The 230686-nt window shown below is 70.2% G+C and carries 195 protein-coding genes, 1 tRNA gene, 3 rRNA genes and 7 pseudogenes (2 of these 206 cut by a window edge); 99 read left to right on the forward strand and 107 right to left on the reverse strand.

What is annotated here, in order from left to right:
• Together crtI and ATK36_RS06865 are read left to right on the forward strand one after the other, a co-directional pair.
• Nucleotides 1-20, forward strand: partial view of a phytoene desaturase family protein gene (crtI, locus tag ATK36_RS06860; protein ID WP_098510503.1) — the final stretch only. The gene continues 1456 nt to the left of window position 1, outside the view; 20 of the gene's 1476 nt are visible here — the last part of the coding sequence; its start codon lies off the left edge, out of view; the stop codon is at nt 18-20.
• The gene (locus tag ATK36_RS06865) at nt 17-979 is read left to right on the forward strand and encodes a phytoene/squalene synthase family protein (protein WP_098510504.1); all 963 of its coding nucleotides are present in this window, start codon (nt 17-19) and stop codon (nt 977-979) included. Before crtI ends, ATK36_RS06865 begins: the two co-directional genes overlap by 4 nt.
• 6 nt (nt 980-985) lie before the next feature.
• On the opposite strand, the gene ATK36_RS06870 is transcribed toward ATK36_RS06865, so the two are convergent.
• Complete coding sequence (locus ATK36_RS06870; protein ID WP_098510505.1) at nt 986-1354, reverse strand: Rv2175c family DNA-binding protein; 369 nt, start codon at nt 1352-1354, stop codon at nt 986-988.
• 91 nt (nt 1355-1445) lie between these two features.
• Here ATK36_RS06870 and pknB point away from each other — a divergent pair, with 91 nt between their 5' ends.
• The 4 genes and pseudogenes from pknB to ATK36_RS34615 all read left to right on the forward strand — a co-directional run.
• A complete protein-coding gene (gene pknB, locus ATK36_RS06875) occupies nt 1446-3449 on the forward strand; it encodes a Stk1 family PASTA domain-containing Ser/Thr kinase (RefSeq protein WP_098510506.1) in 2004 nt (667 codons plus the stop codon).
• A gap of 535 nt (nt 3450-3984) precedes the next feature.
• Nucleotides 3985-4677 carry a hypothetical protein gene (locus ATK36_RS06880; protein ID WP_098510507.1) on the forward strand — a complete coding sequence of 231 codons (693 nt, stop codon included), beginning with the start codon at nt 3985-3987 and terminating at the stop codon, nt 4675-4677.
• 100 nt (nt 4678-4777) lie between these two features.
• A pseudogene (locus ATK36_RS06885) lies at nt 4778-5392 on the forward strand (wax ester/triacylglycerol synthase domain-containing protein); the annotation flags it as partial.
• Nucleotides 5393-6139: 747 nt separating this feature from the next.
• Nucleotides 6140-6943, forward strand: a pseudogene (locus ATK36_RS34615) (WS/DGAT domain-containing protein); the annotation flags it as partial.
• 4 nt (nt 6944-6947) lie between these two features.
• Here ATK36_RS34615 and ATK36_RS06895 read toward each other — a convergent pair.
• From ATK36_RS06895 to ATK36_RS32805, 3 genes are all read right to left on the reverse strand, one after another.
• The gene (locus ATK36_RS06895) at nt 6948-8339 is read right to left on the reverse strand and encodes a class II 3-deoxy-7-phosphoheptulonate synthase (protein WP_170069651.1); all 1392 of its coding nucleotides are present in this window, start codon (nt 8337-8339) and stop codon (nt 6948-6950) included.
• A gap of 284 nt (nt 8340-8623) precedes the next feature.
• Nucleotides 8624-9244, reverse strand: coding sequence for an amidohydrolase family protein (locus tag ATK36_RS32800; RefSeq protein WP_211291824.1), 621 nt, complete (start codon nt 9242-9244; stop codon nt 8624-8626).
• 144 nt (nt 9245-9388) lie between these two features.
• On the reverse strand, nt 9389-9799 hold the full coding sequence (locus tag ATK36_RS32805; protein WP_211291825.1) for an amidohydrolase family protein: 411 nt from the start codon (nt 9797-9799) through the stop codon (nt 9389-9391).
• Nucleotides 9800-9892: 93 nt separating this feature from the next.
• Between ATK36_RS32805 and ATK36_RS06905 the strand changes: the two genes are divergently transcribed.
• On the forward strand, nt 9893-10255 hold the full coding sequence (locus ATK36_RS06905) for a DUF5313 family protein (protein ID WP_098510508.1): 363 nt from the start codon (nt 9893-9895) through the stop codon (nt 10253-10255).
• Between the two features lie 138 nt (nt 10256-10393).
• A complete protein-coding gene (locus ATK36_RS06910; RefSeq protein WP_245914461.1) occupies nt 10394-11188 on the forward strand; it encodes a sigma-70 family RNA polymerase sigma factor in 795 nt (264 codons plus the stop codon).
• 842 nt (nt 11189-12030) lie between these two features.
• Here ATK36_RS06910 and ATK36_RS06920 read toward each other — a convergent pair.
• Together ATK36_RS06920 and ATK36_RS06925 are read right to left on the reverse strand one after the other, a co-directional pair.
• Nucleotides 12031-13368, reverse strand: a complete 1338-nt coding sequence (locus ATK36_RS06920; RefSeq protein WP_098510510.1) for an IniB N-terminal domain-containing protein — start codon at nt 13366-13368, stop codon at nt 12031-12033.
• A gap of 328 nt (nt 13369-13696) precedes the next feature.
• Nucleotides 13697-17155: an indolepyruvate ferredoxin oxidoreductase family protein gene (locus ATK36_RS06925; RefSeq protein WP_098510511.1), complete on the reverse strand. Its 3459-nt coding sequence runs from the start codon at nt 17153-17155 to the stop codon at nt 13697-13699.
• A 173-nt stretch (nt 17156-17328) separates the two neighbouring features.
• Here ATK36_RS06925 and ATK36_RS06930 point away from each other — a divergent pair, with 173 nt between their 5' ends.
• From ATK36_RS06930 to ATK36_RS33320, 3 genes are all read left to right on the forward strand, one after another.
• A complete protein-coding gene (locus ATK36_RS06930; protein WP_098510512.1) occupies nt 17329-17784 on the forward strand; it encodes an Lrp/AsnC family transcriptional regulator in 456 nt (151 codons plus the stop codon).
• Nucleotides 17785-18158: 374 nt separating this feature from the next.
• Complete coding sequence (locus ATK36_RS06935) at nt 18159-19145, forward strand: PDR/VanB family oxidoreductase (protein WP_245914463.1); 987 nt, start codon at nt 18159-18161, stop codon at nt 19143-19145.
• A gap of 26 nt (nt 19146-19171) precedes the next feature.
• Nucleotides 19172-20416 (forward strand): cytochrome P450, encoded by a 1245-nt coding sequence (locus ATK36_RS33320; RefSeq protein WP_141544389.1) that lies wholly within the window; start codon nt 19172-19174, stop codon nt 20414-20416.
• Nucleotides 20417-20613: 197 nt separating this feature from the next.
• Here the strand turns inward: ATK36_RS33320 and ATK36_RS33325 are convergent.
• A pseudogene (locus tag ATK36_RS33325) lies at nt 20614-20787 on the reverse strand (GPR1/FUN34/YaaH family transporter); the annotation flags it as partial.
• A gap of 315 nt (nt 20788-21102) precedes the next feature.
• Nucleotides 21103-21459 carry a beta/gamma crystallin domain-containing protein gene (locus tag ATK36_RS31320; RefSeq protein ID WP_141544390.1) on the reverse strand — a complete coding sequence of 119 codons (357 nt, stop codon included), beginning with the start codon at nt 21457-21459 and terminating at the stop codon, nt 21103-21105.
• A 634-nt stretch (nt 21460-22093) separates the two neighbouring features.
• On the opposite strand from ATK36_RS31320, the gene ATK36_RS06945 reads away from it, so the two are divergent.
• The 5 genes from ATK36_RS06945 to ATK36_RS06965 all read left to right on the forward strand — a co-directional run bounded on the left by ATK36_RS06945 (nt 22094) and on the right by ATK36_RS06965 (nt 30974).
• On the forward strand, nt 22094-25294 hold the full coding sequence (locus ATK36_RS06945; protein WP_211291826.1) for a TIM-barrel domain-containing protein: 3201 nt from the start codon (nt 22094-22096) through the stop codon (nt 25292-25294).
• A gap of 423 nt (nt 25295-25717) precedes the next feature.
• Nucleotides 25718-27328: an ABC-F family ATP-binding cassette domain-containing protein gene (locus ATK36_RS06950; RefSeq protein ID WP_098510514.1), complete on the forward strand. Its 1611-nt coding sequence runs from the start codon at nt 25718-25720 to the stop codon at nt 27326-27328.
• Between the two features lie 58 nt (nt 27329-27386).
• Nucleotides 27387-28622 carry a serine hydrolase domain-containing protein gene (locus ATK36_RS06955; RefSeq protein WP_098510515.1) on the forward strand — a complete coding sequence of 412 codons (1236 nt, stop codon included), beginning with the start codon at nt 27387-27389 and terminating at the stop codon, nt 28620-28622.
• 2 nt (nt 28623-28624) lie between these two features.
• Nucleotides 28625-29815: an SPFH domain-containing protein gene (locus ATK36_RS06960; protein ID WP_098510516.1), complete on the forward strand. Its 1191-nt coding sequence runs from the start codon at nt 28625-28627 to the stop codon at nt 29813-29815.
• Nucleotides 29816-29837: 22 nt separating this feature from the next.
• Nucleotides 29838-30974, forward strand: coding sequence for a TFIIB-type zinc ribbon-containing protein (locus ATK36_RS06965; RefSeq protein WP_098510517.1), 1137 nt, complete (start codon nt 29838-29840; stop codon nt 30972-30974).
• A gap of 3 nt (nt 30975-30977) precedes the next feature.
• On the opposite strand, the gene ATK36_RS06970 is transcribed toward ATK36_RS06965, so the two are convergent.
• The gene (locus tag ATK36_RS06970; protein WP_098510518.1) at nt 30978-31358 is read right to left on the reverse strand and encodes an AAA-type ATPase lid domain-containing protein; all 381 of its coding nucleotides are present in this window, start codon (nt 31356-31358) and stop codon (nt 30978-30980) included.
• Between the two features lie 17 nt (nt 31359-31375).
• On the opposite strand from ATK36_RS06970, the gene ATK36_RS06975 reads away from it, so the two are divergent.
• The 3 genes from ATK36_RS06975 to ATK36_RS06985 all read left to right on the forward strand — a co-directional run bounded on the left by ATK36_RS06975 (nt 31376) and on the right by ATK36_RS06985 (nt 33313).
• Nucleotides 31376-31675: a hypothetical protein gene (locus ATK36_RS06975; protein WP_098510519.1), complete on the forward strand. Its 300-nt coding sequence runs from the start codon at nt 31376-31378 to the stop codon at nt 31673-31675.
• Nucleotides 31672-31998, forward strand: a complete 327-nt coding sequence (locus tag ATK36_RS06980; RefSeq protein ID WP_098510520.1) for a putative quinol monooxygenase — start codon at nt 31672-31674, stop codon at nt 31996-31998. The genes ATK36_RS06975 and ATK36_RS06980 overlap by 4 nt, the downstream gene beginning before the upstream one ends.
• 70 nt (nt 31999-32068) lie before the next feature.
• Nucleotides 32069-33313 (forward strand): sensor histidine kinase, encoded by a 1245-nt coding sequence (locus ATK36_RS06985; protein WP_098510521.1) that lies wholly within the window; start codon nt 32069-32071, stop codon nt 33311-33313.
• Between the two features lie 353 nt (nt 33314-33666).
• Here the strand turns inward: ATK36_RS06985 and ATK36_RS06990 are convergent, their stop codons facing one another.
• Entirely contained in the window at nt 33667-34536 is an 870-nt protein-coding gene (locus ATK36_RS06990) for an LLM class F420-dependent oxidoreductase (protein ID WP_098510522.1), read from the reverse strand.
• A 319-nt stretch (nt 34537-34855) separates the two neighbouring features.
• On the opposite strand from ATK36_RS06990, the gene ATK36_RS06995 reads away from it, so the two are divergent.
• Together ATK36_RS06995 and ATK36_RS07000 are read left to right on the forward strand one after the other, a co-directional pair.
• Complete coding sequence (locus ATK36_RS06995; RefSeq protein ID WP_245914471.1) at nt 34856-35161, forward strand: helix-turn-helix domain-containing protein; 306 nt, start codon at nt 34856-34858, stop codon at nt 35159-35161.
• 74 nt (nt 35162-35235) lie between these two features.
• Nucleotides 35236-37182 (forward strand): NB-ARC domain-containing protein, encoded by a 1947-nt coding sequence (locus ATK36_RS07000; RefSeq protein WP_098510524.1) that lies wholly within the window; start codon nt 35236-35238, stop codon nt 37180-37182.
• A 230-nt stretch (nt 37183-37412) separates the two neighbouring features.
• Here ATK36_RS07000 and ATK36_RS07005 read toward each other — a convergent pair whose 3' ends face one another.
• The gene (locus ATK36_RS07005) at nt 37413-38636 is read right to left on the reverse strand and encodes a hypothetical protein (RefSeq protein ID WP_098510525.1); all 1224 of its coding nucleotides are present in this window, start codon (nt 38634-38636) and stop codon (nt 37413-37415) included.
• Nucleotides 38637-38833: 197 nt separating this feature from the next.
• Here ATK36_RS07005 and ATK36_RS07010 point away from each other — a divergent pair, with 197 nt between their 5' ends.
• Entirely contained in the window at nt 38834-41830 is a 2997-nt protein-coding gene (locus ATK36_RS07010; RefSeq protein WP_098510526.1) for an AfsR/SARP family transcriptional regulator, read from the forward strand.
• A 675-nt stretch (nt 41831-42505) separates the two neighbouring features.
• Here ATK36_RS07010 and ATK36_RS33330 read toward each other — a convergent pair.
• The 4 genes and pseudogenes from ATK36_RS33330 to ATK36_RS07025 all read right to left on the reverse strand — a co-directional run bounded on the left by ATK36_RS33330 (nt 42506) and on the right by ATK36_RS07025 (nt 46280).
• A complete protein-coding gene (locus tag ATK36_RS33330) occupies nt 42506-43084 on the reverse strand; it encodes a hypothetical protein (RefSeq protein ID WP_245914472.1) in 579 nt (192 codons plus the stop codon).
• 17 nt (nt 43085-43101) lie between these two features.
• Nucleotides 43102-44232: pseudogene (locus ATK36_RS33335) on the reverse strand (glycoside hydrolase family 35 protein).
• 2 nt (nt 44233-44234) lie between these two features.
• Nucleotides 44235-44345 carry a twin-arginine translocation signal domain-containing protein gene (locus ATK36_RS33340; RefSeq protein ID WP_098510527.1) on the reverse strand — a complete coding sequence of 37 codons (111 nt, stop codon included), beginning with the start codon at nt 44343-44345 and terminating at the stop codon, nt 44235-44237.
• Nucleotides 44346-46280 (reverse strand): glycoside hydrolase family 84 protein, encoded by a 1935-nt coding sequence (locus ATK36_RS07025; RefSeq protein WP_245914475.1) that lies wholly within the window; start codon nt 46278-46280, stop codon nt 44346-44348.
• Nucleotides 46281-46708: 428 nt separating this feature from the next.
• On the opposite strand from ATK36_RS07025, the gene ATK36_RS07030 reads away from it, so the two are divergent.
• Both ATK36_RS07030 and argG read left to right on the forward strand, forming a co-directional pair.
• Nucleotides 46709-48106 carry a hypothetical protein gene (locus ATK36_RS07030; protein ID WP_098510528.1) on the forward strand — a complete coding sequence of 466 codons (1398 nt, stop codon included), beginning with the start codon at nt 46709-46711 and terminating at the stop codon, nt 48104-48106.
• Nucleotides 48107-48551: 445 nt separating this feature from the next.
• Nucleotides 48552-49997: an argininosuccinate synthase gene (gene argG, locus ATK36_RS07035; RefSeq protein ID WP_098510529.1), complete on the forward strand. Its 1446-nt coding sequence runs from the start codon at nt 48552-48554 to the stop codon at nt 49995-49997.
• 288 nt (nt 49998-50285) lie between these two features.
• Here argG and ATK36_RS07040 read toward each other — a convergent pair whose 3' ends face one another.
• Both ATK36_RS07040 and ATK36_RS07045 read right to left on the reverse strand, forming a co-directional pair.
• Entirely contained in the window at nt 50286-50465 is a 180-nt protein-coding gene (locus ATK36_RS07040; protein WP_211291827.1) for a hypothetical protein, read from the reverse strand.
• Nucleotides 50466-50516: 51 nt separating this feature from the next.
• Nucleotides 50517-50942, reverse strand: coding sequence for a Fur family transcriptional regulator (locus ATK36_RS07045; RefSeq protein WP_098510530.1), 426 nt, complete (start codon nt 50940-50942; stop codon nt 50517-50519).
• 117 nt (nt 50943-51059) lie between these two features.
• Here ATK36_RS07045 and ATK36_RS07050 point away from each other — a divergent pair, with 117 nt between their 5' ends.
• The 4 genes from ATK36_RS07050 to ATK36_RS07065 all read left to right on the forward strand — a co-directional run bounded on the left by ATK36_RS07050 (nt 51060) and on the right by ATK36_RS07065 (nt 53696).
• Nucleotides 51060-51446, forward strand: coding sequence for a Fur family transcriptional regulator (locus ATK36_RS07050; RefSeq protein ID WP_098510531.1), 387 nt, complete (start codon nt 51060-51062; stop codon nt 51444-51446).
• A 59-nt stretch (nt 51447-51505) separates the two neighbouring features.
• Nucleotides 51506-52372, forward strand: a complete 867-nt coding sequence (locus tag ATK36_RS07055) for an alpha/beta fold hydrolase (protein WP_098510532.1) — start codon at nt 51506-51508, stop codon at nt 52370-52372.
• Between the two features lie 4 nt (nt 52373-52376).
• On the forward strand, nt 52377-52970 hold the full coding sequence (locus ATK36_RS07060; RefSeq protein WP_098510533.1) for a TetR/AcrR family transcriptional regulator: 594 nt from the start codon (nt 52377-52379) through the stop codon (nt 52968-52970).
• A gap of 207 nt (nt 52971-53177) precedes the next feature.
• Nucleotides 53178-53696: a lytic polysaccharide monooxygenase auxiliary activity family 9 protein gene (locus ATK36_RS07065; RefSeq protein WP_098510534.1), complete on the forward strand. Its 519-nt coding sequence runs from the start codon at nt 53178-53180 to the stop codon at nt 53694-53696.
• A gap of 50 nt (nt 53697-53746) precedes the next feature.
• Here ATK36_RS07065 and ATK36_RS07070 read toward each other — a convergent pair whose 3' ends face one another.
• The gene (locus ATK36_RS07070; RefSeq protein ID WP_098510535.1) at nt 53747-53998 is read right to left on the reverse strand and encodes a hypothetical protein; all 252 of its coding nucleotides are present in this window, start codon (nt 53996-53998) and stop codon (nt 53747-53749) included.
• Nucleotides 53999-54240: 242 nt separating this feature from the next.
• Here ATK36_RS07070 and ATK36_RS07075 point away from each other — a divergent pair, with 242 nt between their 5' ends.
• The 5 genes and pseudogenes from ATK36_RS07075 (at nt 54241) to ATK36_RS07090 (ending at nt 57686) form a co-directional block, all read left to right on the forward strand.
• Nucleotides 54241-55071 (forward strand): right-handed parallel beta-helix repeat-containing protein, encoded by an 831-nt coding sequence (locus ATK36_RS07075; RefSeq protein WP_245914477.1) that lies wholly within the window; start codon nt 54241-54243, stop codon nt 55069-55071.
• 129 nt (nt 55072-55200) lie between these two features.
• Nucleotides 55201-55713 carry a hypothetical protein gene (locus ATK36_RS32810; protein ID WP_211291828.1) on the forward strand — a complete coding sequence of 171 codons (513 nt, stop codon included), beginning with the start codon at nt 55201-55203 and terminating at the stop codon, nt 55711-55713.
• A gap of 120 nt (nt 55714-55833) precedes the next feature.
• Nucleotides 55834-55878, forward strand: a pseudogene (locus ATK36_RS34620) (hypothetical protein); the annotation flags it as partial.
• Nucleotides 55879-56028: 150 nt separating this feature from the next.
• A complete protein-coding gene (locus tag ATK36_RS07085; RefSeq protein WP_098514700.1) occupies nt 56029-56694 on the forward strand; it encodes a HEAT repeat domain-containing protein in 666 nt (221 codons plus the stop codon).
• Nucleotides 56688-57686 (forward strand): HEAT repeat domain-containing protein, encoded by a 999-nt coding sequence (locus tag ATK36_RS07090; RefSeq protein WP_098510536.1) that lies wholly within the window; start codon nt 56688-56690, stop codon nt 57684-57686. Before ATK36_RS07085 ends, ATK36_RS07090 begins: the two co-directional genes overlap by 7 nt.
• On the opposite strand, the gene ATK36_RS07095 is transcribed toward ATK36_RS07090, so the two are convergent.
• The 3 genes from ATK36_RS07095 to gltB form a co-directional block, all read right to left on the reverse strand.
• A complete protein-coding gene (locus tag ATK36_RS07095; protein WP_211291829.1) occupies nt 57660-59447 on the reverse strand; it encodes an arabinofuranosyltransferase AftB family protein in 1788 nt (595 codons plus the stop codon). The genes ATK36_RS07090 and ATK36_RS07095 overlap by 27 nt on opposite strands.
• 769 nt (nt 59448-60216) lie before the next feature.
• Entirely contained in the window at nt 60217-61725 is a 1509-nt protein-coding gene (locus tag ATK36_RS07100) for a glutamate synthase subunit beta (RefSeq protein ID WP_098510537.1), read from the reverse strand.
• A gap of 98 nt (nt 61726-61823) precedes the next feature.
• Complete coding sequence (gltB, locus tag ATK36_RS07105) at nt 61824-66359, reverse strand: glutamate synthase large subunit (protein WP_098510538.1); 4536 nt, start codon at nt 66357-66359, stop codon at nt 61824-61826.
• 392 nt (nt 66360-66751) lie between these two features.
• Between gltB and ATK36_RS07110 the strand changes: the two genes are divergently transcribed.
• Genes ATK36_RS07110 through ATK36_RS07120 form a run of 3 tightly spaced genes read left to right on the forward strand, consistent with a single transcriptional unit; the run spans nt 66752 to nt 69362 of the window.
• On the forward strand, nt 66752-67087 hold the full coding sequence (locus ATK36_RS07110; protein ID WP_233573761.1) for a hypothetical protein: 336 nt from the start codon (nt 66752-66754) through the stop codon (nt 67085-67087).
• A gap of 13 nt (nt 67088-67100) precedes the next feature.
• On the forward strand, nt 67101-68567 hold the full coding sequence (locus ATK36_RS07115) for a hypothetical protein (RefSeq protein ID WP_098510539.1): 1467 nt from the start codon (nt 67101-67103) through the stop codon (nt 68565-68567).
• Nucleotides 68568-68597: 30 nt separating this feature from the next.
• Nucleotides 68598-69362, forward strand: a complete 765-nt coding sequence (locus tag ATK36_RS07120) for a hypothetical protein (RefSeq protein ID WP_098510540.1) — start codon at nt 68598-68600, stop codon at nt 69360-69362.
• Nucleotides 69363-69726: 364 nt separating this feature from the next.
• Here the strand turns inward: ATK36_RS07120 and lgt are convergent, their stop codons facing one another.
• The 4 genes from lgt to ATK36_RS33345 form a co-directional block, all read right to left on the reverse strand.
• On the reverse strand, nt 69727-70776 hold the full coding sequence (lgt, locus tag ATK36_RS07125; protein ID WP_098510541.1) for a prolipoprotein diacylglyceryl transferase: 1050 nt from the start codon (nt 70774-70776) through the stop codon (nt 69727-69729).
• A gap of 67 nt (nt 70777-70843) precedes the next feature.
• On the reverse strand, nt 70844-72040 hold the full coding sequence (locus ATK36_RS07130) for a M20 metallopeptidase family protein (protein ID WP_098510542.1): 1197 nt from the start codon (nt 72038-72040) through the stop codon (nt 70844-70846).
• Nucleotides 72037-73176 carry an amidohydrolase family protein gene (locus tag ATK36_RS07135; protein WP_098510543.1) on the reverse strand — a complete coding sequence of 380 codons (1140 nt, stop codon included), beginning with the start codon at nt 73174-73176 and terminating at the stop codon, nt 72037-72039. Before ATK36_RS07135 ends, ATK36_RS07130 begins: the two co-directional genes overlap by 4 nt.
• An 842-nt stretch (nt 73177-74018) precedes the next feature.
• Nucleotides 74019-74303: a hypothetical protein gene (locus ATK36_RS33345; protein WP_245914479.1), complete on the reverse strand. Its 285-nt coding sequence runs from the start codon at nt 74301-74303 to the stop codon at nt 74019-74021.
• Nucleotides 74304-74463: 160 nt separating this feature from the next.
• On the opposite strand from ATK36_RS33345, the gene ATK36_RS32825 reads away from it, so the two are divergent.
• The gene (locus ATK36_RS32825; protein ID WP_211292005.1) at nt 74464-75771 is read left to right on the forward strand and encodes a type I glutamate--ammonia ligase; all 1308 of its coding nucleotides are present in this window, start codon (nt 74464-74466) and stop codon (nt 75769-75771) included.
• A gap of 180 nt (nt 75772-75951) precedes the next feature.
• Here ATK36_RS32825 and ATK36_RS33350 read toward each other — a convergent pair whose 3' ends face one another.
• The 7 genes from ATK36_RS33350 to ATK36_RS07170 all read right to left on the reverse strand — a co-directional run bounded on the left by ATK36_RS33350 (nt 75952) and on the right by ATK36_RS07170 (nt 82392).
• Nucleotides 75952-76281 (reverse strand): Uma2 family endonuclease, encoded by a 330-nt coding sequence (locus ATK36_RS33350; RefSeq protein WP_245914481.1) that lies wholly within the window; start codon nt 76279-76281, stop codon nt 75952-75954.
• A 46-nt stretch (nt 76282-76327) separates the two neighbouring features.
• Nucleotides 76328-76501 (reverse strand): hypothetical protein, encoded by a 174-nt coding sequence (locus ATK36_RS33355; RefSeq protein ID WP_245914483.1) that lies wholly within the window; start codon nt 76499-76501, stop codon nt 76328-76330.
• 148 nt (nt 76502-76649) lie between these two features.
• Entirely contained in the window at nt 76650-77441 is a 792-nt protein-coding gene (gene trpA / locus ATK36_RS07150) for a tryptophan synthase subunit alpha (RefSeq protein WP_098510545.1), read from the reverse strand.
• Nucleotides 77438-78649 (reverse strand): tryptophan synthase subunit beta, encoded by a 1212-nt coding sequence (gene trpB / locus ATK36_RS07155; protein WP_098510546.1) that lies wholly within the window; start codon nt 78647-78649, stop codon nt 77438-77440. The genes trpA and trpB overlap by 4 nt, the downstream gene beginning before the upstream one ends.
• Nucleotides 78646-79455 carry an indole-3-glycerol phosphate synthase TrpC gene (trpC, locus tag ATK36_RS07160; protein WP_098510547.1) on the reverse strand — a complete coding sequence of 270 codons (810 nt, stop codon included), beginning with the start codon at nt 79453-79455 and terminating at the stop codon, nt 78646-78648. Before trpC ends, trpB begins: the two co-directional genes overlap by 4 nt.
• Before the next feature lie 83 nt (nt 79456-79538).
• Nucleotides 79539-80081, reverse strand: coding sequence for a Trp biosynthesis-associated membrane protein (locus ATK36_RS34625; protein ID WP_098514703.1), 543 nt, complete (start codon nt 80079-80081; stop codon nt 79539-79541).
• Between the two features lie 751 nt (nt 80082-80832).
• Nucleotides 80833-82392 (reverse strand): anthranilate synthase component I, encoded by a 1560-nt coding sequence (locus ATK36_RS07170; RefSeq protein ID WP_098510548.1) that lies wholly within the window; start codon nt 82390-82392, stop codon nt 80833-80835.
• A 98-nt stretch (nt 82393-82490) separates the two neighbouring features.
• On the opposite strand from ATK36_RS07170, the gene ATK36_RS07175 reads away from it, so the two are divergent.
• Nucleotides 82491-83096, forward strand: a complete 606-nt coding sequence (locus ATK36_RS07175) for a TetR/AcrR family transcriptional regulator (protein ID WP_098510549.1) — start codon at nt 82491-82493, stop codon at nt 83094-83096.
• 6 nt (nt 83097-83102) lie between these two features.
• On the opposite strand, the gene ATK36_RS07180 is transcribed toward ATK36_RS07175, so the two are convergent.
• The 3 genes from ATK36_RS07180 to hisF are packed head-to-tail and all read right to left on the reverse strand — an operon-like array spanning nt 83103 to nt 84600.
• Entirely contained in the window at nt 83103-83465 is a 363-nt protein-coding gene (locus ATK36_RS07180; RefSeq protein ID WP_098510550.1) for a DUF1304 domain-containing protein, read from the reverse strand.
• Nucleotides 83462-83830, reverse strand: coding sequence for a phosphoribosyl-AMP cyclohydrolase (gene hisI / locus ATK36_RS07185; protein WP_098510551.1), 369 nt, complete (start codon nt 83828-83830; stop codon nt 83462-83464). The genes ATK36_RS07180 and hisI overlap by 4 nt, the downstream gene beginning before the upstream one ends.
• Entirely contained in the window at nt 83827-84600 is a 774-nt protein-coding gene (hisF, locus tag ATK36_RS07190) for an imidazole glycerol phosphate synthase subunit HisF (protein WP_098514704.1), read from the reverse strand. The genes hisI and hisF overlap by 4 nt, the downstream gene beginning before the upstream one ends.
• Nucleotides 84601-84820: 220 nt before the next feature.
• On the opposite strand from hisF, the gene ATK36_RS07195 reads away from it, so the two are divergent.
• A complete protein-coding gene (locus tag ATK36_RS07195) occupies nt 84821-85213 on the forward strand; it encodes a PPOX class F420-dependent oxidoreductase (RefSeq protein ID WP_098510552.1) in 393 nt (130 codons plus the stop codon).
• A gap of 12 nt (nt 85214-85225) precedes the next feature.
• On the opposite strand, the gene priA is transcribed toward ATK36_RS07195, so the two are convergent.
• Nucleotides 85226-85957, reverse strand: coding sequence for a bifunctional 1-(5-phosphoribosyl)-5-((5-phosphoribosylamino)methylideneamino)imidazole-4-carboxamide isomerase/phosphoribosylanthranilate isomerase PriA (gene priA / locus ATK36_RS07200; protein WP_098510553.1), 732 nt, complete (start codon nt 85955-85957; stop codon nt 85226-85228).
• 56 nt (nt 85958-86013) lie between these two features.
• The gene (hisH, locus tag ATK36_RS07205) at nt 86014-86637 is read right to left on the reverse strand and encodes an imidazole glycerol phosphate synthase subunit HisH (protein WP_098510554.1); all 624 of its coding nucleotides are present in this window, start codon (nt 86635-86637) and stop codon (nt 86014-86016) included.
• A 137-nt stretch (nt 86638-86774) separates the two neighbouring features.
• Here hisH and ATK36_RS32065 point away from each other — a divergent pair, with 137 nt between their 5' ends.
• Nucleotides 86775-86945, forward strand: a complete 171-nt coding sequence (locus tag ATK36_RS32065) for a hypothetical protein (RefSeq protein WP_170069653.1) — start codon at nt 86775-86777, stop codon at nt 86943-86945.
• Nucleotides 86946-87002: 57 nt separating this feature from the next.
• Nucleotides 87003-88175 (forward strand): acyl-CoA dehydrogenase family protein, encoded by a 1173-nt coding sequence (locus tag ATK36_RS07210; RefSeq protein ID WP_098510555.1) that lies wholly within the window; start codon nt 87003-87005, stop codon nt 88173-88175.
• Nucleotides 88176-88179: 4 nt separating this feature from the next.
• On the opposite strand, the gene ATK36_RS07215 is transcribed toward ATK36_RS07210, so the two are convergent.
• Nucleotides 88180-89067 (reverse strand): transketolase family protein, encoded by an 888-nt coding sequence (locus ATK36_RS07215; protein WP_098510556.1) that lies wholly within the window; start codon nt 89065-89067, stop codon nt 88180-88182.
• The gene (locus tag ATK36_RS07220) at nt 89067-89765 is read right to left on the reverse strand and encodes a thiamine pyrophosphate-dependent enzyme (protein ID WP_211291830.1); all 699 of its coding nucleotides are present in this window, start codon (nt 89763-89765) and stop codon (nt 89067-89069) included. The genes ATK36_RS07215 and ATK36_RS07220 overlap by 1 nt, the downstream gene beginning before the upstream one ends.
• A gap of 53 nt (nt 89766-89818) precedes the next feature.
• On the opposite strand from ATK36_RS07220, the gene soxR reads away from it, so the two are divergent.
• Entirely contained in the window at nt 89819-90280 is a 462-nt protein-coding gene (gene soxR / locus ATK36_RS07225) for a redox-sensitive transcriptional activator SoxR (RefSeq protein WP_098510557.1), read from the forward strand.
• Nucleotides 90281-90929: 649 nt separating this feature from the next.
• On the opposite strand, the gene ATK36_RS07240 is transcribed toward soxR, so the two are convergent.
• On the reverse strand, nt 90930-91502 hold the full coding sequence (locus ATK36_RS07240; protein ID WP_098510558.1) for a TetR/AcrR family transcriptional regulator: 573 nt from the start codon (nt 91500-91502) through the stop codon (nt 90930-90932).
• 212 nt (nt 91503-91714) lie between these two features.
• Between ATK36_RS07240 and ATK36_RS07245 the strand changes: the two genes are divergently transcribed.
• Entirely contained in the window at nt 91715-93898 is a 2184-nt protein-coding gene (locus ATK36_RS07245) for an MMPL family transporter (protein ID WP_098510559.1), read from the forward strand.
• A gap of 572 nt (nt 93899-94470) precedes the next feature.
• Here the strand turns inward: ATK36_RS07245 and ATK36_RS32070 are convergent.
• The 4 genes from ATK36_RS32070 to hisD form a co-directional block, all read right to left on the reverse strand.
• Nucleotides 94471-94629, reverse strand: coding sequence for a hypothetical protein (locus ATK36_RS32070; RefSeq protein WP_170069654.1), 159 nt, complete (start codon nt 94627-94629; stop codon nt 94471-94473).
• Between the two features lie 252 nt (nt 94630-94881).
• On the reverse strand, nt 94882-95481 hold the full coding sequence (gene hisB / locus ATK36_RS07250) for an imidazoleglycerol-phosphate dehydratase HisB (RefSeq protein ID WP_098510560.1): 600 nt from the start codon (nt 95479-95481) through the stop codon (nt 94882-94884).
• Nucleotides 95478-96587, reverse strand: a complete 1110-nt coding sequence (locus ATK36_RS07255; RefSeq protein ID WP_098510561.1) for a histidinol-phosphate transaminase — start codon at nt 96585-96587, stop codon at nt 95478-95480. The genes hisB and ATK36_RS07255 overlap by 4 nt, the downstream gene beginning before the upstream one ends.
• Nucleotides 96584-97909, reverse strand: a complete 1326-nt coding sequence (hisD, locus tag ATK36_RS07260; protein ID WP_098510562.1) for a histidinol dehydrogenase — start codon at nt 97907-97909, stop codon at nt 96584-96586. Before hisD ends, ATK36_RS07255 begins: the two co-directional genes overlap by 4 nt.
• A gap of 83 nt (nt 97910-97992) precedes the next feature.
• Between hisD and ATK36_RS07265 the strand changes: the two genes are divergently transcribed.
• Entirely contained in the window at nt 97993-98823 is an 831-nt protein-coding gene (locus ATK36_RS07265) for a carbon-nitrogen hydrolase family protein (protein ID WP_098514706.1), read from the forward strand.
• Between the two features lie 789 nt (nt 98824-99612).
• On the opposite strand, the gene ATK36_RS07270 is transcribed toward ATK36_RS07265, so the two are convergent.
• Nucleotides 99613-100266, reverse strand: a complete 654-nt coding sequence (locus tag ATK36_RS07270) for a response regulator (RefSeq protein ID WP_098510563.1) — start codon at nt 100264-100266, stop codon at nt 99613-99615.
• Between the two features lie 52 nt (nt 100267-100318).
• Nucleotides 100319-101734, reverse strand: a complete 1416-nt coding sequence (eccB, locus tag ATK36_RS07275) for a type VII secretion protein EccB (RefSeq protein WP_098510564.1) — start codon at nt 101732-101734, stop codon at nt 100319-100321.
• Nucleotides 101735-101886: 152 nt separating this feature from the next.
• On the opposite strand from eccB, the gene ATK36_RS07280 reads away from it, so the two are divergent.
• Nucleotides 101887-102987, forward strand: a complete 1101-nt coding sequence (locus ATK36_RS07280) for a type VII secretion protein EccE (protein ID WP_098510565.1) — start codon at nt 101887-101889, stop codon at nt 102985-102987.
• A gap of 118 nt (nt 102988-103105) precedes the next feature.
• Here the strand turns inward: ATK36_RS07280 and eccD are convergent, their stop codons facing one another.
• The 6 genes from eccD to ATK36_RS07310 are packed head-to-tail and all read right to left on the reverse strand — an operon-like array spanning nt 103106 to nt 108415.
• Nucleotides 103106-104485, reverse strand: a complete 1380-nt coding sequence (gene eccD, locus ATK36_RS07285) for a type VII secretion integral membrane protein EccD (protein ID WP_098510566.1) — start codon at nt 104483-104485, stop codon at nt 103106-103108.
• The gene (locus ATK36_RS07290) at nt 104482-104805 is read right to left on the reverse strand and encodes a YbaB/EbfC family nucleoid-associated protein (RefSeq protein ID WP_098510567.1); all 324 of its coding nucleotides are present in this window, start codon (nt 104803-104805) and stop codon (nt 104482-104484) included. Before ATK36_RS07290 ends, eccD begins: the two co-directional genes overlap by 4 nt.
• Complete coding sequence (locus ATK36_RS07295) at nt 104802-105278, reverse strand: hypothetical protein (RefSeq protein ID WP_141544392.1); 477 nt, start codon at nt 105276-105278, stop codon at nt 104802-104804. Before ATK36_RS07295 ends, ATK36_RS07290 begins: the two co-directional genes overlap by 4 nt.
• A 5-nt stretch (nt 105279-105283) precedes the next feature.
• Nucleotides 105284-106636 (reverse strand): hypothetical protein, encoded by a 1353-nt coding sequence (locus ATK36_RS07300; RefSeq protein ID WP_098510569.1) that lies wholly within the window; start codon nt 106634-106636, stop codon nt 105284-105286.
• Between the two features lie 3 nt (nt 106637-106639).
• Nucleotides 106640-107626 (reverse strand): WXG100 family type VII secretion target, encoded by a 987-nt coding sequence (locus tag ATK36_RS07305; RefSeq protein ID WP_098510570.1) that lies wholly within the window; start codon nt 107624-107626, stop codon nt 106640-106642.
• A gap of 30 nt (nt 107627-107656) precedes the next feature.
• Complete coding sequence (locus tag ATK36_RS07310; RefSeq protein ID WP_098510571.1) at nt 107657-108415, reverse strand: WXG100 family type VII secretion target; 759 nt, start codon at nt 108413-108415, stop codon at nt 107657-107659.
• 110 nt (nt 108416-108525) lie between these two features.
• Between ATK36_RS07310 and eccCa the strand changes: the two genes are divergently transcribed.
• From eccCa to ATK36_RS07355, 8 genes are all read left to right on the forward strand, one after another.
• Nucleotides 108526-112473: a type VII secretion protein EccCa gene (gene eccCa / locus ATK36_RS07315; protein ID WP_098510572.1), complete on the forward strand. Its 3948-nt coding sequence runs from the start codon at nt 108526-108528 to the stop codon at nt 112471-112473.
• Between the two features lie 165 nt (nt 112474-112638).
• Complete coding sequence (locus ATK36_RS07320; RefSeq protein ID WP_098510573.1) at nt 112639-113346, forward strand: S1 family peptidase; 708 nt, start codon at nt 112639-112641, stop codon at nt 113344-113346.
• Between the two features lie 755 nt (nt 113347-114101).
• Nucleotides 114102-114443 (forward strand): WXG100 family type VII secretion target, encoded by a 342-nt coding sequence (locus ATK36_RS07330; RefSeq protein ID WP_098510575.1) that lies wholly within the window; start codon nt 114102-114104, stop codon nt 114441-114443.
• Between the two features lie 22 nt (nt 114444-114465).
• Entirely contained in the window at nt 114466-114765 is a 300-nt protein-coding gene (locus ATK36_RS07335; protein WP_098510576.1) for a hypothetical protein, read from the forward strand.
• 90 nt (nt 114766-114855) lie between these two features.
• Nucleotides 114856-115254, forward strand: a complete 399-nt coding sequence (locus tag ATK36_RS07340) for a hypothetical protein (RefSeq protein WP_098510577.1) — start codon at nt 114856-114858, stop codon at nt 115252-115254.
• The gene (locus ATK36_RS07345) at nt 115251-116552 is read left to right on the forward strand and encodes a WXG100 family type VII secretion target (RefSeq protein ID WP_098510578.1); all 1302 of its coding nucleotides are present in this window, start codon (nt 115251-115253) and stop codon (nt 116550-116552) included. The genes ATK36_RS07340 and ATK36_RS07345 overlap by 4 nt, the downstream gene beginning before the upstream one ends.
• A gap of 14 nt (nt 116553-116566) precedes the next feature.
• Nucleotides 116567-116935: a hypothetical protein gene (locus tag ATK36_RS07350; RefSeq protein WP_098510579.1), complete on the forward strand. Its 369-nt coding sequence runs from the start codon at nt 116567-116569 to the stop codon at nt 116933-116935.
• 195 nt (nt 116936-117130) lie between these two features.
• Entirely contained in the window at nt 117131-117502 is a 372-nt protein-coding gene (locus tag ATK36_RS07355) for a hypothetical protein (protein ID WP_342751991.1), read from the forward strand.
• A gap of 199 nt (nt 117503-117701) precedes the next feature.
• Here the strand turns inward: ATK36_RS07355 and ATK36_RS07360 are convergent, their stop codons facing one another.
• The 4 genes from ATK36_RS07360 to nadA all read right to left on the reverse strand — a co-directional run bounded on the left by ATK36_RS07360 (nt 117702) and on the right by nadA (nt 122587).
• On the reverse strand, nt 117702-118865 hold the full coding sequence (locus ATK36_RS07360) for a S8 family serine peptidase (RefSeq protein ID WP_098510580.1): 1164 nt from the start codon (nt 118863-118865) through the stop codon (nt 117702-117704).
• Between the two features lie 72 nt (nt 118866-118937).
• Nucleotides 118938-119804, reverse strand: coding sequence for a carboxylating nicotinate-nucleotide diphosphorylase (gene nadC, locus ATK36_RS07365; RefSeq protein WP_387000890.1), 867 nt, complete (start codon nt 119802-119804; stop codon nt 118938-118940).
• A 132-nt stretch (nt 119805-119936) separates the two neighbouring features.
• Nucleotides 119937-121580, reverse strand: a complete 1644-nt coding sequence (locus ATK36_RS07370) for an L-aspartate oxidase (RefSeq protein WP_098510582.1) — start codon at nt 121578-121580, stop codon at nt 119937-119939.
• Nucleotides 121577-122587 (reverse strand): quinolinate synthase NadA, encoded by a 1011-nt coding sequence (gene nadA / locus ATK36_RS07375; RefSeq protein WP_098510583.1) that lies wholly within the window; start codon nt 122585-122587, stop codon nt 121577-121579. Before nadA ends, ATK36_RS07370 begins: the two co-directional genes overlap by 4 nt.
• A 135-nt stretch (nt 122588-122722) precedes the next feature.
• On the opposite strand from nadA, the gene ATK36_RS07380 reads away from it, so the two are divergent.
• Nucleotides 122723-123364, forward strand: a complete 642-nt coding sequence (locus tag ATK36_RS07380) for an NUDIX hydrolase (RefSeq protein WP_281259110.1) — start codon at nt 122723-122725, stop codon at nt 123362-123364.
• Nucleotides 123365-123414: 50 nt separating this feature from the next.
• Nucleotides 123415-124131: an LON peptidase substrate-binding domain-containing protein gene (locus tag ATK36_RS07385; RefSeq protein ID WP_098510585.1), complete on the forward strand. Its 717-nt coding sequence runs from the start codon at nt 123415-123417 to the stop codon at nt 124129-124131.
• A 210-nt stretch (nt 124132-124341) separates the two neighbouring features.
• On the opposite strand, the gene ATK36_RS07390 is transcribed toward ATK36_RS07385, so the two are convergent.
• From ATK36_RS07390 to ATK36_RS07430, 9 genes are all read right to left on the reverse strand, one after another.
• Nucleotides 124342-124941: a DUF2567 domain-containing protein gene (locus tag ATK36_RS07390; RefSeq protein ID WP_098510586.1), complete on the reverse strand. Its 600-nt coding sequence runs from the start codon at nt 124939-124941 to the stop codon at nt 124342-124344.
• Nucleotides 124942-124998: 57 nt separating this feature from the next.
• A complete protein-coding gene (gene bsaP / locus ATK36_RS33360) occupies nt 124999-125196 on the reverse strand; it encodes a biotin synthase auxiliary protein BsaP (RefSeq protein WP_098510587.1) in 198 nt (65 codons plus the stop codon).
• Nucleotides 125183-126199 (reverse strand): biotin synthase BioB, encoded by a 1017-nt coding sequence (bioB, locus tag ATK36_RS07400; RefSeq protein WP_245914491.1) that lies wholly within the window; start codon nt 126197-126199, stop codon nt 125183-125185. The genes bsaP and bioB overlap by 14 nt, the downstream gene beginning before the upstream one ends.
• 73 nt (nt 126200-126272) lie before the next feature.
• Nucleotides 126273-127001 (reverse strand): dethiobiotin synthase, encoded by a 729-nt coding sequence (bioD, locus tag ATK36_RS07405; RefSeq protein ID WP_098510589.1) that lies wholly within the window; start codon nt 126999-127001, stop codon nt 126273-126275.
• 50 nt (nt 127002-127051) lie between these two features.
• Complete coding sequence (locus tag ATK36_RS07410) at nt 127052-129238, reverse strand: SulP family inorganic anion transporter (protein ID WP_098514708.1); 2187 nt, start codon at nt 129236-129238, stop codon at nt 127052-127054.
• Nucleotides 129239-129401: 163 nt separating this feature from the next.
• Complete coding sequence (locus ATK36_RS07415) at nt 129402-131654, reverse strand: bifunctional SulP family inorganic anion transporter/carbonic anhydrase (RefSeq protein ID WP_098510590.1); 2253 nt, start codon at nt 131652-131654, stop codon at nt 129402-129404.
• A gap of 217 nt (nt 131655-131871) precedes the next feature.
• A complete protein-coding gene (locus tag ATK36_RS07420; RefSeq protein WP_098510591.1) occupies nt 131872-133152 on the reverse strand; it encodes an adenosylmethionine--8-amino-7-oxononanoate transaminase in 1281 nt (426 codons plus the stop codon).
• Between the two features lie 400 nt (nt 133153-133552).
• The gene (locus tag ATK36_RS07425) at nt 133553-134779 is read right to left on the reverse strand and encodes a cytochrome P450 family protein (RefSeq protein WP_098510592.1); all 1227 of its coding nucleotides are present in this window, start codon (nt 134777-134779) and stop codon (nt 133553-133555) included.
• 21 nt (nt 134780-134800) lie between these two features.
• Nucleotides 134801-135190 carry an activator of Hsp90 ATPase 1 family protein gene (locus tag ATK36_RS07430; RefSeq protein ID WP_098510593.1) on the reverse strand — a complete coding sequence of 130 codons (390 nt, stop codon included), beginning with the start codon at nt 135188-135190 and terminating at the stop codon, nt 134801-134803.
• Nucleotides 135191-135242: 52 nt separating this feature from the next.
• Between ATK36_RS07430 and ATK36_RS07435 the strand changes: the two genes are divergently transcribed.
• Nucleotides 135243-135872 carry a nucleoside/nucleotide kinase family protein gene (locus ATK36_RS07435; protein WP_098510594.1) on the forward strand — a complete coding sequence of 210 codons (630 nt, stop codon included), beginning with the start codon at nt 135243-135245 and terminating at the stop codon, nt 135870-135872.
• On the opposite strand, the gene ATK36_RS07440 is transcribed toward ATK36_RS07435, so the two are convergent.
• From ATK36_RS07440 to ATK36_RS07455, 3 genes are all read right to left on the reverse strand, one after another.
• Complete coding sequence (locus ATK36_RS07440; protein ID WP_211291831.1) at nt 135873-137030, reverse strand: glycosyltransferase family 4 protein; 1158 nt, start codon at nt 137028-137030, stop codon at nt 135873-135875. It abuts the gene before it with no gap.
• 88 nt (nt 137031-137118) lie between these two features.
• Nucleotides 137119-138183 carry a C40 family peptidase gene (locus ATK36_RS07445; RefSeq protein ID WP_098510595.1) on the reverse strand — a complete coding sequence of 355 codons (1065 nt, stop codon included), beginning with the start codon at nt 138181-138183 and terminating at the stop codon, nt 137119-137121.
• 845 nt (nt 138184-139028) lie between these two features.
• Nucleotides 139029-140402 carry an NYN domain-containing protein gene (locus ATK36_RS07455; RefSeq protein WP_098510596.1) on the reverse strand — a complete coding sequence of 458 codons (1374 nt, stop codon included), beginning with the start codon at nt 140400-140402 and terminating at the stop codon, nt 139029-139031.
• A 593-nt stretch (nt 140403-140995) separates the two neighbouring features.
• Between ATK36_RS07455 and ATK36_RS07460 the strand changes: the two genes are divergently transcribed.
• Nucleotides 140996-142714, forward strand: coding sequence for a DEDD exonuclease domain-containing protein (locus ATK36_RS07460; protein ID WP_098510597.1), 1719 nt, complete (start codon nt 140996-140998; stop codon nt 142712-142714).
• 81 nt (nt 142715-142795) lie between these two features.
• Nucleotides 142796-143080, forward strand: coding sequence for an Lrp/AsnC family transcriptional regulator (locus ATK36_RS07465; protein WP_098510598.1), 285 nt, complete (start codon nt 142796-142798; stop codon nt 143078-143080).
• A 66-nt stretch (nt 143081-143146) separates the two neighbouring features.
• Here ATK36_RS07465 and qcrB read toward each other — a convergent pair whose 3' ends face one another.
• The 4 genes from qcrB to ctaE all read right to left on the reverse strand — a co-directional run bounded on the left by qcrB (nt 143147) and on the right by ctaE (nt 147533).
• The gene (qcrB, locus tag ATK36_RS07470; RefSeq protein ID WP_098510599.1) at nt 143147-144802 is read right to left on the reverse strand and encodes a cytochrome bc1 complex cytochrome b subunit; all 1656 of its coding nucleotides are present in this window, start codon (nt 144800-144802) and stop codon (nt 143147-143149) included.
• On the reverse strand, nt 144799-145947 hold the full coding sequence (gene qcrA / locus ATK36_RS07475; RefSeq protein WP_098510600.1) for a cytochrome bc1 complex Rieske iron-sulfur subunit: 1149 nt from the start codon (nt 145945-145947) through the stop codon (nt 144799-144801). The genes qcrB and qcrA overlap by 4 nt, the downstream gene beginning before the upstream one ends.
• Before the next feature lie 82 nt (nt 145948-146029).
• Nucleotides 146030-146848 carry a cytochrome bc1 complex diheme cytochrome c subunit gene (qcrC, locus tag ATK36_RS07480; RefSeq protein ID WP_098510601.1) on the reverse strand — a complete coding sequence of 273 codons (819 nt, stop codon included), beginning with the start codon at nt 146846-146848 and terminating at the stop codon, nt 146030-146032.
• 58 nt (nt 146849-146906) lie between these two features.
• The gene (ctaE, locus tag ATK36_RS07485; RefSeq protein ID WP_098510602.1) at nt 146907-147533 is read right to left on the reverse strand and encodes an aa3-type cytochrome oxidase subunit III; all 627 of its coding nucleotides are present in this window, start codon (nt 147531-147533) and stop codon (nt 146907-146909) included.
• Between the two features lie 96 nt (nt 147534-147629).
• On the opposite strand from ctaE, the gene ATK36_RS07490 reads away from it, so the two are divergent.
• The 3 genes from ATK36_RS07490 (at nt 147630) to trpD (ending at nt 149577) form a co-directional block, all read left to right on the forward strand.
• A complete protein-coding gene (locus ATK36_RS07490; protein WP_098510603.1) occupies nt 147630-148055 on the forward strand; it encodes a ribonuclease E inhibitor RraB in 426 nt (141 codons plus the stop codon).
• Nucleotides 148056-148116: 61 nt separating this feature from the next.
• Nucleotides 148117-148530 carry a hypothetical protein gene (locus ATK36_RS07495; RefSeq protein ID WP_098510604.1) on the forward strand — a complete coding sequence of 138 codons (414 nt, stop codon included), beginning with the start codon at nt 148117-148119 and terminating at the stop codon, nt 148528-148530.
• 6 nt (nt 148531-148536) lie between these two features.
• On the forward strand, nt 148537-149577 hold the full coding sequence (gene trpD, locus ATK36_RS07500; RefSeq protein ID WP_098510605.1) for an anthranilate phosphoribosyltransferase: 1041 nt from the start codon (nt 148537-148539) through the stop codon (nt 149575-149577).
• A gap of 144 nt (nt 149578-149721) precedes the next feature.
• Here the strand turns inward: trpD and ATK36_RS07505 are convergent, their stop codons facing one another.
• Both ATK36_RS07505 and ctaC read right to left on the reverse strand, forming a co-directional pair.
• Entirely contained in the window at nt 149722-150144 is a 423-nt protein-coding gene (locus ATK36_RS07505) for a cytochrome c oxidase subunit 4 (RefSeq protein WP_098510606.1), read from the reverse strand.
• A gap of 49 nt (nt 150145-150193) precedes the next feature.
• The gene (ctaC, locus tag ATK36_RS07510; protein WP_098510607.1) at nt 150194-151141 is read right to left on the reverse strand and encodes an aa3-type cytochrome oxidase subunit II; all 948 of its coding nucleotides are present in this window, start codon (nt 151139-151141) and stop codon (nt 150194-150196) included.
• 213 nt (nt 151142-151354) lie between these two features.
• On the opposite strand from ctaC, the gene asnB reads away from it, so the two are divergent.
• On the forward strand, nt 151355-153289 hold the full coding sequence (gene asnB / locus ATK36_RS07515) for an asparagine synthase (glutamine-hydrolyzing) (protein ID WP_098510608.1): 1935 nt from the start codon (nt 151355-151357) through the stop codon (nt 153287-153289).
• A gap of 66 nt (nt 153290-153355) precedes the next feature.
• Here the strand turns inward: asnB and ATK36_RS07520 are convergent, their stop codons facing one another.
• Nucleotides 153356-154345 (reverse strand): carbohydrate kinase family protein, encoded by a 990-nt coding sequence (locus tag ATK36_RS07520; protein WP_098510609.1) that lies wholly within the window; start codon nt 154343-154345, stop codon nt 153356-153358.
• Between the two features lie 129 nt (nt 154346-154474).
• Between ATK36_RS07520 and ATK36_RS07525 the strand changes: the two genes are divergently transcribed.
• Nucleotides 154475-154654 (forward strand): hypothetical protein, encoded by a 180-nt coding sequence (locus ATK36_RS07525; RefSeq protein WP_098510610.1) that lies wholly within the window; start codon nt 154475-154477, stop codon nt 154652-154654.
• Nucleotides 154655-154771: 117 nt separating this feature from the next.
• Here the strand turns inward: ATK36_RS07525 and ATK36_RS07530 are convergent, their stop codons facing one another.
• On the reverse strand, nt 154772-155149 hold the full coding sequence (locus tag ATK36_RS07530; RefSeq protein ID WP_098510611.1) for a HesB/IscA family protein: 378 nt from the start codon (nt 155147-155149) through the stop codon (nt 154772-154774).
• 145 nt (nt 155150-155294) lie between these two features.
• Here ATK36_RS07530 and ATK36_RS07535 point away from each other — a divergent pair, with 145 nt between their 5' ends.
• Nucleotides 155295-155954, forward strand: coding sequence for a DUF3043 domain-containing protein (locus ATK36_RS07535; RefSeq protein ID WP_098510612.1), 660 nt, complete (start codon nt 155295-155297; stop codon nt 155952-155954).
• 45 nt (nt 155955-155999) lie between these two features.
• Nucleotides 156000-156989 carry an aldo/keto reductase family protein gene (locus ATK36_RS07540; RefSeq protein ID WP_098510613.1) on the forward strand — a complete coding sequence of 330 codons (990 nt, stop codon included), beginning with the start codon at nt 156000-156002 and terminating at the stop codon, nt 156987-156989.
• On the opposite strand, the gene ATK36_RS07545 is transcribed toward ATK36_RS07540, so the two are convergent.
• Nucleotides 156990-157691 carry an IspD/TarI family cytidylyltransferase gene (locus ATK36_RS07545; protein WP_211291832.1) on the reverse strand — a complete coding sequence of 234 codons (702 nt, stop codon included), beginning with the start codon at nt 157689-157691 and terminating at the stop codon, nt 156990-156992.
• A 62-nt stretch (nt 157692-157753) separates the two neighbouring features.
• Between ATK36_RS07545 and cobT the strand changes: the two genes are divergently transcribed.
• Nucleotides 157754-158824, forward strand: a complete 1071-nt coding sequence (gene cobT, locus ATK36_RS07550) for a nicotinate-nucleotide--dimethylbenzimidazole phosphoribosyltransferase (protein WP_098510615.1) — start codon at nt 157754-157756, stop codon at nt 158822-158824.
• Between the two features lie 90 nt (nt 158825-158914).
• Here cobT and ATK36_RS07555 read toward each other — a convergent pair whose 3' ends face one another.
• Nucleotides 158915-160018, reverse strand: a complete 1104-nt coding sequence (locus ATK36_RS07555; RefSeq protein ID WP_098510616.1) for a branched-chain amino acid aminotransferase — start codon at nt 160016-160018, stop codon at nt 158915-158917.
• A gap of 108 nt (nt 160019-160126) precedes the next feature.
• Here ATK36_RS07555 and ATK36_RS07560 point away from each other — a divergent pair, with 108 nt between their 5' ends.
• Entirely contained in the window at nt 160127-160417 is a 291-nt protein-coding gene (locus ATK36_RS07560; RefSeq protein ID WP_098510617.1) for a hypothetical protein, read from the forward strand.
• Between the two features lie 4 nt (nt 160418-160421).
• Here ATK36_RS07560 and ATK36_RS07565 read toward each other — a convergent pair whose 3' ends face one another.
• Both ATK36_RS07565 and ATK36_RS07570 read right to left on the reverse strand, forming a co-directional pair.
• Nucleotides 160422-160958 (reverse strand): DUF402 domain-containing protein, encoded by a 537-nt coding sequence (locus tag ATK36_RS07565; protein WP_425427369.1) that lies wholly within the window; start codon nt 160956-160958, stop codon nt 160422-160424.
• 169 nt (nt 160959-161127) lie between these two features.
• A complete protein-coding gene (locus ATK36_RS07570) occupies nt 161128-161955 on the reverse strand; it encodes a sulfatase (protein ID WP_245914495.1) in 828 nt (275 codons plus the stop codon).
• A 124-nt stretch (nt 161956-162079) separates the two neighbouring features.
• Here ATK36_RS07570 and ATK36_RS07575 point away from each other — a divergent pair, with 124 nt between their 5' ends.
• Both ATK36_RS07575 and ATK36_RS07580 read left to right on the forward strand, forming a co-directional pair.
• Nucleotides 162080-163582 carry a leucyl aminopeptidase gene (locus ATK36_RS07575; protein WP_098510620.1) on the forward strand — a complete coding sequence of 501 codons (1503 nt, stop codon included), beginning with the start codon at nt 162080-162082 and terminating at the stop codon, nt 163580-163582.
• Nucleotides 163583-163851: 269 nt separating this feature from the next.
• A complete protein-coding gene (locus ATK36_RS07580) occupies nt 163852-164835 on the forward strand; it encodes an SMI1/KNR4 family protein (protein WP_098510621.1) in 984 nt (327 codons plus the stop codon).
• Nucleotides 164836-165217: 382 nt separating this feature from the next.
• Here ATK36_RS07580 and ATK36_RS07585 read toward each other — a convergent pair whose 3' ends face one another.
• Entirely contained in the window at nt 165218-165565 is a 348-nt protein-coding gene (locus tag ATK36_RS07585) for an oxidoreductase (RefSeq protein WP_098510622.1), read from the reverse strand.
• Nucleotides 165566-165757: 192 nt separating this feature from the next.
• Here ATK36_RS07585 and lpdA point away from each other — a divergent pair, with 192 nt between their 5' ends.
• The 5 genes from lpdA to lipB all read left to right on the forward strand — a co-directional run bounded on the left by lpdA (nt 165758) and on the right by lipB (nt 171330).
• Nucleotides 165758-167131, forward strand: coding sequence for a dihydrolipoyl dehydrogenase (gene lpdA / locus ATK36_RS07590; protein ID WP_098510623.1), 1374 nt, complete (start codon nt 165758-165760; stop codon nt 167129-167131).
• A gap of 54 nt (nt 167132-167185) precedes the next feature.
• A complete protein-coding gene (gene sucB / locus ATK36_RS07595) occupies nt 167186-168922 on the forward strand; it encodes a 2-oxoglutarate dehydrogenase, E2 component, dihydrolipoamide succinyltransferase (protein ID WP_098510624.1) in 1737 nt (578 codons plus the stop codon).
• A gap of 157 nt (nt 168923-169079) precedes the next feature.
• On the forward strand, nt 169080-169964 hold the full coding sequence (locus tag ATK36_RS07600) for a TIGR01777 family oxidoreductase (protein WP_098510625.1): 885 nt from the start codon (nt 169080-169082) through the stop codon (nt 169962-169964).
• Complete coding sequence (locus ATK36_RS07605) at nt 169961-170590, forward strand: phosphatase PAP2 family protein (RefSeq protein WP_098510626.1); 630 nt, start codon at nt 169961-169963, stop codon at nt 170588-170590. Before ATK36_RS07600 ends, ATK36_RS07605 begins: the two co-directional genes overlap by 4 nt.
• Complete coding sequence (gene lipB, locus ATK36_RS07610; protein WP_098510627.1) at nt 170587-171330, forward strand: lipoyl(octanoyl) transferase LipB; 744 nt, start codon at nt 170587-170589, stop codon at nt 171328-171330. Before ATK36_RS07605 ends, lipB begins: the two co-directional genes overlap by 4 nt.
• A 358-nt stretch (nt 171331-171688) precedes the next feature.
• Here lipB and ATK36_RS07615 read toward each other — a convergent pair whose 3' ends face one another.
• Nucleotides 171689-172624, reverse strand: a complete 936-nt coding sequence (locus tag ATK36_RS07615; protein ID WP_098510628.1) for an LLM class F420-dependent oxidoreductase — start codon at nt 172622-172624, stop codon at nt 171689-171691.
• Nucleotides 172625-172634: 10 nt separating this feature from the next.
• Nucleotides 172635-173264: a TetR/AcrR family transcriptional regulator gene (locus ATK36_RS07620; protein ID WP_098510629.1), complete on the reverse strand. Its 630-nt coding sequence runs from the start codon at nt 173262-173264 to the stop codon at nt 172635-172637.
• Nucleotides 173265-173396: 132 nt separating this feature from the next.
• Between ATK36_RS07620 and ATK36_RS07625 the strand changes: the two genes are divergently transcribed.
• The 6 genes and pseudogenes from ATK36_RS07625 (at nt 173397) to ATK36_RS07650 (ending at nt 178949) form a co-directional block, all read left to right on the forward strand.
• Nucleotides 173397-173924 carry a hypothetical protein gene (locus tag ATK36_RS07625; protein WP_098510630.1) on the forward strand — a complete coding sequence of 176 codons (528 nt, stop codon included), beginning with the start codon at nt 173397-173399 and terminating at the stop codon, nt 173922-173924.
• A gap of 20 nt (nt 173925-173944) precedes the next feature.
• Nucleotides 173945-174897: pseudogene (locus ATK36_RS07630) on the forward strand (oxidoreductase).
• Between the two features lie 37 nt (nt 174898-174934).
• Nucleotides 174935-175936 (forward strand): lipoyl synthase, encoded by a 1002-nt coding sequence (gene lipA / locus ATK36_RS07635; protein ID WP_098510631.1) that lies wholly within the window; start codon nt 174935-174937, stop codon nt 175934-175936.
• A 133-nt stretch (nt 175937-176069) separates the two neighbouring features.
• Nucleotides 176070-176744 (forward strand): DedA family protein, encoded by a 675-nt coding sequence (locus ATK36_RS07640; RefSeq protein WP_098510632.1) that lies wholly within the window; start codon nt 176070-176072, stop codon nt 176742-176744.
• Between the two features lie 45 nt (nt 176745-176789).
• Nucleotides 176790-177656 carry a patatin-like phospholipase family protein gene (locus ATK36_RS07645; RefSeq protein WP_098510633.1) on the forward strand — a complete coding sequence of 289 codons (867 nt, stop codon included), beginning with the start codon at nt 176790-176792 and terminating at the stop codon, nt 177654-177656.
• Nucleotides 177657-177761: 105 nt separating this feature from the next.
• Complete coding sequence (locus tag ATK36_RS07650) at nt 177762-178949, forward strand: L,D-transpeptidase (RefSeq protein ID WP_098510634.1); 1188 nt, start codon at nt 177762-177764, stop codon at nt 178947-178949.
• 632 nt (nt 178950-179581) lie between these two features.
• Here the strand turns inward: ATK36_RS07650 and rrf are convergent.
• The 5 genes from rrf to dnaE all read right to left on the reverse strand — a co-directional run bounded on the left by rrf (nt 179582) and on the right by dnaE (nt 190410).
• Nucleotides 179582-179698 (reverse strand): 5S ribosomal RNA (gene rrf / locus ATK36_RS07655).
• A gap of 92 nt (nt 179699-179790) precedes the next feature.
• Nucleotides 179791-182917, reverse strand: a 23S ribosomal RNA gene (locus ATK36_RS07660).
• A gap of 283 nt (nt 182918-183200) precedes the next feature.
• Nucleotides 183201-184722: ribosomal RNA gene (locus tag ATK36_RS07665) — 16S ribosomal RNA — on the reverse strand.
• Together the 16S, 23S and 5S rRNA genes form the textbook arrangement of a ribosomal RNA operon.
• A gap of 432 nt (nt 184723-185154) precedes the next feature.
• Nucleotides 185155-186345: a low temperature requirement protein A gene (locus ATK36_RS07670; RefSeq protein WP_098510635.1), complete on the reverse strand. Its 1191-nt coding sequence runs from the start codon at nt 186343-186345 to the stop codon at nt 185155-185157.
• A 477-nt stretch (nt 186346-186822) separates the two neighbouring features.
• On the reverse strand, nt 186823-190410 hold the full coding sequence (gene dnaE / locus ATK36_RS07675) for a DNA polymerase III subunit alpha (protein ID WP_098510636.1): 3588 nt from the start codon (nt 190408-190410) through the stop codon (nt 186823-186825).
• Nucleotides 190411-190718: 308 nt separating this feature from the next.
• Between dnaE and ATK36_RS07680 the strand changes: the two are divergent.
• The 4 genes and pseudogenes from ATK36_RS07680 to ATK36_RS07690 all read left to right on the forward strand — a co-directional run bounded on the left by ATK36_RS07680 (nt 190719) and on the right by ATK36_RS07690 (nt 194439).
• Nucleotides 190719-191397, forward strand: a pseudogene (locus ATK36_RS07680) (FadR/GntR family transcriptional regulator).
• The gene (locus ATK36_RS32075) at nt 191394-191543 is read left to right on the forward strand and encodes a hypothetical protein (RefSeq protein WP_170069655.1); all 150 of its coding nucleotides are present in this window, start codon (nt 191394-191396) and stop codon (nt 191541-191543) included. The pseudogene ATK36_RS07680 and the gene ATK36_RS32075 overlap by 4 nt, the downstream one beginning before the upstream one ends.
• Complete coding sequence (locus tag ATK36_RS07685; RefSeq protein WP_098510637.1) at nt 191540-192514, forward strand: asparaginase; 975 nt, start codon at nt 191540-191542, stop codon at nt 192512-192514. Before ATK36_RS32075 ends, ATK36_RS07685 begins: the two co-directional genes overlap by 4 nt.
• A 287-nt stretch (nt 192515-192801) precedes the next feature.
• Entirely contained in the window at nt 192802-194439 is a 1638-nt protein-coding gene (locus ATK36_RS07690) for a CocE/NonD family hydrolase (protein ID WP_386999102.1), read from the forward strand.
• Here ATK36_RS07690 and ATK36_RS07695 read toward each other — a convergent pair.
• Nucleotides 194429-195184, reverse strand: coding sequence for a metallophosphoesterase (locus ATK36_RS07695; RefSeq protein WP_098510638.1), 756 nt, complete (start codon nt 195182-195184; stop codon nt 194429-194431). The genes ATK36_RS07690 and ATK36_RS07695 overlap by 11 nt on opposite strands.
• A gap of 5 nt (nt 195185-195189) precedes the next feature.
• Nucleotides 195190-195813 carry a GntR family transcriptional regulator gene (locus tag ATK36_RS07700; RefSeq protein WP_098510639.1) on the reverse strand — a complete coding sequence of 208 codons (624 nt, stop codon included), beginning with the start codon at nt 195811-195813 and terminating at the stop codon, nt 195190-195192.
• 45 nt (nt 195814-195858) lie between these two features.
• On the opposite strand from ATK36_RS07700, the gene ATK36_RS07705 reads away from it, so the two are divergent.
• Nucleotides 195859-197046, forward strand: coding sequence for an aminotransferase class V-fold PLP-dependent enzyme (locus ATK36_RS07705; protein WP_098510640.1), 1188 nt, complete (start codon nt 195859-195861; stop codon nt 197044-197046).
• An 869-nt stretch (nt 197047-197915) separates the two neighbouring features.
• Here ATK36_RS07705 and ATK36_RS07710 read toward each other — a convergent pair.
• The 3 genes from ATK36_RS07710 to ATK36_RS07720 form a co-directional block, all read right to left on the reverse strand.
• A tRNA-Val gene (locus ATK36_RS07710) sits at nt 197916-197990 on the reverse strand.
• A gap of 38 nt (nt 197991-198028) precedes the next feature.
• A complete protein-coding gene (locus ATK36_RS07715) occupies nt 198029-198490 on the reverse strand; it encodes a peroxiredoxin (RefSeq protein ID WP_098510641.1) in 462 nt (153 codons plus the stop codon).
• 76 nt (nt 198491-198566) lie between these two features.
• Entirely contained in the window at nt 198567-198998 is a 432-nt protein-coding gene (locus ATK36_RS07720; protein ID WP_098510642.1) for a DUF3052 domain-containing protein, read from the reverse strand.
• Between the two features lie 352 nt (nt 198999-199350).
• Between ATK36_RS07720 and aceE the strand changes: the two genes are divergently transcribed.
• The 3 genes from aceE to ATK36_RS07735 all read left to right on the forward strand — a co-directional run bounded on the left by aceE (nt 199351) and on the right by ATK36_RS07735 (nt 203822).
• The gene (aceE, locus tag ATK36_RS07725) at nt 199351-202146 is read left to right on the forward strand and encodes a pyruvate dehydrogenase (acetyl-transferring), homodimeric type (RefSeq protein WP_098510643.1); all 2796 of its coding nucleotides are present in this window, start codon (nt 199351-199353) and stop codon (nt 202144-202146) included.
• Between the two features lie 104 nt (nt 202147-202250).
• Nucleotides 202251-203462, forward strand: a complete 1212-nt coding sequence (locus tag ATK36_RS07730; RefSeq protein WP_098510644.1) for an alpha-hydroxy acid oxidase — start codon at nt 202251-202253, stop codon at nt 203460-203462.
• Nucleotides 203463-203570: 108 nt separating this feature from the next.
• Nucleotides 203571-203822, forward strand: a complete 252-nt coding sequence (locus ATK36_RS07735; protein WP_098510645.1) for a hypothetical protein — start codon at nt 203571-203573, stop codon at nt 203820-203822.
• Between the two features lie 44 nt (nt 203823-203866).
• Here the strand turns inward: ATK36_RS07735 and ATK36_RS07740 are convergent, their stop codons facing one another.
• The 4 genes from ATK36_RS07740 to ATK36_RS07755 all read right to left on the reverse strand — a co-directional run bounded on the left by ATK36_RS07740 (nt 203867) and on the right by ATK36_RS07755 (nt 208598).
• Nucleotides 203867-204517, reverse strand: a complete 651-nt coding sequence (locus ATK36_RS07740) for a nicotinamide mononucleotide transporter family protein (RefSeq protein WP_098510646.1) — start codon at nt 204515-204517, stop codon at nt 203867-203869.
• 139 nt (nt 204518-204656) lie between these two features.
• On the reverse strand, nt 204657-205481 hold the full coding sequence (locus ATK36_RS07745; RefSeq protein WP_098510647.1) for a mechanosensitive ion channel family protein: 825 nt from the start codon (nt 205479-205481) through the stop codon (nt 204657-204659).
• 982 nt (nt 205482-206463) lie between these two features.
• Nucleotides 206464-207657: an ABC transporter permease gene (locus tag ATK36_RS07750; RefSeq protein ID WP_098514712.1), complete on the reverse strand. Its 1194-nt coding sequence runs from the start codon at nt 207655-207657 to the stop codon at nt 206464-206466.
• Nucleotides 207658-207674: 17 nt separating this feature from the next.
• Nucleotides 207675-208598, reverse strand: a complete 924-nt coding sequence (locus tag ATK36_RS07755; RefSeq protein ID WP_098510648.1) for an ABC transporter ATP-binding protein — start codon at nt 208596-208598, stop codon at nt 207675-207677.
• A 138-nt stretch (nt 208599-208736) separates the two neighbouring features.
• Between ATK36_RS07755 and ATK36_RS07760 the strand changes: the two genes are divergently transcribed.
• The 5 genes from ATK36_RS07760 to ATK36_RS07780 all read left to right on the forward strand — a co-directional run bounded on the left by ATK36_RS07760 (nt 208737) and on the right by ATK36_RS07780 (nt 213639).
• Nucleotides 208737-209951, forward strand: a complete 1215-nt coding sequence (locus ATK36_RS07760) for a PucR family transcriptional regulator (protein ID WP_098510649.1) — start codon at nt 208737-208739, stop codon at nt 209949-209951.
• 158 nt (nt 209952-210109) lie between these two features.
• The gene (locus tag ATK36_RS07765; RefSeq protein ID WP_098510650.1) at nt 210110-211021 is read left to right on the forward strand and encodes an ACP S-malonyltransferase; all 912 of its coding nucleotides are present in this window, start codon (nt 210110-210112) and stop codon (nt 211019-211021) included.
• Nucleotides 211018-212001: a beta-ketoacyl-ACP synthase 3 gene (locus ATK36_RS07770; protein WP_098510651.1), complete on the forward strand. Its 984-nt coding sequence runs from the start codon at nt 211018-211020 to the stop codon at nt 211999-212001. The genes ATK36_RS07765 and ATK36_RS07770 overlap by 4 nt, the downstream gene beginning before the upstream one ends.
• 71 nt (nt 212002-212072) lie before the next feature.
• The gene (locus ATK36_RS07775) at nt 212073-212327 is read left to right on the forward strand and encodes an acyl carrier protein (RefSeq protein WP_098510652.1); all 255 of its coding nucleotides are present in this window, start codon (nt 212073-212075) and stop codon (nt 212325-212327) included.
• 61 nt (nt 212328-212388) lie between these two features.
• On the forward strand, nt 212389-213639 hold the full coding sequence (locus ATK36_RS07780; RefSeq protein WP_098510653.1) for a beta-ketoacyl-[acyl-carrier-protein] synthase family protein: 1251 nt from the start codon (nt 212389-212391) through the stop codon (nt 213637-213639).
• A gap of 68 nt (nt 213640-213707) precedes the next feature.
• On the opposite strand, the gene ATK36_RS07785 is transcribed toward ATK36_RS07780, so the two are convergent.
• Both ATK36_RS07785 and ATK36_RS07790 read right to left on the reverse strand, forming a co-directional pair.
• Nucleotides 213708-214304, reverse strand: a complete 597-nt coding sequence (locus ATK36_RS07785; RefSeq protein ID WP_098510654.1) for a hypothetical protein — start codon at nt 214302-214304, stop codon at nt 213708-213710.
• A gap of 24 nt (nt 214305-214328) precedes the next feature.
• Nucleotides 214329-214832, reverse strand: a complete 504-nt coding sequence (locus ATK36_RS07790; protein WP_098510655.1) for a DUF3145 domain-containing protein — start codon at nt 214830-214832, stop codon at nt 214329-214331.
• Nucleotides 214833-215089: 257 nt separating this feature from the next.
• Between ATK36_RS07790 and ATK36_RS07795 the strand changes: the two genes are divergently transcribed.
• Entirely contained in the window at nt 215090-217267 is a 2178-nt protein-coding gene (locus ATK36_RS07795; RefSeq protein ID WP_098510656.1) for a hypothetical protein, read from the forward strand.
• Nucleotides 217268-217272: 5 nt separating this feature from the next.
• Here ATK36_RS07795 and ATK36_RS07800 read toward each other — a convergent pair whose 3' ends face one another.
• The 6 genes from ATK36_RS07800 to ATK36_RS07825 all read right to left on the reverse strand — a co-directional run bounded on the left by ATK36_RS07800 (nt 217273) and on the right by ATK36_RS07825 (nt 222772).
• The gene (locus tag ATK36_RS07800; RefSeq protein WP_170069656.1) at nt 217273-218667 is read right to left on the reverse strand and encodes a dihydrolipoyl dehydrogenase family protein; all 1395 of its coding nucleotides are present in this window, start codon (nt 218665-218667) and stop codon (nt 217273-217275) included.
• A 90-nt stretch (nt 218668-218757) separates the two neighbouring features.
• Nucleotides 218758-219489: a lipoate--protein ligase family protein gene (locus ATK36_RS07805; RefSeq protein ID WP_098510657.1), complete on the reverse strand. Its 732-nt coding sequence runs from the start codon at nt 219487-219489 to the stop codon at nt 218758-218760.
• On the reverse strand, nt 219486-220877 hold the full coding sequence (locus ATK36_RS07810; RefSeq protein ID WP_098510658.1) for an NAD(P)(+) transhydrogenase (Re/Si-specific) subunit beta: 1392 nt from the start codon (nt 220875-220877) through the stop codon (nt 219486-219488). Before ATK36_RS07810 ends, ATK36_RS07805 begins: the two co-directional genes overlap by 4 nt.
• Nucleotides 220874-221182, reverse strand: a complete 309-nt coding sequence (locus ATK36_RS07815) for an NAD(P) transhydrogenase subunit alpha part 2 (protein WP_098514714.1) — start codon at nt 221180-221182, stop codon at nt 220874-220876. Before ATK36_RS07815 ends, ATK36_RS07810 begins: the two co-directional genes overlap by 4 nt.
• Before the next feature lie 2 nt (nt 221183-221184).
• Nucleotides 221185-222291: a Re/Si-specific NAD(P)(+) transhydrogenase subunit alpha gene (locus ATK36_RS07820; RefSeq protein WP_098510659.1), complete on the reverse strand. Its 1107-nt coding sequence runs from the start codon at nt 222289-222291 to the stop codon at nt 221185-221187.
• 76 nt (nt 222292-222367) lie between these two features.
• Nucleotides 222368-222772 carry a hypothetical protein gene (locus tag ATK36_RS07825; RefSeq protein ID WP_098510660.1) on the reverse strand — a complete coding sequence of 135 codons (405 nt, stop codon included), beginning with the start codon at nt 222770-222772 and terminating at the stop codon, nt 222368-222370.
• A 383-nt stretch (nt 222773-223155) separates the two neighbouring features.
• On the opposite strand from ATK36_RS07825, the gene ATK36_RS07830 reads away from it, so the two are divergent.
• From ATK36_RS07830 to ATK36_RS07840, 3 genes are all read left to right on the forward strand, one after another.
• Nucleotides 223156-223566, forward strand: a complete 411-nt coding sequence (locus ATK36_RS07830) for a secondary thiamine-phosphate synthase enzyme YjbQ (RefSeq protein ID WP_098510661.1) — start codon at nt 223156-223158, stop codon at nt 223564-223566.
• A 26-nt stretch (nt 223567-223592) separates the two neighbouring features.
• Complete coding sequence (locus tag ATK36_RS07835; RefSeq protein ID WP_245914497.1) at nt 223593-224294, forward strand: HAD family hydrolase; 702 nt, start codon at nt 223593-223595, stop codon at nt 224292-224294.
• A gap of 205 nt (nt 224295-224499) precedes the next feature.
• Nucleotides 224500-226689, forward strand: a complete 2190-nt coding sequence (locus ATK36_RS07840; RefSeq protein WP_098510663.1) for a bifunctional lysylphosphatidylglycerol flippase/synthetase MprF — start codon at nt 224500-224502, stop codon at nt 226687-226689.
• A 532-nt stretch (nt 226690-227221) separates the two neighbouring features.
• Here ATK36_RS07840 and ATK36_RS07845 read toward each other — a convergent pair.
• Nucleotides 227222-228970 (reverse strand): proline--tRNA ligase, encoded by a 1749-nt coding sequence (locus ATK36_RS07845; RefSeq protein ID WP_098510664.1) that lies wholly within the window; start codon nt 228968-228970, stop codon nt 227222-227224.
• Nucleotides 228971-229097: 127 nt separating this feature from the next.
• Between ATK36_RS07845 and ATK36_RS07850 the strand changes: the two genes are divergently transcribed.
• Complete coding sequence (locus ATK36_RS07850; protein ID WP_098510665.1) at nt 229098-229454, forward strand: VOC family protein; 357 nt, start codon at nt 229098-229100, stop codon at nt 229452-229454.
• A 267-nt stretch (nt 229455-229721) separates the two neighbouring features.
• A complete protein-coding gene (locus tag ATK36_RS07855; RefSeq protein WP_245914499.1) occupies nt 229722-230297 on the forward strand; it encodes an SDR family oxidoreductase in 576 nt (191 codons plus the stop codon).
• Between the two features lie 15 nt (nt 230298-230312).
• Here ATK36_RS07855 and ATK36_RS07860 read toward each other — a convergent pair whose 3' ends face one another.
• Nucleotides 230313-230686, reverse strand: partial view of an ESX secretion-associated protein EspG gene (locus ATK36_RS07860; protein WP_098510666.1) — the final stretch only. It continues 406 nt past the right edge of the window; only the last 374 of its 780 coding nucleotides appear in the window; its start codon lies off the right edge, out of view; it ends in the stop codon at nt 230313-230315.

Raw genomic sequence — 230686 nt, forward strand, 5'->3', positions numbered from 1 at the left:
AAAGGATCACCGGACGGTGACCGAGCTGGACGCCGCCGGCATCACAGACCCCGGCCTGCGAGCCGCTTACCTCGAATGCCGGCGCATCAACGCCCACCACGGCCGTACGTTCTTCCTCGCCACCCGGCTGCTTCCGGCGCGTGCCCGGCCGGCCGCGCACGCGCTGTACGGCTTCGCGCGTATGGCCGACGAACTGGTCGACAACCCCGAACCCGGCGTGGATCCGGCCGTGGCACTGGACAAGGTGGGCGACTTCGTCGACGAGGTGTACGGCGGGGTTGAGCCGGCCGAGCCCGTACTACGCGCCATGGCGGACACCGTGCGCCGCTATCGCATCGAGCGGACGCTGGTGGACGCCTTCCTGCACTCGATGCGGATGGACCTCACCGTCACCGAGTACGCCACGTACGCCGACCTCGCCGAGTACATCCACGGCTCCGCGGGCGTGATCGGGCTGCAGATGCTGCCGGTGTTCGGCACCGTCGGCCCGCTCGCCGAGGCCGAACCGGGAGCGGCCGCACTGGGCGAAGCGTTCCAGATGACCAATTTCCTGCGGGACATCGGAGAAGACCTCGACCGCGGCAGGCTGTACCTGCCGACCGGCGAACTGGCCGCGTTCGGGGTGGACCGGGAGGTCTTGCAGGCAGCGCGCCGCGCCGGGCGGCCGGACCCGCGGGTGCGGGCCGCGCTCGCCTTCACGGTGTCGCGCACGCGCGCCGTCTACCGCCGTGCCGAGGCCGGAATTCGGTTGCTGCGCCCGGAATCCCGGCCCTGTGTACGGACCTCGATGACGCTGTACGAGGGCATCCTGGACGAGATCGAGGCGATGGACTACGACGTGCTCGACCGCCGCGCGGTGGTCGGCCTCCGGCGGCGGCTCACGGTCGCGCTCCCCGCGCTCTGCGCCGGGTGGCTCCGCCGGAGTCAGGCGGCGCGCACGGGATCGGTCACGCGGCGCCGGACTCCGTACGCTCCGTGACCGCGGTCAGAAGGCCATGGCCTGGGCGCGCCGCTTGACCTCGGTGCCGTGGCTGGTGCGCAGGGCGTTGATCGGGGTGGTGCCCGGCAGCGTCTCGTCCGCGGTGAACAGCCAGCGCAGCATCTCGGTCCGGGTGAAACCCGAGTCGGCGAGCACGGTGATCGTGCCGGCCAGGCCCTTGACCACCCCGCCGGAGACGAAGAAATCGCCCGGTACGCACAGTTCGCCGTCCCGCCGCACCGCGATCAGGTGGCCGTCGCGCAGGAGCTGGCGCACCTTGTTCGCGGAGAGCCCCAGTGCGGCGGCCACCTCCGGCAGCGGCAGGACCGCGACCGCGGGGTCGAGGACGTCGTCGGCGACAGGTATCCCACTCACATGTGACACTGTGCCACATCGGGCCGGGTTCCCCACTGGTACGCCTGGGTGACCCACCCCCGGGCGCGGACTTTCCGTACGATTGCCCACCGTGACACGCACGGATCCGCTTCTCGTCGGCACTCTGCTGGACGGCCGCTACCGCGTGGACCGGCTGCTGGCCAAGGGTGGGATGTCCGCCGTCTACCGGGGGCTGGACACCCGGCTCGACCGGCCGGTGGCCATCAAGATCATGGACCCGCGGTTCGCCGACGATCGGTCGTTCGTCGACCGGTTCGTGCGCGAAGCGCGATCGGCCGCCCAGTTGCATCACCCGAACGTGGTATCGGTGCACGATCAGGGCTTCGCCACCCCGGCCGATCCCGATTCGGGCCTGGCGTTCCTGGTGATGGAGCTGGTCCAGGGCGGCACCCTGCGTGATCTGCTGGCCGAGCAAGGCAGGCTCGACGTGGCGCTCGTGTTCGGCGTGGCCGAGCCGGTGCTGTCCGCGCTGGCCGCGGCGCACGCGGCCGGGCTGGTGCACCGCGACGTGAAACCGGAGAACGTGCTCATCGGCCGCAGCGGTCAGGTCGGCGGCGGAGTGGTGAAGGTCGGTGACTTCGGCCTGGTGCGCGCCGTCGCCAGCGCGGGCACCACCAGCTCCAGCGTCATCCTCGGCACGGTCGCCTATCTCTCGCCGGAACAGGTGGGCACCGGCGCCACCACCGCGCGCGGCGACGTGTACGCCACCGGCATCCTGCTGTACGAGATGCTGACCGGCCGTGTGCCCTATGTCGGCGACACCGCGCTTTCGGTCGCGTACCGGCACGTGAACGACGACGTGCCGCGTCCGGGCGAGCTGCGGCCCGATCTGCCGGCCGCGCTCGACGAACTGATCGTGCGCGCCACCCGGCGTGATCCGGAGCTGCGCCCGGCCGACGCCGGGGAATTCCTCACCGAACTACAGGCCGTCCGCGCTCAGCTGGGCATCGAGCTGGCCACCGTGCCCGTGCCACCGCCGCCGGACGCCAGCCACGTCTCTGACACCGAACAGACGCTGCCGCGCATCCCGGCCGTCGCGGAGACGATGCCGATGTCCGGTCCACGCGGCACCCGTGCGCTGACCAGGGCGGTTCCTACGGGAGCGCCGCCAGTACCACCGCCGCCCGTGCCGCCGGTGCCGAGGGAAGAGCCGCCGGAGGAGCCGAAGCGACGCAGCCGCGGGAAGCTGATAACGCTGGTGGTCGCCGGGGTGCTCGTGCTGGGCGGGCTGATCGGCGGGTTCGCGTTCATGCTCACCGATTCCGGGTCGACCACGTCGAACGTGCCACGGCTCGTCGGGCTCACCCAGGCAGCCGCGGGCGACGCGCTGCGCGCGGCACAACTCAACCCGCGTTACAGCCAGGAGTTCAGCAACACCGTGCCGGCCAACACGGTGATCAAGACGAGCCCTGCGGAGGGCACGAAACTCGACCAGAACGCCACGGTGTCCGTGGTGGTGTCGAAGGGCCGGCCGAAGGTGCCCGACGTCCGCGTCGGCGCTTCGCTCGGCGAAGCGACGAAGGCGATCCAAGGCCAGCAGCTGACCGTCACGCAGGGTACGCCGGAGTACAGCGACACAACGCCGGAAGGCAGCGTGCTGAGCGTGAACCCCACAGCCGGTACTGCAGTCGACATCGGCAGCGCGGTGACGCTCGTGCTGTCCAAGGGGCCGGAGCCGTTGCCACCGGTGCCGGACGTCACCGGACGCCCGAAGGACGAGGCGTTCACCCTACTGCGCCAGTACGGCTTCACTCCGGTGGACGGCGGCGAAGAGGTCTCACAGACGGTCCCCTTGGGCAGTGTCACCCGCACCGACCCGGCGGCGAACTCGCCGGGCACCAAGCAGGTGAAGGTCTGGGTGTCCAATTCCGTCCAGGTGCCCGACGTGCGGTTCAAGCCGTTCGACGAGGCGGCGCAGATCCTCAAGGACGCGGGCCTCGACGTCGATCGCAAGGGCAACGGCAATGGAAACGGCGGCCATGGTGGCTTCGGCTTCGTCCTGCAGCAGGATCCGCAACCCGGCACGCTCGTCGCGAAGGGCACGAAGGTGCACATCCGCGGATGGGGTGACTGAGCCGTTCCTCCCCCGCCGCGGTGACCCGGCGTGATGACACCCGGCCGAGCCTCGGGAAAGCATCGCGACCTTCGGGGATGTCTGGGTACCGTAGCCGCATGGTGACCCCGAAGGGCCTGTACCTGCCCGCCCAGGCGCCGCCCCGGCACCCTGGGACGGGCGGGGCTCTGGCGACTCCCGCGCCGTGCGGGGCTGCCGCGACAGGGACCACAGCAACCGCTACGGTAAGTGATGCTTTTGCGACCCTCGGTATCCCAGCGTCCGGCGATGGTGCGGCGAAGGGACCGCCGGTGACGAACGGGCCTCTTGTGCCCCAGGAACCTCCTGCGCCTGGCCCCGCTCGGTATGCCCTGGCGAAGTCCGTGAAGGGGCCCTTCACGGACTCTGAGTCTGTGGAGGGCCCCTTCACGGCCCGCGGGGTCCGGTGCGGGACGGCGGCGGCCCGCCTCCGCAGGCCGCTGGGAGAGTTCGGGTGTGGTGAAGTCGGCCTGCGGCACTTGGCCGTGTCAGATGCTCTCCCCCGGCACGGCCGCCGATGAGCTTCTTCGGTGACGGTTCTCGCGAGCGTCCGCTGTTTCCGGTGCGGGAGCAGGAGTTGTTCGGGTACGAGGAGCGGCCGTGGATCGGGCCGCCGAGTGACCACATCGTGCCGGCGTTGCTGCCGTGGGCGATGCCGCTGGGGCGGGCCGAGCGCGCCATCGTGGCGTTGCGGGCGGTGGAGGTGTGGCCGGAGGCGATGACACTGGTGCTCGGCGTGTACTCGCGCGACGCCATGGAGGGCGGACCGCCGATCGCGCACCGGCGGGTGCCGGATTACCGTTCGCTGCTGGTCGGGGTGTCGTTCCCGGATGGCAGCCGGGCCAGTTCGGAGAGCATCTCGGTGCCCACCGCGGGGCAGCCGGACGAGCCGGTGCTGCGGGTGCAGGGTGGTGGCGGCACCCAGTTCCACCAGGAGCACCGGATTTTCGTGTGGCCGCTGCCGTCCGACGGGCAGATGGAGATCATCGTGCAATGGCTCGAACGGGGGATCCCGGAGACGCACAACGGGTTCGACGGCGCCCGCATCCGTGCCGCCGCGAACGAGGCCGGCGAGCTGTGGCCGGGACTGCCGCGACGTCCGGGAAACGGGGTCGCGATGCGCCAGATCGCGGGCTCGGCAGGGAGTTTCGGGCTGGCACCGCGACAACTACCGCAGCGCACTCCGCGGGCTGCTGCCCCAGGGGAGTGAACCGACGGGCAGTTAGCACCCGCGAAACATGCCGACCATCGTCCCGTCATGTCCGGGTGGTGTCGTGGGCCTTCTGCCGTTTCCCGCCGCAGGAGGACTCATGACGGCCACGCCGCTCAGCTCGCTCGACGTCGCATTCCTGTGCCTGGGCAGCGAAACCGCGCCCATGCACCTGGGTGCCGTGCTCACGTTCGCTCCCGCCGAGCCGGCCGATCCGGACCGGCTGGTCACCCTGCTCACCCGGCGCGCGGCGAAAATCCCCGAGCTGCGAAGGAAAACCCGGAGCACCCTGTTCCCGCCGGGCGCCGCGGCCTGGGTGGACGACCCGGATTTCTCGGCCGCGCGCCACGTCGACCACCACCGGCTGAGCACGCTGTACGAACCCGACCCGCTGCCGGAGTTCGCCTCCCGGTGGATTGCCGAACCCCTCGACCCAGACCGTCCACTGTGGAGCCTGACGGTGGCGACCGGCCTGCCGGGAAACGGTTTCGCCGTGCTGCTCAAACTGCACCACGCCCTCACCGACGGCGCGGGCGCCTACGCGATCGGCGTCGGACTGCTCGACGAGAACCACTCCGCCGCCCGCCGCCGCGCACCGCGTTCCCCACAGGGCGACCGCCACAAGGGTGCGGAATCCGGCAGGAATCACCCCATTTCGCGCCCGAGTTCGTCGTTCGACGTGCTCCGCGAGACTTCCGAATCCGGCGGCGACCACTCCGCCTCGCATCCGAGCCCGGCGCTCGGCGTGCGCCGCGGTGCTCCTGAGCCTGACAAGAGCCACCAGATCCCGAGCCCACCGCCCGGCGCACGCCGCACCACCTCTGAACCCGGCGACGGCCACCTGACCGCACAGCAGTGCGCGCCGCTCAACACTCACCGCACCATCCCCGAACCCACCGAAAATCACCCGATCCCGCACCCGAATCCACCATTCGACGCACGCCGCGACACTCCCGAGCCCGGCAGGCGCCACCCCACCGCGCGCCCACCGGCCAACGCACCCCACAGCGCCCCCGAACCTGGTACCGACCACCCCGCGCCAGCCACACCACTCGACATCCCAGAACCTCGCAAGAACCACCTCCCCACGCCCCATCCGCCTCCACCGCATGGCGCCCTCAGCAGCACCCCGGAACCCACGACCGGCCACTCCACGCCACGACTGCGCCCGCCACACGACGCACTCCACAGCACCCCGAAACCCACCAAGAGCACCACCGCGCACCCGAACCCACCACACGACACCCATCACGCCACCCCAGAACCCGCCAGCAACCACCTCACCCCGAACCCACCGGACGACGCACGTCACGCCACCCCGGAGCCCGCCACCAGCCACTGCCCCACACCGCGCTCGCGCCCACCGCACGACACCCACCACCACACCCCAGAACCCGCCACCAACCACCCCACCCCGCACCAATCCCCACCACACGACCACCGCCGCGACACCCCGAAACCGGCCCAGCCCCTCCCCCGCCCGCCCCGCCCCCGCTCGCCTCTCGAGGCCCTCCGCCACACGCTGGAGACGGCCACCATCGCCTCGTCCGTGGTCCGGGCCGCGCGGCCACCGCAGTCGCCGGTGATCGCGCCCGCCACCGCGGGGCGCAGGCTCGGGTTCGCTCAGCTGCCGCTCACCGACCTGCGCGGCATCCGCCGTGCGCACGGCGGCACCACCCACGACGTGGTGCTCGCCATCCTGTCCGGAGCGCTGCGCACGTGGTTGCTCAACCGCGGCGTCCGCGCCGACGACCGGACCCTGCGGGCGCTGGTCCCGGTCAGCGTGCGCGGGCGCGCCGCGGAGCAGACGGGCGGCAACAAGCTGTCCGGGTACCTGTGCGAACTTCCGGTGGGCCTGGACGACCCGGTACGCCGGCTGCACCGGGTCCGCACGGCGATGGCCCGCAACAAGGCGGCCGGTCCGCGCCGCGGCGCCGGAGCGTTCCCGCTCCTGGCCGAACGGGTGCCCACCCTGCTGCATCGCCTGGGCACCCGCACCGCCGGAATGGCTGCGCCCCTGCTCTTCGACCTCGTGATAACGAGCGTACCCGTGCCCGCGCCCCGCCTCACCCTCGATGGCGCCCCGCTGGCCCACGTCCACCCGTTCGTGCCGCTGGCCCCGCGGCAGGCGGTCGGCATCGCGGTCGCACCGTACCGGGACACCGTCCACATAGGACTTCAGGCGAACGCGGACGCGGTCCCGGACCTCGGCGCGCTGCGGGACGCGGTGGCCAAGTCCGCGGCGGAACTGGTGCACACCGGGTGATCGCTCAGCCGCGCAGCATCTCCGCGACGAGGAAGGCCAGTTCGAGGGATTGCTGGGTGTTGAGCCGCGGGTCGCAGGCGGTCTCGTAGCGGCCCGCGAGGTCCACGTCGGAGATCTCCTGTGCCCCGCCGAGGCATTCGGTGACGTCCTCGCCGGTGAGTTCGACGTGGATCCCGCCGGGATAGCTGCCGAGCTGGTGGTGCACCTCGAAAAAGCCCTGCACCTCGTCGACGATCCGGTCGAAGTGGCGGGTCTTGTAGCCGGTGGAGGCCTCGTGGGTGTTGCCGTGCATCGGGTCGCACTGCCAGATGACCTTGTGCCCGGAGGCCTCGACCTTCTCCACGATCGCCGGGAGCACGTCGCGGACCTTGCCGTTGCCCATCCGGGAGATCAGCGTCAGCCGGCCCGGTTCGCCGCGCGGGTCGAGCCGTTCCACGTACTCCAGCGCCTGCTCGGGCCTAGTGGTGGGGCCGATCTTGAGCCCGATCGGGTTGCTCAGCAGCTCGGCGAACGCGATGTGCGCGCCGTCGAGCTGGCGGGTGCGCTCGCCGACCCACAGAAAGTGCGAGGAAAGGTTGTACAGCTTGGGATTCGCCGCGTCGGCGTTGTCCATCCGCAGCATCGCGCGCTCGTAGTCCAGCAGCAGCGCCTCGTGGCTGGCGAAGATCTCCGTGGAGTGCAGCGAGGTGTCGGTGACCCCGCAGGCGTTCATGAACCGCAGGCCGCGGTCGATCTCGCCGGCCAGCGCCTCGTACCGCTCCCCGGCCGGGGAGGAGGTCACGAAATCCTTGTTCCAGTCGTGCACCTGGTGCAGATCGGCCATCCCGGCGCCGGTCAGCGCGCGGACCAGGTTCATCGCCGCGCCCGCGTTCGCATACGCGCGGATCATCCGGCCTGGGTCCGGCACCCGCAGCTCCGGCTTGGCCACCAGCGAGTTGATGATGTCCCCGCGATAGACCGGCAGGCCGAGCGCGTCGGTGGCGGCCGAGCGCGGTTTCGCGTACTGCCCGGCGATCCGGCCGACCTTGACCACCGGCAGGCTCGCCCCGTAGGTCAGCACCACCGCCATCTGCAGCAGGGTGCGCAGGTTCGCCCGGATGTGCGGTTCGGTGTTGGACTCGAACGTCTCCGCGCAGTCGCCGCCCTGCAGCAGGAACGCCTCACCGCGGGCGACCATCGCCAGCCGGTCCTGCAACCGGTCGATCTCGGCGGGCACGGTGATCGGCGGCACGCTCTCCAGCACCGAACGGACCCGCTTGGCCAGCTCGGCGTCCGGCCACTCGGGCTGCTGCGCGGCCGGCAGCGCCAACGCCGTGTCGAGCCGCGCACGCAGCTCCGGCGGCAACGGCGGAAGTTCGGGAAGCGTGTCGACGGGAACATCCACTGTCCAGTTCACAGATGTCAGGATAGGGTCTCGCGCGCTTCGCCGTGTCCGGTGGGCGGCTACCGGAGACCTACCCCACCCTCACCCCGCCGCAGCCAGGGGCCCGGCAAAGTTGATCGAGAACCCGTGATCAGCAGAGAGAACCGTGGCGTGCGCCGGACCTGTCCCGAAGTCTGTGAAGGGGCCCTTCACAGACTCAGAGTCCGTGAAAGGCCCCTTGACGGACCTTCACGGACCTCCGCCGTCCGCGCAGGTCCCTCCACACCAACTTTGCCGGCACCCTGCCGCCGCAGCGCTCAGATCAGCAGCTCCCCCTCGCGCACGACCACGCGGCCACCGGCCACCACCCAAGCCCGGCGCAGCACGCGGACCAGCGCGTCGGGCACGTTCTCCGCATCGAGCAGCACGATGTCGGCACGGCAGCCGGGCGCGAGATCGTGTTTCGCGCGGTCCACGAACGGGGCGGCCTGCATGGTGGCGAGCCGTACGGCGGTGGTCAGGTCCTCGTCGGTGCGCAGGCCGTGCAGCCGGGCGAAGCCGAGGGCGATGCGGAGCACATCGCCGTCGCCGAAGGGGGGACCAGAGGTCGCGGATCCCGTCCGTGCCGAGGCCGAGCGGGACGCGCGCGCGGCGAGATCCGGCCACGGCAGCGGGGCCGAACGGACCGGAGCGACCGTGGCGAGGGAGATTCCCGCCTCCTCGATCCGGTCGAGCAACTGCCGTTGCCGGGCCGGGAGTACCTCGCCGAGCGCGAAGCCGTGCGACACGGTCACCTTCCCCTGCAGTCCGATTCGGACGGTCCGGTCGGCGATCAGTTCGTAGTGGAACGCGCCGAGTTCACCGCTGTCGTGCAGGTGGATGTCGAGCCCGGCGCCCCGCAGCTCGGCGAGGTCGAACAGCGCGTCGAGCTGGGCCACCGGGTCGCGGTCGATCCCGGCCGGATCGATCCCGCCGATCCGGCCGGGATCGACCGCACTGCCGCGTCGAGCAGGGGGAGCACGCCGGGCCTGCGGATCACCCCGTCTTGCGGGAAGGCGACGATCTCGACGTCGACGGCGCCGTCAAGACGGGTCCGCGGCCTCGATGCCACGCAGGCCGATCCCCAGGTCGACGTCGACGTGGCTGCGCGTCGCCGTGGTGCCGTGCCGGAGGAATTCCCGCAGCACCGCCTCGGCGACCGGCACGCTCGGGATGCCGAGCCGGTCCCGCTCGGCACGTTCGTGCGCGATGCGGCCTTCGGTCGTCGTGATCCCGCCGTAAGGCTCCCACGGATGACCCCACCAGCTCTTGTCCACGTGGGCGTGCGCGTTGACGAATCCCGGGAGGGCGAGCCGGCCGCCACCGTCGATCCGGTCGGTGATTGCCGGGGCTGCCCCGGCCGGGCACACCCGGGTGATCCGGGCGCCGTCGAGCACCAGGTCGGAGAGTGGACCGCCCCAGGGACGCACGTCCGTGACGAGCAGCGAAGTCATGGAATTGGTATACCAAACGGGCGGCGGGTCCGGGTCGTGAATTTCCCTGGCCCGGCCGGGTACAACCGGGCCTGTTCCGGGTATTCACCCCAGGTGAACCGCCCTGGACCGGTGCGCTGGCTGCGTTACGTCTACGGTGGCCGCCTTCCCGACGACTACCGCGAGTGGGTGCTGCACGACACGACCACGGGAACCTGGCTGCTGCGAGCGGCTTTCCAGATCTTCGCGATCGCGCTGCCGTGGCTGGTCGCGGCGTTCTTCGTGCTCACCCTGCTGACCCCGCTGCCGGTCACGGTGGTGGTCGCGGCCCTGCTGATGTGCCTTGCGCTGAGCATGTTCCTCACCCTGACCAGCGCGGACGAGTTCGCCGAGGTCCGCCTCGCCAAGCACGGATTCCCTCCGGGCACCGGGAAGCTCGTGCGGAAACGCCGGGGCGGGCACTCGACCTGGCCGTGACAACCGTTCACCTGCGACACCTTCGGGCGGCGATTGGTTCACACAACCCGCACCGGATATCGAGTACACTGCTGTACCGCTTACTTTCAGTGCGGAACTCGTGACGAACCGTAGGCTGGCCGGGCAGGAGGTCACCCCGTGAACGGAAACGCGGCCACGGATACCGAGGGCTACGCGGCCCGGACCGACGCGGAGCTGCTCGGCGCGGTGCGGGCGGGCGATCATCAGGCGTGCGGGGAGCTGTTCCGGCGGCACGTGACGATGCTGCGCGGGATCGCGGGCGGCTGGGTGCGCCAGCCCGCCGAGCGGGAGGATCTGGTCGCCGAGGCGTTCGCCCGGGTGCTGAGCACGGTCGCGGCCGGCGGCGGCCCGGAGGCGAACGCGTCCGCCTACCTCGTCGCGACCATGCGGAATCTGCTTGCCCGATGGGCCAAGAACGACCGCCGGGTGGACCTGTACGCGACGGTACCGGACATGGCCACCGCGGAGCAGGGCATCGAGGACGTCGTGGTCACGCGTTCGGTGGACCACCTGATGTGGTCGGCCTACCAGACTTTGCCCGGCCGCTGGCGGACGGTCCTGTGGCGCACCACCGCGGAAGGCGACAGCCCGTCGGAAGTGGCGCCGCTGCTGGGCGTCTCGCCGAACGGGGTCACCGTGCTGGCCCGCCGCGCCCGCGAAGGCCTGCGGCAGGCGTACCTGCAGGTGCAGGTCCCGGAAGCGGAATTGCCGCAATGCCAGGAAATCCGCCGCCGGATGGGCGCCTGGCTGCGCGGCGGCCTGCCCGACCGGCGTGCCGCGACGCTCACCCGGCACGTGACCGGCTGCGCCCCCTGCCAGACGGTGGCGGGCAGACTGGCGGAGGTCAACCGGGACCTGCCGCCGGGGTGCGGGGCGCCGGAGCCAGTGCTGGTTTCGGTGGTCCGGCGGTAGGGGTGGTTACAGCCGGGATTTGTCCCGCGTGGCCGGGGAACCGTTGTCGCGGAACGGGTTTGGGGTCGATTGCGCGCCTGCTGGAGTGCTGGGTAATCGCGACAGCCTGACGCATGGCGATAGCCGGACGAAGCCGCAGCCGAGCGCGACGGAGCCGATCTTGGGGAACAGTCCTTGCAGGGTAAGGACTGTTCACTGCGGAGAGGGTGACTACGGTCGACCGAAATTCGACTCGGCACACGCCGGCTGGGAGCGGAAACCATTGCCACGGAACAAGTCTGCCGCCGATCACACACCCAGAGCCCCAGCAAAGTTGGTCGAGGACCTGTGATCAGCAGAGAGAACCGTGGCTGCCCCGTCATCATCGACGACACCTGCCATCTTCGTCGATTGCGCCCGGCAGCAGGCGAAGCGGAGGCGTTTGAGACGCGCGACCACCTCGCACTGTGCGCCAGACCTGTCCCGGGTCCGTGAAGGGGCCCTTCACAGACTCAGAGTCCGTGAAGGGCCCCTTCACGGACCTCCACGGTCGGCGCAGGGCCCCTCACACCGACTTTGCCGACACCCTGATCACACACCTGCCGGAGTGCTGGATCATCACAGACCCCACGCAGCAGCCGGAGAAACCGCGATCGAGCCCGGCAGAGCCAGACTCCCTGGAAACGCTTGCCAGGTAAGGGCATGCACACAACGGAGCGAGACATTTGTTTCAGGGCAAGAGAATACGCTCCCGACAGACGCAATAGCCCTTACCGCACAGGAAAGTCCACCGCCTGCCCTCCCCGGACACACCACGGGCCCGGACCGGCGAAGCGGTCCGGGCCCGCAGGCCGGCACTGAGCTCAGTGCCCGAGGTGAAGACCATCCAGCGAGCTGTCCGCGGTGTGCGTCTCCAGGCCCTGGACCAGGTCCTGGGCGTGGGTCTGCACGTCGCCGAGCAGGGTGCCCGCGGTGTGCGTGTCGGCGAGGTCGCCGCCGAGCGAGTGCGACGTCACGGTCTCGGTGGTGTCGTGCGCGGCCGCCAGCACGTGCTCGGTCGCCTGCGACACGACCGGGGCCTGCGCGGTGGCGCCCTCGATCGTGTGGGTCAGCGAACCGGCGTCCGGCAGGGACGAGGCGGCGGGCAGCGCCGGGACGGCCGGGGCCGCGGGCAGCGCCGGAACCGCCGGGGCGGCGTCGGCCGCCGGGACCGCGTGGTCCAGCGTGCCGGTCAGGTCACCAGCCGAGGACAGGTCGCCCCTCGGGGCCATGTCGCTCGTGGCGTCGGTCAGCGAGCCGGCCAGGTTGCCCACCGGGACGGTGCCGTCTGCCGCCGGGGCGACGCCCGCAGCGTGGGTCAGCGTGCCGGGCAGCTCACCCGTCGACTGGAGGACGGCGTCCGGCAGGTTGCCCACGGCATTCGAAACGGTCTCGGACACCGCGCCGGGGAGGTCGCCGGTCTGCGGGAGGTCCGCACGGGCGGGGTCGTAGGTGTGCACGCCCACCGGGGTGGAGCCGACCGCCGAGTTGACCGAGCCGAGCAGGCCGGAACCGGTCTCGCGGACGCCCTCGACCAGCGGGCCGGCCAGGCCGCCGACGAGCGGCAGCTGACCGGACTCGTGCACGGCGGCCTTCCACAGGGCGGCGTCGCCGAGGTGGTTGGTGACCGCGTCGACGGCCGAGCCCACGAGCTTGCCGTCGAAGAGGTGGTCGCCCACCGCGCTGACGGTGTTCTGCAGGTCGACCGCACCCGCGTCGAGCAGCGGGCCGACGATCGGGACACCGCTGGTCGCGGCCGCGACGCCGTCGACCAGGTGCGAGACCCCGTCGAGCACGCCGTGGGTGAGGGTGTTGAGGCCGGTCTCCTCCGCGAGGTGGCTGACCGCGCCGAACACGCCGCTCAGGTCGAGCGGGCCGGCGGCCGAGCCCGCCTCCTGCGCCAGCTCCTGCATCCGCGGGGCGGCCGCGTCGCCGACCTGGTCCAGCACGCCGGACACGTCACCGGCGGCGAACGGCGCCGAGCCGGCGGCGGGCGCCAGGTCGGTCACCAGCGGCATGATGTCCTGCACGTCCGCGGGGCTCACCCCGGCCAGACCGGCGCTGTCCAGCACGCCCTGCGGGTCGGCCTGGTAGGCAGCCGCCGACTGCGGGTCGTTCAGCAGGTTCAGTGCGAAATCGTGCAGCGTCTGCACCGGGCCCATAGTTGGTTCTCTCCTGTACTGACCACTGGATCGGGGAGTCCGAGAAAACGGACGAGCCGACGATCGGGCCGGCTCGCGGTCGAAGATAGGCCCACGATCGGGGCCCGCCATCGGGGGGTGGCCCGGGCGGAGAGGCCCGAACACTAGGGGACTCGCCCCTCTCCCCGATTAGGGGGATTAGGGGATTTCCGGCGAACTTCCTGGTCACAGGATCGCGTCCGGCGGGCCATTTCCGGACCTGACCGGGCCAGCCGATCGGGGGATCCCGGCGCCCCCGCGAAGAGGGACGCCGGAAACCACCCGTTGGTGTGAACGGTGGGGAGCCGGTTCAGGCGCTGCGCACCGCTTCGGCCGGTTCGGTGCCCCCGGCCAGCCCGGTCAGCAGCTCGGCCTGGCGCCCGCGGTAGGCGGCCACGTTCTCGACCTTGAGTTCCTCGTACCCCCGCACGAGATCCGGCAGCCCGGCCAGTTCGGCGAGCCGCTCCTCCTCGCCGGGGGCCAGTTCCAGCGCCCGCGTCACGACTTCGCGGTACTCCCCGATCAGCTCGCGTTCGAGCCGCCGGAGCTTCGCCCGGCCGAACAGGTCGAACGGCGTGCCGCGCAGCGCCCGGCCGGAGCGCAGCACCCGCAGCACCGGGCGGAAGCTCCGGCTGCCGAGGCTGAGCTTGCGGTCCATCCCGAGCGCACGCAGCACCGGCGGGTGCAACTGGTAGGAGAACGTCGACCCGACACCGAATTCCGCTTCGATCTCGGCGATCAGCGCCGGATCCAGCGACAGCCGGGCGACCTCGTACTCGTCCTTGTAGGCCATCAGCTTGTACAGGTTGCGCGCCACCGCCTCGGCGACCACCGCGCCGGCGCGGGTGCGCACCAGCTCGACGAATTCCGCGTACTCCCGCGCGTAGCGCTCGTTCTGGTAGGCGATCAGGTCGGGCACCCGCACGTCGAGCACCCGGCCCAGTTCGGTGTCCGGCCCCGAGTGCACGAGTGCCCGCACCCGGCGGACCGCGTCACCGGAGGGGCCGGGGGCGGCGGGCACCTCGGGTGCGAGGTCGGCGGCGAGCCGGTCGGGATCGGCGACCGCCTGGCGGCCGCGGCGGAAGGCCTGCACGTTCATCTCGACCGCGGTGCCGTTGAGCGTGATGGCCTGCTCCAGGCTTTCCGCGGACACCGGCAGCGCCCCGGTCTGGTAGGCCGCGCCCAGCTGCAGCAGGTTGGCCGGCTGGTCGTCCCCGAACAGCTGCCCGGCCAGCCCGCGCGCGTCGAGGTAGTGCCGGGAGACGGTCGCGTCGTCGAGGGCGGCGCGGATGCTCGACTGCTCCGGGAAGGACACCGCGGTGTCGACGACCATCCGGCCGGTCGGCACCTCCGAAGTGGACACCACCGCCACCGTGTGGTCCGCGTCGGCCACGCCGAGGTAGGCCGGATCGGCGCCGACCAGCGGATCACAGGCGAGGTAGAGGTCGCACTCCCCGGCGGCGAGCTTCGCCGCCTGCTCCACCTCGCCGTCGGTGATCTTCACGTCGGACACCACCGCGCCGCCCTTCTGGGCGAGCCCGGTCTGGTCGAGGGTGCGTACGCGTTTGCCGTCCAATACCGCCGCCACCGCAAGGATCTGCGCCACGGTGACCACACCGGTCCCGCCGATCCCGGTGATCCGGACCGCGGCGTCGCCCTCCGCGCGCGCCGGCTCCGGCAGGACCTCGGCGGCCAGCGGTGCGACGTCGCGGCGGCGCACCTTCCCGGTCGGCACCACGGTCAGGAACGACGGGCAGTCGCCGTGCAGACAGGAGTAGTCGACGTTGCAGGACGCCTGGTGGATCTGGGTCTTGCGGCCGAATTCGGTCTGCACCGGCTGGACCGAGAGGCAGTTCGACTTCGTACCGCAGTCGCCACAGCCTTCACAGACCCGCTCGTTGACGAACACCTTCTTCGCCGGGGTCTCCTGCTTGCCACGACGGCGTTTCCGGCGCTTCTCGGCCGCGCACTCCTGATCGTGGATGAGCACCGTGACACCCTTGACCTTGGCCAGTTCCTCTTGCGTACGCAGCAGTTCCGTCCGGTCGCGGACCTCGACGCCACGCGGCAGCGCCCGCCGCCGCAGCCGGCGCGGGGCGTCCGAAGTGATCACGACCTTCGCCGCGCCCTCGACCAGCAGCAGCGCGGCGACCTGCTCCACCGGCAGTCCGCCGACCGCGTCCTGCCCGCCGGTCATCGCGACCGCGGAGTTGTAGAGCAGCTTGTAGGTGATGTCCACGCCGGCCGCCACCGCGGCCCGCACGGCGAGGCTGCCGGAGTGCATGAACGTGCCGTCACCGACGTTCTGGGTCAGGTGCGGGGTTTCCACGAACGGCGCCATGCCGATCCACTGCGCGCCCTCGCCGCCCATCTGGGTCAGGCCGATGACGTCGCCGACCTGATCCGGTTCCATGAACAAGGACATGGTGTGGCAGCCGATCCCGGCGCCGACGACCGTGCCGTCGGGCACCTTCGTCGAAGAGTTGTGCGGGCAGCCGGAGCAGAAGTACGGCGTGCGCGAAAGCAGCGGGACGGAGAGGCGTTCGCGGCGGCGGCGCGCCCGCCAGGCGCTGACCGGCTCCAGGTCGCCGTGCGCGGAGAACCGCCTGGCCAGGCCGGCCGCGATACCGTCCGGGTCGAGTTCGCCGAGTTCGGTGAACAGCAGCCGCCCGTCCGGCCCGGACTTGCCGTGCACCTGGGGCGCGTCCGGACGGCCGTAGAGGATCTCCTTGACCGCGGGCTCCACCAGCGCGCGTTTCTCCTCCACCACCACGATCTCGTCCAGGCCCCGGGCGAACTCGGTCACGATCGACGGTTCCACCGGGTGCACCACGCCGAGCTTGAGCAGCCGGATGCCGTAACGGGCCAGCTCGGCCTCGCCGAGGCCGAGCATCCGCAGCGCCTGCCGCAGGTCCAGATAGGACTTCCCGGAGGCGATCACGCCGATCCGGTCGGCCCGCCCGGAGGCGACGATCCGGTTGACCCCGCTGGCGCGCACGTACTCCAGCGCCAGCGGCAGCCGGACCCGGTGCAGGCTGTGTTCGAGGGTGGCCAGCTCAGGGCCGAGCAACCGGCTGCTCGGCCGGTGCCGGTAGGCGCCCTCGGGCAGCTCGGGGGCAGTCCACTCGGGATCGACGAGCGCGGTGCCGCCCGCGTCGGCGACGTTCGCGACCATCTTCATCGCGGTCCAGACGCCGCTGGCGCGCGACAGCTCCACCGCGTGCCTGCCGTAGTCGAGCACGTCCTGTGAATCGGCCGGGAAGAACACCGGCATCGCGAGATCGGCGAGCGCGTGTTCGGACGCGCACGGCACGGTCGAGGACTTCGCGTTCGGGTCGTCGCCGACCAGCGCGACCGCGCCGCCCCGCGGGTCGGTGCCCGCCAGGTTCGCGTGCCGCAGCGCGTCGGTCGCCCGGTCGAGGCCGGGTGCCTTGCCGTACCAGAAGCCGGTCACCCCGTCCGGGCGCAGCGTCCCGGCACGGGCGGCGAGCTGGCTGCCCATCACCGCGGTCGCGCCCAGTTCCTCGTTCACGCCCGGCTGGTGCACGATCGCGTGTTCGCCGAGCAGCTTGGCGTGCCGGGCCAGTTCCAGATCGAACCCGGCGAGCGGGGAACCCTCGTAGCCGGACACGAACGCGGCCGGATCGCCCCCGCCGCGCCGGTCGTGGCGGATCCGGTCCAGCACCATCCGGACCAGCGCCTGCACCCCGGTCAGGTAGACCGTGCCCGTCTCGCGCTGGTAACGGTCCGCCAGAGTGAACGCGCTCATCCGGCCCATCCTTCCGCCTGTTTCGTCGGCCGACGGGCTCCCGCCGTCGGGCGTGACCCACCTCACCCGCTTCTCCGCCGATGCGCAATGTACCTGCCTGCCGATCCGGTCAAGACGCAAAGGATGACACCGGGAGAACGTTTTCCGGATGTTCCTTTGCGTAGCATGACGGGATGAGCGAGGTGCTCGACGCCACGGACCACGAGATCATCGCATTGCTGCGCGCGGACGCCCGCCGCACCTTCGCCGACATCGCCGCGCAGGTGTCCCTGTCCACGGCGGCCGTGAAGCGGCGAGTCGACCGGCTTCGCCGCGACGGTGTGATCACCGGCTTCACCGTGCAAGTCGACCACAGCAAGCTCGGCTGGAGCATCGAAGCGTTCTGCCAGCTCCGGTTCTTCGGCAGCACGAAAGTGGACGAGATCGTCGAGACCACCACGAAGATCCCGGAAGCACAGGCGGTGTTCACCATCGCCGGCGACCCGGACGCGGTGGTCTGGCTGCGCGGGCGCGACATGGCCCACCTGCAGCGGACAATCGACGAACTCCGCCGCAGCCACAACATCACCAGCACCCGCACACTCATCGTGCTGGACTCCTGGATCCGCGGGCAGGACGGAAAGCTCTGAAGGGAACCGGCACGGGACTCCGAGCCCGGATCCACCCCTGCGGATCGAGCTCGGCGGCACCGCGCACCGGCCACAGTGGACGGTCAGTGCAAGTCGCTGCGCGCCGGTATCGGGACAGGATGCGGCCGACCCCGGCTCCGTAATACCGCTGCGTCGAGCCGGCGTCATTCGGCCGGGATCCAGCGGATTTCCCAGGGACAGGCAGGAAACGGGCTGTACCCGTCCCCCGCGGCCGGAAGACCCGGCCGGCGGACGAAGGTTATCGACTCATTCGTCACAAATTTGACTCAAGCGAAACCCGCGGGTACGGTCCCTCACGCACACACGCAAGGGCGCGACGGTGATCTCACGCCCCTCTCGAAGCTGGGATGTCCATGACTGAACTCGGCGAGGCAGGGCAGCTCACCGGCATGCCCCGGATGGAGCCCATCGATCTCGATGTCTCGGCGCTGCGCCGGCTGACCGCCGACGTCATCGAACTCGAACTGGTCGAGCCGACCGGCGCCGCGCTGCCGGACTGGCTGGCGGGCAGCCACGTCGACCTCGAACTGGGCAACGGCATGGTGCGTCAGTACTCGCTGTGCGGAACCCCGGGAGATCGGGAGACCTACCGCATCGCGGTCCTGCGGGAACGCAACGGCCGGGGCGGGTCGCAGTACCTGCACGACAGCGTGACGAAGGGTGACCGGGTCCGGCTCGTGGGCATCCGCAACACCTTCCGCCTGGCGGAGTCCGCGGCCCGCTACGTCTTCCTCGCGGGAGGTATCGGGATCACCCCGATCCTGTCCATGATCCACACCCTGCGGCGCCGGGATACGGACTGGATCCTCCACTACGGGGGGCGCTCGCGGGAGCTGATGCCGTTCGTCGACGAGCTGGCCGGCCTCGGGGACCGCGTCGCGCTGTACCCGCAGGACGAAACGGGCCTGCTGCCCCTGCCCGCGATCGTCGAGCGGGCCGGCACCGACAGCGCGGCACTCTACGCCTGCGGGCCGTCCGCGATGCTGGACCGGCTCCGGTCGCTCGCGGACACCACCGGCGGTGTCGACCTGCACCTGGAACGGTTCGTGGGCGCGAATTCGACCACCGCGGCGACCGGGTTCACCGTCACCCTGACCCGCAGCGGGCGCTCGCTGCACGTACCGGCCGACGCATCACTGCTCGAAGTCCTCGAAGACCACGGCATCGACATCCTCTCCTCCTGCCGCAGCGGCATCTGCGGCACCTGCGAAGTGGACGTCCTGGCGGGAAAACCCGACCACCAGGACAGCATCCTCTCCGACGCCGAACGGGCAGGGGGACGCGTCATGTTCCCCTGCGTCTCCCGGGCGGCGACCCCACGGCTCGACCTCGATCTCTGACCGATCACCCGCGGAAGGGCAGGCCCATGACCCAGCAGATCAACGACGATCACCGCCTCGAAGGGACCCCGCACGGCGAGTGGCTGCGCGGTCTCACGGTCCAGGAACTCGACGAGCAGACCGACGAAGTGTTCGCGCGCCTGCGCAGAGAGCAGCCCGTCGCGTGGGTCCCCGCGCTCGGCGCGTGGGTCGTCAGCAGCTGGGACCTCTGCCGGGAGGTCGCGACGAACGCCGAGGACTTTCCAGGCGGGACGAACGTGATGGAGGCACGCCTGTTCGGCAGTCCGCTCATCCTGGGGGCCGAGGGCGCCACCCACGCCGACCTCCGCCTCGCCGTGGGCGGGCAGTTCCACGCGAGGACTTTCAAGCAGCGGCTGGAGGAGCGGATCAGGCCCTTGGCGCGGGAGCATTGCGCGAAACTCGACCCGGCGCGTGGCTGCGAACTCATGCACGACTACTTCGAGCCGGTCAGCGTGCTCAGTGTGGCCGATGCGCTCGGCTTCCGTGAGCTGACCGCCGACACGCTGCAGCGGTGGTTCCACACCCTGGCGATGGGGTCCGCGAACACCACCGACGAGAACGGGGAGTTCCTCGATCCGCACGGTTTCGACGACGCGGACGTCGTGCGCGAAGAGGTGCGTGCCTACCTCACCGAACTGCACGCCAGGGAACGGGAAAACCCGGCCGACGGCCCCGTCGGACAGTTCTTCCGAGCCGGCCTGCCCGAGGGCGAGCTGCGGGACGTCGAGTACCTCCTGCCCTCCACCTTGGTCCTCTTCCTGGGCGGCCTGCAGGAGCCGGGGCACGCGTGCGGGACGACATTCCTCGGACTGACCACCCGCCCGGAGCAGATGCGGCGCGTCATCGACGATCCCGGGCTGCTCGGCAAGGCGATCGCCGAGGGCCTGCGGTGGATGAGTCCGCTGTACGGCGGGGCCTCCCGTACCGCCGCCCGCGACCTGTCGCTCGCTGGACAGAACGTGCGGGCCGGCGACCACCTGTGGCTGATCTACGGCTCGGCGAACGTCGACGAGTCGGAGTTCGCCGATGGCCGCACCTACGACCTGGACCGGGAGCGGCACCCGAATCTGGCGTTCGGTGTCGGCAGGCACAGCTGCGTCGGCAGCGCCTACGCGCCCCAGGTCGCTCGGATCGCCCTCGAAGAGCTCTTCCGGGCATTCCCCGGCATCAGGCTGGATCCGGAACAGCCCCCGAACCCGGCCGGGTGGCTGTTCCGCGGCGCGCGCGAACTCCATGCCCTGCTGCGTTGAGACCGCGGCGCACCTTCCCGAGCGCGCAGGACGTGGCCCGGCCGTCCCGGTGCGGCCGGGCCACTCGGTGCTACATCAGGTCTTGCGCAGCGGGAAGGTCGGCAGGATGGCGTGGCCCGCCGTGGAGTCGGTGACCGAGGCGAACGAGCCGTACCAGGCGACCGGTCCGCGAACTGCCCTACGTGGCAGGCGAACGCCGGCCAGAACGCGCCGAAGGTGCCGAACGCGGTGGCGCTGAAGGTGTTGCCCTTGCGGAATTCCCGCCTCCCGGCGAGCAGCTGGGCGATCCCGGAAGGACCACCTTCATCCAGAGGCTCCGCGTTTTCCTTTGTATCGCAACGGGTTCGGGTGCCACCGGCCGCATGAGTCATGGCCACACCAGGTCGCCCATGGTCACGCGGAATGTCTCACTGTCCCCATGGTCCCACTGATCAAGAATTGTTCTTGTCCGGCGATGAACCCGCTGAATGCGTAGCCAGGACAGCAATGACGTGGCGGCGGACGCGGCCCGCTGACCTGATCACCAGGACTCGACGCCCAGATGATCGCCGAAGGCCGCCCCCACCCTCCACTTGTGCCCGACCAGCCCCTTCTCCGGGTTCACGGGCAGACCGACATTTCATGATGTTCCCACGGCGCGTCCGGCTCGCGCCGCGACGGACGTCCGCATTGCCATGGAACGAGACTCAGTTGATGTGAATGCGAGTCACCAAACTAGGATTCATCCGGAAGCCCTCCCACTTGGCGAACGTGTGCCGCCTGGGGCCATCACCGGGGTTGTACTCAAACCACCCGGCGTTGTTGCCACTCCGGAAGTTTTCCACACCACCTTGATTCAAGGTGATCTCACCTGCGTTGGCGAAGCACCTGTCGGTGCCAGTCCCGTTCCAGTTGCGGATGCCCAGGTGAAAGTACTCATTTTTGTAGTCAAATGAACATTCGATGAAGTTGATCTCACGGGACGCAAAAGCAGGAGCGGCTCCGATACCGAGAGTCGTCGCGACCAGCGCGACGACGACAGCGGCAGCTCGTGTTTTTTTCATGACACACCTCTCGGTTTTTCCTGTGATACTCACGTTTCAACGCGAGGCGAAACAAGCGCCCGTCGCTGACGACGACGGCAACCAGCCGGGTCGAACGCACGACTCACAAAACAGAGAATGACGATCTTTCCGCGGCGACCCGACCGCGTCAGACGCTTGGTGAGCTTGGACTCGTGATTGATGATCGATCCACCGAATCAGCCTGGCGACCGCGCACCCGTTATTCGAGGGGACCTGCTGGGGGACGGCGGGCGCCTGCCACGGACGGCAGTCACCCGCGTGACCGTTGTCGGACGATCCTCTCTTGTGAAGAGGAAGGTAACCGCCTGTTTGGCGGATACTGCGCCCTGGACCCTACGCTCGGATGAGCAGTCCGGTGTGGACACTGCCCCTTTGGCCACTGCCGCCTGCCTCGCCGGGCAGCCGCACTTTGTGGATCATGGCTGGTCAGGCCGTGTGTGGCCCCGCCTGATCGGGAAGACAGCCGCCTCAAGATCATCATGGCGGCCGGCGCACCTCCGAGCGGCTGTCCGGACAGCTTCGCCCGAATGGTCTGGACAAGCCCACAAGCCGTGTGCTGTTATCTTCCCGACATTCTTCCAACGTTGTAAACGGCTCCGAGAAGGAGAGCGCTTTGCGCGCGACGGCAGGAATCTTCAGACGGCTGGGCATCCTCACGGCCGCGGTCTGCACCACGGTCACCGGGCTGTCCGCACCCCCGGCGACCGCGTCCGTGCAGACCCAGACGGTGACCACGGCGAATGCCCGGTTCCAGGTCCTCTCCCCCACCTTGATCCGCACCGAGTACTCCGGCGACGGAAACTTCGCCGACCCGGCCACTTTCAACGCGATCGGCCGCGGCTCGTTCGCCGCGACTCCGTTCACCTCCACCGTTTCCGGTGGGGTGCTGACCATCCGGACCAGCGCGGTGAGCCTGAGCTACCGGCTCGGTTCCGGCCCGTTCGACACGAGCAACCTCAGCGTGCGGCTGACCGCCGGGACCCCCGTCACCGCGGCGCCGTGGCAGCGCCTCGTCTGCGCGGCAGGCGAGCTGTGCGAGGCGGAAGAACTGTCCCACGACGGCCCCGGCGTGGGGACCGACCACAAGGGCAGCACCGGCACCGGCTTCCTGGCCGGTTTCGAGGGCGACGGCGCCACGGTGTCCGCCGACGTGGAAGCCCCAGCGGACGGCGCTTACACGCTGTCGACCCGCTACGCCAACGGCCAGGGCGGCGACAGCCAGCATGTCACGCGCACGCTGAGCGTGACCGTCGACGGCGGCCCCTCGCAAAAGCTCTCCCTGCCCGCTACCACCGACTGGGACACCTGGTCGGTCGCGTCGGTCGACCTGCCGCTCAGCGCCGGGCGCCACACTGTCGCGCTCACCCGGGCACCGGGCGACTCGGGGCATGTCAACCTGGACAGCCTCGCCGTGCTGCAGAAGGGCGCGCAGTACCCCTCGACGTCGGCACGGGCGATCACCGGTTGCGGATTCGGCGCGAGCTGCGAAGCCGAGGACGGCCGGCTGGCCGGGACCACGGCGATCGCCACCGACCACAACGGGCACTCCGGCTCCGGATTCACCGCCGGAATGCAGCAGGGCGGCGGCCTCACCCAGCGGATCGAGAACGTGCCCGCCGACGGCAAGTACGCCTTGCACGTCCGCTACGCCAACGGAACCGGCGGCGACGGCAAGCACGAGACCCGCACTGTCAACGTCACCGCGAACGGTACGACCCGGCAGCTGCAGCTCCCGGCGACCGCCGATTGGGACACCTGGAACACCGCGTCGATCCCGGTGGATCTCAAGGCGGGCAAGGGCGAAGTCGCGCTCGGCTGCCGGGACGCGAACAGCTGCCACATCAACGCCGACACACTCTCTGTCACGCCGCTCGACGCGCCCGCCCCGCAGCCGCACTTCGCACTCGGGCGGTACCGCCGCGGCCTTGACGGCGTGAACGGCGAGAAGGGCGCACCGGCGACCGTCGAAGGGTTGCTGCACCAGGACGGCTGGTACCTGCTGGACGACACCGCTTCGGCCTTCTACGACCAGCGCAGCGGCAAGGTGACCCAACGCCCGTCGCACGGCGGAAAGCCTTACCAGGACGGGTACCTCTTCGGTTTCGGCCGGGACTACCAGGGCGGCCTGAAGACGCTGTCGCAGCTGACCGGGCCGCCCAAGCTGCTGCCGCGCTGGGCGTATGGCGTGTGGTACTCGGAGTACATCGACCGCACCGAAGCCGATTACCGCAACACCATCCTGCCCAAGTTCCGCTCCGAAGGCGTTCCGCTCGACGTGCTCGTGGTCGACACCGATTTCAAGGCGCCGGACACCTGGAACGGCTGGGAGATGGACCGGAAGAAGTTCCCGGACCCGAAGGGATTCTTCTCCTGGGCACACGGCGAGGGCCTGCACACCACACTGAACATCCACCCGAGCATCCAGGAATCCGACCCGCAGTACGCGAAGGCGCAGTCGATCGCAAAGGGCAAGCTGGCACCCGGCTGCGGCGACGGCTGCCGTGTCTTCGACTGGGGTGATCCCGACCAGCTGAAGGCCTATCTGAGCCTGCACAACGACATGAACCAGGCGGGCAACGACTTCTGGTGGCTCGACTGGTGCTGCGACGCCGCGCGGTCCTCCCTGCCCGGAGTCACGCCGGACGCGTGGATCAACCAGCAGTACGCGGCGAACATGCCCGGACGTGGGTTCGCGTTCTCCCGCGCCTACGGATCGTTGCAGTCCGGCGGGTACGGGAACCCGACCGCGGTGCCGACCGGGCCGTGGGCGGACAAGCGCAGCACCCTGCACTTCACCGGGGACACGCTGTCCACCTGGGGCACCCTGGCGATGGAAATCGGTGCCACACCGAACGAATCCGCGGCCACCGGGATGTCCGCGATCAGCCACGACATCGGCGGACATGTCGACACCGCCGGCCTTCCCGGCGGGGAGACCTATGTGGAGAAAGGACAGCAGAAGCGCACCACGAAGCTGCCCGACGACCTGTACGCGCGGTGGGTGCAGCTGGGCACCTTCCAGCCGATCGACCGGTTGCACAGCAACCACAGCGACCGGTTGCCCTGGCAGTACGGGCCGGAAGCCGGTGCCTCCGCCAAGAAGTTCCTGAACCTGCGTGAGAATCTGGTGCCCTACACCTATTCCCTCGCACAGCAGGCGGCCACGACCGGGGTGCCGGTGGTACGCCCGACGTACCTGCAGTACCCGAACGAAGCCGCCGCGTACCCGGCCGCGTCGAAGGAGTACTTCTACGGCCCGGACGTGCTCGTCGCGCCGGTGACCACCCCTGGGTCGAAGGCGGACACCAGCGTGTGGTTCCCGCCGGGTCAGTGGACCGACTACTTCACCGGCCGCACCTATCAGGGCGGCACCACCCAGACCGTGTCCACGGACCTGGGCACCATGCCGGTCTTCCTCCGCTCGGGCGGCATCCTCGCCACGCACACCGCGAACGTCCAGCACGACGCGGCAGCGGATCAGCTCACCGTGACCGCGGCGGTGGGCGGGTCGGGCACCTTCCCGCTGTACGAGGACGACGGCGAGCACGCAAACCGGAGTTCGACCACGAAAATCGGCTATGCGGAGCGGAACGGCCGGCACACGCTGACCGTCGCCCCGACCGCCGGTAAGTACCCCGGGCAACCCGCACAGCGAACCTGGACCGTGGCGTTGACCGGACTTGCCTCCGCACCGGCGAACGTCACGGTGAACGGCAAGGCCGTGACCGGGTCCTGGGACAGCGCCAAGCACGTCCTCACCGTGCAGGCGCCGAAGCAGCCGATCGGGCAGGCGCTGACCGTCAGCGCCTGGTGATTCCCGCGGCCGGTGCTGCATGCTGTGAAGGGGCCCTTCACGGACTCTGAGTCCGTGAAGGGCCCCTTCACGGACTGCTGCGCCCCTTCACGGACTGCAGCACCGGCCGAGCGCGCACGGACGCGGTATCGTGGCCGGCGGAACGTCCCTTTCGGAAGGAACCGAGCCGTGGCAGGTGAAGACGACATCTCCGGGTGAGCCCGGGGCATGAGCCATCGGCGGGCCAGTCCCGCACCGGCTCCGGCCCCTTCGCACCGGACAGCAGCACGCACCCGCCGTCATACGCGCGTGCGTCAGGGATCTCCCCAGCGCAGCTCGGGGAGGGACGGATGCGGTCCAGTCGCGCGTGGCCGCCTTCGTCGTCCGACACCGTCCTGTGCGGGGCCGTCGTGCGCCCTGCCGATCCATCGCGAGGCCTTGACCATGTCCGATCTTCGTATCGTCCTGTCCGGGATCTCCTTCTCCTGGGCGGACGGCACGCCGGTTTTCGACCGGCTTTCCGCCACCTTCCCCACCGGCCGCACCGGGCTGGTCGCTCCGAACGGCGCGGGGAAATCCACGCTGCTCAAGCTCATCGCCGGGCGGCTCGCACCGGCCGCGGGCAGTGTCACCGCCGACGGCCTGCTCGGCTACCTGCCGCAGGATCTCCCGCTCACCACCGACCGCACCGTCGCCGAGGTGCTCGGTGCCGACGCGATCCTCCATGCCATCACGGCGATCGAAGGGGGCGACGCGGACGAAGCACACTTCACCACCATCGGCGCCGACTGGGACATCGAAGACCGCACCCGCGCCCAGCTCGACCGGCTCGGGCTCGACGACGTGGACCTGGACCGGCGGCTGGACACGCTCAGCGGCGGCCAGATCGTGTCGCTCGGCTTGGCCGCGCAACTGATGCGTGAACCCGATGTACTGCTGCTCGACGAACCCACCAACAACCTCGACCGGCACGCCCGTGACCAGTTGTACGCGGTGCTGGAGAGCTGGCCCGGCTGCCTCGTCGTGGTCAGCCACGACCGCGCGCTGCTCGACCGGATGGACCGGATCGCCGAGCTCGAACCCGGCGGTATCCGTTTCTACGGCGGCACTTTCACCGAGTACGAGGCCGCAGTACAGGCCGAGCGCGAGGTGGCGGAGAAGAACATCCGCAACGCCGAGCAAGAGGTCAAACGCGAGAAACGCGAGATGCAACAGGCACGCGAACGCGCCGCGCGCCGGGCGAGCAACGCCGCGCGCAACGTCGCCGACGCGGGGCTGCCGAAGATCTTCGCCGGCACCATGAAACGCAACGCCCAGGAGTCCGCAGGGAAGGCCGATGGCACGCACTCCGCCCGGGTAGGCGCGGCCAAGGCCAAGCTCGACCAGGCGGAACGCGCCCTGCGCGACGAGCAGAAAATCAGCCTGGAACTGCCGAAAACCGCGGTACCCGCCGGGCGCACGCTCTTCACCGGCAAGCATTTGCGTGTCCGGGATCTGTTCCCTGGAGAGGGCGTGGAGCTGTCCGTCCGCGGCCCCGAGCGGATCGCACTGACCGGCCCGAATGGCTCCGGCAAGTCGACCCTGCTGCGCCTCGTGCACGGCGCCCTCGACCCGGATTCCGGCGCGATGAGCCGGGCCGAAGGCCGGGTCGCCTACCTGTCGCAACGACTGGATCTGCTCGACCCCGGCCGCACGGTCGCGCAGAACCTCGCCGCCGCGGCTCCGGAGATGCCGCCCGCGGACCGGATGAACCTGCTGGCCCGGTTCCTGTTCCGCGGCGACCGCGCGCACCTGCCGGTCGACGTGCTCTCCGGCGGCGAACGGTTGCGCGCCACACTGGCCTGCGTCCTGTTCGCCGAGCCCGCCCCGCAACTGCTGCTGCTCGACGAGCCGACGAACAATCTCGACCTGGTCAGCACCGCGCAGCTGGAAAGCGCGCTCAATGCCTACCGGGGCGCGTTCGTCGTGGTCAGCCACGACGAACGGTTCCTCACCGAGATCGGGATCGACCGGCGGCTACGGCTGGCCGGCGGAGTACTGGAGGAGATCGGCTGAACCCGGTGTCCGGACCACGAATCCGGCACCGACTGGACAGTGAGAGAAGGGAAGCGTCATGACGGATCTGTCCGAGCTGCTGAATCACTACGTGGAGACCGGGTATCTCCCGGGCGCAGTGGCGCTGGTCGCCCGCGGCGACGACGTCCGCGTCGAGACCGCCGGGACCCTCGATGCCGAGGGTACCGCGCCGATGACCGCCGAGTCGATCTTCCGGTTCGCCTCGATCACCAAGCCGATCACCGCCGCCGCGGTGCTGATGCTGATCGAGGACGGCGTTCTCGGTCTCGACGAGCCGGTGCAGCGGTGGCTGCCGGAACTCGCCGGCCGGGTCGTGGTGCGCACCCCGGAAAGCCCGGTCGACGACGTGGTCCCGGCCCGCCGTCCGATCACCGTGGCCGACCTGCTCACCAGCTGCAGCGGCTACGGTTTCGCGTCGGACTTCTCGCTCCCCCAGGTGCAGCGACTGTTCACTGTGGACACTGACGGCCGTGAGGTCCAGCAGCGCCCGGCACCGGACGAGTGGCTCGCCGCGCTGGCCCGGCTCCCGCTGCTGCACCATCCGGGCGAAGCGTTCCTCTACAACACCAGCTCCGACCTGCAGGGCATCCTGATCGCGCGGGCGAGCGGCCGGCCCCTGCCGGAGTTCCTCGCGCAACGGCTGCTTGAGCCGCTGGGCATGACCGACACCGGATTCGTCGTGCCGGAGGCCGACCGGGGCCGATTCACCAGCTACTACCGCCCGGCCCCGGACGGCGGGCTGGAACAGGCCGACACCCCGGACGGCCAGTGGAGCAGGCCGCAGGCCTTCCCGTCCGGCGCGGGCGGGCTGGCGGGGACGGCGGGCGACTGGCTCCGGTTCGCCCGGATGCTGCTGGCCGGCGGCGTCGGCGAAGGCGGCCGGCTGCTTTCGGCGGAGTCCGTGCGGCAGATGACCACCAACCACCTGACCGCACCCCAGCGAGCCACGGGCGCCTTGTTCCTGGACGGCCAGGGCTGGGGCTACGGAGGGGGCGTCGACCTGACACGCACCGAACCGTGGCAGATACCCGGCCGTTACGGCTGGGTCGGTGGTTCCGGCACCAGCGCGCACCTGATCCCGGCCACCGGCGAAGTCGCCATCCTGCTCACCCAGCGCGGGATGGCCGATCCGGCACCGACGCCGATACTCAGGGACTTCTGGCAGTGCGTCGCCGGGGACCAAGCCGGATCCACCGGCCGACCGGACCCACACAGGCGGAGGCGGTACAGTCGCCCGCGGGTCCGGAGTGAGCCAGGCTTGGCAGAGGGGTAGACGTGGGGATTTTCGACAAGATCCGCGGCGAGTTCATCGACATCATCGAATGGACCGACGACAGCCGGGACACCATCGTGTGGCGCTTCCCGCGCCACGAGAACGAGATCAAGATGGGCGCCAAGCTCACCGTCCGGGAGTCGCAGGCGGCGGTCTTCGTCAACGAGGGACAGGTCGCGGACGCCTACCCGCCCGGCATGTACACCCTGCAGACGCAGAACATGCCGGTCTTGTCCACCCTCAAGGGCTGGAAGTACGGATTCAACTCGCCGTTCAAGGCCGAGGTCTACTTCGTCAACACCCGCCAGTTCACCGATCTCAAATGGGGCACGCAGAACCCGATCATCCTGCGGGACCCGGAGTTCGGCATGGTACGGCTGCGCGCGTTCGGCGGTTACGCGGTGCGCGTGGTCGAGCCGGTCGCGCTGCTCAAGGAGCTGGCGGGCACCGATCCGCGGTTCCGCACCGAGGAGGTCTCCGAATACCTCCGGCAGCTGATCATCGGCAAGCTCGGCCCGGCGATCGCCGGCGCCGGAGTGCCCATGCTCGACCTGGTCACCCAGCAGGATCAGCTCGGCGGCGCGATCGCCAACGCGCTCAACCTGGAGCTGCGGGCCAACGGGATCGAGATCTCGAAGTTCGTCATCGAGAACATCTCGGTCCCGCCCGAGGTCGAGGCCGCGATGGACAAGCGGACCCAGATGGGCGTGGTCGGCAACCTGGACCAGTACACCCAGTTCCAGTCCGCGAACGCGATCGAGGCCGCCGCACAGAACCAGGGGGGCGCGGGCGAGGGGCTGGGCATCGGGCTGGGCATGGCGCTCGGCCAGCGCGTCGCCGGGCCGCAGGGCCAGCAGCAGTACCAGCAACCCCAGTACCAGCAGCAGCAATACCAGCAGCCGCCGACCGGACCGCAGTACCAGCAGCAGCCCCCGGCCGCGCCGCAGTATCAGCAGGCCCCGCCGGGGCCGCCGCCGCTGCCGCAGGCCGAGCAGTGGTTCCTCGGCGCGGGCGGTCAGCAGCTCGGGCCGTTCGACCGCGCACAGCTGGGCCAGCAGGTCGGTGCGGGCACGCTGACCCGCGAGACCCTGGTCTGGAAGAACGGGATGGCCGCGTGGACCCCGGCCGCGCAGGTGCCGGAGGTCGCCGCGCTGCTCGGCGCGACCCCGCCGCCGCTGCCGCCGCAGTCCTGACCATCCACTCCCGGGGGACCTGATGACCGACCCACGTTTCCAGCAGGCCGGTGTCGCGGCCACGACCTACCCGTGTGGCGGCTGCGGCGCGCGCCTGGAGTTCGCGCCCGGCAGCACCGGCATGCAATGCCCGTACTGCGGGTACCGGCAGGAGATCACCGCCGGGGACCGGCAGATCCGCGAGATCCCGTTCGGCGAGCTGGCCGGGCTGGCCCGCAAACCGGTGGGCAGCATCGGCAAGTACGTGTTCGCCTGCCAGCGCTGCGCGGCCCGCACCGAGACGAACGAGACGGCGAGCCTCTGCCAGTTCTGCGGTGCACCCCTGGTGATCGACCCGGCGGCGTCCGGTCAGCTGGTCCCCGAAGGGGTGCTGCCGTTCCAGGTCGATCGCGCCGCGGTGAGCACGCACCTGAAGAAGTGGACCGGGTCGCGCCGCTTCGCGCCCAACGCGCTGAAGAAGGTCACCACCGCGGAGAGCACCAAGAGCACCTACCTGCCGCACTGGACCTACGACTCGCAGACCGAGTCGTTCTACACCGGGCAGCGCGGCGAGTACTACTACGTCAACGAGACCTATTACGAGAACGGGCAGCGCAAGACCCGCCGCGTCCGGCGGACCCGGTGGTACCCGGCGCAGGGCCAGGTGGCCAGGGCGTTCGACGACGTGCTGGTCCCGGCGAGCACCCAGATCGCGCCGGCCCAGGTGGACAAGCTGGCGCCGTGGCCGCTGCCGGACGCCCAGCCGTACCAGCCGGAGTTCCTCGCCGGGCACTTCGCGCTGCGCTACGACCTCGAACCGGAGACCGGGTTCGCGGAGGCCAAGCGGCGGATGGCCCCGGTCATCGAGAACGACTGCGAGCGCGACATCGGCGGGGACACGCAGAAGGTGCATTCGGTGGACACCCGGCATCACGAGGTGTCGTTCAAGCTGATGCTGCTGCCGGTGTGGGTCGCCAGTTACGTCTACCAGGGCAAGACCTGGCAGATCCTGGTCAACGGCCGCACCGGCGAGATCCACGGCGAACGGCCGTGGAGCAAGGCGAAGATCGCTGTCGCGGTGGTGATCGCGCTGATCGTGGTGGCCGCGATCGTCTACTTCGCGGTCACGAGCGGGCACAGCAGCACGTCGACCGGGCGCCACAGCGGCACGCACCACTGACCGTCAGGAACGCAGCTGCCGCGCCTTGATGCCGCACTGCGTCATCTTGCGGTAGATCGTCGCGCGCGCCATGCCCAGTTCGGCCGCGGCGGCCACCACCGTGGCGCCGGGCTGGGCGAGGCAGCGCACGATCTCGTCGCGTTCCATCGCCTGCAGGCGGCTGAGCCGGTGCCCGGCGTTGGTGAACACGTCGGCGGGCAGGTGCGGCACGTCGATCACCTCGGACCGGGCCGCGGCCTCGCGCACGACCCGGCGTAGCTGCTTGACGTTCTCCGGCCAGTCGAAAGCGGCCGGCGCCCGCGCGGCGGCCGGGGTGAAGCCGACCTCACGGCCGCGCACCCGGTGCGCGAAGTGGCGCGTCGTCCGGGCGGACACGGCGTCCACGTTCGCTCACCCAGCTGGTGCTCGAAGGGGCGCCGGCCTCGGACGTCCGCGAGTTCGTGGAATTCACCACCCGGCTGGGGCTGCCCACCACGCTCACCGAAACCGGGCTGCGCACCGACGACACCGATACGCTGCGAGTCGTCGCGGACGCGGCGACGGCGCCCGGGGAGACCATCCACGCCATGCCGTTCGAGGTGCGCGGAGAGGACGTGCTCGCCGCGCTCGTCTCCGTCGAACGGCTGGCCCGGCGGATCCGTGCCGCGGCGAAGCTGCCCGAACCGGTACCGCACGTGCCTAGGACGAAGGAGAGCACATGATCTTCATCACCGCGAAGTTCCTCATCAAGCCCGAACATGCGGACGACTGGCCGGAGATCTCGCGCGCGTTCACCGAAGCGACCCGCGCCGAGCCTGGCTGTCTCTGGTACGACTGGTCCCGCAGCCTGGCCGACCCGAACGAATACGTGCTCGTCGAAGCGTTTCGCGACGACGACGCGGGCGCCGCGCACGTCGGCTCGGCGCATTTCAAGGCCGCGCAACAGGAACTGCCGCCGTACCTGGCGCAGACCCCGCGCATCGTCAACGCGAAGGTGGACCAGGACGACTGGTCCGAGCTGGGCGAGCTGGCCGTCCGGGACTGACCGCCAGGGGCCGCCGGGATCGGCGGCCCCTCCCCTATCCTCGTCCGGGACACTCCCGGGGGGAGGGACGATGCCGGATTCCGCCGGTCCAGGACGGGAATTCGTACGAAAACTGCTGCACCACGGCACGCCACGCGAGCCGAGCGATCACGAGGACGCCACCGCGACCCTCGCCCGGGCCGCCCGATACTGGGTCGTCGTACCGACCGGCTACCGGATCGCCCAGTTCGCCAAGGCTTTCATCGGGTTCGTCGCGTCCAACGGCAGCGTCGGACTGGCCGTGGCGCTGGCCACGACCGTCGTCGCGCTGGTGGCGAATTCCGGGCAGCTGTGGTGGTTCCTGCGCTCGCGCGGGCTGCCCGCGCACCAGACCACGCGGGTGCTCTCCCTCGACCTCGCCGCCGGGGTGCTGCTCAACGTCACGGTCGCAGTCCTTGCACCGGCCGCGGTCCAGCCGTTCGCAATCGACCTGGCCTGGACGTGGATGATCGGCACGGTCGCGATGTGGGCAGGTACCCGAGGACTGCCCACGGCGTTGCTGCTCCTCGCCGCGGCCCTACCGTTCCGCGCGGTACTGAGCCTGATCGGCGGACGCGCCTTCGACGAACCCGTCGCGCTCAGCCGTTCAGTGGGCGACCTGATCGGGCTCGCGGTGGCGATCGTGATCACCTTCGTCGTGCTGATCCTGCTCGGCACGGGTTCCCGGGTCGCCTTCGACTTCGGCCTCCGCAGCGGTCGGGAGGCCGAACGGCGCCGTACGCAACGGCTTCTGCACGACAGCGTGCTCCAGAGCCTGGAAGCGTTCGGCCTACCGGCACCGGACGACGAGGAGCGCGCCGCCACCCGCCTCGGCGAGCTACGCCGCGCCGCTCGCGCCGAGGCCGCCGGCCTCCGCCGGACCATCACCGAACCGGTGCAGCCAGGCCCGAACCGCGGTTTCGTCGTCGAACTGGCCAACGTGGCCGCGGAAATGGCCAGGGAGGGCCTGCGCACCCAGCTCGTCACCGCCGACTTCGCCGACGACCGGCTCTCCGCCGAACGGCGCACCGCCCTCCGCGAGGCGGTGCGGGAAGCGTTGCGCAACACCGCGAAACACTCCGGCACCGGCCAGGTCGTCCTCCGCGTGGAAGAACGCGACGGCGGGATCACCGTGGTGGCCAGGGACCAGGGCCGCGGCTTCGACCCGGGGGGCCAGGCACCGGGCTTCGGGATCAGCCAGTCGATCGAGGCCCGGCTGACGGAGGTCGGCGGCACCGGCCGCGTCGAATCGGCACCCGGCCGCGGAACCCGCGTGACGCTGTGGGTCCCGCATTGAGACCGAACGGTCTGCGCGCGGCTGCGTTGCGGTCGGCGAGCGCCGTCCGGTCGAGCCGGGTGGCCTGTCGGGCGGGGTGCTCGTGGACGGCTGGTGATCAGCCCAGCTCCGCCAGCCGCGCCACAGCCGGCGCGATCCCGTCGAGCGGCCCAGCGGCGGCATGATCGTGGCCGTCTCGCGGCCGGACCAGCGAACCGCCAACGTCAGCTCCCGCACCCCGGATGGCCGGCGGCCCGCCGGTCTCCGCCTGGTGATCAGCCCAGTTCAGCCAGCTGCACGGCAACCGGCACCACCCCCTCAACCCCACGTGGCCGACGCCCGCCCGAAGAAACGACCGCGCCCCACACCTCGTGTCAGCCCAGCTCCGCCAGCCGCGCCACAGCCGGTGCCATCCCGTCGACCCACGCGGCCGGTGCCCCGCCGGGAGGCATGATGAGGGCCGTGTGCACGCCGAGCTTCGCGTAGTCCGCCATGCTCCGCACGAACTCGTCGCAGGCCTCCGGCTCCGGCCTGCCCGCGGTGATCGTCTTGCGGATCGCGTCGTAGTCCCGGCCGAGGTTGTCGCAGTGCTTGCGCAGCACGTCAAGCTTGTGCGCGACTTCCTCCGGCGAGGTGGCGAACAGGTTGCACGCGTCGCCGTACTGCGCGACCAGCCGCAGCGTCTTGCGCTCGCCGCCCCCGCCGATCAGCACCCGCGGCCGTCGAATCGGCTGTGGTGAGCAAAGCGTCTCGGCCAGCCGGTAGTGCTTGCCCTCGAACGGCCCGTCGTTGTCCGCGTCCCACATCTGCGCGCAGATCCGCAACGTCTCCTCAAGCCGCTCGAACCGCTCCGCGACCGCCGGGAACGGCACGCCCAGCGCATGATGCTCACGCTCGAACCAGGCCGCCCCGACACCGAGCGCCGCCCGCCCACCGGAGAGCACGTCGAGCGTGGTCACGATCTTGGCGAGCAGTCCCGGATGCCGGTAGGTCACGCCGGTGACCAGCAACCCGAGTTCGATCGCCGACGTGTGCGCCGCGAGGAAGCCGAGCGTGGTGTACCCCTCGAGCATCGGCGACTCGGCGGGCAACCCCGTCGCCTCGATCTGGAAGTAGTGATCCATGAACGACAGCCAGGACATCCCGGCCTCCTCCGCCGCCGCCCCGACCCGCGCCAGCTCCGGGGCGACCGCGCCGGCTCCGCCGTCGATGTCGAAGACCGGCACGTGAATTCCCAGCTGCATGGCGGAGGCTCCGGTCGGATCAGCGCGATACAGCGGACGTCACCGAGACTAGGGCCTGGAGTGCACTCGAGGGCAAGTCCGCGTTTCGGTACCGCCACTCTGCTGACAAAGACTCCGTATCAGGACAGAATTCTCCCTCCTCGAGGGTCCTCCGAAAGTGCCTATCCCGTTCTTCATTGGTGACAGTGAGGGTGTTAAGTAATAAAGGGCCGACCAAGCGCCCGGAAAGACCGACCACGACCAGCGACAGCCGCGGGGGGCAATCGCAGTGGACACGCCGGACAGACCGAAGCCAGACCGTGCACAACGGAACCGGCAGATGCTCGACGAGTGGAATCAGGGCGCCTCGCTCAGTGAAATCGCCAGAGCGCACGGGCTTTCCCTGAGCTGGACCGGTCGGTTGCTCCGGCAGGAAGGTGTGGTCCTGCCGGAAATCCGGCAGGGCGTGCGCCGGGTGCTCGACACTCCGCGGGTCATCCGGGAATACCGCGCCGGCGCCAGCATTCGCCGGATCGCCGACGAGCACGCCACCTCTTACGGAACGATCCGTCGTTTGCTCCGCCGCGAGAATGTCCCCCTTAGGCCGCATGGCGGCAACAATTCCGCCGTCCGCCGTTTCCGGTGAGTGCGACCGCTCACGATCGCCCCGTCCGGCGCGGTCGGCAGGGTAGACACGACCGAGCGGCCGAGGGGAGGACGATGATCCGGGCACGGCAGCCGGAAGCGGCGGAGGACGCCGTCCGGCCGGTGCAGCTTCCGCCGGCCCCGCCGGGGCTGATCGGCCGGGAAGCCGAGCTGGCTCGGCTCGACGAACTCTGGCGGGCCGAGCACGACACGCCATCCGTCGCGGTGGTCACCGGCGTCGGCGGCATCGGCAAGACCGCGCTCGCGGTGCAGTGGCTGCACCGGCGCCGGGCCGAATTCCCGGACGGGATCCTGTTCGCCAGCCTCGCACCGGAGGACGACGAGACGGCCGCGCCCGCCAGCGGTGCGCTGCACGGTTTCCTGGCCGCGCTGGGCGTTCCGGCCGACGAGATTCCCGCTTCGTTCGCCCAGCGCGCGGCCGCGTTCCGGGCGGCGACGGCGGACCGCGCGTTCGGCGTACTGCTCGACGACGCCACGCACGGCGCCGAGGTCCGCGCGATGCTGCCGGCCAGCAGCAGCTCGATCGTGCTGGTCACCAGCCGGTCTCGGCTGACCAGCCTGACGCTGGACGGGGCCGAGATCATCCCGCTGGATCCCTTGCCCGTTCCCGAGGCCAAGGAGGTGCTCAGACACCGGGCGGGCCGCGGGCAGCTCGACGACGAAGCCGCCGGCGAACTCATCACCGCCTGCGCGGGCCTCCCCCTCGCACTCGCCATCACCGGTGCCAGGCTGCGTACTCACCCGGCCCGCAGCACACGCCGTGAAGCGCGCCGGAGCCCGCTGGCGGCCGACAGGCTCGCGACCGTCTTCGACGCGTCCTACACCGCGCTCAGCACCAGCGCGGCGGCCCTCTACCGGCTCTGCGGCCTGCTTCCCGGCCCGCACCACGCCCTCGACTCCCTCCCCGGCGCCCTGCTGAGCACGCCCGATCAGCTCTACGACGACGTCGACGAACTGATCGAGGCGAATCTCCTCACCGAGGTGGACGACGAGACCGTGGCCCAGCACGACGTCGTCCGCCAGGACGCGCGAACCCGCGCGGAGCGCGAGCGCACCCCGGAGGACAACGCCGATGCCCTGCTCCGCGTCACCCGCTGGTATCGCGACCGGATGTTCGCCGCGAACGCGCTGATCCACCCATTCCAGCCGGTGTTCACCAGGACCACCGCCGCGGCCGTCTTTCCCGACCGTGCCCAGGCGTTGCGCTGGTGGCGGCGGAACCTCCCGGTCATCCGCGCGGTCGCCGCCGAGGCGGCCCGGCGCGGCTGGGATACCGAGACCTGGCAATTCGGCGAGCTGTTCTGGGGTTTCTATCTGCACCACCGCGATCCCGCGCCGCTCATCGCGCTGAGCTCGGCCGGCGCCGAAGCCGCGCACCGGTGCGGCGCACCGCTGGCCGAAGCGCGTTTGCGCAGCCAGCTGGGCTTCGTCTACGACAAGCTCGGCCGAGAAGAGGACGCGGCCGCCCAGCACGCCGTCGCGCTGGAGATCGGCGAGCGGGAGGGCCATGGGCCGACCCAGGCAACCGCGCTGTCCCGCCTCGCCCGTACCGCTCGCAGCCGGGGCGAGCTGGAGACGGCGCTGGAGCTGTACCGGCAGAGCGCGGCGGCACACGCCCGGATCGACCAGCCACGCGGCGTCGGCCTCGCCCTCCGCCGGTGCGGTGAGGTCCTGCTGCTGCTCGGCAGGGACGACGAAGCACTCGGCGACCTGTCCGAGGCCGCGGCGATCATGGCTCGGGCGGGCGACACGAGCCAGCACGCCCGCGCCGTCATCTCGCTCGCCCGGGTACACGACCGCCGCGGCGACCACGAACTCGCGTGCCGCGAGCTCCGGTCCGTGCTCGAACAGGTGGACCGGCGGCAATCACCGCATTATCGCGCCGAAATCCTCACCGCTCTCGCCGATGTCGAAGCCGGCCACGGTGCCGGCGAGGCCGCTTCGCAGTATCGCGAGGAAGCTCGCCGGCTCCGCCGCGAAGCCGGCGAGCCGCCGGACTGACCACCGCAGTCCGCGGGGAAACCGGGCCGCTGCCGCGACCGCACCCGGCCAGGCCGCCAGCGCTGCTTCGGCCGGAGCGGCCACCGGTGGTCCGGTGGCCGCCAGCACGAGTACGTCAGCGCGGGAAAACCAGCCCGGATCCGCGAGCCCGAGATCGACGACGTGCACCGCCACGGCCTTTCCCCGCACGAAGATCCGCACGACCCCGACGCCCCGCGCCGGGAACCGGGTCATCGTTCCCAGCCCGGTAACGGGACCGGCATCGCCGGCAACGGCGGGGTGGCCGGCTCCGCCGGTTCCGAAAGCTCCAGCAACCGGTACATCGCCGACCGGAGGATGGCCGCCGCGCGATCCGGTCTCGTGCTGATCGCCCGGGTCACCTCGGCGGAGAGCCGGGCGGCCGTCTTTCCCGCTGCCTCGGCCTGTGCCCCGAGCGGCCGGTTCCAGCACAGCTCCTCGGCGTGGCACCGCACGACCTCGGCGATGCTGCCCGGCTGCAGCCCTTTACCCGGCGAGGAGGCGAGGGTGACCGGACGGCCGAGCGCCGCGGCGTACCCGGTGGTCGATCCGTGATCACCGATCACCCAATCGGCCGCGATCATGGTGGCCTGCCAGCCCCGCTCCGGCGGAATCACCTTCAGCCCCGCCTCGACGCTCCCGGAAAGCCAAGCCGTCACCTGCCGCCGGCCATGCACAGCCCACGCGTTCGGGTGCAGCACCGCCGCGACCGCGTAGTCCGCCAGCGGCAGCGCTTCGAGTACTGCCTGGTACAGCTCGGGAATCCGGCCGAAGGTCGAATCGGTGTACCAGGTGGAACTGATCACCACCAGCCGCCGCTGCGGGGTCACCTCCAGTGCGCGGCGGTATCGCTCCCGCAGGCCGGTCGCGGCACGCATCCCGTCGAGGCAGACGTCCCCGGCGACCACGGCCGCGGGCAGGGCCTCCGGACAGCGCTCCCGCACCAGCTCGAACTCGTCGTCCGTCCCGAGCCCGAGCACGGCGGGCAGCACCCGCCCGCGAAAAGTCAGCAGCTCCCGGTCCACCGCGGTGGTCCCGACGGTCGCCCCGCCGGCTTTGCGGCTGTAGCGGCTGGGTCGCAGCCGTCCCGCGCCGTGCCCGATCAGCAGCACCGGTCCGTGCACCGCTTCCAGGTGCCGGTGGCTGGCGGCCAGCACCAGATCGAACCGGTGTGCGACGGCCTGTGCCCAAGGCAGTACCAGGCCGTGCTGAGCCCGCACGTATTCGTCCACCCCCTGCCAGCGGTCGGTGCCGTGCGGCACCGTGAACAGCACCTGGACCCGCAGGTCCCGTTCGAGCAGCCGGACCAGGTCCAGCAGCCGGGTCCCGGCGGTCACCGTCGGCACGACCACCAGCACCGCCCGGCAGCGCGGCCGGGTCACCCGCGAGCCGGCGTCGATGCCGATCGGCCCCCGCACCCAAGATTCGGATTCCATCGAGCTCCCCTCTCTTCCGGAAAACCGCTTCCCCCTGAGAATGAGAGCCGGATCTGCCGCGGCTCTGCCGGTGTCCTGCCGGGAAGCGGACCGGCACCTGCCCGGCATTCGGCCAAAGTCGATCGTTACCGCCGCGAAATCGCCGATTGATCGTTTTGATGCGAAAATGATCTCTCGGCGAACGGAGGGGACGTCGAATGGAGACCGCCTACGGAATTCTCGGGCAGACTGCCGTGCGGATGCACGGGAAGATGAACGAGGACTGGGCGACCGGCCAGGTTCAGAATGTGCTGGGAATCCTGCTGGTACGCCCCGGAGAACGTGTTCCCGCAACCCGGATCATGACCTGGGCCTGGGATGACGAGCTTCCGGCCAACCCGAAAGACGCGCTGTACAAAGCGGTGAACCGGCTCCGCCGGGCGTTGGCGGACGCCGATCTCGCCGCCCCGGTCGAGACGGTCGACGGCGGCTACCGGATCGCCCTCGACCCGAATTACGTGGATCTCGCCGTCTTTCACGAGGGAATGCGCGAGGCACGGGCCGCCGCGGACGCCGGCAACCATGAATCGGCATACGAATCGGCACATGCAGCGCTTTCCCTCTGGCGCGGAGAACCGCTGGCCGGCCTGCAGACCGGGCCGGTGCAAAACTGGCGGCGGAACACGATCCTGACGCAGTGGATTCCCGCCTGCAGCTTCCTCGTACACGAATTACTGACCCTGCACCGCCCGGAAACAGCCGCCCGGGAACTGGACAGGCTCCTCCCGGAACACGCCGGGGAGCTGACCTTTGTGAAGCTGCGCACCCGCGTCTTCTATGCACTGCAGCAGTTCACCCAGGGCCAGGAGTACTTCCTCGGCGCCTACCGCGAATTCCGTGACGCGGGGGACGAACCGGCCGCCGACGAACTTCGCGCGTTCCACGACCGGCTCCGGGAAACCCACCGGAGCACACCGGCACCCGGCAACCTCCGGCCGGTGACGAGTGCGCCACAGGTCCGGCCGCTGCCCCGGGACCTTCGCGGGTTCACCGGGCGCGCCGACGTGCTCGGGGCACTGAACAACCTGCTGCTGCAGGACAATTCCGGCCGTTCGGCACCGGCGGTCGTGCTCACCGGCCCGCCCGGGATGGGGAAGACCAGCGCAGCGTTGCACTGGGCGCACGGGGTCGCCGAGGCCTTTCCCCGCGGCAGGGTGTACGTCGATCTCCAGGGGTTCGGTCCCGCACCGCGGCTGGAACACAACGACGTGGTGGATCTGCTGCTCGACGAGTTCGGATTCCCGGTCGACCACGTGGTCCGCGAATCGGACCGCGCCGCGGTGCTCCGGGAGCACCTGGCCGAGCGCCAAGTGCTGGTGGTCCTCGACAACGCGGAGAACTCCGACCACGTCGACCGGCTGCTCGACCTGCTGGCGGACAGCACTCTGCTCATCACGTCCCGGCGCCGGCTCAAAGCGCTGGCCCGCAAATACGAACTGCCGACGCTGAGCCTCGGGTATCTCGACGACCACGACTCGCTCGCCCTGCTCACCCGCCGCATTCACGAACGGGCCGAGCGGGAACCGGATGCCGCGCGGCGGATCGCGCACCTGTGTGACGGGCTGCCGCTGGCGCTCTCCCTCGTCGCCGAACGTGCTGCCGAACGGCCGGGCCTGAGCCTGTCGATGTTGCTCGGCCAACTGCGGGATCCGGAAATGCTGCTGAGTATCGGGGACAACGGAGACGACGAAAGCCTCCGCACCACGTTCTCCTCGTCGTACCGCACCCTCGACCCGGCCGGGCAGGCGGTTTTCCGGCTCTTCGGGCACCACCCCGGGGCGGAGATGCAGGCCGACACCGTGCTCTCCGCTGCCGGGCTCGCCACCACCGATACCCGGCGCGCGCTCGAGACCCTGGTCGCGCTCCACCTGATCGATCAGCCCGGCGACACCGATCGTTTCCGCATTCCCTCGATCTTCCACCGGTACGCCCAGACCCTCAGTGAGCACGACCATGACCAGGTGCCGTTACGCCGCCTGCTCTCGCACTACACGCGCACGGCCGAGAACGCGCACCGGATCGCCCATCCCCACGGTGACCGGCCACCGATCCCGGAAGCGGAGCCGGGCACGAATCCCACCCGATTCGAGACTCCGGAGGCGGCGACCCGATGGTTCCTGCAGGAACGCACGAACATCGCTGCACTCGCGGCGAAGGCCGAGCACGCCCGGCTCTTCGACTATGTGTGCCTCCTGGCGCACCTCGTCGGCGAGACCTTGAGCCGGTTCGGCTACTACGCCGAGCGGATCGCCGGGCTGACCGCCGCGGCACGGGCCGCGCAGGCAAGGGGTGACCTCATCGCCGAGGGCTCCACTTTCAACGACCTCGGCTACCTCCACCTGACCCTGTGCGATGAGCAGGCCGCCGCTCCGATGCTCGTGCGTGCGCTGGAACTGGCGACCGCCGTGAACCACCCGATCGCCGTACTCACCGTGAACATCAACCTCGCCCGGCAGCATCGGCTGGCCGGGCGGCACACCGAGGCGATCACGCTGTTCCGCAAGTGTGTCGTCGATGCGCAGAGCGCCCGTGACCCGGTCCGCGAGGCCAAGTCCGAACAGTATCTCGGCGATCTCCTGGCCGAACTAGACCAGTCCGACCGGGCCTTACCCCACTTCCACCGGGCACTGCACTTGCGCACCCTGCTCGGGGACACGCCCGCTCGGATCGAGACGCACATCGCGCTGGCAGAACTCCACTACGCGCAGGAAGATCTGCCCGCCACGGCCCGGCACTGCGCGCAAGCGCGGACTCTGCTCGACGGCACGGCCGAGCTGACCGCCGGCGCGCGGCTGCGCACCGTGCAGGCCCGGCTGGCCAAGGCCGAGCACAACGATCGGGCAGCGCTGCGGCTGTCCCAGGAAGCGGTCGAACTCGCCGAGCGCGCACACACCGCCACCGGTCAGGCACACGCGCTGGAAGCCTTCGCGGAGATTCTTCACGCCCTGGGAAACAGCCCCGACGCCGTCGACGCGTGGACCCGTGCCGCCGCCTTCTATCGTGGCCGCGGTCAGCACGGGAAGGCAGAGCGGCTCGAAGCACACCTCGCCGAGATCGGTCCACCGCACGAGATACCGGAAGCTCGCGACGGCGAATCGACCGTGGCGATGCCATCCCCGCGGCGCTCCATTACCAGCAGCGAACAGTCCACCTGAGATCGCGGCACGACCGCACCGGAACAGCCTCGGCACACGAAACCCGGGACCGCCTGGAGAGCTACCCAGGACAAGACCAGCTCAAAGGATTACACCCGAATGAGCGATGTGCTCATTCCTCTTGAGTGACCCTCTCCGGTATATGCCTTTAGTTCGCTACCCAAAGTTGGAACCTAGGGACACCCCCGAGTTCTCCTCGTTTCCACCAGGCTCTAAAGTCTGGTCACCAGACCTGCCGAAACATGTATCACTGCGAGTCAGCCGACTACGATCGTGATCCACGTTGCGTCAGGCTTACGACGAGACTGATACAGGAGCAAAACCTCTCATGTTTTCTGTTGCACCCACGGCCGCCGCGTCGATCGACGACGATTCGAACCTGGCCGAACCCTGGTGGTGCTGCTTCCTCTGACCCCAGAGGCCGGTGACCAGATCACTCCTCTCAGCTTTGGCGGATCCTCTTTCTCGACCGGCCTTCACCTGAGCCGGCCGGGAAGGGGGACCGCGACACCCGGCGGCAGCTTCCTCCCATCCACCCGCCAAACGGCCTGCTTTCCTTACGCACCAAGATAAACACCTGCGGCATTCAGGTACTGCCGGTCGCCGGCGCGGGATCACCAGGGCCGCCTGTTCACCCACCCTACGCAGGTCCCGGGATTCACCGCCTGACCGTGTTCAGCCCAGGTCGGCCTCCGGGCGGATCTCGATCTCCGTCCCCGGGCGGTGCAGTTCCAGGACCACAATCTCGTTCTTTCCCTTTCGCCACAGGGGCTTTGGTGCGTAGAGCGTCTGCTGCGGGCCGATCTGCCAGTATCGGCCCAGGTTGAACCCGTTGAGCCAGACCACGCCCTTCTCCCAGCCGGGCAGGGCGAGGAACCCGTCCTCGGGGGTGGCCACGGTCGCGGTGGCGTGGTGGAACACCGGGCCGGGGCCGGGCTCCGTGGTGGCGAAGCGCGGGCCGGACAGGTCGTCCAACGGCAGCGGGCGGGTCTCCCAGCCGAACAGTTTCTGCTCGGTGCTCATCGCGACCCAGCCGTCGATTCCCTTGCGGTCGGCGAGGAACGGGCCGAAGTTCACCCGGCCCATGGCGTCCACCAGGATGTCCACCCGGTTCTGTGGCAACGGCAAGGTCAGCTGGACCGTGGCCGCCGGGTCGTTCCGGCCCAGGGTGCCCGCGAGCCGCCCTTCGACGAACACCTGTGCGCGGTCGGCGAGGCCGTGGATGCCGAGCGGACCGGAATGCGGGCCTCGCACCGTGGTGCGGTAGTGGATCAGGCCGGTGGCCTGCCCGCCCGCTCCATCGGCAGCGGCTGCGCGGACCGCACCGGTTTCGCCAGGACCGGCAGCGCATCGAGCAGCGCGACGGCACCGTCCGGGTGCACCTGCTGCGCGGGCAGCCGCGCGGACCGGCCGGGCACGGGACCGACCGGCACCTTGGTGTACTTGGTGATCACCGAGCGCAGTGCGGTGTACTTCGCCCCGGTGTCCCCGGCTTCACCGATCGGCGAATCGTAGTCGTAGCTGGTGGTGATCGGCAGGTACCGGGCACCGGAGGTGTTGGCACCGCTGGTGAACCCGAAGTTGGTGCCGCCGCAGGCCATGTACAGGTTCACCGACGCACCGGTGGCCAGCAGGGTGTCGACGTAGGCCGCCATCCGTTTCGGGTCGCGGGTGTTGTGCGGCTCGCCCCAGCGGTCGTATCAGCCGTCCCAGTATTCGGCCATCATTGCCGGTTTGCCGGGCTGGAACTGCTTGATCGCGGACAGCTTCACCAGCGGATCGCCGTCGCCGGTGCCGGCCTCCAGGGTGCCGGGCAGCGCCCGGAACCGCATCGAGTACTCGGAAGCACCGTCGGCGGCGAAAAGCAGGCTGGTGACGCCCCGCGCGCGCAGGCTGTCGCGCAGGTGCGCGAGGTAGCCGGTGTCGTTGCCGTAGTTGCCGTATTCGTTCTCGATCTGCATCGCCACGAACGGACCGCCGTATCGCGCCTCCAGCGGGGTGAGCCGCGGGATCAGCTCGTCGTACCACGCGTCCACGGCGGCGAGATAGGCCGGATCGGCGCAGCGCAGTTCCAGGTTCCGGTCGGCCGGCAGCCAGGCCGGGAACCCGCCGAACTCCCATTCCGCACAGATGTACGGGCTCGGCCGGACGATCACCTTCAGCCCCAGCTCACCCGCGAGTCGCAGGAACCCGGGCAGGTCCCGGCCGCCGCGGAAGTCCGCGCGACCGGGCACCGGCTGGTGAAAGTTCCACGCCACGTACGTTTCGATCGTGTTCAGGCCGAGCGCATGCATCCGGGCCAGCCGGTCCGGCCACTGGTCCGGGTGGATCCGGAAGTAGTGGATCGCGCCGGAGACGATCTGGAACGGCTTGCGGTCCAACAGGAATCGCTCGCCGTCCACGCTCAGCCGCGTCCGGCCGCCGCCTCGGCCGGCCCGGCGAATACCGTGCTCGCCGCGGCGACCCCGGCCGCCGCGGCCCCGCCGAGGAAGCTCCGCCTGCTGACTCCGCTCATCTACGCCTCACTCTTCGCCGTCCCGGCCGCGGCATCCCTCACCTTGACGAGGAATGTGTCCAGGACGCCGTCGCCGACCAGCGCCGGGCGCACGCCCCAGGCATTGGTGTTGCCCGTCTTCACCGCTTGCGCCTGACCGACCTGCGTGTCGCCGGTCGCGGTCAGTTGCCGGGCCTTCTCGGCGTCGCCCCCGGCAGCTGCGGCGAGCGCGTCGAGCCGGGTCACCATCGCCTTGCCCCACAACGCACTGGCGTCCAGCCACGGCCCGGTGTCCGCGACGAACGCGCGATCCACCGGTCCGGCACGGATCGTTTGCGGGGCATCGCGGATCTTCTCCGCGTAGGGACGCAGTTCGGCGAGTGCGTTGTGGTCGCCCGCGTTCCAGCGTTGCCAGAAGTCGGCGGTCTTGGCGGCCAGCACGGGCGCCTGCGGCTGCCACGGCTGCGGCGCGGACGACGGGCCGTAGTGTTCGAGATCGGCGAATACGGTGACCGCCGCGGTGGCGTTCGGATCGCCGCCGGCGATCCGGGCGAGGGCCCGCGGCCAGGACTGTTCGGCGGAGTACGCGGCGTCATTCCACGAGAAGTCGGCGACCCCGAACTCGGCGATCTGGCTGGCTGCCTCCTGATTCATCGGGTTCGAGACGATGCCGTCCAAGTACTGCGAGAGCCCGGCGTCGCGATGATCGTAGGGCGCCAGCATGATTCGCCCGGCGGCCTCGCCGTAGTCGTTCACCGGGTAGTTGTCCCACAGGAACACCTTGCGTCCGTACAATGTGGACACCTGACGTGCCTGGTCGTTCGTCACGCTGGGCGGGACCACCGCGGTCCCGGTCCACTGGATCACCACGGACGGGTCGAGGTGCTCGCGCAGCTCGGTCTTGTACGGCGAGGCCTTCAGATCGCCGTACTCGGTCGGCACCGTCTGCAGCGGGCGGACGCCGTCGTGGGTCTTCACGAAATCGCTGGTGATCCGGTTGAGCAGGGTCACCTGCGCCTTGCCCGCGGCGGCCTGGCCAGGGGCGCCGTAGGCGGTTCGATCGCCGTCGCAGTTCCACCTCGTGTACGAGATGTCGTCGAACGGCATGGAGAACGACCGCACGCCCAGGTCGTAGACCGACTGGAACTTCGCCTTCACCGCGGCCACATCCGCCGCGGACGAGAAGCAGATCGAGACACCCGGCGACAACGCGTACGTGAACTTGACGTGGTGCGCGGTGGCCGAGGAGACCAGCTGCCGCAGCGTCGTGAGTTCCTTCTGCGGGTACGGGTCACGCCACCTGGCGCGCAGGTAGGCATCGTCCTTCGGGCTGTAGATGTAGGTGTTCGCCTTGGTCTCGCCGAGGAATTCGATCTGGTGCAACCGTGCCTCGGTGGGCCACGGCGGACCGTAGAAGCCTTCGATCGACCCGCGCAGCGCCATGTTCGGCCAGTCGCGTACCTGGACACCGCGCACCGCCCAGCCGCCGCCCGACCGCACGAACAGCTGCCGAAGCGTCTGTACGCCGTAGTACTGGCCGGAGCCGTCCCGGCCGCCGATCAGAATGCCGGAGAGCCGGGAAACGGTGAGCGCGTACCCCTCGGCCTGCGAAGGCACTTCGCCGCTGAACGACGGGCCGCCGAGGCGGACCAGGAGCACCCCAGGCTGCTGCTGGGCCGCCGACGGATCGATGACGCTGATCCGCCGCACGCCGTGCTGCTTGAGCTGGGCGGCGAGCAGGTCCTTCGCGGCGGCGTCGGTGGTCTGGTCCACGACCAGCACCGCGGTGGCCGGGATCGGCACCTCCCCCGGCTGACGGCTGATCTGTTGCGGTGTAGGGGAAACTACCGGTACATCGCCCGGGGCGGCGACGGCGGGCCGGCTGAGCGCGAGCATCGCGGCCAGCGCACCGGCCACGGCCGTCAGGGCCAGCCGGACTCTTCCGGGCGGAGTCATTTGTTCCCCTCTCAACGCGGCCTGCCGGAGGCCGGGTCAGCAGCCTAGGTCGCGAATCCATCGGACGTCTATGCGCTAACCGGATGAGGGACGCTGAGTAAAAATCAATCACCGATAATCGCACCATTGCTGGTCCGAACGGTGTACTCGCCCAGAGCGCTCACGGATTGTGGCCGGAATTGGTCCGATGCTTCCTGTCGCGTGGCATTCCGCCGCTTTCGGAGCGGCTCATGCATGACCATGCTCCCGCTGGCGCACCCAGCCATTCGGTGGCGGCCCCGGTTTTTGTCGGTGGTGGCTGAGAGCATCTCGGCATGCACATTTCGCCACCGTTCACCGGCCACCGAAGACCGGAAGCCGCCAACGCGGGACCGGTCCCGCCCCGGAGGCCCGGCACTGGGCTTCTCCGGTGCACCGAAAGGGATTCCGTGCACTCGCCGCCTGAACCCGCCGAGCGGCCGCGCGACCCGCTGGCCGCCGCCGTGGGGAACGCTTCCCTGCTCGGCGTCGGTTATCTGCTGCTCGGGCGGCGGCTGCTCGCCGCCCTGAACGTCGCGGGTACCGCCGCGCTCGTAATACTGCTGACCACAGTGGCACCGTTCCGGTGGTTCGAAGTGCTCGTGCTCGCCTGGTGGGCGCTGGTGATCGCGCACGGATGGCAGCTCGCCCGCCACAAACCCGCGAAGGTACGAAAACATCAGGTGATTGCGTTCTCCGCCGCGATAATCGTATTCGCCGCCGTCGGACTCCTCCGATTCGACGCTTTCCGAATCGATGAACGCATTACCGCCGCCCGGGCGCAAGGCAGCTGCGCCGAAGCCACCGAAGCACTGGACAGCAGGTGGTTCCGACATTACCTCGCGGACGCCCCGCTGATGACCGGGGAGGAATCCACCAGGGAGGCCTGCCACCGGTTGCGGGCGGCGAACGAGAACCTGGCAAGCGCGCTGTCCGGTGAGCCAGAGGCGACCGCCGCCGCATTCGAACGGTTCGCCTCGGTCCGCCGTGACCTGCCCGGCCACGGGACGATGGCCACCGTGGTGCTCGACGGTTTCCTCCACCGGCTACCCACTTCGGAGCCGTGTACCACCGCCGAGATCGACGAGTGGCTGTTCGCGCACGCGGCCGGTGGCCCGATCCCCGAACGGTCGGCCGCCGTACGCACCGCGTCCGCGGCCCACCTCTCCTGCGGCGACAAACTGATGACTTCGAAGGGCTGGACCACCGCACACACCCGGTATCAACGGATCGTCGACCGGTACCCCGCCGATCCCCGTGCGGCGAAGACGAAAGCCGGCACCACCAAGGCGCCCCAGGCGCTGGAGCTGGCGAAGGTGCAAAGCCTGCTGGAAAGCTCCGGCAGCACCCAACCGTCCTACTGCAGGACTCCCGCGCCGTACAGCGCCGCCGCACCGCACGGCCCCGGCACGAACCGCGCACTGTTCTACGGCGATGACGGCCACAGCAGCAAGTTCCCCCCAGAATGGCGCGCACCTGACGCAGCACAGGCCGTGCTCGTGATCTGCCTCGGCGAGCACGCAGACGGCACCGCCGTGCGCACCTGTCCGTACGAGAACAAGATGATGCCGAACTTCCCGGGCAACGTCACGTTCCACAAGATCGCCGTCCCGCTGAAGGCCTACGAGCTGCGTACCGGCAAACCCGTCGTGGACACAAAAGTGGAGATCGGCGGGGCGAGTTGCCCTAAAGTCCTGCACTACCGCAGTTACAGCCATCTCGCGGGCCTCGGCCCGCCCCCGGACACCCCAGTGACCCCCACCGATGATGACGTGCGGGCGGCCTTCGCCCCGGCCATCCAGAAGTGACTCGATCGCCCGGACGGGCGATCACCGGATAGGAGGGAGACCTCGAACCGCGCCGGGCCGCCGAGATGCACACCCACGGCGATCCGGTCTGCCAGGGCACCCCCGGCAGTCCGCGACCACCGTGCCGCGGGACACGACGCCGACCCCGACCACTGGCACTGGCACTGGCACTGGCACTGGCACTGGCACTGGCACTGGCACTGGCACTGGCACTGGCACTGGCACTGGCACTGGCACTGGCACTGGCACTGGCACTGGCACTGGCACTGGCCGAGCTTGACCCGTCCGCAGCCGCGGCGGGGACCCGGTCCCGGTCGCTGTGGCCGCCGGTCGCCACCCCGGCGGTGTCCGGCATCACCGGCAACCCACCCCGTCCACCTGCGAAAACCACTCACCGCCCACCCCGAGGATGCACGTTCATACATAGTCATGCATAATCATTCCCATGTCCAAGGTGCTCACTTCCCTTCCCGTCGGCGAGCGGGTCGGTATCGCGTTCTCCGGTGGTCTCGACACGTCCGTTGCGGTGGCGTGGATGCGGGACAAGGGTGCGATCCCCTGCACTTACACCGCCGACATCGGCCAGTACGACGAGCCCGACATCGCGTCCGTGCCCGGGCGGGCCGGCAGCTACGGGGCCGAGCTGGCCCGGCTGGTGGACTGCAAGGAGGCGCTCGTCGAGGAGGGGCTCGCGGCGCTGACCTGCGGGGCGTTCCACATCCGCAGTGGCGGGCGCGGGTACTTCAACACCACCCCGCTCGGCCGTGCGGTCACCGGGACCCTCCTGGTCCGTGCCATGCTCGAAGACGACGTGCAGATCTGGGGCGACGGCTCCACCTACAAGGGCAACGACATCGAGCGGTTCTACCGCTACGGGCTGCTGGCCAACCCGTCCCTGCGCATCTACAAGCCGTGGCTCGACGCCGCGTTCGTGAGCGAGCTGGGCGGCCGCAAGGAGATGTCCGAGTGGCTGCAGGCGCACGACCTGCCCTACCGCGACAGCACCGAGAAGGCCTACTCCACCGACGCCAACATCTGGGGCGCCACGCACGAGGCGAAGTCCCTGGAGCACCTCGACACCGGCATCGAGATCGTCGAGCCGATCATGGGCGTGCGATTCTGGGACCCGAACGTGGAGATCCCGGCCGAGGACGTCACCATCGGCTTCGCGCAGGGGCGCCCGGTGAGCATCAACGGCAAGGAGTTCCCCACTTCGGTCGAGCTGGTGCTGGAGGCGAACGCCATCGGCGGGCGGCACGGCCTGGGCATGTCCGACCAGATCGAGAACCGGATCATCGAGGCGAAGAGCCGCGGGATCTACGAGGCGCCGGGCATGGCGCTGCTGCACGCGACCTACGAACGCCTGGTCAACGCCATCCACAACGAGGACACCCTGGCCAGCTACCACAACGAGGGCCGCCGCCTCGGACGGCTGATGTACGAGGGCCGCTGGCTGGACCCGCAGGCGATGATGCTGCGCGAATCGCTGCAGCGCTGGGTCGGCACCGCGATCACCGGCGAGGTCACCCTGCGCCTGCGCCGCGGCGAGGACTACTCGATCCTCGACACGTCCGGGCCGGCGTTCAGCTACCACCCGGACAAGCTGTCCATGGAACGCACCGAGGACTCCGCGTTCGGCCCGACCGACCGGATCGGCCAGCTGACCATGCGCAACCTCGACATCGCCGACTCCCGCGCGAAGCTCGAGCAGTACGCCGGGCTCGGCATGGTCGGCAGCTCCCACCCGGTCCTGATCGGCGCCGCGCAGGCCGCCGCCACGGGGCTGATCGGCGCGATGCCCGAGGGCGGCGCCGAGGCCATCGCCTCCCGTGGCCAGGCCGGTGACGACGAACTGCTGGACGGCGCGGCGATCGAATCCGGCACCGACTGACGCACCACGACGGCGCGGCCGCGGTGTGGGGAACCAATCCCGCAGGGTTCCCCACACCGCGGCACGACACCGCGACAGCACGACGGCACGGCTGCAGTGCGGAACCGATCCCGCAAGGTTCCCTCACCGCGGCACGGCAGCACCACCACGGCACGGCACCGCTGCAGTGCGGGGAACCGATCCGCAGGGTCCCCCGCACCACGGCACGGTACTGCTCATCTCGGCACAGGTCACCGCTGAACAACCCACCGCCCTACGACGCCAGGTTCACCCAGATACAGCGTCAGTTCAACGCGCTACCGACCGGCCGGGCACGATCACGGTGTCCGCGAGTTCCGCCGGCCCGTACGGTGGAGGCAGGGTGAACGCGCCAGCGTCGATTTCCGTTGCCGGGCCACAGATCCGCGCCACGTAGGCGAGTGCGCCGGGCGCCTCGATCGGGGCCAGATCGAACGGGACCTCCTCCACCACAAGTACTCAGTGGACAGTCAACGGCACGACCGACCCGCGGAAACGCCGTCAGGAACCGGCCCGTTCGCAGTCCTCGCACAGGCCCCACCAGGTCACCTCGGCCTGGTCGACCCGGAACCCGGGGACCTCGCCCGGGTGGAGACAGGGGCTGCTGCCGACCGCGCACGGCACGTCGCGGATCCGGCCGCAGCCGCGGCAGACGAGGTGGTGGTGGTTGTCGTGGGTCTCCAGTTCGAACCGCGCGGGCGAGCCGGCGGGCTCCAGCGGGCGCAGCAGCCGGGCGCCGACGAGGTCGTCGAGTACGTTGTAGAGGCCTTGCCGGGACAACCCGCCGAGGGCGTCTTCGGCCTGCAGGGCGGTGGCGATCTCCGCGGCGGTGACGTGCGGGGTGTGCGCGACGGCGGCCAGGACCGCCCGGCGCTGGGGAGTGTTCCGTAGTCCCTTCTCCCGCAGCCGGGCCGCCACCTCGTCCATAGCCGGATCGTACCTCCAGAGTTGACCGGATCCATTCTGAAGTGCACCGGTTCACAGAACCAGACTTGACCTTGTCCTAAAATTGACTGGATCAAATCTCAGCGCTAGAAAGGAAGCGTGCCCACCACCACCGCACCCCTCGACTCCGGCGCCCAGCTGCGGCGTGCCGGCCTGCGCGTGACCACCGTCCGGCAGGCCGTACTGGAGACCCTCGCCAAGCATCCGCATTGCACCGTGGCCGAATTGCTGCCCCAAGTCCGCCACCGGCTGCCCATGGTCTCGACCCGCGCGGTGCACGACGTCCTGGCCACCGGCGTCACCGCCGGGCTCGTCCGGCGGTTCGACCACGTCGGCATCGCCCAGCGCTACGAATCGGCCGCGCTCACCCATCCGCACCTGCTGTGCCACCGATGCGGACGGCTCGAAGCGCTGCCCGGATCGGTCGACGACCCGGCCGCGGAGCCCGCCACAGGTCTCTGCGCGCACTGCGCGAAAGAGTCCTGACCAGGGTTTTTACCTCTGAGGTAATGTACATACAGACAGAATGTACGTAGCCTTCGGGCATGACACCGCACGATGAACTCGGCCCGGCCCGGCAGGTCCGGCTGCCCCAGGGCGAGCTGCGCTACTTCGACCGCGGCACCGGCGCTCCGGTGGTGTTCGTGCACGGCGTACTGACCAGCGCCCTGCTCTGGCGGAAGGTCGTGCCTGCCGTGGCCGAGGCCGGATTCCGTTGCCTGGCACCGGATCTGCCGTTCGGCGCGCATCGGGTGGCGATGCGCGCGGACGCGGATCTGAGCGCCCCCGGCGCGGCGACCCTGTTCGGCGATTTCCTCGACGCGCTGGACCTGCGAGACGTCACCCTGGTCGCCAACGACACCGGCGGCGCGATCACCCAGCTGTTGCTCGCCCGGTACCCGGAGCGAGTCGGGCGAGTGGTGCTGACCCCGTCGGACAGCTTCGAGTACTTCTTCCCGCCGGTCTTCAAACCGCTGCCGGTGCTCGCCCGCGTCCCCGGTTCGATGGCGGTACTCGGGCAACTCCTGCGATTCAAGGCGCTCTACCCACTGCCGTTCGTGTTCGGCTGGGTCACGAAGCGGCCGATCCCGGACGACATCGCCCGGGAGTACCTGACGCCGCTGCGCACCTCAGCCGGCGTGCGACGGGATCTGCGCAAGCTGCTGCGTTCGGTGCACCCGCGGCACACGCTGGCCGCCGCGGAACGGTTGCGGACGTTCGACCGGCCGGTCCTGCTCGTGTGGCCGCCCGAGGAGAAGCTGTTCCCGATCAGCCTCGCGCACCGGCTGGCGGAGCTGTTGCCGCACGCGGAACTCGTGGAAGTCCCGGATTCCTACACCTTCGTCCCGGAAGACCAGCCGGACGTCCTCGCCGGGCACATCAAGCGCTTCGCGGCCGCCATGGCAGATTAGGCAGGTGCGACGTACCCAGCAGGAACGCTCCAACAGCACGCGAGCAGCGTTGATCAAGGCAGCCCGCGAACTGTTCGGCACCCGCGGGTACCACGACGTGCCCACCGAGGAGATCACCCGTACCGCCGGCGTCACCCGCGGCGCGCTCTACCACCACTTCAGCGACAAGCAGGGCCTGTTCCGCGCCGTGGTGGTGGAGGTGGAACGCGAACTGACCGCCGAGGTGGCCGCCTCGATGACCGGCCAAGACGACCTCCTCGGCGGGCTCGTCGTCGCGTTGAACGTGTTCCTGGACGCCTGCTTGCGGAAAGAGGTCCAGCGCATTTCCCTGACCGACGCCCCCGCGGTGCTGGGCTGGGCGGCCTTCCGCGAACTCGAAGCCGAGTACGGCCTCGGCATGCTGATGGAAACGCTCACACGGGCGCGGGAAGCCGGGCTCCTCGCCGACGTCCCGGTGCACGCGCTGGCCCAGCTCGTGCTGAGCGCGGTGATGGAGGCCGCCCGGATGATCGCCGAGGCCGCCGATCCGGACCAGGTCCGCGCGGACACCCAGCAGGTACTGGCGAACTGGCTGGGCGCGCTGATCCAGACCGGCTGAGCTCGGCCCCCTGGAAGAGAGGGTCACTCTGCGTGCCCGACTCTTGACGGAAATAACCCAACCCGAGTATGGTCCAGACCACATTCTCCCCCCTCTCCCCCCTCTCCGCCCGCGCGTCCCCCTGCCGCGGCGGCCGGTCGTGCCTTGCGCACGGTCTCCCGCGCCTCCCCGGCGTCGAAGCGGGCCCGGCTGTCGAAGGAGCCGAAAATGTCCCGTAAACGCACCCTTCTCACCGCGCTGGCCGGTACCGCACTCGCTCCGGTGCTGGTGCTGGCCGGTCCGGCCGCGATCGCCAGCGCGCATGGCTACGTGGACTCCCCGCCGAGCAGGCAGGCGCAATGCGCTAAGGGCATCGTGCCCTGCGGGAACGTCAAGTACGAACCGCAGAGCGTGGAAGGCCCGAAGGGGCTGCGTTCCTGCAACGGCGGGGTCGGCCGGTTCGGCGAGCTGAACGACGACGGCAAGGGCTGGCGGGCCACCCGAGTGGGCCGCACGGTGACCTTCACCTGGAAATTCACCGCCCGCCACCGCACCATCAACTACGAGTACTTCATCGGCAACCAGCGTGTCGCCGCCTTCGGCGCGGGTGGCCAGGCCCCGCCGGAAACCCTGACGCACCAAGTGAATCTCGGCAATCACACCGGTCGGCAGAAGGTGCTCGCGGTGTGGAACATCGCGGACACCGGCAACGCCTTCTACGCCTGCATCGACCTGCAGGTGGGCTGACGCCCGGCCCGGCGCTCCGGGGGGAAGGTAACGGGGCGCCGGGCCACCGCTCAGCGGGCGCCCTGATAAGCGCTGCCGCGGCCGCAGAGGAACCACCCCAGCGGGCCGAGGAACGGCGCGAAAAAGATCACGAGGATCAGCAGCAGCTTCAGCCCGCCGCCGAGCACGCTCACGAGCGCGCCGATGAACATCCCCGCCGGCAGGATCAGCACCGCGGCCAGCAGTGTGACCAGCCCGGCGGAAAGGCCGAAGGCCAGGGCCGACTCGGCGCTCGTGGACGAGTTCAGTGCGGCGAGGGTCATCGGGCGCGCTCCAGGGTCGGTACGGAGTCCACATCGGACTCTTCGGCCGATGCCGAGGAGTATGCCGGGACGGCCGGGGCCACCGGATCCCCTGCTCGGCCATTCCCGGCTTAAACCGAAAGTCGTATCGGGCACGGCGGGGACCGGTCCCGGACCGGATGGCTAGCGTCCGCGCCAGGCGCGTTCTCCGGCGCGGACGGCCCGCGCCTGCACTCCGTGTTCCAGCCGACAAAGGGGAAACCGTGAAGGCTCCGATCCTGCTCGGCGCGGCGATGCTGGCCGTGCCGTTCGTCACGACCGCACCATTCACCACAAGCCCGTCCTGCAGTCAGAGCGCGCTCCCCCAGGGCGTGGTTTGCGCGGCGGGCCGGTTGAAGATCACCAAGGGCGGCACGCCGGGCTGGCCGTTGACCTATGCGGGACAAGGCCGCCAGGTAAACGGGATCGACGTGGAAGCGGACAACGTCGTCGTCGACGGTTACACAATGGACGGTCCGAAGGCGCCGGGTATCGAGATCCACGGCAGCAACGTGACCGTGCGGAACACCACGATCAAGGCACCCAAAGGCGGCGACGGCGACGGTATCCGCTTCTTCGGCGACAACATCGGGATCCTGCACAACACCATCAGCGACACCGACAACAGCACCGGCGCGCACGCCGACTGCATGCAGACCTTCGCGACCGACGACGAGGACGTCGCGAGCAGGAACGTCGACATCGAGAACAACCGCTGCGAGCGGATCGACAACATGTGCCTGATGGCCGAAAGCCCGAACTCCGAAGCGGGTGACGGCAACGGCGAGGGCGTTTCGGAGGACTGGACGTTCAAAGGCAACTATTGCGAGACCAAGCAGGCCTCCCAGGCCGTGATGATCGACGACGTGCAGAACCTCTCCCTGGAGGGCAACACCTGGGCGGCCGGGCCGGACCACGCGATCGGCCTGCAGAACAAGTCCACCGGCGCGCACGTCAAGGACAACGAGCTCGATCCGTCCATCAAGTGCGAGGTCGGTATCGACAAGTCTGCACGCAAGGGTTACCAGGGGCCGGAGCCGAAGTGCGAACCGTGATCGTCGCGCCAGGTCATGCGCTGCGGGCGGCGCGCTCGCGGCGATCGACCTGATCGGCCTCGACGGGTTCGAATCCGCTTACCCGCGGGAGCTTTCCGGCGGCAACGCGTCGGGTTAGCCCGCGCGCTGGTGCTGGAGCCCGATCTGCTGATGGACGAGCCGTTCTCCGCGCTCGACGTGCTCACCGCGGAGAACCCGCGCGGCGAGCTGATGCGGCTGCGGACCGGGAAATGGTTCTCCACCAAGGGAATCTGCCTGGTCACGCACAACCTCGAGGAGGCCGTACAGCTCGCCGACCGGGTGCTGGTGCTCGGCTCCGGACCGGGCAGGCTGTGCGCCGAGGTCACCGTGGACCTGTCCCGGCCGCGCGAGCGCACGTCGCCGGGCTTCGCCGCGCTCGTCGACCGGCTCTACGACCTGCTCACCGGCCGCCGGGGAACCCGCCCCGGACGAGGCGACCCCGACTGCGCGGCCGCTGCCCGCCGCCTCGGTCGGCGGGCCGGCCGGGCTGGTGCACGCCAGGGGCGGGCGAGCGGATCTGCCCGAGCCGGTCGCGGACATCGGCTTCGAGATCGACGACCTGCTCCCGCTCGTGGACGCCGCAGCCCTGCTGTTCGTGGCCGGGGGCGGACCTGCACCTGACCCCGGTCGGGGAGCAGGTCACCACCGCGGACATCCAGCGCAGCAAGGCCGTCTTCGCCGCGCAGGCTCGGGAACGCGCGCACCATCTGCCGGGCACTCGCGGCCGGCGCGCACGGCCCCCTGCGCGCCGGGTTCTTCCCCGACCTGCTGCGCCGGGGCTTCTCCGCCGACGACGCCCAGCAGCAGCTGGACACCGCGATCGGCTGGGGCCGCTACGGTGAGCTGTCGACGCAGGGGGCCGCTGACCCTCGATCCGGCGAACGCTTGACCTTGACACCGTGCGAAGGTCTTCACTGGGTCCCGGAGGTGCTCGACATGAACCAGACCCAGCCCGACCGTCGTTCGCTGCGCACCGCGCTCGCGGCGGAGAACCCGTCGACCCGGCTCAAGGCGGCGCTGGCCGCAGGCACGCGGCCCGACGCCGAGCTGCTGGAGACGCTGGTGACCCGCTGCGCGGTCGAGCCGGACTTCTACGTTCGCGACATGCTCACCTGGGCGCTCACCCGGCAACCGGCCGGGAGCACCGTGCCGCGGCTGCTCGTGGAGCTGGGGTCCGGACGTCCGCAAGCGCGCAGCCAGGCGTTGCACACGCTGTCCAAGATCGGGGACCGGAGCGCCTGGCCGTCGATCACCCAGGCGCTGCTGCGCGACGCCGACGACGAGGTCGCGCGAAGCGCGTGGCGTGCCGCGGTCGTGCTCGTGCCGGAGGAGGAAAAGGCAGCGCTGGCAACGGAATTGGCCGCACAGCTCGGCCGCGGCGACCGTGCCGTGCAGCTGAGCCTCAGCCGGGCGCTCGTCGCGCTCGGCGAGGTGGCCGAACCGGCCCTGCGGGCCGCGCCGGCCGATGCCGGCCCCGGGGTGGCCGCCCACGCCCGGGCCACGGAGCTGCTCCTGCGTGACCCGGACGCCGGGTTCGACCAAGCGCTCGACGAGGCGAAGCGGATCGTCGCACTCGGCCCGGAACGGGCGGCGACATGCTGATCGGTGAGGTGGCGCGCCGCTCGGGGGTGAGTACCCGGATGCTCCGGCACTACGACTCCCTCGGGCTGGTGCGCCCGACGGGGCGGACGGTCTGCGGCTACCGCGAGTACTCCACCGAGGACATCCGCCGGATCTTCCACGTGGAGAGCCTGCGCTCGCTCGGGCTTTCGCTGCGGCAGATCGGCCGGGCGCTGGCCGATCCGGCGTTCACGCCCGCCGCGCTGGTCGGCGATCTCATCCGGCGGACCGAAGACCGGCTGCGGCAGGAACAGGAACTGCTCGACCGGCTGCGTGCGGTGGACGCTTCGGCGCCGGCGGGCTGGCAGGAGGTGCTGCGCATAGTGGCGTTGCTGCGCGGGCTCGGTTCGCCGAGCGCCGCGCAGCGGCAGCAGGCCGTGCTGGCCCCGGACGAGGAGACCCCGGTGCCCGCCGAACTGCTGGCCGAGGCGATCCTCGCGGAGTCCGATCCGAACGTCGCCGGCGCACTGCGGTGGGCCCTTGCCCGCGCGGGCGGCGACGGGGTGGCGAGCGTTTCCTCCGGCGTACGCTCGCCGAACCCCGCCGTCCGGGAACGCGCCGTACGCGCGATCGCCGAGCTGCCCGGCACCGAAGCGACCGAAGTGCTCGCATGTGCGCTCGAAGACCCGGAACCGGCTGTACGCAGGCATGCCGCGCTGGCCGCGGGGACGCGTGGCGTGACCGCGGCGGTGCCGGTCCTCGTCGGGATGGTCGTCGACGGCACCAGCGACGTCGAAGCCGCCGAGGTCCTGGGCACCCTGGCGCTGGCCCCGGAGTGCGCGGAGCAGATCACGGAGGCGCTGAGCGCGGAACTCGCCACGCCCGCGGCAAGTTCCGCGGTCCGTATCCGGCTGACCCAGGCACTCGCCGAGCTACCCGAGGCACTCGCGCGCGACCTGCTGCGACCGCTGACGCAGGACGCCGAAAGGCCCGTCGCCCTGCTCGCCTCAGCCCTGCTGGAGCGGCCCGGCTGACCCGCAGAAGGCACGCTCGGCCGCGAAGGGCTCCGGCGGAACGCGTACCCAGGTGCGATCCCACGCGCCGGTCAGGTTCCGCCAGAACCGGTCCAGCGACATCGGTTCCCGGGTGGACTCCCGGATCTCCGCGAGATCGCCGCAGGACAGCGCGTGCCGGGCGGCGGCCAGCTCCGCCGGGTCGAAGTCCCGCTGGAAGACGAAATTGCCGGTGCGCGCGACCGGCGCCGCCGGATCCGCATAGTCGGCCAGCAGCCAGATGTTGCTGAGCGGCTTGGAATGGCCCGGTTTGCCGGGCGGGAAGGCGAACCTCGCACCGACCGGATTGGCCAGGCCCCAGAAGTCGACGATCGCCACGTCGGGCGGCGCCAGCATGCCGGCCGTGCCGAGGTACACGCCGACCACCGCCGCCCTGGCCGGCAGATCCTTGCGCAGCGGGGCGGTGAGGATCTCGTTGTGCACGCCCTGGTAGACCAGCGTCCCCCGGCCGGAGTTGCGCGCGGCCTCCACCGCGGCCGCGAGGTCCCGCTGCTGCCGGGTGTAGTCCTCGGTTTGGGTGGGGTTGTCGGTGTGGGTCCAGGACACGTAGTAGGCACGCTCGTCATCAATCGCGCGCACCGGGCCAGGAGCTTCGTGGTAGCGGCCCGAACCGGCGTACAGCGGCACCCACGCGACGATCACCAGTGCGAGCGCGCCTCCCGTACGCGACCACCGGAGCACGAGGACGGGCAGCAACAGGAGGAACAGCACCGGCAGCAGCATGCGGGCGTGCATGTAGTCGCCGCCCACCTTCAGCACGTACACAAGCAGCAGCAGGCCCGCCACCACCGGCGTCAACGTCACGATCAGGTCGGCCCGGTAAGCGCGTACGCGACGTACGAGCGCGGCCAGCCCCACCGTGAGCAGCACGAGCGGGAGCCACAGGAAGTACGGGTCGGCGAAGTCGGTCAGGTAGCGGAAACCCCGGCCCCACAGGGAGGCATCGGCGTTCTTGGTGAGTGCCGGCAGCGGCACCACGATGCCGTAGTACCCCATGCGGAAGATCTCGTAGCCGAACGGCAGCGCGGCAGCGGCACCGGCCGCCGCGAGGACCACCCGCCACCCCGGCCGGGCCAGCAGCCACAGCCCGGCCAGGAACACCAGGGCGACCACGGTCAGCTCCGGCCGTACGAGCGGGCCGAGGCCGAACACGAAGGCCGCACCGGCGATCGCCGGACCCGAGGTGCTTTCCCGCAGCCGGACGAGCAGCCACCAGCAGCCCGCCATCCAGCAGGTGGTGAGCCCGGTCTCCAGTCCCGAAGTCGCGTACTCCCACACCGGGGGCAGCGCGAGCAGGACCACCACCCCGGCCGGCAGCAGCCAGGCCGCGGCCCGAGCGTGCAGCCGCTGGGTCGCGGCCACCGCGAGCGCGAATCCGGCCGTGGTCAGCGCCAGCCCGAGCAGCCAGGAAATCGTGGCGGTGTCGGTTTTCCCGGAAACGAATCCGGCGCCTGCGAGCAGCCATTGCCACAACACACCGGTGGACGTTTCCACGCGTTCCCCGGCCGAATAGACCGGTCCATTCCCCGACAGGATCTGCTCGACCGCCCGGGTGTAGATGAGCGCGTCGTCGCAAATCCACCGGGCCAGATAGCCGAGCACCGCGATGACCAGCGCGGAAACCAGCGGAAGAGCGCTGTTCCGCCACCGCGGCGCCCGTGCCTGCGGGAGGTCGAGTGGGGGTAGGACGGTGCGCGGCAATGCATCAGGAATGGTTTTCACGGCAGTACAAGACCTCGGATCTGAAAGAAAAGGCGCTGGGCCCGATCAGCCGGCCCCGGCAGGGTTCCGGCAAAGTTGGTCGGGGACCCGGCAGCAGGCGATGGAGGTGTGTGCGACACCACCCCGTGGCGTGCGCCGGACCGATTTCGGGTCTGTGAAGGGGCCCTTCACGGACTCAGAGTCCGTGAAGGGCCCCTTCACAGACCTCCACACCGACTTTGCCGACGCCCTGGCCGGCCGCGGTGCCGGAACGGACTGCTGGATCGGATCGGGCGGCTCGGCCCCGATGCGGCCGGAGGTCGCGGGCCGTTCACCACCCGGATGCGCACGACCATCGGCTGAGGCTCGGTGGGGGTGGTGGAGAAGCCCCTCCGCTCTTCTTGCGGCAGCAGCCGAGAACGGGTCCGGCCGCCCGGCGAAACCCTGCCGTAGCAAGGGAAACCGCGGCCGGGTTGCAGGCTCGCCACCAGAACAGGCCGAGCCCCTTGCCCAGCAGCCGGTGCGGGGCAGGTCGCTCCGGATGCGGCCGGTCACGGCCGCTCTCTGCCGGGAGCGCACAGTCGCAGGAGACCCCTCGGCCCAGCACCCGGTCGAGCAAGCAACTTCACCCGACCGTGCGATAGCTGCCGGACCACGCCGTGCCCGTGCCCGGCGCTGGTCCGCGAACGCGACCAGCACCAGGAACTTCTGTTCGGACATGCCGGTCGCCGCCACCGGCCATATATATCACCGAACGATGGATACCGCCGTTCGGGTTATAGCTCCCGCCTCAGAGCACCGCCAGCGGCAACGCCGTCGGGTGAACCGGGGCAGGCAGATCCGAGGCACCGGTGAGATAGCTGTCCACGGCATGGGCCACCGAGCGGCCTTCCGCGATCGCCCACACCACCAGGGAAGCGCCACGGTGTGCGTCGCCGCAGACGAAGACGCCGGGGGTTTCGGTCTGCCAGTCCGCGCCGCAGGACAACGTGCCACGACGGGTCAGGGACAGGCCGAGGCCCGCCAGCAGCGGCATCTCCTCCACGCCCTCGAACCCGATCGCCAGCAGCACCAGATCCGCGGGCAGCGTCTCCACCTCGTCGTTGACCGGCCGTACCTCGCGCCGGCCGGTCTCCGGGTCCTTGTGCACACGCACCTGCTGGAGCTCGATCGCGGCGACGTTGCCCTCACCGTCGTCCACGAACCGGCGCACGGCCACCCCGAACCGCCGCTCGCCCGCCTCTTCGTGCGCCGGGTAGGTGCGCAGGATGTAGGGCCAAGTCGGCCACGGCGAACGCTCGTCGTCACGGTCCGCGGGCGGAATCGGGTACTGGTCGAGCTGCGTGACCGAAAGCGCGCCCTGTCGAGTGGCGGTGCCGTAGGAATCCGCGCCGGTGTCCCCGCCGCCGATGATGACGACGTGCCGGCCCTTCGCGTCGATCGGCGAGGGGCCGTCGCCCTCCACGGCCCGGTTGGCCGGCACCAGGTGCTCCATGGCCAGATGGATGCCGGACAGCTCGCGTCCGGGCGTCGTGCGGTCGTCGCGGCCGCGCAGCGCGCCCACCGCGAGCACCACCGCGTCGTACTGCGCACGCAGGTCCGCCACGGTGAGGTCGACGCCGACCTCGCAGCCGGTGACGAACTTCGTGCCCTCCTTGCGCAGCTGCGCAAGGCGGCGGTCGAGGACCTTCTTCTCCATCTTGAACTCGGGAATGCCGTACCGCAGCAAGCCGCCGAGCCGGTCGTCCCGCTCGAACACGGTGACCTCGTGACCGGCCCGGGTCAGCTGCTGCGCGGCGGCCAGCCCGGCCGGGCCGGACCCGACCACGGCCACCCGCTGCCCCGAGGACACCTCGGCCACCTGCGGCTGCACCGAACCGGAGGCCCAGGACCGCGCCGCGATCGCCTCCTCGACGCGTTTGATCGCCACCGCCCCGCCGGCCTGCGGCGAGATCGCCAGCACGCACCCGGACTCGCACGGCGCCGGGCACAGCTTCCCAGTGAACTCGGGGAAGTTGTTGGTCGCGTGCAACCGATCCGAGGCCGCCGCCCAGTCGCCGACGCGGACCAGGTCGTTCCACTCCGGGATCAGATTGCCCAGCGGGCAACCGGAAGCGCCGGAATGACAGAACGGGATCCCGCAGTCCATACAACGGGAGGCCTGCGTGCGCACCGCTTCGGCGCGCTCGACGGCGTCGGCCTCCGCATACACCTCGCCCCAGGAGGCGAGACGGTCCTCTGTGGACCTCTTCTTCGGCTCTTCGCGCCGGTGCTTGAGAAAACCGTTCGGGTCAGCCACGAGCGGCCTCCGTTTCCCGCGCGCCGAAGGCTGTGAAGGGACCCTTCACAGCCTCTGAGTCCGTGAAGGGTCCCTTCACGGCATGGGAGCCGTGCTGGTCAGCCACGAGCGGCCTCCATGATCGCTTCGTCGACGTCGCGGCCGGCGGCCCGTGCCGCCTTCGCCGCATCGAGGACCCGCCGGTAGTCGCGCGGCATCACCTTGGTGAACGCCGCCGCGCGCCGCGTCCAGTCGCCGAGCAGGGAGGCGGCGACGGCCGAGCCGGTGTGGTCGTGGTGCTTGCGGACGATCTCCTTGAGCCAGGCCAGATCCTCGGCGTCCGGCGGCAGCAGGTCCACCATCTCGCCGTTCACCTTGGCCCGGTCGAGATCCAGCACGTACGCGGCGCCGCCGGACATGCCCGCGGCCACGTTGCGCCCGGTCGGCCCGAGCACCACGGCCCGGCCGCCGGTCATGTACTCGAAGGCGTGGTCGCCGACGCCCTCGGCGACCACGGTCGCGCCGGAGTTGCGGACGCAGAACCGCTCCCCCACCTGGCCGCGCAGGAACATCTCGCCGCTGGTCGCGCCGTAGGCGAGCGTGTTACCCGCGATCGTCTGGCGTTCCGCGGCGAAGCTCGCCGCCGGATCGGGACGGACCACGATCCGCCCGCCGGACAGGCCCTTGCCCACGTAGTCGTTGGCGTCGCCGGCCAGATCGAGGGTGATCCCGCTCGGCAGGAAGGCCCCGAGCGACTGCCCGGCGGACCCGGTGAGCCGCACGTGGATCGTGTCGTCCGGCAGACCCGCCCCACCGTAACGGCGGGTGACCTCCGAGCCGAGCAACGTGCCGACGGTGCGGTTGACGTTGCGCACCGGCAGCTCCAGCCGGACCGGGTGCGCGTCCTCCAGCGCGGCTTCGGCGAGCTGGATCAGCGTGCGGTCCAGCGCGTGCTCCAGCCCGTGGTCCTGCGTGCGCACCCGCCGCTTCGTCCCGCCGTACGGGGTCTCGGCGGGCATGTCGAAGATCGGCGCGAGGTCCAGCCCGGCGGCCTTCCAGTGCGTGACCGCCTCGTCGGTGTCGAGCACCTCGGCATGCCCGATCGCCTCGTCGAGCGTGCGGAAACCCAGCTGCGCCAAGGTTTCCCGGACCTCCTGGGCGATGAACTCGAAGTACCGCACGACATGATCGGCCTGTCCGGTGTAACGGCTGCGCAGCTCGGGGTTCTGCGTCGCGACACCGACCGGGCAGGTGTCCAGATGGCACACGCGCATCATCACGCAGCCCGCGACGACGAGGGGGGCCGTCGCGAAGCCGTACTCCTCGGCACCGAGCAGCGCGGCGATCACCACGTCGCGGCCGGTCTTGAGGGCACCGTCCACCTGCACCGTGATCCGGTCGCGCAAACCGTTGAGCAGCAACGTCTGCTGGGTCTCGGCGAGGCCGATCTCCCAGGGCGTGCCCGCGTGCTTGAGCGAGTTCATCGGCGACGCACCGGTGCCGCCGTCATACCCGGAAATGAGCACCACGTCCGCGTGTGCCTTGGACACCCCGGCCGCGACCGTGCCCACACCGAGCGAGGACACCAGCTTCACATGCACGCGGGCACGCTCGTTCGCGTTCTTGAGATCGTGGATCAGCTGCGCGAGGTCCTCAATGGAGTAGATGTCGTGATGCGGCGGCGGCGAGATCAGCCCGACGCCCGGCGTGGAATGCCGAGTGCGCGCGATCCACGGGTACACCTTGTTCGGCGGCAGCTGCCCGCCCTCGCCGGGTTTCGCGCCCTGCGCCATCTTGATCTGGATGTCGTCCGCGTTGACGAGGTACTCGCTCGTGACACCGAACCGGCCGCTCGCGACCTGCTTGATCGCACTGCGCCGATGCTCGTCGTAGAGCCGCTCGGGGTCCTCGCCGCCCTCGCCGGTGTTGGACCGGCCGCCGATCCGGTTCATCGCGATCGCCAGCGTCTCGTGCGCCTCGGCGGAGATGGAACCGTAGGACATCGCGCCGGTGTTGAACCGCCGCATGATCGCCTCGGCGGGCTCGACCTCGTCGATCGGCACCGGCTCGCGGTCGCGGAACCCGAACAGCCCGCGCAGCGTCCCGCCCTCGCGGTAGAGCCGGTGCACTTCGTCGCGATAGGACCGGTACACCTCGTCCCGGCCGGTCTTCGACGCGTGCTGCAGCAGGAACACCGTCTCCGGGGTGAACAGGTGCAGCTCGCCCTCGCGGCGATAGGCGTACTCGCCGCCGGTTTCGAGTCCACGGTGGACCCGATCGGTCGGGTTGTCCGGGTAGGCCCGCCGGTGCCGCACCGCGACCTCCTCGGCCAGCACCTCCAGCCCGGCCCCGCCCAGCTTCGAGGCGGTACCGGTGAAGTACTCGTCGAGCAGTTCCTGGCTCAGCCCGAGGGATTCGAACGCCTGCGCCGCGGTGTAGGCGCCGACTGTGGAGATGCCCATTTTGGACATGATCTTCAGCACGCCCTTGACCAGCGCCTGCACGTAGTTGCGGATCGCCTTGGCCGGCTCCAGCCCGAGGCCCCCGCCGCGTGCGATCAGGTCCTCGATGGTCTCGAACGCCAGGTACGGGTTCACCGCCGCGGCCCCGTAGCCCAGCAGCAGCGCGACGTGGTGCACCTCGCGGGCGTCCCCGGTCTCCACCACCAGCGCCACCCGCAGCCGTTCCTTGGTGCGCACCAGGTGGTGGTGCACCGCGGAAACCAGCAGCAGGGACGGGATCGGCGCCATCCGGTGGTCGGAGTCGCGATCGGAGAGCACCAGCGTGCGCGCGCCCGCCGCGATCGCCTCGGAGGCCTCGCGGCGCACCCGCTCCAGCGCGCCGCGCAGCGCCGCCCCGCCACCGTCCACTTCATACAGTCCGGAAAGGACACTGCAGGCGAAGCCGGGGAGATCGCCGTCGTCGTTGACGTGGATGAGCTTGGCCAGCTCGTCGTTGTCGATCACCGGATAGGGCAGGTTCAGGTGCCGGCAGGAGGCCGGGCCGGGGGCGAGCAGGTTGCGCTCCGGGCCCATGATCCGGCTCAGCGAGGTGACCATCTCCTCGCGGATCGCGTCCAGCGGCGGATTGGTCACCTGCGCGAAGTTCTGCTTGAAGTACTCGTAGAGCAGCCGGGACCGCCGGGACAGCACGGCGATCGGGGTGTCCGAGCCCATCGAGCCGATCGGCTCCGCGCCCTTGGCCGCCATCGGCGCGAGCAGGATCTTCAGCTCCTCCTCGGTGTAGCCGAAGGCGAGCTGACGGCGCAGCACCGAATCATGGCTCTGCACCACGTGATCACGGTCGGGCAGGTCGGCCAGCTTGAGCAGCCCGGCGTGCAGCCAGTCCCCGTAGCGCTGGTCGGCCGCGAGCCCGGACTTGATCTCCTCGTCGTCCACGATCCGCCCGGCCGCGGTGTCCACCAGGAACATCCGGCCCGGCTGGAGCCGGCCCTTGGCCACCACCTCGGCCGGCGGCACGTCGAGCACGCCGGCCTCGCTGGCCAGCACCACGCGGTCGTCGGCGGTGCGCCACCAGCGCGCCGGACGCAGGCCGTTGCGGTCGAGCACCGCGCCGACCAGCGTGCCGTCGGTGAAGGTGACGCAGGCCGGGCCGTCCCACGGCTCCATCAGGCTCGCGTGGAACTGGTAGAACGCGCGCCGCCGCGCATCCATGGAGGTGTGGTTCTCCCACGCCTCCGGGATCATCATCAGCACCGCGTGCGGCAGCGACCGGCCCGCCAGGTGCAGCAGCTCCAGCACCTCGTCGAAGGAGGCCGAATCCGAGGCGTCCGCCGTGCAGATCGGGAACAGCCGGGTCAGATCGCCCGGGAGCAGATCCGATTCCAGCAGCGCCTCGCGGGCGCGCATCCGGTTGCGGTTGCCGCGGATGGTGTTGATCTCGCCGTTGTGCGCCACGAACCGGAACGGGTGCGCGAGCGGCCATGAGGGAAAGGTGTTGGTGGAGAACCGGGAATGCACCAGCGCGATCGCACTGGCCAGCCGGCGGTCGGTGAGATCGGTGAAGAACCGCGGCAGCTGCCCCGGAGTCACCATGCCCTTGTAGACGAGGGTGCGCGCGGACAGCGACGGGAAATAGGTCCCGCAGCCGGCCGCCAGGCTCTCGTGCTCCACGCGCTTGCGCAGGCAGAATGCCAGCCGATCGAGCGCCAGGCCGGTCTCCCCGTGCGGGGAGGCGACGAACAGCATCGCGAAGTGCGGCATCACCGCACGCGCGGTGGGACCGATGTCCGCGCCGTCCGGGTCCACCGGAACCTCGCGCCAGCCGAGGACGGCCAGGCCTTCCTCGCGCGCGATCCGCTCGATCAGCCCGGCCGCCTTGCGGCGCTGCTCGGCCTCGGCGGGCAGGAACGCTATCCCGGCCGCGTACCCGCCGCCGGCGGGCAACTCGAAGCCGGCCTCGGCGCGCAGCAGCTCGTCGGGCAGCTGCAGCAGGATGCCCGCGCCGTCGCCGCTGGTCGGCTCGGCGCCGGCGGCCCCGCGATGGTCCAGATTGGTCAGCGCGGTCAGCCCGTCGGCGACGATGCCGTGCGAGCGTCGGCCCCGGACGTCGGCCACCATGGCGACGCCGCAGGAGTCCTGTTCGGTCGACGGGTCGTACAGACCCTGTTTGCCGGGGATGGCGGAGAAGATCATGAAGGGACCTCCTTCGTCGTTTCGTGCGATAGCCGGCGAGCCGGCCGCGGGGCGCACGGGACGACGATGGCCCGCTTGTTAGCGCGACTTTAACACCTGGGAAACACCGGAGCAGCCCGCCGGAGCACCTGTGACCGGCCCGGACGGTAACGATCCGGCTGCGCGGAACGACGTAGTTCCTGATGGGGACCAGCCGGCCCGGTACCCGGATGATACGTCCCGCCGGCCCCGGCACCGCGCCGGACGTCCTCCCCGCCTGGTTTGTCCTGCTTACTCCCGATTTGTCCGGTTGTCTCGCTCAAGCCGGGGAAATTCCCGGAACCGTGGATCGCCCGGGTCCGTCCACTGCCATAGTGTTCGGCAATCACGAGTTCCCCGGGGAGGGATTTCCAGTGTCTTTCGAGGTGAACCCGCAATCGATGCGGGACTACGCCCAGGCGGTGGACGGCCTGCACGACGCGGTCGCCAAAATCAGGGAGTACATGCAGGGCACCGCCTGCGACAAGTCCGGGTTCACCGGCCTGTTCGTCGTCCTGCAACCGGTGGTCGACCTGGTCGGCAACCTCTACGGCGAGACGCTGAAGTTCGGCGACGAGCGGCTCACCGCGCTCGCCGGCGGCATGCGCTCGGCCGCCGACCACTACCAGCGCCACGACGACAACACCGCGACGATCCTCGCCCAGTTCGGCATGAAGGCGGACGAGCTCGACAGCGGCATCCAGGCCTGAGAGGGGCAAGCAGATGGCCAGGCACGGACACGGCGGATCCCACGGCGGGGGTTCGCACACCGGGGGAAGGCACCGGGGCGGCTCGGACGACGGGGGCACGCCGCGCGGGGGTACGCACACCGGCGGCGATCGGCCGCCCCACGACGACCCGAACTCCCGGCCCGGCTCCGATCCGGGCTCGGGCTCGGGCTCGGGCCACGACACCGGCACGCGGCGCCACCCGGACGACGGCGGTGACACCACCACTCCCAGCAGTACCGGCAGTGACGGCGGCCATGGCCGGGACGGCCGCGATGGGCGCGACGGCCGCGATGGACGGGACGGCGAAGGCGGTCGCGGTGGCGAAGGGGGCAACGGCGGAGACGGCGGTAACGGAGGCGACGGCGGTTCGGGAGGTGACGGCGGCTCCGGTGGCGACGATGGTCAGGGCGGCGAAGGCGGTTCGGACGGCACCAGCGCCGGCCCGGGCGGCTACGACGACGGCGGTTCGATCACCGAATCGCTGCAGCCGCCGGAGGACACGTCCGGCGAAGACGTCCAGGACCTGATCAAGGACGCCGGCGTCGAGGTGATGGCCGTGGAGTGGGTGTACCAGAAGTTCACCGGCACCACGCTCACCCAGCAGTTCATCGAACCGCTCACCGGCGATTTCTCGAAGATGTCCGCGGACGCGGAGGCCTGGCGCAACATCGCCGAGTCGATGAAGGCGTTCTCCGCCGTGATGGTGGCCAACGAGGGCGTCCTCGGCGAAAGCTGGACCGGGCTCGCCGCGACCGCGCACAAGGCCTATGTGGACCTCGGCTGGCGAGCCGGGCTGACCGCCGAGGCGGGCATCGCCGAGCTGATCGCGAAGGGCTTCGACCTGCTCGCGGACACCTCGAAGAAGCTCGCCGCGAAAGCGCTGGATCTACTCAAGAGCCTGATCGACCGGCTGCTGGTGATGGCCGCCGAGGCCTGCATCCCGATCGCCGGCTGGATCGCCGACGCGATCACCGCGCTGTCCGAACTGCTGCCGCTGATCAACGCGCTGATCTCGATCATCGACATGATCTCCGACATCATCGAGAAGGTCGGCGATCTGTGGAACTCGATCAAGGACATCGGCTCGCAGCTGGCCAAGATCAAGGACATCCACAGCATCGGCGACGCGGTCGACATCGCCAAGAACATCGGCGGCGACGTGAAGAGCATCAAGGACGACGCGGGCGACATCGTCGACAACGCCGGGGACATCAAGGACACCGCGAAGGAAGGCGCCGAGGAGTCCGACAAGCGGCACGAGGAGAACGAGAACCGGCGCACCGCCCGCGAGGGCGGTCGCGAGGAGAGCAATCACGATGACGGCAATGCCGGCTCGTCCCCGGCTTCCCGGGACAGCTCGTCCTCGCGCGCGCCGAACAGCTCGGACGGCTCCGACGACTCGGGCCGCACCCCGGCGCGCTCCGGCAGTGGCCGGATCAGCGGCCGGATCGACGACTAGCCGGATCGACGACGAGGAGGAACAAACCGAATGTCCCGGCCCATGCCCCCGGAAGACGCGTGGAAGACACCCGAGATCCGGGAGGCCGAGTCCGCGCTCGACCGCACCGTCAGCAAATCCCGGGAGCTGTTGAAGAACCTGGAGAAGATCAAGCTGCCGCCGCTGAAGAAGCCGGACACCCCGGAGCGGATCGAGGCCCTGAAGAACGCGGCGTCCCGCCCGGACGCCCCGCCCGAGCTGCGCCGGATCAAGCAGAAGGTGGACGCGGGCGAGTTCTCCTGGCAGGAGGTCGCCGCGGGGAAGGCGTTCGCCGATCCGGAGGTCCGGGAACTCGCGTCGGCGCGGCTCGGCGAGGCGAAGGAGATCCTCGACGAGCTGGAGGACGGAGCGTCGCCGGAGGAACTGCTCGAAGCCCACACCGGAAGCGCGACCGGCGGCGCGCTGCTCGACGACCGCGACCGGGCCGGCTACGCCGCGGAGCCGGAGCAGCCGCAGGGCTACTCGAACGACGATCCGCTGCACAGCAGCTCGCAGCCGGACCACTCGTCGTCGAGCACGGATTCCCCGCCGGAGACTCCGGCCGCTCCCCCGCCGCCCGCGGCTCCGCGGCACCGTGCCCCGGAGGACCCGGACGATCCGTTCTCCAGCCCGCTCGCCGACCGCCAGGACACCAGCGGTGACGCTGCTGCCCCGGCCTCGGACACCGATCGGGAGACGCCGTCGACCCGGCGCACCCGCCGCGACGATCCGCCGGACTCCGACGACGACTACTTCGGCAACGGCTTCCTCCGCTGAGGCGAGGACGGCACACGAAAAAGGTGGTCCCCGCCCTTATCGGCCAGGGTGTCGGCAAACTCGGATTGAGGGGCCCTGCGCAGACCGCGGAAGTCCGTGAAGGTCTGTGAAGGGGCCCTTCACGGACTCAGAGTCCGTGAAGGGCCCCTTCACAGACCCGGGACAGGTCTGGCGCACGCCACGAGGTGGTCGCGCATCTCGAATAGCTCCGCATCGTCCGTTGCCGGGCGTGATCGACGAAGAGGGTAGGCACCGTCGATGATGACGCGGCAGCCACGACTCTCTCTGCTGATCACGGGGCCTCGACCAACTTTGCCGGGACCCTGGCCCCATCGGCGGGGACCACCTTTTTCGTGACCAGGGTTCAGGATTCGTCGGGTTTTTCCTTTTCCGGACGCGACGAGGCGGGCACCTCGTCCCGGGCGGGCGGATCGTCCGCGTCCCCGTCCGTCTTCGCGTCCGGCCCGGCGTCCGGCTTGGTGTCCGAAGTGGACGCCGAGCCGGACAGCGGCGGACTCTCATCCCGCTCGTCGCCCTTGCTGCGCAAGGATTCCGGGGACTCGCGCGGACCGCGCCGAGCGGCCAGGACGAAGTACGCTAGCGCCCCGGCGAAGACCAGGATCGAGGTCCACACGTTGACCCGCAGGCCGAGGATGTGGTTGGCGGTGTCGGTGCGCAGCAGCTCGATCCAGCAGCGGCCCACGGTGTAGCCCGCGACGTAGAGCGCGAACGCGCGGCCGTGGCCGAGCTTGAACCGGCGGTCGGCCAGGACCACCAGGCCGGCCACGAGCAGGTTCCAGATCAGCTCGTAGAGGAAGGTCGGCTGCACCGGGCTGTCCGGCAGCGGGATGTGCCCGGTGGCCACGCCGGTGAGCCCGTCCGGCGCGCCGGTCTGCGGGTTGAACCGCTGGTAGATCTCCAGGCCCCACGGCAGATCCGTGTGTGCGCCGTAGAGTTCCTGGTTGAAGTAGTTGCCGATCCGGCCGATCGCCTGCGCGGCGACGATGCCCGGCGCGAGCGCGTCGGCCATCGCGGGCAGCGGGACGCCCTTGCGGCGGCAGGCGATCCAGGCACCGACCGCACCGAGTGCGACCGCGCCCCAGATGCCCAGCCCGCCGTCCCAGATGGCGAAGGCGTTCCACGGGTTCTTGCCCGCGGTGAAGTACAGCTCCGGATCGGTGATCACATGGTAGATCCGGCCGCCGACCAGCCCGAACGGCACCGCGAACACGGCGACGTCGAGCACCGTCCCCTTGGTCCCGCCGCGGGCTGCCCAGCGGCGCTCCCCCCACCAGATCGCCAGCACGATGCCGGCGATGATGCAGAGCGCGTAGGCGCGGATCGGGATCGGGCCCAGATGCCAGACCCCGCGGTCGGGGCTCGGGATCGTGGCCAGGAAGGCTGCGGAGTACACGCGGTCACCGTAGCGCGTCGGCCGTCCGCCGTGGTCAGGTCCTGTCGAAGGGCACGAGAACGATGGGTCACGAACCGGTCGCGGACACCCCGGGGTACTCGGGACCGGAGACCGCGGCGAGGTAACCGGCCAGCAGTGCGTCCGCGACCAGCCCGACCGCGTCGTCGCCGGGCAGGAACCGCTCGTCGTGCAGGCTCGGCGCGCCCGCGGTGTCCCCCAGTCCGGCGAACAACATCAGCCCGCGGATCCCGTCGCCGCAGTAGTGCGCGAAGTCGTCCGCACCGAACGAACGAAAGTCCACGTCGAGATCGGCGCCGCCGCGCAGCAGCCAGGCCTGCGCGGCGGTGGCGAGCGCGGGATCGTTGACCAGCACCGGTTCGCACGGGCTGATCCGCAGCTCCGCCGTGCAGCCGTAGGCACGAGCGGTGGCGTGCACTATCTCGGTCAGTATCGCCAGGGCGTGTTCCCGGTCGCTGCCGCGCATCAGCCGCAGCGAGCCGAGCGCGGACGCGGTATTGGGCACCACGTTCGCCGCGGTGCCCGCCTGGATCCGCCCGACCGTGCAGACCGCGCCGTGCACCGGGTCGATCCGGCGGCCGGCCACCTGCTGCAGGCTCACGACGAGCTGGCTCAGCGCGAGGACCGGGTCACGCAGCAGATGCGGATAGCCGGCGTGCCCGCCCTGCCCGTGCACGACGATCTCGAACTCATCGGTGGACGCGTTGACCGGGCCCGGTGCAGCCGAGACCACGCCGTAAGCGAGGCGGGGCTGTACGTGCGCGGCGATCACCGTGTCCACGTCGTGCTCTTCCAGCAGCCCGGACCCGACCAGGCCCTGCGCGCCGGAGGGGGCCGTCTCCTCCCTCGGCTGGAGGATCGCGACCAGCGGCTTCGGCAGCTCGACCCGCCGCGCCGAGCGGCACACCGCGGTCAGCGCGGCGAGGTGCACATCGTGACCGCAGGCGTGCATCAGCCCGGATTTCGACGCCCAGGCCACGCCGGTGCGCTCGGTCACCGGGAGCGCGTCCAGCTCGGCGCGCAGCGCCACCGCGGGGCCGGGGTGCTCGCTCGGCAGATCGATCAGCCGTCCGGTCTTGGCGGCGCGCTCGCCCTCACCGGCGCCGATCGCGGCGGCCACCACGCGGGCGGTGTCCTCCTCGTCGCCGGAACCGCGGGGGTCGGCGTGCAGGCGGTGCCGCAGCTCGATCGCGGCGGGCAGTTCCGCGGCCAGCGCGGTGCGCCAGTGGGTGACGAACCCGGTCATCGGGACTCCAGTCGGTAGATCCGGGCCGCGTTCTCGTGCCCGGCCAGCCGCACCAGCCGTCTGGCGTCCACTTCGGACAGTTCGCCGGCGGCGAGCGCGGTGCGCAGGAAATCGGACAGGCCTTGGCGGAACAGCGTGCTGCCGAGGTGGTACAGCTCGGCGAGGCCGAACGCGTCGGTGGAGAACAGCAGCTTGCCGAACGGGATCAGCTCCAGCAGCTCGGCCAGCAGCGCGGACGCGCGGAACCCGGCGTTGTGCGTGCAGAGGCCGACGTCGGCGAACACGTGCTCGAAGACCTGGGCGAGGTACGCCGCGTTGCGGTGGAAGGGATAGTTGTGCAGCAACAGGATCGGTACCCCGCTGCCCCGGGTCGCGCGCAGCAGCCCCGTGAGCAGGAGCGGGTCGCAGCGGTGCAGGTCGACGTTGGAATCGCCGTAGCCGACGTGGAACTGCACCGGCAGCCCACGCTCGACGCCTGCCCAGATCAGGTGACGGTGGAGTACCTCGTCGGCCAGCCGGACCGGCGCCCCCGCCTCGATCCCGGCAAACCACCGCCCCGCAGCGGCCGCGACCTCGGCGGGCGCCGGGCGTGCCCCGGACAACTCAAGCCCGACCCGATACGCCGCGATCGACTTGACACCCACCGCACCAGCCGCGCGCCGGGTCAGCTCAGCGTCGAAGGCCGCAGCAAACCCGGCGGCACTGGTTCCCGCGCGGACGACGTCCTCGGCCACCTGCTCCAGCCGGACGATGTCGTGAGCACGGGCCTGCGCTAGGTCCGTGAACTCGGCCGTGGTGGTCAGTGAGCCCGGCAGGAAACCGCCGTCAAGCAGGAAGTCGGTGGTCCCGGTGGCACGCAGGAACCGCCGGTTGACCTCGCCCGCGCCCAACTCGGCCCGCCGCCCGAGATAGTCCTGCGCCGGCGCGTGCTTCGGCAGGTCGAGCACCGGCGCGCACCGCGCCCGCACGGCGAGCCCGATCAGCGAGTCGAACAGGGACACTCCCAGCGGCGAGACCACGTCGGCCTCGGTCAGCATCCGCTCGAACTCTTCCCGGCCGGGATCGTGGGTGACGACACCGTGGCAGTGGTGATCGACAAGCGGCGCCTCCGCCACGAAGTCCAGCAGTGCGGTCATCACGTCCCCTCCGGAGCCTTGTCCCCCACCCTACGAGCCGCCCGGCGCCGTTCCCGGAAATCTGACACGATGCGTTACTTGGCACCGGAAACGAGGAAGCACCCGGCGAAGCCCGTGGGGGGCGTGATGAATCAGCCTGCATCCCAGCCTTGGCAACCGGACAACGCCACGGATGGGGGTGGCGGTGTGGGTGATCTGCTCGACCTGGACGGCAGCACGGAATGCGAAGCCGACGGGGAGCGACGTCCCGGATTCGGCGAATGCGAGGCCGGTCAGATCGAGTGGGACGGAGTCGCCGAGCGCGGACCCGCTGGGGACCAGTCGGTCCGCGCCGGCGAACGTGAGGCCAGGTACGGCGACCTGACGAGACACGCGACCACCACGGCCGGGCAATCCGAACTCACCCAGCACGACACCGCTGCAGGCGGCCCACCCGACCGAGCCAGGCGCGCCGAACACGCGACCGCCCCGGCAGGACGTCTCGACCGGACCGCTCGCACCGAGCACACGACCGCCACGGCAGAGCAACTCGGTCAAGCAAACCCGCTCGACCACGCGACCAGGACCGCGGAACACCCCTACCAAGCCGACCGCAAAACCACGGCAGACGACTCGCCCAACCGAACGAAGCACGCGCCTACCACGGCAGCGCCGCCCGACCGGACCGGATTCGCCGCCACCGGCACCGGACAGCGAGCCCGAATCGGTCGCACCGAACACGCGATCGCCACGGCAAGACACGTCAACCAAGCCGACCACGACCCCACTGCAGGCGGCCCACCCAACCGAGCCAAGCTCACCGAACACGCGACCACCGAGGCGGGACCACCCGACCGGACGGGTCACGCCACCGGCACCGCGCAACAAAACCGAGCCGGACGCACGACCACCAACGCGGGACCACCCGACCGGACGGGAAACACCACCGCAACCGGCACGGGCAGCACGGGCAGCACGGGCAGCACGGGCAGCACGGGCAGCACGGGCAGCACGGGCAGCACGGGCAGCACGGGCAGCACGGGCAGCACGGGCAGCACGGGCAGCACGGGCAGCACGGGCAGCACGGGCAGCACGGGCAGCACGGGCAGCACGGGCAGCACGGGCAGCACGGGCGGCACGGGCGGCACGGGCGGCACGGGACCAGCCGACCGGACGGGACACGCCACCGCAACCAGCACCGGCGGCACCGGCGGCAGGGGCGGCAGGGGCGGCAGGGGCGGCAGGGGCGGCAGGGGGCCACTCGACCGGACCGGGCTCGCCGAACGCGGGGCCGCCGAGGCGGGGCGGCTGGCGCGGGCCGGGGTGGAGCTGGTCGCGATGACCTTCGTGGACAATTCCGGGATTTCGCGGGTCAAGGCGGTGCCGGTGGGGCGGCTCGCGGAGGTCGCCGCCTGGGGTGTCGGGGCGTCGAAGGCGTTCGACTTCTTCCTCTGCACCGACGAGATCGCCACCGGGACGTATTCGCTCGGACCGGTCGGCGATCTGCGGCTGCATCCCGATCTCGACGCACTGACCGTGCTCGCCGCACAGCCGGGCTGGGCGTGGGCGCCGGTGTGGAAATACGACCAGGACGGCGTCCCGCATCCGCAGGACGCGCGGGCACTCGCCGCAACGGCGGCTGATCGGCTCGCCGCGCAAGGGCTTTCCGCCCGGCTGGCCTTCGAACTCGAATGGGTGATCACGGACACCGACGGGGTACCGATCGCCGGACCGGCGTACGGCTATTCGCGACTGAGCGCGCACTCCGGCTACCTCCGCACATTGGTGTCTACTTTGGACAGCCAGCATGGTGCGGTGGAACAGATCCACCCGGAGTACGCCGCCGGCCAGTTCGAACTGTCCGTTGCGGCAACGGATCCGGTGCACGCGGCGGATCTGGCCGTGCTGATCCGGGAAACGGTGCGCACGGTGAGCGCGGCGCACGGGTTCCGCGCATCGTTCACGCCGAAGTTCACCCCCGGCGGCGTCGGCAACGGCGGGCACGTGCACTTGAGCCTGTGGGACGGCGAGCGAAACCTGTGCGCGGGCGGGACCGGCCCGTTCGGGCTGACCGATACCGCGGCGGCGTTCGCCGCCGGGATTTTCGCCCGGCTACCCGCACTGCTCGCCATAGGTACCCCATCCGTGCTCAGCTATCTGCGGCTGGAGCCGCACCATTGGGCAGGCGTGTTCACCGCCTGGGGCTGGGAAAACCGGGAAGCACCCCTCCGGCTGATCCGCGGCGCGGACGGACAGCGCGAAACAGCGGCGAACCTGGAGGTGAAGTGCTTCGACCTCACCGCCAACCCGTACCTCGTGGTGGCCGCACTGCTGTTCGCCGGCCTCTCCGGAGTGACGACCGGTGCGACGCTGCCCGCCCCGGTCGACGTCGACCCCGGACTGCTCGGCCCCGACGCGGCCGCCGACGCAGGCGTCACTCGCTTGCCGCGATCACTGGCAGAGGCCGTCGCCGCCTTCGAAGCGGACGACGTCCTCCCCGCCGCCTTCGGCCCACCACTCGCCACGACGCTGATGGACATCCGCCGCGCCGAACTGTCCGCGTTGGGCGAACTCGCTCCGGACGACTTGTGCACGGTGATGCGCTGGCTGCACTGAGCCGAGCCCGTCGGTGACGAGCAGGGGTCTTCGAGCCGAACAGGCCTCGCGGGTGACATTTCTCCCGCCTGGGGACAAACACCTCTCGCTACTCGAGTCCGTCACCACGGCTCGTACGGTCGAGTTCGCAGCCCTCCCGAAACGAGTACAATCCCCACCGGCGGTCCACGACCACCCCGGTCAGCCGCGCAGATCCACCTCCGCCGTGAACGGTTCGGTCAGCGAAAGCACCCCACTCTCACTCTTCGTATGCGGCGCATACTCACCGTCGGCGAGCGCGAACAGAGTGGCCGACTTCTGCTCCGGATCGACGAGAAGGTAATATGGGATGAGCGCCTCGGCGTAGAGCGCCTTCTTGAAGATCCGGTCCTGCACCCGAGTGGACGGCGACTCGATCTCCGCGGCGAGCAGCACCTCGGATGCCTGATACCGGGTGGTATCCGCCTCCGCGCAGGTGACCACGACGAAATCCGGGATCAGCAACCGGCTTTCCGAGCATCGGACGTTCACCCCTGGCAGCAGTTCGGTCCCCTCCGACCCCGGACGCGCACGCGAACTACAGCTTCTGCAGGATCCGCTGATGCAGCGAGGTCGGCGCGGGACTCAGGTGATACGCCCCGTCCACGGCTTCGATCCGCACGCCCGGCAAACCCGGCTCTGGCAGATCGAAGAACACTTGCAGCAACGAGCGCTCGAACTCGCCAGCCGCGTGCTCGGCAGGCGCTGCCATCTCGTCTCACCCCCGCCCGCGTCGCGTCTCTCATCCCGTCGTCCCCAGCCTGCCATGTACGGCCGCTTCCCCCTCGGTTCATCTGCATACTGAGAGTGTACAGACGATTACTGAAAGTTGCCACGGCCAAGACTGGGCAGCCGGAAGATCAGGCCGGAGTGACCGCCTCACGCACCCCGGTCGCCAGTTCGGCGGCCAGGCCGCGGACGCTGTCCGGCCCCTCCGTGGCCGCCGTGACCAGGGCGGATCCCACGATGACCGCATCCGCGAAGCCGGCCACCTCGGCGGCTTGCGCGCGCGAGCGGACACCGAGGCCGACGCCGATCGGCAGGTCCGTGTGCGCGCGAGTCCGGCGGACCAGCTCCTCCGCATGCGCGCCGACCGTGTCACGGGCACCGGTGACGCCCATAACCGCGGTGGCGTAGACGAAGCCCGAGCACGCGGCCGTGGTCTTCACCAGCCGCTCCTCCGAAGAGGACGGGGCGACCAGGAAGATCCGGTCGAGCCCGTGTGCCTGCGAAGCGGCCGTCCACGCGGCGGCCTCGTCCGGGATCAGGTCCGGGGTGATCATGCCCAGACCGCCCGCCGCCGCGAGGTCGCGGGCGAACGCGTCCACGCCGTAGCGGTGCACCGGGTTCCAGTAGGTCATCACCACGGCCCGGCCACCCCGCGCGGCCACCGATTCGACCACCTCGAACAGCTGCTTCAGCCGGAACCCGCTCGCCAGCGCCGCCTCCGCGGCAGCCTGGATGGTCGGGCCGTCCATCACCGGATCGGAATACGGCACGCCGACCTCGACCAGGTCCGCGCCGCCGTCCAGGGTGGCCGCCAGCAGGTCCTTCGACGTCGCCACGGTCGGGAAGCCGGCGGGCAGGTAGCCGACGAGCGCGGCCCGGCGCTGCGCCCGCGTCGCCGCGAACAGCTCGTCGAGGCCGCTCACTTGCCCTCCCCGTCCATGAGTCCGAACCACTTCGCCGCGGTGTCCATGTCCTTGTCGCCCCGGCCGGACAGGTTGACCACGATCAGCCCTTCCGGTCCCAGCTCCTGGCCCAGCCGCACGGCACCGGCCAGCGCGTGCGAGGACTCGATCGCCGGGATGATGCCCTCGGTGCGCGAGAGCAGCCGGAGCGCGTCCATCGCCTGCGCGTCGGTGATCGGCCGGTACTCGGCACGCCCGGTGTCCTTGAGCCACGAATGCTCCGGGCCGACGCCCGGGTAGTCCAGCCCGGCCGAGATGGAGTGCGACTCCACGGTCTGGCCGTCCTCGTCCTGCAACAGGTACGACATCGCGCCGTGCAGGTTGCCCGGAGTGCCCTTGGTGAGCGTCGCGCCGTGCCGGGCGCCCTCGATGCCCTCGCCGCCCGGCTCGAAGCCGACCAGCCGCACGCCCGGGTCGTCGTAGAAGCCGGAGAAGATGCCGATCGCGTTGGATCCGCCGCCGACACATGCGGCGACGACGTCCGGCAGCCTGCCCGCCTGAGCCAGGATCTGCTCCCGGGCCTCCTGGCCGATGACGTGGTGGAAATTGCGCACCATCATCGGGAACGGGTACGGCCCGGCCGCGGTGCCGAAGACGTAGTGCGTGGTGTCGGCATTGGTGACCCAGTCGCGGAGCGTCTCGTTGATCGCGTCCTTCAGCGTGCGTGAACCGGTTTTGACCGGGACCACCTCGGCGCCGAGCAGCTTCATCCGCGCCACGTTGAGCGCCTGCCGCTCGGTGTCCACCTCGCCCATGTAGACGACGCAGTCCAGGTCGAGCAGTGCGCAGGCGGTGGCGGTGGCCACGCCGTGCTGGCCGGCGCCGGTCTCCGCGATCACCCGCTTCTTGCCCATGCGTTTGGTCAGCAGCGCCTGGCCGAGCACGTTGTTGATCTTGTGTGAGCCGGTGTGGTTGAGGTCCTCGCGCTTGAGGAACACCCGCGCTCCGCCGGCGTGCGCGCCGAACCGCTTCACCTCCGTCAGCAGCGACGGGCGGCCCGCGTACTCGGTGAGCAGCCGGTGCAGCTCGCCGGTGAACTCCGGATCGTGACGCGCTTTCTCGTACTCGGCGGCGACCTCGTCGACCACGCCGATCAGCGCCTCCGGCATGAACCGCCCGCCATACGGGCCGTAGTAGCCGCGTTCGTCCGGGTCGTGCGCGCCGCTCATCGCGACGGCCTCGGGCAGGCCGGGTGCGAACCGGCGGTGACCAGCTTGACCACGGCGCCCTTCGGATCCCCGGAGGCGACCAGGCCCTCGCCGACCAGCACCGCGTCCGCGCCGTGCCCGGCGTAGGACATCAGGTCACCGGGGCCGCGCACACCGGACTCGGCGATCTTGAACACGTCCATCGGCAGGCCGGGGGCGAGCCGGGAGAACACGTCCCGGTCCACTTCGAGGGTGTGCAGGTTGCGCGCGTTCACGCCGATCACCTTGGCGCCGGCCTCCAGCGCGCGGTCGGCCTCCTCCGCGTTGTGGATCTCCACCAGCGCGGTCATGCCGAGGGATTCGACCCGGTCGAGCAGCGCGGCGAGCGCGTTCTGCTCCAGCGCCGCGACGATCAGCAGGACCATGTCCGCGCCGTGCAGCCGGGCCTCGTGCACCTGGTACGGGCTGACCACGAAATCCTTGCGCAGCACCGGGATGTCCACCGCGGCGCGGACCGCGTCGAGGTCGGCCAGTGAACCGCCGAAGCGGCGCTGCTCGGTGAGCACGCTGATCACCCGGGCGCCGGCGTCCTGGTAGTCCGCGGCCAGCGCCGCGGGGTCGGGGATGGCGGCCAGCTCACCCTTGGACGGGCTGCGCCGCTTCACCTCCGCGATCACGCCGATCCCGGACTCGCGCAGCGCGGCCATCACGTCCCGCGCGGGTGCGGCCTTGGCCGCCCGCGCCTTCATTTCGTCGAAGGGCAGCACGGATTCCCGCTGCGCGAGATCCTCTCGCACGCCGGCGACGATGTCCTCGAGCACGCTCACCGGGCGCCCCTGCCCGCTGCCGAACTCGCTCGTCCACTCGCAAGGTCGCTCACAAAAACCTTCCCCTTCCCGCCGAAACGATGCTAACCCCCGCTTGATCGCCGACCCGTTCCGGGTTGCCCGGCAGGGTCGGTGGGATCGGTGCCGCCGGAGAGCGCCTCCCACAGTTCGGTGTCCGGATCACGGCGCGCCCGTTGCGCCCCGGGCGCGGAATACTTTGCCCCGAGCCGTTTCGCGGTGCCCGCCCACTTGACCGCGGCCAGCCCGCCGAGCGCGAGCAGAAGGCCGCCGAGCACGGCGAGCCCGTGCGCGAGCAGGATCTGCCCACCCGGCAGCCCCGCCGCGAACCCGAAGCGCACGCCCGTCGCCCCGGTCCAGATCCCGGCGACCCCGGCCAGCGCGAGCAGCCCGCCGAGCACCCGCCGCAGCCATCCCCCGGTGGCCAGGACGCCGGCCACCCCGGCCAGCGCGAGCAAGGCGAGCGGGATCAGCGCGGTGGCGTGCTGCGCCCCGTTTTCGGTGTACCGAACGACCCCGCGCACCCCTTCGTCGCGGAATTCGGCGAACCAGACCAGCCGGGAGGAGCCCCAGAGGGCCAGGGCGCCGAGCAGGAGCGGGAGGAGGATTGTCCATAGTGGACGCTTGGGGGTGGTGGGACGGGGCGCGGGGGTGGTGGGGTCAGCGGGGGCGGCGGGATTGGCAGAGCCGGTGAGGTTGCCCGGGCCGGTGGAGCCGGCCGGGGCGGTGGGGTTGCCGGGAGCGACGGAGGCGACGGGGCTCGGGGAGCCAGTGGGGCTGCCGGGGCCGGTGGGATCCGCCGGATCGGTGGAGCCGCCGGAATCCGCAGACTCGGCGAGATCACCGGGGCCGGTGGGGTCGGCCGAGTCGGTGGGGTTGCCGAGACAGGTGGCCTCCGCCGGGGCGGTGGAGCCGCCCGAACCACCAGAAGCGACGGATTCCGCGGGACCGCCGAGCCCGATGGAGTCGGCCGAGTCGGTGGAGTTGCCGGAACCACCGGAGACGACAGGGCTCGCGGAGCCAGTGGAGCCACCGAGGCTGGCGGGGGCAGCTGCGCCAGCGGAGCCGCCGGAACCAGAATCGCCAGAGGCGAAAGAACCCGCGGATTCGGCGGGATCGGCGGGACTCTCAAGGTTACCGAGGCCGCCGGAACCGACGGGTTCGGCAACCTCGGCAGCCCCGGGACCGCCGGGGCCGACCTGATCGGCAGAGTCGCCGGGATCAGCGACTTCGCCCGGGCCAATCGGCTCGGCGGGAGTGCCTGTACCCACAGGATCGGAAAGACCGCCCGAGCCACCGGACGCAGCCGCACCCCGGTCACCGCCCCCGGCGCCACCCACCACCCCGGGCACCTCCGGCTCAGACACCGGCCGCGTCCTCGGCCGGGTCCAGCTGGGCGGCCGGAACCATGGTGCCCGCGGCGGCCACGGCGGACAGCACCGTGCGGGCCTTGTTCAGCGACTCCGTGTCTTCGTAGTCCGCCACCGAGTCCGCCACGACGCCGCCGCCTGCTTGCACGTACGCGGTGCCGTCGCGCATCAAGGCGGTGCGGATCGCGATGGCGGTGTCCGCGTCGCCCGCGAAGTCCAGGTAGCCGACCACACCGCCGTACAACGCACGGCGGACCGGCTCCAATTCCTCGATCAGCTCCATCGCCCGCACCTTCGGCGCCCCGGACAACGTGCCCGCCGGGAAACAGGCGGTGACGGCGTCGAACGCGGTGCGGTCCTCGGCCAGCTCACCGGTCACTGTGGACACGATGTGCATCACGTGGCTGTAGCGCTCGATCTGGAAGAAGTCGACCACCCGCACGGTGCCCGGCTTGCAGACCTTGCCCAGATCGTTGCGGCCGAGGTCGACGAGCATCAGGTGCTCGGCCCGTTCCTTCTGGTCGGCCAGGAGGTCCTTCGCCAGCCGGGCGTCCTCCTCCGGGTCCGCGCCACGCCAGCGGGTGCCCGCGATCGGATGCGTGGTCGCCCGGCCGTCGCGCACCGTGACCAGCGACTCCGGGCTGGAGCCGACGATGTCGAACCCCTCCAGCCGCAGCAGGTACATGTACGGGCTGGGGTTCGAGGTGCGCAGCACGCGGTAGACGTCCAGCGCATCCGCATCGGTCTCGATCTCGAACCGTTGCGAGGGAACCACCTGGAACGCTTCCCCGGCCTTGATCGCCTCCACCGCCTTGTCGACCGCGGCATGGAACTCCGGCTTGCTGCGGCGGCGGGTGAACTCCGGCACCGGACGGTCGAAGGTGGCCGTCGTCGGCGGCGCGGGCACGCCCAGTTCCCCGGTCATCGCCGACAGTCGGGCGAGTGCGTCGTCGTAGGCGGCGTCCACCCGCTCCGGCGAGTCGTCCCAGTTGACCGCGTTCGCGATCAGCGTGACGGTGCCCTCGTGGTGGTCGAACGCCGCGAGATCGGTGGCCAGCAGCATGGTCAGCTCGGGAATGTCCAGGTCCCGTTCGGCCAGCTCGGGCAGCTTTTCCAGCCAGCGCACGGAGTCGTAGCCGAGGTAGCCGACCATCCCGCCGGTCAGCGGGGGCAGGCCGGGCAGCGGCTCGCTGTGCAGCGCCTCGACGGTGGCGCGCAGCACCTGCAGCGGGTCGCCCTCGCAGGGCAGGCCGACCGGCGGGGTGCCGGTCCACACCGCACGCCCGTCGCGGACGGTCAGCGCGGCCGGGCTGCGCACGCCGACGAACGACCAGCGCGACCACGACTTCCCGTTCTCCGCCGATTCGAACAGGAACGTGCCCGGCCGGTCCGCGGCGAGCTTGCGGTACACCCCGAGCGGCGTTTCACCGTCGGCGAGGACCCGCCGCACCACGGGGATCACGCGGCGGCCTTCGGCGAGCGCGCGGAATTCGGCACGGGACGGGCTGACCGGGCCGGGCCCGGCCGGGGTGGCTGCTGAGCTGACCATGCCCTCATTGTGCCGCCACCGCCGCACTGCCGGACCGGCGGGGACCATCAAATTCACCCGATGTTGAATTACGGCCGGGGCGCGGTCAGAATGGATCTATGAGCACCGAGGACCCTACCGCCCGCCGCCGCGGCCGCCGTCCGGCCGGGCAGGACACCCGCGCCGCCCTGCTCGCGGCCGCGCGCGCGGTGTTCGGGGAGAACGGCTACGAGCGCGCCACGGTGCGCGGGATCGCGTCCCGCGCCGGTGTCGACGCCGCGATGGTCAACCACTGGTTCGGCGGCAAGGAAGGCTTGTTCGCCCAGGCCGTGCTCAAGCTGCCGTTCTCCCCGTACGAACTCGTCACGGAACTGCGCGCGAGCCCGGACGACGAACTGGGCTACCGGATCGTGCGCACTTTTCTCACCCGCTGGGACGGCGCGGGCGGCGACCAGTTCCAGGCCCTGATCCGCAGCTTCACCGACCACGAGGTCGCGAATTCCGTGCTGCACTCGTTCTTCTCCGGCTTTTTCGCGGAGCTGGTCAGCGGGATCGGCGTCGACCGAGAGGCATTCCGCACCACCCTGTGCGCCTCGCAGATCGTCGGCATGGGCCTGGTGCGCTACGTGGCCGCCTTCGAGCCGATGGCCAACGCCGAGGTGGAAACGCTGGTCGCGGCGGTCGGCCCGACTGTGCAGCGGTACCTCACCGGCACCATCGACTAACACCGCCTAGCGCGCCAGCAGCAGGAACACCAGCGCCAGCGCACCCGGCAGCACCTGCACGAACAGGATCTTCCGGGTCGCCGTCGCGGCGCCGTAGAGACCGGCGATGACGACGCACACCAGGCCGTAGAGCTTGAGCTGGAACCCGGCCGGGTCGCTCGCGATCAGGCCCCAGATCAGCGCGAGCGCCAGGAAACCGTTGTACAGCCCCTGATTCGCCGCCAGCGGCTTGCTCTCCCGCGCGAACTCCTCGGTGGTCCCGAAGGTGGCGCGCACCCGCGGAGTCGTCCACAGGGCCATCTCCAGGAGAACGATGTAGAGGTGGATCAAGGCAACGAGCCCGACGAGCACGTTCGCGACCACGGTCACCGCGTGTTCTCCTCTTCCTCGGCCAGCAGCAGCCGTTCCGCGCTGTCGAAACAGGTGTGCTCGCCGGTGTGACAGGCGGGACCGGTCTGGTCGACGCGCAGCAGCACGGTGTCGCCATCGCAGTCGATGCGGACCTCGCGGACGTGCTGCACGTGGCCGGAGGTCTCACCCTTCACCCACAGCTCCCGCCGGCTGCGGGACCAGTAGGTACCGCGGCGGGTGGCGAGGGTGGCGGCCAGCGCCTCGTCGTTCATCCACGCCATCATCAGCACGTCGGACGTCGAGTGCTCGACCACGACCGCGGCGATCAGCCCGTCCGCGTTGCGCTTGAGCCGCGCGGCGAGTTCCGGGGCGAGCGCGGTCATCGCACGACCACCCCGTCCGCCCGCAGCGAGCTTTTCACGTCACCGATCTTCAACTGTCCGAAGTGGAATACGCTGGCGGCGAGCACGGCGTCCGCGCCGGCCCGGACCGCGGGCGGGAAGTGCGCGACCTCGCCGGCCCCGCCGCTGGCGATCACCGGCACCCGCACGGCCTTGCGCACCAAGGCGATCAGCTCCAGGTCGAACCCGGCCTTCGTGCCGTCGGCGTCCATCGAGTTCAGCAGGATCTCGCCCACGCCGAGCTCTTCGCCGCGCGCAGCCCATTCCACCGCGTCGATCCCCGTGCCGCGACGGCCGCCGTGCGTGGTCACCTCGAAGCCGGACGCCGTCGCTTCGCCACCTTCGGGAACACGCCGCGCGTCGACCGAGAGCACGATGCACTGCGCGCCGAATCGCCGGGACGCTTCCTTCAACAGCTCCGGGCGTGCGATCGCGGCGGTGTTGATGCTCACCTTGTCCGCACCGGTGCGCAGCAGCCGGTTCACGTCGTCCGTCGAACGCACGCCGCCGCCGACGGTGAGCGGGATGAAGACCTGCTCGGCCGTGCGGCGCACCACGTCGAAGGTGGTCTCCCGATTCCCGGACGACGCGGTGACGTCGAGGAAGGTCAGCTCGTCCGCGCCTTCGGCGTCGTACCGGCGCGCCAGCTCGACCGGATCACCCGCATCGCGCAGCCCGGCGAAGTTGACCCCCTTCACGACCCGGCCCGCGTCGACGTCGAGACAGGGAATCACCCGTACCGCCACAGCCATGCCTTCAGCGTAGCCGTGCGGCCGCGGCGGGCCGGGCACCGGATGGCCGGTTCCGGATCGACCGGACGCGCGGGCGTGCTACAAGTCCGTGAAGGGGCCCCTGACGCCGTCCGTGAAGGGGCCCTTCACGGAACTTTGCCGGCACCCTGGCACCCAAAGAAGGCTGGGCGCTGCGGGGTTTCCAGTTCAGACGCCGGGTTTCGCGGGTTACGGTGGGCAGATGCCGTCGGAACTGGAGCGCCTCGCCGCGGAGAAGTACGTCCTGCTGATCACGTTCCGTCGCGACGGCCGTGCCGTGCCCACCGCGGTGTGGGCCGCCAGAGAGGGCGACGAGCTGGTGGTCTGGTCGGAGCGCAACGCGGGCAAGGTGAAGCGCATCCGCAACAGCGGCGCGGTCCGGGTGCAGGCCTGCGACACTCGCGGCCGCCGCACGCACGGCGCCGAGGTGTCCGGCACCGCCCGGCTGCTCGACCACAGCGATTCCGGCCGGGTCCGCGAAGCCATCGCCCGCAAGTACGGCCTGGTGGGCCGGGTGGGGATGTTCTTCAGCCGTCTGCGAGGCGGCCCGGAACGCACGATCGGCATTGCCGTCGTGCTGGACGAGACGGACTGACCAACCCCCGGCTCAGCGCACCGCGGCCAGCGCCTCCGGCAGGGTGAACGCGCCCGCGTACAGCGCCTTGCCCACGATCGAGCCCTCGACGCCGTCGCCGGACAGCGCCGCCAGCGCGCGCAGATCGTCCACACTGGACACTCCGCCGGAGGCGATCACCGGGGCGTCGGTGCGGGCGGTGACCTCGCGCAGCAGATCGAGATTCGGGCCGCGCAGGGTGCCGTCCTTGCTCACGTCGGTGACCACGTAGCGGCTGGCGCCGTCGCGGTCGAGCCGGTCGAGGACCTCCCACAGGTCGCCGCCGTCGGAGGTCCAGCCGCGCGCGGACAGCCGGTGGCCCGCCTCGGTGATCCGCACGTCCAGGCCGATCGCGACGCGGTCACCGTAAGCGGCCACCGCCTTCGCGGTCCACTTGGGGTCCTCCAGCGCGGCGGTGCCCAGGTTCACCCGGCGGGCGCCAGTGGCCAGCGCGGCCTCCAGCGACGCGTCGTCGCGGATCCCGCCAGACAGCTCCACCTGCACGTCGAGCCGGCCGACGACCTCGGCGAGCAGCTCGCGGTTGCTGCCCTTGCCGAACGCCGCGTCGAGGTCCACCAGATGGATCCACTCCGCGCCGTCGCGCTGCCAGGCCAGCGCCGCCTCCAGCGGGCTGCCATAGGAGGTCTCGGTGCCGGCCTCGCCCTGGACGAGTCGCACGGCCTGGCCATCGGCCACATCAACGGCGGGAAGGAGCGTGAAAGTCACGCGGACAGCCTATGCGGCGGGACCCGGCTCCCTGTCCGGGGGACCGCGCAGGCCGGCTACGCGAGCGTCGCCAGCCAGCTGCGCAGCAGGCGGGCACCCGCGTCACCGGACTTCTCCGGGTGGAACTGGGTGGCCCACAACGGCCCGTTCTCCACCGCAGCCACGAAGTCCTCGCCGTGGTCGGACCAGGTGAGCTTCGGCTGCTGCCCGGCCAGCCCGGAGTCCAGCTCCCAGCGCCGCGCGGCGTAGGAGTGCACGAAGTAGAACCGCTCCCCCGGATCGATGCCCGCGAACAGCTGCGAATCCGCCGGCGGGCGTACGGTGTTCCAGCCCATGTGCGGGAGCACGTCCGCGTGCAGCCGCTCGACCGTGCCCGGCCATTCGCCGGTGCCGGTGGTCTCCTCGCCGTGCTCGACCCCGCGTTCGAACAGGATCTGCATGCCCACGCAGATGCCCAGCACCGGACGGCCGCCGGCGAGGCGCTTGCCGATGATCCGCGGCCCGTGTACCTCCCGCAGCCCGGCCATGCACGCGGAGAACGCGCCGACCCCGGGCACCACCAGCCCGTCCGCCTCCAGCGCGGCCTGCGGATCGGCGGTCACCGTCACCTCGGCGCCCGCACGCGCGAGGGCGCGTTCCGCGGAACGGAGATTGCCGGAGCCGTAGTCGAGAATCACCACACGAGACACGGGTCTAGGGTAGTCCCCGCCCCGCGCCGGCCGGTTTTTCGCCCGGCCGGGTTTCACCCGTCGCCGGATCGGGTACTCCTCCCGCCTCGGGTGCCGCCGGTGCCCCCGGACCCGGAAACGAGGACGAGATGTCCGAGTCCGATCTGCTCTGCCAGATGTTCGACGCCTGGCGCAAGGACATCGACAGCGTGCCGTTCCCGCAGTTCACGGTGCTCACCATCCCGCCGCAGCGGACGCGCGCCCAGGTCGATGCGGAGCACGTGAGCAATCCCACGCACCGTTCGGCCGGTCCGCGCTGACCGCACTGTGCTTTCCTGCGGAAGCCGCACCGCCGCGCCTCCCGGAGGAGTAAACCGATGAGCCCGACCCCGGATCCGCACGACTTCCTCGGCCTCGACGCCGGGCTGGACGACGACGAGCGGGCGATCCGGGACGCGGTCCGCGGCTTCGCCCGGGACCGGCTGCTCGACCGGGTCGCCGACTGGTACGAGACCGGCGCGTTGCCCGCGCGGGAGCTGGCGAAAGGCTTCGGCGAGCTGGGTTTGCTCGGTATGCACCTCGAGGGCTACGGCTGCGCCGGAACCAGCGCGGTGGCCTACGGCATCGCCTGTCGTGAGCTGGAGGCCGTCGATTCCGGTCTGCGCAGCTTCGTGTCCGTGCAGGGTTCGCTGGTGATGTACGCCATCCACCGCTGGGGCAGCGAGGAACACCGCGCCGAATGGCTGCCGCGGATGGCCGCAGGAGACGCGCTGGGCTGCTTCGGGCTGACCGAACCGGACGCGGGCAGCGATCCGGGCAGCATGCGCACCCGTGCCGTGCGTGACGGCGCCGATTGGGTGCTGAACGGCACGAAGATGTGGATCACCAACGGCACGGTCGCGGACGTGGCCGTGGTCTGGGCGCAGACCGACGAGGGTATCCGCGGTTTCGCCGTGCCCACCGCGACGCCCGGGTTCACCGCGAACGAGGTCAAGCACAAGCTCTCACTGCGGGCCTCGCTGACCGCGGAGCTGGTGCTCGACGGCGTGCGGCTGCCGGAGTCGGCGGCGTTTCCGGAGGTCCGCGGCCTGCGCGGGCCGTTGTCCTGCCTGAACGAAGCGCGCTACGGCATCCTGTTCGGCGTGGTCGGCGCGGCGCGCGCGTGTTACCAGGCGGCGCTGGAGTACACGCTGGCCCGCGAGCAGTTCGGCAAGCCGCTCGCCGGTTTCCAGCTGACTCAGCGCAAACTCGCCGACCTGGTGGTGGAGGTCAACCGGGCCGGGCTGGTCGCGCTGCAGATCGGCCGGCTCAAGGACGCCGGCACACTGCACCGTGACCAGGTCAGCTTCGGGAAGATGGCGAACGTGCGCTCCGCACTCGAAGTCGCCCGCACCGCCCGGTCGATGCTCGGCGCGAACGGCATCTCGCTCGAATACCCGGTGATGCGGCACATGGCGAATCTCGAAACGGTGCTGACCTACGAGGGCACCGAGGAGATGCACGCGCTTTCGCTCGGCCAGGCGGTGACCGGGATCCCGGCCTTCCGCTGAGCCCTCAGCCGAAGAACTCCTTGAGGGACAAGGCGATCGAGCCTGTGTCAAGGCCGTGTGCGAGATCGTGGTCGGCGAGCGTGCCGTAGATCCGGACCTCGGTGTCGCGCACCGTGCCCAGGCTGAGTAACCGGTGCGGCAGATCCGCGAGCGCGGCGGAAACCTGGTGCGCCGAAGTGCCCTGCAGGTACGGCTCCACCATCGCGACGTCCGGGGTTCCGGATACCGCGGCACGCAGGCCGGCGGCGTCGAACGGGCGCACGGTCGAGGTGTAGAGCACGGTCACGTCGAGGTGTCTGGTCGCTTGCAGCACGCGGTCGAGCATCGGGCCGACGGCGATCACCACGCCGTGACGACCGTGGCGCACCGTCTGGAATCCGACGCCGAAGTACGCGGAAGCGTTCTGCTGCGCGGAAAGCCGGAGGTACACGCGGCTGTCGCCGGGCACCGAATCGAGCAGCAGGCGGCGGGCCTCCTCGGGATGACCGGGCGCGTGCACGAACCAGTTCGGCAGCGAATCGATCAGCGCGACGTCGCCCGGCGCCTGATGGGTACGGCCCTCGGCGGGCATGTCATAGGACGCGCCGTAGGACACCAGCACCGCGCCGAGGTCCTGGTGGTTCAGGTCGAGCTTGATCTGCTCGAACGCCCGCTCCACCAGGAACGGCGAGAAGGTGTGCACGATCGGCCGCAGCCCGGCGAGCGCCAGCCCGGCGCCCGCGCTGACCAGGAGTTGCTCGCGGATCCCGACGTTGAGCACCCGGTACGGATGCCGGCGCGCGGCCCCGGCGAGCTGGGCCGCGGAGATGTCCGCGAGAACGACCGCGGTGTCCGGGTCGGTGTCCAGGATTTCTTCTGCGGTGGCAAGGAAAGTCTCCCGCATGTTCGCCATCAGTGCCCGCCCTTCGGTTCGGCGGTGGCGACCACGGCGAGCGGCCGCCCCGGATGTTGCGCGGTGAACGCGTCGTACAGCGCCTCGTGATCACGCCCGGAAACCGTGCGCACGGCCCAGCCTTCGACCTCGAACCGCCGCGCGATCCCGCCCGGCCAGCCGTGGGTGGAGGACTGGTTGTCGACGATCACGGTGGTCAGATTGGCCAAGCCCAGGCGTGCGGCGACGACGATCGCCTCGTGGTTCGAGCCTTCGTCGAGTTCCGCATCGCCGACCAGGGTCACCACACGGGCGGCGCGGCCTTGCGCGCGCAGGCCGAGCGCGGTCCCGAGAGCGATCGGCAGGCCGTGGCCGAGAGATCCGCTGGAGATCTCGACGGCGGGCACCCGGACGCGGTCCGGGTGGTGCCCGAGCCGCGAGCGCACGGAACTCCAGTCGGCGAGTTCGTCCTCGGCCAGGAAACCCTTGGCGGCCAGGACCGCGTAGTAGGCCATCGGACCGTGTCCTTTGGACAGCAGGAACCTGTCGCGATCCGGATCGCGCACGGTCTCCGGGGTCACCCGCAGCACGCGGTCGAAAAGGACCCACAGCACGTCCACCGTGGACTCCGCGGCCGCGTGATGCTTGTCGTCCCCGGTCATCAGGGCGATCAGCCGGGACAGCCCGGCGTAACCCGGCATCGGTTTCGCAGTGGTCATCCTCCGACGATGCAACCTCGACCAAACTGTAGGTCAACCGCTAACCTGGACCAATGACGAGGTTGGCGGAGAAGCTGAGCATCGGGCAGGTCGCGGACCGCAGCGGGGTGGCGCACACGGCGTTGCGGTTCTACGAGGAGAGGGGCCTGATCACCGCGGAGCGTTCCACCGGCAACCAGCGCCGGTACGCACGCTCGGTCCTGCGCCGGATCGCGTTCATCCGTGCCGCGCAACGGGTCGGCCTGTCGCTGGAGGACATCAGCGAGGCGCTGGCGACGCTGCCCGCCGACCACGCCCCCACGAAAGCCGACTGGGCCCGGCTCTCCCGCGATTGGCAGACCGAGCTGGACGCCCGGATCGATGCCCTGCAACGCCTCCGGGACCGGCTGACCGGCTGCATCGGCTGTGGCTGCCTGTCCCTGCGCGGCTGCACCCTGTACAACGCCGACGACGAGCTGGCCCGGTTCGGTCCCGGCGCGAGCAAGCTACGCCCGATGGCCGAGGGCGGGATCTGAGGCTGCTTCGCGGTCCAGCCGCGCCGAGCGGACCAGCGGGGCCACCACCGAACGGCGGCTCGGCGAGCACCGTCGTCATGAGCCGGCCCGGCGGAAACCGGCGCCGCTGCGTGTTCCGGCCACTGCCAGGCCCGCGCGGAGGCCGGGATGAGCAGCAACGCACGGCCGAGCGCGACGAGCTGGGCGAGTTGCGACTGGTTGCGCACCTCCGGCCCGGGCCGTCCGGATAGGTCCCGTTGCGCCGGGGCCAGCGGGCGATCGACAGGCCCGGCACGTCGGCGACGTCGGCCAACGTGAGGTGCTCGCGCGACGCGAGCGGATGCAGGGTTCCGGCAAAGTTGGTCGGGTACCCGGCAGCGGGCGATGCGGAGGTGTGTGCGACCACCTCGTGGCGTGTGCCGGACCGGTTTCGGGTCCGTGAAGGGGCCCTTCACGGACTCTGAGTCTGTGAAGGGCCCCTTCACCTCCACGGACCTCCACACCGACTTTGCCGACACCCTGCGAGCGGATGCGTCGCGGGCACGATCGCGACTTGGCCTTCCACGAAGAGGTCTTCGGTGTCGAACCCGGCGAAGTCGTCGTGCGGGCCGCCCGGACCCACGTCGACACCGAGAGGCCCCTGCCCTCGTGACCCTGCCGCGCCGCCGCCTCAGCCCCGCGACCGCCGAGGCCGCCCGAGCAGGCGGCGGCCCACGTCGACGAGTTCGCGGCGGAGCGTCTCGTCGTCCACCCCGGCCAGGTCCGGGGAACCGCCGGCCATGGCGATCCCGCTGAGCGTCACGAGGGCGGTCACCCGGCCGGCGACGTCCGCGTCCGGGCCGGCCAGCAGGCCGATCATGGTCTCCTTGAGGCCGTCCATCCCGTGTGCCGATTTCGCGATCGCGCGGTTGAGCCCGGGATCGCTGGAGAACAGCGCGACCAGCACCCGGTGCTGCACGATCAGCTCCACGAACCCGTCCAGCAAGTGATCCACCTGCGCACCCCGCCTGCGGTGCCGGGCCGCGGCGACCAGTAACAGGTCCAGCTCGCGAACCCCGGGTTCGGCGACCGCCTCGGTGATCTCCGCCTTCGTCTTGAAGTGGTAGTAGACCGCCGCCTTGGTCACGCCCAGCGCGTCCGCGATCATCTGCAGCGACGTGCCTTCGACCCCGTGCTCGGCGAACAGCTGCAGCGCCATGCCGAGCAGCCGGGTACGCGTGTCCTCGGCCCGAACCGCGGTCATCACAAGCCTCCTCCTGGGAAAACGGACGGAGCCTACGGCACCCCCGCCCGCCCGGGCAAACCGCGATCACGTGCCGATCAGCCAGGGAAACACTAGCCGTGCGGCTAGTCACAAGCTAGCCGATCGGCTTGGCAGCGGCTTGCCGAACGGCTAGCGTCTTATCCCTGAATCGTGTGATGAATACCCCCATCGGGCGAAACGGAGAACCACTCGTGGCGACCTTTCTCTACCGGCTCGGCAGGGTGTCGTTCCGGCGCCGCGTCCTCGTCTCGGTCGTGTGGGCGGCCGTGCTGGTGGCGCTCGGCGTCGGCGCGCTGACGCTCTCGGGCAAGCTGTCGAATTCGGTGACCATCCCGGGCACCGAATCGCAGCAGGCGATCGACCGGCTGGCCGAGAAGTTCCCGCAGGCCGCGGCCGGGGGCGGGACCGCGCGGGTGGCGATCGCCGCCCCCGCCGGGCACACCGTCACCGGTCCGGCGGGCCAGGCGGCCGTCGAGTCCGTGGTGGCGAAGCTGAGGCAGGCGCCGAAGGTGGCCGCGGTCGCGGACCCGTTCCAGGCGAAGTCGGTCTCCCCCGACGGCCGGGTCGCCCTCGCCCAGGTGAGTTACCAGGTCAAGGGTTACGAGCTGACCGAGAGTGATCGGACCGGCCTGCTCGCCAGCGGTGACCAGGCGAAGAGCCAGGGCTACCAGGTCGAATTCGGCGGCGACGCGGTACAGGGCATCCCGGACGCCGGGGCCACCGAGGGGCTCGGCGTCGTGGTGGCCGCGGTGGTGCTGATCATCACCTTCGGCTCGCTGCTTGCCGCCGGGATCCCGCTGCTGACCGCGCTGATCGGCGTCGGGATCGGCATGTCGGGCATCCTGCTGGCCTCCGGCTCGATGGAGCTGAACTCGAACACCCCGATCCTGGCGTTGATGATCGGCCTCGCGGTCGGCATCGATTACGCGCTGTTCATCGTTTCGCGGTACCGGCACGAACTCCGGGAGGGCCGCGAGCCCGAGGAGGCCGCCGGGCGGGCCGCCGGCACCGCCGGGTCCGCCGTGGTGTTCGCCGGGCTCACCGTGATCATCGCGCTGGCCGGGCTGACCGTGATCGGGATCCCGTTCCTCGGTCAGATGGGCGTCGCCGCCGCGGTGACCGTCGCGATCGCCGTGCTGATCGCGCTGACCCTGCTGCCCGCGGTGCTCGGGTTCGCCGGTGCCCGGGTGTCGAACGGCCGGATCCGGTTGCGCCGCAAGGGTTCCGCACTCTCGCATGGGGAGCGCTGGGCACGTTTCGTCGCCCGGCACCGGCTGCCGGTGCTGCTGAGCGCGCTCGCCGGGCTGGCCGTGGTCGCGATTCCGGCGCTGAGCATGCAGCTCGGCCTGCCCGACGACCGCACGGCGCCCCCGGATTCCACTCAGCACAAGGCCTACGAGCTGGTCAGCACGAGTTTCGGTGAAGGGACGAACGGGCCGCTGCTGGTGGTCGTCGACACCGGGCCGAACCATGATCCGGCGACCCTGAAGCAGGCCACCGAGAACATCGTGAAGCTGCCGGACGTGGCCGCGGTGACGCCGCCGCGGGTCAACGCCGCCGGCGACACCGCGCTGTGGACCGTGATCCCGAAGAGCGGGCCGGGCACGACGCAGACCGAGGACGTGGTGACCGCGATCCGGGCGCTGTCCGCACAGGTGCACGACACGACCGGCGGCAGTCTCGCCGTGACCGGGCAGACCGCGGTCAACATCGACGTGTCGCAGAAGCTGTCCGACGCGATGCTGCCCTACCTCGGGCTGATCGTCGGACTGGCGTTCCTGCTGCTGATGCTCGTGTTCCGCTCGGTGGTGGTGCCGCTGAAGGCGACGCTGGGTTTCCTCGGCTCGGTGGTCGCCACGTTCGGCGCAGTGGTCGCGGTGTTCCAGTGGGGCTGGCTGGCCGGGCTGCTCGGCGTCGAGTCCACCGGCCCGATCATGAGCATGCTGCCGATCCTGCTGATCGGTGTCCTCTTCGGACTCGCGATGGACTACCAGGTGTTCCTGGTGACCCGGATGCGCGAGGAGTACGTGCACGGCGCGGATCCGCAGGAGGCGACGGTCACCGGGTTCCGGCACGGCGCACGGGTGGTGGTGGCCGCGGCGCTGATCATGATATCGGTGTTCGCCGGCTTCGTGCTGGCCGAGTCCTCGCTGATCAAGTCGATCGGGTTCGCGCTCGCGTTCGGGGTGCTGGTGGACGCGTTCGTGATCCGGATGACGGTGGTGCCCGCGATGATGTCCCTGCTCGGCCGCGTGGCCTGGTGGCTTCCGCGCGGCCTGGACCGGATCCTGCCGAACGTGGACGTGGAGGGCGAGAACCTCACCCGCGCACTGGACACCCCGGAGGACGGCGAGCGGAAACCGGTCGAGGCCTGAGGCGACTGGGGCCAGGGACCGGCCAAACCTCACGAGGAGCAGGGGCCGGGCATGACAACGACCGGGAACCGGCCAAGGCCCGAAGCCCGCGGCCAGCCCTGACGACGAGCAGAAAAAACCAGGACTGGAGACGAGCGTGAGCCTCGGCCAAGGGCTGAGGCTCGGGTCCCGGGGCAGGGCTGAAGCCCGGGTCGGGGACAGGCCGGAGCTGACGACGAACGGAAAACCAAGGCCAGACAACGAACGGGAACCGGTCAAGAGCTGAAGCCCGGGCCGGAGACCGGCCAAGGCAGACGATGAGCGGAAAACCAGAGCCTGACAAGGACCGGGAACCGCTCAAAAGCTGACGCCCATGCCGCAGACCGGCCGAGGCTGACGACGAACGGGAAACCGAGAGCTGACGACCGGGAACCGGTCGAAGTCTGAGAGCCGGGCGGGGCGGGGAACCGGCTAGGGTCTGCCGCCTGCGACGGTCACGAAGGTGACTCCCGGTCCGGCGTCGTGGCCGTCGCGCGAGCGCGCCCGGGGCGGCGGGTGCGGTCCACAGCCCGGCTGGGACCGTCCGGCCGGGATCAGCCCGCGAGCCAGGCCACCGCGCCCCCGACGGACAGTGCCGCCGCGACGCCGAGCACTACGGCGATCACCTTGGCCGTCTTCCAGGTCGAGTAGACCCCGCCGATCAGGAACCCGCCGAGGGCCAGCAGCAGGACGGCAACCAGCTCTTTGCTCACCAGGCCAGCGTGCCACACCGCGCCGGGCGGGCAACGGCGGCCTCCCCGGCGCCCCGTTCCGAGCGCCCCGTTCCGAGCGCCCCGTTCCGAGCGCCCCGTTCCGAGCGCCCCGTTCCGAGCGCCCCGTTCCGAGCGCCCCGTTCCGAGCGCCCCGTTCCGAGCGCCCCGTTCCGAGCGCCCCGTTCCGAGCTGTGAAGGGGCCCTTCACGGACTCTGAGTCCGTGAAGGGCCCCTTCACAGCATCGGCGACGGTTAGAGCACGCCCTTGGTGGAAGGGATGCCGGCTGCGCGTGGGTCGGGTTCGGTGGCGGCGCGGAGGGCCCGGGCGACGGCCTTGTACTGAGCCTCCGCGATGTGGTGCGGATCGCGGCCGTGGATCACGCGGACGTGCAAGGCGAGTTGTGCGTGGAACGAGAGCGAGTCGAACACGTGCCGCGTCAGCACGAACGGGTAGTTGCCGCCGATGGTGAAGGCGTCGAACTGTTCCGGCTCCCCTGCGTGCACACAGTATGGCCGGCCGGAGACGTCGATCGCCGCGTGTGCCAGTGTCTCGTCCATCGGGATCCAGGCGTCGCCGAAGCGGCGGATGCCACTCTTGTCCCCGAGGGCCTGGCGCAGCGCCTGGCCGAGCACGATCGCGGTGTCCTCGACGGTGTGGTGCGCGTCGATGTGCACGTCGCCGGTCGCTTCGACCTTCAGGTCCAGGGAACCGTGCACGCCGAAGGCGGTGAGCATGTGGTCGTAGAACGGCACGCCGGTGGCGATCTCGACCTGCCCGGTGCCGTCGAGGTCCAGCTGGACCAGGATCGAGGATTCCTTGGTGGTGCGCTCCACCTTGCCTGCGCGGCTCATCGCTGGATTTCCTTACTTGCTTCGAGGAACGCGTCGTTCTCTTCCGGGGTGCCGATGCTCACCCGCAGGTGCTCCTCGATGCCCGGATCACGGATCAGCACACCTTGGTCCAGATAGGACTGCCAGGCCGCCTCGGGGTCCGCGAACCGTCCGAAGAGGACGAAGTTGGCGTCGCTCGGTACCGGGGTGAACCCCAGTCCCAGCAACGCTTCCACCACGCGGTCACGCTCCGCGGAGAGCTTGTGGACACTGCCGAGTGTGGCGTCCGCGTGCCGCAGGGCGGCGCGCGCGGCGGCCTGGGTGAGCCTCGACAGGTGATACGGCAGGCGCACCAGCTGCAGGGCGTCCACCACGGCGGGCGCGGCGGCGAGGTAGCCCAGCCGGCCGCCGGCGAAGGCGAACGCCTTGCTCATCGTGCGGGACACGATCAGCTTCGCCGGGAACTCGGCGATCAGCTCGACCGCGCTGGGCTGCGAGGAGAACTCGGCGTACGCCTCGTCCACGACCACGATCCCCGGCGCGGCCGCCAGCACGCCACGCAGCTGCGCCAGCGGGATCGAGCCACCCGTGGGGTTGTTCGGGCTGGTCACGAAGACCAGGTCCGGCTGCCGCTCGCGGACCGTCTCGGCGGCCCGCTCGGTGTCCAGCGTGAAGTCCGCCCGGCGCGGCGCCGGCACCCAGTCGGTGCGCGTGCCGGAGGCGATGATCGGGTGCATCGAATACGAGGGCTCGAAACCGAGCGCGCTTCGGCCCGGACCGCCGAAGGCCTGCAGGATCTGCTGCAAGATCTCGTTGGACCCGTTGGCCACCCACACGTTCGCCTCGGACAGCACGACCCGGGTGGACACCGTGAGGTAGTCGGCGAGGTCGGCACGGAGGGCCAGCGCGTCGCGGTCGGGGTAGCGGTGCAGCGAGGCGGCTTCCGCACGCGCGGCCTCGGCCACATCGGCCACCAGCTCGGGTGGCGGCGGGTAGGGGTTTTCGTTGGTGTTGAGCCGGATCGGCACGTCGAGCTGCGGCGCACCGTAGGGCGTCCTGCCACGCAGGTCCTCCCGCAGCGGCAGGCCGTCGAGGGTGACCTCGGCCCCGGGGACGGCGTCGGTCATGACTGTTCTCCTTCGAACCGAGCGGTGACGGCTTCGCCGTGCGCCGGCAGGTCTTCGGCGTCCGCGAGGGCGACCACACGCGGGGCGATCTCGCGCAGGGCCTCCGCGGAGTAGTCGACGACGTGGATCCCCTTGAGGAAGCTCTGCACGGACAGGCCCGAGGAATGCCGGGCGAACCCGCCGGTGGGCAGCACGTGGTTCGAGCCCGCGCAGTAGTCGCCGAGCGACACCGGGGCATAGGCACCGACGAAGACCGCCCCCGCGTTGCGCACCCGGGCGGCGACCTCACGGGCGTTCGCGGTCTGGATCTCCAGGTGCTCCGCGGCGTAGGCGTCCACCACGCGCAATCCATCATCCACAGTGGACACGAGGATCACGCCGGACTGCTTGCCGCCCAGGGCTTCGCGGACCCGCTCGGCGTGCTTGGTGGCCGCGACCCGGACGGCCAGCTCCCGCTCCACCGCGTCCGCGAGCTGCTCGGAGGTGGTGACCAGCACGCTGGCCGCGAGCGGATCGTGCTCGGCCTGACTGATCAGGTCGGCCGCGACGTGCACCGGGTCGGCGGTCTCGTCGGCGAGCACGGCGATCTCGGTCGGCCCGGCCTCGGACTCGATGCCGATCACCCCGCGCACGAGCCGCTTGGCCGCGGTGAGGTAGATGTTGCCCGGCCCGGTGAAGATGTCGGCCGGGACCAGCTCGGTGCCGTCGGTGTCGGTGCCGCCGTACGCGGCCAGCGCCACCGCCTGCGCGCCGCCGGCCGCCCACACCTCGTCGACGCCGAGCAGCGCCGCCGCGGCAAGAATGGTCGGGTGCGGGAGACCGCTGAACGCCGCCTGCGGGGGTGAGCAGACCACCAGCGAGCCGACGCCGGCCAGCTGCGCCGGGACCACGTTCATCACCACGGTGGAGGGGTAGACGGCCAGCCCGCCCGGCGCGTACAGCCCGACCCGCTCGACCGGAACCCAGCGCTCGGTGACGGTGCCGCCGGGCACCACCTGGGTGGTCACGTCCGTGCGTCGCTGATCCGAGTGCACTTTCCGGGCCCGGTCGATGGACTCCTCGAGTGCGGCGCGGACCTGCGGGTCCAGCCCGTTCAGCGCGGTGGCCAGCTCGGCGGCGGGCACCCGCACCCCGGCCGGGCGCACCTTGTCGAATCGCTCGGTGAACTCCAGTACCGCGGGCACGCCGCGCTCGCGTACCGCCTCGACCACCGGCCGGACCTGATGCAGTGCGGCGTCGACGTCGTATTCGGCGCGTGGCAGCACGGCACGCAGTTCGGCGATGTTCGGGACCTGCCCGCGCAGGTCGGTGCGGTTCAGCATGATGACCAGGGTACGAGGTGGCTCGCGGACACCGGGCAGGGATACTCGGTGGTGACCAGCTGTCCCCAGGCAAGGAGGCCGTGGTGCCCCGGATCGCGTTGTGCCAGCTCAACTCGGGCGACGATGCGGAGGCCAACCTGGACTCGGTACGCACCGAGGTGACGCGCGCGGCCGCGCGCGGCGCACGGGTGGTGGTGTTCCCGGAGGCGACGATGGTGCGGTTCGGCCGGCCACTCGCCCCGATCGCCGAGCCGCTGGACGGACCGTGGGCCACGGCGGTGGCCGAGACGGCGCGGGAGCACGACGTGCTGGTGGTGGCCGGCATGTTCACTCCGTCCGGTGATGGCCGGGTCCGCAACACCCTGCTGGTGACCGGCCTCGGCAAACATCTGGGCTACGACAAGATCCACCTGTACGACGCGTTCGGCTTCGCCGAGTCGGAGACAGTGGCCGCCGGGTCGCATCTGGTCACCTTCGAGGCCGAGGGCACCGTGTTCGGCGTGGCGACCTGCTACGACCTGCGCTTCCCGGAGCTGTTTCGCTGCCTCGCCGATGACGGCGCGGACGTGCTGCTGGTCCCGGCGTCCTGGGGCGCAGGCGAGGGCAAACGTGAGCAGTGGGAACTGCTGGTCCGCGCGCGGGCGCTGGACTCGGGCTGCTGGGTGCTGGCCTGCGACCAGGCGGATCCGGCGGCCACCGGCCTGGAGGTCAACCCGAAGTCCCCGACCGGGATCGGCCATTCCATGGTGGCCGACGGTTTCGGCCGGGTGACCGCGGCACTGGGCCCGGCCCCGGAGACCCTGCTGGCCGACGTCGGGGCGGCCGAGGCGATCCACGCCCGCGGGGTCACCGGCGCGCTGGCGAACCAGCGGCTCTCCAGCGGCCTGGTCGGACCGGGCGGGCGGCTCGGCTGACCGGCGGGCGGGCAGCTGTCCCGGCTCGTGGCACGGGACGGCGGAGGACACGGAGGCCGCGGAGAACACCGCGGAAGAGAAGGTTTCGAACACTCCGCCAGGCTACCGAGATCGCACACCTGTTCGACATCGCACGATCAGGTGGAACCTTCTCGAATCCATTGTAGATAGTGGGAAGTGATTGGGCGGCAAGGGAAAACTCCGGACAGGTGATCACCGGATAGACGCCGGGCCGACTCGCGGGGAAGCTGGCGGACTGGGCGGGGGCAGCTCGTCCTGGCGACGGGCGAAGATCACGCCGCGGCCCGCGAGGAAGGCAGCGGCCACCATTCAGGCGCCCGCTCACACGGCCTGGCAGCAGGCCACCGCAGCACCCTTTTCAGTCGGCTGCGCATACTCAAGCCCGCCGGCCGGAGGGAAGTCGGTCACGGCAGCAGCCCCTCGCGAACGGCCATCCGCACAGAGTCCCGCCGACGAGCCGCAGCGACGTCCCGCCAGCCGGAACGCACAAACCCACCACCCGCTCGCCTCAGCAACCGCTTCGGCCGGCCGTCCCCACGAAACACTCCTACGGGCGACCTCAGCAGGTGCCCTGGGCGGCCAGCCCACGGAGGACCACCGGCGGCGCACTACAAGCGAATCCCCACCGGAGCAGCTGCCCACCACAGCGCCCGCCAGCCGCACACCACTCCGAGCCACCCCACACCGCCCCACCGCAACCACAACAGCGCCCGCCGGGCACGCACCACACCGACCCCGGCCGGGCCACCACACCGAGCCATCACCCCCTCACCGCAGCAGCCCCTCCCGGATCGCGACCCGGACGAACCCGGCCCGGCGGCGTTCGCCGGTCTTGTCGCGGATGCGGTCGAGGTAGGAGCGGACCGTGCGGACGCTGATGTCGAGGATCTCGGCCACGTCCACGTCGCGCTCCCCCGCCGCGACGAGGCGGAGGACCTGCTTCTCGCGTTCGGACAGGACGATCTTCGGGCCGGCGCGCCGGTCTTCGGTGTCCTGGATGATCATGCCCGCCAGGGTCGGCGAGACGTAGGCGTTGTCCTCGGCGATGGTGCGGATCGCGCGGAGCAGCTCGTCGCCGTCGACGTCTTTGGACAGGAAGCCCTTCGCGCCCGCCTGCATGGCGCCGAGGACCTCGGGCTGTTCCGCGTGCGCGGAGACCACCAGCACCTTGTGCCCCATCTGCCCCACTTCGAGCACCGCCGCCGCGTCCTGGACGCCACGCAGTTTGAGGTCCAGCACGACCACGCTGCCCGGTGGCTGGTCCTGCACCGCGAACCGGGCGACCGAATCGGCGACCGCGCCCAGTTCGATGTCCGGAGCCTCGTTCAGCACGCGCGCGACCGCGTCCCGGTACAGCGGGTGGTCCTCGATCACGCCGACCGGGATCGGACCCGGTCCACGCCGCCGCTCTTCCGTTTTCACCCTCACGGTTCCCCTCCCGGAGCCGCCCGGCGGCCCATCCCCGTCTCCATGCTCAGCCAGCCCCGCCCACGGCCTGCCCCGCCGCAGCCGGGTCCAATGCGGGACCGGCCGGCACCAAGGCCAGCAGCCCGCCCGCAATCGCGTGCCCGGCTCTGGAACCGTAGCCGAGCGAAACGAGCGCCGGGGCGTTCGCTACCGGATACTTCCGTCCTGTATCCGTGATGAGATACGTCGTGCCGGAACCGGCGTCCGTCGCCACCGCGCCGCCAGAAGGCGGCACATAGACGACATCGGCCACCCGGGCGTCGGCTCGGACCGTCATCGGCAGCGCGCGGCCGCCCGGCGGTAGCGGCAAATCCGCTGATACGAGGATCCGACCGCCCTCCGCGCACATCGTCACCGAACTCCCGGTGATCGGCGCCTTGCCAGGGATACGGTCCGGGTACGCAGCGGGGTCCGCGCCTCCCGTACGCGGGTCAGCGACCTTCTTCACCGAGGCAACGTCTGCGGCGCGTACGCGGGTCGGCTCCGGACGTCCAGCGTACGCAGCTTCGTTGGCACGAGTCGTCACCAACAGCGCGGCTTCGGTCTGTCCGACCGGGGCGAGACCGTCGGCGCGTACCAGGTAGTACGTCGAAGCGTTGGCAGCCGAGGCCATCGCGTCGACAACAGTGAGCACTTGGCCGACGCGCGTGCGTACGTCGCCGACCTGTGGCCCGGGTTCGCCCGCGTTCGACACCGGGATCGCCCCGAGGTCACGCCCAGCAGGCACTGTGTCCAGCCACCGCGCCGAGACGGCGATTGTCGGGTAGCTGTCGAATTGCAGCGCTGCGGCTGCTTCGTCGCTCAGCCGGTAACGGCGCCCATCTGTCACCAGGTATCGATCGCCCTGCGGAAGCCGGACGATCACCCCGGCGTCGCGCGGCAGTACGGTCCCGGACGCCGGCGCCCCCAGCAGTACGGCGACGAGCGGCTCCGTCGACGCAGGCGCGTCTTGCGTCGTACGGCTGCAACTCGTCCACGGCGTGGTGACGAGGGCGCTCTGCTGTGGTAACGAGTCAGGCGCACCAGCGATGCCGATCTGCGTACCGCGCGGAGCGGTGCCGAGCTTCTCCGAAGACACTGTCACCGTCTGGTGCCCGTCGCCGCCCGCGAGCAGCCGCGCGGACGCGTAGTTCAACACTGGGTGCACCGCGCCGTCCGCGCCGAGGACGAAGCGCGCGCCGGTGCCCTCTTCGACGATCACGTGCCCACCGGCGAGCCAGTCCTTGCCACCGGAGGGATTGACCAGACCGATCACTCCGTACACCGCGGTGATCAGGAGCGCGACGCCGAGGCCGAGGAGCGTGCCGAGCACGAGACGGCGGCTGGGCGACACCGGGTGGTTGGCATCGGCGGCGACGAGCGCGGAGACGAGACGGCGGCGCAGGAACTGGTAGGCCTGGATCTGGTCCCGCTGCGTCCACACCGTGCCCTGGCCCCCTGAAGATCGTTTCCCTCCGCGGATGTTAGGCACCGGCCGGACGAACCACGAGGGTAATTTTTACGCCCACGGGCCGGGGTGGTCCGCGCTAACGTCGCGGAACCGGGCGCGGGGAGCGCCCCGGGAAGGGGAGGCCCGTGTCCGTATCGACGGCGCCCGGCCGGGAGACGACCACACCACCGGTCCGGCCCCGGCACGCCCAGGAAACCGAGCCTGCCGGCACTGCGACGTGGCCGTGGCTGTTGCCGATCCGGCCGCTGCAGGCGGTGGGCTGGGAGATCGCCGGGCTGGCCGTGCTGCTGGCCTTCAGCGTGGGCGGAGCGGCGCGGATCACGGTCGCGGCGGCGGCCGGGGTCCTGGTGGCCGTGACCTCGATCCGGGTGCGCGGACGGCATTTCGCCGGCTGGGCGTGGACCTGGCTGGCGCATCGGCTGCGGCGGCACGACAGCCGCCGGGACAGCCCGGATCCGCTGCACCGCGTGGTGGGCCCGATGCGGGTGCGCCAGCACGTCGACCGCGCGGGCAACCGGTTCGGAGTGGCCGAGATCGACGGCGATTGGAGCGCGATCGTCCGGCTCACGCCCGGTGCCGGTGAGCCGTCCGCGGACGAGCTGCTCACCGTGGCGCGTACCGCGTTCCGTGGCACGGACATCCCGCTCGCCGCCGTGCAGCTGCTGACCTGGGCGGTCCCCCGGGACGGCCGGGTCTACCGGGTGCGGTGGCTCGCCGTCCGCTACCGCCCGGACGAAGCGCCGATCGCCGCGCTCGCCCGTGGCGGCGGGGACCTCGGCGCGTTGCGCAGCACAGCGAGTGCGGCGCTGAGCCTGATGGTCGCGCTGGCCGAAGCCGGCCACCCGTCGACGGTGCTCGAAGCCGGAGAACTGGCCGACGAGCTGCACGTGGCGCTGGGCGTGGCGCCCTCGCACCACGATCCGGATACCGACTGCGACACCTGGCGCGGCTGGGTCTGGGGCGAGACGACCCAGGCCGGGTACGAGCCCCGATCCAGCCGCGATGTGGCCCGCATTCTCGCGTCCACGGCGCCGGACGCCGCCTTCACCGCGACGTCGGCGACCTTCCGCCGTACGCCCAGTGGCCGTGAGCAGCTCGATCTGACCATCCGGGTCGGTACCCGCCAGGACGGGAAACCTCAGGCGCCGCAAGGGGTTTCGACGGCTCCTCTGCACGGGGGGCATGGTGCGGCCGTGCGGCGGACTCTGCCGCTGGCGCTGACCTGACGTGACTGACCCTCAGCCGGTGCTCAACACCGCGAGGCCACAGCTGTGAAGGGAATCTTCACGGACTCTGAGTCCGTGAAGGGCCCCTTCACAGCATTTCAGCCGGTGCACGAGCCACTCAACCGCCGACCACCTCGTATACCCCGGCAACCATCGCCACGAACGGCACCAGCGCGAGCAGCACCAGAAACTCCGCGACATCCAGAACCCGCGACCAATACGGCGAACGCACCCCACGCGCCACCCGCGTCGCGTACGCCAGGCACACGACCGCAGCGAGCACCACGGCCAGCCCGGCCGTGAGCAGGGCGACGCGCTGGCCGCTCGCGATCAGCCAGCCACCGGCGCCCAGCAGCGTGAGCAGGCCGAATCCGGCCAGCACCAGACGTTGTGTACGGCCCGCGTACGAACGGGACCGTTGGAGCCAAGCCGAACCCACCAGCGCGGCGAGCCCGGCCTCCCACGCGCCGCCGGTCGCCAGCACGGCGGCGGAGCCGGCCACGACCAGTCCCAAGGCGACCAGCAGGCCGGTCAGCAACGCCTGCGCGTGCGTAGTCCGGCCTGCCATGTCAGCGCCGAGAGACGGCTGTTCGTTGGCACGGAACGATTCCATGTCGTCCGGCACGCGCGGCAGCGGCAACCGGCCGAGCCGTAGGGCGAGCATCGGCGCAGCCGCAGCCAGGGCCGTCGCGAGCACTGCCGTCACGGCCGCAGCCGCCATCGGCCGCACCCCGGCGACCAGTACGATCCCGGTGGCGATCGCTCCGATCGCGGCCGCCCCGGTGACCGCGACGAAAAACGGCAGCCGATCAGCGACTGTGACCGCGGCCAGCACGCCGTACACAGTCACAGCGGCCAATCCGGCGGCGAGTGGTCCGGCTTTCAGAGAGAACAGCGGATTCGGCGGCAGCACGGACATCCCGGCCAGCAGAGCCACGCCGACGCCCGCGAGTACCCCGGCCGCCCCCGCGCCCGAATCGCCGTACGCGCGGCTCAGCGCGCCCCCAGCGAGCAGCAGCACCAGCGCGAGCAACCCGGTGCAAATCGGCGCAAGGACACTGCCCTCGGTCGCGGCCTGCACCAGTACCCCGCCGGCGAGCAGGAGCACCGCGGCGGCTGCAATACCGGTCCGCCGCGCGATTTTCGGTCCCCACGTGGTCGACGTGGACTCGCCCACGCTCGCGATCGAGTCCACGACGTCGTCGAACAGCAGTGGCCCCCGTGGACGTTCGCGCGGGGTCAGGTGCAGTACCTCACCGTCGCGGACCTGCGCCGCGGCGACGGTCAGCCCGAGTGCCAGAGACGCCCCGCCGAGCCGGGACAGCACCCAGCCCGGATGTTCGGCCGGCGCCTGCCCTGTCGCACCGGCGAGCCGCACCAGCTGCGGGACCAACTCGGCGAACGTGCTCTGCTGTGGCAGCGCGACGTCGACCCGGGCACGTGGGGTCACGATGGTCACCCGCCGGGTCGATCCGGCGAGCCCGGCCGGGGCGCTCACTCGGGCGTCCTGGCCGCCTCGATCACCGTGGCGAACTTCGCGCTGCTCGCCTCGGCGAGCTTCTGCAGGCCCGCGTTCACCGCCTCCAGCACGATCTCCGACACCGTGCGGGCATCGTACTCACGAATCGCGCGCGGATCGATGTCCACCGAGGTGAATCGCCCGTCGCCGCGCAGGGTCACGGTGACCTCGTTCTGCCGCGAGGCCGCCTTGACCTCCATCGCCTCGACGGAACGCTGAATCCGCCGCACCTGCTCGGTCTGGCGGCGGACCTGCGCCAGCAGATCGTCCACATCCGGCGCGGCATACGGGTCGGTCACGATTGTTCTCCTTCTCCTGCAAGGGTTTTCCGGCGGACGTGCACACTCGCGACGAAGTGCCGGAAGTCCGGAACGAGCCGGGCTGCGGCCTCGCCGGAAGCGGTGAGCACCAGTTCGAGCACTACTCGCCCGTCCGGGCCGGGCACGGTCAGGTGCACCTGGACCTGCCGCAGCTCAAGGCCTTCACCGGTCCGCAGCCGCAGTGTCTGGGTCAGGCCGGGTGCGGGCGGGGCGCCGACCGCCCGCCGGTCGACGACGTCCACGGCCGCGGTGGCCTGGGCGAGCCGCTCCACTGCCTCGTCGGCGATTTCCTCCAGTGACGCGGGATCCGGCCGTTGCCGCACGCCGAGGGTGAGGTTCGCGGTGAACTCCGCACCGGGCTCGGGCCGCACGGCGACGAACACCGGCCCCGGTTCCTCCGGCTCGACCGGCGTCCACCCCTCGGGGACGTCGAACCCGAGCGGGAGCGTCACGGTGTTCACCACGAACCCACGTACTGGACGGCGCCATCCCACGCCTGGCCCACCGCGTCGGCGGCCTGTCCCGCCGCGTCGCCGACCGCGTCCACCGCGGCACCGCCGTACTCGCCGATGGTGTGGCCGAGTTTGGGCAGGTCGATGTCGATGTTCGCGCCGACGCCCGCGCCGAGCCCTACCGCGACGCCGGCTTTGAAGTTGACCTTGATGTGCCCGGCGTCGTACACCGCCTGGCCGTCGAGCTGCGCACCGAGGCCGTACTGCAGGGTGCCGTTCGCGCCGACGCCGATCCCGGCGACATCCGCCGCGACCTCGCCTTCGAGTTTGCCGCCGACGAAGACGTTGCCGTGCAAGCCGAATCCGTGCGCACCGCCCTGCAGGGAACCGCTCGCCTCGCCACCTGCGAACAAGGTTCCCTTCGCGCCGGCTTCGGCGACTCCGTAGGCCGCCTTGCCTTCGAGTTCTTTGTGGACGGCCGCAAGCTCGGTGTGCCCGGACACTTTGCCGTCCCAGCCGGACGAAGTGATCTTCCCGTCGTACTCCGGGGAGAACCCGTCCTGATCGTGCTGCAGCTTCGCGTAGGTGATCTCGGTGTTCCGCGCGAGCTTGTCCCGGACGCCTTCGGGCTCCGGCCTGCCGAACGGGGTATCGGCCTTCTTCGGCGCGCGAGTGCCCTCCAAACCGTTCCAGGTCAGCTTCTTCCAGCCGGAATTGCCGAACCAGGACGGCGCACTCCGAGGCCGTTTACGACCGTCGAGCGGCTCCCCGTTGAGCCAGTGCAACGGGCCGGCGCCCTTCTTGCCCAGCTCGTACTCCAGCCGGCCGGCGCCTTCTCCGGGGAACAGTTGCGCAATCGCTTCCGACAGCTCGTCGGCCACCTGCTTCGCCGCGCCAACAGCCTGTTCCCCGAGGCTCCTGGCCGCGGAGATGAACGCGCCCACAGCGTTCGGGTCGGCCGCGCGCGCCTGGCTGGTCAGCTGTGCGGCGTACTGATCGACCTGCGCGAGTACGGAGTCGACTGCGGCGCGCGCGGATTGCAGCAGCTGGCTCGCACTGGACAGTCGTTTGCCTTGCTCCGCCAGCTTTGTACCGTCTTCGCGGAGCTCATGCGCCGAATCCCGCGTGACGGCTGCGTACGCCTCGTACGCAGCGCCATACCAGTCAGCATGCAGCGCGCTGGCCGCGTCGGCGATCTCGGTAGCCTTCGTGGTGACCGTGGTTGCGTTGGTGGCACAGCGATTCGAGGCCGCCACAAGCGCGGCCGGGTCACCCGTGACCCGGCGCTGATACTCGACCAGCACGTGACGGTAGTTCGACAGCACCGCACTGACGACCCCGGACGCGTCGACGGCCACCGGCTACGCGCCCTTCGCGTCGATGTCGACGTGCTGCCGGAAGTGCGTGCCGTTGTAGGTGAGGTCGAGATCGATGTCGAGATCCTGCCCGGCCGGAGCCTCCACAGTGGACTGCCCGGTGGACAGGTCCGTGTGGATCACGATCTCGTCCGGAGACACCGGCTGGGCAGGCGAAACAGGCGCGGAAGGCACCGGATCCACCGGAATCCAGCTGTTCGCGAAGTTCGGCTGCTGCCCCGCCGATCCGCTCTGGCCGGCCCCGCCGAGCGCCGGCGGCGTGTAGTTCGTGAACGACGGCACGCCACCACCGGAGCCCCCGGCGGTCGTCTGCTGCCCGGCCGCGCTGGCCACAGGCGCGGGCGACTGCGGCGCGGTCACCGGCGTCGCCGACACCGCGGCGTTGCCGGCGGCCGGGTTCCCGGTGTCCCCACCGTCGAAGAGCTTCTCAATGTCCCCGATGATCTGCCCGACCTGGGTGATCTGGTTCGCCAGGTCACCGGCGCCGAGTGCCTTGAGCAGGCCGCCGATCGCGGTGATGAACGCGCGCAGCGAAGCACTGGTAGAGCTGGACAACGCGACCGCCGCGCCGTAGGTCCACCAGTTCGACATGAGCGAGGCGACCGTGGGATTCACCGCCGAGACCACCGCCCGGTAGGCCTCCTGCGCGGTCTTCACCAGCGTGCCGGAGACGCCGAGCAGTTCGGCGCCCTTCTCCAGCACCGAGATGATCTTGGCCAGCTGGTCGAGCGAGTCGGAGATCTTCTTCAGCGCCGATGCCGAGGCCGCCCCGGACCACACCTTGCCCAACTGGTCGGCGGCCTTGGTCAGCTCGTGGTGCAGTGAGACCAGTTCGGTCGCCTTGTGCAGCAGATCCAGTACGTGCTGGGCGATCTGGTCCGGCTGCCCGGTGAGGATCTGCGGGAGCACCGTGATCGGGCCACCGGAGGACGCGGTCGCGTCCATCGCGCTGGAGTTCGGGAACGTCGGCATCGGACCTCACTTGATCGGGGTTCGGGATGGTCAGGCGGAGACCGGCCGGTAGACGCTGAGCCGGGCCGGCCCACCGAGGTTCGGGTCGACGGGGCCGTGGTTGTAGAGCACGCCGCCCTCGCCGGCGACGCCGATGACCGGGCTGTCGGCCGCGGATCGCAGTGGCTGCACCACCACGACGTCGCCGCCGTGCACGCCGCCGGGAACGTCGCCGAAGGTGCGCGCGGTTCCCGCGTAGACCTCGATCAGCCCGACCCGCGCCTGATTCCGCGCGTCTCCGGCCAGCCAGTCGTTGAAGTCCGCGACGTCACGGAACCGCGCGCCGGTCACCGGCTGCTCGGCGAGGCTCGCGTCGCCGAGGTACCGCAGCACGTTGCCGACCGAGCCGGGTTCGCCGTGCGCGCCCGCACTGTCGGTGACCGCCAGCGCGGCCAGCTGCGCGGCGTGCGGACTACCCCAGATCGACGCAGACGCCGGCGTCGGCGAGCCCCCGTAACCACGCGCCACCGCTTCGTCCGCTGCCTGGTAGGCCTCGGCTGTGCGCTTGACCAGCCCGTTGATCTCCTGCAACAGCTGCAGCAGCGTGCGCACGGCGGTCACCTGGTGGCTGTGCAGGGCCGCGTTCGCCGCCGCGACGGCGCTGCCGAACCCGGCGAACGACGCGGGCTGCACCACGAGTCTTTCCAGGTCGGCGAGCGTGTTGAGGCCGTGCGCGAGGATCCCGCCCACATTGCCCGCTCCTGCGTGCATGGCCTCCGGCTCGGCCCGGTACTCGCCGGTCCCGCCCATGCCTGCCTCCGATCCGTGCTCCTCGGCCCGAGGGTAGGTTCGGGCCGCCGGGCGAGCGGACGGCAAAAGTACCCACCGCGAGGGACGGCGCGGTGGCCAAAATACGGGGCATGAGCACCACCCGTGACCGGCTCGGCCTCGACGGGCAGCCCGGCGAGATCCTGCTGCAGCCGCCGCCGATGCTGCCCAGGAGCGGCTCCGGCGGGATGCTCCAGCTGATGATGTTCCTGCCGATGATGCTCGGCATGGGCGCCATGTCGTTCGTCTACATCGGACGCGATGGCGGCGTGATGACCTGGATCTTCGGCGCGCTGTTCGTGGCCGCGATGGCCGGCATGATCGTCATGTCGCTGGGCCGGGGCGGGATGGCGAAGAAGGCGCAGATCAACGAGGAGCGCCGCGACTACCAGCGTTATCTCGCCGGTCTGCGCACGCGGGTGCGCGCGGTCGCCGACGGCCAGCGGGCGACGCTGATCGCGCGGCAGCCGGACCCGGCGGACCTGTGGGCCTACGTCGAGACCGACCAGCACTGGGACCGCCGCCGCGGTGACCGTGGGTTCGCGATGGTCCGTGCGGCGACCGGTCCCCAGCCGCTCGCGACGCCGCTGCGTGCCCCGCAGATCGCCCCGCTGGAAGAGCTGGACCCGGTCTCGTCGACGAACCTCAAGCACTTCATCCAGACCTTCTCCACCGTCGAAGGCCTGCCGGTCTCGGTCTCCTTACGCTCATACGCGGCCGCTTCGCTGTCCGGCCGCCGCCCCGATGTGCTGGGGCTGGCCCGCGCACTGTTGGCCCAGCTGGTGACGTTCCACGCACCCACCGACCTGCGGGTGGCGTTCTGCGTCCATCCCGGCCGGGCACACGACTGGGAGTGGGCGAAGTGGCTGCCGCACGCCACCGCGCGCGCCCTCCCGGACGCGACCGGCCCGCGCCGTCTGTTCGCCGCGGACGCCGCGGAGCTGGCCCGGCTGCTCGGCCCGGACCTCGGCGAGCGCCCGGCGTTCAGCCGTCGCGGCGGCTCTTCGGACCTGCCACACGTGGTGCTGGTGGCCGACGGCGGCGACACACACAACGAGCCGCGGCTACTCGCCGAAGAAGGCAGGCTGGGCGTCACAGTGCTGGAGGTCGGCGCCGAACGACCCCGTGTCACCTCGACCGAACGGCTGTTGAGCCTGCACGTCGACCCGGAACAGCTCGGCATGGTGGTACTCGACGGCGGCGAAGCGAGGCTGGGTTTCCTCGGCACCCCGGATCGGCTCGACCACGGCGCGGCCGAAGCACTGGCCAGGACGCTGACACCGTTGCACCAAGGTGCCGCTGTGGTCGGGGAGAAGCCGATGCCGGCCACCTTCGGACTGGCCGGGCTGCTCGGCATCGGCGACCCGCGCGACCTCGATCCGGCGGTGACCTGGGCCACGCGCCCGGCTCGCGACCGGCTGCGCATCCCGCTCGGCGTGAGCCCGGACGGCCGCCCGGTGGAGCTGGACCTCAAGGAATCCGCGGAAGACGGGATGGGGCCGCACGGGCTGGTGATCGGCGCGACCGGCTCGGGCAAGAGCGAACTGCTGCGCACCCTCGTCACCGCCCTCGCCGTCACGCATTCCTCGGAAACGCTGAACCTGGCGTTGATCGACTTCAAGGGCGGCGCCACGTTCGCGGGCATGACCAGGCTGCCGCACACCTGCGCGGTGATCACGAACCTGTCCGACGACCTCGCGCTCGTCGACCGGATGGCGGACGCGCTCAACGGTGAGCTGCTGCGGCGGCAGGAATTGCTCCACGCGGCGGGCACCTACGCCTCGGTGCGCGACTACGAGAAGGCCCGCGCGGGCGGTGCGCCGCTGCAGCCGTTGCCGTCCCTGCTGGTGATCATCGACGAGTTCTCCGAACTGCTCTCGTCCCGGCCGGAATTCATCGACCTGTTCGTGGCGATCGGACGGCTGGGCCGTTCGCTGGGCATTCACCTGCTGCTGGCCTCGCAACGACTGGAGGAAGGCCGGCTGCGCGGGCTCGACTCGCACCTCTCCTACCGGATCGGGCTGCGCACGTTCTCCGCCGCGGAAAGCCGTGCGGTGCTGGGCGTCGCGGACGCCTACCAGTTGCCGCCGGTGCCCGGCTCGGCGTATCTGAAGGCGGACACCGACACGCTCATCCGGCTCAAAGCCGCTTACGTGTCCGGGGAACTGCCGCCGCGCACCCGGATCGTGCGCGAGGGCGGGCAGCAACTCGGCGTGCTGCCGTTCACGCTGGCCCCGGTTGAGGTCCCGGTCGCCGCCGAGCCGGCCGGCGCGGAGCCGGAGGAGCGCACCGGCGAGACCATCATGGGCGCCATGCTGTCGCGTTTGGACGGTCGAGGCCCGGAGGCGCACCAGATCTGGCTGCCGCCGCTGGCCGAGCCGCCCACAGTGGACCAACTGCTCCCGCCGCTGGGCGAGGACCCCGAGCGTGGACTGTGCCCGCTCGGCTGGGGTGGGAACGGAAAGCTGACCGTGCCGGTGGCGCTGGTGGACAAGCCGTTCGAACAACGCCGCGACCTGCTGTGGGCGGATTTCTCCGGTGCCGCCGGCAACGCGGTGCTCGTCGGCGCACCGCAAAGCGGCAAGTCGACACTGATGAAGACGATCGCCGCGGTGCTCGCCCTCACGCATACCCCGGCCGAGGCGCAGTTCTTCGTGCTGGACATGGGCGGTGGCGCACTGGCCCCGATCGCCGGGCTGCCGCACGTCTCGGGCTACGCCACCCGGCGCGACGCGCAGCGCTGCCGCCGCGTGGTGGCCGAGCTGACGACGCTGCTCGAACAACGCGAGGAGTTCTTCGCCGCGCACGGAATCGAGTCGATGGCCTCGTTCCGGGAGCGGCGTGGCGAGTTCACCGAGAGCACGGACGGCCGCGAGTTCGGCGACGTGTTCTTGTTCGTGGACAACTGGACGACCATCCGGCAGGAATACGAACGGCTGGAGGAGCAGATCACCGGGCTGGCCGCGCGCGGGCTCGGGTTCGGCATCCACGTGATCGTGTCGCTGAACCAGTGGATCGGCGCGCGGGCCCCCCTGCGCGACGCCATCGGCACCCGGTTCGAACTGCGTCTGGGCGATCCGGCGGACTCGGTGATCGACCGCAAGGTGGCCCAGAACGTGCCCGCCGACCGGCCCGGGCGCGGCCTCACCGCGGAGAAGCTGCACTTCCTCGCCGCCCTCCCGCGAGTGGACGGCGACCAGCGGCCCGGCACGCTCGGCACCGGCGGGCTCGATCTCGTCCGCCGGGTCGAAGCCGCGTGGCCCGGCAGCCGCGCGCCGCGGATCCGGCTGCTGCCCGCCGAGGTGCCGCTGGATTCGCTCCCCGCCGCGCCGGAGGGCCGGATCACGGTGGGGCTGGCGGAATCCACGTTGCGCCCGGTCCAGCTGGACTTCCGGACCGACCCGCACTTCCTCGCGTTCGGCGACGTCGAATCGGGCAAGAGCGCGCTGCTGCGGGCACTCGTCACCGGCCTGTGCGCGAAATACTCCCCGGCCGAAGCGCTGATCCTCGTCGGCGACTACCGCCGTGGGCTGCTCGGCGTGGTCGACGAGCCGCACCTGCTCGGCTACGCGGGTGCGGAGAACACACTGACCGATCTGGTCGGCCAGTGCGCCACGGCGATGCGCAACCGCCTGCCCGGCCCGGAGGTCACCCCGGAACAGCTGCGCACCCGTTCCTGGTGGCGCGGCCCGGAGCTGTACGTGGTGATCGACGATTACGAACTCGTCGCCACCACCGGCCGGAACCCGTTGTCGCCGCTCATGGAATTCCTGCCCCAGGCCAGGGATATCGGCCTGCACCTGATCCTCGCCCGTGCCTCCGGCGGCGCCGGGCGCGGGCTGTTCGAACCGGTGCTGCAGCGGGTGCGCGAACTCGGCTCACCGGGCGTGGTGCTGTCCGGGACGAAGGACGAGGGCGTGCTGCTCGGCGACGTGAAGCCGTCCCCGCAGCCGGCGGGCCGCGGCACGCTGGTCTCCCGGCGGCACGGTACGGAATTGATTCAGGTGGCATGGACGAAGCCTGCGGACGGGCTGGGGTGAGGGCTTCCGTTCCGAACGTCCACAAGCGACAGTAGCGGGCGGGCGGACCCCCACTACTCCGAATGGCCCACGACGGACGCCGGTCGGGAACCCGACTTCAGTAGGTTATCCGGTTTCCAACATAGACCTACGGTTGGGAAATCATTTCCTACGGAAGGATCGCCCATGCGTTTGGCTAGGACGGTGGCGGTGGTCGTCGGGGCTGCGGCCGCGCTGGGTCTCGGGGTGTCGGCGCCGGCCGCCGCGGACGAACCGATGATCATCGGCGGGACCACAGTGGACTCCGCACCCTGGGGCGCGCAGGTGTTCTGGGACGACCAGACCGAATACGGCGGTTTCGCGTGCTCCGGCACGATCGTCGCCTCGCAGTGGGTGCTCACCGCGCAGCACTGCCTGAACAAGCCCGGCATGCACGTCAAGGTCGGCGATGTCGCGCTGGGCAAGGGCAAAGAGGTCGCCGTGGACCAGCAGCAGGCCTCGCCGAACGGCGACATCGCCCTGCTGCATCTCAAGTCCGCCGTGGACACCACGTTCATGAAGCTCGCCGACGCCGATCCGGACAACGGTGCCACCAACCAGATCTACGGCTGGGGCCGCGTCCAGGGCAACAGCCCGCCCTCGGACACCCTCAAGACCGCGGACGTGAAGGTGACCGGCGACAGCACGGATGCCTTCGACGGCAAGGCGATCGCCAGCAAGGGCGTGACCGGCTCCTCCTGGCACGGGGATTCGGGCGGCCCCCAGCTGTCCGACGGCGTCCAGGTCGGCGTGTGCTCGACCGGCGTGAACTCCGGCAGCGACAAGAACGGGACACAGAACTACGCCAGCGTGGCGAACAGCCGCGACTGGATCAAGAAGACCGCAGGAGTCTGAGCCACCGGTCCCCACCGGGTGGGGCCCGCCCGTCGTACCGGGATGCCGGTACGACGGGCGGGCTTTTCGTGCCCGGCTGCGCTCACCCGGCCTGCCATCTCGATCTATTGCGCCCGGCAACGGACGATGCGGCGGTGCTCGAAACGCGCGACCACCTCGTGGGTGTGCCGCCGGACCTGTCTCGGGTCTGTGAAGGGGCCCTTCACAGACTCAGAGTCCGTGAAGGGCCCCTTCACAGACCTCCGCAATCTGCGCAGGGCCCCTCACGCCGACTTTGCCGACACCCTGGCGGTGCGTTGACGAGCGTGCGATGATCAACAAGCAAACCCACCGCCGACACCACCAGCAGCAGCGCCATCGCCGCGGCGAGCACGACCAAAGGTCGGTGCAGCCCGCGAAGAGCGGTTCCCCAGTTACTGGTCCGACCAAAAAGCAGGCCGACCCCCACCCGGCACGTAACCGTTGCTACGAAGCCATTAGGCCGTGACTGTGGTCGGATTAGTAATGATCGGCACAGTATTCATGGCTGCCAGCGTCGCGTCTGACCGCCTTTGCAGGCACTGGTGCGCACCGCCCCGTCCCCGGTGGGGCACGCCCTACCCGCGGGATGTCGGCAATAGTGCCGTCACCACGACCGGCAGTTGTGCCGTTTGACCGCACCGCCACCTTTTCTAGCGTGACATTCACCCCGCGCGGACCGGGCCGAACCCGCCGTGCACCAGGATTTCCACGAGAGGGAAGGGAGGTGGCCGGTCGTGTCCAGTCCGGGCTTCCAGTCGGATTCCGCCGCCATGACGCGCGCCGTCCAGGGCTTCGAGGAGACCGCGTCCAGCGCCAAGACCACCATGGCCAGCCTCGAATCCGAGCTGGCGGAGACGCTGCGCAACTACCAGGGCGACCAGGCGGTGGCGTTCTGGGGCCTGCACCGCCGGCTGCAGGAGAAGATGACCGACGCGGTGCGCGAGCTCGACACCATGTCGCAGCTGGTGCACACCAGCCACACCACCTACCACGCCGGTGACTCCGACGTGCACCAGAGCTTCCAGAGCGTCAGCCACACCGCCGAGGGTTCCGTGATCCCTCGCCTCAACCCCTGAGACCGCGAGAGGACCCGAGAAAATGGCTGAAGTCGTCGAAATCAGTTTCGCCGCCCTGCAGCACGGTTCGGCGTCGCTGGCCGCCAAGGCCAAGGCGCTGACCACGCAGCTGGAGCAGCTGCACCAGAACCTGCAGCCGATCACCCAGACCTGGTACGCCTCGGGCAGCTCCGCCGGCGAGGCCGCCCGCGCCTCGGAGACCCGGCTGCGCCAGGCCACCGCCGAGATCGTCGCGATCATCGCGCAGTTCGGCACCAAGGTCGGCGACGCCCACGATCTCCAGGCCCAGCTGGAGAACCGGAATCAGGGTCTGTTCGCCTGACCCGGCTCCGCCGTCGGCCTGCCGGTGCGGGACACGCACCGGCAGGCCGGCTTTCCCGCGTCCCGGCCGCACGAGAGGGGTCCCCGACCGATGCCCGACCAGTCGTACTACGTCCATCTGGACTCGTTGAAGGACTTCGTCCGCGAGCTGGAGACGCAGATCCACGCGATGTCCCAGCCGAACGACTTCCTGCGCACCCTCGGCGAGCACCCGCTGCTGTTCGGGGAGTTCGGCGAGGCGGGCTCGCTCGCCGACGCGCACCGCGCGGCGGTCGCCGAAATGCAAGGCCTGCTCGACCAGGTCCGCGGGGCGATCACCTTCGCGCAGGAAGTGACCACCACCGTCGCCGACGGTTACGAGCAGGCCGACCAGTCGGTGGCCGGCGACCTGCACCGGTCCGGCAGTGCGGCCGGGCTGCTCGATCCGCTGTTGTCGTTGCTGGGGCTGGGCTCCGGCACCTCCGCGGGCCAAGGAGGCAAGGGCGCATGAACGGGCCCCGCACCAACTTCGGCGCCTTCACCCACCAGCAGCTCTACGCGATGCTGCAGGCCGGCGACCCGAGCACCGCCCGCGAAGCCGCCGAGCAGTGGGAGTCCACCGCGCGCGGGCTGCACGATCAGGCCGAGAACCTGTCCCACCAGCTGAGCGGATTCTCCGGCTCCTGGACCGGCGGCGCGGCCGATCAGTACCACCACATGATCACCGATCTGGTCGGCGGGATCCGCAAGGTCGCGGTCACCGCACAGGGCATGCGAGACCTGCTCGAAGATGCTTCCGACGCCCTGGTGCGGGCGAAGGCGGAAATGCCGCCACCCGTCGCGGTGCCGGACGTTTCGCCCGCCGAAGTATCCCTGGCGGTCAACCCGCCGACGCTGCCCGCGGACTGCCCGCCGGCCACCGTGCTCGCCGCCGCTCAGCTACGGCAGCAGGCGATCGCGAAGGTCGAAGCGCAGCAGCAGGCCGCGAACGCCGCCGGTTCGGCACACGCGAAGGCGATCGTCGTGATGGAGAACCTTGCGACGAACTACACCACGGCCGAGGACTCGATCCCGGTCTCCCCCAACGCCGCCACCCCGCCGTCCGCCCCGTCCGCCGGTGGTGGCGGCGCTTCGGGCGGGGGTGCCGTGATCGGCGGCACGACGGGCGGCACCGTCGTCGGGACTCCGGGCGCCGCACATCCGCTGCCCGCCGGTGGCAGCGCACCGTCCACTCCGGACACTTCCGCACCGTCCACTTCGGGCAGCCCGTTGTTCGGGAACATGTTCACCGCCGGGCTGGCCGCGGCCTCCGCGGCGGCGTTCGGGCGGTTCGGCTCGATCATGCCTCGGGTGCCGGGCTGGGCGGGCGGGAAACCGGCGGACGACAAGGACAAGAAGGAAGAGCCGCCGGGCACCAAGCTCGGGGGCGGCGGCGGTGCGAGTATCGCGGGCGGGACCGGTGGTGGCATCCCGATCGGCGGCGGGGAGGCTCCGTCGCTCGGCGGAGGTCTCCCGTTCGGCGGCGGGTTCAGCGGACCGGGCCAGGCGCCCGCCGCGCATTCCGGACTCGCCGGGGACGCCGGCTCGAACGTCCTCAGTGGGCTGGCCGGCGGCGCGGCCGGGGCCGCGGGCGCGGCGGCCAAGAGCGCGATGCCGATGATGCCCATGATGCCGATGGGTATGGGGGCCGGCGGCGATCTCGGGTCCGGGCGGCGTATCCCGGCCTGGCTGGTGGAGACCGAGAACGTCTGGGGCCAGCAGGCGCCGGTGGCGCCGTCGGTGATCGGTGAAGAGCCGGACGTCTCCTGACCGGAAGGACCGCTGTGCAGGATGGTTACCGGGTCGCCCCGGCGAAACTGGACACGGCGGCGGCCGAGCTGGATGCTCGGGCCGGCGTCCTCCGTGCCACGCAGCAGGCGGTGGCGGGCGAGAAGGTGCCCGCCACCGCCTTCGGCGAGGTCCCCTCGGCCGGGGCCGCCGCGAAGACCCTGGCCGAGACCCGGTCCGGGATCGCGTCCGGAATCGCCACGCAAACGCAACGGGCACAACGACTTCGAGACGGTCTCGTCGCCTCCGCGGCCGGGTATCGCCGGGCCGACGAGCAAGTGGCCGGGATGTATCGCGCGCTGCTGCCGGAGGGCTCGGATGGCCGCATCGTGACCGGCCGCCACCTTGACATCCCAGCGCCGTGACCAAACCAGACCACAGTGCACTGTGGTCAGTCAAGGCGAACCGGCCCACCGCCCCGCCACGATGACCACCGGCAGAACACCCACCCGAACGGCCGCACCCGCCGCATCACCCCAGCCGGCCTGACCAACCCGCCACCCGGTGCATCCCGAACTGCAACCCCGCACCACCGAGCAGCCGATCCCCCGGAGCGCATCTTGACGCACGACCACCTCGACACCCTGTCCACCGAGCTGACCGAGGTGATCGACCGTATCGCCACCGTGTTCGGCCCGGTCGCACAGTGCACTGTGGACGGTGAGCAGGACTGCGACCCGGCGAACCCCGGGCACCTGACCTGCCGCAACTACGGAGTCCGCCTGGAGTCCTCCCCCGCGGCGGAGCAGCGGCCGGCCGAAACCGTGCGGTCCATGCTCGAAAAGACCGGCTGGCAGGCCCACGACCGGACCACCGCACGCGAAATGATCGCCCGGTTCTCCCGCGACGGCGCCGATCTCGCCGTGCACGTTGCCCGCACCGAGGGCAGCGTCGCGATCATCGGCTCCACGCGCTGCCTGCCGACAGCCTGACCGGCTCAGGAACCGAACCGCGACGGACGCCAACCCCGAGCCCGACCCCGCCGGAACGCAACCACCCCAACACCCGCCGCAACAACCCCCACCCAACGCAATCAACCCCACCGCACGCACGATCACTTTCCGGCCGGACCGCTGCAGCGACAGCCGGGACAGCCGCCGACTGCAGAGAAAACACGACAGCCTGACCGGCTCAGGAACCGAACCGCGACGGACGCCAACCCCGCATCCGGCCCCGCCGGAACGCAACCACCCCAACACCCGCCGCAATCGCCACAACAACCCCGCCTAACGCAATCAACCCCGCCACACGGTCACCTTCCGACCGCGCCGCAGCAGCGGCCGGGACAACCGCGGGCTGCGGCGAAGACACGACAGCCTCGCCGGGACCGGCCGCGGTGGCCGGAAGTGCCGAGGTCACCGCTGCGTAGGCGTCGACCACACCCCAGCCGAGGCGCGGATCACGGGTGCCGGACGGCGGGCGGGACGCGGTCAGCGTCAGCCGGTGCACGATCTGGTCGCCGGTCAGCTCCGGATGAGCGGCCCGGACCAGCGCGGCCGCGCCGGCGACGTAAGCCGCGGCCAGCCCGGGATCGGTCACCGGCCAGCGGTGCGCGACCGCGCCACCGCCACCGGCGGAAGTACTCACCAGATCCGCGCCCGGAGCGGCGATACCGAGGTAATCACCGGCCTCCGTCTGCACTGGAGCGCCCTTTTCGTTGACAGAACCCACTGCCAGCACACCGGACGACGCCGTGGGATACGTGTGCGCGCCCTTTTCCGTGGCCGCGGCAGCGGAGATCAGCACCGCGCCACGCGCCCGAGCGTGGCCGACCGCCGCGTCGAGAGCCGGGCTGTCCGCGCCGGCGGGGACAGCCACCAGCAGCACTCCGGCACCGCGGTCGAGAGCCGTCTCCACCGCGCCGGCCAGCGCGTTCGGGTCGCCACCGTGATCGTTCGCCGAGCCCTCGGTGTAGCGCAGCGGCAGAATCCTCGCCCCCGGCGCGACTCCGGCGAACGTGCTCGTACTGTCCGGCTGAGCAGCGACGATGCCCGCCGCGATGGTGCCACGGCCGTCGCAGTCGCTGTCCGCGGTGCCCGCGCCGCCGAGCACCTGCCCGGGCGCGAACTGCCCGTTGGCCCGGTCGACACCGGTGCCGAGCACCGCCACCACCTGGCCTTCCCCGCGGGTGAACGGCCACAGCCGGGGCGGATCGAGCAACCGCTGGCCCCAGGGCACCGCACCGGTGTAGGTGCCGGACGGATTCGCGCAGCCGGCCGCACCGGCGGGCGCGGCGAGCGACGGCAGGCCCAGCGCGACCAGCCCGGCCACCGCCGCGGCAGCGACTACCCGCACCCGGCCCCCTCCCCGTGGATTCCCTTGCCCGACAGGAAGATCCTAGTCGAGCGGACGCCACGGCGACAGGGCTTACCGCAAGTCCATCCCCAGGTCCAGCGCCGGTGCGGAATGCGTCAGCGCACCCACCGAGAGATAGTCCACTCCGGACTCAGCGTACGCCCGCGCCCGGTCCAGCGTCAGCCCGCCGGAGGATTCCAGCCGGGTGTCCGGCGCGACCTCGCCACGGCGTGCCACCGCTTTCGCGCACTGCTCCGGGGTGAAGTTGTCGAGCAGCACCTCGTCCGCACCCGCGGCGAGCGCTTCTTCCAGCTGGTCCAGGTTGTCGACCTCGACCTCGCACGGCAGCTTCGGCGCCTGCTCGCGGGCAGCGGCCAGCGCCGCGGTGACCGAACCGGCCGCGACGACGTGATTGTCCTTGATCAGCACGGCATCGCCGAGCCCCATCCGGTGGTTCACCCCGCCGCCACGGCGGACCGCGTACTTCTGCAGCAACCGCAGTCCCGGCGTGGTCTTGCGCGAATCCCGCACCGCCGTACCGGTTCCCTCGATCGCGTCCACCCACGCCGCGGTCGCGGTCGCGACCCCGGACAGCTGACAGAGCAGGTTGAGCGCGGTGCGCTCCGCGGTGAGCAACCCCCGCACCGGGCCACGCACGACCAGCACCGGCTCCCCCGCAGCCGGCCGCGAGCCGTCTTCGCGGCTGGACACCACCTCGTAATCCGCCCCGAGCACGGCGTCGAACACCGCCCGCGCCACCGGGACCCCGGCAACGACCCCGGCGACCCGCGGGGTCAGCTCCGCCACGGCCCGCGCGCCCTCCGGCACGGTCGAGGCCGTGGTGGCGTCCGGCCCGTAGCGGAGATCCTCCGCCAGCGCCGTGATGACCACCCGGCGCACGTCGGCGACCTCAAGCCCGGCCGCGGTCAACGTTCGCATCACCGCGTCGGAAAGCGGGAACAGCTCAGTCATGCAACCCCTTCCAAGGAGATCGGATCAACCGGCACGGACCGGCCGGGCTATCCCGGGCAGACGAACCACGGAGCCCACCGGAGAACGGGACCAGGCCCGTCATGCCACGCCTTCCAGCGAAATCGGCTCGGCCAGCACCGGCTGGCCGGACGGACTCAGCCGAACCAACCGGCTGCGCGGCCCGTCACGCTCATCACGATCCGGAAAGTCGTTCCGCACATGGCAACCCCGCGACTCCGCACGACCCACCGCCGCGGTGAGCAAGGCCTGCGCCACCACCGTCAGCGCCGCATCCTCCACCGCCGCATGCGTCTGCAGTGGACTGTCCTGAGTAGACAGGTCGAGCACCGAACCCGCCGCCGCGAGGCCGTCGGCATCCCGCCCGATGGCGGCGTAACGGCTCATCACCCGTTGCAGCGCATCACGTCCGGCGACCGGGGCGGACCTGCGCCGCGGCAGACGGCCGCGTGCCGGATCCGGCAGCAGCCCGGCCGCGAGGTCAGCGGCGACCGCCTCGGCCACCCGCTGCCCGACGACGAGACCTTCGAGCAGGCTGTTGGAGGCCAGCCGGTTCGCGCCGTGCAGACCGGTCCGCGCCACCTCACCCGCCGCATACAGGCCCCGCACCGTGGACCGTCCGTCCACAGTGGTCACCACACCACCGCAGGCGAAGTGCGCCGCGGGCGTGACCGGAATCGAGTCCACCGCCGGATCGATGCCCAGCTCCGCACAGGCGGCGTGCACCGTCGGGAACCGCTTCGCGAACCCGGATATCCCAGTGGCATCAAGGAAAACGTGATCATCGACGCCGCCGGGTGCCAGTGCCATCCGCCGCGTGATCGCCGCCGACACGACGTCGCGCGGAGCCAGGTCACCCAGCGGGTGCGCACCTGCCATCACCGACGCCCCCGCGCCGTCGACCAGCGTCGCGCCCTCACCACGCACCGCTTCGGTGACCAACGGACACCGCCCACGCGCACCTGGCGTGTACAGCACGGTGGGATGGAACTGCACGAACTCGATGTCCGCGACGGTCGCCCCGGCCCGCAGGGCGAGCGCCAGACCGTCACCGGTCGCCTGCTCCGGATTCGACGTCGCCTGATACAGCTGCCCGAACCCGCCGCTGGCGAGTACCACCGCCGACGCGCGGACCACGCCGGGCACGCCGTGGTGGTCCAGCACGGCCACCCCCGCCACGTCACCCGCGGGCGTGCACAGCGCGTCGACCGCGATGTGATGCTCCAGCACCGGCAGCCGCCGGTCGGTCACCTGGGCGACCAGCGCACGCTCGACCTCGGCACCGGTGGCATCGCCGCCCGCGTGGATGACCCGGAACGCGCTGTGCCCGCCTTCCCGGGTCCGCGACAGCCCACCCGGCCCGCCATCGAACGTCGCACCGCTCGCCCGCAACTTCCCGACCGCAGCCGGACCGCCGGCGAGGATCGCCCGCACCGCGTCCTCGTCGCACAGCCCGGCTCCGGCGACCAGCGTGTCCTCGGCGTGCTTCGCCACCGTGTCGCCCCGGTCGTGGTCACCGTCGAGCACCACGGCGACGCCGCCCTGCGCCCACCGGGTATTGCCGTCCGCGACCGCCGCCTTGGTCACCACGAGCACGTGCAGCCCGAGTTCCTGGGCCCGCAGCGCGGCGGTCAGCCCGGCCACCCCGCTGCCGATCACGACCAGATCGGCACGCGCCTCCCAGCGCGGGGTTTTCGCCTCAAGATCGCTAACCGGGGTACTCATTCGCCGCCGCCGGGCTGCCCGATCTCGATCATCCGCTGTACCGAGGCACGCGCCCGGCCCGCGGTCCCGGGGTCCACGTGCACCTCGTCGGCGCCCTGTTCCAGGCACCGCACCAGCGCGGCCGGAGTGATCATCTTCATGTACCGGCAGGACGCCCGGTCGTTCACCGGGCGGAAGTCGATCTCCGGCGCGGCCTTGCGCAGCTGGTGGATCATGCCGATCTCGGTGGCCACGAGCACGGAGCGCGCCTTGGTGTCCCGCGCCGCGTGCACCATGTCGCCGGTGGAAAGGATCTTCACCCGCTCCGGCGCCACCGCGCCCTCCCCGGCCAGGTACAGCGCCGAGGTCGCGCAGCCGCACTCCGGGTGGATGAACAGGTCGGCGTCGGGCTCCTCCTCGGCGCGCGCGGCCAGCTCGGCGCCGTTGATCCCCGCGTGCACGTGGCATTCCCCGGCCCAGATGTGCAGGTTCTCCCGGGCGGTCACCCGCTTGACGTGCGCGCCGAGGAACTGGTCGGGCAGGAACAGCACCTCGCGCTCCGCCGGGATCGAGGCGACCACGTCGACCGCGTTGGAGGAGGTGCAGCAGATGTCGGTCTCGGCCTTCACCTCGGCCGTGGTGTTCACGTAGGAGACCACGATCGCGCCGGGGTGTTCGGCCTTCCAGTCGCGCAGCTGCGCACCGGTGATGGAGTCGGCCAGCGAGCACCCCGCCCGCGCGTCCGGGATCAGCACGGTCTTGCCCGGCGCGAGGATCTTCGCGGTCTCGGCCATGAAGTGCACGCCGCAGAAGACGATGGTGTCCGCGTCGCTGCTCGCCGCGATCCGGCTGAGCGCGAGGGAATCGCCGGTGTGGTCGGCGATGTCCTGGATCTCGGGCACCTGGTAGTTGTGCGCGAGCAGCACCGCGTTACGGGCACTGGCCAGCTCCCGCACCCGGGCGGCCCAGTCCGCGTCCGCCTCGACCCCGCCGTAGGGGGTCAGATCCTGATCAACCGTGGTGGTCATCGTTTTCCTCCCGGGCCCGGAACCGGCGATCACACCCGGTTCCGCTCCGCCCTGGTTTTCGCCTTATAATCGAAAACTGTGCGAAGTCATCTTAACACCCTGGCCCCCCTGGCCCACGAGGTTCTGGCAGCCGTCCTGCAGGTGCGTTCGGACACACTGCGGGTACTGCTGTGGCGCCGCGCGCTCGACCCGCACCTCGGCCGCTGGTCGCTGCCGGGCGGGCGGCTGCGCCCGGACGAGGACGTGGAGACCTCGATCCGGCGCCAGCTCGCCGAGAAGGTGGACGTCCGGCAGCTCAGGCACGTGGAGCAGCTCGCCGTGTTCAGCGCCCCGGACCGGGTGCCCGGACCACGGGTGGTGGCCACCGCGTTCCTCGGGCTGGTCCCGTCCGACGTCGACCCGGCGGTCCCCGAGGACACCGAGTGGCACGACGTGACCGAGCTGCCGCGCACCGCGTTCGACCACGAGGCGATCGTGCTGCGCGCCCGCGACCGGCTGCGTTCGAAGCTCAGCTACACCAACCTCGGTTTCGCGCTGGCGCCCGAGGAGTTCACCATCTCCGCGCTGCGCGGCCTGTACTCCGCGGCGCTGGGCTACAAGGTCGCCGCCACCAACCTGCAGCGCGTGCTGCAGCGGCGCGGGCTGCTCGTGCCCACCGGCGACACCGCCGCCCCCGGCCGGGCAGGAGGACGTCCGGCAGCGCTGTTCTCCTTCGCGGGCAAGGGGATGCAGGTGACCGATCCGTTCGCGGTGCTGAAGCCTCCGCCACGCCGGTGAGCCGCGAAGCACGGACTGCGCACCCGCCCGGCTGCCCGTACCGTGGACGCGTGACCGAACCGGAGAGAGCACCCGAGGCGACGGCGATACTGCCGTTGTTCCCGTTGCAGACCGTGCTGCTCCCGGGCGTCCACCTGCCATTGCACATCTTCGAGCCGCGATACCGGCAGCTGACCGCGGACCTGATGAGCGGCGCCGTGCCGGACCGGGAATTCGGCGTAGTCGCGCTGCGCGCCCCACTGGTGCGCGAGGTACGTGGTCTGGACCATGTACACGACGTGGGGTGCAGCACCGTGCTGTGCGAAGCGAAACGCCTCCCGGACGGCCGCTACGACGTCATCACCCGAGCCGCCCGGCGGTTCCGGCTGCGCGAGCTGGACCACACCTCGGCGCCGTACCTGCTCGGCACCGTGGAGTGGCTGCCCGACTCGCTCGTGCCCACCTCCGCCGAGCCGACCGGCCACCGCCTGGCCGAAGTGGCCCGGACCGCGCACGAGCGGTACTGCGAGGCCGCCTGGCACGACGAGGACTGGCACTCCCCCGAGGTCGACGCCGAACTGGGCGACCTCGCCTACCAGCTGGCCGCGGACTGCCTGCTCCCCCTGGAGGACCGCCAGCACCTCCTCGAAGAGCCCCACCCGCTGCGGCGGCTGCGCATCGTCTGCCGCCTGCTCACCCGCGAGGCCGGTTTCCTGGAGACCCTCGGCGCGGTGCCCCTGCCACCGACCCAGCTGGCCGCGTTCACGAAACCGGCCGAGCTGAACTGACTCCCCGGCCGCCGCGGCCACCGCCACCACCACGGCCACCGCGGCCGCGTGCCGCCCCACCGCGACCACCGAGATGAAGTCCGTGAAGGGGCCCTTCACGGACTCTGAGGCTGTGAAGGGCCCCTTCACAGCCTCCCCGAACCAGGCGCCGGGCAGCCGAGCCGGGACCGCCGGGCCGCGGGGCACCGGGCACCGGGCACCCAGCCGGATTCAGCCGAGCCGCCGCCCCAGATCCGCACGGCCGTTCCAAGCGGTCATCAACGCATACACCAGGCAGGTCAGCAAGGGTGCGGCCAGGATCACCCAGCCGGACTCCAGCCGGGGTGCCTGCGAGAGCACCGAGCCGAGCGCGGGGGCGCTGTCCACCGAGTACTTCGAGTTCGCGAAGGCGGGCCCCATCTGCGTGCCCAGCCAGCCGGCCAGGAGCGCCCCGCCCGCCGCGGCCAGGCACACCACCGGGCCACGGCGTTCCCGCAGGAACCAGGTGACCAGTCCGATCAGCAGACCGGCACCCATCGCGAGGAAGCCGAAGACCGCCAGATCGTCGAACCGGTGCCAGCTCTCCAGTTCCAGCGGCACCAGCCCGCCGTCCGGCGTCACCACGCGGACCCGCTGCGCCGGGGCCAGCTGCGCCCACAGCCAGCCGAGCGGGATGCCCAGCAGCGCCGCGGTCGAGAGCACGCTCACCGCGGGCAGCAGGTCGGCCTTCACCACCACCCGCGGACGCTGCGGAGGGAACAGCAGGGGTACCGACCACGCCTCGGCCACAGCGGACGACCGATGTGCTGCCTTGCCCGCGGACTCGACCACCCCGGACTCCCTCCTGCTCATGTGCGGACCGAGCGTAACCGGTCGCCCAGCCGGGGGTCATGCGCGGCTCGCGGTCTCCCCGTGCCTGCTGCACCGCGCCACCCAGCCGAACGGCGACACCTGGACCACCATGCGCCGCGCGCAGTGCCCGCAGAACCGCGGCGGCTCCAGTGCCGTGCGCGGGCTCGCGCACGGCCCGTGCCCCGGCCCGCCCGCCGGCTGTCCACAGTGGACGCAGTAGTCAGAGGCTGTCACTGAGCGCCTTCACCGGCATCTTCAGCTCGGCGAGCATCTCCAGATCCGCGGACGCGGGACGGCCGAGGTTGGTCAGGTAGTTGCCCACGATGATCGCGTTGATCCCGCCCAGCATGCCCTGCTCGGCGCCGAGGTCACCGAGGGTCAGCTCCCGCCCGCCGGCGAACCGCAGCATGGTGCGCGGCATGGCCAGCCGGAACGCCGCGACGGTCCGCAGCGCGTCGCGGCCCTCGACGATCTCGTAGTGCTCGTACGGCGTGCCCGGCTGCGGGATGAGGAAGTTCATCGGCACCTCGTGCGGGTTCAGCTCGGCGAGCTGCACGGCGAACTCGGCACGCTGCTCGACGGTCTCCCCCATGCCGATGATGCCGCCGCAGCAGACCTCCATGCCCGCTTCGCCGACCATCCGCAGGGTGTCCCAGCGCTCCTCCCAGGAGTGCGTGGTGACCACCTCCGGGAAGTGCGAACGCGCCGTCTCCAGGTTGTGGTTGTAGCGGTGCACGCCCATCTCGACCAGCTCGTCCACCTGCGCCTGGGTGAGCATGCCGAGCGAGCAGGCGATCTGGATGTCGTTGCCGTCCTCGCGGATCGCCTTGACGCCCTCGCGGACCTGGCCCAGCAGCCGGGCGTCCGGCCCGCGCACCGCGGCCACGATGCAGAACTCGGTCGCGCCGGTCTCCTTGGTCTGGCGCGCGGCCTTGACCAGGCCCGGGATGTCCAGCCAGGCCGACCGCACGGGGGTCGGGAAGCGGCCGGACTGCGAGCAGAAGTGGCAGTCCTCCGGGCAGCCGCCGGTCTTCAGGCTGATGATGCCCTCGATCTCCACCTCCGGGCCGCACCAGCGCAGGCGCACCTCGTGCGCGAGCTGCAGGGCCTCGGACAGCCGCTCGCCGGGCAGCCGCAGCACGGCGAGCACCTGCGCTTCGGTCAGCCCTTCGCCACGGCCGAGGACCTGTTCGCGGGCGGCGGCGAGCACGTCGGTGGTCTCCGGGACTGCGGTCACAGCGTCTCCTCGGGGTGATGGGCGGACGGATGCCATGGTGCCCGACCCGGTCGCGACCCGGATGCGAGGCTGCTCACGTCGTCCTGCGCGGCACTCGGGACGGGAAGGTCTCCGGGTCGAACTGCCCGCCGAACCACGGCGAAAGCCCCAGCCGGGCCTGCGCGGCGAACGCTTCGGGGGTACTGCGGGAGAGCCCGGCGGGCAGCACGCCGAGCAGCGGCGCCCCGGCCGCGATCGGCAGGTCGGTCAGGTTCTCCCGGGCGGCGAGATCCGGTTCGGCGGGCCACGCGCCGATCACCACGCCGACCACGTTCAGCCCGCGGCGGGTAGCCACCTCCGCGGTGAGCGCGGTCGCGTTGAGCGTGCCGAGCCCCGCGGTGGCGACGATGACCACCGGGGCACCCAGCGACCAGGCGACGTCGGCCAGCGTGCTGCCCTGCGGGTCGAACCGGACCAGCAGGCCACCAGCTCCCTCCACGAGGGTCAGGTCGTGCCCGGAGTCGAGTTCGCCCGCCGCCGCGGCGATCTCCCCCGGGCCGAGCGTGGGCAGCCCGCTGCGCCGCGCCGCGGCCTCGGGGGACAGCGGATCCGGGTACCGGCGCAGCTCGCGGGTGGTGATGCGCTTGCCCGCGAGCCGCACGACCTCGTCCAGGTCACCGGCCTCGCCGGGAGCCACCCCGGTCTGCGCCGGTTTGAGCACCGCGACGCGCTGCCCCTGCCCGAGCGCCAGCGACGCGATCGCCGCGGTGGCGATCGTCTTGCCGACCTCGGTCCCGGTTCCGGTCATCACGAGCGTGGTCACGGGCCACCAACTTAGTCACCCGCCCGGCCGGGCACCACGCCCGTCCGGCATCACCCCCGGGAGGGGGTGGGCGCGGTCATCGCCGGGGTCTCCGCGGACACGAACGCGCCACGTGCCGGATCGGCCAGGTACACCTGCGCTTCACCCACGTCGAAGTACAGCCCGCTCAGCACCAGCTTCCCGCGCTCCTCGGCATCCGCGACGAGCGGGTACTGCCGCAGGTGGTCGAGCTGCTGCAGCACGTTGTGCAGGGCCAGCCGATCCGGTTCACGCGAAGGCCGGTCGCCGTCGAGGGTCACCGGGCCGGACCGCTTCTTGCTCGGCTGGGCGTGCGTCATCCACTCGGCCAGCGCGGTGCCGGGCGGGGCACCGTCGGCGAGCGCGCCCATCGCCCCGCACGAGGAATGCCCGCAGACCACGATCTCCCGCACCCCGAGCACGCCCACGGCGAACTCGACCGCCGCGTTCATGGACGGATCGGCCTGCTCGGCCGGCACGAGATTGCCGATGTTGCGGATCGTGAACAGGTCGCCCGGCCCCGAAGTGGTGATCAGGTTCGGCACGATCCGCGAATCCCCGCAGGTGATGAACAGCGTGTGCGGCTGCTGCGCGTGCGCCAGCTTGCCGAGGGTCTCCTTGAGCAGCGGAGCGGCCCGGCGCTGGAACTCGGTCGCGCCGCGGTGCGTGCGCTGCTCCGGCAGCGGCAGGTCGGCGGCCTGCCAGGCCGACCACGGGGCGAGCCAGCGCGGCATGGTCCGGTTGGCCGCGGTCCGCCGCACCGTCGGACGGCCCTCGGTGCCCTTGCCGAACCACGGGTGCCCGATCTCGTCGATCGTCACCGTGCCGCCGGCCCGCTCGTGGGCCTGCTGCCAGGTGGTGATGCTTTCAAAAGCGGCATGGTCCAGGTAGTCGACCACCAGCTCCAGCGTGACCTTCGACCCGGCCGGGACGGTGGCGAGTACTTTCGACAGCCGCGGCACGGACAGGAAGGTGAGCACGCCTTCCACGACCACCCGGCACTCGTCGCCACGCTGCTCGATGTGGATCCCGGACCACACGGTGCGGCGCAGCATCAGCAGGACCGCCAGCACGACCCCGGCGACCACCCCGGTGAGCAGGTCGAAGCCCACCACCCCGGCGACGGTCACCAGGTAGAGCGGCAGATCACCGTGGCGCAGCACCTGCTTCAGGTGGCCGGGGTTGACCAGTTTCACGCCGACGTGCACCAGCAGCCCGGCGAGCGCGGCGAGCGGGATGCTCTTGAGCAGCCCGGCGAGCGCGACCACGAACACCAGCACCCACACTCCGTGCAGCACGGCCGAGGCGCGGGTCTTCGCACCCGCCGCGACGTTGGTGGAACTGCGCACGATGACCCCGGTCACCGGCAGGCCGCCGAGCGCGCCGGAGGCCATGTTCGCGGCGCCCTGGCCGATCAGCTCCCGGTTGAGGTTCCCCCGCGGGCCGTTGTGCAGCTTGTCCACCGCGACCGCGGACAGCAGGCTCTCCACGCTGGCGATCAGCGCGATGGTGACGACCGCGACCGCGAGATCCGCCCAGCCGCCGCTCGGCAGCTCGGGGGCGAACCGGATCTGCAGCAGGTCACCCGGCAGCTCGACGCGCGGCAGGGTCAGGCCCGCCAGCACGGAGACGCCGGTGGCGACGGTGATCGCGGCGAGCGGCCCGGGCACTTTCCGGACCACCGCGGGCAGCTTCGGCCAGATCAGCAGGATGGCGAGGGCGAGCACGCCGATCAGCGTGGCCGCGCCGTGGTGCTCGACGAGCTGGCGCGGCAGCTCGGCGAGGTTGTCCAGCGCCGAACTCTGCGCCTTCCCGCCGAGGATCACGTGCAGCTGGCCGAGCACGATGGTCACGCCGATCCCGGCGAGCATCCCGTGCACGATGGCCGGGGAGATGGCGAGGGCGGCGCGGGCCACCCGGCTCAGCCCGAGCAGCACCTGCAGCGCGCCGGCCAGCACGGTGATCAGGCAGGTGACCTGCCAGCCGAATGTGGTGATGGTTTCCGCCATCAGCACGGTCAACCCGGCGGCAGGCCCGCTGACCTGCAGCGGTGACCCGCCCAGCGCACCGGCGACCACACCGCCGACGACCGCGGCGATGAGCCCGGCGACGATCGGCGCACCGGAGGCGAGGGCGATGCCGAGCGACAGCGGCACGGCAACCAGGAAGACCACGAGCGAGGCGGGCAGGTCGTGGCGAAGCACGGCAAGACGTCTCATGATCACATGAAACCGGCTTACGCGCAAAATGTCCGCTATGCCTCGTCCAAACTGGTGAATTTCTGTCGGATCTCCCACTTTCAGGTTGCGCAGTTGATCAAGTCATGGGATGTCGCACCAGCGGGCGGCGGACCCGGCTCCGCTCGGGAGCCGGGTCCTTCCCTCACGAAGCAGGCACGCCGGCCGGCACGAAATCGGCCGTTTCCGCGTCCAGCAGGAAAACCTGGGCGGCTCCGACGTCGAAGTACATCCCGCTCAAGGTCAGCGTGCCGCGGGCGAGCGCGTCGGCCACCACCGCGTGTTCCCGCAGGTGCTCCAGCTGCTGGACGACGTTGTGCAGGGCCAGCTGGTCCGCCTCGGCCGGCGGGCGGTGCCCGTCCAGAGTCGGCGGACGGTCCAGCGTCCGGCGGCGCAGCGTGGGCGCGCCGTGCTCCAGCCAGCTGCCCAGCCGGGCCAGCCCGTCCGGCGCGGTGCCGAGCAGCGCCTTCATCGCGCCGCACGAGGAATGCCCGCACACCACGATCTCCGGCACTTCCAGCACACCCACCGCGTACTCGATCGCCGCGCCCACCGACGCGTCGCTCTCGGCCGCGCCGGGCGGCACGAGGTTGCCGATGTTGCGGATGGTGAACAGGTCCCCCGGCCCCGAAGTGGTGATCAGGTTCGGCACGATGCGCGAGTCCCCGCAGGTGATGAACAGCGTGTGCGGCTCCTGGCCGTTCGCCAGGCCGCTGAGCGTGTCCCGCAGCAGTGGCGCACCCCGGCGCTGGAACTCCGAGGTCCCGCGGCCGAGCAGGGAACTCCCGGACCGCTGCTCGGGCAGGTGCTCGGCCTGCCACTGCGACCATGGCGCCAGCCACCGCGGCACGACCCGCGAGGCGAGCCCGCGCCGCACGGTGGGCTCACCGTCGTTGCCGCGCTGATACCAAGGGTGCCCGATCTCGTCCACGCGCACCTCGCCCCCGGCCCGCACGTGTGCCTCCTGCCAGCCACGCAGGCAGTCGAAGGCCGCGTGGTCGAGGTAGTCCACGATCAGTTCCAGCGTGACCTCGGCCCGCTCCGGAACCTGGGTCAGCACCTTCGTCAGGCGGGGCACGGAAAGGAAGGTCAGCGCACCCTCGATGACCACACGCACCCGGGCACCGTCCGATTCGACGTGCACACCGGAGTGCACCATCCGGCGCACCAGCATCCCCAGCGCCAGCAGCACGCCGAGCGCGACCCCGGTCAGCAGGTTCACGGCGACCGCGCCGAGCAGGGTGACCGCGTACACCGCGAGGTCGCCGTGGCGGCGCACTTCCTTCAGCGCGGGCAGATTCACCAGCTTCGCGCCGACGAACACCAGCAGCGCGGCGAGCGCGGCGAGCGGGATGTACCGCAGGATTCCGGTCAGCAGCAAGCAGAACAGCAGAATCCAGCAGGAATGAAGGGCGGCCGCGGCCCTGGTCCGCGCACCCGCCTCGAAGTTCGCCATGCTGCGCACGATCACGCCGGTCACCGGCAGGCCGCCGAGCGCGCCGGACACCACATTGCCCGCGCCTTGCCCGATCAGCTCCCGGTCCAGGTCGCTGCGCTTCCCGCCGCGCCGCTTGTCCACCGACACCGCGGAGAGCAGGCTCTCCAGGCTCGCGATCAGGGCGACGCTCACCGCGGCCAGCACCGGCCCGCCCCAGTCGCCACCCGGCAGCCGGGGGACCAGGCCGAGCGAGGGCAGGGCTTCCGGCAGTTCGATCCGCGGCAGCGTCATCCCGGTGGTGGCGGCGACGACGGTGGCGATCGTGACTGCGGCGAGCGGGGCGGGCACCTTCCGCACCGGGCCGGGCAGCCGGGGCCAGATCAGCAGGACCGCGATGGTCAGCACACCGATCAGCACGGCCTTGTCGTGATGGCCGACGAGCTGGCTCGGCAACTCGGCGAGGTCGGCGAGCGCGGAGCCCTGGGCCCGGCCGCCGAGCACGACGTGCAGCTGGCCGAGCACGATGGTGACGCCGATCCCGGCGAGCAGGCCGTGCACGATCGCGGGGGAGATGGCCAGCGCGCCGCGCGCGATCCGGCTCAGGCCGAAGAGGATCTGCAACAGGCCGGCGCCGACGGTCACCGCGCAGGTGACGGGCCAGCCGTAGGTGGAGATGGTGTCCGCGAGCACCACGGTCAGGGCCGCGGAAGGGCCGCTGACCTGCAGCGGTGAGCCGCCGAGCAGGCTCGCGACCACACCGCCGGCGACGGCGGAGATCAGGCCGGCCAGCAGCGGGGCGCCGACGGCGAGCGCGATGCCGAGCGAGAGGGGAATGGCGACCAGGAAGACGACCACCGAAGCGGGCAGGTCGTGCCGGACGAGGACGGGCAACACCCGGCGCAGGCCGGGACGGCGGGGCGGAGGCCCGGTGTCGTGCTCTCCGCGAACGATCTCGATCATGGTCGCAGGATCGCCGAAACCCTCCGAAAAGTCCGCTACATGAACATCATTCGGGTTAGCTCGTGCAGGGAGGAACTAGGACATTCAGGATGAAACTCACCAACCACCTGAAGTATTTGAACCAAAATCCACCCTTATCGGTGATGACAATCAGTTTTCGACCACGAACAGTCACGCTCCGCGTCCAGTTTCGGCCGATTGCACTTTTCAGGTGAATTCACGCTTTCCGCGCGACTTCACCCATCGCGGCGGTGATCACGGCCAGGTCGGCGTCGCCGGTGACGTACGGCGGCATCGCGTAGACGAGATTCCGGAACGGCCGCAGCCACGCCCCCGCCGCGGTGGCCACCTCGGTCGCCACCCCCAGGCCCACCTCGTGGTCCAGCTCCAGCACCCCGATCGCGCCGAGGACCCGCACGTCCCGGACGCGCGGCAGGTCGCGGGCCGCGGCCAGCCCCGTCCGCAGGCCGGCTTCAATCCGCGCGACGTCGGCCTGCCAGCCGCCGCCGGCCAGCATCCCGAGCGAGGCGTTCGCGACCGCGGCGGCCAGCGGGTTGCCCATGAACGTCGGACCGTGCGCGAGCACCGGAAGCTCGCCCCGTGCGATGCCGTCGGCGATCCGCGGGGTGCACAGCGTGGCGGCCATGGTGAGGTACCCGCCGGTCAGCGCCTTGCCGAGGCACAGCACGTCCGGCGTCACCCCGGCGTGCTCGGCGGCGAACAGCCTGCCGGTACGGCCGAAGCCGGTGGCGATCTCGTCGAAGATCAGCAGCACATCGTGCTCACGCGTCAGCTCCCGCAGCGCGCGCAGGTATCCGGGATGGTGAAAGCGCATCCCGCCGGCACCCTGCACCACCGGCTCCACGATCACCGCGGCCAGCTCGTCCGCGTGCTGTCCGAGCGCCGCCGCCAGCTCGTCCACATAGGATTGATCAGGCGGCGCGGCGAACCCGGACGGCGGCGCCGGCACGAACACCTGCTCGGGCAGCACCCCGCGCCACAGCGAGTGCATCCCGCCGTCCGGATCGCAGACGCTCATCGGGGTGAAGGTGTCGCCGTGGTAGCCACCGCGCCAGGTGAGCAGCCTGCGTTTGCCCGGCAGCCCGCGGGAACGCTGGTACTGCAGGCACATCTTCACCGCGACCTCGACCGAGACCGAACCGGAGTCGCACAGGAACACATGCTCCAGCCCGTCCGGGGTGAGGTCCACGAGGGTCTTCGCGAGCGTGATCGCCGGTTCGTGGGTGAGCCCGCCGAACATGACGTGGCTCATCCGGCCGGCCTGCTCCGCCAGGGCCGCGTCGAGCACCGGGTGCCGGTACCCGTGCACCGCCGCCCACCAGGACGACATCCCGTCGACCAGCTCCCGGCCGTCGGCCAGGTGCAACCGCACCCCGCTCGCCTCGGTGACCAGCAGGGGCGGCACCCGGCCCGGCATCGGCGCGTAGGGATGCCACAGGTGGGCGGCGTCGAGGGCCAGCAGGCCGGCGGGGTGCACCCGGCCGACCCTAGCCGGGGACGGCCGCATCCGGATGTGACGGTCTGCTCCTTGACAGGCCGGACTGCTCCCACCCCGTCCCAGGGTGTCGGCAAAGTCGGTGTGAGGGGCCATGCGCCGACCGCGGAGGTCCGTGAAGGTCTGTGAAGGGGCCCTTCACAGACTCTGAGTCCGTGAAGGACCCCTTCACAGACCCGAGACAGGTCCGGCACACACCACGAGGTGGTCGCGCATCTCGAACACCGCTTCGCCCGCTGCCGGGCGCAATCGATCGAGATGGCAGGCGCCGTCGATGGATGACGCGGCAGCCACGGCTCACTCTGCTGATCACAGGGCCTCGACCAACCTTGCCGACACCCTGTTACCCGTCCGGTGTGGACGGTGCTACTCGGCCGCGCGGCTACGAACGCGCCGTGCCCAGCCGCACCGGCAGCGACTCCAGACCGTGCACCAGCGGGCTCGCCCGGTAGCGCAGCTCTTCCTCCGGCACCGCCAGCGCCAAGTCCGGGAACCGGCTCAGCAAACCGCCGAGCGCGATCTCCGCCTCCATCCGCGCCAGCGGAGCGCCAGCGCAGTAATGAATGCCATGCCCGAACGCGAGATGCCCACCGGCCGCACGAGTGACGTCCAGCTCATCGGGGTCCGGGAACTTGTCCGCGTCGCGGTTGGCCGCCAGCAACGAGATTTCGACGAACTCACCCGCCGCGATCGTCGCGCCACCGACCTCCACGTCCTCGGTGGTGAAACGGGTCGTGGCCAAGTTGATCGGGCCGTCGTACCGCAGGAACTCCTCCACCGCAACGGGCATCAACGACGGATCGGCCCGCAACTTCGCCGCCTGCTCCGGGGCACGCAACAGCGCGAGCGTCGCATTGCCAATCAGATTCACCGTCGTCTCGTAACCCGCACTGAGCAACAGGAACGCCATACCGACCAGCTCCTCCGCGGCGAGCCGGTCACCCTCCTCGCTGACCTGGATCAGCTCGGACAACAGATCCGCACCGGGCTCGGCGCGCTTCTCCTCCACCAGTTTCGTGAGCAACTCGTAAATCTGCCCGGCGGCGGCGTTCATCGCGTCGACATCGATGGCCCCGGACAGCAGGGTGTTCGACCAGCCGACGAAATCGCCCTGGTCCCGCGGGTCCACGCCAAGCAGCTCGCAGATCACCGCGATCGGCAACGGCAACGCGAACACGGTCATCAGATTGACCTGCTCCTGGCCGGCCATCTCGTCCAGCAGCTCGCGGGTGAGCTCTTCGATCCGCGGTCGCAGCCGGGCGACCGTGCGCGGGGTGAACGCCTTGTTCACCAGCTTGCGCAACCGCGTGTGGTTCGGCGGATCGCTGGTCAGCATGTTCCGGGTGAGCTCGCTGGCCGCTCCCGCGGCCGTTTCGGCCAAGCCGAGCTTGGTGGCGAGCAGCTCGTCGATGCGCTGCTGGTCCTTGCTCAGCCGGGGATCGGCGAGCAGCGTCCGCGCGTCCTCGTATCCGGTCACCAGGTAGGACACGTGCCCCCACGGGTTGCCGAAAGGGCAGGCCGGGCCACGCAGCTCGGCCAGCCGGCCGTGCGCATTCTGCAGCAGCAGCTCGTCCAGCGTGGGTAGATCTTCGGGCACTTCGACACTCACCAGGCCTCCACAGACACAGCTTCAGCGCTCGGCCGATGCGGCCTCGACGCGATCGATCACGTCCGTCCAATATGCCCGCGGCGCGGTCCGCTCCGCCACATCCGCGAGCCGATCCTGGTGAATCTTGACCGTCGCCCGCTCGCCCTGGGCGACCACGGTCAGCTGCAGCGTGGAGTCGTGGTCCCACCAGGTCAGCCGTACCCGGCTGCCCTCGTGGAAGCTGCGGATCCGGCCGGTGGTGCCGTTGGCCGTCTCGTATCCGGCGGCGAGCGCGGCGCCGGGACCGAGCCAGATCGGCGGCCCTTCCCGGCCGGTCAGGAACTCCCACAACCGGTTCCCGGAATACGGCAGCGTCCGGGAAACCCCTGTCTCCCAGCCATTATGCGCCGTCTTGCCCACTTCGCCGACCATGGCGCCATGATGGCACCGAGCGCCGTCGGAACCCGGTGAGGGATCATCAAGTGTGCGCTATCGCCCGATTTCCCCCGAGGTGCTGACGGCCGAGCTGACCGACCGTATCGCCGCGCTCGCTCACAACCGCCGGATCGCGGTGGCCGTCGACGGCGCCGACCCGGCGAGCGCTACCGGCGATCTTGCGGACGCGCTGGCCGCCCCGCTGCGGGTACGCGGCCGCGAAGCGCTGCGGGTGTCCGCACGGGACTTCCTGCGCCCAGCGTCGTTGCGATTCGAGCACGGCAAGCAAAGCCCCGACGCGCGCTACACCGACTGGCTCGATCTGGGCGGCCTGCGCCGGGAAGTGCTGGATCCACTGCGCGAAAAGGGCACCGGCGAAATCCTTCCAGCGCTGTGGGATTCCGATCGCGACCGCGCCACCAGGCTGCCCCGTGTCCCGGTTCCGGACGGCGGCGTCGTCCTGCTGGACGGCGAATTCCTGCAAGGCGCGGGCCTCGCTTTCGACTTCGTGGTGCACCTGTGGCTCTCCCCCGCCGCACTGCGCCGGCGTACCCCGGAGGACCAGGCATGGGCGCTGCCCGCCTACGAACGGTACGAAGCCGAGGTGGATCCGAGCGCACTCGCCGACGTCGTGGTCCGGGTGGAGGACCCCCGCCACCCCGCCGTGTACGAGCCCTGATCAGCGCACCGCGGCGACCGGATCTCCGTCCAGGAGACGGGAAAGCCGGGCCGCCATCGTGTCCCAGCGCCAGTGCTCGGACACCCAGGCGCGACCGGACTCGCCCATCCTGCGGGCGCGGACGCGGTCGGTCAGCAACGCGGCCAGGGTGTCGGCCAGCTGCGCGACGTCGCGGCCGTTGACCACGTGGCCGGTCACCTCGTCCAGCACCGCTTCGGGGGCGCCACCCGAGGTACCGGCGACCACCGGCAGCCCGGTCGCGGACGCCTCCAGGTAGACGATGCCGAGCCCCTCCACGTCCAGCCCCTTGCCACGGGTGCGAGCCGGCATCGCGAACACGTCACCGGCGTTGTAGTGCGCGGGCAGCTCCTCCCACGGCACCGAACCGGTGAGCACCACGTCGCGGGACACACCGCAAGCCTCGGCCAGCTGGGCCAGTTGCTTGCGGTACGGACCGCCGCCGACCAGCAGGAGAGCCGCGTCCGGGACCTGAGCGCGAATCGCGGGCAGCGCGTGCACCAGCATGTCCTGGCCCTTGCGCGGCACCAACCGGGAAACGCACACCACGGTCGGCCGGTCGCCAAGGCCGTGCCGGGCGCGGATCTCCTCGCGGGCACCCGGATCCGGTGCGAACAGCGTGGTGTCCACCCCGCTCGGCAGCATCTCCAGCCCGGCCAGCGGGCCGAACGCCGCGGCGAACCGGCGGCGGGTGTACTTGCTCACGTAGGTGACCACGTCCACGGTGTCGCCGATACGCCGCAGCGCCCGGCGCGAACCGGGCAGCATCGACCAGCCGACCTCGTGCCCGTGCGTCGATGCGACCGCCCGCCGGGCGCCCTCCTGCCGCAACGGCTGCGCCAGCAGCGCGAGCGGCGCCGCGGCACCGAACCACACGGCCTCGCACTCGCGGGCGCGCATGATCTGTTTCGCCCGGCGCAGCACGTCCGGCGTCGGCAGCATCAGCGACGTCGGGTGCCGCACCACCTCGAACGGCGCCGCCGCGTCGAATTCGGTGTGCGAACCGCTGCTGCGTTCCCAGGACGGGGCGTAGACCACGAGTTCGTCCGCGGGCAGCCGCGTGGCCAGTGAGTTGAGGTAGTTCTGGATCCCCCCGGGACGCGGCGGGAAATCGTTGGTCACGAGCAGGGTCCTCAGCACACCCGGAAGGCTACTGTCCGCCGCGGACGACGACGGGGCGGCACCGCATGCGCGGTACCGCCCCGTCGGTGGCGTGCCTGAACCCGGCTCAGGAGGTGACCCGGCGGGCACCCACGTACTGGCTCTGCAACGGCGAGATCTTCACCACGTCGCCGCTGGTCGGCGCGTGCACCATCTTGCCGTCGCTGACGACCATGCCGACGTGCGAGACGGGCGTGTAGTAGAACACCAGGTCGCCCGGCTGCAGCTGGTCCTTCGGGATCGGGGTGCCGAAGGTCGACTGCGCGCTGCTGGACCGCGGCAGCGTGATACCGGCCTGCTTGTACGCCCACTGCATCAGGCCCGAGCAGTCGAACTGGCTCGGTCCCGTGGCACCCCAGACGTACGGGCTGCCCAGCTTGCTGAGCGCGGCTTGGAGGGCGACCTGCGCGGCAGCGCTCGGCGCCTTGATGTTCGCCGGGGCCTCACCGCCCTGGTCGCCCTGCAGCGTCTTGTCGGCCGCGCTGAGCGCCGGCTTGGTGTTCTTCAGCTGGTCGAGCTGATCCTGCAGGGTCTTCTTCTTGGCGGTGATGTCGTCGGTCAGCTTCTTGGCGGCGTCCCGGGCGGCGGTCGCCCGCTTCGCCGCGTCCGCGGCCAGGTTCTCCGCGTCCTTGGCCTGTTTGACCGCACCGGCCAGCCGATGCAGCGCGGCGTCCTTCTCGGCCGCGATCTGGTCGAGCGCGGCCGAGCGGTCGAGAAAGTCCTGAGTGGACGAACCGGCCAGCAGCGCCGAGAGCTTGTTCATCTGCACGCCGGACAGGAACGAGGCACCGGCGAACTTGTCGACGTCCACCTTGAACTTGGCCTCGTCCGCGGCGGCGGTGGCGGCCGAGGAGTGCGCGGTGGTCACGTCCCCGTCGGCCTTGTCGAGGTCCTGCTGTTTCGCGGCAAGGTCGTCCTGCGCCTTCAGCAAGTCCTCGTTCGCCTTCTCGGCCTGGGCCGAGAGGTCACGGTACTTGGCGAGGGCGTCCGAACCACCGGAAGCCGGGGGGGTCTGGAGGGCGGGGATGGGGGCGGCGGAGGCCGCCGACGGCTGCGCCACGGTGACGACTGCGATCACGGACGCGGCCGCGAGGGCACCTGACACCACGCGCTTGACTGGATGCGACTGCACGGTCGCGCGGGTCTCCTTTGCTTGTCGGCCGCCGTCTCCGGAGCCATGACACGGCCGAGGCGGGGGATCCCCGGCCGAGCGCGTCCGCCCGTGTTCCGGCCGCGGCGCACTGCACCGGCCCTGCCACGTGCGAGATGGTTCCGGTAAAGGCTCCCCGACAAAGCCGTTCCGGCGGCGATCCCGTGTCGCCGTCCTGCCGACGGCTACCTGCCACGAGATCTCGGCCAGGTTACGAAAAGACCCGGGGGCGCGTCCACCGGGGCCCCCGGAAAAACTCTCCGTAGTTCGCGGAAACACCATCGGACCAGCAGGGGAGACGATTGTGATGCCCGTCATACCCGTTGGCCTCGCTCGGGATTGCTCCCGTTACAGACCGTTTATCGCACTTACCCCGCCGTTCGCCGAGCAGCCGTCACCCACCCGGGTCACATCGGATTACGGCCGGACGCGGGCACCAGCCGCAGCCGAGGCACCGCCCCAGAGCGGGCCGAAGCGCCGACGGCAGGCGGCACCTCGAAGGCCGCATCGGCCCGCGTGGGAGGCCCGAACAGCACGCTGACCGCACAGTCGCGGCACGCCGCCCCACGCACCGCACACCGGTCACAGTCGACGATGAGCGTCCCGCCCGGATCCGGCGACCGCCCCGGCCCTCCCGGGCACGAAGCACCTGCCCGTGAAACGGCTGCTGCTGGCGGAATACCGGTCCGCCGGGTGTCCGGCGATGCGCTGGGCTCGGCCACGGTGGCTCCTCCGTCTCCGGGCGTCCGGATCGGGTTCCGGATCGCCTCCGGTTCGCACGGTAGGACCCGCCACCGACAGTTTCGGCCGGCTTCGGCGCGTACCCGTCAGACCCGCCCCAATCGGCTGACCAGCACCGCCGACGGAGCCGGATACGCACCGGCGGCGCGGACGGAGTCGGCGACCGCGCGGTCCGACGTGGCGACGACCATCGGCCGGCCCTTCGGCTCGGCCGACACCAGCGCGCGGATCACGTCGTCCGCCAGTACGCCGCGTTCGGAGAACAGCACGCGTACCCCGCGCGGCACCGATGCCGGGACCGACAGCACTCCCGCACCGTCGAACACCACGGTCACCTCCGCGGACGTACGCGCGGCCAGCGCGGACAGCTGATGCACCAGCCGGTCTCGCTGATCCGCCAGCGCTAGCTCGGGATACCCGGTCTTGGTGACGTTGTAGCCGTCGACGATCAGGTGCACGTTCGGCAACGCGAGATGCCGGTCGAGCGCGACCACATCCGCGATCCGCCCGCCGGGACCGAGACCGGACCGCACGCCGCTGATCATGTCCGCGGGACGTGCACCGCGGTCGCCCAGCGCCAGCTCCCGGCGTAGGCCGTGTACAGCGCCATCGATGGTGTCCACAAGCAACGCCAACCGCACTTCGTCGGCTTCGCGAGCTTCGCGCGCCGACTGACGCGCCATCTCCGCATCCGCGACCGCACGCTCCGCGCGCGTCCGCTCAGCCGCTACGCGCCGACGCTCACGCTCCAGCTGCTCCGTGAGCACACGCAGCTCACGCTGCTGCTCCGCTCCGCCGCTCCGCAGCTCCGCACGCGCAGCTTCCGCCGCGTCCTTCGCTTCGCGAAGCCGCATGCCTTGCTCGCGAAGCCGCCGAAGCAGCTTGTCGACTTCGTCTTCGCGCTCTCCGCGCGCGCTGTCGACCGCTTCGCGCGCTTGCGCAAGCTCGGCCCGCAGCTCGGCGACTTCGGCCTCAAGCCGTTGATTGCGGGCCAGCACGGCATCCCGCTCCGCACGCAACGCCGTCTCTTCGGCGTTCTTCGCGACGAGCCGGACCCGCCCGGCAGCGCTCGATTCACCAAGCAGCACGGCAGCAGCCGCGGCGGCCACGGAATCGCCCGCGTTCGGGTCCAACGCGTCCGTACGGTGCTCACGCAGCCACTCCAGTACCGCAGTACGGAACTGAGACGAGTCACCCAACGCGGACAACAGCGCCGTGCCACCGAGCTTCGCGCGCTTCGCCGGGGCAAACTTCGCGACCGGCCGTAGCTGTCGCGGTACATCGGACACAGGGAGCTTCGCCACGGCCGCAGCAGCCAGCTCGGCGATCCGCTCGCGCACCGCCTCCGGCAGGCTCGCCCACGACGCCGGCTCCGGGGCGTCCGCCGATGCCCGCGCGGGAACCTCCGAGGGGCCTTCGGCCTCCTCGGGTTCCTCTGGGTGCACGGGCTGCGGGTGCATTGCAACAGGGTAGGCCCCGGGGCCGGATCCCGCGTCGCGCGGGACACGCCGAGCCGGTTCAGCCGGCAGCGACGACACGACGGACACTTTCGCGAAGGAGACACTCGTGCGCCGCGCGAACGCCACTGACCGGCGACCTGGCCGCCGCCGTCAGGTCGCAGGGGTCGCCCGCCTCCTGCACGGCGGTTCGGGGCTGGCCTGACATTCCCCCAGGTCAGGGTTCCGGCAAAGTCGGCGTGAGGGACCCTGCGCAGACGGCGGAGGTCCGTGAAGGTCTGTGAAGGGGCCCTTCACAGACCCGAGACAGGTCCGGCACACACCACGAGGTGGTCGCGCATCTCGAACACCGCTTCGCCCGCTGCCGGGCGCAATCGATCGAGATGGCAGGCGCCGTCGATGGATGACGCGGCAGCCACGGCTCACTCTGCTGATCACAGGGCCTCGACCAACCTTGCCGACACCCCGTTGCCCCAGGTTTTGCAACAGAACATTCACTTTGGGTCACGGCTGCTCGCACGCAGCGTGGTTCGGGACCGATCCCGCCGAGCCGGTCCACCCAGGATTGTCGGTGGGCCGCCCTACTGTGCGCGATCATGGAGAAGCGCGCGGAACGCCCGCCGGCCCAGCTGGCGTTCGACGAGCTCGGCACCCCGTTGCGGGACACCACGTTCGTCGTGTTCGACCTGGAGACCACCGGGACCAGACCTGGCCCGGACGGGATCACCGAGATCGGCGCGGTCAAGGTGCGCGGCGGGCAGGTCCTCGCCGAGTTCGCCACCCTGGTGAACCCCGGGGCGCCGATCCCGCCGCAGATCGTGGAGCTGACCGGGATCACCCAGGCGATGGTCTACGACGCGCCGCGGATCGAGCGCGTGCTGCCGGCGTTCCTGGAGTTCATCGCGGGGACCGTGCTGGTAGCGCACAATTCCGGCTTCGACACCGGGTTCATGAAGGCCGCCTGCGAAGGACACGGCTACGCGTGGCCCCGAGCCACGGTGATCTGCACGGTGAAGCTGTCGCGCCGAGTGATCCCGAAGGAAGAGGCCCGCAGCTACCGCCTGTCGTCGCTGGCGATGCTGCTCGGCGCGCGTACGCAGCCGACGCACCGCGCGCTCGACGACGCCCGCGCCACGGTGGACGTACTGCACGCGTTGCTGGAGCGTGTCGGCAACGTCGGCGTACACACCGTCGAAGAGCTGGTCGACTATCTGCCTGAAGTCACGCCCGCGCAGCGTCGTAAGCGGCATCTGGCGGCCGATCTTCCCGCGCGACCGGGCGTATACCTGTTCAAGGGACCGAGCAAAGAAGTGCTGTACGTCGGCACCGCGCGAGACCTGAGACGGCGCGTGCGCTCGTACTTCACCGGCTCCGAAAGCCGTGGGCGTATCCGCGAAATGGTGGCGCTGGCCGAACGCGTGGACGCCATCGAGTGCGCGCACTCCCTCGAAGCCGAAATCCGCGAGCTGCGGCTCATCGCCGCGCACAGACCGGCGTACAACCGGCGTTCGAAGAACCCGCACCACGCGTGGTGGGTAGGGCTGACCGACGAAGCATTCCCCCGCCTCTCCGTCGTACGGCTACCGCGCGCGGGCACACTCGGCCCCTTTCGCAGCCAAGCAGACGCGCGCACTGCAGCAGACACCCTCGCCGGCGCGACGGGGCTTCGCACCTGTACGCAACGAATCTCCGCCACAGGGGCGTCCGGCACCCCATGCGTCCTAGCGGAGCTGGGGCGGTGCGGGGCGCCGTGCGCGGGACAGCAGAGCGTTCTCGAGTACACCCCTTCCGTCGACGCGACCAGAGGCCTTATCGCGGGGCAGGACGGTCGCCCACTACACCTGGCCGCAGACCGGCTGGTGCGACTGTCCGAAGCACAGCACTACGAACAGGCCGCGCGGCACCGAGACGAGCTGGCCGGCCTCGTACGCGCTGTCGGCCGAGCACAGCGGCAAGCCGCACTCGCCTCGATCGCCGAACTGATCGCCGCCGCCCCGGACGGCAATGGCGGCTGGGAACTCACCGTCATCCGCCACGGACGTCTGGCGTCGGCAGGCGTCGCCCGGCGCGGCGTACCCCCGATGCCCGTGGTCGAAGCACTGGTCGCGGCCGGCGAAACGGTGCTACCGGACGAAGGCCCGCTGCACGGCGCCTCCGGTGAAGAGGTGGGCATCCTGCTGCGGTGGCTCGCCCGTCCCGGCACGCGGCTCGTGCGCACCACCCGCCCCTGGTCGGAGCCCACCGCAATCGCCGGCTGGCGCGGCTGGCTGGACCGCGTCGCCGACGCACGCAGCCTCGAAAACCTGGCGGGCTGAACCGACCGGAACCGGGAGACCCGGAGTGATCCCGGCTACGATCGCGCACATCCGGTTACCGCCAGGAAGTGGAGGAACGCTGTGGTCACGGCGATCGTGCTGATCAACGTAGAGGCCGAGGGGATTCCGGAGGCCGCCCAGGCGATCGCGGACCTCGACGGCGTCGGGGAGGTCTACTCCTGCGCCGGGGACGTCGACCTGATCGCCACCGTCCGGGTGCCGGCGCACGAGGATCTCGCCGACCTCATCCCGGGCCGGATCGGCAAGGTCCCCGGAGTACTCGACACCGTCACGCACATCGCGTTCCGGTCCTACTCCCGGGCGGACACCGACTCGGCGTTCGAAATCGGCGTCGAAGGCTCCTGAACCGGCCCCGATACGCGAGAAGGCTCCTTCCCCGGCGGGGGAAGGAGCCTTCTGCACAGGCGGACCTCAGTGGCCGGAACCGACCTCGTGCGATCCGGAGATCTCCGCCGCACCGTCGCTGTTGCCGTGCCCGTTGCCCCGCGCACGCTCCAGCGCCGCGGTCTCCTCCGCCGGGTCCGGCGTCAGGACCGAGCCCGGGACGGCGTGCCCGGCCGTGCCCAGCTTGTTCATCTTCTTCGGCACCGGCGCGCCCTGGTACTCCAGCGGGATCGCGTGGCCGTGGCTGTCCGTCCCGCCCAGCGGCTGGTGGATCTCGATGAACTCACCGTGCGGCAGGCGCTTGATGATGCCCGTCTCGACCCCGTGCTCCAGCACCTCGCGGTCGGCCCGCTGCAGGCCGAGGCAGATCCGGTAGGTCACGTAGTAGGCGATCGGCGGCACGATCAGCACCCCGATGCGCCCGGCCCAGGTGGTCGCGTTCAGCGAGATGTCGAACTGGTCGGCGATGATGTCGTTGAAGCCGGACAGCTCGATCACCGCGAAGAACCCGAGCGCCATCATGCCCAGCGCGGTGCGGACCGGTGCGTCCCGCGGCCGCTGGAGCAGGTTGTGCCGCGCGGTGTCCTTGGACAGCTTGCGTTCCAGGAACGGATACGCGAGTAACAACCCGATCAGCACCGGCATCCCGATGGCACCGGGGAAGAACACCGCGGGAATCGTGTAATTCCCGAGGTAGACCTCCCAGGCCGGCCATATTCGGAGCATGCCGTCGGCCCAGGCCATGTAGAAGTCCGGCTGGGATCCCGCGGACACCATGGACGCGTTGTACGGCCCGAAATTCCACACCGGGTTGATCTGGAACAACCCGGACATCAGCGCGATCACACCCACGACCAGGGTGAAGAACGCCCCGCCCTTGAGCGCGAAGTACGGCATGATGCGCACGCCGACGACGTTGGTCTCCTTGCGCCGCACCCCCGGGAACTGGGTGTGCTTCTGGTACCAGACCAGCGCCAGGTGCACCCCGACCAGCGCCAGCATGATGCCCGGCACCAGCAGGATGTGCAGCGTGTAGAGCCGCGGGATGATCTGGTCGCCCGGGAACTCCCCGCCGAAGATCGCCCAGTGCAGCCAGGTGCCGATCACCGGCACGGAGAGCACGATGCCCGACAGCGTCGCGCGGATACCGGTACCGGAGAGCAGGTCGTCCGGCAGCGAGTAGCCGAAGAAGCCCTCGAACATGCCCAGCACCAGCAGCAGCCCGCCGATGACCCAGTTCGCCTCACGCGGCTTGCGGAACGCGCCGGTGAAGAAGATCCGGAACATGTGGATCATCATCGAGGCGACGAAGATCAGCGCCGCCCAGTGGTGCAGCTGGCGCACGAACAGGCCGCCGCGCACGTCGAACGAGATGTCCAGGGTCGTCTTGAACGCCTGGGACATCTGCATGCCCTGCATGTTCTGGAAGCTGCCGTGATAGGTGACTTCCTGCATGGAGGGGTCGAAGAACAGCGTCAGGTACACGCCCGAGAGCAGGATGACGATAAAGCTGTAGAGCGCGATCTCACCGAGCAGGAACGACCAGTGCGTCGGGAAGACCTTGTTGAACTGGTGACGCAGGCCCTTCGCGAGCTTGTAGCGCTGGTCCGCGTTGTCCGCGGCCAGGCCGAGGTGCTTCTGGAGGCCGCTCGTCCCCTTGGTCGGAGTGGTGAGTGAACTCATGACTTACGCTCCCAGAAGGCCGGGCCGATGGCCTCGATGAAGTCGCCCCTGGCGACCAAGTATCCCTCATCGTCAACCGTGATCGGCAGCTGCGCCAGCGGTCGGGTGGCCGGGCCGAAAATCGGCTTGGCGTAGTGCAGGGCGTCGAACTGGGACTGGTGGCACGGGCACAGGATGCGGTTCGTGCGCTGCTCGTACAGCGAGGTCGGGCAGCCCACGTGACTGCAGATCTTCGTGTACGCGTAGTAGTCGCCGAAGTTGAAGTCTTCCTGGTTCTTCCGCTTGACCACGCGCGCGGCGTCGGTCGGGCGCAGCCGGATGAGCATGACCGGGTTGTCCACCCGGGTCAGCGCCGCGGCCAGCGCCTCGTGGTTGCCCTTTTCCGAATCGCGGTAGGGGAACACCGTCTCCATGGCACCGGCGTCGAGGTCCTCCGCGCGGACCAGGGTGACGCCCTTCTCGACCTCTTCGTCCAGGTTGCCGATGTTGCGCCGCAGGTAGACCTTCTCGCCCGGGAACTTCGGCTGCCAGCCGGTGTGCCAGAGGCCGTTCTCGTTGGCGCTGTCCTTCCACGGGTCCTTGATGAAGGACGCGACGGGCAGCGCGGCCACCGCGAGGCCGAGCGCGCCGGCCCCGGCGCCCGCGGTCCGCTTGATCAGCGAGCGGCGGGCGATCGTGCTGCGGTCACCGGCGTCGGACAGGTGCGCCACGATGGTCGCCCGGTCGACCTCGGCCGACGGGCCGTCGGTGCGCTGCTGCACCACGGTCTCGCTCGGCACGAACTTCTTGGTGTACACGATCACGCCGATGCCGAGGCAGAGCACCGCGAGGCCGAGCGAGACGCCCAGCGCCGGGGTGTAGAGGCTGTATACCGTGTGGCTCGGGTCGCTCGGGTCCTTGTACTCCCACCAGTGCGGCCACGCCATGACCACGACGAAGGCCAGCCCGAAGATCGCGGACAGCGCGAACCACAGCGCCACCCGGCGCTCGGCCCGCTTCTCCGCGCGGGTGCCCTCCACCGGCCACGGTTCGGGGTAATCGACGATCTCCACGCCGTCCAGCTCGCCACCGAGCTTGAGCAGCTGGTCGCGGTCCATCTCCGCGAGTTCCGCCTCCGAGGGCGGCTCGGGCCCTTCGGCACTCATGCCGTCGCCTCCACAAGGAGTTTCACACTGTTCGACCGGGCGGCGCCAGCATGAATAGTGATGATTCGCTGGCAAGCTGCGCTCATGCCTTCGATCCAATCCAGAGAGTGATGCCGACCAGCGCGGCGATTCCGACGACGAACGCGATCAGGCCCTCCGAGGCGGGGCCGAGCCCGCCGAGGCCGTTACCGCCCGGGTTGTTGTTGCCGTCGGACACCGACTTGACGTAGGCGACGATGTCCTTCTTCTCCTCCGGGTTCAGCTGCCGGTCGGAGAATTTCGGCATGTTCTGCGGCCCGGTGAGCATCGCGTCGTAGATCTGTTCCTCGGTGGCCGGGTCCAGGTTCGGCGCGTACTTGCCCGCCGACAGGGCGCCACCGCGGCCGGTGAAGTTGTGACACGAGGCACAGTTGAGCCGGAACAGCTCACCACCGCGGGCCGGGTCGCTGCCGCGCAGCGCCTCGCCGCGTTCCGCGGGCCGCTGCGCCCCGCCGCCGTGCGCCTGCACGTAGGCACCGACCGCGTCGATCTCGGCCGGGGTCAGCTTCGGCGGCTTCCGCGCGGCCTGGGCCTCCTGGCGGGCCGCGGGCATCCGGCCGGAGGAAGTCTGGAAGTACACCGCCGCGTCGCCGATGCCGATCAGGCTCGGACCGCGGTTCTGGACGCCTTCCAGGTTCGCGCCGTGGCATTCGATGCAGGTGTTGTTGTAGACCTGCTCGCCCTGGCGCAGGAGGGCCGGGTCGCCCTGCGCCTGCGCGGTCTGCGGCTCCGGGGTCAGCACGGCGTACAGCGCGCCGGCGCCCACCAGTGCGACACCGAGCGCGAGCACCCCGGCGAGACGCCGGCGCAGCTTCGAACGCGCGCGGAAGCGGCGCTGTGGGGACTTGGTACTGGTGGTCATCTTGCGGCAACCCTTGCTGTCAGTTCAGGCCGATGGTGCGGGTGGGACGGCGCGAGGATCAGGGGAGGATGTAGATCACCGCGAAGAGGCCGACCCACACGATGTCGACGAAGTGCCAGTAGTAGGACACGACGATCGCGGAAGTGGCCTGCGCGGGCGTGAACTTGCTGAGCTTGGTCCGGATCAGCAGGAACACGAACGCGATGAGCCCGCCGATGACGTGCAGGCCGTGGAATCCGGTGGCGAGGAAGAACACCGTGCCGAACGGGCCGGACGGGATGGTCAGGCCCTCGTCGACCAGGTTGACGTACTCGTACGCCTGCCCGAACACGAACACCGCGCCCATGATCAGCGTGATGATGTACCAGCGCCGCAGGCCGTAGACGTCCCCGCGCTCGGCGGCGAACACGCCGAACTGGCAGGTCAGCGACGAGAGCACGAGGATCACCGTGAACGGGATCGCGTACGGGATGTTGAGGTGGAATGGCTCGCCGTGCAACGGCGGCGGCCACGAGGCCCCGGCCGGGTTCTGCGCCTTGACGGTGAAGAACATGGCGAACAGTCCGGCGAAGAACATGAGTTCGCTGGACAGCCACACGACGGTGCCGACACTGACCATGTTCGGCCGGTTCAGCGAGTGGACCCGCTGGCTGATGGTGGGAGCTGCCGTTGTCACGGATCGCATTATGTCCTCCCCCGCGGGCACCCCGCCTGCCGGGTCCGCGGCGGGTCGTGGGAGCTTCGCGTCACACCCGTACCAGATGGAGGGAACCGGCTACTCGTGAGTTGGCTGCAGAGGTTGCGTGACCTGGCCGGAAAGCGGGAAACCGCCGGTCTGACGCCCGACACGCCCGGGTTGCGGATCGTGGTCCGGGCCTTCGATCCGGCGGTGGCCGACTCGGCGGTGCTCGGCGCCGCTTCCGGCTGGACCGCCGGTGCCCCCGCGGTGCTGACGCACCACCTCAGCCTGCCCGCCGAGCGGCTCGCCGAGGCCGCCGCGATCCTTGCCCAGGACGGCTACGAGCTGCGGGAACAGCGGCCGGACGGGGACCGGGTACTGGCCCACGCGGTGCGCGTGCAGGTGCTCGACGCGCTGCACTGCGCGCAGGAACGCGCGCGGATGGCGGGGCTCGCCCAGCGGCTCGGTGGCGACGCGCTGGGCTGGGACGCCCGGCAACCGGGTGAGTCGCCCACCACGTCCGCGTGAGATGGGTCTCGGCCGATACGATCGCGGGCGTTCCACGCGTGACGAGACGGAGGCGGGCTCAATGACCGAGCAGTCCCAGCGGATCCTGGTGTTCAGCCACAAGGCCGGGGTGCGGGAGGCGATCATCAATGCCGTCGGCCGCAGGCCGGCGGCCGATCTGGGCCGGGTCGAGTACGTGGAGGCCGAGGGCGTCGCGGACGTGCTCGCGGAGGTCGACGCCGGCGCGGTGGACCTGGCGATCCTGGACGGCGAGGCCCAGCCGACCGGCGGGATCGGGCTGACCCGCCAGCTCAAGCACGAGATCGCGGACTGCCCGCCGATCGTGGTCACGATCCGCCGCCACGACGACCGCTGGCTGGCCACCTGGTCGCAGGCCGACGCCGTGCTGGAGCACCCGCTCGATCCGCTGACCGCGGCGGAGACCGTGGCCGGCGTCCTGCGCGCCGGACGGGTCCCCGCCGTCAACGGCGGCTGAGCCGCGATGGGCACCACCGCATCCGGGCACACCTGGCCCGCCCTGCTCACCCGGCTGATCGACCGCGCGGACCTGACCGCCGAGGACGCCTCCTGGGCGATGGACCAGATCATGTCCGGCGCGGCCACTCAGGCGCAGATCGGCGGGTTCGCGGTCGCGCTGCGGGCCAAGGGCGAGACCCCGGAGGAGATCTCCGGGATGGCCGGGGCGATGCTCGCGCACGCCCGCCGGATCGAGCTCAGCCGCCCGGCGGTGGACATCGTCGGCACCGGCGGGGACCGCTCGAACTCGGTGAACATCTCCACGATGGCGACGATCGTCGCAGCCGCGGCCGGTGCGCCGGTGGCCAAGCACGGCAACCGCGGTGCCTCGTCGAAGTCCGGGGCCGCGGACGTGCTGGAGTCCCTCGGCGTGCGGATCGATCTGCCGCCGGAGGCGGTGCAGCGGTCGCTGGCCGAACTCGGCATCGGGTTCTGCTTCGCGCCGGTCTTCCACCCGGCCTTCCGGCACATCGGCCCGTCGCGGCGGGAGCTGGGCGTACCGACCACGTTCAACCTGCTCGGCCCGCTGACCAACCCGGCACAGCCGGACAGCGCGCTGATCGGCTGCGCCTACGCGGACAAGACGCAGGTGCTGGCGGAGGTGTTCGCCCGCCGTGGCACGTCCGTGCTGGTGGCCCGCGGCGACGACGGTCTCGACGAGTTCACCACCACCACGACCACGTCGGTGTGGGTGGTCTCGGGCGGCACGGCGACGCCGCAGTCGTTCGATCCGGCGTCCCTGGGCATCCCGCGCGCCACCGCTGAGGATCTGCGTGGCGGCGACGCGGTGGCCAACGCCGCGGTGATCCGCGAGCTGGTCGGCGGGAAAACCGGCCCGGTACGCGACGCCGTGGTGCTGAACGCGGCCGCCGCCCTCGCCGCGTTCACCGGCTTGACCGGCTCGCTGGAGGACGATCTGGCCGCCGGGCTGGACCGAGCCCGGCAGGCGATCGACAGCGGAGCCGCGGCCGCCCTGCTGGACCGCTGGATCGCGTTCGGCCACTGACGCCCTGGAAAAGGGCTGTGAAGGGGCCCTTCACGGACGCTGAGGCTGTGAAGGGCCCCTTCACAGCCTTTACTCCCAAGCGGATGGCCGGACACGAAAAAGCCGCCCCTCGGGAACCGGGGGGCGGCTTTCGTTCGGCTGTGGTCAGTCGTGGCTGGGTGCGGTGTGGTACTCGAACACCAGCCCGCCGATGGTGATGAGCAGCGCCACCACGGCGAGCACGAGCAGCCAGACGTGGAAGAACGCCAGCGCGACGCCGCCCAGCGCGGCCGAGGCGGCCAAGCCGACCGGCCAGTAGCTGCCGGGGCTGAAGAAGCCCAGCTCGCCCGCGCCGTCGCTGATCTCGGCGTCCTCGCGGTCCTCCGGGCGCGGCTCGATCCGGCGCGCCACGAACTGCAGGTAGCTGCCCGCGAGGAAGGCGAGCCCACCGGTCAGCAGCAGCGCGACGATCCCGACCGGCTCGGCCTTCTTGTCGTTCGCGAAGAGGTCCGTCATCACCCAGTAGATGCCGGACATGACGACGGCGAACACCGCCACCAGGTAGAAAATCCGGGCTTCGACCTTCATGGGACTTTCTCCCCTACTCCTTCGGTTCTCCGGAACCGGCCGGGTGGACTCAGTTGGACGCGGTACGCGCGGTGCGGTCGGTGTTGAACGGCTTGGTGGTGACCGCGTACGGGCTGCACAGCTCGCCGCAGTTCATCGCCGTCAGCGCCTCGGACGCGGTGTTCAGCCGTCCGGTCTTCGGGTTGGTCTGCGTACGCAGCTTCAGGTACTGGTCGTACTTGTCCGGGGACAGCGCCCGCACCTCGAAGTTCATCACCGAGTGGTAGGTGCCGCACAGCTCCGCGCACCGGCCGACGAAGGATCCTTCGCGGTCGATGGTGTTCTGGAAGGAGTTGTCCTGGTTGTTCTTCTCCGGGTCCGGCATCACGTCGCGCTTGAAGTGGAACTCCGGGACCCAGAACGAGTGGATCACGTCGGTGGAGCGCAGCCGGTACTCGATCGTCTTGTTCGTCGGCAGCACGAGCAGCGGGATCTCGCCGGAGGAACCGATGGTGCTGACCTGGCCGCCGTCCGGGAGCTTGGCGTTCGCGTCGTCGTACTTGAACTCCCAGTTCCACTGGAAGGCCACCACGTCCACCGTGACGTCCGGGTTCGGCTTCTTGTCCAGCACGTGGTTCTCGGTGGTCGCGGTGAAGAAGAACAGCACGCAGACCATGATCGTCGGCACGACGACGGTGAACAGCTCGAGCGGGATATTGTACTGGAACTGCCGGGGCAGGTCCTCGGGTCCCTCGACGGCGGCGTTCTTCTTCTTGCGGTGGAAGATGGCGGTCCAGAAGATCAGGCCCCACACGATGACACCGACGACCAGGGCAGCGATGACCGTCCACGTCCAGAGGTTGCGCATCTCGTCGGCCTGCGGGGTCACCCCGACCGGCCAGCCGAAGCGGAGGACCTCGTCCCCGGAGCAGCCCGTCGCGGTCAGCGCGACGAGCGCGACCAGCACGGAAATCCGCCCGGCCCGCTTGATCACCGGGGTGCGCTCTGGCTTTCCCACTGCGCCCTGCCCTTTCACCCAACCGGCCCCCGGACTGCAGGAGCCGCCTCCACCGTTCTTCGTGACACGCGGAGCCTAGCCGAGTTGGCGGTTCCCGCCGACCAAGGGGTGACCAGTTGCGCCACGCGTCACCCGCTGCCCGGGTACCCGCCGCGTACGCGGCATACTGGGCCCTTCCCCGGACCGGCCCGACCCTGAGGTGTGTGAGTACACGTGTGCGGCCTGCTTGGACTGATCTGCGCCACCGCAAGCGACGCGGCGAAGGCCCGCTCCGCCGTCGGCACGGCTATGCGCTGCCAGCGCCACCGCGGGCCGGACGAGCAGGACACCTGGGCCGACGGCGAGGTCGTGTACGGCTTCAACCGGCTGGCCTTCATCGACGTGGACCACGCGCACCAGCCGCTGGTGTGGGGCCCGCCCGAGACACCCAGCCGGTACACGCTCAACTTCAACGGCGAGATCTACAACTACCGCGAGCTGCGTGACGAGCTGGCCAAGGGGTTCGGCGCGAAGTTCTCCACCGAGGGCGACGGCGAGGCGATCGTCGCGGCGTACCACTACCTCGGCGCGGACGCGGTCAAGAAGCTGCGCGGCATGTTCGCCTTCATGATCTGGGACTCCGTGGACAAGGTCGTCTTCGGCGCGCGGGACCCGTTCGGCATCAAGCCGCTGTACTACTCCGCCGGCCCGCAGGGGGTGGTCTTCTCCAGCGAGAAGAAGAGCCTGCTCCAGCTGTCCGACGAGCTCGGCGTCGCGCAGGAGCTGGACCGCACCGCGCTGCAGCACTACCTCGTGCTGCAGTACGTGCCGGAGCCGGAGTCGCTGCACACCGCGATCCGCCGGGTCGAGTCGGGCACGTCGTTCCGCGTCGCGCCCGGCGGTCAGGTCGAGTTCACCCGGTACTTCCACCCTCGCTTCGCAGCGAAGCCGGTGCACGGCGCGGGCGAGGCCGAGCAGTTGTACGAGCGCATCGCCGATGTGATGCGCGACTCGGTCGGCAAGCACATGATCTCCGACCCGGACGTCACGGTCGGCGCCTTTCTCTCGGGCGGCATCGACTCCACCGCCACCGCGACGCTGGCGAAAGAGCACAACCCGAACCTGATCGCGTTCACCACCGGATTCGAGCGCGAGGGCTACTCCGAGGTCGACGTGGCCGCCGAGTCCGCCGCGGCGATCGGCGTGAAGCACGTGGTCCGCACGGTGTCCGCGGACGAGATGATGGAGGCGTTGCCGCTCATCGTCTGGTACCTCGACGACCCGGTGGCCGACCCGGCGCTGGTACCGCTGTGGTTCATCGCCCGCGAAGCGCGTAAGCACGTGAAGGCGGTGCTGTCCGGCGAAGGCGCCGACGAGCTCTTTGGCGGGTACACGATCTACAACGAGCCGATCTCGTTGGCGCCGTTCGAGAAGGTGCCCGGTGGCGTACGCAGGCTGCTGGGCAAGGTGTCCACGAAGATCCCGGAAGGCACCCGTGGCAAGGACCTGCTGCGCCGTGGCGCCCTGACGCTGGAAGACCGCTACTACGGCAACGCACGCAACTTCCGCGACGAGCAGCTGCGCGCGGTGCTGCGTACGTACCGGGAAGGCGTTGGCTTCAAGGACGTCACGGCGCCTTGGTACGACGTCTCGCGCGGCTGGGACCCGGTGGCCCGGATGCAGCACGTGGACCTCTACACCTGGCTTCGCGGCGACATCCTCGTGAAGGCGGACAAGGTCACCATGGCCAACTCGCTGGAGCTGCGCGTGCCGTTCCTGGACGCCGAGGTGTTCAAGGTCGCCGCGAGCATCCCCCTGGACCAGAAGCTCGCGCACGGCACCACGAAGTACGCGCTGCGGCAGGCGCTGGCCAAGATCATCCCGCCGCACGTGCTGAACCGGCGCAAACTGGGCTTCCCGGTGCCGATCCGGCTGTGGCTGCGCAACGAGATGTACGACTGGGCGCGCGGCATCATCAACGATTCGAAGACCGACGAGCTGCTGGACAAGAACGCCGTCCTGCGCCTGCTGGAGGAGCACAAGGCGGGCCAGCTCGACCGCAGCCGCCAGATCTGGGCGCTGCTGGTGTTCATGCTGTGGCACGGCATCTTCGTCGAGCACCGCATCAAGCCGGAGATCCCGGAGCCGGTCTACCCGGTCAAGCTCTGACCAAAGCTGTGAAGGGGCCCTTCACGGACTCTGAGTCCGTGAAGGGCCCCTTCACAGCGATCAGAGTCAGGCGGGCAGGACGGGGGCGATCTCGTCGGCCGAGGACGGGCCGAAGGCCTCGCTCAGCCGTTTCAACGCATCGGTGCGGTCGAAGGTCCACTCCTGGGTGCCGACCGTCTCCAGCACGAGCACCGCGATCAGTGAACCGAGCTGAGCGGCCCGTTCCAGGCCGAGACCGCCGTCGAGCGCGGCGAGGAATCCGGCGCGGAACCCGTCTCCGACCCCGGTCGGGTCGGCCTTGGTGCGCTCCGGGACCGCGCCGATCTGCAGCGCGAGACCGTCCCGGCCGATGATCTCCACGCCCTTCTCGCCGAGCGTGGTGATCCGCATGCCGACGCGTTCGAGCACGTCCGCCTCGGTCCAGCCGGACTTCTGCAGCAGCAGTTCCCATTCGTAGTCGTTGCTGAACAGGTACTTCGCGCCCGCGACGAACTCCCGCACCTGCGCCCCGTCCATCCGGGCGAGCTGCTGCGACGGGTCGACCGCGAACGGGTATCCGCGCTGCCGGCACTCCTGCGCGTGCCGGACCATGCCCTCGGGGTCGTCCGGCCCGATCAGCACCAGGCTCAGCGCACCGGCGCGGTCGGCGATCGGCTTGAGCTCGATGTTGCGGGACTCCGACATCGCACCGGCGTAGAAGGTGGCGATCTGGCAGAGGTCCTCGTCGGTGGTGCAGACGAACCGCGCGGTGTGCGCGACCTCGGAGACCAGCACCCCGCCGGTGTCCACGTCGTGCCGCTCCAGCCAGGAGGCGTAGTCGGCCCAGTCCGCGCCCACCGCGCCGACCAGCACCGGGCGCACGCCGAGCACGCCCAGCCCGAACGCGATGTTGGCGCCGATCCCGCCGCGGCGCACGACCAGGTCGTCGGCGAGGAAGCTCAGCGACACCCGGTGCAACTGCTCGGCCACGAGCTGCTCGGCGAACCTCCCCGGGAAATGCATCAGATGGTCCGTCGCGATGCTGCCGGACACGGCGATCCTGGGCTTGTCTGCCACCGGTTCTCCTCAGAGCTGTCGGGTACGCCTGGCACGGGCGTGCCCCTTCCGGGTGGTTCCCACGCCCCTGAAAACACTACCGGCTGGTACCGGTGTTGCCCTCGACGCGAGCTCAATAACGTGCCAGAAGTGCACCTGACGACCGAACCCGAAACGCTCGGCGAGCTGATCGCCGACTGCGCCGACATCCCGCCCGCCCTGCACGCCCCGGCCGGCCGCGAGGCCCGGCTGCCCGCGCCGCGGCCCCGCCCGTGGACCGTGGACGAGGCGTGCCACGCCCAGGTCGCGGACCTCGACGCCTACGTCTGATCCCCGGGGGCCGGTTCCGCCACCACCGGCTGCACGCCATGCCCCCGCCGCCGACCACCTGAAACGCGCGAAGGCTGTCCACCGGGTTCGGTGGACAGCCTTCGCGGGTGTCCCGGCTCAGTGGAAGCTGTCGCCGCAGGCGCACGACCCCGTGGCGGTCGGATTGTCGATCGTGAAGCCCTGCTTCTCGATCGAGTCCACGAAGTCGATCACCGCTTCGCTCACGTACGGGGCGCTGGCCCGGTCGACGGCCACACGCAGGCCGTCGAACTCGCGGAACAGGTCGCCGTCGAGCGTGCGCTCGTCGAAGAACAGCTGGTAGCGCAGGCCCGCGCAGCCACCGGGCTGCACGCCGATGCGCAGGTGCATGTCGTCGCGGCCCTCCTGCTCGAGCAGGGCCTTCGCCTTGGCGGCGGCGGCGTCGGTCAAGGTCACGCCGTGGGTCTCCTCGGCGGTCTCGGCCTGCGTCGCGCCGGTCTGCTCAGCGGTCGTCATGGCACTCCCTCTAGGTCGAACTCGCTGCGGGTGCTTCTCATCCACTACGGACAACACGAACAGCACCCGATCTGTTCCCGGCCCCATCGTCGCATATGCCGCGACCTGGTGACCAACGCCGTGACGTCTGCAATATCCTGGACCGGTGAGGTTCCTGCGCCGAAAGTCCGAAGACCCCGCCGCCGACGAGTCCGCGGCCGAGTCCGCCGCGGCCGAATCCGGTCCGACCGCCAAGGCGTACACGCCGGCCAAGGGGCGCGCCACCCCGTCCCGGCGGGAGGCCGAGGGGCGCAAGCGCGGTCCGGTCGCGTCACCGCCCACCACCATGCGTGAGGCGATGAAGCGCAACAAGGAACTGCGCAAAGCCAACCCGGTGACCAAGGAGGAACGCCGGGCGGCCGCCAAGGAGCGGCGGGACCGGATGATGTCCGGCGACGAGAAGTACCTGCCCCCTCGCGACCGGGGGCCGGTCAAGGCCTACGCGCGCGATCTGGTGGACTCCCGGCGCAACATCCTGGGCCTGTTCATGCCGCTGGCCATTCTGGTGTTCGTTGCGCTGCTGATCCCGGTGCCCGCGGCGCAGCAGTACATCACCCTGGTCTGCATGGCGATGCTGCTGGTCATGGCGGTCGAGGGCTACCTCAACGGCCGGCGGATCGGCAAGCTGGCGCGGGAGCGCTTCCCGAAGGAGCCGCCCGCCGCGACCCGGGGCCTGGGCTGGTACTCCTTCGTCCGGGCGAGCCAGATCCGCAAGCTGCGGGTGCCCAAGCCGCGGCTGCGGGCCGGCGACCCGATCCCCGGCTGACCCAGTCGTCAGCAACGCGAATTGCCGGTGCCTAGGCTGGGCGCCATGGAGTTTCGACGGCTCGGCCGCAGCGGCCTGAACATCAGCGAGATCGCCTACGGCAACTGGCTCACGCACGGTTCCCAGGTCGAGGAGGACCAGGCGCAGGCGTGTATCAGAGCGGCGCTGGACGCCGGAGTGACCAGCTTCGACACCGCCGACGTCTATGCCAACACCGTGGCCGAGTCGGTGCTCGGGCGCGGGTTGCGGGGGCAGCGCCGGGAGAACCTGGAGATCTTCACCAAGGTCTTCTGGCCGACCGGGCCGAAAGGACCGAACGACCGGGGCCTGTCCCGCAAGCACATCGTGGAGTCCGCGCACGCCTCGCTGCGCCGGCTCGGGACCGACTACGTCGACCTGTACCAGGCGCACCGGTTCGACCGGACGGTGCCGCTGGAAGAGACCATGCAGGCGTTCGCCGATCTGGTGCGCCAGGGCAAGGCTCTCTACATCGGCGTCTCCGAGTGGACCGCAGACCAGATCACCCGCGGCGCGGCGCTGGCCAGGGAGCTGAAGATCCCCTTCGTGTCCAACCAGCCGGAGTACTCGATGCTGTGGCGGGTGATCGAATCGCAGGTGGTGCCCGCGTCGGAACGCGAAGGGCTGGGCCAGATCGTGTTCTCGCCGGTGGCGCAGGGCGTGCTCACCGGCAAGTACCGGCCCGGCCAGCCGCTGCCCGCCGGGTCGCGGGCCACTGACGAAAGCGGCGGCGCCGGCGCGGTCAAGCACCTGCTGAGTGAGAAAACCCTTACCGCAGTGGCGAAATTGGCTCCGCTGGCGGCCGACGCCGGGCTGTCCATGGCGCAGCTGGCGGTGGCGTGGGTGCTGCAGAACCCGAACGTCGCCGCGGCGATCATCGGCGCCTCACGGCCGGAGCAGGTGCACGAGAACGTCAAGGCGGCCGGGGTGAAGCTCGAACCCGAACTGCTGACTGCGATCGACGAAGCGCTGGCCGGCTTGGTGATCACCGATCCCGGACTGACCCGGACCGTGTGATCAGCGTCGCAGCAGCTGCTCGGTGACCGCGAGGTCGTGCGGGTAGGTGATCTTCAGGTTCTCCGCGCTACCGGGCACCCAACGCACCGGCAGCGCGGAGAACCGCTCCATGCAGGAAGCCGTGTCGGTGCCGAGAAACGCTTCTGCCTCAGCCTGTTCATACGCCGCGAGCAACGGCCGCGCACGGAAGCCCTGCGGGGTCTGCACCCGGATCGCGCCGGGCAGCGGGGCGCCGACGGTGTCCGGTCCGGCCATCGAGACCACGTCATCGGCGGCGAGACCCGGCACCGCTCCCCCGTGCTCCCGGGTCCGGTCCAGCACCGCGCCGATCAGCTCCGGCGTGACCAGAGGGCGGGCCGCGTCGTGCAGCAGCACCGCGTCCACCGTCCCGTCCTCGATTCGCGGCGCGAGGTGGCGCAACGCGTTCAGCTCGGAGGCCTGCCTGGTCGGCCCGCCGGGCACGATCTCCACCCGGCCCGGGTGCGCGGCCAGCACTTCCCCGGCCAATTCCCGGTCCTGCGGCCGGATCACCAGCACCAGCACACCGATCCCGGGCACCGCGGCGAAGGCCGCGAGCGACCAGGCGGCCACCCGCCGTCCCGCCACCGGCAGATAGACCTTGTTCAGCGCGGCACCCACCCGGGTGCCCGCGCCACTGGCCAGCACGACCCCGGCCGCCGTCGTTTCGCGCACGGCGCTCAACCTACCGTCCGGCCTGGCGGTAGGTTGAGCGCCGGGAGCCCCTGGCGAGAGGAAGACCTGGCGTGGACGCGGAGACCGGCATCGAGTTCGGCGAGATCGAGCCACCCAGCGACCAGGCCCGCTCGGCCGCCATCGCGTTGCACGGCAAGCTGGTGAAACCGGCCGGTTCGCTGGGCAGGCTGGAGGAGCTGGGCGTGTGGATCGCGGCCTGCCAGGGCCAGGCCCCGCCGCGGCCGTTCACCCGGCCCCGGGTGGTGGTGTTCGCCGGGGACCACGGGATCGCCGCCAAGGGCGTGTCCGCCTATCCGCGCGAGGTCACCTCCCAGCTGGTGGCCACCATGCTCACCGGCGGAGCGGCGATCAACGTGCTCGCCGCCGCGGCGGGAGCCGGGGTGCGCGTGGTGGACATGGCCGTGGACACCGAGGAATCCGCGATGCGCTCCCTCGGCGAGTTCAAGGTGCGCCGCGGCTCGGGCTCGATCGACGTGGAAGACGCGCTGACCGACGCGGAGGTCCGCGCGGCGGTGCTCGCGGGCCGGAAAATCGCCGACGCCGAGGTGGACGGCGGCGCCGATCTGCTCATCGCCGGTGACCTCGGGATCGGCAACAGCACCCCGGCCTCGGTCCTCGTCGCCGCGCTGACCGGTACCGAGCCGGTGGCCGTGGTCGGCCGCGGTTCCGGCATCGACGACAACACCTGGATGCGCAAGGCCGCCGCGGTCCGTGACGCGCTCCGCCGGGCCCGCGTCGTTCAGGCCGATCCGCTGGCTCTGCTGCGGACCTCCGGCGGCGCGGACATCGCTGCCATGGCGGGGTTCCTGGCGCAGGCCGCCGTGCGCCGCACCCCGGTCGTGCTGGACGGTCTGGTCGTATGCGCGGCCGCGCTGCTGGCCGAGGAACTGGCCCCCGGCGCGCGCCGGTGGTGGATGGCCGGTCAGCTGACCGGCGAGCCCGCGCACGCGCTGGCCCTGGAGCACCTGGACCTCGGCGGCATGCTCGACCTGGACGTCCGGCTCGGCGAGGGCACCGGCGCGGTCACCGCGCTGCCCCTGCTGATGATGGCCGCCCGGATCCTGGCGGAGATGACCACGCACGAGCAGTCCGGCGTCTCGGGCCCGCTCGCGACGACCTGATCCAGCCGCCGCGAAAGCTGTGAAGGGGCCCTTCACGGACTCTGAGTCCGTGAAGGGCCCCTTCACAGCCATGGGGTTCAGCGCAGCGCGTCAGCGCAGGCGCAGCAGCCAGCCGGACGGAGCCGGGTGAGTGCCTTCCTGGATGCCGACGAGCTGTTCACGCAGCTGCATGGTCACCGCGCCGGGCTGTCCGCCGGAGACGGAGAACTCGCCGCCGGTGTGCTTCACGTGGCCGACCGGGGTGATCACCGCGGCCGTGCCGCAGGCGAAGACCTCGGTCAGCTCGCCGGAGGCGGCCGCCTTCTCCCACTCCTCGGTGGAGATGCGCCGCTCTTCCACGGCGTACCCGGCGTCCGCGGCCAGCTGCAGCAGGGACCGGCGGGTCACGCCGGGCAGCAGCGAACCGGTCAGCTCCGGGGTGACGACGCGCGCCTTGTCACCCGAGCCGAAGACGAAGAACAGGTTCATCCCGCCCATCTCCTCGACCCAGCGCCGCTCCACCGCGTCCAGCCACACCACCTGGTCGCAGCCCTTCTCCACGGCCTGCGCCTGCGCCACGAACGACGCCGCGTAGTTGCCCGCGCACTTGGCCGCGCCGGTGCCACCGGGCGCCGCGCGCACGTACTCGGTGGACAGCCACACCCGCACTGGCTTCACCCCGCCGCTGAAGTACGACCCGGCCGGCGAGGCGATCAGCGTGTACACGTACTCCGCGGCCGGCTGGTTGACGCCCAGCCCGGTCGAGGTGGAGATCAGGAACGGCCGCAGGTACAGCGAGTCGCCCTGGCGGGTGGGCACCCACCGCTCGTCCACCTCGATCAGCTCGCGCAGCGAGTCGAGGAAGATCTCCACCGGCAGCTGCGGCATGGCCAGCCGCTCGGCGGACTCCTGGAACCGGCGGGCGTTGGCGTCCGGCCGGAACGCGGCGATCGTGCCGTCCGGCTGGCGGTAGGCCTTGAGCCCCTCGAAGATCGCCTGACCGTAGTGCAGCACGGAGGTCGCCGGGTCGAGCGTGAAGGGGGCGTACGGGCCGACCGTCGCGTCGTGCCAGCCCTGCTCCTGGTTCCACTTCACGGTGACCATGTGGTCGGTGAAGTAGGTGCCGAATCCGGGTTTGGCCAGTACCTCGGCGACACGGTCCGCGCTCGCGGGGCTCGGGTGCGGGACATGGCTGAACTGCGTCGCTGTGGTCATACCCGGATATTAGCTTGGTCGGACGGGCGTTAGTCGGATGTCCTCGTTTTTCCGGATCCCGGCCCGCCACCGTGGCCACCACGCGGGACCCGCCTCTACGATGGCGGGGTGACCACGCAACCCGCGCACCCGGCGAAGTCCACCGGCACCGACGTGAAGACCTTCGCGACCGCGGTCCTGCTGACTTTCGGTGCCGGGATGCTCGGCATGGTCGGCTGGGGCCTGCTCAGCAGCGGCTTCGGCTTCTTCCTCGGCCTCGTCGCGGCCGGTTTCGGCATCTACTGGTGGCGCAGCCTGCACGGCGGGGTCATCACCGCGAACCTGCCTGCCCGCTCGGTGGTGGCGCTGTTCGTGATCGACGCCATCCTGATGGTGGCGCTCTTCTTCATGACCCGATGACCCGCTAGCGCGATCGGCCCGGCAGTGCGGGCTGGGGCCAGGCCGGCTCCGGCCGGAAATCGGTGTACGAGCCGTCGAACGGGAACGCCCCGCGCCCGGCCAGCGCGCCGATCCGCTCGCCCTCCTCGCGCAGCCGGTCTAGCTGCTCCGGTGTGAGCCGCCCCGCCTCCACCGCGGCCACCGCTTCGTCCTCGTCCTTCCAGCGCCAGCCCGTGTTCGGCGTGACCACCAGGTCCAGGATGCCGTCCATCCGGTCGGGCCCGCCCGTGCAGCGGCCGAGCGGCACTTCGAGGTTGACGTACCAGTCGCGGAACCGGCCGTCCGGCTCGAAGAACCACCACACCGACGACCAGGCGTCCTCCGGGATCATCCGCAGCGTTGAGGTGCCGTGCCAGGTGTCGGGCACCGGAATCCGCGGCACGCGAAACCGTTCGGCCAGCGGGGCATCACGCAGCGCGCGGCCGTCCTGGAGCCGGCTCGCGATGATCGGCGTCCCCAGCGGAAGCCAGCCGAACAGCACTTGCCCGTCGTCGGAGATCACTCGCAGCGGATGCTCCTGTCCGACGGAACCGTCCGGCCGCACGAAACGCTCAACGACGGTTTGCCCCGGCGCCCAGCTGCGTCGGCGGTATCCATCGCCGCCTCCGCGGGAGGAAGTACGTCGGCGGTATCCATCGCCGCCCCCGCGGGAGGAAGTACGTCGGCGGTGATCATTCATGTACGTCACCGTAGCGGCGAAGCCGAGTACGCAGCACCAGCTCGACGACTGTGGCGAGCCCTGCCACGAGAAGCACCGCGTACACCGGAGCGAACGCCGCAGCCGCTGCCGCCACCACGCCGCCTGCGACGCTGGGCAGACCGCCGGACGGCGCGAACCGCTCCCGCGCGTCAGTGAACGTCGTCAGCGCTGCAGGCACCGTCGCGAGCACTGCGACCACGGTCAGCAACGGCTGTAGCTGACCGGCATCCGCGGCATACAAGAGATCGCGGAACGAGGTCTCGGCGAGCCCCAGCCGAATCGGGCCAAGCTGAACCAACGCGACCACGGTCACCAGCACGGCCACCACTGCGAGCGTCACTGCGCGCAGCCGCTCTCCCTTACTCGGCAACAAGAACGGCAACACGACGAGCGCAGCCACCACGACCGCGGGCACGTTCGGAGCACCGACGCCGTCAAAGGTCACCACTGGCGGTACGACGGCACACAGCACCACGAGTACCGCTGCAGCGACAAGCAGTACGACAGTCAGCCAGCGTACGAGCACAGCGGGCAAGCGCAGCCCCGCGAAGTCAGCTGCGACAACGAGAACCACCAGCGCGCCCGCGGCGTACGACGACTGCGACGGCACCACGTACGCACCGAAGACGATCGCGAAGACCACCAGCTGAGCCAGCCGTGCGACACCACCGGTGTAACGGTCGAGCTGCCCCGTTCCGAGAGAAGGAAGCCGGGAAACCAGTACCGCGACAACCGCGGCCAGCACCACCCCGGCGAGCACCCAGTACCCGGCCCCGGCAGCACCCACTGCCAGCACCATCAGGAGTCCGCCCCCTAGCCGCACTATGGTCCCCTTCCCACCGTCGCCCGAACGTGTCATTAGCATGGCTCACAATCGACCGGGCAGGCCCGCCCGGTCCACGCAACGTCGCGAGGAGCCAGAAGTGACCGTGCCGAAGCTTGCCCTCACCGAGAACACCGAGGCGGCCGTGGGCAAGACCCGCGCCGACGTGGTCGTGATCGGCATTGTGCAGGGCGCGGACGGTCCCGTGCTCGCCGCCGGTGCCGAAGTCGCCAACACGGCGTTCGACGGGACGCTCGCCGACGTGCTGGGCACGCTCGGCGCCACCGGCAAGGCGGAGCAGGTCGTGAAGCTGCCGACGCTGGGCAAGCTGCCCGCGGGGGTGCTGCTGGCGGTCGGCCTCGGCAAGCAGCAGGACGGGACGGTCACCGCCGAGCAGGTGCGCCGCGCCGCCGGTGCCGCCGCCCGCGCGCTGGCCGGCACCGACCGCGCCTTCGTCACGCTGTCGGTGCTCGACCTGCACGCGGCCGTCGAAGGCACCGCGCTGGGTGCGTACACCTTCACCGAGTACCGCTCGGAGAAGGGTGACAGCCCGCTGGCCCGCGCCGACTTCGCGAACCCCGCCGAAGGCACCGCGCGCGAGCACAAGGCCACGCTGAAGGCTGCCACCACGATCGCCGAGTCGGTGATCATCGCCCGCGACCTGATCAACACCCCGCCGAACGACCTGTTCCCGGCCTCGTTCGCCGACCGCGCGAAGAAGCTGGCCGAGGCGAACGGCCTGGACTTCGAGGTGCTCGACGAGAAGGTGCTCAAGCGCAAGGGCTTCGGCGGCATCCTCGGCGTCGGCGGCGGTTCCACCCGGCCGCCGCGGCTGCTGCGCGTGAGCTGGAAGCCGGCCAAGGCGGGCAAGAAGATCGCGCTGGTCGGCAAGGGCATCACCTTCGACTCGGGCGGCATCTCGCTCAAGCCCTCGGCGGGCATGGACGACATGACCTCCGACATGTCCGGCGCGGCCGCCGTGCTCGCCTCGGTGGTGCTGGCCGCCAAGCTGAAGTACCCGCTTGAGGTCACCGCGCACATCCCGCTCGCGGAGAACCTGCCGTCAGGCAGCGCCTATCGCCCCGGCGACGTGCTGACCATGTACGGCGGCAAGACGGTCGAGGTGCTCAACACCGACGCCGAGGGCCGGCTCGTGCTGGCCGACGCGATCGTGCGGGCCGCCGAAGAGGACCCGGACTACCTGATCGAAACCTCCACCCTCACCGGCGCGCAGGTGGTCTCGCTCGGCAACCGCACCGCGGGCGTGATGGGCACCGACGAGTTCCGCGACCGGGTCGCGGACATCATGCAGGCCACCGGTGAGGGCGGCTGGGCCATGCCGCTGCCCGAGGAGCTGCGCGCCGACCTGGACTCGCGGCTGGCCGATCTGGCCAACGTCACCAGCCACCGCTGGGGCGGCATGCTCGTCGCCGGCATCTTCCTCGGCGAGTTCGTGCCCGAGGACCTGACCTGGGTGCACATCGACGTCGCCGGCCCGTCGTACCACAAGAACGCGCCGTACGGCTACACCGCCAAGGGCGGCACCGGCGTGCCGGTCCGCTCGATCGCCGCTGTCCTCGCCGACATCGCCGCGCACGGCTGATCCCTCGCCGGAATTGCGGTGAAGGGCACCTTCACGGACGCTGAGTCCAGGGTGTCGGCAAAGTCGGCGTGGAGGGCCCTGCGCAGCTGCGGAGGGCTGTGAAGGGCCCCTTCACGGACTCTGAGTCCGTCAGGGGCCCCTTCACGGACTCGAAACCGGTCGGGCAGCCACGGCTCTCTCTGCTGATCACGGGCCCTCGACCGACTTTGCCGGGGCCCTGGACGCTGAGGCCGTGAAGGTGCCCTTCACAGACCACGAAGCAGGGACGTATGGAACGCGACGACTACCTCGAAACCGCCGTCCGCGACGTGCTGACCGGTGACGATCTCGCGGTGGACCGCCGGATCGGCCACGCGGCCCTCCTGCTGGCCACGGCGGGCACGGCCGGGCCGGCGGACCGCCTGATCACCCAGTGGCAGGCGGTGACCGGCCGGCCGGCCTCGGCGCTGGCCCCCGACGCCGTGCGCGCCCGCGGATGGGCGATGCTGTTCGAGGCGCGCGGCGACCGTCCACAGTGGACAGAAGCCCTGCCACCGCTGGACCTCGATGCGGAAGAGCACGCGCACAACGCTTTTCTCACCCGCCAAGTGTCTGATTTGGACGGTCTGTTCGAGGGATCCCCGGCGGCGGGCGCGGTCGGCGCCCTCGCCCCGGGCAAGCCCGATCCGGTACGCACCGCGCTCGCCGCGGCCGACCTGGACGGCTGGGCCGCACTGGTCGCGAACCGCCCGGAGCCGGACGTCGCGGCACTCGCGGCCACCCGCGCGCTGGCACCCCGGCTGGTCGCCGGCGCCGATCCCCTCGGCCTCGGCCCGGAATGGCCGCACCAATGCGCGGGCGCGTTGATCGCCGCGCTGCGCGAGCGATATCCGACCGGCCCGGAGAGCTGGCCAGAGCTGGTCGCAGCGATCCTGCGGCTCCGCGGGCAACGCTCCAGCAACCCGGCCACCGCGGCGGACATCGCACAAGCCGAACACCGGCTCGGCGTCCGTCTTCCGGAGGACTACCGCGAGTTCCTGGCGGTGACCGACGGCCTGCCCGCGGACGTCGTCTTCCCCCGGCTGCTGCCCGCCCGCGCCCTGCGCGCGGAGGGCGATGTGGTGATCATCTCCGAGCCCGCGACCGTGCTGCTCACCCACGCCGGCGGCGACTGGCACGCGGTCGAGGTGGACCTGGCGCTCGGCAGCAGCGCGCACCCGTCGTTTCGCGCGCTGCTCGAACACCACCTCCGGCTGCTCGAAGCGAGCGCCTGAACTCCGGGCTACTGGGCATCGGCGAAGTCGGCCTGAGGGCACCTTCACACCACGGGAAGTCCAGGGTCCCGGCAAAGCTGGTCGAGGACCCGTGATCAGCAGAAAGAGCCGCGGCTGCCACGTCATCATCGACGGCGCTTGCCCTCTTCGTCGATCACGCCCGGCAGCGGATGAAGCGGAGGTGTTCGAGATGCGCGGCCACCTCGCGGTGTGCGCCGGACCTGTCCCGGGTCTGTGAAGGGGCCCTTCACGGACTCTGAGTCTGTGAAGGGGCCCTTCACGGACCTTCACGGACCTCCGCAGTCTGCGCAGGGCCCTCCACACCGACTTTGCCGACAACCCGGGAGCGGGCCACGAGGTGCTCGCCCGGGATCCGGCGCGATCACGCCCCCGGACGGCGCTTCTGCCGCTCACGGTAATCACGCATGCGCTGCGGGTAGCCGACCCGGGAGACCTCGTATACGGGGATCGTGTTGCGGTGCCCGAACCGTTGCGCCGCTTCGAGACTGCCGATCCGCCGCCGGGTCGACTCGCCGTCGTGTGCAACCAGCAGCACAGTGGTCTCGGTCACCGTCGTGCGCGGCTCCACGAACGCCTCGACACCGCGCCGGGCCGCCGCCCATTCCTGCAGGTAGCGAGTGTCCTCGGCGTCGGCCCGCCGGACCGTGCCGGACCCTCGGCCACCGCGGCCACGGCGCCGGAACCCGTCGAAGATCCCCACTCCGACCACCTCTCTTCCTGCTGGCATCCCACTTCCATTATTCCTGCCCGGCGGTGTGGCCGGGGTCGCATGCCCGGCTTGGCCCGGCTCGCTCGCACGGCCGGACGGCGTAGTGACAAGATGGCCATGACGCGCGCGCGTTTATACCGCGTGCCGCGGCGAAGAAGAGCTTCACCCCATCGCTGCCGAGGAGTTATTGAAGTGAGCGACACCTCCGCCGACCTCGTGATCCTGGGAGGCGGATCGGGCGGCTACGCCGCGGCGTTCCGCGCGGCCGAGCTGGGCCTTTCCGTCACGCTGATCGAGAAGGACAAGCTGGGCGGGACCTGCCTCCACCGGGGCTGCATCCCGACCAAGGCCCTGCTGCACGCGGCGGAGGTCGCGGACGAAACCCGCGAAGCGGAGTCGTTCGGCGTCAAGGCCGTGTTCGAGGGCATCGACATCGCCGGCGTGAACAAGTACAAGGACGGTATCGTCGCCCGCCTGTACAAAGGCCTCCAGGGCTTGGCCAAGGCGCACAAGGTGACCCTGGTCGAGGGCACCGGCCGGTTTGTCGGCGGCACCACGGTGGAGGTGGAGGGCACCCGCTACACGGGCAAGAACCTCCTGCTGGCGACCGGTTCGTACTCGCGCACGCTGCCCGGCCTCGAACTCGGCGGCCGGATCATCGCCAGCGAGCAGGCGCTGACCCTGGACTACGTGCCGAAGAAGGTCGTGGTGCTCGGCGGCGGCGTGATCGGGGTGGAGTTCGCCAGCGTGTGGGCCTCCTTCGGGGTCGAGGTCACGGTGGTCGAGGCGCTGCCGCGGCTGGTCCCGAACGAGGACGAGTTCGCTTCCAAGCAGCTCGAGCGCGCGTTCCGCCGCCGCAAGATCGCCTTCAAGACCGGCGTCCGCTTCACCGGCGCCAAGCAGGACGACAACGGCGTGAGCGTCTCGCTGGAATCCGGCGAGACACTGGAGGCCGACCTGCTGCTGGTCGCCGTCGGCCGCGGCCCGAACTCGGCCGGCCACGGCTACGAGGAAGCCGGCCTCACGATCGACCGCGGCTTCGTGCCGACCGACGAGCGCCTGCGCACCAACCTGCCGAACGTCTACGCCGTCGGCGACATCGTGCCCGGCCTGCAGCTCGCGCACCGCGGGTTCCAGCAGGGCATCTTCGTGGCCGAGGAGATCGCCGGGCAGAACCCGCGGGTGATCGACGAGCGCGGGATCCCGCGGGTCACCTACTCCCACCCCGAGGTCGCCTCGGTCGGCCTGACCGAGGCCCAGGCCAAGGAGCAGTACGGCGCGGACGTCACCACGTTCACCTACGACCTCGGCGGCAACGGCAAGAGCCAGATCCTCAAGACCTCCGGCGGCGTGAAGCTGGTCAAGGCCCCGGACGGCCCGGTGGTCGGCGTGCACATGGTCGGCGACCGGGTCGGCGAGCTGATCGGCGAAGCGCAGCTGATCTACAGCTGGGAGGCGTTCCCCGAGGACGTCGCCCCGCTGATCCACGCGCACCCCACGCAGACCGAGGCCCTCGGTGAAGCGTTCCTCGCCCTCGCGGGCAAGCCGCTGCACGTGCACAGCTGACGTCTCACCCGCAGAATCCACCTACGTCTTACAGATCAAGGGAGTCAGCGAACAATGGCCTACTCCGTCACCTTGCCGGAGCTCGGCGAGAGCGTCACCGAGGGCACCGTCACGCGGTGGTTGAAGCAGGAAGGCGACCGGGTCGAGGTCGACGAGCCGTTGCTCGAGATCTCGACCGACAAGGTCGACACCGAGGTCCCGTCGCCGGTCGCCGGCACCGTGGTGAAGATCAGCGCGGGCGAGGACGAGACCGTCGAGGTCGGCGGTGAACTCGCGGTGATCGACGACGGCACCGGCGGTGTGCCGGCGGCCGCCGCCCCGGCACCCGCCGCGGCACCGGAGCCCGCCCCGCAGGCGGCCGCCCCCGCGCCTGCCGCGGCCCCGGCCCCGCCTGCCGCCCCCGCCACGAACGGCTCGGGCACCGACGTGAAGCTGCCCGAGCTGGGCGAGAGCGTCACCGAGGGCACCGTCACGCGGTGGCTCAAGCAGGTCGGCGACAGCGTCGCGGTGGACGAGCCGCTGCTGGAGATCTCGACCGACAAGGTCGACACCGAGGTCCCGTCCCCGGTGGCCGGCACCGTGCTGGAGATCCGCGCGGGCGAGGACGAGACCGTCGAGGTCGGCGGTGTGCTCGCGGTGATCGGCGACGCGAACGCGGCTCCGCAGGCCGCTCCGGCCCCGGCACCCGCCGCACCGCCGCCGCCCCCGGCACCGGCGCCCACGCCTGCCCCGCCCCCCGCGCCGGTCCAGGAGACCAAGCCCGCTCCTCCGGCCGCGCCGCCCGCACCCCCGGCACCCGCCCCCGCGGCGGCGCCGTCGGGCAACGGTGCCGCCGAAGGCCCGTACGTCACGCCGCTGGTGCGGAAGCTGGCGACCGAGCACGGCATCGACCTCGCGTCGCTGACCGGCAGCGGCGTCGGCGGCCGGATCCGCAAGCAGGACGTGCTCGCGGCGGCCGAGGCCAAGCAGAAGCAGGCCGCTCCGGCGGCGCCCGCCGCGGCCCCGGCCGCAGCGGCACCCGCCCCGGCCGCCCCGCGTGCGGCGGCGGTCTCGCCGGAGCTCGCGGCGCTGCGCGGCACCGTGCAGAAGGCGAGCCGGATCCGGCAGATCACCGCCACCAAGACCCGCGAGTCGCTGCAGGAGTCCGCGCAGCTCACGCAGGTGCACGAGGTGGACGTCACCAAGATCGCCAAGCTGCGCCAGCGCGCCAAGGCGGCGTTCAAGGAGCGCGAGGGCGTCAACCTCACGTTCCTGCCGTTCTTCGCCAAGGCCACGGTCGAGGCGCTCAAGCAGCACCCGAACGTCAACGCGTCCTACCACGAGGGCAGCAAGGAGATCACCTACCACGGCGCCGTGCACCTGGGCATCGCGGTGGACACCGAGCGCGGGCTGCTCTCGGTCGTGATCCACGACGCCGGCGAGCTGAGCCTGGCCGGTCTCGCGCATCGCATCGCCGACCTGGCGGCGCGGGCGCGGGCCAACCAGATCAAGCCGGACGAGCTGACCGGCGGCACCTTCACCATCACGAACATCGGCTCCAACGGGGCCCTGTTCGACACGCCGATCATCGTGCAGCCGCAGTCCGGCATGCTCGGCACCGGTGCCGTGGTGAAGCGCCCGGTCGTGGTGGCCGACGCGGAGGGCAACGACACCATCGCGGTCCGCTCGATGGTCTACCTGCCGCTGACCTACGACCACCGCCTGGTCGACGGCGCGGACGCCGGCCGCTTCCTGACCACCATCAAGCAGCGGCTGGAAGAGGGCAACTTCGAGGACGAGCTGGGGCTCTGACCCCGGCGCACACCACCGTGCAGGCCCCCGCACCCCGCCCGGGTGCGGGGGCCTTCGCCGTTTCCCCGCGCCTGCACAGTCCACTTCGGACAGTCGGGTCACCGCGGCGCCGTGCCCGGCTGTGCGCGTTCCGGGCGGATAGGACACGATCAGAGGTATGCGGGTACTCATCGCGGGATCCGGCGGACTGATCGGCACGGCGCTGGCCGGGCGGCTGCGCACCTCCGGGCACGAGGTGCGCCGGCTGGTGCGGCGGACCGCGCGGACAGCGGACGAACGCGGCTGGGACCCGCCGTCCGGGCGCATCGACGAAGGCGCCTTCGACGGCGTCGAAGCGGTGGTGAACCTGTGCGGGGCGCCGTTGCTTCCCGGCCGGTGGAGCGGGATGCGCAAGCAGGTGCTGCTGGACAGCCGGGTCGAGCCGACCGAGGTACTCGCCGAAGCAGTGGCCGAACACGGCGTCGGCGTGCTGGTGAACGCGTCCGCGGTGGGCTTCTACGGCAACACCGGGTCCACTGTGGTCACTGAGGTTTCCGCTTCCGGCGAGGGTTTCCTCGCCGGGCTGTGCCGGGCGTGGGAGGGCGCGACGGCGCACGCGGTGGCAGCGGGCGCCCGCGTGGTCACTGCTCGCACCGGGCTGGTACTCGCCCGCGAGGGCGGACTGCTGAACGTGCTCCGGCCGCTCGCCCGCTTCGCGCTCGGCGGGCGGCTCGGCAACGGACGCCAGTTCATGCCGTGGATTTCGCTCGACGACGAGATCGGCGCGCTGCAGCACGTGCTCGAACACGACGCGGTGTCCGGTCCGGTCAATCTCACCGGACCGGCGCCGGTGACCAACGCCGAGTTCACCCACGCGCTCGGCCGGGCGGTGCACCGGCCCGCGCCGTGGTGGGTGCCCGCGATCGCGGTGAAGACCGCGCTGGGCCAGGCGGGCGAGGAAATGGCGTTGTTCGGGCAGCGCGCAGTGCCGCGCCGGCTGGAAGAGAGCGGCTACGACTTCCGGCACCGCACCGTGGAAAGTGCCCTGGCCGCAGCGACATGACCGTGCCACGTGTGCGGTGGGCGGTCGCCGGCGTGGTGCTGTTCGCCGCCTTCTTGGGGCTTGGGCTGCTCGTCGCGAGAGAGCCGTTGTCGCTCGACACCGAGGTCGCGAATGCCTTGCGTGGGCAGGACTCGCGGCCGGCGGGCGCGGTCGCGGAGGTGATCACCGCTGTTCTCGGGCCGGTCCTGCCGTACGTGCTCGGGGTGGCGCTGATCGCGGTCGCGCTGCGCGACCGGACACGGTGGACCGGATGTCTGCGGCTCGGTGTCGTGCTGGTGCTGTGCAGGCTGACCAGCATCGCGTTCAAGCCCGTGTTCGAAAGACAGCGCCCGCGCACGTACCCGGATCTGAGCTATCCGAGCGGGCATGTGGTGTCCGTGGCCGCCACCGGGCTGGTCGTAGTGCTGCTGTGCGGCTGGTTGTGGCCACGTCAAGTGCGGTGGGCGGCGACAGCTGCAGTGGTGGCGACAGTGCTCGCCGCGGCCTGCCGGGTCGTGCTCGGTGTGCATTGGGTCACCGACACCGTCGGCGCCGTTCTGGCCGTCCTGGGTGCCGGCCTGGTGTCTGCGAGCGCACTTCGGCTACTGCCCTTTCCGGCGGTGGAGCGAGGTAGCCTCAATGGGTGAGTTCTCCGAGCACCAGCTGCCGCGCCGCCACTGAACCCGTCGACGTGCGGAAGATCGGCACGATCGAGTACACCAAGGCCTGGGACCTGCAGCGCGAGGTCCTCACCGCCCGTGCCGACGAGCTCGGCCCGGACACCATGCTGCTGCTGGAACATCCGTCGGTCTACACCGCGGGCAAGCGCACCGAGCCCGAGGACCGCCCGGCCGACGGCACCCCGGTGATCGACGTGGACCGCGGCGGCAAGATCACCTGGCACGGGCCGGGCCAGCTGGTCGGATACCCGATCCTCAAGCTCGCCGACCCGATCGACGTGGTGCAGTACGTGCGGCGGCTGGAAGAGGCGCTGATCGCGGTGTGCGACCACTTCGGCGTGCACAGCGGCCGCGTCGAAGGCCGCAGCGGAGTGTGGATTCCGGCCGACGACCGCGGGATCGAACGCAAGATCGCAGCCATCGGCATCCGCGTGCAGCGCGGGGTGACGATGCACGGGTTCGAGCTGAACTGCAATGCCGACCTCGGCGCCTTCGACGCGATCGTGCCGTGCGGCATCCGCGACGCAGGCGTCACCTCGCTGTCCTCCGAGCTGCAGCGCGACGTCCCGGTCGCCGAAGCGCTGCCGCTGGCGCAGGAGCTGGTGCTGGCCGCGCTGGAAGGCGAACTTCCGGTGAGCGACGACCGCTGGCTGCCGCGCCCGGAGGCCCCGCAGGCCCCCGGCGTCACCTTCGCCCTGCAGAACTGACCCGAGTGCGGTGAAGGGTCCCTTTTACGGATTCTGAGTCCAGGGTCCCGGCAAAGTCGCCGAGGCCCCATGATCAGCAGAGTGAGCCGTAGCTGCCCCTTCATCATCGACGGCACCTGCCCTCTTCGTCGATTGCGCCCGGCAGCGGGCGATGCGGAGGTGCTCGAGACGCGCGACCACCTCGTGGTGTGTGCGCCAGACCTGTTTCGGGTCTGTGAAGGGGCCCTTCACAGACTCAGAGTCCGTGAAGGGCCCCTTCACGGACCTCCGCGGGCTGCGCAGGGCCCCACACCGACTTTGCCGACACCCTGGATTCTGAGTCCGTAAAAGGGACCCTTCACAGCTTTTCACCACGGGTTCAGTCGAGCTGCGGAGCGACCTCGGCCGCGATGAACTCGAGGTGGTCCAGGTCGGCGAGATCCAGCACCTGCAGGTAAAGCCGGGTGATTCCGGTCTTTTCCCGCCACCGCCCGATCCGCTCCACCACCTCGGCCACGGTGCCGGCCAGCCCGTCGCGGCGCAGCTCCTCCGGGTCCCGGCCGATCGCCGCGGCACGGCGGGTCACCGCCGCGTCGTCCTTGCCCACGGCCACGGTGAGCGCCGCCGAGCGCAGGATCTCCTTCGGGTCGCGGCCGATCGCGGTCGCCGCCGCGGCCACCCGCTCGAACTGCGCGAGGGCGGCCTCCTGGTCGGCGAAGGGCAGGTTGAACTCGTCCGCGAACCGCGCGGCCAGCTCCGGGGTGCGCTTCTTGCCGCTCCCGCCGATGATCACCGGCGGCGCGGGCGACTGCGCGGGCTTCGGCAGCGCCGGCGAGTCGGTGAGCGTGTAGTTCTTGCCGGAGAAGGAGAACTTCTCCCCCACCGGAGTGCGCCACAGGCCGGTGATGATCTCCAGCTGCTCGGCGTAGAGGTCGAACCGCTCTTTGAGCGGCGGCAGCGTCAGGCCGTACGCGGTGTGCTCGGCATCGAACCAGCCGGACCCGAGGCCGAATTCGACCCGGCCGCCCGACATCTGGTCCACCTGCGCGACGGAGATCGCGAGCGGGCCGGGGTGGCGGAAAGGGGCCGCGGTGACCAGCGTGCCGAGCCGGATCCGCTCGGTCTCCCGGGCCAGCCCGGCCAGGGTGATCCACGCGTCGGTGGGGCCGGGCAGCCCATCGGCATCGCCCATCGAGAGGTAGTGGTCACTGCGGAAGAACGCGTCGTAACCCGCTGCCTCGGTCGTCCGCGCCACGCGCAACAGGGTGTCGTAGCTCGCCCCTTGCTGGGGTTCGGTGAAGATCCTCAAGTCCATGGCCGCCAGCCTAATCACCGGCGGCGGCTCGTTCCGGCGTTTCTTCGCCGGCCGGACGGCGCACTCGCAGCAACATCCGCACGATCACGTCCTCGATCTGGGCGCCGACCTTCTTCGGGTCGGCTGCGCTCGCGATCTCGGTGGCCGCGCTGGACAACGCGCCGAACAGCAGCCGCGATGTGACCTCGACCGGCACCGGCTCCACCTCGCCCGCGTCGACGAGCAGCTGCAGCCCGGCGCGCACCAGCCCGAAACTGCACTGCTCCTCGGCCTCGCGCCAGCGCTCCCAGCCCATCACCACCGGCGCCTCGTGGATGGCGATCCGCTGGTAGGCCGGGTCGAGGCAGCTGCCGATGAACGCCTTGAGCCCGCCCAGCGCCCGCTCCCACGCGGTACCGGGGCCGGTCATGATCTTCTCCAGCCGGTCGTAGACCAGGCTCTCCACCGATTCGAACGCGGCCTCGAACAAGGCCTGTTTCCCGGCGAAATGGTGGTACAGCGCCCCTTTCGTGACCCGGGCGCGTTTGGCCACCTCGTCGAGCGAGGTACTCGCGTACCCGCGCTTGGTGAACAGCTCCACCGCGGACTCGACCAGGGCGGAACGGGTCGACTCCGAATAGTCGAGTCGTCGGGACCTCATTGTCGGCACGATCACGACCTTACGCCGGGCGGCCGGTGGGCATACCCGTGGTATGTTGACCGCGTCAGGTCCGTACCGGGAGTATGCCGCAAACCTGCGGTACGGCCTGGGCCACGGAAGGGGAGCCACACCATGAGCTGGACCGACTTCTACCGCCGCCGGGAAATCCTCGAAGCCGCCGTCCGCCACGCCGAACGTGCCCCGGCCGAGCCGCTGGCGCTCGACGAGATCCCGGGTGCTGCCGCGGTGTTCGGCGCCGAAGAGAATCTGCTGCTGGCCCTGCAGTACAAGTGGAGCCAGCTGCTCGGCGGATATCTGCGTGCCGAGCTGGCCGATCCGGAAGACGCGTTCGCGGACGGCGTGGGCGACCAGGTCGACGCAGTGTCCCGAGCATGGCGCCGCGCGCAGTCGAAGCACGAGGCCCTGCGTACGTTGCTGGACAACGGCGTACAGCGTTGCGCCGCACTGGTGCCGCTACACGAAGGCGAGCTGCGCATACTGGCCGTCACGGCTGGGCTCGCCGAAGCGAGCGAACCACGCGAAGAGGTCACCAAGGTGGGCCGTGCGCTCGATGCGCTGGTACGCGCTGGAGACGCGCGTACGACCTGCCGTCGCAGCCCGATGGGCCATCTGAGGCGACTGCTCGCGCATAGCGCGTGAGCTGTAGTTAGCAGAGCCGCATGCGCCGGCGCTGGACCGAGACCGACATCGCCGACCAGAGTGAACGGACTGTCGTGATCACCGGGGCGAACTCCGGGCTCGGCCTGCGCTCGGCTGAAGTGCTCGCGGAACACGGTGCCCGCGTACTCCTGGCCTGTCGTTCACCGGAGCGCGGCGCGGCCGCCCTCACGCGGGTTGCCGCGGTCGCGACCGGCGCGAGGCCCGAAGTGGTCCGTCTCGACCTCGCCGACCTCGCGTCGGTCCAGGAGGCGGCAGCCACCGTACGCGACCTCACTGGCGACGTACTCGACGTACTGATGAACAACGCCGGCGTATGGGCCACTGCGCACAGTCGGACAGCCGACGGGTTCGAGCTTCAGTTCGGCACCAACCACCTCGGGCATGCCGCGCTGACCTGGCTGTTGATGCCCGCCCTTCGCAGTGGGACCGCGGCGCGCGTAGTCACGCTGTCGAGCGCGACCGCGCTCGGCGCCCACCTGCAGCTGGACGACCTCAACACCGAACACCACCGGTACCACGCAGCTGCCGCGTATGGATAGACAAAGCTGGCTAACCAGGTCTTCGGAGTGGAGCTTTGGACCGACGCCTGCGCGCCGCCGACTCGACCGTACAGAGCGTGCTCGCGCATCCCGGCTTCTCGCACACCGCACTGATCGGAAACACTGCCGACTCGTATCGGAACGCTGCGGTGCGTCGGCTGATCGCGACCGTCGGCAGGTTCGGCAGCTCACTGTTGGCGCAAAGCCTGGAAAAAGGCGCACTGTCGCAGCTGTACGCAGCCACCGCCGGCGACGTGACCGGTAGCGACTACATCGGACCCGGGCACCTTCTGCAGACCCACGGCGCCCCCACGAAACTCCGTACGCTGGCCACCGTCCAGGACCCGCGCACCGGGTCCGCATTGTGGGAACTGACCGCCAGGTTGACCGAGGTCACCCCCGACCCGCGCTAGCGGGACCTGCCGTCTTCCCCGGCGTAGGGTGGGCCAGGTGAGTGTGACGCCGGAGGGGCGGAAGTTGTTGCGGCTTGAGGTGCGTAACAGTGAGACGCCGATTGAGCGGAAGCCGTCGTGGATTCGGACTCGGGTGCGGATGGGTCCGGAGTTTTCGGAGTTGAAGGGTTTGGTGCGTCGTGAGGGTCTTCATACGGTGTGTGAGGAGGCGGGGTGTCCCAATATTTATGAGTGTTGGGAGGATCGTGAGGCGACGTTTCTGATTGGTGGGGATCAGTGCACGCGGCGGTGTGATTTCTGTCAGATCGATACGGGTAGGCCTGCGGCGCTGGACCGTACTGAGCCGGTGAGGGTCGCCGAGTCGGTGCGGGCGATGGGGTTGCGGTATTCGACGGTGACCGGTGTGGCGCGGGACGACCTGGATGATGGTGGTGCGTGGCTGTATGCGGAGACGGTCCGGCAGATCCATGCGTTGAACCCGGGTACGGGGGTGGAGTTGCTGATCCCGGACTTCAATGCCGACCCTGTTCAGTTGGCTGAGGTGTTCGGGTCTCGCCCGGAGGTGCTGGCGCACAATGTGGAGACGGTGCCGCGGATTTTCAAGCGGATCCGCCCCGGGTTCCGGTACGCCCGTTCCCTGGAGGTTCTCACCCGGGCGCGTGAGGCGGGGTTGGTGACGAAGTCGAACCTGATTCTGGGGATGGGGGAGACTCCGGATGAGGTGGAGCCGGCGATGCGGGATCTGGTGGGGGCGGGCTGCGAGATTCTGACGATCACGCAGTATTTGCGGCCGTCGCCGCGGCATCATCCGGTGGATCGGTGGGTGAAGCCGGAGGAGTTCGTCGCCCATGCTCAGGTCGCCGAGTCCCTGGGGTTCGCTGGGGTCATGGCGGGGCCGTTGGTGCGGTCGTCGTATCGGGCGGGCCGGTTGTACGCCCAGACCAAGGCGCATCGGGGCGAGGAGCTGCCGGACAACCTCACCCACCTCACTGCCGAAGGACCAGCAGCACAAGAAGCCACCTCACTCCTGGCACGCTGATCTCTCCCCGAAGCCTGCCCGCGGGTTCCCGCCGTGGGCAGGCTTCGACCGTTCACACAGCCCTTCCTGCCCGCAAACCCCCAGTTCACCGCCCCCCACCCGGCGAATTCCAAAGCGCAAGTAAAGTGGCGGCGTGGCACTCGTAACGGACCTGTTGAACTGGCTGCAAGAACTTCCCCAACCCGGCCTCGTCGCGGCTGCGGGCGGGCTCGTGCTCGCCGAGTGCACGGTCGGGCTCGGCTTCATCGCGCCCGGCGAATCGGGGCTGCTCATCGCCGCCACCACGGCGACCTCGGTGCCCCGCTTCCTCATTCTGTGGGCGGTCGTCACGGTCTGCGCGGCGCTCGGCGATTCGATCGGCTACGCACTCGGCCGGAAGTTCGGCCCGCGCCTGCGTGAAACGAAGCTGATCCGCAAGTACGGCGCGGACGCCTGGGATCGGGCCGGTTCCGTGCTCGAACGGCGAGGGGCGTGGGCAGTGTTCTTCGCCCGTTTCCTCCCGGTCCTGCGCACGCTCCTCCCGGCCGCGGCCGGCGCGTCCCAGCTGCCGTTCCGGAAGTTCCTGCCCGCGACCACGCTCGGGGCGCTCTGCTGGTCGCTCGTGCACATCAGCCTCGGCGCGGCCCTCGGCGAAGCGGCCAAAAAGGTCGAAGGCGCGCTCAACACCGGATTCCTCGTGGTCGCCGCGGTGATCGTCGGTGTGCTCGTGTTCTTCCTGCTGCGGCTCAAGAAGCGCAAGGCACTCGCCGAGCCCGAGCCCAAGCCCGAGCCGGCCGAGGAGGAGGAGACCGCGGACACGCCGCAGTGACAAGTCACCCACCCGGGGTGGCCGCGGCTCACTAGATTCGGCGGTATGGCATTCGCTCTCCCGCGACCGGTCGCCTTCGTTCTCGGCGGCGGCGGCAGTCTCGGCGCCCTGCAGGTCGGCATGCTTCAGGCGCTCGACGAGGCGGGCCTGGTCCCGGACCTGGTCGTCGGCACCTCCGTCGGATCGCTGAACTCCGCCGTGCTCGCCCTGCCCGGCGGGAGCGGCCCGGCCCTGCTGCCGGAGATCTGGGCACGGATGACCCGGCACGAGGCGTTCCCCGGCGGCATGCTCAGCCGGGTACGCACGCTCCGGCACGGCAAGACCCACCTGTTCCCGAACACCGGCCTGGCGAAGATCATCGACGATCACCTCGGTCCCGACTGCCGGTTCGAGGACCTGGAGCTGCCGCTCGGCGTCGTGACCACCGACGTCGACACGGCCGAACCGGTGCTGTTCCGAGCCGGCCCGGTGCGCGCGCCGTTGCTCGCCAGTTGCGCGATCCCGGGCATCTACCCGCCGGTGGAACACGAGGGGCGGCTGCTGTACGACGGCGGGCTGGTCGCGAACGTACCGATGCGCCAGGCGCTGCACATGGGCGCGAAATCGCTCGTGGTGCTGGACTGCGCGTTCCCGGGCCGGATGCCCGGTGCGCCGGGCACCTTCGCCGAGGTGCTGATGTTCACCGCGATGATCAGCATGCGCAATCAGGCGGTACTGGAGGCGCCGCTGGCCGCGCGGGCGGCCCCGGTGGTGTACCTGCCCGGGCCGGAGCCGCTGCGGGTCAGCCCGCTCGATTTCAGTCACACCGACGATCTCGCGCGGCTGGCCCGGGAAGCGGCCCGGACCTATCTGAAAGAGCTGGTCGTGGACGGTCCGGGACTTTACGGCGCACCCGGGCTCGTCGTGCCGTGATTCGCGTCACCGCAATGCACCCATCCGCTGCCCACGACGTCTTTCCGATCGCGTAGCTTTGTCAGAAGTAGCCTGCCGGTCCGCGATCCTCACAAAAGAGACATCATGTTCCCGAAAAAGAATATTCTTTCGGCCGCCGGAATTCTCGTGGCGACCTTACTGGCCTCGGCCTGTTCGTCCGGAGACGATTCCGGTTCGCCCGGCACTTCCGGTTCGGGCGGTTCCGCCTCGCCTGCCACGGTGTCCATCGAACCGGCGGACGCGAACGGGATGAATCCGACCACGCCGATCGTCGTCAAGGCCGCCAACGGGAAGCTCACCGGGGTGACGGTGACCAGCGCGAAGGGCAAGCCGGTCGAGGGCAAGATCGCGCCGGACGGGCTGAGCTGGACCACCAGCGAGGTGCTCGGCTACGGCGGCAGCTACCACGTGGTCGCGCATGCCCAGGGCGCGGACGGGAAGCCGGTCGAGAAGGCCGGTGACGTCACCACGATCACGCCGAAGAAGGAAGCGAACGCGAACCTGATCCCGGCGCCGTCCGCGGCGAAGAGCGCCGGCGTCGGTGTCGGTCAGCCGATCGTGTTCAGTTTCGCGACCCCGGTGAAGAACAAGGCCGCGGTGGAGAAGGCGCTGTCGGTCGAGTCCTCGCCGAAGCAGGAGGGCGGCTGGTACTGGATCGACGACAAGAACGTCCACTACCGGTCGAAGGAGTACTGGCAGCCGGGTACCACGCTGACCGTCTCCGCGAAAATCTACGGCGTCGATTTCGGAAACGGTGTCTTCGGCGCGGAGGATCGCACCGAAACGTACAAGGTGCACGATTCCTGGATCGGCAAGGCCGACGGGAACAGCGAGCAGATGCAGATCTTCCACAATGGCCAGATGGTCAAGTCGATGCCGATCTCGATGGGCAAGGACGCCACCCCGACGCATCTCGGCCCGCACGTCATCTCCGACAAGCAGGCGAACTACACCATGGACTCGTGCACCTACGGCGTCTGCCCGCCGGACCCGAAGGCCTACCGTTCCAACGAGAAGTTCTCCGAACGCATCTCCAACGACGGCGAGTTCGTGCACGAGAACCCGAACAGCGTCGGCCAGCAGGGCAGCTCCAACGTCTCGCACGGCTGTATCAATCTCAACGCCGCCAACGCCCAGTGGTTCTTCGACAACTTCGGCCTCGGCGACGTCGTCGAAGTCACCAACTCGGGCGGCCCGCAGCTGCCGCTCTGGGACCTTTACGGCGACTGGTCCAAGTCCTGGCCCGATTGGCAGAAGGGTTCCGCACTCTGAGCATGCCGTGATCTGCCGGGCGGGCGATGCCCGCTGAGCCGAGTTCCGGACCCAGGGAAGGGCCGGTCACCCCGTGTGGTGACCGGCCCTTTCGCTTGCCGGCCGGCCAGACATCGTGCGGGCGCAAGGGATCCGTGTACAAGAGTTTGGTGCGGGCATCGGTCCCAGGTACGGGCATCTGGGCGCAGCCGGGTCGCGGCTGTGCCCGGTATCGCGGTGGTGCCCGGTGAAGTGTTCCCCGAGGCTCGTACGTGAATCCCCCAGCCGAGGCTCCAGTTTCGTGGGGATACGCGTTACCCCCGGTGGGTTGTCGTGTCCGTGAGGCGGTAGGTGGTCCGGGCTGGGTGTCCCTCGGCGGGTTCTTCCCCCATGAAAAAGGACCGGGCTGGTGGCCTGGTCCTGGGTTGGGCTGGTGTGGGCGCGTCCTGGCGTGGTCGGCCGTGTGTTGTGTGGTTCGGTGGGCACGTCCCTGCCGGGGTGCCGGGGCCTGGTGTGTGCCGGGGGTCCGCGGGGTGGCCTGTGCGTGGGGGTCGGCCAGTGACGGGCCGGGGTGGATGCCCGGGGGGATATGCAGGGAGGCCCCGGGAGAACCTGTTGGGGTTCTCGACCGGGGCCTCGCCTGTTCATGGTGAGTTCGGCGGTGTCCTACTCTCCCACAACCCTTCGGTTGCAGTACCATCGGCGCTGTCAGGCTTAGCTTCCGGGTTCGGAATGGGACCGGGCGTTTCCCTGACGCTAAAACCACCGAAACACTCCGAAACAACACACACCCACCACCCACCTCACGGTGATGATGCTGGTGTGGTGTTTCAGAACCGTAGAGTGGATGCGTAGCCTCTTCGTGGGCAAGTCCTCGGCCTATTAGTACCAGTCAACTCGACAACACATTACTGTGCTTCCATTTCTGGCCTATCAACCCAATCGTCTCTTGGGGGCCTTAACCCACAGGGGGTGGGATACCTCATCTTGGAACAGGCTTCCCGCTTAGATGCCTTCAGCGGTTATCCCTTCCGAACATAGCCAACCAGCCATGCCACTGGCGTGACAACTGGCACACCAGAGGTCCGTCCGTCCCGGTCCTCTCGTACTAGGGACAGCCTTCCTCAAGTATCCTACGCGCGCGGCGGATAGGGACCGAACTGTCTCACGACGTTCTAAACCCAGCTCGCGTGCCGCTTTAATGGGCGAACAGCCCAACCCTTGGGACCTACTCCGGCCCCAGGATGCGACGAGCCGACATCGAGGTGCCAAACCATGCCGTCGATATGGACTCTTGGGCAAGATCAGCCTGTTATCCCCGGGGTACCTTTTATCCGTTGAGCGACACCCCTTCCACCAGGAGGTGCCGGATCACTAGTCCCGACTTTCGTCCCTGCTCGACCTGTCAGTCTCACAGTCAAGCCCCCTTGTGCACTTGCACTCAACACCTGATTGCCAACCAGGCTGAGGGAACCTTTGGGCGCCTCCGTTACCCTTTAGGAGGCAACCGCCCCAGTTAAACTACCCATCAGGCACTGTCCCTCACCCAGATCATGGGCGTAGGTTCAGATTCCCAATCCGACCAGAGTGGTATTTCAACAACGACTCCACCAACACTAGCGTGCCAGCCTCACAGTCTCCCACCTATCCTACACAAGCCGAACCGAAAACCAATACCAAACTATAGTAAAGGTCCCGGGGTCTTTCCGTCCTGCCGCGCGTAACGAGCATCTTTACTCGTAATGCAATTTCGCCGGGCCTGTGGTCGAGACAGCCGGAAAGTCGTTACGCCATTCGTGCAGGTCGGAACTTACCCGACAAGGAATTTCGCTACCTTAGGATGGTTATAGTTACCACCGCCGTTTACTGGCGCTTAAATTCTCAGCTTCACCCCTCCGAAAAGGAGTTAACCGGTCCTCTTAACGTTCCAGCACCGGGCAGGCGTCAGTCCATATACATCGTCTTGCGACTTCGCATGGACCTGTGTTTTTAGTAAACAGTCGCTTTCCGCTGGTCTCTGCGGCCACACACCGCTCCACCCGCACGGGGTATCACAGTGCCTGGCCCCCCTTCTCCCGAAGTTACGGGGGCATTTTGCCGAGTTCCTTAACCACAGTTCACCCGATCGCCTCAGTATTCTCTACCTGACCACCTGTGTTGGTTTGGGGTACGGGCCGTGCATGCACTCACTAGAGGCTTTTCTCGACAGCATAGGATCACCCACTTCACCTCAAACGGCTACGCATCACGTCTCAGAGTATACGAACAGCGGATTTGCCTACTGCTCCTCCTACACGCTTACACCAGTACAACCACTCACTGGCGGAGCTACCTTCCTGCGTCACCCCATCGCTTGACTACTACGGAATCAGATCCCACGCTCCACACACACCATCCACCCCGAAGGGCATCCAGCGTGGCTTCAGGTGGTTAGTATCAACCGCCTCGCCATGGGCGCACATGCTCGGGTACGGGAATATCAACCCGTTGTCCATCGACTACGCCTGTCGGCCTCGCCTTAGGTCCCGACTTACCCTGGGCGGATTAGCCTGGCCCAGGAACCCTTGGTCATCCGGCGGCAGAGTTTCTCACTCTGCATTCGCTACTCATGCCTGCATTCTCACTCCCACACCCTCCACCACTCGTTTCCACGGCGGCTTCACCGGATGCAGGACGCTCCCCTACCCACCCACACCACTAGACACAACCCTGAAGAGTCGAGCCGATGTATCGTGTGAGTGACACAGCTTCGGCGGTGTGCTTAAGCCCCGCTACATTGTCGGCGCAGGACCACTTGACCAGTGAGCTATTACGCACTCTTTCAAGGATGGCTGCTTCTAAGCCAACCTCCTGGTTGTCTGGGCAATCCCACATCCTTTCCCACTGAGCACACACTTAGGGGCCTTAGCTGGTGTTCTGGGCTGTTTCCCTCTCGACGACGAAGCTTATCCCCCGCCGTCTCACTGCCACACTCTCACACCACGGTATTCGGAGTTTGGTTGATTTCGGTAACCCGGTAAGGCCCCTAGACCATCCAGTAGCTCTACCCCCGTGGTGAAACATGCGACGCTGCACCTAAATGCATTTCGGGGAGAACCAGCTATCACGGAGTTTGATTGGCCTTTCACCCCTACCCACAGCTCATCCCCTCAGTTTTCAACCTAAGTGGGTTCGGCCCTCCACACGGTCTTACCCGCGCTTCAGCCTGGCCATGGGTAGATCACTCCGCTTCGGGTCTAGACCACGCGACTAGAACGCCCTCTTCAGACTCGCTTTCGCTACGGCTACCCCACCCGGGTTAACCTCGCCACGCAGCACTAACTCGCAGGCTCATTCTTCAAAAGGCACGCCATCACCCCACGACAGGGCTCTGACGGCTTGTAGGCACACGGTTTCAGGTACTCTTTCACTCCCCTCCCGGGGTACTTTTCATCTTTCCCTCACGGTACTCGTCCGCTATCGGTCTCCAGGAAGTATTTAGGCTTACCGGGTGGTCCCGGCAGATTCACAGCAAATTCCACGAGCTCGCTGCTACTCGGGAACACCACCAAGAACAACAACACACGTTTTCGCGTACGGGACTCTCACCCACTCCGGTCACCCATCCCAAGGCGTTCCACTAACGCATGCGTCATCCCGAAGACCTGTCAGAATCTTCAAGGCGGGCCCCACAACACCATCTGCACAACGCCTGACAGCTTGACATGCAAACGGTTTAGCCTCTTCCGCTTTCGCTCGCCACTACTCACGGAATCACGGTTGTTTTCTCTTCCTACGGGTACTGAGATGTTTCACTTCCCCGCGTTCCCTCCACACCGGCTATATATTCACCGGCAGGTAACACCACATCACTGGTGCTGGGTTTCCCCATTCGGAAATCCTCGGATCACAGCTCGGTTGACAGCTCCCCGAGGCATATCGCAGCCTCCCACGTCCTTCATCGGCTCCTGAAGCCAAGACATCCACCATGTGCCCTTAACAACTTGACCACAAAGATGCTCGCATCCACTCTACAGTTCTCAAACACCACACCAGAAACAACAGTGCGTTGCCTCAGAACCCAACAGTGCACAGTGAACAACCCACCACCCGAACACGCCCAACCCGTTCCACACAGAGAAAACCCTGCAGTACTAGACATCGAACACATTCACCGTGACCGGCGATAACCAGTAGTTCCACAATTCCTTGAGCAACCCGAGCAGAAACACAGTCGGCTTCCAAACTCAGGCCACCCCCAACCCGTGGGCTGGGATGTGTTGTGCTCCTTAGAAAGGAGGTGATCCAGCCGCACCTTCCGGTACGGCTACCTTGTTACGACTTCGTCCCAATCGCCAGTCCCACCTTCGACCACTCCCTCCCCTTACGGGGTTGGGCCATGGGCTTCGGGTGTTACCGACTTTCATGACGTGACGGGCGGTGTGTACAAGGCCCGGGAACGTATTCACCGCAGCGTTGCTGATCTGCGATTACTAGCGACTCCGACTTCACGCAGTCGAGTTGCAGACTGCGATCCGAACTGAGACCGGCTTTAAGGGATTCGCTCCACCTCACGATATCGCAACCCTCTGTACCAGCCATTGTAGCATGTGTGAAGCCCTGGACATAAGGGGCATGATGACTTGACGTCATCCCCACCTTCCTCCGAGTTGACCCCGGCAGTCTCCCACGAGTCCCCGCCATGACGCGCTGGCAACATAGGATAAGGGTTGCGCTCGTTGCGGGACTTAACCCAACATCTCACGACACGAGCTGACGACAGCCATGCACCACCTGTACACCAACCACAAGGGAAGCCCCATCTCTGGAGATGTCTGGCGCATGTCAAGCCCAGGTAAGGTTCTTCGCGTTGCATCGAATTAATCCACATGCTCCGCCGCTTGTGCGGGCCCCCGTCAATTCCTTTGAGTTTTAGCCTTGCGGCCGTACTCCCCAGGCGGGGCGCTTAATGCGTTAGCTACGGCACGGACAACGTGGAATGTCGCCCACACCTAGCGCCCAACGTTTACAGCGTGGACTACCAGGGTATCTAATCCTGTTCGCTCCCCACGCTTTCGCTCCTCAGCGTCAGTATCGGCCCAGAGACCCGCCTTCGCCACCGGTGTTCCTCCTGATATCTGCGCATTTCACCGCTACACCAGGAATTCCAGTCTCCCCTACCGAACTCAAGTCTGCCCGTATCGACCGCACGCTGAAGGTTAAGCCTCCAGATTTCACGGCCGACGCGACAAACCGCCTACGAGCTCTTTACGCCCAATAATTCCGGACAACGCTCGCACCCTACGTATTACCGCGGCTGCTGGCACGTAGTTAGCCGGTGCTTCTTATCCAGGTACCGTCACTCTCGCTTCGTCCCTGGCGAAAGAGGTTTACAACCCGAAGGCCGTCATCCCCCACGCGGCGTCGCTGCATCAGGCTTCCGCCCATTGTGCAATATTCCCCACTGCTGCCTCCCGTAGGAGTCTGGGCCGTGTCTCAGTCCCAGTGTGGCCGGTCACCCTCTCAGGCCGGCTACCCGTCGTCGCCTTGGTAGGCCATCACCCCACCAACAAGCTGATAGGCCGCGGGCTCATCCTGTACCGCCGAAACTTTCCACTCTCGAAGATGCCCCCAAGAGTCATATCCGGTATTAGACCCAGTTTCCCAGGCTTATCCCAAAGTACAGGGCAGATTACCCACGTGTTACTCACCCGTTCGCCACTCATCCACACCCGAAGATGCTTCAGCGTTCGACTTGCATGTGTTAAGCACGCCGCCAGCGTTCGTCCTGAGCCAGGATCAAACTCTCCAACAATGAACGAGTCAATCCAGACTACAAAAAATAATCTCAAAGGAAACCCCAACGAGGGGTTTCAAAAACATTCAAGCTCTACTGGCTTAGTTCACTAGCACACTGTTGAGTTCTCAAGCAACACACCCACAACCAACCCGCAAACGAGCCGATCATCAGCGTTGTTTCAAGCTATTTTCCCCGAGCCGGACCGGCTTGCACTGAGAAGCTCAAGGCTTCATCGGCGACTGGTTCAGCTCCGGAGGTTTGGGACCACCCACTCTACCACCAGTGTGGGAGCTTGGTTCGTGGCCCCGGCGGCCGCCCGGTCTCCCTGGCGACGAAGAGAAGATTACATGCCCCGCAACAGCCCGCGAACAGGGGGGTCCCTTTTTTCGCGCCAAGCCCCTGACCTGCATCGATCCGGTGCACCCGGCCATCGAGGCGAACGGGCCTTCAGCCGGCCCACCGCTGCCCGTGTGTGGCCACCACCGTCACCGCCACGAGTCCCGCCGCGAGGACGGCGGTCAGGTGGATCGGGGCCGGGCCGAACGACGCGCCCAGGATCAGCAGGGCGGCCACCGGGAAGCCGACGGCGATCGGGCGGCATTCGTTCGTCGGGCCGATGTGCAGGAGCCAGACGCTCAGCAGGAACACGGCGACCGGGACGGTCACGGCCAGCGCGGTCGCGGTGCCGCCCAGCGCGGTGTGGTGGCTGTCGAAGTCCACGGCCAGTTCCAGGCCGGTGCCGACGGCGGCGGCCGAGCCGAAGATCAGGTAGTGGCCGTATCCCCAGCTCAACGCGGTACGGAGGGAATCACCACGGGTCAGGCGGGCGTGGCCGGGCCGGTCGAAGTACAGCCACCACATCGAGAACACGAGCACCAGCCCGGCCACGGCCAGTGAGACGAGATCGCCGGTGTGAGCGCCCGCGGCGAGGCCTTCCTTCACCGCGTTCGTCGCACTCAGCACGGTTTCGCCGAGCACGATCAGTGTGAACAGGCCGTACCGCTCGGCGATGTGGTGCGGGTGCCAGGTCGTGCCGGCGCGGCTTTCGGCCAGCAGCGGCACGGCGAACTCCAGCAGGACGAGTACGAGGAAGCTGGCCAGGGCCAGTGACTCGGGCAACGCGAGCCGGGCGATCCACAACACCTGTACGACCGTGATCCCGACGGCGTACGCGTACGCCGTCTTAGCCGTCTCAGGGGACTGACGTGCCGCGCGCAGCCACTGCACGACCGCGGCGAGCCGAAGCAGCACGTACCCGGCGACGACCACGTCGTAGTTCCCGTCGAAGGCGCGGTCGACTCCGGCGGCGACAGTGAGGCCGCCTGCGATCTGTACCAACGTCGCGAGGCGGTACGGCACGTCGTCGGTGTCGAAGGCCGAAGCAAACCAGCTGAAGTTCAGCCAGCCCCACCAGACTGCGAAGAAAACCATCGCGAAGCTGAGTACGCCGTGTCCGACGTGCCCTTCGCCGAGCGCGTGGTGCAGCTGGGCCGCAGCCTGCCCGACGGCGACCACGAAACACAGGTCGAACAGCAGCTCCAGCGGTGTGGAGGCACGGTGTTCCTCCTGCCGGTCCCGTGGCCGCATCGGCCGATACCACTGCCGGGTCCGCCCGGCCGGCGACGCTTCGTGGGCCATCCGCGCTCCCCGTTTCGGCTCGGTTCCGGCCCATCCCAGCATGCCCGGGTCTCCGAGGCGAACGGAAAAACCGAAGCGAACGGAAAAGGCGGGCCCGGTTCCCCCTCTACCAGGCCCGCCTCTGCCTTCACCGCACTCGATCGCCCCCCAGGGCGCTCCCGGCGGTCGCCGTACGGTCCCCCGCGGACGCCGACGATCTCTGCCCGGGAGGTGACCTCGGGTGTCCACTCCCCGTTGTTACGGACTCCTCGGCCTTCCCGGCCGGTCGACCCATCCCCGGTCGACCGATCGAATTGCCACTGTAGGTAGCGAAAGTGTCGTTCTGAAGGCCCCATAAGGTGTACTCGGTTGCTCTGAGTAGCGCCAGGGCTGGTTACGGCCTATCACTCGGATGGAGCATCACCTGGTGGCGGAAAGTAGTTCACCGATAGTGCTCGGTGAGAGTGATCGACTCACCTGGCGCCCAGGGCCGTGACCTCAGCTGTTCGCGGTGATCCCGCGGATGCCCTTCAACTCGCCGATAAGCATCGAGCTGACCTTCACCGGGTAGTCGTAGAGCGCGAAGACGGTCTGGTTCTTGCCGACGAGCTTGAGGTGCACCGGGGTCTCGCCCTTGTGGGCGAGCAGCGTGGACTTCAGCTCGCTGACCACGGATTGGTCGATTTTCTCCGCCGCGGCCAGCAGCACGAGCGGGGGTTCCTCGCCGCCGCTGCCGACAGCGGACAGGTCCAGCGGCACCAGCCCGCCCCCGAACACCGACATCTTGTCCTCACGCCAGTTCACCCGGCCTTTGACCAGCACCGCGTTGTCCTCCACCAGATCCGCCGCGAACATCGAATACGCCTTCGCGAAGAACAGCACCTCCAACGCCGCATCCATGTCCTCCACCGTGCAGATCGCCCACGGCTCCCCGTTCTTGTTCACCCGCCGCTCCAGCGACGTCAGCAACCCCGAGATCACGATCTCGCCCTCCCGGGGCGGATCCGCCAGCAACGCCGCGATCGACCGCGGCGCATGCTTGCGCAGAATCCGCTCCGCCCCGTCCAGCGGATGCGCCGACACATACAGCCCCAGCATCTCCCGCTCATACGCCAGCAACTGCTTCCGCGGATACTCCTCCTCACCGAACTTCAGATGCGCCAGCGGAGACGCCGACGGCGCGGCCTCCCCCGCACCCTCTTCGGCGCCGAAGGAGCCGAAGAGATCGAACTGCCCCATCGCCTCCTGCCGCTTCAGCGGCACCACCGCTTCCACCGCGTCTTCGTGCACCTGCACAATCGACAGCCGCGTGTACCCCATCGAATCGAACGCGCCGGCCTTGATCAGCGACTCCAGCACGCGCTTGTTACACGCCACCAGCTCCGACTTGTCCAGGAAGTCGATGAACGAGGAGTACTTCCCCTTCTCCTCCCGCGTGGCGATCACCGACTCCACGACGTTCGCCCCGACGTTGCGCACCGCGCCCAGCCCGAACCGGATGTCGTTCCCGACTGCCGCGAACCGCAGCGCGGACTCGTTCACGTCCGGCGGCAGCACGCGGATTCCCAGCCGGCGGCACTCCGACAGATAGATCGCCGACTTGTCCTTGTTGTCCCCCACCGACGTCAGCAACGCCGCCATGTACTCCGGCGTGTAGTTCGCCTTCAGATACGCGGTCCAGTACGCGATCAGGCCGTACGCGGCTGCGTGCGACTTGTTGAACGCGTACCCGGCGAACGGCAGAATCGTGTCCCACAGCGCCTTGACCGCCTCGGAGGAGAACCCGCCGGACACCAGCGCGCTGGCCCGCATCCCCTCCTCGAAGCCCTCGTACTCCTTCTCCAGGACTTCCTTCTTCTTCTTGCCCATCGCGCGCCGCAGCGTGTCCGCTCGGCCCATCGTGTAGTCCGCGACCTTCTGCGCGATCTGCATGATCTGCTCTTGGTACACGATCAAGCCGTAGGTCTCGGCCAGGATCTCCCGCAGCGGCTCCTCCAGCTGCGGGTGGATCGGCTTGACCTCCTGCCGGTTGTTCTTCCGGTCGGCATAGTCGTTGTGCGCGTTCATGCCCATCGGGCCGGGCCGGTACAGCGCGAGCACCGCGACGATGTCCTCGAACCCGGTGGGCTGCATCCGGCGCAGCAGATCGCGCATGGCGCCACCGTCGAGCTGGAACACGCCGAGCGTGTCCCCCCGGCCGAGCAGCCGGTACGCCTCGGGATCATCGAAGCCGAGGCGGTCGAGGTCGATCTCCTCACCGCGGTTGGCCTTGATGTTGGCCAGCGCGTCGCCGATCACGGTCAGGTTGCGCAGGCCCAGGAAGTCCATCTTCAGCAGGCCGATGTTCTCGCACGACGGGTAGTCCCAGCCGGTGATGATCGACCCGTCGTCACGCTGCCACACCGGGATCGCGTCGGTGAGCGGCTCGCTGGACATGATCACCGCGCAGGCGTGCACGCCGGCGTTGCGGATCAGGCCTTCCAGGCCACGGGCGGTGTCGAAGATCGTCTTGCACTCTTCGTCGGTCTCCACCAGCGTGCGGACCTCGGCGGCCTCGGCGTAGCGCTCGTGCTTCGAGTCGACGATGCCCGAGAGCGGGATGTCCTTGGCCATGATCGGCGGCGGGAGTGCTTTGGAGATCTTGTCCGCGATCGAGTAGCCGGGCTGGCCGAAGTGGACCCGGGCGGAGTCCTTGATCGCCGCCTTGGTCTTGATCGTGCCGAAGGTGATCACCTGAGCGACCCGGTCCGCGCCGTACTTCTCCGTGGCGTACCGGATCATCTCGCCACGCCGGCGGTCGTCGAAGTCGATGTCGATGTCGGGCATGGACATCCGTTCCGGGTTCAGGAACCGCTCGAACAGCAGCTTCTGCGGAATCGGGTCGAGGTTCGTGATGCCCAGCGCGAACGCGACCAGCGCGCCGGCCGCCGACCCCCGGCCGGGACCGACCAGGATGCCGACCTCACGGGCGTGCTGGATGAGGTCGGCCACGATCAGGAAGTAGGCCGGGAAGCCCTTCTGCTCGATCACGCCGAGTTCGTAGTCGCACCGGTCCTCGTAGCCGTCCGGGACGCCCTCGGGGAACCGCCACTTCAGGCCCTCGGCGACCTGGTGGCGCAGCCAGGAGGCCTCGTCGTGCCCGTCCGGCACGTCGAACACCGGCATCCGGTCCTTGTGCGCGTACACCTCCCCGTACGACTGCACCCGCTCCGCGATCAGCAACGTCGAATCCGCCGCGCCCGGGACCTCCGTGTCCCAATACGCCCGCATCTCCTCCGCCGACTTCAGGAAATACCCGTCCCCGTCGAACTTGAACCGCGTCGGATCATTCAGCGTCTTCCCCGCCTGCACACACAACAACGCCGAATGCGTATCCGCCTGATCCTTCGTCACATAATGCGAATCATTCGTCGCCAACGGCCGCAAATCCAGCAACCGCCCGACCTCCAGCAACCCCTCCCGCACCGACCGCTCGATCGGCAGCCCGTGATCCATCAACTCCAGAAAGAAATTGTCCGCCCCGAAAATATCCTTGTAATCCGACGCCGCCTGAATCGCGGCCTCCCGCTGCCCCAGCCGCAACCGCGTCTGCACCTCACCCGAAGGACACCCCGTCGTCGCGATGATCCCCGCCGCGTTCTCCGCGATCAGCTCGCGATCCATCCGCGGCTTCCGGTAGTACCCCTGCGTCGACGCCAGCGACGACAGCTTGAACAGATTCCGCAGCCCCGTCGCGTTCTCCGCCAGCATCGTCATGTGCGTATACGCGCCGCCACCGGAGACGTCACCACCCTCGCCGAACTCGTCCGACCCCCGCTGGCTCGCCTGCCCCCAGAACACCGGCTTCTTGTGAAACCGGCTCTCCGGCGCCACATACGCCTCGATACCGATAATCGGCTTCACGCCATGCTTCTGCGCCGTCTGATAAAACTCGTCCGACCCATACATGTTCCCGTGATCGGTCATCCCCACCGCCGACATCCCCAACCGGGACGCCTCCCCGAAGAGCGCCCCGATCTTCGCCGCACCATCCAACATCGAATACTCGGTGTGCACGTGCAAGTGGACGAAAGAATCGTTCGACACCGGCGAAAACCTCCCCTAAGCGGACGGAATCCAGGCTCCTGCGGCGGCGCGGCCCGGGGCTGCCACCCTACGTCCCGCACGTGTGCGCCTCGCATGCGGCAGCCCGGTCGCCGTCCTCGCATCCTCCCTCGCGCGGCGCGGCACGGCGAGGCGCCCCGCCGTGCCGCGCGGCGAAAATCCTGGGCGCGGGGCGGGACGTGTGGGGAAGGACACGGCGCTTGACTCCGGCCGGACGGGGACCGCACGATCGCGGGGTGAACCTGTCCGACAGCCGGATGGCCGGACCACTCCCGCGACGCATCAGCGCCATGGAGGCGGTGCTGACCCACCTGCGCGAGGTCATCGAGCGCGGCGACCTCGCGGTCGGCGACCGGCTGCCGTCCGAAGCCCAGCTGAGCCGGGAGTACCAGGTCAGCCGCTCGGTCGTACGGGAGGCGCTACGCGGGCTGCAGGCGCTCGGGCTGACCGTCTCGCGGACCGGGCGAGGCACCTTCGTCACCGCGAGCGGCCCGCCGGAGAACCCCACGTTCGGGGGGCTATTCGGCGCAGCACCTGCTTGAGGTGCGCCGCCACGTCGAGGTCCCGGTCTGCGGGTACGCCGCGCGCCGGCGCAGCGATGAGGAGCTGGCGCGCCTGACCGGGCTGGCCGACCGGATGGACGCCGAGACCGACGAAACCGCGTGGGTGGCGCTGGATTCGCGGTTCCACGTCGCGATCGCGCGGGCCTCCGGCAACCCGGTGTTCGCGAAGGTGATCGAAGAGATCCGCGACGCGCTGGCCCGGCAGTCGGCGTTCCTGAACCGGCTCGGCGACCGGCGGGCGGCTTCGAACGCCGAGCACCGGCGGATCGTCGCCGCGATCACCGAGCGTGCCGAATCCACTGCGGTGGCGGAGATGACGGCACACCTCAACCATGTCGAGCAGACGTTGATCACGATCGTGCGGCCCGCCCGCGAGACCGACGCAGAAACGAGACCGACCGCGTGACCGAACAAACCCTGCCCTCCATCAGTACCGACGAAGCGGGAGGGACGGCCGACACGCACGAGTTCATCGGCGAGAAGGGCGCCGCCGGCTGGTTCTTCGTGCGTAAGCGGATCGACCTGAGCGCGTTCGAGCGGGCTGAGTCGTGACGCCGGCCCAGCTTGCCCCGCGCCACGTGCCGTTGGTCCACCTGCTGCGCGACGGCATGGTCGAAGGCGTGCACCACGGTTCGGTGGTGGTACTGGCCCCGGACGGTTCGACGATGTTCGAGGCAGGCGATCCGGACGTCGCGATGTACCCGCGTTCCACCGCGAAACCGTTGCAGGCGACCGCGATGGCCCGGCTGGGGCTGAGGCTCGGCGCGTCCGGGTTCGCCATCGCCGCGGCCAGCCACTCCGGCGAGCCGATGCATCTTGCCGCGGCTGCGGAGACGCTGGCCGGCCACGGACTGGACGAGGACGCGCTGGGCAACCCGGCCGATCTCCCGTTCGACCCGGTCGAACGGGACGCCTGGGTGGCCGCGGACCGCAAGCCTTCGCGGCTCGCGCACAACTGCTCCGGCAAGCACGCGGCGATGCTCGCGACCTGCCGGGAACGGGGCTGGGACCTCGCGGGTTACCTCGACCCCGGACATCCGCTGCAGCAGGCGATCCGCGAGACCGTCGAAGACCTCACCGGGGACGCCGTGGCGCGAGTCGCCGTGGACGGGTGCGGCGCGCCGCTGTTCGCGGTGTCACTGCGCGGCTTGGCCAGAGCGGCGGCGCGGATCGCCACCGCCCCGGCGGACAGCCCCGAAAGGCTTGTCGCGGAAGCGATCCGGCAGCGGCCCGAGCTGGTCGCCGGTACCCGCCGCGACGTCACCGGCTTGATGCGGGCAGTGCCGGGACTGATCGCGAAGGACGGTTTCGAAGCCGTCCAGCTGGCCGCGCTGCCCGACGGCACGTCGATCGCGGTGAAGATCGCCGACGGCGGCGACCGTGCCCGTAAGGCCGTGCTGGCCGCCGCGCTGACGCACGCAGGCGTCCGTGAAGAAGTGCTCGCGCCGTACCGGGATCCCTGCTTGCCAGTGATCACCGGGCTCGCCACCCCGCCCGCCAGGCTGTCGGCAAAGTCGGTGTGAGGGGCCCTGCGCCGACCGCGGAGGTCCGTGAAGGTCCGTGAAGGGGCCCTTCACGGACTCTGAGTCTGTGAAGGGCCCCTTCACAGACCTTGGTCCGGCGCACAGCGCGAGGTGGTCGAGCGTCTCGAACACCTCCGCTTCGCCTGCTGCCGGGCGTGATCGATCGAGAGGGCAGGCGCCGTCGATGACGCGGCAGCCACGGCTCGCTCTGCTGATCACCGGGCTCGCCACCCCGTCCGCCGTGGAGGGGTAGCTTCGGAAAGATCCGTGGAAGGAAAGGCTGGCGTGTGCTGAATCGAATCATCGCCCGGGTCACCGACCGTTTTCTCGGCCTGCCGCTGGCCGAAGGACCGGCGCCGGAGGTCGTCAAGGGGCTGCGCATCCCGATGCCGGACGGCGTGCACCTGATCGCCGACCGCTACGTCCCGGCCGGGATGCGATCCGGGCCGGTGGTCCTGATCCGCACGCCCTACGGCCGCGGCATGCCCATCGGCAAACTGCTCGGCGAGACCTTCGCCCGGCACGGCCTCCAGGTGGTGGTGCAGAGCGTCCGCGGCACCTTCGGTTCCGAAGGCGAGTTCCGGCCGTTCCACACGGAGCGGGAGGACGGCCTCGCCACGGCCGAATGGCTGCGCGCGCAGCCGTGGTGCGACGGCAGGCTGGGCACGGCGGGGCCGAGCTACCTCGGGCATACGCAGTGGGCGATCGGCCCCTACCTGGACCCGCCGCTGGAGGCCATGTGCCTCGCCGTCACCAGCTCGGAGTTCGCGACCATGTTCTACCCGGGCGGCGGGTTCGCCACGGACAACCTGGTCTCCTGGACCGCGACCATCGCCCGGCAGGAGGAGCGGTTCGCCGGGCTGCCGAACCCGCGGCAGCAACGCCGCACCCGGCAGGCGATGGCGCATCTGCCGATGAGCGGCGCGGACGTGGCCTCGGTCGGCCGCCAGGTGCAGTTCCTGCAGGACGTGGCCGCGCATGCGGAACCTGGTGACGACTACTGGGCGATCTGCGATCACACCGACCAGGTCGCCGGGCTGACCGTGCCGGTCACCATGAGCACCGGCTGGTACGACCTGTTCATCCGGCGGCAGCTGCTGGACTTCCGGCTCCTGCAGGACGCCGGGCGCGGCCCGCGGATCACCGTCGGCCCGTGGGCGCACAGCGACCTGGGCGGGATCCGGGCGCTGATGCAGGACCAGATCTCGTTCCTCACCGCGCAGTTCAGCGGCAACCACACCGAATTGCACCGCGCACCCGTGCGGATCTTCCTGCAGCAGGCCGGTTCCTGGCTCGACTTCGACCACTGGCCGCCGCCGGCCACCGCGACACCGATGCACCTGCGTCCGGTCGGCGGGCTGGGCGAGGCGGTGACCGGGACAGCCGCGCCGACCCCGTTCACCTACGACCCGGCGGACCCGACCCCGGCGGTCGGTGGCCCGCTGCTGACCGGCGAGACCAAGCAGAAGGACAATTCCGCGGTCGAAGCCCGGGACGACGTGCTGGTGTTCACCGGCGAGCCGCTGGCCGCGGAGCTCGACGTGATCGGCGACGTGTCGGCGACCGTCCACGTACGCACCGAACTCGGCGACGCCGACGTGTACGTGCGGCTGTGCGACGTCGACACCGCCGGGGTCTCGCGCAACGTCACCGACGGGATCCTGCGGCTGCGGCCGGGCGTGCCGGCAGCCGATGAGGACGGCATCGTCCGCGTCGAGGTGGAACTGGACCCGACCGCGTATCGCTTCCGCCGCGGCCACCGGCTGCGCGTGCAGGTGGCCGGCGGCGCGTTCCCGCGGTTCGCCCGCAACCACGGCACCGGCGAGCCGGTCACTTCGGCCGTCGCGGGCAAGCCGAACCGGTTTGAGGTGTTCCACGACGAAACCCGGCCCTCACAGGTGGTGCTGCCGATCTTCACCCCGTGACCGATCGCTGATGGGTGGTGAGCCGCCCGTCGTCGTGCAGTACGTGCAGCAGCAGTTCCGGTGGCCGGCCGAAAGTCACCGGGCCGCCCTCGGCCCAGTCACGATCGGAGCCGGGTTCGCCCGGCAGCAACGAACCGGAGACCACGCCGGGGGCGATCCGGAGCGGGATTCCGGCGAAGGTCGTGGCGGCGCCGGTGTGCACGTGCCCGCACAACAGCGCGGTCACCGTGGGATGCCGTCGCAGCACCTCGGCGAGCCTGTCCTCGCCGGTCTGACGGATCCGGTCGACCGGCGGCACACCCACTTCCACCGGCGGATGGTGGCAAGCGACCATTGCCGGTCCGTCGTGGCCGGAGAGCACGGCGTCGAGCCAGCTCAACGTTTCGTCGGCGAGGTATCCGGCACCCTGACCGGGGATGGTCGAGTCGCAGGCGGCGATCAGTACGCCGCCTGCCTCGATCGCCGTGTTCACCGGCTCGTCCCCGGCGTGCCCGCCGAGCAGGGCCTCGCGAAACGGGCCGCGCGCGTCGTGATTTCCCGGACAGGCCACCACCGGCGCCGTGTGCTGCATCAGCTCCGCCGCGCGCCGGTATTCCGCGGGCAGCCCGTGGTCGGCGAGGTCGCCGGTGACGAGCACCGCAGTCAGCGGGATCTCGCGCAGGTACCCGAACACGGCGGCCGCGCGAGCGTCGGCGCGTTCCCCACCGTCGAGGTGGAGGTCGGACAGATGCGCGAACATCCGCATTGCGGTCAGCTCCTTTCCAGCAGCGCCAGGGCTTTCACCCAGTTCCGCACGAGCAGCGCGGACGCCGTGGGCAGGTCGCCCGCCCGCAATGCCTCGGCGATCCGCCGGTGCTCGCCGATGCTTTCCGCGGCCCGCGAAGGCCCGCTGAGGTACCGCGACTCGTAGCGCTTCAGCAGCGGTTTCGTCTGCTCGATCAAGCGCAGCAGGTGCGGGTTCCCGCAGCGGGACAGCAGCAGCGCGTGCCATCGATTGTCCATTTCGGACAGTTCCGGTCCGGTGCCCGCCTCGGCCATCTCCTCGGCCAGCCGGTCCAGTGCGTCGGCCACCGTGGCCAGTTCGAGCGGCGGGCTCCAGCGCAGCGCGAGTGCTTCCAGCTCCGCGATCAGCGGGTACAGCCGGCGCGCCTCCGCCGGGTCGAGCGGCGCGACCAGGAAACCCCGGCCCGGCGCGGCCACCAGCAGCCCGCGGTCGGCGAGCCCGATCAGCGCCTCCCGCAGCGGGGTGCGGCTGACCCCCAGCTCGCGGGCGAGATGCACCTCGTTGATCCGGGCGCCGTCGGCGAGCCGGCCGTCGAGCACCCGGGCGGTGATCTCGGCGAGCAGATCGCCCCGCAGCGGACGTTTCGTCATGCGCCCAGTATTGCATGCAGTAACGCCGTACTGTATTCAGTTCGCATGACCCTCCCTCCGTTCGACGTCGCCCGTGCCCGAGCCGACACCCCCGGCTGCGCCGGTGTCGCACACTTCAACAACGCCGGTTCCGCCCTCCCGCCGGCACAGGTCACCGACACGGTCGTGGACTATCTGCGGGATGAGGCACTACGCGGGGGTTACGAAGCCGAAGCCGCCGCGGCCGATCGGATCGAGGCCGTCTACGCGTCGGTCGCCCGGCTGCTCAACGCCGCGCCGGAGGACATCGCGCTGACCGACAACGCGACCCGCTCGTGGCAGGCGGTGTTCTACGCGCTGTCGTTCGGCGCGGGCGACCGGATCCTCACCTCCCGGGCCGAGTACGCCAGCAACGCCATCGCCTACCTGCAGGTCGCCCGCCGGACCGGCGCCGTCGTGGAAGTGGTGGACGACGACGAGACCGGCCAGCTGGACGTGGCCGATCTCCGTCGCCGGGTGGACTCGCGGGTGAAGCTGATCGCGGTGAGCCACGTGCCGACGCAGGGCGGGCTGGTGAACCCGGCCGAGGAGATCGGGGCCGTGGCCCGAGAAGCGGACATCCCGTTCCTGCTCGACGCATGCCAGTCCGCCGGGCAGCTCGACCTCGACGTGACCCGGCTCGGCTGCGACGCGCTGAGCGCCACCGGCCGCAAGTACCTTCGCGGCCCGCGCGGCACCGGATTCCTGTACGTGCACCCGCGGCTGCGCGACCGGCTGGAGCCAGCGACGCTCGACCTGCATTCGGCTACCTGGACTTCACCCACCGAGTACGTAGTCGACCCGACCGCCAAACGCTTCGAGGTGTGGGAACGCGATTTCGCCGCCGTACTCGGCCTCGGCGCCGCAGTGGACTACGCGCTCGACTGGGGCCTGCCCGCAATCGAACGCCGCGTCGCCGCCCTTGCCGCGACCATGCGGGGACGACTCGGCGAACTCGACGGGGTCACCGTCCACGACACCGGTACGCGCCAATGTGGACTGGTGACCTTCAGCCTGTCCGGCATGGCGTCCTCGGCGGTCAAGCACCGGCTGGCCAAGGCGGGCATCAACACGAGCGTCTCGAACGCGACCTCCGCCCAGTTCGACTTCACGGCCCGGCACCTGCCGAGCCTCGTCCGTGCCTCGGTGCACTACTACAACTCCACCGACGAGATCGACCGGCTGATTACGGAGGTCGCGGCTCTCGCCCGCTGACGTCACCCGATCGACGCAGTATCTGCGGCGGCCGCCGCCCCCTCCTGTACCGCGTACTCCCGTGGAATGCTGCGGCCGGGCCTGTCGAGGGGGCAGGCCCGGCGGGCAGGAAGCGACTGGCCTCCCGGGCCGGCGTGGGGGACGCCGCTCCGGGAGGCCTTTCGGGTATCCCGAGGTTCCCGGGGCCGGGACACGGAGTTTCCGGCGGCTCGGCCGATCCGGAGATCACCCGTTTGCCGCACTCCGCGATGTATCCACGGCCGATCCGGGCACCTCTTGATCATGATCACCCGCACCTGGGGGTGCGCCGGCCGGGCTTGCCGAGGGGGCAGGCCCGGCCGGCGCGCAGGTGGTTCGCTCGCCGCGGATCAGCACCACGCGACCCGGCCTCGCGCCGCAGGGCGCTCGCCCACATTCACCCGGCCGGTCACGACGGACCGGCGAGGCAGGGTCCACAAGCGGCAGGTCCACAAACGAACCCCCAGGGTCCCGGCAAAGTCGGTCGAGGACCCGTGATCAGCAGAGAGAGCCGTGGCTGCCGCGTCATCATCGCCGACACCTGCCCTCTCGATCGATTGCGCCCGGCAGTTGGGCGAAGCGGAGGTGTTCGAGATACGCGACCACCTCGCGGTGTGCCGGACCAAGGTCCGTGAAGGGGCCCTTCACAGACTCAGAGTCCGTGAAGGGCCCCTTCACGGACCTCCACGGTCGGCGAAGGGCCCCTCACGCCGACTTTGCCGACACCCTGAACGAACCCCCATCCGGCGAGCACTTCACCGTATGGGGGTTCATCCTGGTGGGCGCAGCCTCCGCCGAGGTCGCCACGACGACCCCGCCCTTGGCCTGTTCACCGTCTGGGAGGTTCATCCTGGTGGGCGCAGCAGGGATCGAACCTGCGACCGCTCGGGTGTAAACCGAGTGCTCTCCCGCTGAGCTATGCGCCCGGTCCGGCCGGTCCCCGCGAGGCCCGGCCGGGAGGTCCTCAGGCCAGTGCGGCCACGGCCTTCTTCCACGCCGCCTGGTCGCGGGCCTCGCCCGGCTGGTTGACCTCGGCGAAGCGGACGACACCGGTGGTGTCGATCAGGAAGGTGCCACGCACGGCCAGGCCCGCCTGATCGTTGAACACGCCGTACTTCCGCGCCACCTCGCCGTGCGGCCAGAAGTCCGAGAGCAGCGGGAACTGGTAGTTCTCCTGCTCGGCCCACACCTTGAGGGAGAACCCGGCGTCGCACGAGACGCCGAGCACCTGCACACCCTTGGTGTCATAGTCGCTGAACTCGTCACGCAACTGGCACAGCTCACCGGTGCAGATCCCGCTGAACGCGAACGGGAAGAACACCAGCAGCACCGGCTTGTCGCCCTGGAACTGCGACAGGGTGACCGGCTGCTTGTGGTAGTCGTTGAGCGTGAAGTCCGGGGCCTGCGAACCGACCTCGACGGTCATACCGGCGATTCCTCTCCGAGCGCGAACGTGCCTGCCCGGCCACCCTATCGTGCGCGGCGGGCGGCAGGGCAGGCGCTCAGCGCTGCTTGGCCTTCGAGGACTTCGGCGACACCAGCCTGCTGCCGAGCCAATCCCCCACGCTGATGTTGGCGGTCTGGGCGAGCCCCACCTGGGGGACCGCCTCGGCGATCTCACTCGGCTCGACGTGCCCGGGCTGGCCGGTCTTGGGCGTCAGCACCCAGATCACCCCGTTCTCGTCCAGCGGACCTCGGGCGTCGACCAGGGCATCGCCCAGATCACCGTCCCCGTCGCGCCACCAGAGCAGGACCACGTCGATGACCTCGTCGGCGTCCTCGTCGAGGAGCTCCGCTCCGATCGTCTCCTCGATCGCCGCGCGGATGTCGTCGTCGACGTCCTCGTCCCAGCCGATCTCCTGGACCACCATGTCCGGCTTGATGCCAAGCCTCTCGGCGACGCTGGTGTTGCCTGCGTCTCCCGCGGCGACCACTGCTTCCACTCCTCCAACTACGACGGAGCGCGGCGGGGAACCGCCGCACTCGGATACACGGTTGCCGATAGCGAACACTGGTGCGGCGCTGTGCGCAACCGTCCACACCGGATCTTTCGCAAGTCGTGTCGCGGCACAGTCCCCCGGACCCCCGCTGAACCACCCTCCGGAGTGCCCTCCTTTAGGGTGGGAGGAGAGAAAACGCGCGCGCGATACACCGCACGTGGGGAGTGGGGTACCCGGGGCGACTCTTGTTACCGAACAGTAGCGGTGACGGGGGACGGGCCGGGGACGACGATGGAAGTCGGCGAGCACTCCCGCCCACCAGCACGACCAGCTACAAGGAGACCCCTTGGCCCCGCAGAACGACGGCGCCTCCGGCAAGGAGACCCCGGCTCGCGTACGCGTCATCCGTGACGGACTCGCGGCGCACCTGCCCGACATCGATCCGGAGGAGACCGCCGAGTGGCTGGACTCCTTCGACGAAGCGCTGGCCCGGGGTGGCCGGCAGCGCGCCCGTTACCTGATGCTCCGGATCCTGGAGCGGGCCCGGGAGCGCAACGTGGGGGTCCCGGCGCTGACGTCGACCGACTACGTCAACACCATCCCCACCGAAAACGAGCCCTGGTTCCCCGGCGACGAGGAGATCGAGCGCCGTTACCGCCGCTACATCCGGTGGAACGCGGCGATCATGGTGCACCGGGCACAGCGGCCGGGCGTCGGCGTGGGCGGGCACATCTCCACCTACGCCTCCTCCGCCGCGCTGTACGAGGTGGGGTTCAACCACTTCTTCCGCGGCAAGGACCACTCCGGCGGCGGCGACCAGGTCTACTTCCAGGGCCACGCCTCCCCCGGCATGTACGCCCGCGCGTTCCTCGAAGGACGGCTGTCCGAGCAGCAGCTCGACGGGTTCCGCCAGGAGTACAGCCACGCCGGTGAGGGCGGCGGCCTGCCCTCCTACCCGCACCCGCGGCTGATGCCGGAGTTCTGGGAGAACCCGACGGTCTCCATGGGCCTGGGCCCGATGAACGCGATCTACCAGGCGCGGTTCAACCGATACCTGCGCGACCGCGGCCTCAAGGACACCTCCGACCAGCACGTGTGGGCCTTCCTCGGCGACGGCGAGATGGACGAGCCGGAATCGCGCGGGCTGATCCACGTGGCCGCGGGTGAGGGCCTGGACAACCTGACCTTCGTGATCAACTGCAACCTGCAGCGCCTGGACGGGCCGGTGCGCGGGAACGGCAAGATCATCCAGGAGCTGGAGTCCTACTTCCGCGGCGCGGGCTGGAACGTGATCAAGGTCATCTGGGGCCGGGAGTGGGACGCGCTGCTGTCCGCCGACCGCGACGGCGCGCTGGTCAACCTGATGAACGTGACCCCGGACGGCGACTACCAGACCTACAAGGCCAACGACGGCGCCTTCGTCCGTGAGCACTTCTTCGGCCGCGACCCGCGAACGAAGGAGCTGGTCAAGGACCTCTCCGACGCCGACGTCTGGAACCTCAAGCGCGGCGGGCACGACTACCGCAAGGTGTACGCGGCGTACAAGGCGGCGATGGAGCACCACGGCCAGCCGACGGTGATCCTCGCGCACACCATCAAGGGCTACGGGCTCGGCCCGTCCTTCGAGGGCCGCAACGCCACGCACCAGATGAAGAAGCTCACGCTCGACGACCTGAAGCTGTTCCGGGACGCACAGCGGATCCCGATCAGCGACGAGGAGCTGGAGCGCGACCCGAAGCTGCCGCCGTACTACCACCCTGGCCCGGACTCGCCGGAGATCCAGTACCTGATCGGCCGCCGCCGCGCGCTCGGCGGGTACCTGCCCGAGCGCCGGCCGAAGGCGGCCAAGGCGCTGGTGCTGCCCGGCGACAAGATCTACGAGGGCATCCGCAAGGGCTCGGGCAAGCAGGAGGTCGCCACCACGATGGCGTTCGTCCGGCTGGTCCGCGAGCTGGCCAAGGACTCCGAGATCGGCAAGCGCGTGGTGCCGATCATCCCGGACGAGGCACGCACCTTCGGGCTCGACTCGATGTTCCCCACGGCCAAGATCTACAACCCGCACGGCCAGACCTACACCTCGGTCGACGCGAGCCTGATGCTGGCCTACAAGGAGTCGGAGAAGGGCCAGCTGCTGCACGAGGGCATCAACGAGGCGGGCTCCACCGCGTCGTTCACCGCCGTCGGCACGTCCTACGCCACGCACGGCGAGCCGATGATCCCGATCTACATCTTCTACTCGATGTTCGGGTTCCAGCGCACCGGCGACGGCCTGTACGCGGCGGCGGACCAGATGGCCCGCGGGTTCGTGCTCGGCGCCACCGCCGGGCGCACCACGCTGACCGGTGAGGGCCTGCAGCACGCGGACGGGCACTCGCTGCTGCTGGCCGCGACGAATCCGGCCGTGGTGGCCTACGACCCGGCCTACTCGTTCGAGATCGCGCACATCGTCAAAGATGGCCTGCGCCGGATGTACGGCGACACCGGGCCGGACGGCAACGGCGAGAACGTGTTCTATTACATGACCATCTACAACGAGCCGTACCAGCAGCCGGCCGAGCCGGAGAACCTCGACGTCGACGGTCTGCTCAGGGGCCTGTACCGCTACGCCGAGGCGCCCGCGGGCGACGGCCCGGAGGTGCAGATCCTGGTCTCCGGCGTGACCATGCCGGACGCGCTGAGGGCGCAGCGGCTGCTGGCCGAGGATTGGGGCGTGCGGGCCGCGGTGTGGTCGGCCACGTCGTGGGGTGAGCTGCGCCGCGAGGCGGTCGCGGCCGACCACGACAACCTGCTGTACCCGGGCGACTCGCCGCGCGTGCCGTACGTCACGCAGAAGCTGTCCGGGGCGGCCGGGCCGGTCGTGGCGGTGTCGGACTGGATGCGTGCGGTGCCGGACATGATCCGCCCGTGGGTGCCCACCGACATGCTCACGCTCGGCACGGACGGGTTCGGCTTCTCCGACACTCGCCCGGCCGCGCGGCGCAAGTTCCTGGTGGACGCCGAGTCGATCACCGTCGGCGCGCTGTCCGCGCTCGCCGCGCGCGGGGAGTTCGACCGGGCTCGGGTCGCCGACGCCGCCCACCGCTACCGGATCGACGACGTCACGGCCGCCGGGCCGCAGACCTCGGACTCCGGCAGCGCGTAAGCACCGGCCAGAATGCTGTGAAGGGGCCCTTCACGGACTCTGAGTCCGTGAAGGGCCCCTTCACAGCCATCGCGAAACGGTGACCTGAGGAAGGGTGATCGAGCGTGCCCCAGCGCCGCCTGCCCCGGCCGAGCGAGCTCAAGCAGATCCTGCGGCCGAAGCCGATCGTGCTCGACCCGACGGACCGGCGGCTCGGCGCCGCGCACACGATCGCCGATCTGCGCACGGCCGCGCGCAAACGCACTCCGCGGGCGGCGTTCGACTACGCCGACGGCGCGGCCGAGCTGGAGGACAGTCTGCTGCGGACACGGCAGGCCTACCGGCGCGTGGAATTCCATCCGAACGTGCTGCGCGGAGTGTCCGATGTAGACACCAGCACGGAGATCCTCGGCGAGCGCGCGGAGCTGCCGTTCGCCTTCGCCCCCACCGGGTTCACGCGGATGATGCAGCACGAGGGCGAGTGCGCGGCAGGCCGGGTGGCCCAGCGCAACGGCATCCCGATGAGCCTGTCCACCATGGCCACCACCTCGATCGAGGACCTCGCCGCGGCCGCGCCGCACGCACGCAAGTGGTTCCAGCTCTATGTCTGGCGAGACCACGGCGCGGGCGAGGACCTGATGAACCGGGCTTGGGAAAACGGCTACGACACGCTGCTGCTGACCGTCGACACCCCCGTCGCGGGCGCCCGGATGCGCGACGTGCGCAACGGTCTCACCATTCCCCCGGCGCTGACCCTGAAGACCTTCGCCGACGGCGCGCTGCACCCGGCCTGGTGGTTCAACCTGCTCACCACCGAACCGCTCAGCTTCGCTTCACTGAGCCATTTCGACGGCACCGTCGCGCAGCTGCTGGAGAAGCTGTTCGATCCGACGCTGGACTACGACGACCTCGACTGGGTCCGCCGCACCTGGCCGGGCAAGCTCGTGGTCAAGGGCGTGCAGAACGTGGACGATGCCCGCGAGATGGTGCGCCACGGCGCGGACGGGATCGTGCTGTCCAATCACGGCGGCCGTCAGCTCGACCGCGCACCCACGCCGATCGAGCTGCTGCCCCCGGTACTCGACGCCGTCGAAGGCGCCGCCGAAGTCTGGGTGGACACCGGCATCCTCTCCGGCGGCGACATCGTGGCCGCGCTCGCCCGCGGTGCGGACGCGGTGCTGATCGGCCGCGCCTTCCTGTACGGCCTCATGGCGGGCGGCGAACGCGGCGTACAGCGTTGCGTGGACATCCTGCGTACGGAGCTGATCCGTACGATGCAGCTGCTCGGCGTCCGCCGGATTCAGGATCTGCGCCCTTCGCACGCGACACTTCGCTGACCGGCGAAGGCTCGGCGGCCTAGGCCATTAGAGGGAACCCGGCAGCGTTCCCGTATCCAGTGACGTTCATCACGTCTCTTACCCGACGGTACGACGAAGGGGGACGCGATGATCACCGAGCTGAGCGGCCGGGCACTCGCGATGCTGCGCGCGGTCGCGGCCGGGCGCGCCGAGCTGACCTGCAGCTGTGAACCGGATCTGCGGGTGGACGGCCTGCCCTGCTGCGACCAGCCGGCGGCGCACGCACTCGCACGGGATGGCCTGATCCGCGCACACGACGCGGTCGGGGCCGGGCAATGGACCCGGGCCGAGCTCACCGACGACGGCCTGCTGGCACTCGGCCTGCCGCGCGCCTGCTGAATTCTGCTGATCGTTGCCGGACGGAAAGCCTTGCCCGGCAACGATCAGTGTCCAGCGCGGTCCGCCGCCGTGGTGACCTGCTCCGGCGCGCGGACCCGCCGGGCCGACCGGCTCCAGCTGATCCAGCCGTGCACGACCAGCCCGGCGAAGACCAGGTAGATGGCGGCCGAGAAGTACAACCCGGAGCTGATCTGCAGGGGTACGCCGATCGCGTCGACCACCAGCCAGACACCCCAGAACTCGACCAGCCCGACGCCCTGCGCGGCGAACGCGACCAGCGTGCCGACGAAGATCGCGGCGTCCGGCCACGGCGCCCACGAGGCGTCGAGCGACTGGAGCGCGAGCGCCATCGCGACCGTGCCCGCGGCGAACGCAGTCACCATCGCGGCCCGCTCGGTCCAGCGGCCCGTGCGCACGACCACGCCGTACACCGGATCAGTGCGCCGGTGCCAGGCCCACCAGCCGTAGAGCGAGATGAGCAGGATGGCGATCTGCCGCCCGGCCAGCCCGCCGAGGTGCGCGGAAGCGTAGACCGAGAACAGCAGCACGGTCGCCGCGACCTGCACCGGCCAGGTCCAGAGCGTGCGCCGTTCGGCGAGGAACACCACGGCCAGCGCGAACAGCTGACCGGCCAGCTCCGCGATCGAGATCCACTGGCCCAGCACGGTCACCCCGTGGTGCAGCAGGAAATCCACGTCCGCCCCTTCCGTCCTACGGACGCCAACATCCTGCCCGGCAAGACCATTCCCGTGAAACCGTGCGGTGACGGGCATTCCCGCCTCGCGGGACGGCCGGAGGTCCGGCACCTGCCCTGGGCACCGGTCCTCCGCCGGGTCACCGCCCGTCGGGATTGAATCCGGACGGCGATGTGGGCGGCTCCTCCGTACGCCCGCCTGCTTCGCCCTGTGGGTACGCGGCGGTCGGGGCCTCGTGGGCACCCGCTTTTGCCGACGCGGCAACCGGTTCACCGACCTCGCCACGGGCCCCGTCACCGGAGCCGATCTGGCCCTGCAGAGCACCGAGCCAGCCGCCCCAGCGTTCCTGCGCGGGCTTGATCAGGCCGCCACCGAAGCCGACGACCAGCACGCCGGCGACGGTGGCGAGCACCGCGATCAGCACCGGCCCGGTCACCGTGGTCGCGATGTTCACCTGACCCAGCGCGGCGATGATGCCGAACGCCATGATCAGCCAGTAGGCGATCGTGGCGAGCAGCCGTCCGGCGGGACGGGCGGCCAGCGCCGAGGCGGCCATGTCCCGCACCACCTTGGCGATCGCCGCGGCCACCACGATCAGCACCAGCGCCACCAGGATCCGCGGCAGGAACGCGATGATGTCGTTGAGCAGCGAACTGACCGGATTCGACGAACCGAACACGCCGAACGCCAGCTGCAACGCGATCAGCAGAATGAAGTAGTAGACGAGTTTGACCAGCAGCAGGCCCGGATCGGCATTCGCCTGCCGCAGCATTCCGGTCAGCCCGGTCTTCTCCACCAGCCGCGCGAAACCGAGCTTTCCGAGAACGATCTCGAGCGCCTTGGACACGGCTTTCGCGATCAGCCAGCCGATCAGCAGGATGATCAGAAAACCCACGAGTTTCGGGACGAACGTGGCCACCAGATTCCAGGCCTGCCCGAGTCCGTCCTTCAGTTGCTGACCCACGTCGGCTCCCTTCGCCGTGTTTCGGCCGTGGACGCAGAAGAAGTACCCAGCGGGAGAGAGTGCGGTGCGCCACGATCGAGTGAGACGACTGGCCGAGAAGATCAATCCCCGCCATACTTGTCCTACCGGTGGGGACCGGGGAGACGAGGCCGTCCGGCGCAGCGAAAACCGCAAGCGCCGGGCGGCCTCGAGCATTTCCGCACCGAAATTCGCCGGGGTATCGCTTTCGCGGACCGGCGCACGGACTCGTTTTTCCGCTCTGGCCGCCGCCGATGCGCCGACAGCCGGACCCGCGATCTGCGCCGAACGGAGCACGAAGGTGCCGGATGGCGAGGACAAATGGTGGATTGGCCGGACATGGCCCGGCCAATCGCGCATTTCGGACATTTGCCGATCGGGACGGCCCGGGCAAGGGAGCAGGACGGGATGCCGGGAGTCGTCGCGGGATACCGAATGTCCGGTACCCGGACCAAGCCAGCGGCACCGGGTGACGCGGGGTGCCGAGCGTCCAGTACCCGGATCAAACGAGCAGCATCGGCGCCGGGCGACGGAAGTACCGAACGTCCGGCGCCCGGACCAAACGAGCAGCACCGGGCCGCCGCCGGGCGACGCGAAGTCCGAACATCCGGTACCTAGACCAAACGAGCAGCACCGGGTGACGCGAGGGACCGAACATATCCGGCCGCGTCAAGGCAGCCTGTGAGCTGGCCGGTCTGCCGCTCGGCCCGACGCGGACCCCACTGCGGCCCATTTCCGCCGAGGCGCGAGCAGCTTCATCGTCTGCTCGACGCGGCGGGCCTCCGGGTCGGCCAGCATCCGGAACCGGCCACCACCGCAGTCGAGCGAAACCGTGCGCAGCGGCCACCTGGACCCGGCCACCGAATCACTCCTCCGGGACGCCGGACCGAAACACCGCACCGGAACCCCCGAACGCAGACCGGCCACCCCGCAGCAGCGAGGTGGCCGGTCCGGGTGAAGCGCGTCAGGCGGCGCGCAGGGCGTCGCGGAGTTTGACCTTGGCGCCGGTGCGCATCACCGCGTTGCGGTAGATGCGCGCGGCCAGCCAGATCAGCGCCGGGATCAGCAGCACCACCAGGCCCACCGACACCACCGCTTCCCACACCGGCACCCCGCCCATCGACAACCGCATCGGCATCAGCGTCGGGGCGAAGACGGGGATCACCGACAGCACCTCGGCGAGACGGCTCGACGGATCCGAGGGCAGCACCGAGATCCCCACCACGTAGCCGGCGATCACCAGCAGCAGCGCAGGCATCGTGGCCCCGCCGACGTCCTCCTGCCGGGACACGAGCGCGCCCAGCGCGGCGAACACGACCGCGTACATGAAGAACCCGAGCAGATACCAGACGATCAGCCACACCACGGTCCCGACGGCCGCGGACACCGAGATCGTCAGCACCCCCAGGCCCAGGCCGGCGACCAGGCCGACCACCCCGATCGCGAGCATCTGGATCAGCCCCACCACGCCGATCCCGAGCACCTTCCCGGCCATCAGCTGCCACGGCTTGACGGTGGACAGCAGCAGCTCGACCACCCGGGAGGTCTTCTCCTCCACCACCCCCTGCGACACCATCTGGCCGTTGAGCATCAGCGAGAAGTAGATCAGGATGCCCGCGACGATGCCGAGGATCAGCTGCTGGCTGTCGTAGTCGTAGGGCTTCTCCAGCGGCGGCAGCTCGTCGATCGCCGCACTCGCCGTCGCCCGCTGCACCACGGCCGGATCCTGGTGCAGCGAACGGATCGACTGCTCCAGCGCGACCTGCCGGGCCAGCACACCGAGGGTGTTCGCCAGCTTGGCGTCCAGCGTCTTCTTCGCCTGGACGTGCACCTGCCGCGCGTCCTGCACCAGCAACGCGTCGAGCGAGCCGTCGCGCAGTTTCGCCACGCCGGTCGCCTGGTCGGGCACCTGCTCGGTGGCGACCTTCTGATCGAGCGACTTCGCGGTCTCGACCAGCGGCGCGGACAGCGGGGCCGCGGCGGGCACGTAGCCCACCGTCGCGTCCGCCGAGCCGCCCCCGCTGATCAGTTTGAACACCACGGCCACCGCGACCACCATGAGCAGCAGGACCAGCGTGGTGATCCGGTAGGCCTTCGACCGCACACGGGTGCTGATCTCCCGCGAGGCCACCAGCCCCACTGCGGACACCGGGCTCATCCGGACATCGGGCGCGCTCACGCAGCCACCTCCTGGTGCCCGCTCACCACGGAGCGGAACAGATCGGTCAGCGACGGCTGTTTCCGGGTGAACTCCCGCACCGGACCGGTGGCCAGCGCGGCTCGCAGCACGGCCTGATCGTCGCCACCCTCGCCCAGTTCGAGTTCGGTCACGTCGCCTTCGCGGCCGAGCACCCGTACCCCCGGCAACGCGGCCGCCCAGTCCGGTGGCGCGGCCGGGGCGTCAACCAGCAGCCGGATCGCCCCGCCCGCGCCGGAACGCAGCTCCGGCACCGAACCGCACGCCTCCATCCGGCCATTGCGGACGATGCCGATGCGGTCGCACAGCCGTTCCACGAGATCGAGCTGGTGACTGGAGAAGACCACCGGCACGCCCTCGGCCGCCTTCTCCCGCAGCACCCCGCTCATCACGTCCACCGCCACCGGGTCGAGACCGGAGAACGGTTCGTCCAGCACCAGGATCCGCGGCTCGTGCACCAGCGCCGCGGCCAGCTGCACGCGCTGCTGGTTGCCGAGGCTGAGTTTCTCCACCTCGTCGTCGCGGCGCGCGGCCACGCCGAGCCGTTCGGTCCACTTTCCGGCGGATGCCTTCGCCTCGCCCGCGGCCATCCCGTGCAGCCGGGCCAGGTAGGTCAGCTGCTCCCCCACCTTCATCTTCGGGTACAGGCCGCGTTCCTCCGGCATGTACCCGATGTGCCGGCGGGTCTCGTGCGTGATCCGCTCCCCCGCATAGCGCACCTCGCCGGCGTCGGCGCTCAGCACGCCGAGAGCGATCCGCATGGTGGTCGTCTTGCCCGCGCCGTTGCTGCCCACGAAGCCGAACAGCTCGCCGGGCCGCACGTCGAACGTCATCTGCTGCAGCGCCACCACGGCGCCGTACTGCTTGGAGATCCCGTCGATCTCCAATCCGGGCTCAGCCATCGCCCGCCCCCTTCACTCGGCCTGGAGCGGTGCACTCCGCTCCAGATCGAGATGGTAGGGATGTTCCGGCCCGCCCGCCCGCGTTCCGCGGTTATGAGTCCGCCGGCGACAGGTGCGGCCCCGTAGGATCGGGCCGACATGGCTGAGACGAACGGCGGGCGCCAGGTGCCCAAGCACCACGGGCTGTCCGCGAAGACCCTGCGCAGGCTGGAACATGCGTCCGGACGGCTGGCGAGCGCCAGCGTCGCGGCCATGGAGCAGCGGCTGGTGTGGTTCGGCAGGCTGTCCGCCGACCAGCGCGCCAGCGTCCTGCTCATCACGCAGACCGGCGCCTCCGGGTTCGTCCGCTGGCTGCGTGATTCCAAGGAAGCCCTGAAGCTGACCACCGAGGCGTTCCGCGACGCGCCCGCCGAACTGTCCCGCTGGATCAGCCTGCGCCAGGCGGTCGGCATGGTCCGGCTGGCGATCGAGGTGTTCGAGGAGGAACTCCCGGAGTTCGCCGCGAACGAGACCGAACGCGCCGCGCTGATCGAGGGGATCCTGCGCTACGGCCGGGAAATCGCGTTCGCCGCGGCCAATTCCTACGCCGCCGCGGCGGAAATCCGCGGTGCCTGGGACGCCCGGCTGGAGGCACTCGTCGTGGACGGCATCGTCCGCGGGGACGACGAGGAGGCGGTGCTGTCCCGCGCCGCCGCGCTGGGCTGGGATCCGGCGGGAGCGGCGACCGTGCTGGTGGGAAATCCGCAGTCGGACGACGCGCCCACGGTGGTGTTCGAGGTGCGCGCCCGCGCCGCCCGGGTCGGCCGTCCGGTATTGCTGTCGGTCCAGGGCTCCCGGCTGGTGCTGGTGATCGGCGGGACCACCGAGGGCGGGCCGAAGGAGCACGAGATCCTCACCCGGATGTCCACCGTGTTCGCCGACGGACCCGTGGTGGCCGGCCCGACCGTGCCCACCCTCGCCGAGGCGCACCACAGCGCGGCCGAAGCGCTGTCCGGATTGCGAGCCGTGGTCGGCTGGCCCGGCGCGCCCCGTCCGGTGCGGTCCGCCGATCTGCTGCCCGAACGGGCGCTCTCCGGCGACCCCGGCGCGGAACGCCTGCTCGTGGACCAGATCGCCCGGCCGCTGGAGGAGGCGGGCGCGGCGCTGCAGCGCACCGTGGAGACCTATCTGGACAACGGCGGGGTCCTGGAACGCTGCGCGCAGGCGTTGTTCGTGCACCCCAACACCGTTCGCTACCGGCTTCGCAAGGCCACCGACGTGACCGGCCGCAACCCCACCGACCCTCGCGACGCGCTGGTCCTGCGGATCGCGCTGACGGTCGGGCGATTGGCCCGCAGCCGCGGGCTGTGGTGACCGACTTCACGGCGAGCGCTGGTTGAATCCCACAAGGCTCATGAGCTAAGAACCAGGATCTCTCCCGGGTCTTTGGAGGTATCCTCCAATAACCTCGCACGGACTTGGTGACCGCCCGCATCTGAAGACCCGGCCACTCCCGTGGTCTCATAGACACCGTGACAGCTGCAGTCCTCTCACCCGGCCAGGGTTCCCAGGCCCCCGGCATGCTCACCCCGTGGCTCGAGCTCGACGGCGCCCGCGCGCGGGTCGAGCAGTGGTCCGACCGCGCCGGGCTCGACCTGCTCCGGCTCGGCACGGAGGCCGGCGCCGAGGAGATCCAGGACACCGCGGTCGCGCAGCCGCTGATCGTCGCGCTCTCCCTGCTCACCGCGCAGTACCTGCCGCTGCCCGACGGCGCGCCGGTGGCCGGGCACTCCGTGGGCGAACTGGCCGCCGCCGCGATCGCCGGCGTGCTCTCCCCCGCCGACGCGGTCGCACTGGCCGCGGTCCGCGGCGCGGAGATGGCCAAGGCCTGCGCGCTCGAACCGACCTCGATGGCCGCGGTGATGCTCGGCGATCCGGACGAGGTCACCGCCTGGCTCGAAGGACAGGACCTGATCGCGGCCAACCGCAACGGCGCGGGCCAGATCGTGGCCTCCGGCGCGGCCGCGGCGATCGAGCGGATCGTCGCCGAACCCCTTGCCGGCACGAAGATCCGCGCCCTCAAGGTGGCGGGGGCCTTCCACACGCCGTACATGGCGCCCGCGGAAGACGCCCTGCGCGAGCACGCCGCCGGCCTCACCCCGGCCGACCCGGTGCGCCCGCTGCTGTCCAATGCCGACGGTGAGGTCGTCACCAGTGGCGCGGAATACCTGCGGCGGCTGGTCGCCCAGGTGACCCGCCCGGTCCGCTGGGACCTGACCATGGCCGGGCTCGCCGCGCTCGGCGTGACCCGCACCGTCGAACTCGCGCCCGCGGGCACCCTGACCGGACTGGTCAAGCGGCAGCTCAAGGGCGTGGTCACCACTACCACCGCGCTGAAGTCGCCGGCCGAACTGGCCGCGCTGCGCGAGGAGGACGCCCTGTGACCGACCGTCCCCGCCTGCACCAGACCACCGGCCCGGCCGCCACCCGGATCCTCGGCTTCGGCAGCCACCAGCCGGACCGGGTCGTCACCAACGACGACCTGTCGCAGCTCATGGACACCAACGACCAGTGGATCCGCGAACGGGTCGGCATCATCGAACGCCGGTTCGGGGAGAAGGACGAGACGCTGGTCGACTACGCGGTCGCCGCGGGTGCCGCCGCCCTCGCCGACGCCGGGGTCGAGCCGTCCGAAGTGGACACGGTGATCGTGCCCAACTGCACCATGCCCTCGCAGATCCCGAACGCGGCGGGCCAGATCGCCGCGCGGATCGGCGTCCCGGAGCCGGGGGCGTTCGACCTCAACGCGGCCTGCGCCGGATTCTGCTACGGCCTCGGCCTCGCCTCCGATCTGGTGCGCGCCGGGTCCGCGCGCAAGGTGCTGGTGATCGGTTCGGAGAAGCTCACCGACTCGATCGACCCGACCGACCGGGCGAACGCGATCATCTTCGCCGACGGCGCGGGCGCGGCGGTGGTCGGCGCGGCCGACGAGCCCGCCATCGGCCCGGTGGTGTGGGGCAGCGCGGGCGATCTGGCCGGCCTGATCTATATGCGCGATCACCGCTACATCTACCAGGAGGGCCAGTCGGTCTTCCGCTGGGCGACCACGCAGATCGCGCCGATCGCGCTGCGCGCGCTGGAGGCCGCCGGGCTGGAGCCCGCGGATGTGGACGTGCTCGTGCCGCACCAGGCGAATCTGCGCATCGTCGAATCGATCGCGAAGAAGCTGCGGGCCAAGGGCGCCCGCGAGGACCTGGTGGTCGCCGACGACATCAGGTACTCCGGCAACACCTCGTCCGCCTCGATCCCGATGGCGCTGGACCACATGCGCAAGGCGGGCACCGTGCACCCCGGCGACGTGGTGCTGGCGGTCGGCTTCGGAGCCGGGCTGTCCTATGCCGGGCAGGTCTTCGTCCTGCCCTGAGTGGATACTTCCCCGCGGGCGCCGTGCCCGCGGGGTGGACCTGTGGAAGAACCGAGAAGGGAACAACACCGATGGCTGAGAAAGCTGAGAAGCCCGAGATCCTCGAAGGCCTCGCCGAGATCGTCGAAGAGGTCGCCGGGGTCGCCAAGGACGACGTCGCCGCCGAGAAGTCCTTCGTGGACGATCTCGACATCGACTCGCTGTCCATGGTCGAGATCGCCGTGCAGGCCGAGGACCGCTTCGGCGTCAAGATCCCGGACGACGAACTGGCCAACCTCAAGACCGTGGGCGACGCGGTGAACTACGTGGCCGCCAACGCGAAGTAAGACCCTCTTCGCATCCGGGCCGGGACGTCCCGGCCCGGTGCCGACTTCGGGGAGATTCTCCATGAGCAACATCGACGTCGTGATCACCGGTATGGGGGCCACCACCCCGCTGGGCGGGGACGTCGCGTCCACCTGGGACGGCCTGCTGGCCGGCCGCAGCGGGGTCCGCCCCCTGGAGGCCGACTGGGTCGAGGAGCTGGATCTGCCGGTGCGGATCGGGGCCACGCTCGCGGTCGAGCCCACCGAGATCCTGCCGCGCGTGCAGGCCCGCAGGCTCGACCGCTGCGAGCAGGTCGCCCTGATCGCGGCCCGGCAGGCCTGGTCGGACGCCGGATTCGCGCCGCAGACCGACGAGCACACCGACGTCGAGCCGGAGCGCCTCGGCGTGTCCCTCGGCACCGGTGTCGGCGGCCCGGTCACCCTGCTGAACCAGAACGATCTGCTGCGCCGGCACGGTCTGCGCAAGGTGTCGCCGCTGACCGTGCCGATGCTGATGCCCAACGGGCCGGCCGCGCACGTCAGCATCGACGTCAAGGCCCGCGCCGGCGTGCACTCGCCCGCTTCGGCCTGTGCCTCCGGTGCCGAGGGCATCGCGACCGGCTTCGAGATGATCCGGTCCGGGCGGGCCGACGTGGTCGTGGCCGGCGGCGCCGAGGCGTGCATCCACCCGATCACCCTCGGTGGCTTCGCGCAGGCGCGCACGGTGTCCACCCGCAACGACGACCCGGCGGCCGCGTCCCGGCCGTTCGACGTCAGCCGGGACGGCTTCGTGCTCGGCGAGGGCTCGGGCGTCGTGGTGCTCGAACGCGCCGACCGGGCACGGGCCCGTGGCGCGCGGATCTACGCCAGGCTGGCCGGCTACGGGATCACCTCGGACGCCTACCACATCACCGGCAACCACCCGGACGGCATCGGGCAGATCGCCGCGATGCGTGCGGCGATGACGATGGCCGGGCTCTCCCCCGCCGACATCGGCCATGTGAACGCGCACGCGACGTCCACTGTGGTCGGTGACATCGGCGAGGCGGCCGCGATCCGGACCGCGATCGGCGACCACCCGGTGGTCACCGCCCCGAAGGGTGCGCTGGGCCACCTGGTCGGCGGGGCCGGTGCGGTCGAAGGCATCGCCACGGTGCTGGCCCTGGCCGAGGGCGTGGTGCCGGCCACCCTGAACCTGACGGAGCTCGATCCGAAGGTGCAGCTCGACGTGGTCGCCGGGGAGAACCGCAAGGTCGAGCTGACCGCGGCGATCAGCAACTCGTTCGGGTTCGGCGGGCACAACACCGCGCTGCTGTTCACCCCGGCGTCCTGAAGCCGGCCCGGTACCGCGAAAAAGGGGCGGCCCTGCCACGGTGGGAGGGCCGCCCTTTTCGCGTGGGGTCAGCAGCGTTCGTGCTCGACGCCGGAGCCGGACTGCACGATGTCGATCCGGTATCCCCCGCCTTCGATCCGCATCGGCAGCTCGAGCCGCCAGCGGATGCACGGGTACTGGAAATTCGCGGGCGCCTCGTTGATCGACTGGGTACTGGTGAACCCGACGAGCACGCTCAGCGAGTCGTCCGCCGCCTCTTCGATCCGGTAGACCAGGATGCTGCCGTCCTTGGTGGACCGGAACTCGGTGTGCCACGCACTCTGCGAGGTGTTCTGGATCCGGGCCGTGGTGACCGTCTGGCGCCACAGCGCGTAGTTCTTCGCGTTCAGCGCGTCGAAGTAGTTCTGCAGCACCGCGAGCACGGCCTGGCCGGCCGGATGGCCCGCCACGTCCGGGGTGATCTCGACCCGCCCCGAGCCGGGCTCGCTGTGCGAACCGGGCGAAGTGGACGACGGCACGGTGATCGGCAGGACGCCGGACTGCACGTCGTCCGCGCTGGTGTGGTAAAGCTCGCGGGCGACCAGCCCCCCGGCGACGGTCACCGACAGCACCACGACGAGCACGGGGATCAGCCATCGCTGGCGGGACGGCGATTGGGCGCTCACCCGCGTGAGGGTACCGCGCCCGGATCACCCCACCTGGTGCAGCCAGGTGACCGGGGCACCGTCGCCCGCGTGCCGGTAGGGCTCGAGCGCCTCGTCCCAGGCCGCGGCGAGCAGTTCGTCCAGCTTGTGCGCCAGCGATTCACCACCGCGGGTCATGGTGACGAGCGCACGCAGCTGGTCCTCGCCGACCACGATGTCGCCGTTCGCGCTGGTCCGCCCGTGCCACAGGCCGAGGCCGGGCGCGAAGCAGAAGCGCTCGCCGTCGACGCCGGCACTGGGTTCCTCGGTGACCTCGAAGCGCAGCATGGGCCAGGCCTTGAGCGCGGCGACCAGCTTGCCGCCGGTGCCCGCGGGCGCGCGCCAGCTGCATTCGGCACGCAGCTGTCCGGGACTGGCCGGCTGTGCCGTCCACTTCAGCTCGGCGCGGGCCCCCAGGGTGCCCGAAATAGCCCACTCGACGTGCGGACATACCGCAGACGGCGACGAGTGGACGTACACCACGCCTCGGGTGTTGCCACGGGTGCTCACTGCTGACCTCCGCTTGTTCGACGAGGGACGTCTTCCCCTACGACCTCTCGAACTGCGCAGGCGCCCGGCCACCGCGGTTACCCGACTGTGTAGCACATTCTGCACCCCTGCAGTGCCGTTTGGCCACACGAACCCCACAAGTCGCAGGGGAACCCCCTTTGAGGTGAGGCACGCCGACGCGCGCTCGCATACCACGTCACGGGCGGCCCGCCGCGCTAGCGTGGGGCACCGAAATGGACTGGTGAGGAGGGGATCCGGTGCGACTGGTCCGACTGGGACAGCAGCCCTCACGGGTCGCCGAGGACGTCCGCGCCGCGCTCGCCTCCCTCGGCCGGGGGAGCACCGTGATCGGCGGCGTCGCGTTGATCGGCGCCCGACCGGCGGACGAGCGTGCGGTGGAGGCGGTGGTGCTACTGCCCACCGGCGTGCTGATCGTGATCGGGGTCGATCTGCCCGATCCCGCGCTGCGCCTGGAAGCGCCGCTCAGCGGCCCGTGGAAGGCCGACGGCTGGCCGCTGGTGCACGGCGACGACGCGATCAACCCGGCCACCGAGGCACTCGACCTCTCCCAGGACTGCGAACGCCGGATCGCGGAACTGGGCGGCGGCCCGGTCGGCACGATCCTCGCGGTCGGCCCGTACGTGGAGACCGTCGAGCAGCCCCCCGGCGATCTGGCCGGCCCGGTCCGCGTCCTGCACCCGAGCCCGACGACCATGCTCGCCGCGACGGTCTCGCTGGCCACCGCCCGCCACCCGCGCTCGGTGGACCAGGTGCGGGCGCTGCTCGCCGCGCTCGCCCCCGGCCTCCCGGACCTGTCCGACGAAGCCCTGCTGGGCGAGGGCTTCGTCCGCTTCTCCGACGACACTCCGGCTCCCGCGGAGATGCTCGGCACGGTGCCGGGGCCGGCTGTCTCGCCGGAGTCCGGGCGGGGTGCGGCCGAGGAGCCGGATGCGGCTGTGCTTGCCGCTGCCGGAGGGGCGGCCGTTTCCGGCGCCGTCGGAGGAGCTGCTGCGTCGGGAGCTGCCGTTTCCGGGGCTGTCGGGCGGGATTCCGCCGAGGGGTCCGGCCGAACTGCCACCGCGTGGACTTCCCGGCGGATCGTCACCGAGGAGGAGGACACGGCTGCCGGGACTACGGTGGGTGTGCCTGCGGTGACGGGGAATGCTGCTCCGGCTGCGGCGGTCGTACCCGGCCAAGGTGGCGCCGGGATGTCGGAGATGGCTGCGGCGGCGGAAACCTCCGTTGGGGAAACCTCCGGTCAAGCGGCGGCGGAGTCGGCGGCGGTTTCCCCGGTCGCGGATGATCCGGTTTCGGAGCCTGACAGGGTGCCGGAATCGCTGGGGGGTCCGGCTGCGCCGCGGAGAGCGGTCGCTTCCCCGGCCGAGACCATCGCTCCGGAGAGCGTGGGCGATTCTGCAGGTCCGAACCCCGGCAGCGCAGCAGGACCCGCTACTTCCGCGGACCCCGGCGACTCCGTGACCGGACCGTGGCCCGGCCAGTCGGGCGACTCCGGGGATTCCAGCAGCCCCAGCGATTCCCGTGGTTCCGACGATCCCGGCAACGCCGAGGCGCACAAGCCCCGCGTCGCCTCGGGGCCGCCGCCTCCGCCGGTGGCCCCGGCGATCTGGCCGGAGCCGGGCGAGGAAGACGACCTGGCCCTGCTGTCCGAGACTCCGGCCGAGCCGGGGGGACGGATCAACGGGAAGACGCCGTTCCCGGCGGTCCAGCCTGGGGTTGACGAAAGTGCCCGGCCGGCGCCAGTCGCGCTGGAGGAAACGGACGCAATGCCACCGCCGCCGGACGAGCCCAAGACGACCAAGACGAGCCGGTGGGTGCCGCTCGGGGCGATCGCGTTGCTGGTGGTGCTCGCGGTAGCCGCAGTGGTCGTCGCGACCGGCGGGGGCAGCAGCGGGGAGACGGCCGCGCCGCCGCCCGTCAGTAGTGCGCAGCCGGTGCGCACCACTGCTCCGGTCAGTATTGCGCCGCCGAGCAGTGTGGTGCCCAGCCTGAGTTTCGACGCACGGGCGAACAGCGCCGATCAGCGCTGTGCCTCGCACGCGTTCGGGGACGTGCAGGGCAGTCTCCAGCAGACGAGCTGCTCAGGCGTTCGCCGTGCCAGTTTCACCGCCGAGGTGGACGGCCGGGCCGCCGCGGTCACCGTCGCCGTGGTCGAGTTCCCGGGTGCCGCGCAGGCCGCGCACTTCAAGGAGATAGCGGACAACCCGGGCGGCGGCGGGATCCTCGACGTCGCCTCCGAGACCGGCACATGGCCCGGCGCCGTTCCGCAGTTCGAGAATGCCGCCTACGTCAGCCGGATCGAGGGCACGGGGGTCCGTCTGGTGCAGGCGGTCTGGACGCCGGGACCGTCCACTTCGGACGACCCCGGCCTGGTCCGCGCGGCGAAGGGCGCGCTGGAGCTGCCGCTGACCTCCTGAGCGGCTCAGAGCCCGTACGCCTCCAGCAGCCGCAGCCAGACCTCGCTGATCGTGGGGAACGCCGGTACCGCGTGCCACAACCGGTCCAGTGGAACCTCGCCGACCACGGCGATGGTCGCCGAGTGCAGCAACTCCGAAACGTCCTGACCGACGAAGGTCACGCCGAGCACCACGCCGCGTTCGGTGTCCACCACCATCCGGGCCTTGCCCGCGTACCCGTCGGCGTGCAGCGAAGAGCCGGCGACCGCGATGTCGATGTCCACGACCCGGTCGGCGGAATCCTCGCGTGCCTCGGTCAGCCCGACCGAGGTCACCTCCGGATCGGTGAACACCACCTGCGGCACGGCGTGATGGTCGGCAGTGGCGCTGTACCGGCTCCACGGCTCGGTGGAGACTTCCGCACCGCGTGCCCGGGCGGCCACGGTGTCACCGGCGACGCGCGCGCCGTACTTGCCCTGGTGGGTCAGCAGCGCCCGGCCGGTCACGTCGCCCGCCGCGTAGAGCCAGCCACCGTCCACTGCGGACACCCGGCCGCTCTCGTCCACCGCCAGCGGGCCGCCGGCGGGCAGGCCGAGCACGTCCAGGCCGACGTCGCCGGTGGCCGGTGCCCGCCCCGTGGCGACCAGCAGCTCGTCCACCACGAGTTCCGTGCCGTCGACCAGCGTCAGCGCAGTGCCACCGTCCACAACGGACACCTCGCGCAGGCCGGACGAGGCATGTACCCGCACCCCGGCCTCCCGTAGCCCGTCGAGTAGCAGGTCACCGGCGAAGTCCGGCAGCTTCGGCAGCGGCCGCGGGCCGGTGATCACCAGGTCCACCCGCGCGCCGAGCCGGGCCCACGCCTGCGCCATCTCGACGCCGACCACGCCGCCGCCGAGCACGCCGAGCCGAGCGGGCACCTCGGACGCCGACGTCGCCTCGCGTGAACCCCACGGCCGGATCGCGTCCAGCCCGGGAATCGGCGGCACCCGCGGGACGCTGCCGGTGCACACGATCACCGCGTGCCGCGCGGTGATCACCTGATCATCGCCGACGGTGACCTCGCGTTCCCCGGTGACGCGCCCGTGCCCGCGGATCGGTTCGATGCCCGCGCCACGTGCCCACTCGACCTGCCCGGTGTCGTCACCCTTGCCGGTGAACCAGTCGCGGCGCGCGAGCACGGGGGCCGCGTCCAGCTCGTCCCCGATCGGCACGCCGGGCATCCGCTTGGCCGCGGCGAGCAGATTCCCCGGGCGCAGCAACGCCTTGCTCGGGATGCACGCCCAGTAGGAGCACTCCCCGCCGAACCGCTCGTGTTCGACCAGCGCCACCTTCAGCCCGCCCATCGCGGCCCGCTCGGCAGCCACCTCACCCACCGGGCCCGCACCGATCACCACGACGTCGAAAGTCAGTTCCGCCATACGCCCAGGGCACACCACCGGAGTGGATCACGCAAGCGCACCCAGCTGTGAAGGGGCCCTTCACGGACTCTGAGTCTGTGAAGGGCCCCTTCACAGACCGAGCTGCCGCCCGTCGGAATGCCACGGCGGGTGGTGGTAGCGCGTGCTCAGCAGCGCGCGGTGCCGGGCGAGTTCGGCGGAGGTGGGTGGACGAGGGGCGAGCGGGCCGAGCAGCTCGGCGGCGACGGCACGGACCACGGTCTCGATCTCACCGCGCGGCAGCCGGACGCCGTGGTCGGCCAAGGACGCGACCGGGCTGCGGTGCGAGTCCAGGGGCTTCGGATCCGGCGGCGGACCGGTGAGGTAGGCGCTGACACGCGCCGCATCGGTGTCGACGAGCAGCGTCGAGTGCGCCAGCAGGCCTTCCTTCGTGCGGAAAACCGCGAACCCGCACAGCTTCGTCTCGCCGACGAACACGCCCCGATCACCGAGCCGCGGCAGCAGCCCGAACCGTTCGACGACACCGGTCATCAGCCTGCCGAGCATCTCCATCGGCCGATCCGCGGGGCCGGGCAGCACGAGCGTCACGTTGAGGTTGCCGGGATCGTGGAACACCGTGCCGCCGCCACTGGCGCGGCGCAGCACCGGCACCCCGTCACGGACGCAGTCGGCCACCCGGACCTCCCGGGCGATCTTCTGCCCGCGCCCGACCACGACGCACACCGGGTTGCGCCACAGCCACAGCAACGGCGCTGCCGGAGCCTCCCGCAACAACGCCTCGTCGAAGGCGAGGTTCTCGGCCGGACCCGCGAACTCGGCCCGCACATCCGACCCACCGCTCATAGGGTTTTGAGTTCCTCCACGATCTCGCCCACCGACGATTTCGCGTCGCCGAAGAGCATGCTGGTCTTCGGATCGTAGAACAGCTCGTTGTCGATCCCGGCGAAGCCCGAACTCATCCCGCGCTTGAGCACGATCACCGAGCGGCTCTCGCTGACCTGCAGGATCGGCATCCCGTAGATCGGCGAACCCGGATCGGTCCGCGCGGCCGGGTTCGTCACGTCGTTCGCGCCGATCACGAGCGCGACGTCGGTCTGCGCGAACTCGGAGTTGATCTCGTCCATCTCGCGCAGCTGCTCGTACGGCACGTCGGCCTCGGCAAGCAGCACGTTCATGTGCCCCGGCATGCGGCCGGCCACCGGGTGGATCGCGTAGGAGACCTCGATGCCCTTGCTCTCCAGCAGTTTCGCCATCTCGCGCACGGCGTGCTGCGCCTGTGCCACGGCCATCCCGTACCCGGGCACCACGACGACCTTGCTCGCGTAGGCCATCTGGATCGCGGTGTCCGCGGCGCTCGTGCTGCGCACCGGCCGGACTTCACCGGACCCGGACCCGCCGCTCGTGACCGCGGTGCCACCGCCGAACCCGCCGGCCACGATCGCCGGGATCGACCGATTCATCGCTTTCGCCATCAGGTTGGTGAGGATCGAACCCGACGCCCCGACGATCATGCCCGCGACGATCAGCGCGGTGTTCGACAACGCCAGCCCCATCGCCGCCGCGGAAAGCCCGGTGAACGCGTTCAGCAGCGAGATCACCACCGGCATGTCCGCACCGCCGATCGGCAGCACCACCAGCACACCCAGCAGCGCGGCCGTGACCAGCAGCCCGATCATCAGCACCTCGCCGTCGCCGCCCGCGGCGATCACCACCGCACAGGCCAGCGCGGCCAGCAGCACCAGCACGTTCAGCGGCTGCTGCACCCTGCCGAGGGTGACCGGGCGGCCGGTGATCAGCTCCTGCAGCTTGCCGAACGCGATGTTCGAGCCCCAGAACGAGATCGAACCGATCAGCGCGGCGAACAACGAGGCGATCGCGACATACCGCGGCTCGTGCGCATACGCGTCGGTGTTGCGGAACTCGACCCACGCGATGAGCGCGACCGCACCGCCGCCGACACCGTTGAACAGCGCCACCATCTGCGGCATCGCGGTCATCTTCACCTTGCGCGCGGACGGCACGCCCACCAGCGCACCGATCGCGACGCCGAGCACGATCAGCGGCCAGTTGCCCATACCCGGGGTGAGCAGTGTGGCGATCACCGCGATTCCCATGCCCGTGGCGGCGATCCAGTTGCCGCGCACCGCGGTACGCGGACCGGTCAGCCCCATCAGGCCGTAGATGAACAACGCGAACGCGACGATGTAGAGAACGGCGACGAGCTGCGTCACTTCCCGGCCTCCTCATCAGCGTCCGGAGCCGGCTTCTTCCCCTTGAACATCGCCAGCATCCGGTCCGTGACAAGGAATCCGCCGACCACGTTGATCGTGCCGAAGGCGATCGCGATCACCAGCAGCACCTTGTTCAGCACCCCGTCCACGCCGAGGCCGAGCACGATCAGGCCGCCGAGCAGCACGATGCCGTGGATCGCGTTGGTCCCCGACATCAACGGCGTGTGCAGGGTGTTCGGCACCTTCGAGATCACCGCGAAGCCCACGAAACCCGCGAGCACGAGCACGGCCAGGTTTTCCACCAGGGTCACGACTCGCTCCCTTCCCGGCCGGCCACGCAGGCACCGGCGACGACCTCGTCGGAGAAGTCCAGCCGCAGCTCACCCTCCTTGGTCACGAGCAGTTCCAGCAGCTCGGTCACGTTGCGCGCGTACAGCTCGCTCGCATGCGCGGGCATCCCGGCGGGCAGGTTGAGCGGCGCACTGACCGTGACGCCGTACGCCACCACGTCTTCGCCCGGACGACTCAGCGCGCAGTTCCCACCGGATTCCCCGGCCAGGTCGAGCACCACACCCCCGGCGGGCATGCCCTGCACCGCTTCCTCGGTGACCAGCGTCGGTGCTTTGCGTCCGGGCACCAGCGCGGTGGTGACCACGACGTCGAACTTCGTGATCGCTTCCGTGAGCCGACGCTGCTGCTCCGCGCGTTCCTCCTCGGTCAGCTCCCGGGCGTAGCCACCTTCACCTACCGCCTCGATGCCGAGGTCGAGGAACCGCGCGCCGAGCGAACGGACCTGTTCGCCGACTTCGGGCCGTACGTCGTAGCCGGTGGTCTGGGCGCCCAGCCGTTTCGCCGTGGCCAGCGCCTGCAGCCCGGCCACCCCGGCGCCCAGCACCAGTACCTTCGCCGGGGGCACCGTGCCCGCCGCGGTGGTGAGCATCGGGAAGAACCGGGTCAGCTTCTCCGCCGCCAGGAGCACCGCCCGATAACCGGCGACGCTGCTCTGCGAGGACAGCGCGTCCATCGCCTGCGCACGGGAGATCCTCGGCACCGCTTCCATCGCGAACGCCCGGATGCCGGCCTTCTCCAGTGCGGCAATACCGTCCGGATCGCCGCGGGGATCGAGAAATCCGATCAGCAAGGCGCCCCGCTTGAGCTTCGCGATTTCCTCCGCGGCCGGCGCGGCGACCTTGACCACCACGTCCGACTGCCAGGGATCGCCCAGCTCCGCACCGGCCTCGGTGTACGCGTCGTCGGTCAGCTGCGCACCCGCGCCCGCCCCTCGCTCGACGATCGTGGTCAGGTCACGTTGCGCGAGCCTCGGCACCAGCTTCGGCACGAGCGCGACCCGGCGTTCGCCGGGCCGGGACTCGGTGACCACGCCGACCGTGAGCCGGCTTCCGTCTTCCGCCACGCGACCTCCTCGACAGTGAGGATCATCGGACGTGCCAGGTCTACCACGCGCCGGGCAGCCGCCCTAGTCATCGCGATCAGGTTGACCTGGCCGGCGGCTGCCAATACGGCACCCCGAGCAGGATCATCCGGAGCCGCTTCTGGGCCATCTGCCGGATCCGCTCGTCCGCCCCGGTGTCCCCGGGCCGGGTCTCCAGAAGCTCGGCGAGACCGGCGACTGGTTCACCGACCTGATCGAAATGCGCGAGGCCGCGGCCCGCGCCCGCGCGGACTCCCCCGGCCGGGAGGACCCGGATCCCCGCTGAGCCGCCGCCGGGCCGGAATGCGCCCGGCCCGGATTCGCAGGGGGTCCGGCTTTCCGGCCCAGCCCGGATTTCCGGAAGTCGACCGGTTTCCGGAAGTGGTTCTTCCCGCCACGCCGCCGCACCGGCACCGACAGGGTCCCGGCAAGGTTGGTCGAGGGGTTCGAGATGCGCGACCACCTCGTGGTGTGTGCCGGGCCGGTTTCGGGTCTGTGAAGGGGCCCTTCACAGCCTCAGAGTCCGTGAGGGGCCCCTTCACGGACCTCCGCCCGGCTGTTCAGGGCCCTTCACACCGACTTTGCCGACACCCTGCGGCACCGACGCCCCAGCGGCCCGAGTCCTCAAGCGACACCCCGCCCGCCGTCCCGGAACGGGGGTTTCCCTACCCGGGAGGCAGGTAGTCCCGGTGGTCCCACCACTGCGGGCACGGCAGACTCGGCAGGGTGAGTGCCCACGCCAGCCGCGTTTTTCGGCAAGCTCCGCCTGCCGCCATCGGAGGGGCACAACCGGCGGGTGCCCGCCGTGCTCCGTTACCTCGATTCCTGAGCCCTACGCTGAAGCCCATGTACTCCACCGAGATCGAGGTAAGCACCGGCCACAGCGCGGTGGTGCACGACCTGACCCGCGAGGCCGAAGCGTTCCTGCGTGACGCCGACGCCACCGACGGCCTCCTGCACGTGTGGGTACCGCACGCCACGGCCGGGCTCACCGTACTGGAGACCGGCGCGGGTAGCGACGACGACCTGCTCGCCGCCCTCGACGAGCTGCTCCCCCGCGACGACCGCTGGCAGCACCGGCACGGCAGCGCCGGGCATGGCCGTGACCACGTGCTGCCCGCGCTGATTCCGCCGTACGCGAGCGTGCCGGTACTGGGCGGGGTGTTGATGCTGGGCACCTGGCAGTCGGTGTGCTTGGTGGACACGAACGTCGACAATCCGGTGCGCCGGGTGCGCTTCAGCTTCCTCGCCGGGTGAGCGCCGCGTCGGTACCATCGTCGAGCGTGAGGACGCGCGCGCACCGGCTGGTGCTCTGGGACATCGACCACACGCTCGTGGACTACACCGGGCTCGGCAGCATCTGGTACGCCGCCGCGCTCGCCGGCGCGACCGGAGTACAGATGCACTCCCGGCCCCACTACGGCGGGCACACCGAGCTGGCGATCAGCACGGAAATCCTGACCCTGCACGGCATCGAGGCCGACGAAGCGACGATCCAGCAGCTCTGGCGGGAGCTGATCGCCGCCGTCGACCGCGACGCGGCCACGCTCGCCGGAAAGGGCCGGGCGCTCGACGGGGCAGCGGCCGCGCTCGCCGAGTTCGGCGCCCACGACGGGATCGTGCAGACCCTGGTCACCGGCAACCTGCCGGAGATCTCCCGGCACAAACTCGCCGCGTTCGGTCTCGACACGCATCTGGATCTGGAGATCGGCGGCTACGGCTCGCTGTCGGCGCGCCGCTCGGACCTCGTCCCGCACGCCGTCTCCGCCGCCGCGGACAAGCACGGCATGAAGTTCGCCCCGGAGGCCGTGGTCGTCATAGGGGACACCCCGGACGACGTACGCGCCGCGCTGGACCACGGTGCGATCGCAGTGGCCGTAGCGACCGGCGGCCACCCCGCCACCGAACTCGCGGACGCCGGGGCGCACACCGTACTGCCCGATTTGACCGATCTCGCCGCCGTCCGCGCGGCGGTACTCGGCTGATCGCCGGAGGGCGACCCCTGTTCCGCACCTCCCCGATCCGCTCTGCCCGGGTAAGACCGGCATTCGCGCAGGTGAGAGCGAACTATGTCATCGATCGTCACCCTCGTGGCCAGACCGGGGTCCTCCCCCGGTAGCACACCCTTAGGGGCAGATGTCGCCCCGTCGATGGATGCCTCGATCGCGCGGCCGGTACAGACTATGGACCATGACCACCGCAACGCCGGCCGGGAAGACCGCCGACGGTGCCGGTACGAGGGGACACGAGCGAGCGCTCGGCAGGTTCGCCGTGCTGTGGCACCGGCTACCGTTCACCACTGTCGTGGTGCTTGCGATGCTGATCGTGGGCTTCGCCAGCGGTTCGCTCTGGCAAGCCGCCGAGCACCAGGGCGCCTTCCCGTACTACGCCTACGGGCTGCCGTCGATGGAGAACGGCCGCTGGTGGACGATGGTGACCGGGCCGTTCTTCGCGTTGCGACCGTTGTTCTACCTTCCGATGACGGGCACCTTCGCGCTGCTGGCCGGGATCGCCGAATGGAAGCTGGGCACCCGGCGGGCGATGGCGGTCACCATCGGCGGCCAGGTGGTCTCCACCGTCGCCGCCCTGCAGTTCCTCGAACTGTGCCGGAACTCCGGCTGGGAGTGGGCGGACCGCATCGCGACCACCCTCGACGTCGGGTTCTCCGGCGGCACGCTGGCCGCGATCGCGGTGGCGAGCGCGGCCCTGCGCCATCCGTGGCGGCTGCGGCTGCGTGCCGGGCTGTGCGTGTACGCCGGGGTGGCCATCATGTTCGTCGGCAACCTCGCCGACCTGGTGCACTTCTTCGCCCTCGTCGTCGGTCTCCCGCTCGGCCACCGGCTGGCCGGGTCGAACCGGGCGAAGGACGTCCGCATGACCAGCGCGCGCGAATGGCGGTTCCTCGCCTGCGCCGGGCTGGTGCTGCTCACCGTCGCCGAGATCGTGATGTGGCTGCTGCCCGACGACGGCCCGTTCGGTTCCGCGGACGAGGTCTCCCTCTCGGGGCTGGAGGTGCTGGCGCTGTGCCTGGTCGTGGTGCCGATGCTGAACGGGTTGCGCCGCGGTTCGCGGTTCGCCTGGCGGTGCGCGGTCGTGCTCAGCGCCGCCGCGGTGGGGCAGGTGGTCGTGGTCGGCGGCGTGGTGGCGGTCACCAGGGTGTTCCATGCGGACTTCGACGACCACGGGCTCGCGCTGTTCTTCGTGGACAATCTCCTGTGGACATTCGAGCTGGTGCTGCTGCTGTCCGCGCTCAAGGCCTTCCGCACGCCCTCGCGGCGCCGCTGCCGCAAGCTGTTCCGGCCCGGCCCGGACCCGGCGTTCGCCCGGCTGCTGCTGGGGCGCAACGGCGGCAGCACCCTCTCGTGGATGACCACGTGGCCGCACAACTCCTACTTCGTCGCCTCCGACGGGGCGTCCTACCTGGCCTACCAGCGGCACGCGGGTGCCGCGGTGGCGCTCGGCGATCCGGTCGCCCCGGACGGCTCCGGGGAGCGCACGCTGCGCGAGTTCGCCACGATGTGCGAGAACACCGGGCTGGTGCCGTGCGTGTTCTCCGCGACCGCCTCGGCCGTCGCGGTGACCAGGGAACTGGGCTGGCAGCACGTGCAGGTCGCCGAGGACACCCTGGTGGACCTGGAGAACCTGCAGTTCCGCGGCAAGGCCTGGCAGGACGTGCGCACCGCGCTGAACCGGGCGAAGAAGGACGGGATCGAGTTCCGCCTGGTGCGGCTGGCCGAGCAGCCGCCGGAGATCCGCGACCAGGTGCGGGAGCTGTCGAAGGAGTGGATCGGCGAGAAGGGCCTGCCGGAAATGGGCTTCACCCTCGGCGGGGTGGACGAGGCGATGGACCCGGCCACCCGGGTCGGGCTGGCCGTGGACGCCGAGGGCGTCGTGCACGGGGTGACCTCGTGGCTACCGGTGCACACCGGCGCGGGCACCGTCGGCGGCTGGACCCTCGACGTGATGCGCCGCCGCGGCGACGGGTTCCGCCCGGCGATGGAGTTCGTGATCGCCTCGGCCTGCCTCGCCTTCCGCGAGGAAGGCGCCCGGTTCGTGTCGCTGTCCGGGGCGCCACTCGTCCGCAGCCGGGAGCGCACGCAGAGCCGGGCGGTCGACCGGATGCTCGACAAGCTGAGCACGCTGATGGAGCCGTACTACGGATTCCGCTCGCTGCACGCGTTCAAGGCGAAGTTCCAGCCGCGGCACGAACCGCTGTACCTGGCTTTCCGCGATGAAGCGGATCTGCCCCGGATCGGTCTCGCGCTCGGCCGGGCGTACCTGCCCAACGCCGGACTGAAGGACTTCGCCAAGCTCGCCCTGCGCCGTCAGCGGACCGGCGGCGGGGTCGAGGACCACTCGGGCGCGGGGACTCCGCAGTAGCCGCGCTGGCTTGGGGCTCGGGGTTCGCCACGGCTGTGGAGGTGGATCCCACGCCGGTGGACATAACTCGCGTGGAGTTCGCCACCAGCTCGGAGGCTGGTCTCACGCGAGTGGGCAAGGCTCGGGCAGGACCAAGGCAGGTTCACCACCGACTCGGAGGCTGATCCCACGCCGGTGGGCAAGACTCGGGCAGGTTCACCACCAGCTCAGAGGTGATCCGGTGCAGTGGGCAGTGCTCGAGCGGGGCCAGGACAGGTTCACCACCGACTGAGAGGCGAACCCGTGCGGGCGAGGCTCGGCGGTGTCGGCACTCGGCGACAAATCGCGGTGGCTCCAGCACAGCCGTCTCCGCCGCAGCCAGCTCCATCCGACAATCTGGTCACCCACGTGCAGGGCCTAGATCACCAGCCCGCAATCCGCAGGACCCGCGCCTGCACGCCCCCGCTACGGAGCCCCACCCACCGGCGGACCCGGACAAACCAGCATTGCCGCACCCGCGTGCGCAGGTGCGGCAACGGAAACCCGCTCCGGATCAGGCGCGGACCAGCTTCGTCAGGTGGCCGACCACCGCGTCGACCGCGATTTCCTCGCGTTCGCCGCTGCGGCGGTCCTTCACCTCGACCAGCCCGTTCGCCAGGCCCCGGCCGACCACCAGGATCGTCGGCACGCCGACCAGCTCCGCGTCCGCGAACTTCACGCCCGGCGTGGACTTGCGGTCGTCCAGCAGCACTTCGAGACCGGCGTCGTCGAGGTCCGCGGCGAGCTTCTCCGCCCCGGCGCGCACCGTGTCGTCCTTGCCCGCGATGACCACGTGCACGTCGAACGGCGACACCTCGCGCGGCCAGATCAGGCCCGCGCCGTCGTGGTTCTGCTCGGCGAGCACGCCGACCAGCCGGGACACCCCGACGCCGTAGGACCCCATGGTGATCCGGACCGGCTTGGAGTCCGGGCCGAGCGCGTCCACCTCGAACGCGTCGGTGTACTTGCGGCCGAGCTGGAAGATGTGCCCGATCTCGATCCCGCGCGCGGCGACCAGCGTGCCCTGGCCGTCCGGCGAGGCGTCGCCTTCGCGGACCTCGGCGGCCTCGATCGTGCCGTCCGGGGTGAAATCGCGGCCCACGACCAGGTCGAGCACGTGGTGATCGGGCTGGTCGGCGCCGGTCAGCCAAGCCGTGCCCTCGACCACCCTGGGGTCGACGAGGTAGCGGATCCCGTTCTCCTGCAACGACTTCGGCCCGATGTAACCCTTGACGAGGAAGCGGTTCTTCGCGAAGTCCGCCTCGTCGATCAGCTCGACCTCGGCCGGTTCGAGCGCGGCTTCCAGCCGTTTGAAGTCCACCTCACGGTCGCCGGGCACGCCGACGCCGAGCAGTTCCCACTCCTTCGCGCCCGGCTGGCGGGTCTTCACCAGGACGTTCTTGAGCGTGTCCGCGGCGGTGAACTCGCGGCCGAGCCCGGCGGCGTTGAAGAACGCGACGAGCGTTTCGATGGTCGGCGTGTCCGGGGTGTGGTGCACCTGCGCCTCGGGCAGCCCGTCCAGCGGACGCGCGGGCGGCACGGGAGTGACCACGGCCTCGACGTTCGCCGCGTAACCCGATCCGGTGCTGCGTACGTAGGTGTCCTCACCGGTCTCGGCGACCGCGAGGAACTCCTCCGACGCCGACCCGCCCATCGCGCCCGACGTGGCGGCGACGATCACGTACTCCAGGCCGAGCCGGTCGAACAGCTTGATGTACGCGCCGCGGTGCGCCTGGTAGGACCGCTCCAGGCCCTCGTCGTCGAGGTCGAAGGAGTAGGAGTCCTTCATGACGAACTCGCGTCCGCGCAGGATGCCCGCGCGCGGCCGGGCCTCGTCCCGGTACTTCGTCTGGACTTGGTACAGGATCACCGGGAAGTCCTTGTACGAGGTGTACTCACCCTTCACGGTGAGCGCGAACAGCTCCTCGTGCGTGGGGCCGAGCAGGTAGTCGGCGCCGCGGCGGTCCTTGAGCCGGAAGAGGTTGTCGCCGTACTCGGTCCAGCGGTCGGTGGCCTCGTACGGTTCGCGGGGCAGCAGCGCGGGGAACTGGAGTTCCTGCGCGCCGATCGCGTTCATCTCCTCGCGCACCACCTGCTCGATGCGCCGCAGCACCCGCAGCCCGAGCGGGAGCCACGAGTAACCACCCGGGGCGACCCGGCGGACGTAGCCGGCGCGGACCAGCAGCTTGTGGCTGGGTACCTCGGCGTCCGCCGGATCCTCGCGCAACGTGCGGAGGAACAACGACGACATCCTGGTGATCACTGCGGACTCCCTGCACTGAGCGGTGCTCTAGACGTTTGGCACAGAGTAGTCAACCCCCCGGCCGCGACGCATGCGGGTTATCCGCGGCTGCCGGATTCTGTCGGTCCCCGGAGCTAGCCTGTCCGGCATGACACTCGAACTGCGCATGATCACCGTCGACTGCGCCGACCCGCGTGCACTGGCAGCCTTCTGGACCGCGGCACTGGACGTACGCGTGGCCGCCGACTACGGCGGGTTCCTGATGCTCGAACAACCGCCCTCGGGCGGGCCGGTCCTAGGGTTCCAGCAGGTCCCCGAACCGCGCACGGGGAAGAACCGGCTGCACGCCGATTTCACCGCCTCCGACCGCGCGGCCGAGGTGCGGCGCCTCGTCGGCCTCGGCGCCACGGAACTGGACCAGCACTCCTTCCCCGGCTTCGCCTGGACCGTCCTGGCCGACCCGGAAGGCAACGAGTTCTGCGTCGCGGAGCACGGCGCCCCTTGAGCAGCGAACCCACAGCCAGCAGTCCGTAATCCGATGGAATTGGACCTCCCCGAAACTGGTGATCATGACGCACACCGAATCGGTCACGACCCGGCCCGATGCCACTGCGCGGCCAGATCGCCCCGGTCACCGGAGTCAACCGCCGCGCGGGAATCGGCTATGCCATTGCCCGGCGGCTGGCCGACTCAGGCGCCAGCTGTCCTGCATCACCACAGCGAGCAACCCTGGGGCGCGGACCCTGAGGGACCGGAGAGCATCGCGACGGACGTGACCGGTGCGCCGGCCGGCCCCGACACCCGCGTCCACCACACCGGACTCGACCTTGCCGAGTCCGACGCACCCCAGAGACTGGTTAACACCGCCGTCGACGCGTTCGCGCACATCGACATCGTCGTCTGCAACCACGCCCGCAGCGGGGGTAACGCCGACTGGGCGTCCTGGACGCGGCCATGCTCGACGCGCACTGGGCCGGTCAGCACCCGATCGACAATCCTGCTCACCCGAGCCTTCGCCGCCCGGCACGACGGCCGCCCCGGCGGGCGAGTCACCTTCCTGACGTCAGGACAAGACCTCGGCCCCATGCGCCACGAAGTCGCCTACGCCGCCGGCAAAGGCGCGTTGGCCTCCATCACCCGCACCCTGGCCGACCACCTCGCCGACCGGGCCATCACCGTCAACCCCGGCCCCGCCGACACCGGCTACGCCCCGCCCGACGTCCACGAAGCCGTGCACCAGCACTTCCCGCAGGGGCGGTGGGGCGTGCCGGACGACCACACCGACGACGCCGCCTGGATAACCGAACAGACCATCAGCACCGAAGGAGGCTTCCGCCGCTGGAACTGAGCCACACACGGGCCCCTACTCGAGCGCGCCCGAAGCAGCAACGAGCGCAGCGGCCAGGCGGGCACGATGACCGGGACGGAGGTTGACCTGCGGTGCGCCGTCCGGGCCGCCGGTCACGAAGCTCAGCACCCGTCCCCGGCCGACGAGATCGATGGCGGACAGCGGCGCACTGCGCGCGCGTTCCCCGGTCCGGGCGCGGATCGCGATGTAGAGTTGGTGGATCGCGGCTCGCTCGGCGCGCATCAGCAGGCGCAGCTCGTCCGCCTGGTCGGAGATCTCGGCGAGCGGGTCGTCCGCCCCGAAGTCATGACCGGCGTCGTCGTAGTGCGCCTTCGGCACGGACAACGACCGGATCCGAGCCGCCGGGTAGGTGGGCAGCGCGTCCACCA

This window comes from Amycolatopsis sulphurea, from assembly GCF_002564045.1.
Classification (GTDB): Bacteria; Actinomycetota; Actinomycetes; order Mycobacteriales; family Pseudonocardiaceae; genus Amycolatopsis; species Amycolatopsis sulphurea.

What these genes read in the sequence shown, in the direction of transcription:
- ATK36_RS06980 (WP_098510520.1), top strand. Translation starts at nt 31,672, where the DNA reads ATGATCTTCATCACCGCGAAGTTCCTCATCAAGCCCGAACATGCGGAC.
- trpD (WP_098510605.1), top strand. Translation starts at nt 148,537, where the DNA reads ATGGGCACCACCGCATCCGGGCACACCTGGCCCGCCCTGCTCACCCGG.
- qcrA (WP_098510600.1), bottom strand. Translation starts at nt 145,947, where the DNA reads ATGAGTGCCGAAGGGCCCGAGCCGCCCTCGGAGGCGGAACTCGCGGAG.
- ATK36_RS06995 (WP_245914471.1), top strand. Translation starts at nt 34,856, where the DNA reads ATGCTCGACGAGTGGAATCAGGGCGCCTCGCTCAGTGAAATCGCCAGA.
- eccCa (WP_098510572.1), top strand. Translation starts at nt 108,526, where the DNA reads ATGAGCACCACCCGTGACCGGCTCGGCCTCGACGGGCAGCCCGGCGAG.
- ATK36_RS07045 (WP_098510530.1), bottom strand. Translation starts at nt 50,942, where the DNA reads ATGGACGAGGTGGCGGCCCGGCTGCGGGAGAAGGGACTACGGAACACT.
- ATK36_RS07760 (WP_098510649.1), top strand. Translation starts at nt 208,737, where the DNA reads ATGGCTGAGACGAACGGCGGGCGCCAGGTGCCCAAGCACCACGGGCTG.
- ATK36_RS33320 (WP_141544389.1), top strand. Translation starts at nt 19,172, where the DNA reads ATGACCCAGCAGATCAACGACGATCACCGCCTCGAAGGGACCCCGCAC.
- ATK36_RS07620 (WP_098510629.1), bottom strand. Translation starts at nt 173,264, where the DNA reads ATGAGGTCCCGACGACTCGACTATTCGGAGTCGACCCGTTCCGCCCTG.
- ATK36_RS07780 (WP_098510653.1), top strand. Translation starts at nt 212,389, where the DNA reads ATGAGCAACATCGACGTCGTGATCACCGGTATGGGGGCCACCACCCCG.
- ATK36_RS07775 (WP_098510652.1), top strand. Translation starts at nt 212,073, where the DNA reads ATGGCTGAGAAAGCTGAGAAGCCCGAGATCCTCGAAGGCCTCGCCGAG.
- ATK36_RS06920 (WP_098510510.1), bottom strand. Translation starts at nt 13,368, where the DNA reads ATGGGCCCGGTGCAGACGCTGCACGATTTCGCACTGAACCTGCTGAAC.
- ATK36_RS06935 (WP_245914463.1), top strand. Translation starts at nt 18,159, where the DNA reads ATGACTGAACTCGGCGAGGCAGGGCAGCTCACCGGCATGCCCCGGATG.
- ATK36_RS07695 (WP_098510638.1), bottom strand. Translation starts at nt 195,184, where the DNA reads ATGCGGATGTTCGCGCATCTGTCCGACCTCCACCTCGACGGTGGGGAA.
- ATK36_RS07085 (WP_098514700.1), top strand. Translation starts at nt 56,029, where the DNA reads ATGAACCAGACCCAGCCCGACCGTCGTTCGCTGCGCACCGCGCTCGCG.
- hisI (WP_098510551.1), bottom strand. Translation starts at nt 83,830, where the DNA reads ATGACCGCGCTCGCCCCGGAACTCGCCGCGCGGCTCAAGCGCAACGCG.
- ATK36_RS06965 (WP_098510517.1), top strand. Translation starts at nt 29,838, where the DNA reads ATGACCGACCCACGTTTCCAGCAGGCCGGTGTCGCGGCCACGACCTAC.
- nadA (WP_098510583.1), bottom strand. Translation starts at nt 122,587, where the DNA reads ATGACCACCACGGTTGATCAGGATCTGACCCCCTACGGCGGGGTCGAG.
- hisF (WP_098514704.1), bottom strand. Translation starts at nt 84,600, where the DNA reads ATGGCTGTGGCGGTACGGGTGATTCCCTGTCTCGACGTCGACGCGGGC.
- ATK36_RS07700 (WP_098510639.1), bottom strand. Translation starts at nt 195,813, where the DNA reads ATGACGAAACGTCCGCTGCGGGGCGATCTGCTCGCCGAGATCACCGCC.
- ATK36_RS07800 (WP_170069656.1), bottom strand. Translation starts at nt 218,667, where the DNA reads ATGGCGGAACTGACTTTCGACGTCGTGGTGATCGGTGCGGGCCCGGTG.
- ATK36_RS07065 (WP_098510534.1), top strand. Translation starts at nt 53,178, where the DNA reads ATGTCCCGTAAACGCACCCTTCTCACCGCGCTGGCCGGTACCGCACTC.
- ATK36_RS07195 (WP_098510552.1), top strand. Translation starts at nt 84,821, where the DNA reads ATGCCGTCGGAACTGGAGCGCCTCGCCGCGGAGAAGTACGTCCTGCTG.
- ATK36_RS07805 (WP_098510657.1), bottom strand. Translation starts at nt 219,489, where the DNA reads ATGAGCGGTGGGTCGGATGTGCGGGCCGAGTTCGCGGGTCCGGCCGAG.
- ATK36_RS07000 (WP_098510524.1), top strand. Translation starts at nt 35,236, where the DNA reads ATGATCCGGGCACGGCAGCCGGAAGCGGCGGAGGACGCCGTCCGGCCG.
- ATK36_RS07455 (WP_098510596.1), bottom strand. Translation starts at nt 140,402, where the DNA reads ATGCACCCGCAGCCCGTGCACCCAGAGGAACCCGAGGAGGCCGAAGGC.
- sucB (WP_098510624.1), top strand. Translation starts at nt 167,186, where the DNA reads ATGGCCTACTCCGTCACCTTGCCGGAGCTCGGCGAGAGCGTCACCGAG.
- gltB (WP_098510538.1), bottom strand. Translation starts at nt 66,359, where the DNA reads ATGATCTTCTCCGCCATCCCCGGCAAACAGGGTCTGTACGACCCGTCG.
- ATK36_RS07670 (WP_098510635.1), bottom strand. Translation starts at nt 186,345, where the DNA reads ATGGCCCACGAAGCGTCGCCGGCCGGGCGGACCCGGCAGTGGTATCGG.
- ATK36_RS33355 (WP_245914483.1), bottom strand. Translation starts at nt 76,501, where the DNA reads ATGGCAGCGCCTGCCGAGCACGCGGCTGGCGAGTTCGAGCGCTCGTTG.
- ATK36_RS07615 (WP_098510628.1), bottom strand. Translation starts at nt 172,624, where the DNA reads ATGGACTTGAGGATCTTCACCGAACCCCAGCAAGGGGCGAGCTACGAC.
- ATK36_RS07220 (WP_211291830.1), bottom strand. Translation starts at nt 89,765, where the DNA reads ATGACCACTGCGAAACCGATGCCGGGTTACGCCGGGCTGTCCCGGCTG.
- ATK36_RS07735 (WP_098510645.1), top strand. Translation starts at nt 203,571, where the DNA reads ATGATCACCGAGCTGAGCGGCCGGGCACTCGCGATGCTGCGCGCGGTC.
- ATK36_RS07090 (WP_098510536.1), top strand. Translation starts at nt 56,688, where the DNA reads ATGCTGATCGGTGAGGTGGCGCGCCGCTCGGGGGTGAGTACCCGGATG.
- ATK36_RS07335 (WP_098510576.1), top strand. Translation starts at nt 114,466, where the DNA reads ATGGCTGAAGTCGTCGAAATCAGTTTCGCCGCCCTGCAGCACGGTTCG.
- ATK36_RS07495 (WP_098510604.1), top strand. Translation starts at nt 148,117, where the DNA reads ATGACCGAGCAGTCCCAGCGGATCCTGGTGTTCAGCCACAAGGCCGGG.
- ATK36_RS07555 (WP_098510616.1), bottom strand. Translation starts at nt 160,018, where the DNA reads ATGACCACAGCGACGCAGTTCAGCCATGTCCCGCACCCGAGCCCCGCG.
- ATK36_RS07430 (WP_098510593.1), bottom strand. Translation starts at nt 135,190, where the DNA reads ATGGTCGGCGAAGTGGGCAAGACGGCGCATAATGGCTGGGAGACAGGG.
- ATK36_RS07840 (WP_098510663.1), top strand. Translation starts at nt 224,500, where the DNA reads ATGACCACCGCAACGCCGGCCGGGAAGACCGCCGACGGTGCCGGTACG.
- ATK36_RS06955 (WP_098510515.1), top strand. Translation starts at nt 27,387, where the DNA reads ATGACGGATCTGTCCGAGCTGCTGAATCACTACGTGGAGACCGGGTAT.
- trpB (WP_098510546.1), bottom strand. Translation starts at nt 78,649, where the DNA reads ATGAGCGGCGCGCACGACCCGGACGAACGCGGCTACTACGGCCCGTAT.
- ATK36_RS07650 (WP_098510634.1), top strand. Translation starts at nt 177,762, where the DNA reads ATGTTCCCGAAAAAGAATATTCTTTCGGCCGCCGGAATTCTCGTGGCG.
- nadC (WP_387000890.1), bottom strand. Translation starts at nt 119,804, where the DNA reads ATGCGAACGTTGACCGCGGCCGGGCTTGAGGTCGCCGACGTGCGCCGG.
- ATK36_RS07345 (WP_098510578.1), top strand. Translation starts at nt 115,251, where the DNA reads ATGAACGGGCCCCGCACCAACTTCGGCGCCTTCACCCACCAGCAGCTC.
- ATK36_RS07215 (WP_098510556.1), bottom strand. Translation starts at nt 89,067, where the DNA reads ATGGCGAACATGCGGGAGACTTTCCTTGCCACCGCAGAAGAAATCCTG.
- soxR (WP_098510557.1), top strand. Translation starts at nt 89,819, where the DNA reads ATGACGAGGTTGGCGGAGAAGCTGAGCATCGGGCAGGTCGCGGACCGC.
- ATK36_RS07410 (WP_098514708.1), bottom strand. Translation starts at nt 129,238, where the DNA reads ATGAGACGTCTTGCCGTGCTTCGCCACGACCTGCCCGCCTCGCTCGTG.
- qcrC (WP_098510601.1), bottom strand. Translation starts at nt 146,848, where the DNA reads ATGACCACCAGTACCAAGTCCCCACAGCGCCGCTTCCGCGCGCGTTCG.
- ATK36_RS07305 (WP_098510570.1), bottom strand. Translation starts at nt 107,626, where the DNA reads ATGCCGACGTTCCCGAACTCCAGCGCGATGGACGCGACCGCGTCCTCC.
- hisD (WP_098510562.1), bottom strand. Translation starts at nt 97,909, where the DNA reads ATGCTGAACCGCACCGACCTGCGCGGGCAGGTCCCGAACATCGCCGAA.
- ATK36_RS06950 (WP_098510514.1), top strand. Translation starts at nt 25,718, where the DNA reads ATGTCCGATCTTCGTATCGTCCTGTCCGGGATCTCCTTCTCCTGGGCG.
- ATK36_RS06925 (WP_098510511.1), bottom strand. Translation starts at nt 17,155, where the DNA reads ATGAGCGCGTTCACTCTGGCGGACCGTTACCAGCGCGAGACGGGCACG.
- ATK36_RS07530 (WP_098510611.1), bottom strand. Translation starts at nt 155,149, where the DNA reads ATGACGACCGCTGAGCAGACCGGCGCGACGCAGGCCGAGACCGCCGAG.
- ATK36_RS32065 (WP_170069653.1), top strand. Translation starts at nt 86,775, where the DNA reads ATGTCCGAGTCCGATCTGCTCTGCCAGATGTTCGACGCCTGGCGCAAG.
- ATK36_RS06930 (WP_098510512.1), top strand. Translation starts at nt 17,329, where the DNA reads ATGAGCGAGGTGCTCGACGCCACGGACCACGAGATCATCGCATTGCTG.
- ATK36_RS07170 (WP_098510548.1), bottom strand. Translation starts at nt 82,392, where the DNA reads ATGGTCAGCTCAGCAGCCACCCCGGCCGGGCCCGGCCCGGTCAGCCCG.
- ATK36_RS07010 (WP_098510526.1), top strand. Translation starts at nt 38,834, where the DNA reads ATGGAGACCGCCTACGGAATTCTCGGGCAGACTGCCGTGCGGATGCAC.
- ATK36_RS07750 (WP_098514712.1), bottom strand. Translation starts at nt 207,657, where the DNA reads ATGAGCCCGGTGTCCGCAGTGGGGCTGGTGGCCTCGCGGGAGATCAGC.
- ATK36_RS07625 (WP_098510630.1), top strand. Translation starts at nt 173,397, where the DNA reads ATGAGCTGGACCGACTTCTACCGCCGCCGGGAAATCCTCGAAGCCGCC.
- ATK36_RS07310 (WP_098510571.1), bottom strand. Translation starts at nt 108,415, where the DNA reads ATGGGCGGGACCGGCGAGTACCGGGCCGAGCCGGAGGCCATGCACGCA.
- ATK36_RS07210 (WP_098510555.1), top strand. Translation starts at nt 87,003, where the DNA reads ATGAGCCCGACCCCGGATCCGCACGACTTCCTCGGCCTCGACGCCGGG.
- ATK36_RS07240 (WP_098510558.1), bottom strand. Translation starts at nt 91,502, where the DNA reads ATGACCGCGGTTCGGGCCGAGGACACGCGTACCCGGCTGCTCGGCATG.
- ATK36_RS07320 (WP_098510573.1), top strand. Translation starts at nt 112,639, where the DNA reads ATGCGTTTGGCTAGGACGGTGGCGGTGGTCGTCGGGGCTGCGGCCGCG.
- ATK36_RS07370 (WP_098510582.1), bottom strand. Translation starts at nt 121,580, where the DNA reads ATGAGTACCCCGGTTAGCGATCTTGAGGCGAAAACCCCGCGCTGGGAG.
- ATK36_RS07255 (WP_098510561.1), bottom strand. Translation starts at nt 96,587, where the DNA reads ATGACCGACGCCGTCCCCGGGGCCGAGGTCACCCTCGACGGCCTGCCG.
- argG (WP_098510529.1), top strand. Translation starts at nt 48,552, where the DNA reads ATGTCCAAGGTGCTCACTTCCCTTCCCGTCGGCGAGCGGGTCGGTATC.
- ATK36_RS33340 (WP_098510527.1), bottom strand. Translation starts at nt 44,345, where the DNA reads ATGAGCGGAGTCAGCAGGCGGAGCTTCCTCGGCGGGGCCGCGGCGGCC.
- ATK36_RS07540 (WP_098510613.1), top strand. Translation starts at nt 156,000, where the DNA reads ATGGAGTTTCGACGGCTCGGCCGCAGCGGCCTGAACATCAGCGAGATC.
- qcrB (WP_098510599.1), bottom strand. Translation starts at nt 144,802, where the DNA reads ATGAGTTCACTCACCACTCCGACCAAGGGGACGAGCGGCCTCCAGAAG.
- ATK36_RS07130 (WP_098510542.1), bottom strand. Translation starts at nt 72,040, where the DNA reads ATGACCGGGTTCGTCACCCACTGGCGCACCGCGCTGGCCGCGGAACTG.
- ATK36_RS07055 (WP_098510532.1), top strand. Translation starts at nt 51,506, where the DNA reads ATGACACCGCACGATGAACTCGGCCCGGCCCGGCAGGTCCGGCTGCCC.
- ATK36_RS06990 (WP_098510522.1), bottom strand. Translation starts at nt 34,536, where the DNA reads ATGCAGCTGGGAATTCACGTGCCGGTCTTCGACATCGACGGCGGAGCC.
- ATK36_RS07645 (WP_098510633.1), top strand. Translation starts at nt 176,790, where the DNA reads ATGGCATTCGCTCTCCCGCGACCGGTCGCCTTCGTTCTCGGCGGCGGC.
- ATK36_RS06880 (WP_098510507.1), top strand. Translation starts at nt 3,985, where the DNA reads ATGAGCTTCTTCGGTGACGGTTCTCGCGAGCGTCCGCTGTTTCCGGTG.
- ATK36_RS07340 (WP_098510577.1), top strand. Translation starts at nt 114,856, where the DNA reads ATGCCCGACCAGTCGTACTACGTCCATCTGGACTCGTTGAAGGACTTC.
- ATK36_RS07830 (WP_098510661.1), top strand. Translation starts at nt 223,156, where the DNA reads ATGTACTCCACCGAGATCGAGGTAAGCACCGGCCACAGCGCGGTGGTG.
- ATK36_RS07715 (WP_098510641.1), bottom strand. Translation starts at nt 198,490, where the DNA reads ATGACCGTCGAGGTCGGTTCGCAGGCCCCGGACTTCACGCTCAACGAC.
- ATK36_RS07120 (WP_098510540.1), top strand. Translation starts at nt 68,598, where the DNA reads ATGTCCCGGCCCATGCCCCCGGAAGACGCGTGGAAGACACCCGAGATC.
- ATK36_RS07135 (WP_098510543.1), bottom strand. Translation starts at nt 73,176, where the DNA reads ATGACCGCACTGCTGGACTTCGTGGCGGAGGCGCCGCTTGTCGATCAC.
- hisB (WP_098510560.1), bottom strand. Translation starts at nt 95,481, where the DNA reads ATGAGCCGCGCAGGCAAGGTGGAGCGCACCACCAAGGAATCCTCGATC.
- ATK36_RS07115 (WP_098510539.1), top strand. Translation starts at nt 67,101, where the DNA reads ATGGCCAGGCACGGACACGGCGGATCCCACGGCGGGGGTTCGCACACC.
- ctaE (WP_098510602.1), bottom strand. Translation starts at nt 147,533, where the DNA reads ATGCGATCCGTGACAACGGCAGCTCCCACCATCAGCCAGCGGGTCCAC.
- ATK36_RS32805 (WP_211291825.1), bottom strand. Translation starts at nt 9,799, where the DNA reads ATGACTTCGCTGCTCGTCACGGACGTGCGTCCCTGGGGCGGTCCACTC.
- ATK36_RS07580 (WP_098510621.1), top strand. Translation starts at nt 163,852, where the DNA reads ATGGAACGCGACGACTACCTCGAAACCGCCGTCCGCGACGTGCTGACC.
- ATK36_RS07175 (WP_098510549.1), top strand. Translation starts at nt 82,491, where the DNA reads ATGAGCACCGAGGACCCTACCGCCCGCCGCCGCGGCCGCCGTCCGGCC.
- ATK36_RS07850 (WP_098510665.1), top strand. Translation starts at nt 229,098, where the DNA reads ATGACACTCGAACTGCGCATGATCACCGTCGACTGCGCCGACCCGCGT.
- ATK36_RS07570 (WP_245914495.1), bottom strand. Translation starts at nt 161,955, where the DNA reads ATGGTGCTGGCAGTGGGTGCTGCCGGGGCCGGGTACTGGGTGCTCGCC.
- ATK36_RS07600 (WP_098510625.1), top strand. Translation starts at nt 169,080, where the DNA reads ATGCGGGTACTCATCGCGGGATCCGGCGGACTGATCGGCACGGCGCTG.
- ATK36_RS31320 (WP_141544390.1), bottom strand. Translation starts at nt 21,459, where the DNA reads ATGAAAAAAACACGAGCTGCCGCTGTCGTCGTCGCGCTGGTCGCGACG.
- ATK36_RS07460 (WP_098510597.1), top strand. Translation starts at nt 140,996, where the DNA reads ATGGAGAAGCGCGCGGAACGCCCGCCGGCCCAGCTGGCGTTCGACGAG.
- ATK36_RS06985 (WP_098510521.1), top strand. Translation starts at nt 32,069, where the DNA reads ATGCCGGATTCCGCCGGTCCAGGACGGGAATTCGTACGAAAACTGCTG.
- ATK36_RS07505 (WP_098510606.1), bottom strand. Translation starts at nt 150,144, where the DNA reads ATGAAGGTCGAAGCCCGGATTTTCTACCTGGTGGCGGTGTTCGCCGTC.
- ATK36_RS07705 (WP_098510640.1), top strand. Translation starts at nt 195,859, where the DNA reads ATGACCCTCCCTCCGTTCGACGTCGCCCGTGCCCGAGCCGACACCCCC.
- ATK36_RS07415 (WP_098510590.1), bottom strand. Translation starts at nt 131,654, where the DNA reads ATGATCGAGATCGTTCGCGGAGAGCACGACACCGGGCCTCCGCCCCGC.
- ATK36_RS07070 (WP_098510535.1), bottom strand. Translation starts at nt 53,998, where the DNA reads ATGACCCTCGCCGCACTGAACTCGTCCACGAGCGCCGAGTCGGCCCTG.
- ATK36_RS07605 (WP_098510626.1), top strand. Translation starts at nt 169,961, where the DNA reads ATGACCGTGCCACGTGTGCGGTGGGCGGTCGCCGGCGTGGTGCTGTTC.
- ATK36_RS07025 (WP_245914475.1), bottom strand. Translation starts at nt 46,280, where the DNA reads ATGACTCCGCCCGGAAGAGTCCGGCTGGCCCTGACGGCCGTGGCCGGT.
- ATK36_RS07005 (WP_098510525.1), bottom strand. Translation starts at nt 38,636, where the DNA reads ATGGAATCCGAATCTTGGGTGCGGGGGCCGATCGGCATCGACGCCGGC.
- ATK36_RS07755 (WP_098510648.1), bottom strand. Translation starts at nt 208,598, where the DNA reads ATGGCTGAGCCCGGATTGGAGATCGACGGGATCTCCAAGCAGTACGGC.